This window comes from Catenuloplanes japonicus (assembly GCF_000717135.1).
Lineage (GTDB): Bacteria > Actinomycetota > Actinomycetes > Mycobacteriales > Micromonosporaceae > Catenuloplanes > Catenuloplanes japonicus.
On record NZ_JNXY01000040.1, the window covers coordinates 1 to 178273 of the forward strand.

The following is a 178273-nucleotide window of genomic DNA, read 5'->3' on the forward strand; positions in this document are numbered from 1 at the left end:
TTTCCCGCTTCCGGCGTGGTCGCGGTCCGCATGCTCCCGCGGGCCAACCTCCGGCGGGCTCCACCTCCGCTTCGCTCCGTTACGCACGCCGACTCGGAGCCGGTCCCGCCGCTGGTCACCCCAGAGCCGCGACTCCCACCGCCGGTAACGTCCGCGGCGCGGCTCACGTTTCCCACCGATCGGGGCTGACGCGGGCCGAAAGGGTGCCGCATCTGCGGAAGGTGAGCGCACGGCCGGCCACGCGCCCGTTTTCGCATCTATCGGTACCGGCCTGGAGTGATCAATCCATGGAGACCGAAAGATCCACCGTTGAATGTACGTGGGAGTCGTCATCCGGCCCGGATAACGACTCCCACGTACATTCCGTCTTGATCGACTCAAGTCACGACCCCGTGACTGGGCGCCATAAGGTGATATTTCGGGCGCGAGTGCGGCAGGAGCCGCGAGAGCTGTGCCGGGGCGGCGCGCGGACACCCGCCTTCGGACTTCGGAACCGGCGGCGGGACCGGCGGCGGGACAGGCTCCGAGCGACGCGCGGAGCGCCGGCGAAGCCCGACGCGAGGCTTGCCCGCGGGGGCATGCGGACCGCCACCACGCCGGAAGCGGGCACAGGAAATAGATCTTGAATGTGCCCTCCCGCGCCGGACGGCGACGAGGGCCGACCGCTACTGAGGCCGGCGGCGGGCGATCAGGTACAGGTCGTGGGCGGGGCCGCTGAGCTGGTGGCCGGTCGGCCAGACGGCGCGCAGGGAGCGTTCCAGGCGGACGCCGGGAATGGGGACCTCCACCAGCGTGCCCGCGGCCAGTTCGGTCGTGACCGCGAGGGAGCTGAGGACGGCGGGGCCGCTGCCGGCCGCGACCGCGTGCTTGATCGCGGTGGTCGAGGAGAGTTCCAGCAGTGGTGGCGCGAGCGTGTCGAGGCCGTGGGTGCGGAGCGCGGCCTCCAGTGCGCGACGCGTGCCGGACAGCGCCTCGCGCGCGACCAGTGGCGTGGACGCCAGCTCCGACGGCGGGATGCCGCGCCGGCGGCGGGTCCAGGCGTGCCCGGGGGCGACGACCGCGACCAGGCGGTCCGTGGCCACCGGTGACGCGTGCAGGCCGGCCGGCAGGTCGGGGCCCTCGACGAAGCCGAGGTCCGCGTCGCCGGAGAGGACGAGCGCGGCGACGGCGGCGGAGTTGGCGGCCTGGAGCGCGACCGTGAGCGTGGGGTGGCCCGCGCGGATGGCGACGAGCCAGCCGGGGAGCAGGTACTCGGCGACGGTCTGGCTGGCGGCGATCAGCAGCCGGCCCTCGGCGGCGGTGCGCAGCGTGCCGACGCCCTCGGCGAGCGCGGCCGCGGCGTCCAGGGCGGCGCGGGCCCAGTCGGCGACGAGCGCGCCGTGGGCGGTGAGCGTGGAGCCGCGCGGGCCGCGGTGGAGCAGCGTGAGGCCGAGCGTCCGTTCGAGGCGGCGCAGCCGGGCGCTGGCGGCGGGCTGGGAGACGCGGTGTTCCTGCGCGGCGCGGCCGACGCTGCCGAGCCGGGCGACGGACAGCAGCAGGTCGAAGCCGGTCAGGTCGGACACCAGCGGCGGCAGAGGCATAACGGCAGGTTATGACCCCATCGGAGATCACCGTCTACCGGACCGGGACGTCCGCGCCGAGAATGGAGATCATGAACTTCGGGCCGAACTGGTTCGCGACCGTGATGGGCACCGGCATCCTGGCCACCGCGGCGCTGTCACTGCCGCTGGACGACGTGCCGGGCGTGCGTCCGGCCGCGGCCGCGGTGTGGGCGGTCGCGGTCACGCTGCTGGTCGCGTTGAGCGTCGGACTCGGGCATCATATATACCGAAAAAAGCGGACGTATCTTGACGATCCGGTCCTGGCTCACTTCTGGGGCGCGCCGCCGATGGCGGTCATGACGATCGGCGGCGGCGCGCTGCTGCTCGACCTGCCCGGCGCGGTGCCGCTGGCCGGCGTCTGCTGGCTGATCGGCGCGACCGGCGGCCTGGTCACGGCCGTGGTCGTCCCCTACCGGACGGTGACCCGCGGCTGGGGCGGCCCGGCCGACGCGCCGGGCGGGCGGCTGATGCCGGTCGTCCCGCCGATGGTCGCGGCCGCGAACGGCGCGCTGCTGGCGGCCCGCCTGCCGGCCGGGGATCTGCGCACCCACCTGCTGATGGCCTGCGCGGCCATGTTCGGGGCGAGCCTGGCCGCCGCGCTCGTGGTGATCGGCCAGGTGTGGTCCCGCATCACGACGTACGGTCCGGGCGCGGCCGTGGGCGTACCCACGCTGTGGATCGTGCTCGGGCCGCTCGGGCAGTCGATGACGGCCGCGCACCTGCTGGCCGCGGCCGCACCCCCGGCGCTGTCCGGCACGGCGAACGCGGTCGCGGTGCTCTACGCCGTACCCACGATGGGGTTTGCCCTGCTCTGGTTGTCGTTCGTGATCGCGTTGACGGTGCGGGCCGCGCGGGACGGGCTGCCGTTCACGCCGGGGTGGTGGGCGTTCACGTTCCCGGTCGGCACGCTGGTCACCGGCGTCGCGGGGCTGTCCGTGCGGGTCGGGTCCGGGCTGCTGGGCGCGCTCGCGCTGGCACTGTTCGGGCTGCTGCTGTGCGGGTGGGCGGTCGCGGCGGGCGGCACGCTGCGCTGGGTCAGAGGGGCTTTCGCATCTGCTGCGTGACCACGGTGTACCCGGTCGCGGCGTAGAGCGAGATCGCGGCCGTGTTGCCGCCGAAGACGTTCAGCTCCAGCGCGGTGGCGCCGTGCTCGCGCGCCACCCGTTCCACCGCGGACAGCAGCGCCCGGCCGTAACCGCGGCCGCGCTGGGCCTCGTCCACCGCGATCAGCATCAGGAACGCGCAGCCCTCGTGCCCGCGCGGATGCCTCAGCCCGAGCCAGGCCGATCCGACCGGCTCGCCGGCCGCGGACACCGCGGTCAGGAACACGTGGCCGGGCGTCGTGACGCCGTCGGGGACGATCGTGTCGATGTCCCGCAGCACCTGATCGCGGCCGGCGTCCGGCTGCGACTCCATCCACAGCGCGGCGTTCAGCTCGCGGAACGCGGGGAACTCCTGCGCGGTCATCGGGCGCACGTCCACGGTCGCACCCTAGCGTGGTAGTCGGAGGGTCACCATCGACGCGGCCTCCCTGACGGTCCGGTTCCCGGCGAGGCTAGGCCCATGGATCTGGGACTGAAGGGCCGCACCGTCATCGTCACGGGCGGCAGCGGGGGCATCGGCCGGCATCTCGTGCGCCGGTTCGAGGACGAGGGCGCGGACGTGATCAGCACGCATCACGGCAACGGAGACGGTTTCACGTTTGACCTCGGTGACGACCCGGCCGCGCTGATCGATACCGCGCTGAGCCGGACCGGGCGCATCGACGTGCTGGTCAACAACGCGGTGCGGTGGGGGTCGGCCGTGCCCCGGCCGGACGCGCTGTTCGAGACCGTGCCGGACGACGAGTGGCTGGGCGTGGTCCGGGACAACATCGAGGGTGCGATCCGGCTCAGCCGCGCGGTGGCACCGCACCTGCGCGCGCAACGGTGGGGGCGGCTGGTGCACATCTCGTCCGGCCTGGCCGTGGACGGTGCGGCGGGCAGCGAGTACTACGGCGCGGCCAAGGCGGCGCTGCACGGGTTCAGCCGGTCGGTCGCGTACGGGCTGGGCGGCTCCGGCGACATCCTGTCCAACGTGGTCATGATCGGGCTGACCCGCACGGAGCGGAACGCGTTCATCGTGGACGGCGCCGGCCCGGCCCCGAACCCGGCCGGCCGCTGGCTGGACGCGGAAGAGGTGGCCGCGCCGGTCGTGTTCCTGAGCTCGGCCGCGAACACCGGCATCACCGGCCAGATCATTCCCGTCATGTGAGGCCCAGCGCCCGCTTCCAGACCGCCTCGTGGCGCACGATGTGGTCGGTGTCGTCGCGCCAGGCGTCGCCGTGCCCGGTCCGCCAGTGCGTCAGCCACGGCTCCACCCCGAGCGCCGCCTGATCACGCAGGAAGTCGTGCATCGTGCCGGTCCGGGCCGCCAGCAGCGGCACCAGCTCCTCACGCTGCTGCTGGTCCAGCCCGTAGGCGTCCGCGAACACGCCCAGCCGCCGCCCCTGGTCCCACGCCGACCAGGGGGACAGCGGCACGAACCCGTGCGCGGCGTACGCCAGGTCCCACAACCGGGAACCCGGCCCGGCCGCGTCCCAGTCGATGAAGACGAGCGCGTCGCCGTCCACGACCAGGTTCCACGGCGCCAGGTCGTTGTGCGTGATCATCTCGACGCGGTCCGGCGGCGTCAGCGCGAACCACCGCGCGTCCGCGGGCGGCACGAACCCGGCCGCGGCCTCGTGCAGCTCGCGGATCACCCGCGCCACCGCCCGGATCGCCTCGTCGCTCGCCACCAGCGGGAACTCGTCGCCCCACGGCACCGTGCCGACCGCGAACGTCAGCACCTCCCGCCCCTTCTCGTCGAACCCGAGCGGCCGCGGCGCGTGCCGGAACCCGTTGCGGTGCAGATGCTCCAGGAACGCGTGCACCGCGGGCGTGTGCGGCCCGGCCGGCCGCCGGACCGTGTCGCCCACGCGCACGATGTCGCCGCTCACGTTCCCGCGCGGCAGCAGCACCTCTTCATCATTCACAATCCAGCATATTTGCCCATTTCCGCCGTGGTCACCACCCGTTCGCTCCCGCGGGCTCACCGTCCGTGGGTGGTCACGTCCCGGAAACTGCTGGTGGCGCGACCGCGCGGTCAGGCGCGATCCCGCTCCCGGTCGATCCGCAGGTCGCGCTCCAGTTCGGCCATGAGCGTGCGCAGGTCGTCGAGGCGCTGGCTGACCGCGATCCGGTCGATCTCGTCCGGGATGCCGTCGCCGTCCGCGTCCGCCAGGCCTTCGGTGATCTCCAGGCGGCGGGCCTCCTCCATGGAGTTCACGATGACCGCGATCAGGATGTTGAGCAGCAGGTTCACCATGACCAGCACGTAGCTGACGTAGTAGAGCAGCGTCCACGGCGACAGGCCGATGCCCTGCGCGACCAGGTCCGGCAGGTTCTCCTGGGAGAGCAGCACGAAGAGCGTGACCATCGCGTGGCCGACCGTGCCGTACTGCTCGGGGAAGTCGTCCGCGAAGATCAGCCAGCCGGCCATGGCGTAGAGGTACATGGTGACGACCGCGAGCGCCAGGAAGCCGCCGATGCCGGGGAGGCTGCGCAGCAGCGCGCTGACGATGGTGCGCAGGCCGGGGGAGAAGCGGACCAGGCGCAGCACCCGGGCGATGCGCACTATCCGCAGCAGCGCGGAGTCGCCGTGCAGGCCCGGGACGAAGACCGCGGCGATGACCACGAAGTCGAACACGTTCCAGCCGTGCCGGAAGAAGTCCTGCGGGCGGCGTCCGTGGGCCAGGATCCGGATCGCGATCTCGGCGACGAAGACGATGCGGAAGAACCACTCCAGGCCGCGCAGCACCGGTTCCCACGCGCCGAGGTGCTGGTAGGTCTCGATGCCGAGCACCACCGCGTTCGCGCCGATCACGACGATGATCACCACCTCGAAGGCGCGGGAGTCGCTGAGGGCGGCGCAGGCGCGGGCGAGCGGGGAATGCGTGATCATGGATGCAGGGTATGTTGCCAAGCGTGATCGAACTGTCCCGCCCTGTCGTGGCCGCGCCGATGGCCGGCGGTCCGTCCACGGTGGCCCTGGTCATTGCGGCGGCGCAGGCCGGAGGGCTCGGATTCCTGGCCGCCGGCTACAAGACGCCGTCCGCGGTGGCGTCCGAGATCTCGGCGGTGCGGGCCGCGGGTGTCCCGTTCGGGCTGAACATCTTCGTGCCGGGCTCTTCTTCGCCCGATGTCGCTTTATTTCGGGAATATCGGGCGATTTTGGAGCGCGATTTCGGCGCCGTGGGGACGCCGCCGCCGGACGACGACGACCACTTCGCCGAGAAGCTGCGGCTCGCGGCCGGCGTGCCGTTCGTCAGCTTCACGTTCGGCCTGCCGCCCGGGTCCGCGATCGCCGCGCTCAAATCCGCCGGCAGCACCGTCATCCTTACCGTGACCAGCGCGGACGAGGCCCGCCAGGCGATCGCGGCCGGCGCGGACGCGCTCGTCGCGCAGGCCGGGACCGCGGGCGGCCACGCGGCCGTCTTCGACCCCGCCGGCTACCGGGGTGACACCACCGCGCCCGCGCTGCTCGGCACCATGCCCCGGGACGTGCCGATCATCGCGGCCGGTGGCACCGGCACGGCCGCGGACGTCCGCGCGCTGCTGGACCGGGGCGCGGTCGCGGTCCAGGCCGGCACCGCGTTCCTGCTGGCGGACGAGGCCGGGACCAGGGCGGCCCACCGCGAGGCGCTCACCGGCGCCCGGGAGACCGTGATCACCCGCGCGTTCACCGGCCGGCCCGCCCGCGCGCTCCGTAACCGGTTCACCGACGTCTACGGCCCGCACGCGCCGATCGCGTACCCCGCGATCCACCACCTCACCGCGCCGATCCGGGCGGAGGCGGCGCGCCGCGGCGATCCGGAGACGCTGCACCTGTGGGCCGGCACCGCCTACCCCGAGGCGCGTCCGGGTCCGGCCGCGGACATCCTCCACGCGCTCGCACCCTGAGCTGCGGGCTTATAACAAATTCCGGCAACCCGGCCCTGAACTGCTGCTTCTCAGGAATCATCCAGGGAAGGCCCATAGGGTTGTGCGTTGAGGGGAGTACCCCACAAAGATCGCTCCGGTCAGTACGGGTAACCCATGTGACCCCCGGACGATCGCCCACCTGAAACCCACCCCTACGGGTGAGGTGCGGCGGGGGAGACCTCAGGCGATTCCGCGTGCGCCTGAGGAGGCTCCCGTGAATGTCCTGTCCGCCCCGCTCCAGACCATCGGATCGCCCGGTCTGTGGGGGATCACACTCGCCATCCTGCTCGCGCTCCTGGCGGTCGACTTCGTCATCACCCGCCGCCCGCACGACGTGCACATGAAGGAAGCGATCGGGTGGACGATCTTCTACCTGGCGCTGCCGGTCGCGTTCGGCCTGATCATCTGGCCGATATACGGGGCCACTCCGTCGATCGAGTTCTTCACCGGTTACGTGGTGGAGAAGTCCCTCTCGGTCGACAACCTGTTCGTCTTCATGCTGCTGCTCGCCGCGTTCGCGGTGCCGAAGGAACTGGCCCAGCGCGTCCTGCTCTACGGCATCCTCGGCGCGCTCGTGCTCCGGGCGATCTTCATCGCCATGGGCGCGGCCGTGCTCAGCACCGGCACCTGGGCGTTCCTGCTCTTCGGCGGCATCCTGCTGCTCACCGCGATCAAGGTGATGCGGGACGCGCTCAAGGGTCAGGACCACGAGGTCGACATCGACGGCATGCGCAGCGTGAAGATCCTGCGCCGCCTGATGCCGGTCACCACCACGTTCCACGGCTCGAAGCTGACCATCGTCGAGCACGGCAAGCGGACGCTGACGCCGATGGCGCTGGTCGTGGTCGCGGTCTTCATGACCGACATCGTCTTCGCGGTCGACTCCGTGCCGGCCGTCTACGGCGTGACCGAGGACCCGTACATCGTCTTCGCCACGAACGCGTTCGCGCTGCTCGGCCTGCGGGCGCTCTACTTCGTGCTGCAGAACGCGCTGAGCAAGCTGCGCCACCTCAACCACGGCCTGGCGATCATCCTGGCGTTCATCGGCGTGAAGCTGGTGCTGCACTGGGCGCACACCGTCTGGTCCTGGGTGCCGGACGTGCCGACGCCGCTCTCCCTCGGCGTCATCATCCTGACGCTGGTGACGGTCACGCTGACCTCGCTGGCGGCCAACCGGCGGGACGAAGCGGCGGAGAGGTCCGGCGGCAGCGGCCCGTCGAAGGAGTCCGCGCACGTCTGAGAATAGATCGTGACCGATCGTACGGCAGGGGTGGCGCCTGAGGTGCCACCCCTGTTGACTGGACCGCGGAAGCGCTCGTCGGGCACGGGGAAGGAGGCGCTGTGGAGACTGATCCGGCTTATACGCTGGGGCTGATCGCCGGCCGGGTGTTCTGCCTGCTGGTCTGCCTCGGCGTGGTGGCGTTGATCGGGTTCGGCATCTACAAGCTTGCGACCAGGAACAACAACGGGAAGCCGTCGGCGCCGGGGCACTATGGGCCGGGCTATCCGGGATATCCGCAGCAGCCGTATGACCCGCAGCAGTCGTATCCGCCGTCGCAGCAGCCCTATCCGGGTCAGCAGGGTTACGACCCGCAGCAGCAGGGTTATCCGCCACCGCCGGGCTACTCGGCGCAGCCGCCTCACCCGGGTCATCCCGGCTATCCGGGTCATCCCGGCTATCCGGGTCATCCCGGCTATCCGGGGCAGCAGGGTCATCCAGGTCAGCAGGGCCACCCGTGGCAGCCGGGTTATCCGGAACAGCCGGGTTACTCGGGCCAGCCGTCCTACGAGCCGCCGCCGCAGCATCCGGGCTCGCACATCGGGCAGCAGTCGTCGCCCGACCCGGGGCCGTCGTCGTCGCCGTCCGCGGACCCGCCGTCCTCGTCCGGGCCGGACTCCTCGTCGTCGGGTTCGTCCTCGTCCTCCTCGTCCGACAGCTGAGAACCGGCGCGCCAGGGGAGTGGTGCGCCGGTCATCCCTCAGCCGGCGTCGGAGCGTGGCAGGGCTCGGACCGTGGCGGGCCTCGGAGCGCGCCGGCGCCGGGCGAGCCGGTCAGCGCCAGACATAGACGCCCGCCGTCGTCGCCGGCGAGCCCGCGAACGCGGCGTTGACCTGCGCGACCTCGGTGGCGTTCGGGTTCGGGTTGGTGCAGGAGACCGGCGCGCTCGACCCGGACATCAGGTCGCTGCACAGCCCGGTCCGCCGGTCCGGCAGCCCCAGGATGTGGCCGAACTCGTGCGCCGCGATCCGTGGCGGGTAGTAGCCGTCGACGACCGCCTCACGGCCCATGTACCAGTAGCCGTTGCCCAGCGAGGACGTGTAGGTGCGCGGCCACCCGTTGTCCGCGTAGACCCGGATGTTCGGCGTGCGCCCGGCCGGCACCGGCTGGAGCTTGACGTTGGTGGCGCGCGCGTTCCAGATCGCCGCGCCCTGATTCACCACGGAGACGAACTCCTGCGCGGTGCTGGCGTCGTAGTACAGGATCCGCGCGGCGGCGGACGCGGGCTGCGCCGCCACCAGCATGCCGCCGAACAGCAGCGCAAGCGTGGCGACCAGCGTGGACAGTCTTCGTAGGACCATCACAAAACCTCGCAATCGAGTAGGAAGCGGGTTACCCGACGCTAGCGAAGGCAGCGATGATTGTGGATATATCGGTTTCCGCCTACCGTCCGTGTGATAGCGGATAATCCGGCTGACGACCAAAATCATCGGGAGGTACGCGTGCGCGCCATCCAGCTCACCGAGTTCGGCGGCCCCGAGCTGCTCACCGTCTCCGAATTGCCCGACCCGGTCCCCGGCGACGGCGAGGTGGTCCTGGACGTGCTCGCCTCCGGCGTCAACTACGCGGACACGCACCAGACCGAGAACTCCTACCTCGCGAAGCAGACGCTGCCGTTCATCCCGGGCGCCGAGGTGGTCGTGCGCGGCTCGGACGGCCGCCGCTACGCCACGATGGTCGACGGCGGCGGCTACGCGGAGAAGATCGCGGTCCGCCCGAGCCGCCTGATCGCGGTCCCGGACCGGGTCGACGACGGCGCCGCGCTCGGCGCGCTGGTCCAGGGCTCCACCGCGTACCTGCTGCTCCACCACGCCGCCCGGCTCGAACCGGGCGAGTCCGTCGTGGTGCACGCGGGCGCGGGCGGCACCGGCTCGCAGGCGATCCAGCTGGCCAGGCGGGCCGGCGCGGGCCGGATCATCGCCACCGCGTCCACGCCGGAGAAGCGCGCGATCACGCTGGAGCTGGGCGCGGACGTGGCCGTCGACTCCACGACCGCGGACCTGAAGTCCGCGCTGCTGGAGGCGAACGGTGGCCACCGCGTCGACGTGGTGCTGGAGATGACCGGCGGCGCGGTCTTCGACCAGAGCCTGTCCGCGCTGGCCCCGCTCGGCCGCCTGGCCTACTTCGGCATGGCGTCCCGGACGCCGCCCGCGCCGGTGATCCCGGGCGCGCTGCTGGCCCGCAGCCGTGCCGTGATCGGCTTCTGGCTGGTGTACGTGGTGGCCCGCCGCCCCGAGCTCTACACGAAGGCGGTCGGCGAGCTGTTCGGCGCGATCGCGGACGGCTCACTGAAGCCGCTGCCGGGCGCCGCCTACCCGCTCGCGGAGGCGGCCGACGCCCATCGCGCGCTGCTCACCCGTACCAGCGTGGGGAAGTTGATCTTGAGGCCATGAAAAGTCAGCGGTCGATCGTGCCGGCGGGCGCCATCACCCGGAGCGCGTTGGCCTCCAGGCCGATCCGCATCGGGGTGCGCCCGCACGGCTCGCCGTCCACCTCGACCGGCGCGGAGCGGTCCGCCTCCAGCCACAGCTCGCCCACGGCCAGGAACGGGTCGTCGACCAGCGTGCGCCGGTGCCCGGTCGCGGCGTTGCGCGCGGTCTCCCGCAGCAGCCCGAACCGCCCCTTGCCGCCCACCGGGTACGCCACCAGCAGCCGGTCGTCCGCGTCCGCGTCCGCGGTGATCGGCCGTCCCGCGTGGAAGCCGCCGTTCGCCACGTAGAGCTGATGCGTCCGGAACTCGTGCTCGTCGCCCTCGGCCCGCACCACCACCCGCATCGGCCGGTGCCGGAGCAGGAGCATCAGACCCGTCAGCGGGTACGCCCAGCGCCCGGCCAGCCGCTTCAGGGGCGGCGGCGCCGCGTTCATGACCGCGGCGGACAGCCCGACGCCCACGTGATTCGTGAACAGCATGTCGCCGGCCCGGCCCAGGTCCACGTCGATGACCTTGCCGGAGACCAGCGTGTCGATCGCCTCGTCCAGGTCGAGCGGCACCCGTACCGTGCGGGCGAAGTTGTTCGTGGTCCCCAGCGGCAGCAGGCCGAGCGCGTTCTCCCGGTGCGCCATCATCCGGGCGGCCGTGCTGATCGTGCCGTCGCCGCCGCCGGCCACCACCAGGTCCGCGCCGGACTCCCGCGCCTTGACCAGCGTCTCCTCCAGCCGGCGCGGCTTCTCCACCGGGTAGGAGGCGAGCAGGTCGAAACCGGCCCGCTCCAGCCGCGCCTTGGCGCCCTCGTAGAGCAGCCGGCCGCGCCGGGAGTGCGTGTTGACGACCAGCACCGCTCGCCGGTCCCGGTGGATGTCCTCGGTCAAGCGTTGCTTCGTCCGCATCGGTGCGCAGCCTACCGAACGATCAACCGAAGAAGCGCGCGACCAGCAGGCTGTGGAGCGGGAACCCCATCTCGGCCGGTCCGTCCAGCACGTAGTGGCCGAGCGTCTCCGGGTTGTCGAAGGCCGCGGGCAGGTCGCCGGGCGCGATCGGCGGCAGCAGGCCCGCGACCAGCACGGTGCCGTCCGGCGTGCTGTGCACGTCGAAGAGCGTGACCGCGTCCGGGTCCGCGCGCACGCCGGTCTCCTCGGACAGTTCCCGGACCACCGCGCGCTGCCAGCTCTCGCCCACGTCGACGTAGCCGCCGGGCAGCGCGGGCAGCCCGTACGCCGGCGGGATCCCGCGCCGGACCACCAGCAGCCCGTCGCCGACCGGCTGCAGCGCCAGCCCGACCGGCGCCGGATTGCGGTAGGTGATCTCGCCGCACGCGCCGCAGGCCCGGGGCCAGGGCTGGTCCGGTGCGTACGCGGCGCCGCAGAAGGAACAGTGGGCGTGGGGGTCGGCCATGCGGACGAGGATCCCACGAAATCGGCCCCGGACCCCGTACCCGGCTGGGATCATGGCGATTGTGAAGGCTCCGGTGCCGGTCGACGAACCACAGCGGCTCGCGGCGCTGCGCGAGACGGCCATCCTCGACACGCCGCCGGAGTCCGAGTTCGACGACATCGCCGTGCTCGCGTCCGAGATCTGCGGCACGCCGATGGCGCTGGTCAGCCTGGTCGACGCGGACCGCCAGTGGTTCAAGGCCAAGGTCGGCATCGACGTGCCGGAGACCAGCCGCGACGTGTCCATGTGCGCGCACGCGGTGGCGGACCGGGGACTGCTGGAGATCGACGACACCGCGGTGGACGCCCGGTTCGCGCAGAGCCCGATCGTCACCGACCAGGGCATCCGGTTCTACGCGGGCGCGCCGCTGCTCATGCAGGACGGTCACGCGATCGGCACGGTCTGCGTGATGGACCGCCAGCCGCGCGAGCTGACCGGCGACCAGCGGCGGGCACTGCGCTCGCTGGCCAGGCACGCCGCCGCCCACCTGGAGCTGCGCCGCTACGCCGCCCGCGTGCTCGACGCCGCGGACCGGCTGCGCGAGCTGGACCGGCTCAAGGACTCGTTCCTGGCCAGCGTCAGCCACGAACTGCGTACCCCGCTGTCGCTGATCCGGGGTTATCTCGAGGTGCTGCTGGACGACGACGCCGATCCGGACACGGCCCGCCGCTTCCTGGCGGTGATGAGCCGCAACGCGGACCGGCTGCTGCGCCTCATCGACGACCTGCTGCTGGTCGCGCGCCTGCACGAGGACGGCCTGAAGCTGGACAGCACGACCGCGGACCTGTCCGAGCTCGCCTACCAGGCCGCGGTCGCGTCGAAGCCGCTGGCCGAGCACAAGGGCATCACCGTGGTCGACCACACCGGCGCGCCGATCCTGATCGCGGGCGATCCGCAGCGGCTGTCCCAGGCGTTCAGCCACCTGATGTTCAACGCGGTCAAGTTCACGCCGGAGGGCGGCCGGATCGCGGTCGCGACCGGCGGGGAGGACGAGCCGACGCTGACCATCATGGACACCGGCGTCGGCATCCCGCAGGCGGACCTGCCGTTCCTGTTCGACCGGTTCCACCGCAGCAGCACCGCGGACGTGCTGGCCACCCAGGGCTCCGGCGTCGGGCTGACCATCGTCAAGGCGATCATCGACGCGCACCACGGCACGATCACGATCGAGAGCGAGCCGGACGAGGGCACCACGGTCCGGGTCACGCTGCCCCGGGGGACGCCGTGCGCGTGACCGACCGGGTCGAGCGCCCGGAACGCCTGGCCGCGGTCGCCGCCACCGGCCTGCTGGACCGCCGCGACGTGGCCGGCCTGGACCGGCTCACCCGCCTGGCGGCGCGGCTGCTCGCCGTGCCCACCGCGCTGGTCTCGCTGGTCACCGCGGACCGGCAGGTGTTCCCGGGCCGGGCCGGGAACGAGTCCTTCGAGGGGCCGCTGTCGCACTCGTTCTGCCGGCACGTGGTGGCGGACGACGCGCCGCTGGTGGTCACGGACGCCCGCCTCGACCCGCGGGTCAGCGACAACCCGGCCGTCCCGGAGCTGGGCGTGGTCGCGTACGCGGGCATGCCGATCCGGGTCGGCGGCGAGACGCTGGGCGCGTTCTGCGCGGTGGACACCGTGCCGCGCGCCTGGACCGAGGCCGAGCTGGCCGTGCTGGAGGATCTGACCGCCGCGGTCGAGTCGGAGATAGCGCTGCAGCAGGCCGCACACGACGCGGAGCGGTCCGCCGCCGCGTTCAAGTCGGTGCTGGACGTGGCGCACGACGCGTTCGTCTCGATCGACCCGGACGGCCGCGTGGTCGAGTGGAACCAGGCCGCGGAGGCGATGTTCGGCTGGACGCGCACCGAGGCGGCCGGCCGCGTGCTCACCGACCTGATCGTGCCGCCGGAGTACCACTCCGCGCACGACACCGGCCTGGCCCGGGTCCGCGAGACCGGCATCTCGCTGCAGGCCGGCAACCGCCTCGAACTGCCCGCGCTGCACCGCTCCGGGCGACGCTTCCCGATCGAGCTGACGCTGCAGGTCACCGACGGCGGCGGCGCCGGCCTGCGCTTCCACGGCTTCCTGCGCGACATCAGCGAGCGGCGCGCGGCCGAGGACCTGCTGCGCCGCCAGGCCGAGCTGATCGACGCCGCGCCGGCCGCGATCATCGTGCGCGACCCGGACGGCACCATCCGGTCGTGGAACCGCGGCGCGGAGGAGATGTACGGCTGGCCCGCCACCGCCGTGCTCGGCCGCAACGTCCACCGGCTGCTGTCCACCGAGTTCCCGGCCGGGCAGGACGTGGTCGACCGCGCGCTGGCCGGGCACGGCACCTGGCAGGGCGAGCTGATCCACCGGCGCGCGGACGGCACCGAGCTGGTCGAGCTGAGCCGGCAGACCATGCGCGCGGGCCGGGACGGCGGCAACGAGATCATCGAGACGAACGCGGACATCACCGACCGCCGCCAGGCCGAACGCGCGCTGGAGGCCACCGAGCGGCAGTTCCGCACCCAGTTCCACCAGTCCACGATCGGGCAGCTGATCATGGACTCCGGCGGCACGATCATGCACGCGAACAGCGCGTTCGCCGCCATGATCGGGCTGACGCCGCCGGAGGTGGTCGGCCGGCACATCGCGGACGTCACCCACCCGGAGGACCGCGAGGAGGACGCGCGCAAGCGGGCCGGGCTGTTCGCCTCCGACTTCGCGTCCTACGAGCGGGTCAAGCGGCTGCTCGACGTCTACGGCCACCCGGTCGACGTGCGGGTGGCCGTGCGCCTGGTCCGCGACCACGACGGCACGCCGCTGCACCTGCAGGCCATCGTGCAGGACATCACCGCGCAGCTGCACGCCCAGCGCGAACGCGACGCCGCGCTGGGCGCGCTCACCCACCGCAACCGCCAGCTCGAACAGGCGAACCTGCTCAAGCTGGACCTGATGGGCATGCTCTCGCACGACATCGGCACACCGCTGGCCACCATCATCGGGTACGGCGAGGTGCTCACCGAATCGCCGCTGTCCCCGCGCCAGCAGTCCGCGATGGACCGGATCCTCAACGGCGCGCGCCGCATCGACGTGCTGCGCCACAACGTGCTGGCCATGTGCGCGCTGGACGCGGACCGCCTGCAGACCCGCCGCGAGGACGTGCTGCTGGCCGGCGCGCTCGCGGACGCGGTCCGGGCCGCGGACCTGACCGTGCCGATCTCCTGCCCGCCCGGCGTGACGGTGCTGGCCAACCCGGCCCACCTGCAGCAGATCGTGGTCAACTTCCTGAGCAACGCGGTCAAGTACGGCGGTGGCGCCACCATGGTCACGGCCGCGGCCGCGGGCGACACCGTGGAGATCGGCGTGCACGACGAGGGACCCGGCGTGCCGGAGGCACTGCGCGCGCACCTGTTCGAGCGCTTCACCCGCGCCGCCGAGGTCACCGCCACCGGCCACGGCCTCGGCCTGCACATCGTCGCCAGCCTGGCCGAGGCGAACGGCGGCTCGGTCGGCCACCGCGACAACACCCCGACCGGCAGCGTCTTCTCGCTCTGCCTGCAGCTGTCACCGCGCGTCACACGGTGACGGCCTCCGGGGTGGCGGCGCGGGCCCGCGACGGGCGGGTGGAGAGCCAGCAGCCGGAGGCGATCAGCGCGAACCCGGCCACCGTGCCCAGCCCGATCGGCTCGCCGAGCAGCACCACGCCGAGCAGGACCGCGACCACCGGGTTGACGTAGGTGACCAGTCCGGCGCGGGACGGCCCGGCCTGCGCGATCAGGCCGTAGAAGGCGAGCAGCGCGGCCGCGGTGCAGAGCACGCCGAGCGCGACCAGCGCGGCCCAGGAGACCGGCCGCACGTCGCCGGCCGGCAGCGAGAACAGCGCGAACGGCAGCAGCACCAGCGAGCTGATCGCGGTGGTGCCGGCGGTCAGCGCGACCGGCGGCACGTCCGCGGCCCGGCGCTGCACCAGCACGGTCGCGATGCCGTAGCCGAGCGTGGCCAGCAGCACCATGCCGGCGCCGAGCAGGCCCAGCCGGTCGCCGGACAGGTCCGCGCCGACCAGCACCGCGACGCCGGCGAAGCCCAGGCCCAGGCCGGCGATCCGGAGCGGCGTGAGCGGCTCGGCGCGCAGCATCAGCAGCGCGATCACGGCCGGTTCGATCGCGATCAGCAGGCCGGTCAGCGAGGAGCTGATGTGCACCTCGCCGTACGTGATGAGCAGGAACGGGCCGACGATGTGCACCAGCGCCAGCACGGCGACCACGGGCAGCCGGCCGCGCAGCGAGGTCAGCACCCCGCGGGCGGCCGCGATCGGCAGCAGCACCAGCGCCGCGATCGCCAGCCGGCCGAACACCACGGCCATCGGCGACAGGTCCTCGATCGCGACCTTGATCAGCAGGTACGGCATGCCCCAGAGCACGGACACGGTCAGGAAGAGAAACCACGCTCGTCTGTTCACGGGTCCAGCCTTCCGTCGTACCGTTGTAAGGGGTAGTGGTGTTCTCCTCACCAGGTTTTAAGGAGTTCTAATGATCGACGTGCACCGGCTCCGGGTGCTGCGCGAGGTCGCCCGGCACGGCAGCTTCAACCGGGCCGCGATCGCGCTGCGGATGACCGCGTCCGCCGTGTCGCAGCAGATCGCGGCGCTGGAGCGCTCGGTCGGCGCCGCCGTGGTCGCGCGCAGCCCGCGCGGCGTGCAGCTCACCGAGGCCGGCCTGATCCTGGCCGACACCGCGGACGCGGTCACGGCCGAGCTGCACCGCGCCGAGCACGACCTCGCCCGCCTCTCCGGCGCCGCGGACCGGGAGCTGACCGTGGCCACGTTCGCCAGCGGCGGGCAGCGGCTGCTCCCGCCCGCGCTGATCCGTTTCGGTCAGGAGCATCCGGACGTGGTGCTCACCGTGATCGAGAGTGACACCGAGCAGAGCCTGCCCCAGGTCGGCGCCGGCACCGCGGACCTGGCGCTCGCCTACCACTTCGACGGCCCGCCGCCGGACCACCCCGGCCTGGCCTGGACGCCGCTGCTCGACGACCCGCTGTGGGCCGTGCTGCCGTCCGGCCACCCGCTCGGCGACCGCGACTCCGTGAGCCTCGGCGAACTGGCCGACGAACGCTGGATCCTCGGCTGCCTCGGCATGGACGAGATCCTCGGCACGCACGCGACACTGGCCGGCTTCTCCCCGATGATCGCCTGCCGCGGCAGCGACTACGTCTTCGCACAGGCCCTGGTCCGCGCCGGCGTCGGCGTCAGCCTGATCCCCCAGGTCGCGCTCACCGTCGACCGCGGCGGCCTCGCGGCGGTCCCCATCCGGGTCCCCGGCCCGGTCCGCTTCGTCGGCGTCGCCACCCCCGCCCGCCGCGTCCGTCCCGCCGCCGCGGCCCTGCTCCGCGCGCTCCAGGAGACCGTGGCCGCACTCCCGGTGGGTTAGCGGATCAAGATCCAGGTCGTTGCCCGCTTCCGGTGTGGTGCGGCAGCGTTGCTCCCGCGGGCGCTTGAGTTTCTGGGGGCGACCCCAGACCCCGAGCCCGCCGGCGCGATGGCGTGATCCGCGCCTCGCCGCCGGTCGGGAGGCGACGACCCCAGGTCAAGAGCTTGCTTGCCCGCTTCCGGCGTGGTCCGGCAGCGTTGCTCCCGCGGGCAAACCTCGCGTCGGGCTCCGCCGGCGCTCCGCACGACGCGAGGAGCCGGTTTCGCCGCTGGTCCGGCAGACCCTAAGGGGCTGATGCCCGCCGGCGGGCGCGATGCCGGGCGTAGTGGGCGGTGATCATGAGGTCGAGGTCGGCCTCGATCTCGGGGGCGGTCGTGCGGCGGTCCAGGATGACGGCGAGGGCGTGGCGGCGGAGCGCGCGCTCCAGCTCCTCGATCTCCTCGCCGGTGAAGTGCGGGGCGGCGATGCGGACCGACTCGGTGAAGCCCTCGAAGCCGCGCGCGACCACCACCGCGATCGCGGACTCGTACTCCTCCGGGCCCAGCTCCATCGCGGCCCGCAGACCGCCGCGGTAGAGCGCGAGACGCTGCATGATCGTCGCTGCCGCGCGGCGCCCGAAGCCCTCCGGCACGGGGCCCGGGGAGTCCGCGAGGTTCGTGAGGTTCTCGGGATCCTGCGCGTTGTGCTCGTCGCAGGTGCGGCCGGCGAACTCGTTGCTGAGCGGCAGCAGCACCAGGTCCCGCTTGTTCGGGAAGTAGTGGTAGAGCCCGCCGATCGACATCCCGGCCGCGCGCGACGCCGCCCGCATGCTCAGCCCCTTCACCCCGACGCGTTCCAGCAGCGGCAGCACCGACCGGTAGATCTCGACCCGCCGGTCCGTCCGGTCCTCCGGCGGCCGCCCGACCCGGGGTTTTCCGAACGAATCCGCTGTTTCATCCGGAGAAGGCGCTGAAACCGTGGCCCGCGCGTGATCTGCTCCCATGCTGGCCACCGTAGCCCGGCCGTCCGCGGTGCCAGGTCGGCACCTCGACCGGGCTGTGGGGGAGAGTGACAGACCGTGGCGCGGTTCCTTTTTGCGTCCACAGCCCTTGCCGGGCACGTGAACCCGGGCCTTCCGCTGGTCCGGGCGCTGACCGCGGCGGGACACCGGGTCCGGTTCATGACCGGCTCCGCGTTCGAGGACGCGGTCACGCGCGCGGGCGCGGAGTTCGTGGCCGGCCCGCCCGAGGCGGACTTCCGGGAGCCGAACCTGGACCGGCAGTTCCCCGAGCGCGCCGCGTACCAGGGCATCAAGCAGCTCCAGTGGGACCTGGCGAACGTCTTCGTGGCGCCGACCACGGCCCAGGCCGAGCGGGTACGGAAACTGCTGGCCGAGGAGCCCGCGGACGCCATCGTGTCCGATGTGTCCTGCTACGGGCCAATCCTGGAGGCCGAGCGCGCCCGGCTGCCGATCGCGCTCTACGGCATCAGCGTGCTGCCGTTCCCGAGCGTGGACCTCGCGCCGTTCGGGCTGGGGCTGGCGCCGATGTCCGGCCCGGCCGGCCGCCTGCGCAACCGGGTGCTGCACGCGCTGGTCCGCCGCGCGGTGTTCGGCTTCTCGATCGGCCTGATGGACGCGCAGCGGGCCCGGGTCGGGCTGCCGCCCGCGGGCAGGACGCCGATCGAGATCGCCGAGCCGCCCGCGGCCTACCTGCAGATGTCCCCGCGCGGCTTCGACTACCCGCGTTCCGACCTGCCGGAGTGGGTGCACTTCCTCGGCCACCCGCGCGCGAGCGCGCCGGACCCGGACTGGACGCCGCCGGCCTGGTGGGACGAGGTGACGCGCGGCGACCGTCCGGTCGTGGTGGTCACCCAGGGCACGCTCGCCACCGACCCGGACGCGCTGGTCCGGCCCGCGATCGCCGGGCTCGCGGACGAGGACGTGCTGGTGGTGGCGCTGAGCGCGGGCGCGGACCCGGCCGTGCTGGGCCCGCTGCCGGCGAACACCCGCGCGGCCGCCTACCTGCCGTTCGGCGGGCTGTTCCGGCACGCGTCGGTGGTGGTCACGAACGGTGGCTTCGGCGGCGTGCAGACCGCGATCGCGCACGGCGTGCCGCTGGTCGTCGCGGGCCGGTCCGAGGACAAGGTGGAGGTGACCGCGCGCGTCGCGTTCTCCGGCGTGGGCGTGAACCTGCGGACCGGGACCCCGAAACCCGCGGCGGTACGCGACGGCGTGCGCCGGGTGCTGCACGAGCCCGGGTTCGCGGCCCGTGCGCGGGCGCTGCGTGACGAGGCCGGCGACACCGACCCGGCCGCGCGTGCCGTCGAGGTGCTGGAGCGCCTGTTGAATCGATAGGTGTCTAGGTCTTGTGGTGTGACCCGCGGGTAACCTACGCTCCCGGCAACGCTGTTACCTACCGGTAACACCCGCGTGTCAGGAGTGCCGCATGCGCCTGCCCGCCCTCATGTCCGCGCTGCTCGTCGCCGTCGCGCTGGCCGTGTCCCCGTCGTCGCCCGCCTCCGCCGCCACCCCGGTCGCCGGGCCGCAGGCCGTGGAGATCGCGGCCGGCGACGGGACCCGGCTCGCCGCGAACGTGATCGCGCCGCGCGCCTCCGGGACGTACCCCCTGATCGTGTTCATCGCCAGTTGGGGTCTGAACGACGCGGAGTATCTGGCGCAGGCGGCCAGGCTCGCGACCGGCGGGTACGTCGTGGTGTCCTACACGCCGCGCGGTTTCTGGCTCTCCGGCGGCGACATCGACACGGCCGGGCCGCGGGACGTGGCGGACCTGTCCACCGTGCTCGACTGGGCGCTGGCCCACACCGCGGCGGACCCGTCGAAGGTCGGCGTCGGCGGCGTCTCCTACGGCGCCGGGATCGGGCTCATCGGGGCCGCGTTCGACCCGCGGATCCGGGCGGTGACCGCGCTCAGCGGCTGGACCGACCTGGTCTACTCGCTCTACGGCAACGACACCCGGCACCTGCAGTCGACGCTGTTCCTGCAGCTCGCGGCGCAGTTGCTGGGCAGTCCGGGGCCGGAGCTGTCCGGCGTGCTGGCCGACTTCTTCGCGAACCGGGACGTGCCCGCGATCAAGGCGTGGGGCCGCACCCGCTCGGCCGCCTCCTACCTGGACCTGATCAACGTGCACCGGCCCGCCGTGCTGATCGCGAACGCGTGGAGCGACACGTTCTTCCCGCCGAACCAGCTGACCGCGTTCTATACCGGGCTGACCGGCCCGAAGCGGCTGGAGCTGGCGCCCGGCGACCACGCGGTGGCGGAGGCGGGTGGCCTGCTCGGCCTGCCGAACCCGGTGTGGACCAGCGTGAGCCGATGGTTCGACCACCACCTGCGCGGTGTGGCGAACGGGATCGACGCGGAGCCGCCGGTGCGGGTGCGCCCGTGGAACGGCCCGGCCGAGGGCTACGCGGACTGGGCGGACCTGACCGGATCGGTGCGCCGCTATCCGCTCGGCGCGATCCGGCCGCTGGACGGCACCGGGCTGCTCGGCGACCCCGCCACCACCGCGTGGAGCAAGCCGGTGCCGCTCGGGCTGGACACCACCGCGAACGGCGGGATCGCGCTGATCAGTAACGGTCTGTCTGCGATCACCGGCGTGCAGCAGTCGGTGTGGTTGCCGTCCGTGAGCCGGCTGCGGGCCGGCGTGTGGGCCTCGTCGCGCCCGGCCGTGCCGGTGAAAGTGCGGGGCGTACCCCGTGTGCATCTGGATCTTGAAAGTGCCCCGGCGCACGGCACGCTGGTCGCCTATCTCTACGACCTCGATCTCGCCGGCACGGCGAAGCTGATCACGCATGCGCCGGTGAGCTGGTCCGCGAGCACCGGTGCGGTCGACGTGGATCTCCATGCGACCTCCTACGACGTGCCGGCCGGGCACTCGCTGACGCTGGTGGTGGACAGCGAGGACCCGCTCTACCTGGACGCGAACACGCTCGGCACGTCGGTGTCGCTGGGTGCGGGCTCGTATCTGGACCTGCCCGTGATGTGACCCGGGCCGGCCGGGATGTAAAGAGTTCTTGACACGCCGGGGTACGGTGGTGATGTCAAGAAAGCTTTACATCGCCGGAGGTGCCCATGACGCTGGAGGAGAGGCGGGCCTGGATCAGGCTCGCGGTCGCGGTGATCGCCTACGGGGCCTACGTCGTGGTCGTCACGATCGGCGCGGACGGCCGCCCGCTGACCGACACGTCGTACGGTGCCGCGCTGCTCTGGTCCGTCGGCGGCGCGATCGTGGCCTCGATCGTGGCCGAGACGCTGCTCGGCGGCCGGTCCCGCGAGATCGACGTGCGGGACCGGGAGATCGGCCGCGTCGGCGACCACACCGGTCAGGCGTTCGTGGTGATCGGCGCGCTCTCCGGCATGCTGATGGCGGTGGCGGAGTGGGACCGGTTCTGGATCGCCAACGTCATCTACCTCTGCTTCGCGCTGTCGTCCGTGCTCGGCGGCGTCACCAAGGTCGTCCTCTACCGCACGGGAATGCCGTGGTGAAGCCGACGCGGGTGACGAACAGCATCCGCGCGCTCCGCCTCGCCCACGGCGAGATGACCCAGGCCGACCTGGCCGGCCGCATCGGCGTCACCCGCCAGACCGTGATCGCCATCGAGCAGGGCCGTTACTCGCCGTCGCTGGAGATGGCGTTCCAGATCGCGCGCGTCTTCGGTGTCCCCCTCGACGATGTCTTCCAATACCCCCTGGAGCCGTCATGAAAGCCATGATCAATCAGCGGTACGGTGAGCCGTCCTCCGTCCTGAGGCTCGCCGACGTCCCCCGGCCGGTGCCCGGTCGCGACGAGGTCCTGATCGAGGTGCACGCGGCCGCGGCCGACCCCGGCGTCTGGATCCTGGTCACCGCGCGGCCGCCCGCGATGCGCCTGATGGGCTTCGGCCTGCGCCGCCCGAAACACCCGGTCCGCGGCCGTGACCTGGCCGGCGTGGTGGTCGGGCTCGGGCCCGGCGTCACCCGGTTCGCGGTCGGCGACGAGGTCTACGGCACCTGTGACCGGGGGTCGTTCGCGGAATACGCGGTGGCGCCGTCGAAGTGGCTGGCCCGCAAGCCGGACCGGCTGTCGTTCGCGGAGGCGGCCGCGGTGCCGGTCTCGGGCCAGACCGCGCTGGAGGCCATTCGTGCGGCCGGCTCTCCGGACGGCCGTCGCATCATGATCACCGGGGCCGGTGGCGGCATCGGCGCGTTCGCCGTTCAGCTCGCTGTCGCGGCCGGTGGGTCCGTCACCGCGGTCTGCGGGCCCGGCAAGGCCGAGCTGGTCCGGTCGCTCGGAGCGGACCGCGTCATCGACTACACGCGCGAGGAGATCGACCGCGACGGCCCCGTGCACGACGTCATCCTGGACACCGCCGGCTGCAGGCCGTTCCCGCTGCTCCGGCGCGCGCTCACGCCGACCGGCACGGTGCTGCTGGCCGGCGGCGGCCACGACGCACCCGGCTTCCTCGGCGGCTTCACCCGCCAGATGCGCGCGCCGCTGGTCAGCCTGGCCGGCCGGCAGCGCTTCCGCCCGGTCGCCGGCCGCGAACGCGCGGCGAACCTGGAGGAGCTGTCCGGCCTGATCCGCTCCGGCACCCTCACGCCGGTCATCGACCGGACGTTTCCGCTGGCCGCCGCCGCGGACGCGCTCGCCTACCTGTCCGAAGGCCACCCCACAGGCAAGATCGTCATCACGGTACGGGAGTGAGCCAGGTCACCCCGGCAGAGCCAACCTCCGGGCGGGCCGCGCGTCTGTCACAGCGAAACCGCACCTCGGAGCCCTTGGAGGGCACATGCGTCTGAAGGCACTCATCTTCTCCGGCGTGGCCGCGGTCGCGCTCGGCGGCGGGCTGGCGACGGCCGCGTTCGCCTCCCCGGTCGCGCAGACCCCGCCGCCCGCCTCGCCCCAGCTCGCGCCGCAGCCCGACGGCTCGATCGTGTTCACGCCCACGCAGCCGTTCACGTCCGAGGGGAACACGGGGGTCGAGCGCCGGGCGGACGGCACGTTCCTGATCCCGGCGGACACCCCGGTCGAGGTCATGCCCGGCGGCTGGATCCGGATCGGCTGACAGACGCCGCCGCATGATCCTCGCGATCCGCCCGTCGTGGCTGCAGCTGCTGCTGCGGTCCGTGACGTCCGGTGCGCACGCCTCCCGCGGCGGTTCGTCGCGGGAGGCGCCACCGGCGATCAACGAGCTCTATCACGTACGACGGCTCGGCCTGGTCCGGCTGGCCGTCCTCATGGTCGACGACCTGCCCACCGCGGAGGACATCGTGCAGGACGTGTTCGCCGCGCTCTACCGCCGCCACGGCGCGGACCTGCGCGGCGTGACCGACCCGCACGCGTACCTCACCACCGCCGTGATGAACGCGTGCCGGTCCGCGCTGCGGCGGCGTCGCACCGCGCGGGCGTACCTGCCGCCCAAGCCCCTGCCCGCGCTCGCCGCGGAGGACGAGGCGCTGCGCACCGAGGCGGACCCGGAGGTGCTGGCCGCGCTCACCCGCCTCACCGTGCGGCAACGCCAGGTCGTGGTGCTCCGCTACTACGCGGAACTGTCCGAGGAGGAGATCGCCGATGCGCTGCGCGTGTCCCGCGGCACCGTGAAGTCCACCGCCAGCCGCGCCCTGACCATCCTGCGCGACGCGCTCTCGGAGGCCCGGCCATGACCGACCCCGTCGAGGACCGGGTGCGGGCCGCGCTCGGCGCCCGCGCCGCCGGCATCACGCTCGACGACCTGCGCCCGTCCAGCCCGCCGACGCTGCGCCCGGCCCGCCGCGTGCTCACGCTCGCCATCCGCGCGCTGGTGATCGCCACCGCGCTGGTGCTGGTCGCGATCGTGCTGATCCCGGACCGCGACCCCGCCGTCGAACCCGCGGGACCCGGCCCTTCGCAGGACTGCACCTCGTTCGTCACCACCGGGATCGGCCCCACCCTCGGCATGCCCCAGTGTCCGTACACCGAGGGCCCGTGACGTGCTCACCCCGCGACGGCGGCGATCTCGGCGGCGGTGAGCGGGCGGTTGTAGGCGCGGACGTCGTCGACGGCACCGCCGAACGGGTCGGTCCAGGCGCCGTCGACGCGGGCGCGGCCGGCCTGGATCGCGCCGGTGGCGTGCCAGCGGTTCGGGTGGCGGATCGTGTCCTCGGCGCGGCCGTTCACGTAGAGCGTGACCTTGCCGGACGTGGCGTCGAACGCGAGCGCCAGGTGCGTCCAGGTGCGCAGCTGCGGCGTGGACGTGGACGTGGCGACGTCCAGGTCCGGTCCGGTCGCGTCGGCACGCGGCAGCAGCGCCTGCCAGGAGTCGCCGGCCCTGTCGTACCGGATGATGAACGCGCTGCTCAGCACGCCCGGCTGCGAGACGATCGCGCGGCTGTCCCGCCGGTCCGTGAGGTAGGCCCAGGCCATCACCGTGAAGCTCCGGTCCGTCCGCACGGCGGCGCGCGCGCCCGCGACGAAGCTGTCCTGCGCGGACGCGCTGAACCGCAGCGCCGAGCCCTTGCCGCCGCGCCCGGCCGGCTCCCAGCCGGCCCCGTCCGACAGCGTGGCCTCGTTGGCGTTGCTGGTCCCGTCGCCCGCGGTCGTGCCGGTGCCCTCGTCGGCGGCCCACCACAGCGCCAGGCCACCGCCGACACCGTCGGGCGGGAGCGGGCGCGGCGCGCGTACCGGCGGCGGGGCGGAGCCGTCGGCCTGGGGCGCGGCGGGGGAGGGGGCGGGGTCCCGGTCGAGGCCGTCGACGATCAGCGAACGGGTCGCGGGGAGCGCGGCGGCACCGATCAGCAGGGTGCCCGCGGTCAGCGTGGCGACGGTGATCCGGCGGCGCCGGGTGTCGCGGCGGAGCATGAGCTCGATGGGGGTGAGATCGGCGGTGTCCTTGCGGCGGGGCGGCTTCGGGGCCGAATTCCGGCTGCTGCCTGTCATGGGGGCGGCGCCGCCCGGGTTTCGGCCGCTGCCGTCCGCCGCCGGGGCGTCACTGCTCGCCGTCAAGCCCGTTCCCCGGCTGCTGCTGCTGCTGCTGCTGCTGCTGCCGCCGCTGCTGGACGTGCGCCAGGGCCGCCGTGTCGTGGCCGCGATGGTGCGACGCCCGGTGTCGTCAGGCGGAGACATGCCAGGATCAGCGGAAACAGCGGATTCGTCCGGCGTGGACCCGGATCCAGCGGACTCCGAGGCGTTCCGATCGGCAGCGGGGCCGGCCGGGGTGGCGGACATGCCGGCGTCGTCCTCCCCCGGTTCCTGGGCAGGCGACGGCGAGGCAACCCCGGTCGCATCGGGGATCCCGGTCGAGGCTGCGCCCGCCGAGCCGTCGCCCGCCGAGTCCGCGGAGCCGTCGACGTCGGTGATCCTGCCGGCACGCGCGGGGTCCACGTCAGCACCGGCCGTCGACCGCGCCGCGCCGGTCTCCGGTGCGGCGGGCGCGGAGCCGGTAGCCGCGCGGGCCGGGCCGGTGGATCCGTCATCCGCCGGCGACCCGGCGAGGTCGGCGATCCGCCTGTTCTCCGGGCCGGGCACGGAATCGTCGGCGGGCTTGTCCGTTGCCGCGGGTTCGCCCGTGGGAGCAGCAGGCACCTCGGCGCCGGAATCGGCAGCGTCCGGGACTTCCGGAATGCCAGGGCCGTCCGCACCGGAATCCGAATCCGTGATGCGCGTCCCTGCCGGCGAGATCCCGGTCCCGGAAGCCGCGGGATCCGAGTCCGTGATGCGCGTCCCTACGGGCGAGATCTCGGTCCCGGGAGCCGCGGGATCCGAGTCCGTGGTCTCGGCCGTCGCCGCGATGGATCCGGCGGGCGCGTCCTCCGACGCCGCCTGAGGATCGAGGGCCGATCGGGGATCCAGAGCCGCCTGTGGATCGATATCGTGGTCCCCGCTCGCCCGCGGGCCGGATGACGTCTCGGCGGAACCGGTCACCGGAGAACCACCCGCCGATTCTCCGGCCACCGGATCTCCGGTGGCCGGAGAATCGGCTACCGGGGAGTCGATCTCCGGATTGCCGCCGCTCCTGCGCCCGAATCCGGTTCCCAGCACACGCCTGCGCTGCCTGCCCAGCCCGAACCCGAGCCCACGCGAGGGCTTGGACATGAGCCCGCCCGAGGACGGCTCGCCCGCGTCGACGCTCTCCGCCGACGGCGCACCCGGGTCGGACCTTTCCGGGCCCGCATCCGCGCCGCCGTCGATCACAGGGCCGCTCGCCGCGTCGCCGTGCGCCGTGCCGTTCATCGCGCCGTCGGTGGTCACGCTTCCGCTTGCCGCGCCATCGGGCGTCCCGCCGCCGGCCGTCGTGCCGCCGCCCACCGCGCCGCCGGCCGTCGTGTCGCTGCCCGCCGCGTCACCTGCCGCAGTCGCCGCCCTGGGCGACGCGGACACCACCGGCTCCGGCTCCGCCCGCCGAGCCTCCGGCACCACCACCGTGACCCCGGTGTCCGTCGCCGACACCGCGAACCCGGCCGCCGCCTGGACCTCCCGCAGCCGGTCCCCGAAGTCGCGCGCCGACCGCACCGGCCGCTCCGACGGCACCCCCAGCACCGCCCCGAGCACGCCCGCCAGCCCCGGCACCGCCTGCACGCCCGGCGTCGCCAACCCGGCCCGCACCCCGAACCCGGCCTGCGGCATCGCGCCGGTGAGCAGCGCGAACAGCACACCCCCGAGCCCGGCGACGTCCCCGGACGGCGTGGCCCAGTCCGTACCGGAGATGCTCCCGACGCCGAAGTCGGACAGCAGTGGCCGGCTCTCCAGGTCGAGCAGCACGTTGGACAGCCGGACCGCGCCGTGCGGCACCGCGAGCCCGTGCGCGTAGGCGAGCGCGTCCGCCAGTCGCGCGCCCGCGGCCAGCGCCCACGCCTGGTCGACCGGCCCGGTGCGCAGCAGCGCCTCGCCGAGCGTGCCACCCTCGCCGAGCCGCATCGCCTGCCACGCCCGCCCGGTCGGCGTCACCCCGACCGCGTGCACCGCCACGATCGACGGATGCGCGCCGAGCCGCCCGAGCGCGCGGCACGACTCGTGGAACGCGGTCGCGGACGCCTGGTCCCGTACGTACCGGTGAAAAAGCTTGAGCGCCACCCAGCGCATGCCGCGTTCGTCCCAGGCCCGGTAGACGGTGGCGCCGCCGCCCGAGCCGATCCGATGCGTGCCGGTGTATCCGGCTGGGGTATCGATCCCCGGACCGCTCATCACGTCCACGTCCTGCTCCGTCTTCCGAACATCCTGACGAAACGGAAACGCGACACCCGGCGGTCCGGCAACGGCCGCCCCGGACTATCGATCCTCGAGGTCACCCTCCGTGCGCAGGTACACCTCGCGCAGGCCGTCCAGCGCGGCCTGGTCGGGGTGTTCCCACATGCCGCGGTCGGCGGCCTCCAGGAGGCGTTCGGCGATGCCGTGCAGGGCCCACGGGTTGGACTGTTCGAAGAACTTCTGGTTCTCCTCGTCGAGGACGTAGGTCTGGGCGAGCGTGTCGTACATCCAGTCCGCTACCACGCCCGCGGTGGCGTCGTAGCCGAAGAGGTAGTCGACGGTGGCGGCCAGCTCGAACGCGCCCTTGTAGCCGTGGCGGCGCATGGCGGCGATCCAGCGCGGGTTGACCACGCGGGCGCGGAACACGCGCGCGGTCTCCTCGGAGAGCGCGCGGGTGCGTACCGCGGAGGGCTGGGTGCTGTCGCCGATGTAGGCGCGCGGTGCCGTGCCGGTGAGCGCGCGCACGGTGGCGATCATGCCGCCGTGGTACTGGAAGTAGTCGTCGGAGTCCGCGATGTCGTGCTCGCGGGTGTCGACGTTCTTGGCCGCGACGGACATGCGCTTGTAGACGGTCTCCATGTCGCCGCGGGCCGGCACGCCGTCCAGGCCGCGGCCGTAGGCGTAGCCGCCCCAGACCGCGTAGACCTCGGCCAGGTCGGCGTCGCCGCGCCAGTTCCGGCTGTCGATCAGCGGCAGGATGCCGGCCCCGTAGGCGCCGGGCTTGGACCCGAAGACGCGCATCGTCGCCCGCCGCTCGTCGCCGTGTGCGGCAAGATCAGCAGCTACGTGCGCCCGGACAAAGTTGAGATCCGCAGGCTCATCCAGCAAAGAAACCAACTGCACCGCATCGTCCAGCAACGCCACTACGTGCGGGAACGCGTCCCGGAAGAACCCGCTGATCCGGATCGTCACGTCGACCCGGGGCCGCGAAAGCTCGGAAAGCGGGATCACCGCCAGCCCGTTGACCCGCCGCGACGCCTCGTCCCAGGTCGGGCGCACGCCGAGCAGCGCCAGGATCTCCGCCACGTCGTCGCCGGCCGTCCGCATCGCGGCCGTGCCCCACACCGACAGCCCGACCGATCGCGGCCACTCGCCGGTGTCCTCGCGGTAGCGCGTCACCAGCGACTCCGCCATCGCCTGCCCGGTCTCCCAGGCCAGCCGGCTCGGGATCGCCTTCGGGTCGACGGAGTAGAAGTTCCGCCCGGTCGGCAGCACGTTGATCAGCCCGCGCAGCGGCGACCCGCTCGGCCCGGCCGGCACGTAACCGCCGTCCAGCGCGTGCAGCAGGTGGGTCATCTCGTCCGTGGTCCGGTCCAGCCGAGGCACGATCTCCGTCGCGGCGAAGATCAAGATCTTTTCGACCGACTCGGGGGTACGGATGTCAGCCCGATCGGCCAGCGACGCCGCCGCCCCCGGGTCCCAGCCCGCCGCCTCCATGCCCGAGACCAGCGACTTCGCCAGCTCCTCGACCGCGTCCACCTCCGCCGTGGAGGCGGATCCGTCCTCGGCCAGCCCCAGCGCCTCCCGCAGCCCCGGCAGCGCCGCGACCTGCCCGCCCCACATCTGCCGCGCCCGCAGCATGGCCAGCACGAGATTCACCCGCGCCTCACCGGCCGGCGCCTCACCGAGGACGTGCAGCCCGTCGCGGATCTGCACGTCCTTGACCTCGCACAGCCAGCCGTCCACGTGCAGCAGGAAGTCGTCGAACTCCGCGTCGTGCGGCCGGTCCGCCAGCCCGAGGTCGTGGTCGAGCTTCGCGGCCTGGATCAGCGTCCAGATCTGCGCGCGGATCGCGGGCAGCTTCGGCGGGTCGAGCGCCGCGATGTTCGCGTGCTCGTCGAGGAGCTGCTCCAGCCGGGCCATGTCACCGTACGACTCCGCCCGCGCCATCGGCGGCACCAGGTGATCGACCAGCGTGGCGTGCGCGCGCCGTTTCGCCTGCGTGCCCTCGCCCGGGTCGTTGACCAGGAACGGGTAGATCAGCGGCAGGTTGCCGAGCGCCGCGTCCGGCCCGCAGGCGGCGGACATGCCGAGCGTCTTGCCGGGCAGCCACTCCAGGTTGCCGTGCTTGCCGAGGTGCACGACCGCGTGCGCGCCGAAGTGCGCGGCCAGCCAGCGGTAGGCGGCCAGGTAGTGGTGCGACGCCGGCAGGTCCGGGTCGTGGTAGATCGCGACCGGGTTCTCGCCGAACCCGCGCGGCGGCTGCACCATGACGACCACGTTGTTGCCGCGCAGCGCCGCCAGCACGATCTCGCCGTCCGGGTCCTGCGACCGGTCCACATAGAGCTCGCCGGGCGCCGGACCCCAGTGCTGCTCCGTGACCTCCCGCAGCTCGGCCGGGAGCGTCGCGAACCAGGCGCGGTACTCCGCGGCCGGGATCCGGACCGGGTTGCCCTCCAGCTGCTCCTCGGTCAGCCAGTTCGGGTCCTGGCCGCCGGCCGCGATCAGCGCGTGCATCAGCGCGTCGCCGTCCTGGGCGTCGACGCCGGGGAAGGAGCCCACGTCGTACCCACGCGAGATCATGTTCTTGATGAGCCGCACGGCGGAGGCCGGGGTGTCCAGGCCGACCGCGTTGCCGATCCGGGAGTGCTTGGTCGGATATGCGGACAGCATCAGCACGATCTTGCGCTCGGCCGGCGGGACGTGCCGCAGGCGCGCGTGCCCGAACGCGATGCCGGCCACGCGCGCGGCCCGCTCCGGGTCCGCCACGTAGACGGTCAGCCCGTCCCGGTCGGTCTCCTTGAACGAGAACGGGACCGTGATGATCCGGCCGTCGAACTCCGGCACCGCGACCTGGGTGGCCGCGTCCAGCGGCGACAGCCCGTCGTCGTTGCCGTCCCAGGTGGCGCGCGAGCTGGTCAGGCACAGGCCCTGGAGGATCGGCACGTCCAGCCGGGCGAGCTCGCCCACGTCCCACCCGTCGTCGTCGCCACCGGCCTGGGCCGCGGCCGGGACCACGCCGCCCGCGCCGCCGGCCGCCAGCACGGTCACGATCAGCGCGTCCGCCTGGCGCAGCGCGTCCAGCAGGTCGTCGCCGGGCGCGCGCAGCGAGGCGCAGAAGATCGGCAGCGGCTCCGCGCCGGCCGCCTCCACGGCGTCGGCCAGCGTGTGCACGAACGCGGTGTTCCCGGCCATGTGGTGCGCGCGGTAGTAGAGGATCGCGATCTTCGGCCCGTCCTGGTGGGCCGATGGCTTCCTCTCCAGGCGGCCCCAGACCGGCGCCTCCGCGGGCGGCGCGAAGCCGTGGCCGGTCAGCAGGATCGTGTCGCTGAGGAAGTGATGCAGCTCGGCCAGGTTCGCCGGACCGCCCTGCGCCAGGTAGAGGTGCGCCTCGGCCGCGACGCCGGCCGCCACGGTGGACAGTCGCATCAGCTCCGCGTCGGGTTGCTGCTCACCGCCGAGCACCACCACCGGGCGCGGCCCGGCCAGCAGCGCGTCGATGCCTTCCTCCCAGGCCCGGTGGCCGCCGAGGATGCGCACCACCACCAGGTCCGCGCCGTCGGTCAGACCCGGAAGGTCCTCCACCGCGGTACGGGACGGGTTCGCCAGCCGGAAGTCCGCGCCACTGGCACGGGCGCTGAGCAGGTCGGTGTCGGACGTCGACAGCAGCAGGACGCGGGGCACCGCGGGCTCCTCCCTGGGGTCCGCGCCCCAGATAGTGGTTCCGCGGCGACCGGAGTCTCCTGGCTCCCGGATCGGCGCTCGCCCCGACCTTCCCGCTGGTGGCAGTGGTCGTGCTGGGGTCCGCTCCCCGGTGACAGTGGCGGGACCGCGCCGGATTCACACCGGACTTCCTCCACCGTCGCCGCGTGTTGTGCAGTCTCCCCACTCTCCCGACCGGTCCACCGCGCGTCAAGCCACCGATAGTGATCTTGCTCGCCCCGGTTGTGACGCATGTCGAGGATCTCCGGGCGAACCCGGAACACGCTCTGCGACAACCCGTAGTATCCGCCGCATGCCATCGACCCACCGTGCCGCGCGGACCGGACCGGACGCGTGCCCCACCGCGCTCCAGGTGCACGCCGCGGCGGACGGCGGACTGGCCCGCGTACGCATCCCGGGCGGCCTGCTCTCCGCGTCCCAGGCCCGGGTGCTCGCCCGCGCGGCGCGCGACCTCGGCGACGGCCACCTCGACCTCACCTCGCGCGGTAACCTGCAGCTGCGCGCGCTCCCGCCCGGCGCGGAGACGGAGCTCGCCGACCGCCTGGCCGAGGCCGGGCTGCTGCCGTCCCTCACGCACGAGCGCGCCCGCAACGTCGTCGCGTCGCCGCTGAGCGGCCTGGACGGGCACGGCGGCGCGGACGTCCGGCCGCTCGTCGACGCGCTCGACGCCGCGCTGTGCGCCGCGCCCGCGCTGGCCGGCCTCTCCGGACGGTTCCTGTTCGCGCTGGACGACGGCCGCGGCGACGTGGCCGCGCTCGGCGCCGACCTGTGCCTGCTCGCGTCCGCCCCGGACGAGTTCACGCTGCTCCTCGGCGGTCTGGACGTCGGCCTGCGCGCTCACGCGGACGCGGTCACGCTGATGGTCGCGGCCGCCGGCGCCTTCCTCGACGAACGCGCCGCGCAGGGCTCGGCAGGCTGGCGTCTGTCCGAGATAGATCAGGGCGTGGTTCGGGTTGCCGCTCGGCTCGGCGCGGTCTCAGCACCGGTCGCGCCCGCGCTCGACCCGCCCGCGCCGCCGGTCGGCGTGATCGCCCACCCGGCCGCCGGCGTCGCGCTCGCCGTGATCGTCCCGCTCGGCCGGATCTCCGCGACCCAGCTGGACCTGCTGGCCGACGCGGCCCTGGCCGGCGCCGGCGAGCTGCGCTTCACCCCGTGGCGTGCGATCGTCGTCCCCGGCCTGCCGGACGCCACGCTCCTCCCCGGGCTGGCCGCGGCCGGGCTCGGCGTCGACGCGGACTCGCCGTGGTACGGCATCACCGCCTGCGCCGGGCGTCCCGGCTGTGCCAAGTCGCACGCGGACGTGCGCGCGGACGCCACCGCGGTCACGCTCGGCCCGATGCCGGCCGCCCGCGACGCCGTGCCCGTCCACTGGGTCGGCTGCGACCGCGCCTGCGGGCACCCGGCCGGGCCGCACGTGCGCGTGCTGGCCACGCCCGGCGGATATCAGGTGGGCGGCGTGACCGTGGACGTGGACCTCGACCGGCTCGCGGCCGCGGTGGCGGCGGCCCGCACCAGCTTCGCCTCACAGGAGACCGGCGCGTGACCGAATACGATTATGTCCGGGACGGCGCGGAGATCTACCGCCGCTCGTTCGCCACGATCCGTGCGGAGGCCCGGCTCGACCGGTTCCCCGAGGACGTCTCGCGCGTCGTGGTCCGCATGATCCACTCCAGTGGCATGACCGACCTGGTCGACGACATCGGCTACTCGCCCGGCGTCGCCGCGGCCGCGTCCGCCGCACTGCGCGCGGGCGCGCCCGTCCTCTGCGACGCGAACATGGTCGCGGCCGGCGTCACCCGCCGCCGCCTGCCCGCGGACAACGAGGTGGTCTGCACGCTCCGCGACCCGCGCGTGCCGGCGCTGGCGCAGCAGCTCGGCACCACCCGGTCCGCGGCCGCGCTGGAGCTGTGGCGTGACCGGCTGGCCGGCGCCGTGGTCGCGATCGGCAACGCGCCGACCGCGCTGTTCCGCCTGCTGGAGATGCTCGACGAGGGCGCGCCGCGACCGGCCGCGATCATCGGCATCCCGGTCGGGTTCATCGGCGCGGCCGAATCGAAGCAGGCGCTCGCCGTACACCCGGCGGGTTGTGAATTTCTTGTGGTGCACGGCCGCCGAGGCGGCAGCGCGATGACCGCGGCGGCGCTCAACGCCATCGCCAGCGAGGAGGAATAGTGGCCGGGCGTCTCTATGGAGTCGGGCTCGGCCCCGGCGATCCGGAGCTGGTGACCGTGAAGGCGGCGCGCCTGATCGGCGAGGCGGACGTGATCGCGTTCCACAGTGCCCGCCACGGCCGCAGCATCGCGCGCGGCATCGCCGCCCCCTACCGCCGGGACGGCCAGATCGAGGAGCCGCTGGTCTACCCGGTGACCACCGAGACGACGGACCACCCGGGCGGCTACCGGGGCGCGCTGGAGGACTTCTACGCGGACGCGGCCGCGCGGCTGGCCACGCACCTGGACGCCGGGCGTGACGTGGTGGTGCTCTGCGAGGGCGACCCGTTCTTCTACGGCTCCTACATGCACATGCACAAACGCCTGGCCGGCCGGTACGAGACGGTCGTCGTCCCCGGCGTCACCTCGATAGCCGGCGCGGCCGCGGAGCTCGGGCGGCCGCTGGTCGAGGCGGAGGAGACGCTGACCGTGCTGCCCGGCACGCTGCCCGCGGACGAGCTGGCGACACGGCTGGCGGCGGCGGACTCGGCCGCGATCATGAAGCTCGGGCGGACGTTCGGCGCGGTCCGTGACGCGCTGGAGTCCGCGGGCCGGCTCGACGACGCGTGGTACGTCGAGCGTGCCACCACCGCGCAGCAGCGGATCTCCCCGCTGCGCGACGTGGACCCGGCGACCGTGCCGTACTTCTCGGTCGCGCTGCTGCCGAGCCGGGTGCACGCGTCGACCGCGGCGGCCCTCCCCGCCGCGGCGGACCTGCCGGTTCCGGGCGGCCTGACCGTCGTCGGGCTGGGCCCGGCGGGACGCGAGTGGCTCACCCCGCAGGCGCAGGCCGCGCTGAGCGAGGCCACCGACCTGGTCGGCTACGGCCCCTACCTGGACCGGATCCCCGCGAACCCGCGCCAGACCCGCCACCCCAGCGACAACCGGGTCGAGTCCGAGCGGGCCGAGTTCGCGCTCACGCTCGCCGCGCGCGGACGCCGGGTGGCCGTGGTGTCGTCCGGCGATCCCGGCGTGTTCGCGATGGCGAGCGCGGTGCTGGAGGTCGCGGCCACCGATCCGTACACGGACATTCCGGTCGCCGTGCTGCCCGGCCTCACCGCGGCGCAGGCCGTCGCCAGCCGGGTCGGCGCGCCGCTCGGCCACGACTACGCGGTCATCTCGCTCTCCGACCGGCTCAAGCCGTGGGACGTGATCGAGGAACGCCTGACCGCCGCCGCCGCGGCCGACCTGGTCATCGCGATCTACAACCCGGCCTCGAAGTCCCGCACCTGGCAGGTCGAGAAGGCCCGCGACCTGCTGCTCACCCACCGCGGTCCGGACACGCCGGTGGTCCTCGGCCGCGACGTCGGCGGCGACGGCGAACGCGTGTCGGTGGTCCGCCTCGCCGACCTCACCCCCGACGCCGTCGACATGCGCACGCTCCTGATCATCGGCTCCTCCCAGACCCGCCACGTCAACGGCACCGTCTTCACTCCCCGCCGCTACCCCCTGAGCGTGCCCGGGGAGGACCCCGGACCCCGGCCCTGACGTCCTTGCGCGGGGTCGCCTGCCGCCTGATCCGCACATATCAAGATCCAATTCAAGATCCAGTTCGTGTTCCCGCTTCCGGCGTGGTCCGGCAGCGTTGCTCCCGCGGGCAAACCTCGCCGTCCGCCAAGACTCCGCCGGCGCTCCGCTTGCCTCCCGGCATCGGCGCGCACGGTGGCTCCCCGCCGCCGGCTCAGTGATCGGAGCGGTGGCCGGCCCGATGCCGCGTGATGTGACAGGGAACGTGCGATTCCCCTGAGCTTGCGGCGGGAGAGGGACGGGCGGGCGGGTCTTTGGTGTGAGCCGGTGTGGCGCGGGAGTGGAAGGGAGGAGCGCCAGCGACGACCGGTGCCCGCGGGAGCAGCGCTGCCGGACCACCGCGAAGTGGGAAATCCGCTTCCAAGGTTTTGATCTTCGCTTTGGGGACGGCGCCGGCCATCTCAGCGGTGTGTGCGGCCGGGGTCACCGGGGTGTCGTGTGGCGGGTGACCCAGGCGACCGCGTCCGGGACCGACGGCACCGACGCCGTGTGCGTGGGGACCGGCGGGCGGTCCACCATCAGGACCGGGACGGCCAGGTCGCGGGCCGCGTCCAGCTTCGCGGCCGTGGCGGGGCTGCCGCTGTCCTTGGTGACCAGGACGTCGATGGAGTGGGCCTCGATCAGCGCGCGCTCGCCGTCGCGGGTGAACGGGCCGCGGTCCAGCAGCACGGACATCCGTGGCGGGACCGGGGGCTCGGGTGGCTCGACGGCGCGGACCAGGAACCAGACGTCGGTCAGCGCGGCGAACGCGGCGAGCGTCTGACGGCCGGTGGTGAGCAGCGCGCGGCGGCCGAGCCGGGGGAGCGCGTCCGCGGCGGCCTCGATCGTGGGGACGTGCCGCCAGTCGTCGCCGGGGACGGCGGTCCAGCCGGGACGGCGCAGCACCAGCAGCGGCACGCCGGTCGCCGTGCAGGCGGACACCGCATTGGCGCTGATCACGGCCGCGAACGGGTGGGTGGCGTCGACGACCGCGCCGATCGGCTCCGCGCGCAGGAACGCGGCCAGGCCGGCGGCGCCGCCGAAACCGCCGATCCGGACCCGGCCCGGTGGCAGCAGCGGGGTGCTCGTGCGGCCGGCCAGCGAGCTGATCACCGACAGTCCGGGCAGGCCGTCGAGCGCGGTCGCGAGGCGGCGGGCCTCACCCGTACCCCCGAGGATCAGAACGGTCAGCACGCGCTGATTCGATCATGGGGAGCGGCCCTGCCGACACCGGGCCGCGCGTCAACGGGCATGCTGGTCAGCGTGACATCGGCAGGCGGTCCGGAGAAGGGGAAGCTGCGGTTCGGGTGGACGACCGGCGCGTGTGCGACGGCGGCCACGACCGCGGCGTACGAGGCGCTGCTCACCGGCGACTTCCCGGACCCGGTCACGATCACGCTCCCGAAGGGGCAGCGGCCGGCGTTCGCGCTCGCCCGTGAGGAACTCGCGGGGGACTGGGCGCTGGCCGGCGTGGTCAAGGACGCGGGCGACGACCCGGACGTCACGCACGGCGCGCTGATCCGGTCCACGGTGCGGCGCGGCGCGGCCGGCACGGGCGTGACGTTCAGGGCGGGGCCGGGCGTCGGGACGGTCACCAAGCCGGGGCTGCCGCTCGCGGTCGGCGAGCCCGCGATCAACCCGGTGCCACGCGCCATGATCACGGCCGCGGTCGCGGAGCTGGCGGCCCGGCACGGCGACGCGGGTGACGTCGAGGTCGAGATCTCGGTGGACCACGGCGAGGAGCTGGCCCGGAAGACCTGGAACCCGCGGCTCGGCATCCTCGGCGGACTGTCGATCCTGGGCACCACCGGGATCGTCGTGCCGTACTCGTGCTCGGCCTGGATCGACAGCATCCGGCGCGGCATCGACGTGGCGCGGGCGGCCGGGCGCACGCACGTGGCGGGCTGCACCGGGAGCACGTCGGAGCGGGTCGCGGCGCAGGTGCACGGGCTGCCGGAGGACGCGCTGCTGGACATGGGCGACTTCGCGGGCGCGGTGCTGAAGTATCTGCGCCGGCACCCGGTCCCGCGGCTGACCATCGCGGGCGGCGTCGGGAAGCTCTCCAAGCTGGCGAACGGGCACCTCGACCTGCACTCCGGCCGGTCCCAGGTCGACCTCGGCGCGCTGGCGCGGCTGGTCCGCGACGAGGGCGGCCCGGAGGAGCTGGCGGCCGGCATCGAGGGGGCGAACACGGCGCTGGACGCGCTGCAGCAGAGCCGGCGGGCCGGGTTCCCGCTAGGCGATCTGATCGCGGCCGGGGCCCGGGGCACGGCGCTCGACGTCCTGCGCGAGGCTCCGGTGCGGGTCGACGTGATCGTCATCGACCGGGCCGGGACGATCGTCGGCCAGGCCGGGGCCACCGGTGACGGCGAGGCCATCGGTGCGGCCGAGGCTATCGGTGAGGCCGGGGTCATCGGTGAGGCCGAGGTCTGACAGCACGCGCCAGTCCGCGGCGCGGACCAGGGCGCGGGCCACCCGGCCGTACCGTCCGGCGTCGGTGGTGGTGAACAGCAGCACGGCGGCGCCGCGGTGATCCGCCCAGAGCTCCCACGCACGCGGCCGGCGGGCGGTCAGCAGCGCGGCGGCGCCCGTCGCCAACGCCGCCACCAGCACGAACAGGGCCATGCGTGATCCGGCCGCCACCCAGGAGACCGGCGTCGCGAACGAGAGGAGCAGCGCGAGCGCGACGAGCCGGGGGAGCGCGCGGGGCACCTGCGGCCGCACGGTCCGCGGCATCTCCAGCTCGCCGAGCGCCCAGGAGCGCTCGCCGGCCGTGATCGTGTCGGCCGTGACGCGCACCCCGTCACCGGGGTCGTCGAAGAAGACGATCATCGGGATCCCTCAATCCGGTTGTGCAAGACGTTACCTCCCCGACATGAAACGGAAAACGGGTGGTACACCGGCCCGGGTTACGCGAATACTCCGGGGTCATGGGCTTCGAGAGTGTCCGCGAGATGTTCGAGAACAACCTGGCCGGCGGCGATGAGGTCGGCGCCGCGTTCTGTGCGATCGTGGACGGCGAGACCGTCGTGGATCTCCATGGCGGCCACGCCGATCCCGGGCGCACCCGCCCGTGGGATCGCGACACGATCGTCAACGTCTACTCCGCCACCAAGACCATCTCCGCGCTCACCGCGCTGCTGGTCGTGGACTCCTTCGAGGACCCGGTCGCCCGGTACTGGCCCGAGTTCGCGGCCAACGGGAAACAGGACATCACGCTCGCCCAGGTGATGAGCCACTCGTCCGGCATGTCCGGCTGGCGCGCACCATTGGTCACCGAGGACCTCTACGACTGGGAGAAGTGCACCTCGCTGCTGGCCGCGCAGGAGCCGCTGTGGGAACCCGGCACCGCCATCGGATACCACGCGGTCACCCAGGGATATCTGATCGGCGAGGTCATCCGGCGCATCACCGGCGAGAGCCTGGGCACGGTCTTCCGCACGCGCATCGCGGAGCCCCACGGCATCGACTTCCACATCGGACTCCCCGCCACCGAGGACGCACGCGTCGCCGAGCTGATCCCGCCGGCCAACCCGCCGTTCCAGGGCGTCCCACTGACCGAGATCCAGGACATCACGGCCAACAACCCGCCGATGCCACCGTCCATCACCGCCACCCGTGCCTGGCGTGCCGCCGAGATCCCGGCCGGCAACGGCCACGGCAACGCCCGCTCGCTCGCCCAGGCCCTCGCCATCCTGGCCGACGGCGGCCGCGACCTCATCTCCCGCGAGGCCGTCCGGCGCGCCGCCACCCAGCACTCCGCCGGCACCGACCTGATGCTCGGCATCCCGCTCCGCTGGGGACTCGGTTTCGCGCTCGGCAGCGACTTCCTCCCGCCGAACACGCTCTTCTGGGGCGGCCTCGGCGGCGCGTTCGTCGCCGTCGACCTCGACCGCCACGCCGCCTTCGCCTACGTCATGAACAACATGGGCGGCGACGTCGGCGACATGCGCGGCCTCCTCCTCTCCCTGGCCACCTGGAAGGCCCTCGACAGCTGATTCACCGGCGGGTCCGGGCGCCCGAGCCCGCGTCCCGGCGGCGCTTCGTCACGTTCCCCACATGTCAAGATCATTTGTCTGCTCTCGCGATGCTGACCGCCCGTTCGCTCCCGGCACCACTCCTGTCGGACCAGCGCAGTCCGGCCGGCAGCAGGCGGTCGGCGCCGACCGCGGTCCGGCGCAGCGGATCCGCGCTGTCGCTGCTAGGCGGCGGGCTCTGACCGCGTCCCGGCGCAGGGGGAAGGTCCGCGCTGTCGCCGCTGGGTGCTCGGGGCTATCCATGTGCGACGGATCGTCGCATCGCCATAAGTGGATCATTGACGTCGACGACATGGCGGTCAGAGCCGCTCGCCGACCGCCATTTCGTCGACGTCAATGATCCACACGCGCATGCGGGCTGCCTGTCCGGAAGGCTCGCGCCCGCCAGCAGCCGCCTTATGATGATATTTTGGGCACGAAGTGCCCGACTGATCAAGACGGGCTTGAACACTTCGAGATCGAAAACCTAGAAGATCATTTTCCCGCTTCCGGCGTGGTCCGGCCCGTTTGCTCCCGCGGGCAAACCTCGGGGCGGGCAAAGACTTCGCCGGCGCTCCGCTTTGCCCGCCCCTCGGAGCCGGTTCGCGCGGGTCGGCTCAAGGCCGCGATTCCCGCCGCTGCTCCCGTTGGGCGGCGCGGCTCACGCTCAGGCCGCCGCGGCCTGCCCGACGGTCGCGCAGGTCCCCCGCGGTGGGCCGGTGGAGATGCGACGCGGGCGGAGCGTGGGCCGGCGCGGCTCTTTCTCTGCCTGTGTGGGTCCGGTTTCGATCGGAGGCCGGAAGCGGAGGGCCGGCGCGGCTCTTTCTCTGCCTGTGTGAGGCGGCCCCGTTCGGAGGTCGGAAGCGGAGCGCCAGGCGGCGTCTTCCGATCTCCGGAGGTTTGCCCGCGGAGCGACTCCGTTGCCCATTCCCGTCGATGCGACCACCCGCGTCGATGCTGGAACTGTCCGGCACGCCAGGTCCGGACGGGCGCTCCGCGCCCGAAATATCTGCATATAAATCCGGCCGGTGGCGGCTTCCGGTCGTGATCATGACGGTATGTACGTAGTCCACGCTTCAAGTGCGGCAGAACGTGGATAACGTACATGCGACCGTTGATCAATGCTGGTCACTTTCAGTGCCCGTGCGCTATAAGGTGAAATATCCGGCATCGGGCGTCCGGGTTCCTGAACGGCGACAACGCGGGCTTCGTCGCGCTCGTCGCGTGCCATAAGCCGCGGTCAATCCAGGCATCTCCGCCGCGGTGATCGGCGCGATACCCACTCGCGGTGATCGGCGCGAAGGGGCAACAGCGTCGGGAGCAAGCGGACCGCAACCACGCCGGAAACGGGAGAATGATCTGGATCTTGAATTAGATCTTCGCGAATCCGGAGAAAACACCGGGCTGCGCCGGCGGACCCGCGCCACACATCCGGACCCCGGCTCCACTCCGCTTACCCCGCCCGCCCACGTAAAATCTTCCGATGGCGCACTTCTTCGAATCCCTGGTTGATCAGAAGATCCGTGAAGCGCTGGAGCGGGGCGAGTTCGACAACCTTCCCGGATCCGGCAAACCGCTGCCCGGCCACGGCGACGACTACGACGAGGACTGGTACGTCAAGGAGCTCGTCGACCGTGAGAAGCTGGCCGCCGTCATCCTGCCCGCCACGCTGATGTTGCGGCGCGACATCGAGGATCTGCCGGAGCGGCTGGCGCGCACGCGGTCCGAGCCCGAGGTGCGGCGCATGGTGGCCGAATTGAACGAGCGGATCGCGGACAACCACCGTGGTCTGCTGTCCGGCCCGCCGACGCTGATCAAGCGGCTCGACACCGAGGCGATCGTGCGCGAGTGGTCGCGCCGGTAGGGTAGGCTTTCGCGTCGGGCATCTCACGACGCGCGGGCACGACGAAACAAGGCGTGCCGCCCGTTGCATATTAGTCAATCAGGGGGCGGTTTTGTCAAGTACCGTGGAGCAGAAGTCCTCGATCAAGGAAGAGCAGGCCTACCTCGACGGCCTGCACCGACGGCTCGACGACATGCGCTCCGAGGCGTCCGCGCGGCTCGCGACGCAGCTGAAAGAGGCGGGCGGCACCCCACAGGAGCGATCCCAGCGGGACAGCTCCGTGACCATGTATACCGACCAGGTCGCGGTCCTCGGCGCGGTGGAGAACGGGCTCTGTTTCGGCCGGCTCGACTTCACCGAGGACGCGCCGCGCTACATCGGGCGCATCGGCATCTTCGACGACGACGGCGACTACGAGCCGCTGCTGGTCGACTGGCGCGCGCCCGCGGCCCGGCCGTTCTACCTGGCCACCGCGGCCCGGCCGCTCGACGTGCAGCGGCGGCGGCACATCCGTACCGCCGGGCGCGAGGTTGTCGCCCTGGACGACGAGGTGCTGGACCTGGAGGACGCCGGTGACGGCGCGCACGACCTGACCGGCGAGGCCACGCTGCTGGCCGCGCTGGACGCGCGCCGCACCGGCAGGATGAAGGACATCGTCGAGACGATCCAGGCCGAACAGGACCGGATCATCCGTGCGGACCTGTCCGGCACGCTGGTCGTGCAGGGCGGGCCGGGCACCGGCAAGACCGCGGTGGCGCTGCACCGCGCGGCATACCTGCTCTACACCTACCGCCAGCAGCTCTCCAAGCAGGCCGTGCTGATCCTGGGGCCGAACCCGACGTTTCTGCGCTACATCGGCCAGGTGCTCCCGTCGCTGGCCGAGACCGGCGTGCTGCTGCGCACGATCGGCGGCATGTTCCCGGGCGTGCGCGGCCGCCGCGCCGAGCCGGACGAGGTCGCGGAGATCAAGGGCCGGGCCGTGATGGCCGAGGTGATCGAGGCCGCGGTCGCGGACCGCCAGCGCGTGCCGGACCAGCCGGTCGACCTGATGGTCGAGGGCGAGACGCAGCTGTTCCTGCAGCCCGACACCATCCGGGCGGCCCGTGACCAGGTCCGGCGCACCGGCAAACGGCACAACCTGGCCCGCGCGGACTTCGACACCGAGATCATCCACGCGCTGTCGCTGCAACTGGCGGAGAAGATCGGCACGGACCCGTTCGCGGACGACCCGCTCGGCGGCGAGGACGCACCCGGCGACCCGATGGTCTTCGACGAGGCCGACCTCGCCCAGATCCGCCGCGAGCTGCGCCGCGAGCCGGAGGTGCTGGCCGTGCTGGACTGGCTGTGGCCCCGGCTCACGCCGCAGCAGGTCGTGGCCGGCCTGTTCGCCTCGCTGTCCCGGATGACCGCGGCCGCGTCCGGCCTGCTCACGCTGGCCGAGCAGGAGGCGCTGCTGCGCGAGCCTGAGGGCGGGTTCAGTGCCGCGGACGCGCCGCTGCTCGACGAGGCCGCGGAGCTGCTCGGCGAGGAGGAGGACACCCGCCGCGAGCGCATCGCGCAGCTCGAACGGCTCTTCCAGCTGGAGTACGCGCAGGGTGCGATCGACATCGCGATGGGGTCCCGCTCCGTCGACCTCGAGGACGAGGACGATCCGGAGCTGCTGATGGGCACGGACCTGCTGGATGCCGGCGACATGGCCGAGCGCCAGCAGTTCGACGCCGCGCTCACCGCGGCGCAGCGAGCCGCCGCGGACCGTACCTGGGCGTTCGGCCACGTGATCGTGGACGAGGCGCAGGAGCTCAGCCCGATGGCCTGGCGCCTGCTGATGCGCCGCTGCCCGAGCCGCTCGATGACCATCGTCGGCGACGTCGCGCAGACCGGCGACCTCGGCGGCACCTCCTCGTGGGACGACGCGCTGACCCCGTACGTCGGCCGCCGCTACCGCCTCACCGAACTCACCGTCAGTTACCGCACGCCCGGCGAGATCATGGAGCTGGCCGCCGGCGTCCTGGCCCGCGTCAACCCGTCGCTGGCCGTGCCGCGCGCGGTCCGTCACACCGGCACCCCGCCGTGGCGTACGCTCGGCGGCCTGGATGCCCTGGTCAGCGCCGTCTCTTCCTGGGACGGGCAGGGCCGCCTCGGCGTCATCGTCCCCACGTCGCTGCACGCGGAGGCCGCGGCCGCGCTCCCGGAGGCTGCCACCGGCGACCGGACCGACCTCACCAGCCCGGTCGTACTGCTCACCGTCCGTCAATCCAAGGGCCTTGAGTTCGACACCGTCATCGTCGTCGACCCGGACCGCATCGCCGCCGAGTCCCCGCGCGGCGACGGCGACCTCTACGTCGCGCTCACCCGCGCCACCCAGACACTCGGCCTGATCTCCCCGGCCCCGATCACGTCCCTACCGGAAAACCCCGAAACCCTCTAAAAGCGGATTTTCCCGCTTCCGGCGTGGTTGCGGTCCGCACGCTCCCGCGGGCGCTCTGCTTCCCCGGGGCCCGAGCCCCGGACCCCACGATGTACCCGCTTCCAGCCTGGTTGCGATCCGCACGCTCCCGCGGGCAAACCTCCGACGAGCCGAAGCCTCCGCCGGCGCTCCGCTTCGGCGCGCCGGCCGGAGCCGGTCCCGCCGTGCTCCCGAAACCCCACGCGCCCCCCCCCGTCGCCGGTCACCCGCCGTCAGGCGCCACCGGCCCGCGACGGGGGCACGACATCGGCCACCTCGAAGACGCGGGCGGCGGGGGCCAGGGGCTCGATGGTGGCGCGGAGGGTGAGGCGGTCGGGGTCGGACATGAAGGCGTCCAGGCCCTCGCGGGCCGTGAAGCGGATGATCTGGAGTTCGGTGGTGCCGTCGGGGGTGCGGAGGCGGCGCTCCAGGCGGGCGCCGTGGCGGGGGAGGAGGGCCAGCACGCCGTCCTCGTAGCGGTGGCCCTCGGGGACGGCGTCGTCGTGCATCTCGACGAGGACGGCCAGCAGCAGGTCGGTCATGGGGCCCTGGTTTACCAGGTGTGGTAGCGGAACCAGGAGCGCGCCGCCCGCGTGTTGAGCAGCAGCAGGTAGAGGGCGGGGCCGAGCAGGCCGGCGGCGCTGGTCGGGTCGCCGGTCATGGCGATCTGGGCCGCGACGGCGACCACCGGGATGATGCTGAAGATCATGACCAGGACGCGGGCCCACTGCCGTCCGCGCTGGAGCTTGCGGCCGATCGTGAACGAGATGAGCGCGCCGATCGCGAGCATGCCGGCGACGACGTAGCTCGCCTGCTCCAGCTGGGCCGGGTTGATGGCGAGGCCGGGCGTCTCGAACAGTTCCGAGGTCGGCAGCAGCACCACGGCCACGGCGGCGGCGAGCTGGATCAGGCCGCCGAGGTACTGCAGGAACGCCAGCGTGTGCACGCTCGGCGGGGCGGAGCGGCGCATCGGCTGCTGGACCGGCGCCGGCGGGTACGCCGTGTACTGGTGGGGTTGCGCGTAGCCGTACGACATCGTTCGCTCCTCGTCGGTGGGGAAGATGCGTACAGCCTGTCCGAAACCCGCGCCCGTTGAATCCCCGGAACATGCCACCCCGCGAAGTCACCGAACGTCACCGAGTCCCCTGAAGACGCCCCATGATCGGAACTCTCCGTGACGGCTGAGGCTGGATTCGCCGGGAATCGGGGGTCGCGGCGGGCCGGGGACTCAGTCGCGGCACCGATCCGCGCTATACAGGTGACTGTCCGGGAAGGCCGACGCCGTCAGCGCGGGCCCCACGATGATCACCGCCGTCCGCCGGATCCCCGCCGCCTCCACCTGCCCCGCGATCGTCGCCAGCGTCCCCCGGAGGATCTCCTCGTCGGCCCGCGACGCCCGCGCCACCACGGCGACCGGGCACCCGTCCCCGTAGTGCGGCACCAGCTCCGGCACGATCCGCGCGATCCGCTGCACGGCCAGATGCAGCACCAGCGTCCCACCGGACGCTCCCAGCACGGCCAACTGTTCCCGCGGGGGCATCGCGGTCGCGCGCTCCGCCGTGCGCGTCAGGATCACGGTCTGCGCCACCCCCGGCACCGTCAGCTCCCGCCGCAGACTCGCCGCCGCCGCGGCGAAGGCCGGCACCCCGGGCACCACGTCGTACGGCACCCCCGCCGCGTCCAGCCGCCGCATCTGCTCCGCCATCGCCGACAACACCGACGGATCCCCGGAGTGCAGCCGCGCCACGTCGAGTCCGGCCGCCTGCGCGGCCACCAGCTCCGCGATGATCTCGTCCAGCGACATCCGCGCCGTGTCCACGAGCCGTGCGCCGGCCGGGCACCACGACAGCATCTCCGGCGGCACCAGACTTCCCGCGTACAGGCATACCGGGCTCGCCGCGATCAGGTCGCGCCCGCGCACGGTGATCAGGTCCGCGGCGCCCGGCCCCGCGCCGATGAAGTGCACCGTCATGCTTTTCGCACCGTCCATTGAGTGACCGGAAGCGCCGGTCGCCACGCGGTGAACCCGCCGACCGCGCCCGCGCGGGAGATCTCGATCCTGGTCAGGTCGCCGCCGAGCGCGTCCCGGGCGGCCGTGACCACGCGTTCCGACTCGATGGTGACCGCGTTGGCGACGAGTCTGCCGCCCGGCCGGAGCGCGGCCCAGCACGTGTCGATCATGCCGTCCGTGGTGACGCCGCCGCCGATGAAGATCGCGTCCGGCGGTGCCAGACCCGCCAGCGCCTGCGGCGCAAGACCACGAACAACAGCCAGCGAGGGTACGCCGAGCGCCGCCGCGTTCGAGGCCAGCCGCGCGGCCCGCTGCTCGTCCGCCTCGATCGCGGTCGCGGTGCACGCCGGGTGGGCCCGCATCCACTCGACGGCGATGCTGCCGGCGCCGGCGCCCACGTCCCACAGCGCCTGACCCGGCACCGGTGCGAGACGCGCGAGCGTGATCGCCCGGATCTCGCGCTTCGTCAGCTGGCCGTCGTGCGCGTAGGCGTCGTCCGGCAGGCCGGGCACGGTCGGCAGCAGCGCCGCCTCCGGGCCCGCCACGCACTCGACGGCGACGACGTTGAGCGGGGCGTGCCCGCCGTCGGACGGGAACTCGGCCGCGGTCGTGCTGGTCAGGCGCTCGGTGGGGCCGGCCAGGTTCTCCAGCACGGTGAGCGCGCTTCCGGCGTACCCCCGTCGCCTCAAGAGCTCGGCCACGGCGGCCGGTGAGCGGCCGTCGGCGCTCAGGACGAGCAGCCGCCTGCCGGGGTGGATTGTGGTGTGCAGCGTGTCCAGCGGGCGGCCGACCACGCTGACCACCTCGGTGTCCTCGACGGCCCAGCCGAGCCGCGCGCACGCCAGCGAGATCGCGGACGGGTGCGGCACCACGCGCAGCGCGCCCGGCCCGGTCAGCCGCGCGATCGTGCCGCCGATGCCGAAGCACATCGGGTCGCCGCTGGCCAGCACGCAGAGGTGGCGGTCCCGGTGGGCGTCGAGCAGCCCGGGGAGCGCGGGCAGCAGCGGTGACGGCCAGGTCAGGCGCGTTGCCGTGGCCTCGGGCGGGATCAGGTCGAGCTGGCGGGCGCTGCCGATCAGCACCTCGGCCGTGAGCACGGCGTCGCGTCCGGGCGGGGCGAGTCCGGCCCAGCCGTCCGCGCCGATCCCGACGACGGTGACCGTCATGTGACGTTGCCCAGTACGCGCGTGATCGTGATCTCCAGGATCACGCGGTGCGGGTTGGCCCGGGGCGTCCGGTACCGCTCGGCATAGCGCCGTTCCGCGTCCGCCACGAACTCGGCCTCGTCCCGGACGCGCGCGGTCCCCTCCACGGTCGACCAGTCCCGGCCGTCGACGGAGCATAGCGCGACCGTGGGCGTGGACCCCGCGTTGCGGGCCTTCAGGCTGGTGGCGGACGTGAGCACCAGGGCCGTGCCCGTCTCCCAGTTGATGACCGCGCCGACCGGCGTGACGTGCGGCGTGCCGTTCGGCCGCAGCGTGGTGAGCGTGCACAGATGCTGCTCCGCCCAGAACCGGCGAAAATCGTCCCCGACGTCAGCCAGCCCTCGCCGGCGCTGCACAGTACTCACCGCATGACGATGTCAGACCCGGCCCGCGCGCCCGCCGCAACCCCGCACCGCGGTGACGCATCCCGCAGGGTGTCGTGACCGGCCCGGTCCCGCCGTCGCTCGCCCTGCGAAAGAACGGAGGCGCCCGCCGGGTGGCGGACGCCTCGGTGGAGCAGGGGGTGAGGATCAGGTGCTGGGGCGGCGTCCGGGGCGGGGCTGGAAGCCGCGGCCGGGGCGCAGCAGGCGGCGGCGAGGGCCACCGGGGACCGCGCAGGAGGGGAGGCCGCGTTCGCCGACCGCGATCTGGGTGCGGCGGCGACCGGGGATGGTCAGGGCTGCCTGCGGGATCTCCGGCGGGTCCTGGGCGCCGGCCGCCGGAGAGCGCGTGTCCGATGACGGATCCGCGTCCGGCGTGGCCGTGCGGCCGGAGCCTGGAGCGGAGCCGGTGCCCGAAGCGGAGCCGGAAGCAGTACCTGAGCGGGAACCGGAACCGGTGCGCGAGCCGGAGCCGGAGCGGGGACCGGCCTCCGATGCCTTCCCGGACGTGGTGCCGCGGGCGGCGCCCGAGGCCTCGGCCGGGTTCGCGCCGGTCTCCGGGGTCTCGGTGACGGTGCCGTGGTCGTCGGCCGGGCGGGTGAGCAGGAGGACGCCGGCCACGGCCAGGACCCCGCCGGTGAGCGCGACCCCGCCGCCCGTCATGCCGCCGACGAACCGCTCCTCCAGCAGCAGCATGCCGATGACCGCGGACGCGACCGGGTTGGACAGCGAGACCGTGGCCAGCGGCGCGCCGAGGCCGCCGTCGCGGTAGGCAGCCTGGGACAGCATCACGCCGGACGCCATGAACGCGGCCAGCGTGAACGCGGCCGTGGACAGCAGGGCCAGCGGCCCGTCCGCGGCGACCTGGAGCGACACGGTCTGGGTGAGCGCGGAGGAGCAGGCGAACGCGATGCCGGCCGCGACCGCGTAGAGCAGGCCGGACGGCACGGCCGCGGTGACCTGGCGGGCGAGCAGCGTGAGGCCGAGCACGATCGCGCCGCCGATCATGGCGACCGTGAGGATCTCGGTGGAGTCCAGCTCGCGGGCGCTGCCCAGCGGCGCGGTGATGACCAGCAGGCCGAGGCCGGCGATGGTGAGCGCGGCGCCGCGCCAGTGCACGCCGGCGACGCGGCGGTGGATGACGGCCGCGCCCATCGGGAGTGCGAAGACCAGCGTGAGCAGGCCGAGCGGCTGGACGATGCTGAGCGGGCCGAACGCGAGCGCGCCGACGTGCAGGCCGGCGCCGGCGCCGTTCAGCGCGACGGACAGCCACCAGTGGGGGATGCGGAGCGAGGCCAGGATGCCGGTGCCGTGTGCGGCCACCCGTTCCTGGACCACCGCGCCCGCGGCGTAGGCGCCCGCGGACGCGATGCTGAGCGCGATGGCGATCGCCAGAGCGTTCATATCGCGAGCCGGATCGGGCCATGCGTCGTCATGCGTGTAACGATCCCCCATTGATCAGCAACAGTCGTCCGGATAACGAGTGATTGTTGCGTACAGCACGTGTTGTACCTCAGATTGTGACCGTCATCCCCAAGGATGACGGCCGTGATCACGCCCACTCGTGCACCGGCCGGTTCGTGTGCATGTGCTCCAGGTAGCGCCCGAGCATCTCGTGCAGCGCGGCGTCCCGGTCGAGGTTGCCACGTTCCTCCAGCTCGCGGACGGTTTCGACCTGCCAGGTGGCGCCGTTCACACCGGCCAGGCAGCGGGCCTCGATGACGCCGAGGAGCCGCTCACGCTCGTCCGCGGCGACGCCCCACGCGTCGAGGCCCTCATGCGCGAGGGGGAGGAGGCGGCGCAGCACCAGCTCGGTCACCGGGACGGTGCCGGCGCCGGGCCAGTAGACGGACGCGTTGATGCCGTGCCGGGACGCGGCGTGGAAGTTCTCCTCGGCGGTGCCGAACGACATCCGGGACCAGATCGGGCGTTCGGAGGCGGCGAGCGCGCGGGTCAGGCCGAAGTAGAACGCGCCGTTCGCGAGCGTGTCGACCACGGTCGGCCCGGCGGGCAGCGTGCGGTTCTCGACGCGCAGGTGCGGGACGCCGGCGACGATGTCGTAGACCGGCCGGTTCCAGCGGTAGACGGTGCCGTTGTGCAGGCGCAGCTCGGGCAGCGTGGGGGTCTCGCCGCGGGCCAGCGTCTCGGCCGGGTCGTCGTCCTCGCACACGGGCAGCAGCGCGGGGAAGTAGCGGACGTTCTCCTCGAACAGGTCGAACACCGAGGTGATCCAGCGCTCGCCGAACCACACCCGCGGGCGTACCCCCTGGGCCTTGATCTCTTCTGATCTGGTGTCGGTGGCCTGCTCGAAGAGCGGGATCCGGGTCTCTCGCCACAGTTCCCGGCCGAGCAGGTAGGGGGAGTTGGCGCCGAGCGCGACCTGGATGCCGGCGATGCTCTGCGAGGCGTTCCAGTAGCCGGCGAAGTCGTCCGGGCTGACCTGCAGGTGGAACTGGGTGCTGGTGCAGGCGGCCTCCGGCGTGACGGTGTCCGCGGTGAGTTCCAGGCGTTCCGGGCCGTCGATGCGGATGTCCAGGTCCTCGCCGCGGGCCGCGAAGATCTGTTCGTTGAGCAGCTGGTAGCGCGGGTTGACGGAGAGCGAGTCGAGCGTGAAGTGCGCGGACCGCAGCGTGGGCAGGATGCCGATCATGGCGATCCGGGCGCCGACCGCGCGGGCCTTGGACTCGGCCTCGTTGAGGCTGTCGCGCAGGTGTTTCTCGAAGCCGGTCAGCCCGCCCTCGGAGAGCGCGAGCGGCGGCACGTTTATCTCGATGTTGAACTGGCCGAGCTCGGTCTGGAACGCCGGGTCGGCGATCGCGGCCAGCACGTCCGCGTTGCGCATCGTGGGGTCGGCCGCGTCGTCGACCAGGTTGAACTCGATCTCCAGCCCGGTCAGCGGGTGCTCCGCGTCGAAGCGGTGCTCGGCCAGCATCTCGGCGAACACGTCCAGGCAACGGCGGATCTTCTGCCGGTACCTGGCCCGGTCCTCGCGGGTGAACTCCCGCGGCCCGACCTCCTCGCCCATGTGCGTCCGCCACCTTCCAGGAACGTCTCAGGCTCGTCTCGTTACGATCCGCAACCTCATCTTTTCCAACCGGCGGAGGAATCATGCGGCGCGCCGCGCTGACCCTGTTCACGATCGTGGCGATCGCGGAGGCCTGTTCCTGGACCGGGCTGCTGATCGGGATGTTCTTCAAGTACGTCGCGGTGCACGACGAGATCGGCGTCAAGATCTTCGGGCCGGTCCACGGTGCGCTGTTCGTCACCTATGTGCTGGTCACCCTGGTGGTCGCGGTGCTGCACCGGTGGCACCCGCTGACCGCGATGATCGCGCTGGCCTGTGCGATCCCGCCGCTGTTCACGCTGGTCTTCGAGCGCTGGGCCCGCCGCCGGGGCCTGCTCACCGTTCGCGAGAAGGCCCTGGTCTAGAGCGGTCTAGAGCGCCACGCAGGCGCTGACGACCAGCAGGATGATCACGATGCCCGCGATGGCCTGGAGCAGCATGCCGGGGCCGAGGTGGGACCAGATCGTGGGCGGGTGCGGGACCAGCACCTGCTGCGTGGTGATGTTGACGATGCGTTCGATGCGCGGCTGAAGCTGCGGGTCCTTCTGCCGGCGCACCCTTATCTGCAGGTGGTCGTGCCGGATGATCGCGCTCTGGCCGACGTGCCCGTGCAGCTCCATCTCGTAGAGCAGGCCGTCGTCGCCGCGCAGCCGCATCGGCGTGACCAGGAATTCCGGCCCCTTCTTCAGCTCCTTGAACTTGCGCCGCGTGCCGCCCTGGCCCGCCGCGCCGCGGATCAGCGTGAGGATCGCGCTGCCGACCAGCGAGGCCGTGCTCGCGAACATGAAGATCGCCATGAGGATCGGCTGGCCGACCTTCATCTGCCGCGGATAGCCGTCGAGGTAGTTGATGAACCGGCCGGTCACGAGCGGACCGAACCGGCGGACCACGGGCTCCGGGAAGAGCTCCTTGTCCCAGACTGCCTCGGGCATGGGTGTCCCCTCCGTTTCTGCCGTGGCACACCCTAGATTCTACTTTCGGTAGCCGATAAGCGACATTGAGTGAATGCCGCGTGAGAACAACCCCTGACAAGGACAAAAGCCCCAGAGGGTACGAGGTGTGCGCGCTCCCCGCCGTTCGGGCCCGAGTGCGGGCAATCTCGGGGAAAATACCGGCATAGGCCGCAGATCGTCAGGGGGAACGAGATGAGCAGCCACGACTCGTACATCAATCCGGAGAGCGTGTTCGCGCAGACCGCGCTGGAGATGGTGGCCTCGCACGGCCCGGAGGACGCGTCCTCCGACGACATGATGTGCGACCGCTGCCAGCAGCCGCTCCCGTGCCCGCCGGTGCGCAACGCGATCCTGGTGCTGGAGGGCGCCGGCCTGCCGGTCCATCCGGCCGGCAGCGCGGAGGCGCGCCGGGCCGCGGCGGAGTCCGCGCTGGGGCACGCGATGCCGCCGTCCGGGGCGAAGCCGCCGTCGTCCCCGCTGACGGAGCCGCTGCCCGGTCCGCTGGCCGGCACCGCGGCGGACCTGCTCGGGTCGCCCGCGGACCTGCCGATCCCGGACGCGGCGCCGAGCGCGGAGGCCGCACCGGCGGCGGAGGCGCCAGACGACGGGGAGAAGGTGGGTGCCGGCGCGCCGGACGGCCCGCCGCGCTGGCCGGACCCGACCGCGTCCCGCGCGGTGGCCTAGGCCGCGTCCGCGCGCAGCGCTGCCCAGACGACCTTGCCGCCGTCGGGCAGCGCGACGCTGCCCCACGCGTGCGACATCTCGCCGACCAGCAGCAGTCCCCGGCCGCCCGGCACGTGCGGGTCCGGGTGGTGGGGTATCGCGGGCCGCGGCGAGCCGTCCCGGACCGCGAGCAGGAACCGGCCGCCGGAGATCGCGAGCGTGACGTGCAGTGGCGTGCCGGCGTGGCGGACCGCGTTCGTGACCAGCTCGCTGGCGATCACGCAGGCGTCGTCCGCGAGCGCGGGCAGGTTCCAGCGGAGGCAGGCGTCGTTGACCAGGGAGCGTGCCGCGCGGCTGGAATCGGCGACCGGCGGCAGGGAGGCCCGGACCGTATGACTCTCGGGCTGGGCTGTCATGTCTGTGGCTGGTTCCCGCTCGGCTCGGCGACAGGCGTTCGGAGCAGCGCTTGGATACCCACGATGACGGAACGTGAAACAGTTACTTTGGGTTGCTTCTCTGTCGCTTGACGTAGCTGAGGTTTCGCTGAGGGCGGACGCGGTGCGGCGTCCCGCGTGGCTAGCTTTGATCGCATGACGGGGGAGAGCACCACCACACCATCACCGGTCGGGCTGCGCGCGCTGACGCCCTACCTGCGATCGCACTGGCCCACGCTGGCCGTCGTCGCGGTGCTGTCCATGCTCGGTGCCGGCGCCTCGCTGGTCCAGCCGCTGCTCACCCGCGACCTGCTCGACGCGATCGGTGCGTCCGGCGCGGTCGGCGGCACGGTCGCGCTGCTGGCCACGCTGGTCCTGGTGGGGGCCGCGATCAACGCGGTCCGCGACTACCTGCTGCAGCGCACGGCCGAGGGCGTGGTGCTCGGCACCCGCCGCCGCCTCGCCCACCACCTGCTCCGGCTGCCCATCGCGGAGTACGACGCGCGCCGCACCGGCGACCTGCTCTCCCGCGTCGGCGCGGACACCACGCTGCTGCGCGCGGTGGTCACCTCCGGGCTCTTCGAGATCGCCACCGGCGTGGTGATGGTGGTCGGCGCGATCGGCGCGATGGCGGTGCTCGACCCGCTGCTGCTCGGCGTCACGCTGCTCGCGCTCGTGTTCGGCATGGGGTTCGCGATCACCGCGTCCCGGCGGGTGCGCGCGCTCTCCCGCGCCACCCAGGCCCGGATCGGCGAGATGACCTCGACCGTGGAGCGGGCCATCTCCGCCGCGCGCACGATCCGCGCGGCCCGTGCCGAGGGGCGCGAGGCGGAGCTGGTGGTGGCGAGCGCGGAGGGCGCCTACGCGGCCGGCCTGAAGGTGGCCCGGCTGCAGGCGCTGATCTCCCCGGTCGCGGCCATGGCCACCCAGGGCGCGTTCCTGGCGGTGCTGGGCGTGGGCGGCGCGCGCGTGGCCGCCGGGGACATCACGGTGGGCGACCTGGTGGCGTTCATCCTCTTCCTGTTCTTCCTGATCATGCCGCTCGGGCAGGCGATCAACGCCTACACCCAGCTGCAGACCGGGCTGGGCGCGCTGGAGCGGATCGAGGAGGTGCTGCGCATCCCGGCCGAGGACCAGGGCTCCTCGGAGCGGAGCGCCGCGCCCCCGGGGCGTACCGCGGTGGAGTTCGAAGGGGTGGGTTTTGCCTATCCCGCCGCGGAGGGGACGGTGCTGCACGACGTGAGCTTCACCGTGCCCTACGGGACCAGGACCGCGCTGGTCGGGCCGTCCGGCGCGGGCAAGTCCACGCTCCTGGCGCTGGTCGAGCGGTTCTACGAGACCACGTCCGGCACGATCAGGGTGGACGGCGTCGACGTGCGCGACCAGGGGCGGGACGCGCTGCGCGCCCACCTGGGCTACGTCGAGCAGGAGGCCCCGGTGCTGGCCGGCACCATCCGGGAGAACCTGCTGCTCGCCGCGCCGGAGACGGACGACGCCCGGCTGTTCGAGGTGCTGGAGTCGGTCAACCTGACCGGCATCGTCACCCGCACCGAGCTGGGGCTGGACGCGCAGGTCGGCGAGGGCGGCGTGCTGCTCTCCGGCGGCGAGCGGCAGCGGCTGGCGATCGCCCGCGCGCTGCTCACCGACGCGCCGATCCTGCTGATGGACGAGCCGACCAGCAACCTCGACGCCCGCAACGAGGCCGCGCTGCGCCGCGCGATCGACGCGGCCGCACAGACGCGCACGTTGCTGGTGGTCGCGCACCGGCTGTCCACCGTGGTCGGCTCCGACCAGATCGTGGTGATGGAATCCGGCGGCGTGGTGGCCACCGGACGGCACGACGAGCTGGTGGAGACCAGTCCGCTCTATCGCGAGCTGGCGGCGCACCAATTGCTGGTTTCGGAAGCCGGTGCCCCTCACCACTCAGAGCTGTGATGAAGTAGCGTTTCGCACCATGGGTGTGTCGTCACGGTTGAAGAAGAGCTTCCAGAAGTTCCTGCAGCGCCCAGGGACAACTGTCGATCTCGCGCCGCTGCGCAAGCGGCTGCCCGCGATCGAGGCACTGGAGGAGGAGCTCAAGGAGCTCGACGACGCCGAGCTGACCGAGCGGGCCGGCAAGGCGGATGATTTCACGGAGATCTGCGCGGTCGGCCGGGAGGCCGCACGCCGCGGCCTGGACCAGCGGCCCTACGACGAGCAGGTGCTCGGCGTGATGGCGCTGCTCTCCGGCAAGGTCGCCGAGATGGCCACCGGTGAGGGCAAGACGCTCACCGCCGCGATCGCCTCCTACGGCCATGTCCGTCAGGGCCGCGGCCCGGTGCACGTGCTCACCGTCAACGACTACCTCGCGGCCCGCGACGCGGACTGGATGCGCCCGGTCCTGACGCTGCTCGGCCTCACGGTCGGCTCCGTGACCGAGGCGTCCACGCCGGAGGAGCGCCGCGAGGCCTACGGCTGCGACGTCACCTACGTCTCCGTCTCCGAGGCCGGCTTCGACTACCTGCGCGACCAGCTCGTGGTCGACATCGACGACCGGGTGCAGCGCGAGCTGGCCACCGCGATCGTCGACGAGGCCGACTCGATCCTGATCGACGAGGCGCGCGTGCCGATGGTGCTGGCCGGCACCGTCCCCGGCGAGCAGGACCCGGTGCACGCCGCCGCCGGTCTGGTCAAGGGCCTCAAGGCGACGCGTGACTACGAGATCGCGGAGGACGGCCGCAGCGTCGCGTTCACCACCGACGGCACCGCCCGCATCGAGAAGGAGCTCGACGGCATCGACCTGTATGCCGACGAGAACTTCGACCAGCTCGCCGCGCTCAACGTGGCGCTGCACGCGCACGCGCTGCTGCACCGCGACGTGGATTACATCGTCCGCAACGGCGTGGTCGAGCTGGTGGACGAGTCGCGTGGCCGGGTCGCGCAGCGCCGCCGCTGGCCGGACGGCCTGCAGGCCGCGGTCGAGGCGAAGGAGGGCCTGACCGCGACCAGCGAGGGCGAGGTGCTGCAGACCATCACGGTGCAGTCGTTCATCGCGCTCTACAAGACGGTCTGCGGCATGACCGCCACCGCCGTGCTCGTCGGCGACCAGCTCCGCGAGTTCTTCAAGCTTGAGGTCGCGGTCATCCCGCCGCACAAGCCGAACATTCGCGAGGATCTCCCCGACCGGATCCTGGCCACCCGCCAGGAGAAGGAGGACGCGCTGGTCAAGGAGATCACCGAGGCCCACGAGTCGGGCCGCCCGGTGCTGATCGGCACGCGCGACGTGAAGGAGTCGGAGAGCCTGGCCACCGCGCTCGAGGCCGCCGGCATCTCCTGTGTGGTGCTGAACGCGAAGAACGACGCCGAGGAGGCCGCGATCATCGCGGAGGCCGGCAAGCGCGGCGCCGTGACGGTCTCCACCCAGATGGCCGGCCGTGGTGTGGACATCCGGCTCGGCGGCAGCGACGAGGCCGACCACGACGAGGTCGCGGAGCTGGGCGGGCTCTACATGATCGGCACCGGCCGGTTCGACAGCGGCCGCATCGACGACCAGCTGCGTGGCCGCGCCGGCCGGCAGGGCGACCCGGGCACGTCCGTCTTCTACGGCAGCCTGGAGGACGACCTGATCGTCCGGAACGCGAACGACATGATCCCCCCGTCCCCGCACATGGACCTGGACGGCGTGGTCACCGACGAGCGGGTGGACTACGCGGTCGGGCACGCGCAGCGCGTCGCGGAGGGCGTGGGCCACGAGATCCACCGCAACACCTGGCGCTACAACGTGGTCATCGAGCAGCAGCGGGTGGCGCTCTCCGAGCGCCGCGAGCGCCTGCTGACCTCCGAGGTCGCGGCCGACATGCTGAAGTCGAAGTTCCCGGACGAGACCGGGGAGATCGACGACGAGGTGCTGAACAAGGTGTCCCGGTCGATCGCGCTGTTCCACCTGGACCGGCTCTGGGCCGAGCACCTGGCGTACCTGTCGGAGGTCCGCGAGGGCGTCCACCTGCGCGCGCTCGGCAAGCTGGACCCGCTGGACGAGTTCCACCGGTCCGCGGTGCCGGCGTTCGGCAAGATCATGCCGGAGATCGAGGACCGCACGGTCGACACGTTCGCCGAGATCGACGAGGTCACCGACAGCTGGGAGCCCGCGGAGGCGAATCTGGTCCGCCCGAGCGCCACGTGGACGTACCTGGTGCACGACAACCCGTTCGGTTCCGAACTGGACCGCCTCATCGCGGCGGTCGGTCGTCGCCTGGTAACCGGCGGGAAATAAACGACATACCACGCACGGGTGAAGCCCGCCATATCCGGTTTTCGACCGGTTTGGCGGGCTTCATGCTGTCTCATTCATCACCCACCGCGTTCCATCGTTTTGCCGTGAGTGATGTGGCTGCCACCTCAAGAAATTTCTCAGATCTCTTTAATCCTTTCGAACCTACTGAGCCGTACATCGTGGCGGATACAGCAGGCGGACGGATGAGCCCCGGGCGCCTCGCTGGATCACACGGGTGTGAGGGACTTCCGGGCGATGGGGATACAGGGAATGACCGTGAGTTACGCGAAACGACTTCATAGCTGAGGCCGTACGAAGAACGCGCGGACCGGCCGGGATCCGGCCGCGCGGCAGCGGTAGTGGCGCGAATGCGGAAGATCGAGGAGCGATGGCGAAACGCAAGAAGTTCGAACGGGATGCCCGAAACGACGGCGGAGCACCCGCCCCGGGCACCGAGGAGAAGAAGAAGGGCGTATCAGGCAAGCTGCCCTGGCTGATCATCGTCGGCGGCGTCGTCGTCGCGTTGTGGGCGATCGGCGCGCTGACCACCGCCGGCGTCGTCCCGGCCGTGTTCATCTTCGCGTACCTGGACTTCTACGCCGGCGTGGTGGTGCTGGTCTCGCTGTCGATCACCGTCATGGTGGGCCTGGCGGCCACGGACCGGCTCATCCTCACGCCGAAACACCGGGTGCTGGTCCAGGGCGTGCACCGCACCACCGGCACCATCGCCGTGTCGTTCCTGCTGCTGCACGTCACCGTGAAGATCCTCGAGGCGCACGCCTCCGTGATCGACATCGTGGTCCCGTTCCTGAACCCGAACGCGCTCTACGTCGGCATGGGCACGCTCGCCGCCTGGTGCCTGGTCGCCGCGTTCTGGACCGGCATCGCCCGCGTCGCCTTCGCCGGCAAGGGCAAGCCGTGGATGTGGCGCGCCATGCACTCCGTCGGCTACCTCGCCTGGCCGATCGCGCTCGGCCACGGACTGCTGGCCGGCCGCGCGGCCGCCACCTGGGTCATCGTCGCCTACATTCTGTGCCTGGTCGGCGTGGTCATCGCGATGCTGGTCCGGTTCATCGGCGTCTACAACAAGCGGCTCTCCCAGCCGAAGGCCGTGCCGTCCGCCGCCAAGGCCGCGGGCAAGGCCCAGTCCGGCCCGCTGGAGGCCGCCACCGGCGCCCGCGCCGGCAACTCCCGCCCGATGTACCGCGGCGCGGTCCGCAACCAGCCGTCCGCCGACGAGTCGCTGGCCGCCCCGCGCGGCGCGGCCTGGGGCGGCTTCTCCGAGGAGCAGGCGGAGCAGCGCCGCGGCCGTCAGACGCCGCTGCCGGCGAACGCGCTCGAAGAGACCCAGCTCATGTCCAAGATCTCCCGCGACGTGGTGCAGGAGGCGGAGGAGCTGGTCGAGGCCGCCGCCCGCCGCCCGCAGGCCCCGGCCGCGGTGAACGACGACTACGAGGAGGAGGCGGCCCCGCGCCGTACCGCCCGCCGCCCGCTCGTCCCCGAGCTGGTGGAAGAGGAGGAGACGCCGGCCGCCCGTCGCCCGCGCCGCCCCGCGCCGCCGGTCGAGGACGAGTTCGACGAGGTCCCGGTGCGCCGGGCCCGCCGTACGCCCGAGCCGGAGCCGGAGGACGACTTCGAGGACGAGATCCCGGCGCCGCGCCGCACCCGCCGTCCCGCCGCCGAGACCAAGGCCGCGCCCGCGCCGCGCCGGTCCCGCCGCACCGAGGACGAGGACGAGTTCGGCGAGGCGGAGATCTCGGCCGCGGCCACGCCGCCGCGCCGTACCCGCCGGGTCACCGAGGAGCCGGAGGAGACCGCCGCGCCGCGCCGGGCCCGCCGTGCCGCCGACGATGACGACGCCTACCTGACCGGCGAGTACGAGACCGTCACCCGCCGTTCCCGCCGTGCCGCCGCCGAGGAGGACGAGGTCGCTGCCGCCACCGCGCCGCGCCGCGCCCGTCGTGCCGCCGACGTGGAGGACGAGGAGGACGAGGTCGCCATCGCCACCTCCCGGCGCGCCCGCCGCGCCGTGGAGCCGGAGCCGGAGGACGACTTCGAGGAGGAGGCCCGTCCGCGCCGCTCGCACCGGGCCGCCGCCGAGGAGGAGCCGGAGGTGGCCGACACCGGCCGTCGCCGCACCCGCCGCCCCGCGCCCGCGCCGGTCGAGGAGGACGAGGCCCCGGTCGACGAGTACTGGCGCCCGCCGGCCAACCCGGTGTCCCGGTACGAGGAGGAGGAGTCCCGCCCTGCCCGTCCGGAGTTCGTCGGCGACGACACGCCCACGCTGGTCGACCTGACGGCCAGGAGGGCTGCCCGGACGGCCAAACCTTCGAAGGATGCCCGTACCCGCCGTCCGGGTCGTGCCTCCGCGGACGAGGTCTCCGACGACGAGTTCTGGGCGCGCATGCGTGGCGAGGCCAAGTAGAGTCGCTTTCTCTTCACCTGAAGACCCGAGGCAACACATGAAGGAGAAGCGGTGAGCAACGGCGTCGTGCCCCCGGTGGGGTGCATCGGCCCGGCCCGGTTGACGGCTGGATTCGAGGACTTCGGTCGCCTGGACCTCTGGGCACACCTGGAGGTCCACGGTGACCTGCGCCCGCTGTCCTCCGACGAACTGATCAGCCTGGCCGAGAAGATCAAGCTCACCGGCCGCGGCGGCGCGGGCTTCCCGTTCCACCGCAAGGTGAAGGCCGTCGTCGACTCCGCGGACCGGCAGGACCGCGCGCCGGTCGTGGTGGTCAACGCCACCGAGGGCGAGCCGCCCTCGTGGAAGGACAAGATGCTGCTCACCCGGGCGCCGCATCTGATCCTGGACGGCGCCGCGCTCGCCGCCTGGGCGCTCGAGGCCGAGGAGATCGTCATCGGCGTGGCCGACGACGGCGTGGGCCAGAGCTCGCTGGAGGAGGCGCTCGCGGAGCGCCGCATGCCGGCTCCGACGCGCATCGTGACCGTCCCTCACCGGTTCATCGCCGGTGAGGGCGGCGCGCTGGTGCGCGGCATCAACGGCGAGGCGCACATCCCGCCGGGCATCAAGACGCGCTCGTCGGAGAGCGGCGTCAACGGCCAGCCCACGCTGCTGTCGAACGCGGAGACGTACTCGCAGATCGCGGTCGCGGCCCGGCTCGGCCCGGAGGACTACACGTCGGTCGGCACGAAGAAGGAGCCGGGCACGGTCCTGCTCACGGTCGGCGGCTCCGCGGCGCAGCACATGGTGCTGGAGTGCCCGACCGGCGTGCCGCTGCGCGAGGTGCTGGACATCTGCGGCGCCACCGAGGGCCCCGGCATCCTGGTCGGCGGCTACCACGGCAAGTGGATCTCCTGGGAGAACGCGCAGAAGGCCGAGGTCTCCCGCGAGAGCTTCGCCTCGATCGGCGGCACGCTCGGCGCCGGCATGATCATCCCGCTCGGCAACGACACCTGCCCGCTCGGTGAGGCCAGCCGCATCGTCCGCTACCTGGCCGGCGAGTCCGCCGGTCAGTGCGGCCCGTGCCGGCTCGGCCTGCCCGACGTGGCGAACCAGTTCCAGCTGCTCACCGCGTCCGGTTCGGCCGCGGCCGAGCAGGCGGTGCGTAACGCGGCCGGCATGGTCCGCGGCCGCGGCGCGTGCAGCCACCCGGACGGCACCGGTCGGTTCGCGCTGACCGCGCTGGAGGTGTTCGCCGAGGATATCAAGCGGCACCGGCTCGGCGAGGGCTGCGGCAAACCGGTCAAGAAGCTGCTGCCGATCCCGAACGAGCTGCCCGGCGGCCCGAGCATCGGCAAGCTGAAACTGGACTGGGCGCGCTGCGACGGCCACGGCCTGTGCGCCGAGGTCTTCCCGGAGCTGATCAAGCTGGACGGCAACGGCTACCCCGCGTTCCCGGACGCGCCGGTGCCGATCTGGCTGGAGGCGGCCGCGAAGAAGGCAATCCTGGTCTGCCCCGCGCTCGCGCTGCACCTGGAGAAGGGCGGCAACGAGCGCAGCGGCGGCAACGACCGCAAACCGGCGCCGCGACGCCGCTGACGTGCGATTCGGGGCTTCCCTGCTACTGGGGAGCCCCGATGTTCACCAGCCAGCCGATCCCGAATTTGTCGGTGAGCTGCCCGAACTCGTCGCCCCACATCTGCTTCGCCAGCGGCGTGTGCACGGTGGCGCCGTCCTGGAGCTTCTCCCAGTAGCCGCGCAGCAGCTCGCCCTCGTCGCCGCTCAGGCTGATCGTGACGTTCGTGCCCGGCGTGATCGGCATCTCCGGCGGCACGTCCGACACCATCAGCGTCATCCCGCCCGGCGTCTCCAGCTGCCCGTGCATGACCTGGTCCGCGATCGGCGACCCCGCCATCCCGAACTCCCCGAACGTCGACACGGTCGTCTCGCCGCCCAGCACGCCCCGGTAGAACTCCAGCGCGGCCTTGGCCTCACCGCGAAAATTGATGTACGGATTGAGTCGCGCGACCATGATCAGCCTCCTGAGCAGCACGGATTCGTGTCGGCACGAGCCTAGACTGCGCCCCGCCGCCGGGACCCTGTTTCCTGCTACTCTCGGCCGCTATGCCGGTATATTTCGGAAATGCGCACCGGGATGCGCCGGCCGAGCGCGGCTGGCTCCTCGGTCACTTCCAGCCGCCGGGCACACCGCTGCACAGCACGGACGTCGAGGTCAAGTGGGGCGTGCACCCGGCCGGTGACCGTCGTGCCGACTGGGCCACGGGCGATCCGCGTACCGCCATGTTGCTCTTGATCAGCGGCACGTTCACGCTGGAACTCCGCTCGGGCCCGGTCACGCTCGCACACGAGGGCGACTACGTGGTCTGGGGCCCCGGCGAGGACCACACCTGGCACGCCGCCACGGACGCGGTCGTCCTCACGGTCCGCTGGCCCTCCCTCCCCGGCTGGAAACTGCCATGAAAGCGGATTTTCCCGCTTCCGGCGTGGTCCGGCAGCGTTGCTCCCGCGGGCCAACCTCCGACGAGCCGAAGACTCCGCCGGCGCTCCGCTTCGGCGCGCCGGCCGGAGCCGGTCTCGCGGTGCTTCCGGACGAGCACGCGGCTTCCGCCGCTGCTCGCGGGCCGTGCGGCGGGTTGCGGTCCGCGGGTGGCGCGGCCGGTACGCCGAGCGCGATCATGCTGTGGGCAGAAGCCACTGTGGAATCGGTCGGGCGGGCCTAGATTGGGGCGTATGAGCCTTCCGGTGTGGTACGAGGCGCGCGGCGCCGGACCAGTGATCATCTTTCCGTGCCGGACGCGGCGGGAGCACGCCGATCTGGCCGAGCGGCTCGCCGACCGGTACCGGGTGGTCCGCTACATGCCGCGGCACGTCACCGGCATCGACGCGCCCGAGGGTGACGCCGAGGACTGGGTGACCTGGGAGGAGCAGGAGGACGGGCCGTCGTTCTGGGGCGGCAAGCCGATCGAGGAGTTCCCGGTCGCGCTGGAGGTGGCCGACCTGCACCGGGTCGCGGACGAGGCCGGCGCGGACCGTTTCGTGCTGGGCGGCTACTCCGGGATGGCCGCGCTCGCCGGCTTCCTCGCGCCGCTGAGCCCGCGCGTGGCCGGCCTGCTGATCGGCGGCTTCCCGATCCTGGGCTCCAAGGAGTACTGGATGGGCTCGTCCGAGGGCGCGCGCCTGGCCTACCTGACCTCCGGCATGCGCCCGCTGGCGGACAACGCGTTCGCGACCGCGCTGATGTACCGCGCCTGGGACGAGCGCGACGACCGTGCCGCCCTGACCGCGCTGCCCGGCCCGAAGATCTTCTGGTTCGGCGCCGAGGACGGCGAGCCCGGCTGCCTGCTGTACGAGAGCCGTCCCGGCGCCCGCCTGGCCCGGCGCGTCCGCACGATCCGCGCCGACCTGGAGTCCTGCGGTTTCACGATCCTGGAACTCCCGGCCCTCGACCACATGGGCGTCCAGGCGAACCCCGACACCGTCGCCGCCCGCCTCCGCGTGACGCTGGCCGGCCACACGTGGTGACCCGCGATCACCGGAGGGCGCCGGACTCGCGTTGCCAGAGGAGGTCACCGACGCGGTCCAGGCCGCGGTGCAGATGGCGGCGGTAGGTGCTGAAGGACAGGCCGAGGCGCTCCGCGGCCGCGACCTGGGTGGGCAGGCGGTGGAAGAACGTGGTGGCGACCACGCGGTGCAGGCGGGCCTCGGCCGGGTCGTCGCGCAGCGCGTCGACCGCGTCCGTGAGCAGCTCGCGCAGCGCGTCGACCGGGTGGGCGGCCGCGCCGGTGACGATGCGGGTGCGCAGCAGCGGGCTCGCGGCCAGCGCGCCGGGGCGGTGGAAGTCGCGCAGCGCGGCGCGGACGGCCGCGTCGAAGTCCGGGCGGGCCAGCACGGACGGCGCGGGCCCGACCGGCACGGTGCTGGCCGGCGTGGCGAGGCCGAACCAGACGTCCGGCGGCGTCATGCGCCAGTCGCAGCCGAACAGCGTGTAGCCGCGGCCGTTGACCGGCGCGGCCGCGCCGCACGGGCGGTGGCCGAGCAGCCCGAGCGGTCGTTCCCAGGTGGCCGGGTCGTGGGAGGGCACGTACGACCAGGCGAGCCGGTCCGACCGGATCCAGATCGCGTAGACGCGCAGCCGGAGCAGGTGCATCGCGTGCGAGAGCCCGGCGCTGTCGATCATGAAGCGGGCCAGGCCCAGGTGCTCGCCCGCGCCGAGCGGCCGGGTGCGTTCCGCGTGCGCCCAGGCCGCGGCCGTGACCGGGTCGGCCGCGGCCGCGTCCGGGTCGCCGACCGGTAGCCGCAGCCAGAGCAGGAAGCCGGTCGGGGTGTCGTCGGCGGCCCGGCGGTAGACGCGGAACGATTCCGGCTGGGCCTCCAGCCAGTGCGCGACCAGCGCGGCCGACTCGTCGCCCTCGGCCCGGCGGGTCAGCGCGATGATCGTGTCGTGGTCGCCGTGGAACAGGCCGTCCTCGTACCCGTCGCCGTGCTGCGGCATCAGCGTCAGCCACTCGGCCATCGGGCCGTAGCGCTGGAGGTGCGCGATCGCGGTGGTGGCGGCCAGCGACTCGGTCGGGCCGTCGGCGGCGCGCACGCGGTCCAGCAGGTGTGCGCCGATCGCGTGGTGCATCCGTTCGTAGCCGGCCGGGTCCCGCCAGCGCAGATCCGCGTCGACGGCCTCCCGCACCATCTCGTGCAGCACCACGCCGTCGCGCGGGCCGGTGGCCGCCGGCCGCGGCCGGTCGTCCTGGCCGAGGACCGCGGTCTCCTCGCCGAAGGTCGCGGAGTGGCCGGACGCCGCGCGCGGTGACCCGCCGCCGTCCTGGCCGGGAAACGCGAAGCGGGTCGCGCCCACGGACACGGATCGCGACACGTCCTCGTGCCTGCCGGGGTCCGCGAACGGGAGCTGGCGCAGCCAGGCCAGCAGGTCGGTGGCGGGGAGCGTGAGCACGGACTCCAGCAACGGCGCGTCGGTGAACGGCGCGTGCGCGCAGACCTCCAGCGCCTGCCGGTGGGCCGGGGACGGCACCTCGCCGATGAGTGCGTCCAGCAGCGACGCCAGCACGTCCGGCGCCGGACGCCAGGGCGCCCCGGCCGGTGGCAGCACGGACGGGGGCAGCGTGGCCGCGAGGCTGAGCGCCAGCGGATGCCCGCCGGTGAACGCGAGCACGGCCCCGCGGTGCTCCGGCGCGACGCCGCGGACCGCGAGCAGCCGTGCCGCCTCGTCCGGGCCGAGGTCCCCGAGTGCCAGGGACGCGTCCGACACCGGCTCCCGCCCGGCGATCACCACGGCGGTCCCGGTGGGCAGGCCGGGCAGGAACTCGTCCCGCAGCCACGGCTCCAGGCCCTGGCAGTGCTCGAACGCGTCGATCAGCAGTACGCCGAACGGCCCGGTCACCTCGGCCGCGAAACCGGCCGGTGTCGGGTCGGCGGTCCGGCCGTCGATCTCGGCCACGGTCCGGTGCGCGTCGCGTGCCTCGTCCGCGAGCCGGCGCAGCAGCGTGGTCTTGCCGACGCCGCCCGGACCGTGCAGGCAGAGCACGCCGCCGTCGCGCAGCACCGTGCGGAACGCGGCCAGCTCGCGCTCCCGGCCGACGAAGACGCGGTCGCGGGCCTCGCGCAGGCGTTCGCCGAGGCTGCCGGGCCGGGGCGGCGCCGCGGGCGCGAACGACGACGGCACCAGCAGCGGCGGCTCGGCGGTGCGCTGCCGCGGGATGACGAGATGGCCTCCGGAGAGCTCCGGGAGGCCGGGATAGCCGGGCACGTCCGGTCGCTGAGCCATGGATGGGCATCCTAGTCCCGCGAGTGGAACGCGACGGAACGCGAAGGCCGGCGGACTATCCTGCTGCCGGTCGGCTTCCGCGCACCTCGATGGTGTCGAGCAGCGCGCGGGTGGCGGCCGCGACCGCGTCCACGGCGGCGTCGAACGCCTCCCGGTTGTGCGCGGCCGGCGCCCGGAATCCGCTGATCTTGCGGACGTATTGCAGCGCGGCCGCGTGCACGTCGTCCTCGCCCGCGTCCTCGACGTACGGCGGGCGCAGTGTCTTGATGCTTCTGCACATGCTCAGCAGGCTAGCGGGTCCCGCGGCGCAACGACCGGGTCCGGCGCCCACTGGTCTGGTGCCGGGCGCCCGCGGCCGACGCCAGGATGTCCGCCAGATCGTCGAAGCCGTCCCGGATCAGCCCGACCGTGACCCGGATGTGGTCGCCGTCGCGCGGCTCGACCTCGAACGGCGCGCCCGGTGCCACGCCGATCCCGTGCGCGGCCAGGCTGAGCATCGCCACCTGCTGGTCCCGGACGCTGACCCACATGTTGATGCCGTCCGCGGCCGTGGCCTGCACGCCCCGGTCGGCGAGCGCGGCCAGCAGCGCGGTGCGGCGGGCCGCGTACTCCCGGCGTGCGGCCGCGACCTGTTTGACCGTGGCCGAGTCGGTGAGCAGGTCGAGCAGCACGGCCTGGAGGATGCGGCTGGACCAGCCGGGCCCGAGCAGCCGCCGGTCCGCGACGGCCGCGATCAGCGCGCTCGGCCCGCCGACCGCGGCCAGTCGCAGGTCGGGGCCGTGCGACTTGGAGAAGCTGCGCACGTGCGCGGTCTGCTCCGGCAGCCAGGCGCCGATGCTGACCGCGGTGGCGGTGGCGATGTCGCCGGCGTGGTCGTCCTCGACCACCATCACGCCGCGGCCGAGCGGGTGCGCGGCCAGCACGGCCGCGAGCTGTTCCGCGCGGGCCGGCGTCATGGACGCGCCGGTCGGGTTGTGCGCCCGGGGTTGCAGGTAGAGCGCGGTCGGCCCGACGTCGAGCGCGGCGCGCAGCGATGCGGGCAGCAGTCCGTCGGCGTCCATGGCCACCGGCACGGCGACCGCGCCGACGGACTCGAGCAGGTCCAGCACGGGCGGGAACGCCGGGTTCTCCACCAGCACGTGGTCGCCGAACCGGACCACGGCGGAGGTGAGCCGGTCGATCGCGTCCAGCGCGCCGTCGACCACGGTGAGCTGGTGCGGCGGGAACGGCCAGCGCTCGCGCAGCACGGACTCCAGCCGGGGCAGCACCGGTTCCTCCAGGTAGGAGGTGGTGAACCGGGTGTCGCCGATGCGGCGCAGCGCGGAGGACAGGTCGGGCAGCAGGTCGTGGTCGGGCACGCCGGTGGAGAAGTCGTGCGGGAGTGCGGCCGGGCCGGCGGTGACCCGGGCGTAGCGCAGCTTCTGCCGGGGGCGGCCGGGCGTGAGCACGAACGTGCCGGACCGGCCGCGGGTCTGGATCGCGCCGGCGGTGGCGAGGCTGCGCCAGGCCTCGCTGACCGTGGTCGGGCTGATGCCGAGCTCGCGCGCCACCGATCGTACCGTCGGAAGGCGGGTGCCGGCGGGAAGTTCTCCGGTGTGGACCAGCCGGCTGACCGCGGCCGCTATTCCACGTGCGCTGCGGTCATTGACCGCTCCGGCAATGAGCTGCAGCATGTTACTTCTCCGCAATAGGCTGTAACAAATTGGCCATTGTCCGCCCGTACCTGTGTCGTTAAAGTCCTACGCCATCGGCCTCACCCGGCACAAGCTCGAAGACAAGACTGCGAAAACCGGCGACCCTTGGAGGGGAACCATGGCAGACGTCGTTCGTGCCGCCATCGTCCAGACGAACTGGACCGGCGACAAAGAAAGCATGATCAAGGCCCATGAGGAGTATGCCCGGCAGGCCGCCGCGCAGGGGGCCAAGGTCATCTGTTTCCAGGAGCTCTTCTACGGGCCGTACTTCTGCCAGGTCCAGGACGCGGAGTTCTACTCGTACGCGGAATCGATCCCCGGCCCGACCACCGAACGGTTCCAGGCGCTGGCCAGGGAGCTGGGCATGGTGATGGTGCTGCCGATGTACGAGCAGGAGCAGCCCGGCGTCCTCTACAACACCGCGGCCGTGGTCGATGCGGACGGCAGTTACCTGGGTAAATACCGAAAGAACCACATCCCGCAGGTGAAGGGGTTCTGGGAGAAGTTCTACTTCCGCCCCGGGAACCTCGGATATCCGGTCTTCGACACCGCGGTCGGCCGGATCGGCGTCTACATCTGCTACGACCGGCACTTCCCCGAGGGCTGGCGCGCGCTCGGCCTGGCCGGCGCCAAGATCGTATTCAACCCGTCCGCCACCAGCCGTGGTCTTTCCGCCTATCTCTGGCAGCTGGAACAGCCGGCCAGCGCGGTGGCGAACGAGTACTTCATCGGCGCGATCAACCGCACCGGAATCGAAGAACTCGGCGACAACGATTTCTACGGGACGTCCTACTTCGTCGACCCGGAGGGCAAGTTCGTCGGTGAGGTCGGCGACGCGCACAGCCCGGAGCTGATCGTCCGCGACCTGGACCTCGGTCTGCTGGAGACGGTCCGCGACCGCTGGCAGTTCTACCGTGACCGCCGCCCGGACAGCTACGACGGACTGGTGAAGCCGTGACAAAGTTGATCAAAGGCGGCACGGTCGTCTCCCCGACCGGCGTGCACGAGAACGACGTCCTGATCGACGGCGAGAAGATCGTCGCGCTCTACGCGCCCGGCACCGCACCTGAAACGACAGACACCATCGACGCCACCGGGAAATACGTCATCCCGGGCGGCATCGACGCGCACACGCACATGCAGATGCCGTTCGGCGGCACCGAGGCGTCGGACACGTTCGACACCGGCACGCGCGCGGCAGCGTTCGGCGGCACCACCACGATCATCGACTTCGCGATCCAGCGGACCGGCGAGATCGTGCAGGACGGCCTGGCCGCCTGGCACGCGAAGACCGCCGGCGAGTGCCACATCGACTACGCGTTCCACATGATCCTCGGCGGCGTCACCGAGGACGCGCTGAAGGCGATGGACCAGCTCGTCGCGGACGAGGGCGTGAGCAGCTTCAAGCTGTTCATGGCGTACCCCGGCGTGTTCTACAGCGACGACGGCCAGATCCTGCGCGCCATGCAGAAGGCGCGGGACAACGGCGCCATGATCATGATGCACGCGGAGAACGGCCCGGCCATCGACGTGCTGGTCCAGCAGGCGCTCGCGCGCGGCGAGACCGACCCGATCTTCCACGGCCTGACCCGGCCGGAGGCGCTCGAGGCCGAGGCCACGCACCGGGCGATCCAGCTGGCCGGCGTGGCCGCGGACTGCCCGCTCTACATCGTGCACCTCTCCGCCAGCAAGGCGCTGGAGGCGGTCGCGGAGGCGCGCGACGCCGGCCGGAACGTGTTCGCGGAGACCTGCCCGCAGTACCTCTACCTGACGCTGGAGGACCAGCTCGGCGCGCCCGGGTTCGAGGGCGCGAAGTGGGTCTGCTCCACGCCGCTGCGCTCCAAGCACGAGAACCACCACCGCGACCTGTGGAAGGGCCTGCGCAGCAACGACCTGTCGATCGTGTCCACCGACCACTGCCCGTTCTGTTTCAAGGACCAGAAGGACATGGGCATCGGCGACTTCTCGAAGATCCCGAACGGGATCGGCAGCGTCGAGCACCGGGTGGACCTGCTCTACCAGGGCGTGGTCGACAAGAAGCTGTCGCTCGCACGCTGGGTGGAGACGATCGCGACCACGCCGGCGCGGATGTTCGGGCTCTACCCGCGGAAGGGCATCATCGCGCCCGGCTCGGACGCGGACATCGTGCTCTACGACCCGGCCGGCACGACCCGGATCGGCGTGGACACGCACCACATGAACATGGACTACTCCGCCTGGGAGGGCTACGAGATCGCCGGCAAGGTCGACACCGTGATCTCTCGCGGCACGGTCCTGGTCAGGAACGGCGAGTACCACGGCCGCAAGGGCCACGGGCAGTACGTCAAGCGCGGCCTCTCCACCTACCTGGTCTGAAGGGCGACACATGGACATCGGCGTCGTCTTTCAATGCGACCCGCCCGCGCGCCGCGTGGTGGAGCTGGCCCGGCAGGCCGAGGCCGCCGGCTTCAGCCACGTGTGGACGTTCGACTCGCACCTGCTCTGGCAGGAGCCGTACGTCATCCACTCGCAGATCCTGGCCACCACCGAGCGGGTGATCGTCGGCCCGATGGTCACCAACCCGAGCACCCGGGACGTGACGGTCACGGCCAGCACGTTCGCCACGCTCAACGAGCTCTACGGCAACCGGACGGTCTGCGGCATCGGCCGCGGCGACTCCGCCGTGCGCACGCTCGGCCTGAAGCCGACGTCGCTGAAGGAGCTGCGTGAGTCCGTCAAGGTGATCCAAGACCTCGGCAACGGGCGCCACGCCACGTACAACGGCAACGACGTGCACTTCCCGTGGGTGTCCGAGGACGCCGGTCTGGAGGTCTGGGTCGCCGCCTACGGCCCCAAGGCGCTCGCGCTGACCGGTGAGGTCGCGGACGGCTACATCCTGCAGCTCGCCGACCCGGACATCGCGGCCTGGATGATCAAGTCGGTGCGGGACGCGGCGACCAAGGCGGGACGGGACGCGGACAAGATCACGTTCTGCGTCGCCGCCCCCGCCTACATCGGGGACAACCTTGAGCACCAGCGGGAGCAGACGCGCTGGTTCGGCGGCATGGTCGGCAACCACGTGGCGGACATCGTCGGCCGCTACGGCGCGGACGGCGCGGTCCCGCAGGCGCTCACCGACTACATCAAGGGCCGCCAGGGGTACGACTACAGCGAGCACGGACGCGCCGGCAACAGCCACACCGCGTTCGTCCCGGACGAGATCGTGGACCGGTTCTGCATCCTCGGCCCGGTCGAGGCGCACCTGGAGAAGCTGACCGCGCTGCGTGACCTCGGCGTCGACCAGTTCGCGGTCTACCTCCAGCACGACGACCAGGAGCACACGCTCGCCGAGTACGGCAAGCACGTCATCCCGGCGTTCTCATGAGGATGATCAGAACCACGCTGGCGGCCGGCCTCGGCCTGGTCGCCGGCGTGGCGCTCTGGGAGGGCTACAAGGCGGTCGGCGACCCGCAGGGCACCGAGATCCTCGGCGTCCGCCTGCTCCCGCGCGCCTCCGACGCCGCCATGCCGCACGTGCTGGACATCCTGGAGCGCTTCGGCCGCGCGGAGCTGACCGGCGGCGACCCGATCTGGACCGTGGTGCTGGCCGCCTGCCTGTTCACGCTGCGCAACGTGGCGGTCGGCTTCGCGGCGGGCGGCCTCGTCGGCCTGCTGCTGGCGGTGCTGATGCAGCGGTTCCGGCTCGCCGAGCGCGGCCTGCTGCCCTACGTGATCCTGTCCCAGACCGTGCCGCTGATCGCGCTCGCGCCGGTCATCGCGGGCTGGGGCGGGCGGCTGCAGCTCGGCGCGTACCCGTGGCAGCCCTGGATGTCCGTCTCCGTCATCGCCGCCTACCTGGCGTTCTTCCCGGTCGCGGTCGGCGCGCTGCGCGGCCTGCAGAGCCCCGCGCCGATCGCGGAGGAGCTGATGCGCAGCTACGCGGCCGGCTGGTGGCGCACGCTGTGGAAACTCCGGCTGCCCGCGTCCACGCCCTACCTGTTCCCCGCGTTGCGGCTGGCGGGCGCGTCCGCGGTTGTCGGGGCCGTGGTCGGCGAGATCTCCACCGGCACGCGCGGCGGCATCGGCCGCCTGATCATCGAGTACTCCCGCGAGGCCACCAGCGACCCCGCGAAGGTCTACACCGCCATGATCGGCGCGGCGCTGCTCGGCCTCGCGGTCGCCGGTGTGGTCGCGCTCGCCGAGCTCCTGCTGACCCGCCGCACCGTCGTCACAAGCTAGATCAACACCATTCGGGGGTACGCCGTGCGCCCGTGAACCTTCGCCCCCCGGAGGAACATCGATGACCGCACCCGCCGTGGAGCTGACCGGCGTCAACAAGATCTTCAACCAGGGCCGTCCCGGTGAGGTCACCGCGCTGACCGGCGTGGACCTGACCATCGCGCGCGGCGAGTTCATCGCGCTGATCGGCCCGTCCGGCTGCGGCAAGTCCACGCTGCTGCGCCTGGTCGCGGACCTGATCGCGCCGAGCTCCGGCACGGTCACGGTGGCCGGCAAACCGGCCCGGAAGGCGCGGCTCGACCAGGAGTACGGCATCGCGTTCCAGCAGGCCGGCCTGTTCGAGTGGCGGACCGTGCGCCGCAACGTGGAGCTGCCGCTGGAGCTGCGCGGCCAGGGCCGCAGGGAGCGCCGGGCCCGCGCCGAGGAGATGCTGGAGCTGGTCGGGCTGGCCGACTTCGCGCGGCACTACCCGGCGCAGCTGTCCGGCGGCATGCAGCAGCGCGTCGCGATCGCCCGCGCGCTCGCGGTGCACCCGCCGCTGCTGCTGATGGACGAGCCGTTCGGCGCGCTGGACGAGATGACGCGGGAACGCCTGCAGGACGAGCTGCTGCGCATCTGCGGCACGACCGGCACCAGCACGATCTTCGTCACGCACTCCATCCCGGAGGCGGTCTACCTGGCCGACCGCGTGGTGGTGATGAGCCCGCGTCCCGGCAGGATCACCGGCATCGTGCCGATCGACCTGGGCGAGCGCACCGAGACCACCCGCCAGTCGCCCGGCTTCTTCACCGGGATCACCAAGGTCCGCGCCGCGCTGCGCGGCACCGAGGCGGCGGTCGGGGCCGAGCGATGAGCGTGCTGGTCGATCGCACCGTGGCGGCCGACCCGGCCGGGCCGGCGCGCGGACGGAGTCGTACCGCTGAAGGCTTCAAAGGTCTTGCTCTTGTGGTCCTTCCCCCGGTGGTCGTGGCAGTGGCCGGACTGGGGGCGTGGGAAGCGATCGTGACCGTGGGGCGGGTGGCGCCGTTCGTGCTGCCCGCGCCGTCCGCGATCTGGGAGCAGTTCACGCTGAGTCTGGACACGATCATCAGGACCGGGACCGCCAGCGGTACGAACGCGCTGGTCGGGCTGGTGCTGGGCACGATCGTGGCGCTGCTGGCGGCGATGGCGGCCGGCCGGTTCCGCTTCCTCGCCGAGGTGTCCGTGCCGGTCGCGGCCGCGCTCAACGCGCTGCCGATCATCGCGCTGGCCCCGATCCTGAACAACATGTTCTCGGCCACCAGCAACATCCCGCGCCGGCTGGTGGTCGCGATCGTGGTGTTCTTCCCCGTCTTCATCAATGCGCTGCGCGGGCTGCGCGAGGTCGACCCCACCCACCGGGACCTGATGGACAGCTACGCCGCCGGCGGCTGGACGTTCACCCGGCTGGTCAGGTTGCCCGGCGCGCTGCCGTTCGTCTTCACGGGTCTTCGTCAGGCGTCCTCCCTGGCGGTGATCGCGGCGGTGGTCAGCGAGTACTTCGGCGGTCTGCAGGACGGCCTGGGCTCGCGGATCACCTCGGCGGCGGCCAACACGGCTTATCCGAGAGCGTGGGCGTTCGTGCTCGGCGCGTGCGTGCTCGGACTCGTCTTCTACCTGATCGCGCTGCTGCTGGAGCGCGTGGCTACCCCCTGGAGGACACGATGAGACTTCGATCGATGATGGCGGTGCTGCTGGCCGCGGGCGTGGCGCTGACCGGCTGCGGCACGGCGGACCAGGCCGCGGCCCCGACCGCGAGCGGCGGACTGACGCCGGTCAAGCTGCAGCTGCAGTGGTTCGTGCAGGCGCAGTTCGGCGGGTTCCTGGCCGCGGTGGACCAGGGGTTCTACCGCGAGCAGGGGCTCGACGTGACGATCCTGGAGGGCGGCGTCGACATCGTGCCGCAGACCGTGCTCGCGCAGGGCCAGGCCGACTACGCGGTGGCCTGGGTGCCGAAGGCGCTGGCCTCGCGCGAGCAGGGCGCCGGGATCACCCAGGTGGCGCAGGTCTTCCAGAAGTCCGGGACGTACCAGGTGTCGTTCGCGTCGTCCGGGATTGCCTCGCCGGCCGATCTGCGCGGGAAGAAGGTCGGCAACTGGGGGTTCGGCAACGAGTTCGAGCTGTTCGCGGCCATGACCAAGGCCGGGCTGGACCCGGGCAGGGACGTGACGCTGGTGCAGCAGCAGTTCGACATGCAGGCGCTGCTCTCCGGCGACATCGACGCGGCCCAGGCGATGAGCTACAACGAGTACGCGCAGCTGCTGGAGGCGGTCAACCCGGCCACCGGGAAGCTCTACCAGCCGTCCGACTTCACCGTGCTGGACTGGAACACGGTCGGGACCGCGATGCTCCAGGACGCGATCTGGGCGAATTCGGACAAGCTCGCCGACCCGACATACCAGGACACCACGGTCAAATTCCTCGCCGGTACGCTCAAGGGCTGGGCGTTCTGCCGGGACAACGCGTCGACGTGCCGGGACATCGTGGTGGCGAAGGGGTCGAAGCTCGGCGCCGGCCACCAGCTGTGGCAGATGAACGAGGTCAACAAGCTGATCTGGCCGTCCGCGTCCAGCGCCGGGCTGATCGACGAGGCCGCCTGGAAGGCCACGGTCGACCTGGCGAGGACCACGAAGAACCAGGACGGCCAGACCGTGCTCACCAAACAGCCGGAAGGTGAGGCATTCACCAACGACTTCGTCCGGAAAGCGCTGGACTCGCTGACCGCGGCCGGCACGGACGTGAAGGGCGCCGGATTCGCCCCGGCCACGGTTACCCTCTCGGAGGGTGGCGCCTGATTCACCGGCGGTGAGAGGCGTCCGGCGGTGTGCCGGGCGCCTCTTTTTCTTTGGGCGTGTATCCCTATCAAACCTATAGGGTTTATCGGCTAGACTCTGGTTGCTTCGGTTGTTCCGACGAGTTCTGAGGACCTCAACGATGAGCGCACTTGATCTTGAAGCGCCCGGCCGTGTGGGCCGGCTGCAGGACATCGCGCGGCGGGTCGCCGCCGATCCCGCGTCCTGGGGCGCCGCTCCGCGGTTCAACGCCGCCTCGCGGTGGTACTCGCGGTTGTTCGCCGCCGAGGACCACGAGGCGTGGCTGCTCACCTGGCTGCCGGGCCAGTCCACCGACCTCCACGACCACGGCGGCTCCGCCGGCACGTTCGTGGTGGTCTCCGGCACGCTGACCGAGGAGACCGTGCACGCGGGTGCCTCCGGCAGTGCCGTTCTCCGCGCGGACTCGTTCCGGGCGGGCGACGCCCGGCCGTTCGGCTCCCAGCACGTGCACCGCATCGTGAACACCTCGTCCGCGCCCGCGGTCAGCCTGCACGTCTACGGCCCGGCGCTCACCCAGATAACCCGCTACCGGCTGCGGGACGGCGCGCTGCGCGTGCTGGAGATCGACCGCGCGGGGGTGGCCTGGTGATCACGCCCTGGAACAGCTCCGTGCTCGGCTCGTGTCCGGCCCACCACACCCCGCCGGCCGGGGCCCGCGGCATCACCGAGGTGCTGGAGAACGCGCGCCGCACGCTCCGCCGGCTGGAGCCGGAGGCGGCCCACCTGGCCGTGCACGCGGGCGCGATGCTGGTCGACATCCGGCCCGCCGCCCAGCGCGCGGCCACCGGCGAGATCCCCGGCGCGCTGATCATCGAGCGCAACGTGCTCGAGTGGCGCCTCGACCCGCGCTCCGACGCGCGCCTGCCGTTCGCCGACCGGTACGACCTGCCGGTGATCGTCTTCTGCCAGGAGGGCTACACGTCCTCGCTGGCCGCCGCCGCGCTCCAGGAGCTCGGCCTGCACCTGGCCACCGACCTCACCGGCGGTTTCCGCGCCTGGCGGATGGCCGGCCTGCCCGCGTTCCCGCCCGCCAACGCCCCCCGCCTTCAACCCAGCTATCAGCCTGCCTGACGTCCTCGCAGGTCGTTTCTCGTAGGAGGAGACATGTCGGTCATCGCTCTCGCCCCCCGTCACCAGCGGCCCGCCGCCGGTCCCGGCCGCGCCACCACCCCCGGCGCCCGCCGTCCGGCCGTGACCGTCACGCTCTCCATCCCGCTGGGCGCGGGTGACAACACGCGCCTCCTGGAGGTGATCCGGGAGCTGGCCGCGCTGGGCGAGGGGAAGGTGTCCGTGGCCGACCTCGCCGAGGTCGCCCCGGTCGCCGAGCCGGAGCTGCTGCGCGTCGTGCCGGACGCCTCGGGCCTCACCGTCTACGCCGGCTCCCGGACCGTCTTCATCGGCCGCGAGCCGCTCAGCCTCACCCGCCTCGAGTTCGACCTGCTGCACTTCTTCGCGAACAACCCCCGCCGCGTGTTCAGCCGCATGCAGCTGCTCTCCGCGGTCTGGGGCTACGAGCACGCCGGCGTGCGCACGGTCGACGTGCACGTGCGCCGCCTGCGGATGAAGCTCGGCGTCGAGACCCCGCTGATCACCACCGTCTACGGCGTGGGCTACCGCCTCGCCGACGACGCCGCGGTGACCATCCGCACGGAGGGCTGACCGCCCCGGCTTGACCTCGGATAGTCGAGATATCCATAATCGGATAGCTCAACTATCCGAGAGGCGTGCCATGAATCCGATCTCGCTCATCGTCACCGGCGTCACCGTGCTCACCGTGGTCTCGATCGCGTTCGGCGGCACGTTCGTGCTGCGCGTGGTCACCGGCGGCCAGCCCGCGAACGACCTGCAGAAGTCGTTCTTCCGCGCCGGCCACGCCCACGCGGGCGTCCTGGTCACGCTCGGCCTGGTCTGCGCGCTGCTGCTCGCCGCGGGCGACGTGCCGGGCCCGTGGGCCTACGCCTACCTCGGCGTGCTCACCGCCGCGATCCTCATCCCGGCCGGCTTCTTCCTCAGCGTCCTCGGCCGCGACCCGCAGCGCCCCGGCCGCCTCATCGCGCTGCTCTGGGCCGGGGCCGCCGTCCTCGCGCTGAGCCTGCTCGCGGTCGGCCTGGCGCTGCTGATCACCGGCGTCCGGGCGCTGTGAGCGCTCAGCTGCCCACCCGGCCGCCGTCCGGGCGCCAGGTCACCGTGACCGCCGGTTTGGCGAAGTCGCCGTCCGGCCAGCGGGACGCGGGGTCGTCCAGCGTCGCGCCGTCGATCTCGCCCGGGTGCTGCACCGCGACGAAGACGGACCGGCCGTCGCCGGTGATGAACGGCCCGCACGTCTCCGCGCCCGGCGGCACGGTGAGGAACTGTTTGAGGTGGCCGCGCTCCGGCCCCTCGATCGCGGTGGCGAACAGGCCGTCGTTGCTGCCCAGCGCGTTGCCGTCGGTGGCGAGCCAGAGGTTCCCGGCACCGTCGAACGCGACGTTGTCCGGGCAGGAGATCGGCGACACCGCGGACTTGTCGTACCCGGCGAAGTACGTGGCCGGGTCGTCCGGGTCGCCGCAGACGATCGGCAGTGACCAGGTGAACGACGTGCCGGTGTGGTCGCCGCCGTCCTCGGTGATCTCCAGGACCTGGCCGTGCCGGTTCTCCCGCCGCGGGTTCGCCTCGTCCACGCCAGGGTTCGCGCCGACGGCCCGGTTGCTGTTGTTGGTCAGGGCCGCGTAGATCTTCCCGGTGCGCGGGCTGGGCTGCACGTCCTCCGGCCGGTCCATCCTGGTCGCGCCGACCGCGTCACCGGCCTGCCGGGTGAACGTCAGCACCTCCTCGACCGTCATGCCGGGCACATGCGAGCGGCCGCCGGACGCCAGCCGGACCCACTCGCCGGTGCCGTCGAACGCGCCGTCCGAGGGCAGCGTGCCGGTGCCGTCGATCTCGGCGGCCGGGCTGTCGCCGCGCAGCCGCGCCACGTAGAGCGTGCCGGCGGCGAGCAGCGTCAGGTTGTGCCGCCGGTCGCCGGGCCGGTAGCGGCCGTCCGAGACGAACTTGTAGAGGTACTCGAAGCGCTCGTCGTCACCCATGTACGCGGCCACGTTGCCCCGCCGGGAGACGATCACGTTCGCGCCCTCGTGCTTGAACCGGCCCATCGCGGTGTGCTTGCGCGGCACGCTCGCCGGGTCGTGCGGGTCGACCTCGACGATCCACCCGAACCGGTGCGCCTCGTGCGGGTGCCGGGCCAGGTCGAAGCGCTCCTGCGCCCGCTCCCACCGGCGGGAGCCGGCCGGGTAGCGGGTGCTGACCGTGACGCCGTACCGGGCCAGGCGCGGTTTGAGCTGCTCCGGGGCCTGGTCGCCGCCGACGAAGTACTGGTTGAAGTTCTCCTCGCCGGACAGCACGGTGCCCCAGGGTGTGACGCCGCCCGCGCAGTTGTTGAGCGTGCCGATCGCGGTCCGGCCGGCCGGGTCCGCGGCCGTGCGCAGCCAGGGGGAGCCGGCCACCGGCCCGTCGAACCGGAACGGGGTGGACAGCATGGTGAACCGCCGGTTGTACGGCAGCCGCCGGCCCCGGACCGGCCGCCACCGCCCGGACCTCCCGGCGCGCTCGATCTCCACCACCGCCATGCCGTGCGCCGCCATCGCCACCTCGACCTGGGTGACCGTCATCGCGTCGAGCGTGGTGAAGCCGGGGAACATCAGCTCCTCGTTGGTGTACTCGTGGTTGACCACCAGCAGTGCCCGGTCGCGGCCCAGCGGCAGTACGCCGATGAAGTCGTTGTTGAAGCCGAACTGCCGCTCCTGCCGCTGCGGGGTCTGCCGGTGCGGGTCGAACACGGGCGCGCCGGGCAGGATCGGGTCGCCCCAGCGGATGACCACGGCATTGTCGTACCCGTCCGGGACCAGCACCCGGTCCAGCACGTTCGGCGGTACCGGGGTGAAGGTGAGCGCTCCGGTCGGCGGTCCGGCCGCCGCGGGGGCGCCGACGCTCAGCACCAGCGCGCCGGCGGCCCCGGCCCGGAGCAGCCCGCGGCGGGTGATCTCGCCGAAGTAGGGGTTGCCGGAGCCGTTCGGCGCCGCGTGCGCGCATGCGTTCCCGCAGCGGTATCGGCAGGTCATCGGGTCGCGCCCGCCGGGGTGACGGCCGATGATGGGCAGACCGGACATCGGTGGACCTCCTGTTCCGGCGCCGCGGCAAGCCGTGACGCACGTCGATGCCTGACCGTGGCAGCCTAACCCCCGGCGCGTCGCCCCTAAGGGAAAAGTCGGGGCTGCGGCACAGGTAATCATCAGGTTCGGTTGGCAGGATCGACCGCATGATGATCCGGCCGATCTCCCCGGCGAAGCTGGTGGAGGAGCTCGCGGACCGGCTGGCGGCGGACCAGCCGGGCGCACGCCTGCGGGTCGCCGTGGACGGTGCGGCGTCGGCCGGGCCGGGTGAGCTGGCAGCGGCGCTGGTCGATCCGCTGCGGGTGCGCGGCCGGGCGGCCCTGCACGTGCCCGCGAGCGGATTCCTGCGGCCGGCGTCGCTGCGGTACGAGTTCGGCCGGCAGAATCCCGACTCGTTCTACGAGGGCTGGCTGGACGAGCCCGGGTTGTCGCGCGAGGTGCTGCAGTCCGATCGGGTGCTGCCCTCGCTGTGGGACCCGGTGGCCGACCGGGCCACCCGCGCGCCCTACCAGGAGCTGCCCGCCGACGGGATCGTGCTGGTCAGCGGCCAGTTCCTGCTCGGTGGGACGCTGTCGTTCGACGTGGCCGTGCACCTGACCCAGTCGGCGGCGGCACTCGCACGGCGTACCCCCGACAGTGATCTGTGGACGGTCCCGGCCTTCGCTCGTTATGACGACGAGGTCGCGCCCGCCACGTTCGCGGACGTCGTTGTCCGAATGGATGATCCCCGGCACCCCGCTCTGGTCGAATATGCGTGATCTTTTACCGGGAGTTCCGGTTTGGAGGACGATTACGCGGGGTACCTGGCCGACCTCACGACAGCGACGGCATGCGGGCTCCTCGTGCGGGGGACTAAGGCCGAGGCGATTACCGACCCGAAGAAGAAGGCAAGAGGGGGGACCATGCTCGTCAACAGCGTCATGACCGGTGGCACGAAGACCGCGCGCCCGGAGCACGAGACCGACCAGATCCGGATGAGTCTCCAGGAGCGTTTCGAGGAGCTCACCGCGGAGTACGACACCGCGCTCGCGGACAGCCAGGCGCTGCGCCTGAGCGAGATCGACGACGCGGCCGGCGACGACAGCGCGGACAGCGGCACCAAGGTCGCCGAGCGGGAGGCCGCCTCGGCCCTGCTCCGTACCGTGCTGGACCGGCGCGACCAGTTCGCCCGCGCGCTGGAGTCGCTGGACGCGGGGACGTACGGCTACTGCGACTCGTGCACCAAGCCGATCCCGGTGGAGCGGCTGGCGATCTTCCCGTCCGCCACCACGTGTGTCGCCTGCAAGAGCAACCGCGAGCGTCGCGCGTTCTGACCGGTTCAACGCAGCGGGAAGGCCCCGGGGTTACGACCCCGGGGCCTTAAAAATTGCGCGAGCTCAGGCGCTGACGTGCCGCGGCGCGCTGCACGCGGTGACGATCTCCTTGAGCACCCGCTCCGACTCCTCGTGCGGGACCTGGCAGGTGCCGGCCGCGAGGTGACCGCCGCCGCCGTAGCCGAGGCAGATCGCGCCCACGTCCACCGGCGAGCTGCGGTCGACGATCGACTTGCCGACCGCGAACACGGTGTTGAGCTTCTGCCGGCCCCAGATCACGTGCACGGAGACGCGCGCCTCCGGGTACAGCGCGTAGACCATGAACCGGTTGCCCGCGTGGATGATCTCCTCGTCGCGCAGGTCCACCACGACCACGTCGTTGGTGATCGTGCAGACCCGCTTCAGCTGCGCCACGAACAGTTCGGACTGGTCGCGGTAGAGCTGCACGCGCTCGGCCACGTCCGGCAGCGCGAGGATCTGCTCGACGTCCTGGTGGTGAAGGCAGGCGTCGATCAGCTGCATCATCAGCTGATAGTTGGAGATCCGGAAGTTCTGGAACCGGCCGAGCCCGGTGCGGCTGTCCATCAGGTAGTTGAGCAGCGTCCAGCCGGTCGGGCGGAGGATCTCCTCCACGCTGTACGCGGCCGAGTCCGCCTTGTCGACCGCGTCCATCAGGTCGAACGACAGGTCCGGGAAGCGCGCCACGCCGCCGTAGTAGTCGTAGACCACGCGCGCGGCCGAGGGGGCGCTCGCGTCGATCACGTGGTTCTCCGGTTTGCCGCCGACCCGGATCGTCTCGGAGTGGTGGTGGTCGAAGACCAGGTGTGCCTGCGGCGCGTACGGCAGGTTCGTCAGGATGTCCGTCGGCCGGATGTCCACGACGCCGTCCTGCACGTCCTTCGGGTGCACGAAGAGCACATCGTCGATCATGTCGAGCCGGCGCAGCAGCACCGCGCAGACCAGCCCGTCGAAGTCGCTCCGGGTCACCAGCCGATGCTTCACGTGGGTCGCCTCCGGGCCGCTCGCAGTATTCACCACGCGTCCTATCGTCCCGTTCGCACGCGGCCTGAGGGCTTTTATGACCTTTCCGGGCCCTGGTACAGGTCGGCGGCGCCGATGAGGACGACGCTGTCGTCCCGGGCCGCCGTCTCGATCAGCTCGTCGGTGAACCCGGCCGCGCTGAAGCAGGCCAGCCTGGCGGTGATGGCGCCGTGCCGCCCCTGGGCGGCGAGCAGCGTGCGGATCCGGCGGAGGCGCTCGACGTGCCCGAGTCCCATCCGCTCTCCCCACTTGGCCTCGCCGATCGCGAGCAGCGGCCGCCGGTCGTCATCGTCGAGGCCGAACGTCACCAGGTCGACCTCGTGCGTGGTCATGCCGGACCGGTCGTGGACCGTGCCGGCGCCGACCACGTTGGCATAGTCGCCGAACAACTCGGGTGGCGCCATGTGCCGGACCCAGTCGCGGCAGACCTGCTCGAAGTGCGGCCCGAGCACGTTGCCGAGGAACCGCCGCTGGCTGCGCTGCCACAGCCGGGTGGCGTCGCGGGTGTGCTCGAGGTCGGACCAGATCGGTCGCATCACCGCGTGGTAGAACGTCATCAGCGGCTCCGCGATGCGGAACGAGGTCCGGTTGGCGCGGAACGCGTCCGGCTCCCGGAGGATCAGCCCGCTGTCCTCCAGCACCGTGAGCGGGTGGGCCAGATCGCCGGACTTGCGCCCGAGGTAGGACGCGATGCCGCCCCGCTGCGTGTTCCCGCCCGCGATCGCCGCGAGCACGGAGTGGTAGAGCGACGTGTTCTGCATGTCCGGCTCGTCGGCCAGCAGGTAACGCGCCTCGCGGAACAGCGCGCTGGCGGGGGAGAGCACGGTGCGCAGCACCCAGTCGTCGAAGTCGTCCGGCCCGGCCGGGATGTCGTCGCGGGCGAACTCCCGCCGGTACGCCGGGGTGCCGCCGACGACCGCGTTGACCTTGAGGGCGGTGACCGGGTCGTCCACGCCCCAGAACTCGGCCGCGAGCCGGTGGTCGAGCGTGTGCACGACCAGCTCCAGCCCGGCCCGGCCGCGCAACGGCGCGTTGCCGCTCAGCAGCCGCCCCATGAACGACATCGCGGAGCCGCAGAGCAGCAGCGCGGTCCGGCTGTCGTCGCGCTCCGGGCGCAGCGGCGCGAACGCGTTCTGGATGATCGAGGGCAGTTGCGGATTGGCCCTGACCAGGTAGGGGAATTCGTCGATGACGACCGGTATCCGGCGCTCACGGCCCAGCGCGAGCAGCGCGTCGATCGCCGCGTGCCAGGTGTCGAACGTGAACGGCGCGGGCGCGCCCGTGTGTTCGGCGAGGGTGACGCCGAGCCGGTTCAGCGATTCACGATCGGCGGCCTCGTCGGCGCTGAAGTAGAAGCCGCCGGTCGCGGCGCAGAGCGCGCGCAGCAGATAGGTCTTGCCCTGCCGTCGCCGGCCGGAGACGATCCCGAGCGTGGCGCCGGCGCCCGGGTCGGTGGCGAACGACGCAAGCGCGCGCCACTCCCGCTCCCGATCGAACATGCCTGGTGGCTTCGTCACCGTCATGGCGTCCTCCCGGTTGCATGACTCGACCTATCATAACTGGAGTTATGATAGGTCGAGTCATGCGCGCACCGCTCAGGCGGTGCCGCGGCGGACCAGCGAGGTGGGCAGGATGATCGGGGACGGCGGGGGAGCGTCCTCCGGGGCCTGGATCATGGCGATCAGGGCCTCGGCGGCGGCGGTGCCGAAACCGGCGCGGTCCTGGGAGATCGTGGTGAGGCCGGGCGGGATGAGCGCGGCCAGCTCGATGTCGTCGAAGCCGACGATGGACACGTGCGCCGGGACGCGCAGGCCCGCCTCGGTCGCGGCCTGCATCGCGCCGACCGCCATCTCGTCACCGGCGGCGAAGACCGCGGTCGGTGGCGTGTCGAGCAGCAGCAGGTCACGCATCGCGTTCCGGCCGCTGTCGAGGTAGAAGTCGCCCTGCGCCACGTACTCCGCCGGCAGCGGGACGCCGCGCGCGGCCAGCTCCGCGCGGAACCCGTCCAGCCGGTCCGCGCCAGGGCCGGTGCGCGCCGGGCCGGTGATCGTGGCGATCCGCCGGTGACCGCGGGCGAGCAGGTAGGAGACGGCCTCGCGGGCGCCGCCGTGGTTGTCGGACGTGACGTAGGTGCAGCGGGGGCCGGTCAGTGGCAGGTCCAGCGCCACGCACGGGATGCCGGCCTCGGCCAGGCCGAGCACGGCCGGGTCGCGGCTGCCGTTGTCGATGAGCACCACGCCGTCCAGGTTGTGCCGCTGGATCGACCGCAGGTGCCGGTCCGGGCCGTCCGCGCCGGTGGCCAGCAGCAGCAGGTGCAGGCCGTGTGCGGAGAGCGCGGTCTTCAGCGCGACCAGGATCTCCTGCAGGAACGGGTGCCGCCAGCCGCTGCGCCGGTGGTCTATGTCCCAGACCAGGCCGATCGTGTTCGACTTCTTGGTGGCGAGCGTGCGGGCGGACTCGTTCGGCAGGTAGCCGATCTCCGCGGCCGCGGCCTCGACCTTCTGCCGGGTGGCCTGGCTGACCACCTCGGGCGTGTTGAAGACGCGCGAGACCGTGGCCACCGAGACGCCGCAGTGCCGGGCCAGTTCGCGGATCGTCGCCATTACGCCACCTCAGACGGGGGTATGTAACCGGTTTCAGGCAGCGTACCATCGTGGCCATGAGTCTGATCGAGATAGACGAGCGTGAAAAGCCGAAGCTGCCGGAGGTGCCGGCCGGCTTCGTCTGGGGCACCGCCACCGCCGCCTACCAGATCGAGGGCGGGGCCGCGGAGGACGGCCGCGGGCCCTCGATCTGGGACACGTTCACCCGCGTCCCGGGCGCGATCGCGGACGGCAGCAGCGGCGACGTGGCCTGCGACCACTACCACCGCTGGGCCGAGGACGTGGCGCTGCTCGGCGAGCTGGGCGCGGACGCGTACCGTTTCTCGATCTCCTGGTCCCGGATCCTCCCCACCGGCGCGGGCACGGTCAACCAGGCCGGGCTCGACTTCTACAAGCGGCTCGCCGACGGGCTGGGCGAGCGCGGCATCCGCCCGTTCGTGACGCTCTACCACTGGGACCTGCCGCAGGCCCTGGAGGATCTCGGCGGCTGGCGGTCCCGGGACACGGCGGAGCGCTTCGCCGACTACGCCGGCGTGGTCGCGGACGCGCTCGGCGACCGGGTGCAGGACTGGATCACGCTCAACGAGCCCTACTGCTCCAGCATCACCGGGTACGCGGAGGGCCGCCACGCGCCCGGCACGCGCGAGGGCCACGGCGCGCTCGCGGCAGTGCACCACCTGCTGCTCGGTCACGGCCTCGCCACCCGGGTGCTGCGCGAGCGCCGTCCGGACGCACGTGTCGGCATCACGCTCAACCTCTCCCCGGCCGTGCCGGCCAGTGACAGCGCGGCCGACCTGGCCGCCGCGGCCCGTCAGGACCTGCTGGTCAACCGCCAGTTCACCGACCCGGTGCTGGCCGGGGCGTACCCGGCCGGGCTCACCGACCTCTACGCCGGCGTCACCGACTTCGGCTTCCGGCAGGACGGGGATCTCGCGGTCATCTCCGCGCCGCTGGACTTCCTCGGCGTCAACTACTACTACCGCATCCACGTGGCGGACGCGCCGTTCGCCTCGCCGGATCCGGCACAGCGCTCCGCGTACGACATCGGGGTCCGGACCTTCAAGCCCGAGGGCGTGCCGGTCACCGACCTGGGCTGGCCGATCGAGCCCGCGGGCCTGCGGGCCACGCTCACCGGCCTGGCCGGACGGTTCCCGCACCTGCCGCCGGTCTACGTCACCGAGAACGGGCGCGCGGAGCTGGCCCCCGGCCCGGTGCCGGACCCGGAGCGCATCGACTTCGTCGCCGCCCACCTCGCCGCGGTGCGCGAGGCGATGGACGCGGGCGTGGACGTGCGCGGCTACTTCTACTGGTCGCTGATCGACAACTTCGAGTGGGCGCGCGGCTACGGCCCCCGGTTCGGCCTGGTGCACATCGACTACCCGACCGGCGCCCGCACACCGAAGTCCAGCTTCGGCTGGCTCCGCGACGAGCTGAGGGCCCGCCGGGGCGCGTGAGCGCGGGGGAGCCGGGGCGGCTCAGTGCGCACGGGTGATGCGGCGGATCAGGCGGCGGACCGGGTCCGGCTCGGTGACCCGGAAGTCGACGACCGGCACGTCGCGCAGGAAACCCGGCAGCTCCGGCTCCTCCTTCACCGGCAGCACCACCGGCACGAACCGGACGCGGCGCGTGATGAAGTCGTTGATCATCGCGTGCTGCAGCTCGTCGTCCCACGGGCCGCCGTTCTCGCCGACCACCACGACCACCACGTCGATGCGGGCCAGCTCCGCCGGGTCCGCCTCCGGCTCCTCGTCGTGCATCCACGGCAGCAGGCCCTCGTCGAGCAACTGCTGGCGCAGGCGCTCGGCCGTGACCCGGTCCGCCGTCCGGTACGCCAGGAACACGTCGAAGTCGCCGACCGCACGCTTGCCCCGGACCGTCGCGGTCGCGGTCTCCCGGCGCCGCCGCAGGTCCGCGCTCGCGTTCATCGCGGAGACCTCCTCCGCGACCGCGGGCACCGGGCGGTCCCGGTCGCGCAGCGAGATCTGCGCCTCCGAGCAGGCCGGGCACTCCATGCCGGCGTCACCGCGGGCCAGCCGGCGGCGGGCCAGATCCTCGTCCAGCTGGTAGCCGCACTCCGGGCGCGGGCAGGTGAACACGCGGCGGCGCACCACGGTGTCCGGCAGCGCGCGCTTGGCCAGGTGGTCGGCGACGTAGTCCTCGAAGATCAGCCGGGTCTCCTCGGCCGTGCCCGGCGCGTAGCACAGCTCCAGCCGGCCGACGCCCTCCTCCGGCTCGGTCAGCCGGAACCCGCAGCGGTGACCGGCCCGGGTCACGTACGCGGCCGCGCCCCGCCACAGCTCGTGGCCGACGAACGTGGCCGCGTGCGAGAGCCGGACCGCGAGCGTGGCGTAGACGTTCTGCAGCGCGCCCTCGAAAAGGAACTCCACGTCCGTCGGGCCCAGGTCCGGCGCGTCCGGGCGGTCCCGGGTCAGCTGCGACGGGAACACCAGGTCCACGCCGCCGTCGGTCGGCTCACGCAGCGCCAGGTCGTGCTGCAGCAGCTCCTCCACCATGGCGATCAGCAGCAGCCGCTCCTCGTCCGGCAGCCGCGTCTCCTGCGGGATCGGGAACCGGCCGGCCAGCACCTCCTCCTCGGCGAGGTAGCCGAGACCCTCCGGCTGCGCGCGGGCCGCGTTGATCAGCGCGGACGCGTACGCGTCCAGCAGCTCCGGGCAGAGCAGCACGTAACCGCCGAACGTGAACCGGCGGATCAGGTCGCGGCTCTGCAGCAGGCCCACGCAGGTGTCGAACCCGGCCCGCAGCTCCGGCTCGCCCTCCAGGTGCGGGTGCCGGGCCTGGAACAGCCGGAACAGGTCGTCGGCCCGGGTCAGCGCGCGCCCGTCCGCCTTCTCGTCGATCAGGAACCGCTTGATCGTCTCGAACAGCCGGGTGGAGATCGACTGAGGTGACGCGGACCAGTTGATCGCGTTCCGGATCACGGCGGTCAGATCCTTGATGCCGCGCAGCTCGCGCGCGCTGGTCTCCGCGTACCCGTCCAGGCGCAGCTCCGCGACCAGCTCCTCGATGCGCTTGCGGCTCACCTGCGGGCCGCCGCGGTCCTCCCGCGCGGAGACCAGCAGCGTGTGCACCGGCCGGCGCCCGTGCCGCAGCGCCCGCACCCAGTAGCGCACGCCGGAGAACGGGTCCACCTCGCTGCGCGAGTCGAACACGATCAACGCGACCGCGGCCTCGGCCAGGTGCAGCTGGTGCACCAGCCGGTAGCCGGGCTGCCCGGCCAGGTCCCAGAGCAGCACCTCACGCGTCTCGGTGCCGCCGTCCGGCAGCGTCACGGTCTGCTCGCTGAAGCGCCACACCTGCCGGCCGTGCGTCGAGTCGGTCGCCCGGTACGTCTGCCCGGACAGCACCAGCCCCAGCCCGGACTTGCCGACGCCGGTGTCGCCGAGCAGCACCACCTTCGCGTTGCGGTAGCGCGACGAGTCCTGCCGGGGCGCGTCGTAGAGCCGCTCCACATCGCACTCCAGCAGGTGCAGCCGCCGGTTGCGGTGGCTGCGGAACGCCAGCAGCGGCCGCGCCGGGTGGAACGCCAGCCCCTCGGACGGCTCCTCACCGCCGCCGTGCAGATCCAGCACGGCCAGGCACTCCATCGAGTCGGTACGCCACAGCCGCAGCTCCCCGTCCTCGGACTCGGACGCGAGCAGCCCGCCGTCCGCGGAGACCGCGAGCCCGGTCACCGGCGCGGTGTGCCCCTCGGCGCGCATGGTCAGCGTGCCGGTCCGGATGTCGTGGATGCCGATCGCCGCGTCCATCGCCAGGCAGACCTCGACGCCGTTCGGCATCCAGGCCATCGCCGCGATCCGCCCGGCGCGGACCACCTGCTGGCCGCTGCCGTCCAGCAGGAGCAGCTCGCCCGGCCCCTCGTGGTGGCGGGTCAGCAGCTCCCGTGTCGGCCGCGGCGACCAGGCGAGCCCCTCGGTGTGCGCGGAGACCCGGAACGACCGGCGCTTGCGCCCGTTCGCGCTGTCCACCATGGTCACGGCACCGCCGGCGGTCACCGCGACCTGCCGGCCGTCCGGCGAGATGGTGACCGCGTGATGCACGTCCCGGTCCGGCAGCGGCAGGTCCCAGCGCTCCCGGTTCGTCCGCACGTCCAGCATGATCACCCGGCCGGAGCTGACCACGGCCATCTCACGCTCCGCGGTCGGCGACCAGTGGTAGGCGCGCAGCAGCGTCTGCCGGCCGACCGGGCGCTCGGCCACGTGCGACTCCGGGCCGAGCGTGGCCGGCACCAGCCACAGGCACAGGCCGAGATCCTGGCCGATCGCGGACAGCAGCCGCCCGTCGCAGGACCAGCCCAGCCGGGACCACTCGCGGTACTGCAGATCCCGCACCGTGTGCAGGGCCAGCCCGGACTCCGGTTCCGGCGGGAGCGCGTCGACGGGAAGGCGGCGGAAGGTGGCCACCCACGCAGCGTATGAGCCGCTGTCACCCCCGGGATGCCCGCTGTTCGGCCGACCCCGTTCCGGCTACCGCCGTCCGGCCAGCGCCGTTGCCATCGCGCGGATCCGGTCCGGGCCCACGCGGCAGCAGCCGCCGACCAGCGCGGCACCGTGGGCGAACGCGAGCGTGTCCACCGTGGCCGGACCGGTCCAGGCGCGGGCGGTCGCGTCCCAGTCCTCGCCGCTGTTCGGGTAGACGACCACGGGCTTGCCGCCGCTCGCCTCGCGCGCGATCGGCACGGCCGCGGCCGCGTCGGCCGGATCGCAGCAGTTGACGCCCACCGCCACGATCTCATCGACGTCTCTGACCAGCGCGAACGCCTCCGCGAGCGGCTGGCCCGCCCGGGTGCGGTCGCCGCCGATCGTGAACGACAGCCAGGCCGGCACGCCCAGCTCCCGGACCAGGCCGATCAGCGCCTCCGCCTCCACCGTGTCCGGGACGGTCTCCAGCGCGAACACGTCGCCGCCCGCGTCCCGCAGGGCCTCCAGGCGCGGGCGGTGGAACGCGGACAGCTCACGCACGCTCAGCCCGTAGCCGCCGCGGTACTCGGAGCCGTCCGCGAGCATCGCGCCGTACGGGCCGATCGACACCGCGACCCCGCCGGTGCCGCCCTCCGCGTCGATCGCGTCCCGGGCCAGCCGGACGCTGCGCCGCATCAGCGCCGTGGCCTCGGCCGCCCCGATCCCGGCCCGCGCGAAACCGGGGAACGTCGCCTGGTAGCTCGCGGTCGTCACCACCCGCGCGCCGGCCCGCAGGTAGGCCCGGTGTGCCGCGACGATCGCGTCCGGGTCGTCGCGCAGCAGCCGGGCGGACCACAACGCGCCGGACAGGTCCGCGCCCGCGGCCTCCAGCTGCGTGGCGAGGCCGCCGTCCAGCACGACCGGCCCGTCGGAGAAGATCAACGGCATCATGCCCGCGACGGTACGCCCCGGCGCTCCGGAACCGACGGCCGCGCGCAGCGGTTCTGGGACCGCGGCCGTGCTCAGACGTTCCGGACCACGCGCGCCGGCGGTCGTGCTCAGACGTTCTGGACCACGATCGCCAGCCCGGCCGTGACCAGCGCGGAGATCACCAGCGCGGAGACGGAGCCGGCCTCCAGCACCGCGCCCCGGCGGTCCGCGTAGACCTTCGCGGCCAGCAGCGCCACGATCGGCCCGAGTGCCAGCGTGAGCAGCAGCGCCAGCACGGGCAGCACCACCGCGAGATCGCCGCCGACCGAGCGCCCGGCCGCGCGCACGCCGAACCCGGCCAGCCCGGCCAGCAGCCCGCCGAGCACGCCGAACATCACCATGACCCGGCGGGTCTGCGCGGACAGCTCGGGCAGCCGGCCGGAGCGGGCCATCTGCACGCGCGCCTCCATCAGCCACTCGTCGGCGTCGCGCGGGTCCTCGTCCGGCGGCATCAGCGGCGTGGGCGCGGACGAGACCCGGCCGGCCCGCGCGCGGACGTCCTCCCACAGGCCGTAGACGCGCATGTCGATGTCGTCCGCGTGCCGGTTCGCGTCGCGCAGCCGTTGGGCGCAGGCGACCGCCCGCTGCTGCGCCTCGCGGTGCTTGGCCTCGGCGTTGGCGACGGTCCGCTCGTACCACTGGCGTGCCTCGGCCCGGTGCGCGTCGACCTCCGCGCCGATGCCGGCCAGGCTGCGGATCAGCTCGCGGTACTCGGACATCACGCCCATCCGTACGGGATGATCGCCTCGGCGACGCGGTGGACGGCACGGTCGAAGAACAGCCCGCGCCACGGTCGTGGATACCAGCCGGGCCCGCGCCCGTCCGGGTAGAACTGGGCCAGCTCGCTGCCGTGCACGTCCAGCGCGACCCAGGAGCCGATCGCGTCCGTGCGCGACCCGACCCCGCCGAGGTCGTCGCGCAGCCGTCCGGGCTGCCGCCACCAGCCGAGCACGTGCGTGTGGTGCTCCGGGCCGGCGGTGAGGATGCGGCGCAGGTCGTCGAGGCCGGTCGGGGCCGTCGCGCTGTCCGCGGACTTCACCGTGCCCGCATGCGCGTTGACCGGCGGGATGATGCTGCTGCGCCGCTGCTGCGCCGGGGCGGTGCTGAGGCCGCGGGCCAGCCGGGGCGTGACCGCGTCCACCGCGTACAGCAGCAGGAAGTGGGGTTCGTCGCCCTGGTCCTCCAGGCCGGCCGCGGTGGCGCGCAGCAGCGCGGTCACGTTGTCCGCGTGGTAGACCACGGTGCGGTCCGGCGGGAGCACGCCGTGCAGCGCGTCCACGGCCAGCGCGGCGGACGCGTCCAGGCAGGCGACGGAGAACCGCGCGCCGCCGTCCGGGTACTGCGCCGCGAGCGAGCGGGCGGCCGCGTTCAGCACCGCGCAGGCCTCGTCCGGGCGGGTGCCGACCACGGCCAGGTTCCGGCCGGGCGCGCGGTCGAGCGCCAGGCGCGCGGACCGGGCCTGCACGTCGATCGCCTCGCCCAGCAGCGCGACCGGTCCGGCGGCGGCCCAGCGGCGGCCGGCCGGGTCCGCGCCGGGGGCGAGCGCGGTGAAGTCCGGCGCCGCGTCCAGCCGGGGGATGGCGTCGCCGTCGAACAGCCGCGGCGGCAGTGAGCCCTCGGGCCGGGTGGTCCACAGCTCGCGCTGCAGCGACCCCCACGCGTCCCGGTCGCCGGCCGGTGGCACGCGGAGGATCTGGTTGGCCTCGGGCGCGCCGGAGTCCGGGTTCACGATCGCGTGGTGGCGGGGGAGCGTGTCCGCGGCGGTGTTCTGCTCGGGAAGGACCTTGCGCGCCTTGGGAAGCGCGATCCGCAGCGAGAACTGGGCGACCAGCGACGGCCGCCCCCACAGCGCCTCGATGCCGGACACGTCCTGGCTGGCCAGGATCAGGTGGATGCCCTGCGAGCGGCCGCGCCGGGCCAGGTCGTCGAGCAGGTTCACCGACTCGGTGACCACCGCGTCGCGGCCGTTGAGCAGCACCTGGAACTCGTCGATCACGGCGACGATGCGCGGCCAGTGGCCGTCCGGGTTCTCCGCGCGCAGCTCGGGGAGTTTGGTCGCGTCGAACGCCTTGGCCGCGTCCGCGCGCCGGCGCAGCTCCTCGCCGAGGAACCGCAGCAGCGCCAGGCCGAACTCGCGGTCCGTGTTGACGTTGACGCCGACCAGGCGCACGTGCGGCAGCCAGCTCGGGTCGCGGCGGCCGGGCGCGAACCGGGCGAAGGACACGCCCTCCTTGAAGTCGAGCAGGTAGAACTCCAGCTCGGCGGGGGAGTAGCGGGCGGAGAGCGCGCCCATCCAGGCGTAGATCAGGTTCGTCTTGCCGGTGCCGGACGGGCCCGCGATCAGCGCGTGCGGTGGGTAGTCGGACAGCGTGACCGGGACCGGGCGGCCCTGCGCGTCCTCGCCGACCGGCGCGATCAGCCCTTCGGCGGACGACTCGCGCCAGAACCCGTCCGGCAGCAGGTCGGCGAAGCGGACCGGGGCCGGGCCCTCGGCGGCGCGGCGGGCCAGCGCCGCGGACGTCTCGGTGACCAGCCGGGCCGGGGGCGGCGGGTCCAGCACCACGGGCAGCCCGCCGAGGCCGCCGACCCGGACGCGGCCGCTCGCGCCGGTCCGGATCGTCTCCACGGACGGTCCGGACGGCATCGGCAGGCCGCGCACGATCAGGTGCACGTTGCAGGCCACGCCGGTGCGCGCGATGCGTTCCAGCTGGTCGCGCTCGTGCGGGGTCAGCTCGTCCTTGCGGCCGGCGCCGAGCAGCACCGCGATCCGCCACGGCTCCGGGCGGCGGCCCTCGGCCTCGGCGAGCTCGCGCAGCGACGTGTGCGCGCCGGCCAGCACCTTCTCGTTGATCCGGCGGATGTGGTCGACCAGGCCGTCCAGCAGCTGCGACAGGCCGCCGGGGCCGACGAACGTGAGCAGGCCCGCGTTGGCCAGCGGCGCGAAGCCGGCCAGGCCGCCGCCGAGCTGCTCCGGGTCGTACCCGGTGATGTGCACCTGGCCCGGTGCGGCGCTGCCGAGCGCGCGCAGCAGCAGCGTGGTGACCACCCGGTCGCCGGTCTCCGCGTAGCCCGTGCCCGCGTCGCCGCCGGGCTCGCCGGGTCCTATCTGCCGTCCCGCCTCCGGGCTGTCCGCCGCGGGCAGCGTGGACAGGTGCACGTGCGCACGATCCAAAAGAGGCACCAGCGCGGGTACGGGCCGGTTGCGCGCGATCCGCACCGCGCCGATCCGCAGCTCCGGCGCGGTGGCCCTCCGGTCGGCCGGCGTCGGTTTCCACTCGTCCCACGGCAGCCCGGCCGCGCCCGGGGCCTCGCGCTCGCCCGCGTCCGCGGCGGCCCGGGTGAGCGAGGTCAGCTTCGCGGCGTAGAGCTCGTCGATCTCGGCCAGCCGCGCGTCGCGCTGCCGGGCGGCCCGGACCGGCACCTCGCCCGCGACCTTGTCCAGCCGGTCCAGCCGGGACTCGGCCTGGTCCAGCTCGTGCTCCGCGTCGGCGAGCTCGCCGCGGGCGCGGCCGAGCGCGTAGGACAGCGTCCGGCGGACCTGGTCGGCGAAGGTGGCCCGCGAGTCAGGCATCGGCGTCCCGGTACGTCGGCACGGTCTCCGGCGCGGTCGCCTGCAGCGAGCCGGGGTCCCGGCCGAGCCGCTTCAGCAGCACGCCGGTGAGGACCGCGCCGGCCACGGCCGCGTCCGCGGGGTGGTCGCGCTCGGCCTCGTTGCGCCGGCGGCCGTCCTCGGACGGCTCCTCCTCGCGCTCCTTCTTCTCCTTGACGGACTTGCGCTGCTCCGGGGGCACCCGGCAGATGCGTTCCGCGAGCACGTCGAGCGTGGCCGGGGGCAGGCCGGGCAGCAGTTCGCGCAGCTGCTCGGTCTCCTTGCGGACCCGGGGCAGATCCTCCGGGCGGGGTTCGTGGCCGAGCAGGTCGGCGCTGAGCCGGTGCAGCAGCGCCGGGGTGAGCGCGGCCAGGCCCAGCCCGACCGGCGGTTCCACCTCGCCGAGCTCGCGGCGCATCCGGCCGGGGCTGTCGGAGCCGACGGACGCGGCGATGCGGCGCATCAGGTCCGCGCTGTCGACGGCCGCGTCCCGGTCGTGCTTGTCGCGCTCGCCGGGCGTGGCCTTCCCGGGGCCGCCGACCGCGCCGGCGGACTCGTCGGCGGAGGCCTCGCCGCCGGTGAGCACGGTGACGCGCGCCTTCCACCAGCGGCCGAGCGGTGCCGCGGCCGGGGTCTTCGGCTCCTCGGGCCGGTCGCGCTCCTCGAACGCGACCGCGTCCCGCCAGCTGCCGTCCGCGCCGCGGGTGGCGTCGTGACTCATGCCGATCGCGGTGAGGTATTCGGCGATGGCGTCCTGGGCGCTGCGCAGCGCGAACGCGGCGTGTTCGGCGTGCTCGGTGGCGTTGGCCAGCTGTGGCACGCCCATCGGCTGGGAGGAGGCCTGGCGGACCCAGACCAGCAGCTCGGAGGCGACCCGCAGGCGCTCCAGCGCGGCGAGGACCAGCCCGACCGGAAGCTCGTCGTTGGTGGCGCGGATGCGCGCGCCCAGCTCCTCGAGAAGCGACATGGCTTCGCTCTACAGCGTCGCGGTGTAGGTCTGTGCCTGTTCCACCGCGGCGAGCGTGGCGGTGTAGCAGTTCTCCAGGTCCACGGTGGCCTGCTGCAACGACGCGTACGCCGCCTGCGTGGCCTGGTGGCCGGACCCGTCCCAGGCTGCCGCCAGACTCATCTGCGCCTCCGAGAGCTTCTCGTTGGCCGCGCTGATCGCCACTTGGGACTCGGTCACCTGCTGGACCGCTGCGTCGATGGCGGCGCGAACCTCAGCGACACTGGCCACTCGACGACCCCTCTCAGATGCTGAGGAAGATCCTATACGGACCTCACCCCTGAGGCACCGCTGTGGGTCTCAAGGAGACGTCCGTGCTGGCGCGACTCTGCGTCAAACTCACAGTAACCACTGGTCACCGCGAATAACCATTCGTGGTTCTTTCACTCATCGCACCGCGCGTGGCCCGAGCACGCGCGCGCCCAGCGCGGTGACGCGTGCGCGCAGGCCGCGGTCGGCGGTCACGACCACGACGTCCGGGTCGGCGGCGTCGCGGACGAGATCCACGATGGTGTCGTCGCCGGAGCCGGGCGCGTCCACCACGGACACCTCGGGCGCGGCGCCGATGCCCTTCGCCCTGCCCTCCACCACGAGCACCACGGACAGCGGCGGCGGCAGGCCGGGCAGCCCGTCCGCGGCCAGCGGGCGCAGCCGGTCGCGCAGCCGTCCGGCGGCACCGGCGCGGTCCCGCCACCACCCGTCCGGCACCGAGCCGACCACGTTCGCCCCGTCCACCACCAGCAGCGTCATGCGGTCGATTAGATAGCGAGCAGGTGGTCGCCGGCGCGCTGCACGCCGAGCCGGGGCTTGCCGGCCACCCATTCCAGATAGCGCGTGTTCCGGCCGACCGACTCGCGGTACGACTCCGTCGCGTGCTCCACCACCCGGTGGGCGAACGCGGCCGCGGTGCTCTCCGGGTGCCAGCCGACCAGGTGCCGCCAGCGCAGCGGCGTGCCGGCCAGCGGCACCGTGACCAGGCCCGGCGTGGGGCGGAACGTGGGCTGGCAGATGCCGATCGCGGCGCCGGACTCCACCATGTCGATCGCGGCCCGCACGTCGATCTCGAAGACCTGGCGCGGCGTGAACCCGGCGCGCGCGCAGGCGGCCGCGAAACAGTCCGCGAAACAGCCGTCGCCGGGCGCGGCCACCCAGTTGTCGTCCGCGAGGTCGGCCAGCGCCACCTCGTCGGCGCCGGCGGCGCGGTGGTCCTCCGGCAGCATCACGCAGACGCCGTCGACCGCGACCGCCTCCCAGGCCAGCCCGAACTCGGCGGACGGCGCGGAGTCGCCGCACATGCCGATCAGCGCGAAGTCGAGCCGCCCGCCGGCCAGCTTCTCGTAGAGTTCGTCGCGCAGCCAGGTGGAGTACGTCGTGATCTGCGCCTGGGGCTGATCCTCGGCGAGCCGGCGCAGCAGCCCGCCCACGATCGGGCCCATTGTCGAACCGATTCGATATCGGGTGAGCGCGCTGCCGTTGCCGGCGAGTCGCGCGGCCTCGTCCTGCAGGCCCTTCATCGCCGGCAGCAGCACCCGCGCGCGGGCCAGCACCAGCTCGCCGAGCGCGGTGGGCCGGGCCCCGCGCCGGTCGCGGTCGAAGAGCGGGCCGCCGAGCGCCCGCTCGATGCGCTGCAGCTGCGCCGTCAGCGCCGGCTGGGCGAGCCCCAAGGTCGAGGCCGCCTTTGTGACACTCCCCGTTTCCGCAATCGTGCAGACCACCTTGAGATGCCGCAGCTCCAGGTTCATAGCGTGACGGTAGGACCTACGGGGGAGTAAGCGAAAGAGTTTCAGCCAGTGAACTCCGGCCGAAAATACGAGTCGAACACTGTCGGGTCCGGCTGAACCATACGACGGTCCGATGTGCTCAGTCGGCGCGGTGGTACCGCGCAGCCCATGTCAGACCGCGCTCGGTGATCCTTTTGATCTCCGGTACGAGCAGGTCATCCACCCTGTGGCCGACCGTGCTGACGAACACGCGGCCCGCGCCCCAATGCCGTGTCCAGACCGCCGGCATCGTGATCGACTGGCTCCACTCGGCGTCGTCTTCCGGATCGAAGATCACCGTTGCGAGTACGTCGTTCAGCGGATCCGAGATCACCCAGTATTTTTCGGTGTGCAATTCGACTGAGTCAATGCCGGAAACAATCTCGTGCTGGGCGCGCTCCGGCCGGACCGTCAGCACGTGATCGACGAACTCGTCCGGGTGCCACACGAACTTGCCGCCGGTGAGCAGTTGGTACCGATTGTGGTGGAATGCGCCGATGATCCCGCCGTGCCAGCCGGCCAGCCCGGTGCCGTGGCGGACCGCGGCCTCCAGCCCGGCCGCCTGCGCGCCGGTGATCGTCCCGATCGACCAGCACTGCACGATCAGGTCGGTCTCCCGCAGCCGGTCCGCGTCCAGGTAGACGTCGAGATCCTCGCTGATCCCCACCGCGAACCCCTGCTCCTCCAGGTGCGGGATGAAGACCTCGGTGGCCGCCACGGGCGCGTGCCCGTCCCAGCCACCACGGACCACCAGGGCTCGCCGTTCGCTCATGCCGCCTCCCCCGCTTCGCTCCCCCGTCGGCATGAGTTCAGGCACTGCGCCGATGATTCGCTCGCAAGCTCGCTCATGCCGCCCATTCCAACCCACCCGCCCCGCCCCCGCCAAGATCGCGTCCCGGGACCTGGGCAGGAGGCGGGGTGTGCCCCGCCCCTGCCCTTTCGTGACCACCCACGGATCCGAGGCCGCGGGAGCGCGCGGAAGGTGACCACGCCGGAAGCGGGAAATCCTGAATCTAAAGATCTGACTGGTACGTCTTCCGGCCGGTCACGGCGTCGAGCGCCTTGTCCACCACCGCGATCGCGGGGTCGACGACCTTGTTCCACGGCGGCGTGGCCGGCGTGCCCGGGTGCGGGCGCGTGGGCGCGGCCTCCTCCGCGATCTGCACGCGGTTGCCGAGCCGGATCAGGTCCGCGTGGCTGGCCGCGTCGCGCAGGCCGGGCAGCAGCTGCCCGGTCGCGGTCTCCGCGTGCCGGCCGAGCTTGGTGCAGATCTCGGTGGCCAGGCGGTCGAAGTCGGCGTCGCCGGGCTTGGTGGCGGAGAACGCCTGGAGCGTGCGCAGGATCTCGCGGTCCTCGGCGATCTCGTGGTCGGCGATGGCGCGGCCGTCCTCGAGCGTGCCCGCGACCGCGGGGTAGATGTACTGCTCCTCGGCCGAGAGGTGGCGTGTGACGGTGGCCACGACGACCTCGGCGGTACGGGAGCGCTCCTCGGCCGGGACCTCGATGTCGGTGAGCCGGGAGCAGAGCGAGGCGATGCGGTGGTGCTCCTCGGAGAGCACCTTGACGACCTCGTCTCCGGCCGGTTCCCACGCGGCGTCGCCGGGGGTGTGCGGGAGCGGGGGAAGGGGGAGTGCCACGGGGTCCTCCTAGGGAACACATTGGCGTGCGACGCCGTGATTCCCGCCGCGTTCAACCGGCAAACGCCGATGGGCGGCCGGGGATGGTAAGAAAGGCGCATGAACGACTCAGCCGAGGTTGTCGGGATCTGCCGCGACCTGCTCCGGATCGACACGAGCAACACGGGGGATCCGCAGACCAGCAAGGGGGAGCGCGCGGCCGCGGAGTACGTCGCGGAGAAGCTGTCCGCCGCCGGCATCGAGCCGGTCGTGCACGAGACGCTGCCCGGCCGCACCTCGCTGGTCGCCCGCATCCCGGGCGCGGACTCCTCGCGCGGCGGCCTGCTGGTCCACGGCCACCTGGACGTGGTCCCGGCGGATCCGGCCGAGTGGTCGGTGGACCCGTTCGCCGGTGAGATCCGCGACGGTTACCTGTGGGGCCGCGGCGCGGTCGACATGAAGGACTTCGACGCGATGGTGCTCACCGTGGTGTCGCAGTGGCACCGCGAGGGCTACGTCCCGCCGCGCGACATCGTGCTCGCGTTCACCGCGGACGAGGAGGCGGGCGGCAAGTACGGCGCGAAGGCGCTGGTGGCCGACCGGGCGGACCTGTTCGAGGGCGTGACCGAGGCGATCGGCGAGGTCGGCGGCTACTCGTTCACGGTCAGCAACGACCTGCGGCTGTACCTGATCGAGACCGCGCAGAAGGGCATGGACTGGCTGCGCATCCACGCCAAGGGCCGCCCCGGTCACGGCTCGATGGTGCACGACGACAACGCGGTGACCGCGCTGGCCGAGGCCGTGGCCCGGATCGGCAACCACAAGTTCCCGCTGACCGTGACTCCCACGGTGCGCACGTTCCTGGAGCAGACCACGGAGCTGCTCGGCGTGGAGCTGGACCTGGACGACCCGGAGAAGGCGATCGCGAAGCTCGGCCCGATCGCGAACATCATCGGCGCCACCGTGCGCAACACGGCGAACCCGACGCGGCTGGACGCGGGCTACAAGGACAACGTGATCCCGGGCCGGGCGTCCGCGACCATCGACTGCCGCACGCTGCCCGGTCAGCACGAGCTCTTCTACGAGCAGCTGCGTGAGCTGATCGGCCCGGACATCGAGATCGAGTCGCGGGACCCGCAGCCGGCGCTGGAGACCACGTTCGACGGTGACCTGGTGGACGCGATGTCGGCCGCGCTGAAGGCGGAGGACCCGGGCGCGCTCGCGGTGCCCTACATGCTGTCCGCCGGCACCGACGCCAAGCACTTCCACCAGCTGGGCATCCGCTGCTTCGGCTTCGCGCCGCTGAAGCTCCCGGCGGACCTGAACTTCTCCGCGCTGTTCCACGGCATCGACGAGCGCGTTCCGGTCGAGGGTCTAGAGTTCGGCACGCGAGTGCTGGACCGATTCCTGCGCGGTTGCTGAGTACACCCCTAGAACTGAGGAAATTTCATGACTGACCTGAAGCCGGCTGATCTCGACGCGGCGCTGGAGCGCGTCTTCGAGGCGGCCCGCGCCCACCTCGCCGCCGTCAAGGCGAGCGGCGGCGCGGTCGAGGACGACAACGTCGGCAAGGCGTACGTCGTGCTGAACAACGCCTCGTTCGAGTACGACGAGCTGCTGCTCGACGCGTACAACGAGGTCACGCCGTGGGACGTGAAGCCGATCGACGAGGACGAGGCCGATCACGACCACGATCACGACCACGACGCCCCGGACGACGCGTACCCGGCCGCGATCGCGGTGCGCCAGCGCCGGGACTACCGGGTGCCGAGCGTCTCCGCGCTGATCCGGGTCGCCGAGTCCGCCCGCCGCGCCGCCGCCGGACCGGACGCGGACGCGGCCGAGCTGGGCGAGCCGATCACCTCGGTCGGCGAGGCCGTGCTGGAGCTGCTGCAGAGCGGCGACGGTTCGCTCGGCGAGCTGGACATCCCCGAGCTGGAGCCGCTGGACGGCCTGGTCACCGTGACCGAGGTCGTCGCGCCGCTGGACCTCGACGCGTTCGAGGAGGAGGACGGCGACGGCCCGTTCGCCCCTGGACCGGAGGACCGGCTGCTCGGCCGTCTCGACGAGCACCCGTTCATCGAGGTGCCGGAGGACGTGCGCTAGATGGACAGGCCCGGTTGCGGCTGTTCCCGGACCCGGCGGCGCAGCACGACCTTTCGCGTCCCGTCCCGGAACAGCTGCACCCGGGCCAGCTCCCAGCCGGAGAACTCGGCCTGGATCGCCAGCTGCGCCGTGGCGGTCATCCGGTCGACATTCGGGGGCAACCGCAGCGGCGCGTATTCGTAGTCCATGGCGTCTATCCTGCGCCGCAGATTGATCAAAAACTAGTCATCGCGTTCCGGGTACGAATACCCGATAGCGGACACATCGTCCAGCGCGCTGATTATCTCGTCGGGCAGCTCCACGTACTCCACCTGCAGCGCGCCGAGCAGCTGGCCCACCGTGCGCGCGCCCAGGATCGGCGCCACCACGCCCGGCTGGTCGCGGATCCAGGCGAGCGCCACCTCCAGCGGCGACACCCCGAGCCCGCCGGCCGCGATCACCACCGCCTCCACGATGCTGGAGCTGCGCGGGTCCAGGTAGCTCTCCACGAACGCGGCGAAGTGCGGCGACACCGCGCGCGAGTCGCTGGGGCGGCCGTTGCGGTACTTCCCGGTCAGCACGCCGCGGCCCAGCGGCGACCAGGGCAGCAGGCCCAGGCCGAGCGCCTCGCAGGCCGGGATCACCTCGCGCTCCACACCGCGCTCCAGCAGCGAATATTCCATCTGGGTGGCGACCACGGGCGCGCGGCCCGGGTAGGCGGCCTGCCAGGTGGCGGCGCGCGCGGTCTGCCAGCCGGAGTAGTTGGACAGGCCCACGTATCGCACCCGGCCGCTGGTCACGGCGTGATCCAGCGCAGACATGGTCTCCTCCAGCGGCGTCGCCGGGTCGTACCCGTGGACCTGGAAGAGATCCACGTAATCCGTGCCGAGCCGCCGCAGCGACGCGTCCAGGCTGCGCAGCAGGTGCCCGCGCGAGCAGTCCCGCCGCCGCCCACTGCCCGGCCGCACGCCCGCCTTCGTGGCGATCAGCAGATCCTCGCGCGGGACCAGGCCGCCCAGCAGCGAGCCGATCACGGCCTCGGCGTCGCCGTCGCCGTAGACGTCCGCGGTGTCGACCAGATTGCCGCCCGCGTCCAGGTAACTTTTCAACTGCGCGGCCGCGTCGTCGGCGTCGGTGTCCCGGCCCCAGGTCATGGTGCCGAGCGCGAGCCGCGAAACCGCCAGCCCGCTTCGGCCGAGCGGTCGCTGTTGCATGGGTGAACCTTATTAAGAACTGTGGCGTACGGATATCCTCGTCGGCACTCTGACGTTACTCGTGGGTATTCACAAACGGTTAAAGGGGTTGAATGCGGTGAAACTCGGACTGAGCCTGGGGTATCAGACCGCCTGGAGCACGCCCGCGGACCACCTCGCGATCGCACAGGAGGCGGATCGCCTCGGCTACTCCGTCGTCTGGGCGGCCGAGGCGTACGGCTCCGACGTGGTCAGCATGCTCTCCTGGATCGCGGGCCAGACCAGCCGCATCCACGTCGGCTCCGGGATCATGCAGATCCCCGCGCGCACACCGGCCATGACCGCGATGACCGCGGCCACCATCGACACGTTCTCCGGCGGCCGCTTCCGCCTCGGCCTCGGCGTCTCCGGCCCGCAGGTCTCCGAGGGCTGGCACGGCGTCCGCTTCGGCTCCCCGCTGGCCCGCACCCGCGAGTACGTCGACATCGTCAAGCTCGCGCTGGCCCGCTCCCGCGTGGAATACGCCGGCGAGCACTACACGCTCCCGCTCCCCGACGGCCCCGGCAAGGCGCTCAAGCTCGGCTTCCGCCCGCTGCGCGCCGGCATCCCGATCTACCTCGCCGCGGTCGGCCCGAAGAACCTGGAGCTGGCCGGCGAGATCGCGGACGGCTGGCTCGGCATCTTCTTCGCCCCCGACCTCGCCGACGGCTACCTCGCCTCCGTCGCCGCCGGCCGCGCCCGCGCTGGCCTCGACCTCAAGGGCTTCGACGTGGCCCCCGCCGTCCCGGTCGCGATCGGCGACGACGTGTCCGCCTGCGCCGACCTGATCCGCCCGCACGCCGCGCTCTACGTCGGCGGCATGGGCAGCCGCAAGCAGAACTTCTACAACCAGATCGCGGTCCGGATGGGCTACGAGGCCGAGGCCGCCCAGGTCCAGGACCTCTACCTCACCGGCCAGCAGCGCGACGCGGCCGCCGCCGTCCCGCAGGACTTCATCGACCGCACCTCCCTCATCGGCCCCAAAGACAAGATCAAGAGCGGCCTCCAGCGGTACGCCGAAGCCGGCGTCACCACGCTCTCCGTGAACCTCTTCACCGCCGACCGGGAGTCCTCCATCACCACGCTCCGCACGCTCGCCGAGGCCTTCGACGAGGCCGGAGTCGCGTAGGGTTGTCCCTCGTGGCAACCGTCCTCTTACTCCGGCACGGGCGGACCACCGCCAACGCCTCCGGCGGACTCGCCGGTCGTCAGCCCGTCGAGCTGGACGACGTCGGCCGCGGCCAAGCAGCCGCGGTCGGCGCCCGTCTCGCCGGCCTCCCGCTGGCCGCGGTGGTCTCCAGCCCGCTCCTGCGCTGCCGTCAGACCCTGTCGCTCGCGCTTCCCGACGCGCTCCCGCGCCTCGAGGACGGCATCATCGAGTGCGACTACGGCTCCTGGGAGGGCCAGCCGCTGGCCAAGCTGGCCAAGGACCCGCTCTGGCCCGTCGTCCAGCAGCACCCCAGCGCCGCCGTCTTCCCCGGCGGCGAGGCGATGGCCGCCATGGCCACCCGCGCCGTCGCCGCCGTCCGCGCCTGGGACGCGAAAATCACCGAGGAGCACGGCCCCGAGGCCGTCTGGCTCGCCTGCAGCCACGGCGACGTCATCAAGGCCATCGCCGCCGACGCCCTGGGCCTCCACCTGGACCAGTTCCAGCGCATCGTCGCGGATCCGGCCTCGGTCACCGCCATCCGCTACACGGCCACGCGCCCCTTCGTCCTGCGCTCCAACGACACCGGCGGCGACCTGGCGGCCCTCGTCCCGCCCCCGCCCGCCAAGAAGCGCCGCGGCCGCCGTGCCGCCGCTCCCGCCGAGTCGGACGCCGCCGTCGGTGGCGGCGCCGGTGGCGGCCAGCTTCCCTGACCGTGCCCGTGTCCTGGTGGAGGTAGCGTCGATCCCGTAGACTGAATCACGCAAGGCGATCGTGATTCAGGTGGGGAGGGTGGCGGTGGGTGAAGCGAACGTCGGCGTGCTGATCGAGCGTGCACGCGCGGCTGCCGGTCTCAGTCAGCGGGCTCTCGCGGATCTGACCGGCATCTCTCAACCGACGCTGTCACGGATCATGTCCGGTGAGCGTGCGGCGAAGGTCCCGGAGATCGTCGCGATCGCGTGGGCCACCGGCCACACCGTGGCACAGCTGACCGGCTCGGAAACGGTGGCGGACCGGGTGCAGTATGCGGCGCGGGCCACCAACGACTGCGACATGGACGACATGCGTCGCGCCCTGCTGCATTTTCTGGAGCTCGACGACTATCTCGACGAGCAAGCGATTCCCGCGACCGTGTGACGCTGGTGGAAGACTGTGACTGCTGAGCTCGAGCGCCAGGCGGCCGAGGCCGCGGCCCGGTTCCGCGCCGATCATCATCTGGGCGTCCAGCCCCTGGGTGACCTGGTGGCGATCGTCGAGCAGACGACCGGGATCGACGTGGCGGTGCTGGAGGCCGGGCCGGACGAGCACGGTCTGACGATGCGAGATCGTGCGCGCGGCACGGTGTTCATCGGTGTCGCGCGCACGCCCCATCCCATGCGGCAGCGCAGCACGCTGGCCCACGAGCTCGGCCACGTCCAGTTCGGCGACTGGGAGGAAGGCGGGCCGGGTGGCGGGGCCGGCCGTGCGCCGGCCGAGGCCAGGGCTGACTCCTTCGCGCGGCACCTGCTGGTGCCGGCGGAGGGCCTCAAGGAGTTTCTGGACGATCAACAGCCGATCAGCGAATCCACGCTGTCCGCGGTCGTTCAACGATTTCTCGTGTCTCCGGCACTCGCGGCGATCGCTCTGCGCCAGGCGGGCTACATCGATGCCGACAGAGCCGTGACATGGAGAGGAATCTTCACGCCGCAGCTGGCGGTCCGTCACGGCTGGCAGGACCAGTACCGGGCGCTGCAGGCCGACTCGGACCGGCGCCGTGCGCCGCAGCGTCTTCTCGCGCGCGCGATCCGGGGATATGCCGAGGGCGTGCTGTCCGCGCAGGCCGTCGCCACCCTGCGCGGGGTGCCGTTGCCGGAGGTCGAGGCGGAGCTGCGCGACGCCGGTGTCGTGCCGGCCGCAACGACGGCCAGCTGGGCCGATCCCGCGGACCTGCCGGACGTGGACGTGGATCTGGCCGCGCTGGACGAGGCACTTGATGGTTCCGACGATTCTCGTGGCACGGATGACGCAGCCCAAGGACCTCGGTGAGGTCATGGTGATCGCACACGCGGTCGTTGCCGCCGAGGCCGGGGATACCGTGACCGTACTGATCGACGACGGGGACGGTGCCCGCACCGCCACCGGCGAGGTCCGCCGGCTGGACCGGCTGCGCGATCAGACTGGTGAGCACGCTGACGGTCCTCGAACGTGCCGCCGGCACCCATGTGCCGGACAAGGCCACGATGCGTGCGGTCTACCAGCGGATGCGCGGCCTTGACGACGGGTTGCCCCCGATCGACAAGACCCGCATCATGCTGCCCGCACTGTGGAAGTAGCAAGACCGGCACGACGAGTCTTTGTCCTCCGCGAGGTTTGCCCACAGGGGTAAACGCACCGTCACCACGCCGGAAGCGGGAAAGCATTCAGATCTTGAGCTCTGATCCTCCTGCTTTCACGCCGCCCCGATCAGAGTTGTGAGCCGCCTCCGTCGACCGCGAGTTCTGCGCCGGTGGTGAACGTGGCGTCGAAGGCGAGGAAGGCGGCCGCCCGCGCGAACTCCTCCGGCCGGCCGAACCGGAGCATCGGGTTCTCCGCGATCATCTGTGCCTTCGTCTGTGCGGCGGCCTCGGCGGGCATCCCGCGGTCGAGGATGCCGCTGTCGATCGGGCCGGGGCTGACCGCGTTGACGCGCACGTTCCGTGGCAGCAGTTCGCGTGCCATGGAGCGTGTCATCGAGCGCACGGCCGCCTTCGTCGCGGAGTAGACGCTGGTCATCGGGTAGCCCAGCTGGTTGATCACCGAGGTGGTGAAGACCACGCCGCTGCCCGCGGCCAGCACCGGCACGAAGCGCTGGACCGTGAAGTACGGGCCCTTCGCGTTGATCGTGAACAGGCGGTCGTACATCTCCTCCGGCGTCGCCTCGAACGGGGCGAAACCGTTCACGCCGGCGTTGACGAACAGGCCGTCCAGCTGCCCGAACTCCGCGGCGATCCGTGCGACGAGCGCGTCGATGTCCGGCAGGGACGCGCTGTCGCTGCGGACCGCGGTCACATCGCCGCCCAGTTCCTTCCGGGCTGCGTCCAGTCGTTCCCGCGTGCGGCCCGTGATGATCACCCGGGCGCCCTCGCCCACCAGGAGCCGTGCGAGCGAGAACCCGAGCCCGCTCCCGCCGCCGGTGATCAGTGCACGCTTCCCGTCAAACCTGCCCATGTCCGTAATGCCTTTCTCCGAGAACGGAACGGATCGATTCAACGGCCGTCCGGCATCCGCGGTCCAAGACCTGTTCCGCACCCCCGTCATGCCCGGCAGGCATGACCTTGCCGTGGGTACGCTGGAGCGCGTGCGCGTACCCGGATGAGACCTTGACCTGCGGCTCGTCGGGTACTTCACGGCCGTCGCCGAGCATGAGAACTTCGGCCGGGCCGCGGCCGCGCTGCACGTCGCCCAGCCCGCGCTCAGCCGGCAGATCCAGCGCCTGGAGGACCGGCTCGGCGTGCGGCTGTTCGACCGGACGCCGCAGGGCAGCCGGCTCACCGAGGCCGGCCACGCGTTCCTGCCGGAGGCGCGCCGTCTGCTGCTGACCGCGGACCAGGCCGTGCTCGCCGCACGCGAGGCCGTCCCGGCCGAGACGATCACCGTCGGTTACGCGGACGACCTGGTGATCACGCCCGCGGTCCGGGAGCTGCGCCGCCGTCGCCCGGCCGCGGTGGTCCGCACCAAGCACGTCGAGTGGGACGACGCCCGTGCGTTGTCCGATCGCCTGGTGGACGCGCTGGTCACCCGCGCGCCGCTGCTGTTCCCGGACGCCGGGCTGGACACGACCGTGCTCTACGAGGAGCCGCGGGTGCTGGCGCTGCCGCGCACCCACCGCCTGGCCGGCCGCGTCTCGGTCACGGTGGGTGACGTGGCGGGCGAGGCGTCGCTGGACTGCTCCCGGGCCGAGCCGGCCTGGCGTGAGTTCTGGCGGCTCGGGCCGCCGTCGGCGGACGTGCCGGCCGGTGGCGGGTTCGACTTCGAGGAGACGCTGGACCTGGTCGCGGAGGGACGGGCCGTGCTGGTGCTGCCGGCCGGCGACCGGCGGGTCACGCTGCACCCGGACCTGACCACGGTCCCGATCGAGGACGCGGAGCCGTGCCGGGTGGTCGTGGTGACGCGCGCGGGGGAGCGTGGCGCGTTGGTGGGCGCGTTCCGGGCGTCCGCGCTGGCGTGTCTCGCGGCTCCCGCTTTCGCCATCAAGTGATCATGCGCACTTGAGTAGTCCCATGTGCCCGGAATCCGCCGATCGGTTCGGTCTTATTCGGCCCTGTGCGCTACGCGCGTGGCCGTTCGGGCGGATAGGGTTCACCCTATGACCCACCAGGTGCATGCGTTCGAGCCGCCGGATCGGTTCGTCGCCGGGACCGTGGGGACGCCGGGTGACCGGACGTTCTTCCTCCAGGCCCGGGGTGGCGGCCGAGTGGTCAGCGTGGCGCTGGAGAAGGTCCAGGTGTCCCTGCTCGCCGAGAAGCTCGAGGAGCTGCTCGCCGAGGCGCACCGGCGCTTCGGCGTCGACCTGCCCGTGCTCGCCACCGCCAATGATCCGGACAACGACCCGCTCGACACGCCCGTCGACGAGGAGTTCCGGGTCGGCACGCTGGGCCTCGCCTTCGACGTGGACACCGCCACGGTCATCATCGAGGCGATCGCGGCCGGCGAGGGCGAGCAGGAGCTGATCGCCGAGGACGAGGACGACGCGGACGACGAGCCCGAGGAGCCCGACGACGACCTCGACCGGCTCCGCGTGCGGCTCACGCCGGAGGCGACCCGTGACTTCATCGACCGGGCGCGACGCGTGCTCTCCGCCGGGCGGCCGCCGTGCCCGCTCTGCGGCCAGCCGCTCGACCCCAAGGGTCATCTGTGCCCGCGCCACAACGGCTACCATCGCTGACCATGATCTGCGTATCGGGTGACGCGTGACGTCCACCGAGGCCGAACGCCTGCTCGACGAGCCGGACGCGCTCCGGTTGCTGCGCCGCGGCGAGCTGGAGCTGGAAGGCCGGCTCGTCGACGCCTCCAACACCACGCTGCGGGCCTTCGTGACGCTCGACGGGGTCACCCGCCGCTGCGTCTACAAGCCGGTCCGGGGCGAACGGCCGCTCTGGGACTTCCCGGACGGCACGCTGGCCGGCCGTGAGGTCTCGGCCTACCTGGTCTCGTCCTGGATGGCCGCGCGCGATCCCGCGTTCGGCCTGATCCCGCCGACCATACTTCGCGACGGCCCGCTCGGCCCCGGCGCCTGCCAGCTCTGGATCGACGAGCCCGGCGACGCCGAGCAGATCGTCGGCTTCATCCCGGCCTGGGAGCTCCCGGCCGGCTGGTTCCGCATCGCGTCCGCCGAGGACGACGACGGCGAGCGGTACGCGCTCGCCCACGCCGACGACGAACGCCTGGCCCGCCTGGCCGTCCTCGACGCGGTCCTCAACAACGCCGACCGCAAGGGCGGCCACGTCCTGCTCGGCCCGTCCGGCCGCATCTTCGGCGTCGACCACGGCATCTGCTTCCACACCGAGGAGAAGCTGCGCACCGTCCTCTGGGGCTGGGCCGGCAAACGCCTCCCCGGCTGGGCGCTGGCGGTGCTGGAGGAGCTGCGCACCGGCCTCCGCGGCGATCTCGGCGAGTCCCTGGACGAGCACCTCACCCAGTCCGAGGTCGACGCCACCCGCCGCCGCGTCGCCCGCCTCATCGCCCGCCGCAAATTCCCCGACCCGCCCGAGGGCTGGCCCGCCGTCCCCTGGCCGCCCATCTAGCCTCCCGCATACCTCCGCAGGCCCAGCTTTCCCGCTCCCGCCGTGGTCCACCGTGCGGCCGCAGGCACTCCCGCCGGCCTCGAAGACAGATCCCAACCTAGATCTTCCCGCTTCCGGCGTGGTCCGGCCCGCATGCTCCCGCGGGCCAACCTCCGGCGGGCTTCACCTCCGCTTCGCTCCGTTACGCACGCCGTTCCGGAGCCGACGCTTGCGCTTCGTGTGGCGGGTATCCCAGGACACGCCTGCGTCTCGTGTGGCGGTCGCCTCGGCGCGCATGTTCACTCTCGTATGGCGGGTGTCTCAGCGCGTGGATGCCGCGCCAGTGACGGTCGGGTGGTGCGTCGGCGGGCTGGATGACGGCAAGCACCGACACCGGGCACTTCGTGCCCGAAATTTCACCATAAAGTCATACCGAGTGCTGGCCGCAGTCAACGCAGAGCCCACGCCCAGGAGCGCCCCTCTCCGCAAAGGATCATTGAGCGATGCGAAAGGTAGATCGATTAGCATTTTTGATCTACCTTTCGCATCGCTCAATGATCTTTTGCGCTGGGCGGCGTCATCGCGGCTGGGAGTGACGCCTCCTTTATGCCGAAATTTCCGGCACCAAGCCCGACGTCGAGCCATCCGCTGTGCGTGGCGTGCGCGCGCCGCCGACGTGACCGGCGACGGCGGTCGCGGCCTTGGGCCGACCCGCGCGAACCGGCTCCGGAACGGCGTGCGTAACGGAGCGAAGCGGAGGTGAAGCCCGCCGGAGGTTGGCCCGCGGGAGCATGAGCGGCGGATCACCGGGAGGTACGGATCGAAGGCGGGCGGCGGTCGTTAGGCTTGCGGCATGGATCCATGGACCGGGCACGAGGTGCCGGGGCTGCCGGGCGACGGGCGGCCGCTGAGCTTGTACGACGCGTCCCGGCAGGGCGTCTTCCCCGTGACGCCCACGACGGCACCCGCGTCGATGTACGTCTGCGGCATCACCCCTTACGATGCGACCCACCTCGGGCACGCGGCCACGATGATCGCGTTCGACCTGGTCAACCGCCTGTGGCGGGACGCGGGTCGCGAGGTCAGTTACGTGCAGAACGTGACGGACATCGACGATCCGCTGCTGGAGCGCGCGGCGCGGGACGGCGAGGACTGGGTGGTGCTCGCGATGCGGGAGACCGCGCTGTTCCGGGAGGACATGGAGGCGCTGCGGATCATCCCGCCGGAGCACTACGTGGGCGCGGTCGAGTCGATCCCGACGATCGCGGAGAAGGTGGCCGGCCTGGTCGCCGAGGGTGCGGCGTACCGGCTGGAGGACGGCACCGGGGACGTGTACTTCGATCTCGCGGTCGCGGCGCCCCGGTTCGGCTACGAGTCGCGGCTGACCCGTGAGGAGATGCTGCCGCTGTTCGCGGAGCGCGGTGGCGACCCGGACCGCGCGGGCAAGAAGGACCCGCTGGACCCGTTGCTGTGGCGGGGCACCCGGGACGGCGAGCCGGCCTGGGACGGCGGCACGCTCGGGCCCGGACGTCCCGGCTGGCACATCGAGTGCGCGGTGATCGCGCTCGGCCTGCTCGGCGACCGGATCGACGTGCAGGGCGGCGGCAACGACCTGATCTTCCCGCACCACGAGTGTTCCGCGGCGCACGCGGAGCGGCTGACCGGTGCGGAGCCGTTCGCGACGCACTACACGCACGCGGGCATGATCGGGCTGAACGGCGAGAAGATGTCGAAGTCCCGGGGCAACCTGGTCTTCGTCTCCCGGCTGCGCGCGGACCACGTGGACCCGATGGCGATCCGGCTCGCGCTGATCGCCGACCACTACCGGTCGGACCGGCAGTGGACCGACGATCTGCTCAAGGCCGCGCAGCAGCGGCTGGCGCGCTGGCGTGAGGCGGCGGCGCTGGCGGGCGGGCCGTCCGGGGCCGCGCTCGTGGCGGCGCTGCGGGAGCGGCTGACGGACGATCTGGACACGGCCGGCGCGCTGGCCGCGGTGGACGAGTGGGCGGCGGCTGCGCTGGGCGGGGACACGTCCGACGCGGCGGCGCCGGGGCTGGTGTCGACGGCGGTGGACGCGTTGCTGGGCGTGCGCCTGTAGAAAAACCCTTCGTGGGTACGGGAGAGGGCCGCGCTGTGATGGCGCGGCCCTTCTGCCGTTGTGGTGCTTGAGCGCCCGGTCAGGCCAGTGCCATCCCCGGGTCCGGGTCGGGGTCCGGTGCGGGTCCCGGGATCGAGTACTCCTCGGTCAGCGTGGTCTGCGGCCCCGGCCACGTCGCCTGCGACACCTCGATCGGTTTGCGGGCCGGGTCGAACGCCACGTGCAGCAGGTGGAGCACGGGCGTGTCCGGCCGGATCTGCAGGATCATCGCCTCCTCCCGGGACGGCTGGCGCGCGCTGATCACGTCGCTCGCGGACGCGTACCGCCGCCCGATGACCTCCTCGGCCTCCTGGTAGAGCGGCCGACCGAACGCTTCCATCCGTTCCAGGCTGGTGCCGGCCGCGTCCTGCACCCGGAACCAGGCGGCGCCGACCTCGACCGGCGCGTCGTCGACCCGGACCAGGTGCCGCCGGACGATCAGGTCGGCGCCGTCCTTGACGCCGAACGCGTCCGCCACCTCGGCCGGCGCGGGCGCGCGGGTGACCTCGATGAGCTGCTGCCGGTAGCGGGCGGCGAGGTCCGCGTGGTAGCCGCGGTGGCCGCCGTACCGGCCGCGGGAGAGCCGGTTGAGCCGTCGGCGGGTGCCCCGGACGTAGGTCCCGGAGCCGGGCTTGGTGATCAGCAGCCCTTCGACGCGCAGCTGGTCGATGGCGCGCTGCACGGTCTGCTTGGCCACGCCGTACTGCTCGGCGATGCCGGGGATCGACGGCAGGCGCTCGCCCGGCTGCCAGTCGCCGCGGCGGAGCTGTGTCCGGAGCTGGTCGGCGATCTGCCGGTGCGGGAACTCGGCGGCGCCGGGATTGATCTGGGCCATGCGATGTGCCCTTCTTTGCGGCTAGGTTCCTAGGATGCACCCTACTGCCGCACGCCGCTACACCGACACGGCTATCGTCGACCGGGATGCTGCCCGAATGGGATCGCCTGCAGGTCCGGCGCGCGGAGGACGAGTTCGCCGCGGTGCGCAAGGACGTCCGGGTGGCGTACGCGCTGTGGCTGGTCACCGGCGTCTTCGGCGGCCACCGTTTCTACCTCGGTGACACCGCGCAGTCGATCGCGATGCTGTTCACGCTGGGCGGGCTCGGACTCTGGACGCTCGCGGACGTGTTCCTGCTGCGCCGCCGGGTGCGCGTGATCAACGCCGCGCGCCGGGCCGCGATCATGTCCCGCCACGGCATCATCGAGGCCTGAGGCGGCCTGAACGGCCCGGGGACCGGGGCTCGCGACAACGGCGGAGCCCCGGCCCGTGAGGATCACCAGGAGCCGGCGGTCGGCCCGGGGGATCCGCCGCGACGGCGCAGGTACTTCTCGAACTCCTTGGCGATCTCGTCGCCGGACAGCGGCTGGATGCCCGCGTCCTGCGCCCGCTCCTCCAGCTCGCGCACGTACTCGCCGAGCTCCGCGTCCTGCTCGGCGGCGGCGCGCACCCTCTCCTCCCACTCCGTGGTCTCCTCCTCGAGATCCGCGGTGGGGACCGGGATGTCCAGGACGTCCTCGATGTGGTGCAGCAGCGCCAGCGTCGCCTTCGGGCAGGGCGGATTGTTCGCGTAGTGGGGCACGTGCACCCAGAACGACACCGCCTCGAGGTCTGCCCGGGTGGCCGCGTCGTGCAGCACGCCCACGATGCCGGTCGGGCCGTCGTACCGCGTCGGGACGAGCTTGTAGCGCTCGGCCGCGCCGACCTCGGTCGCGCCCCCGCTGATCGGGAGCGGCCGTGAGTACGGCACGTCGGCCAGCAGCGCGCCGAGCAGCACGATCTTGTTGATCTCCATGCTGTGGCAGACCTCGAGGATCTGCTCGCAGAACGTGCGCCAGCGCATGCTCGGCTCGATGCCGCGGATCAGCACCACGTCGCGCTCCGCGCCGGGCGGGCTGGCCACCATGAACTTGGTGCCCGGCCACTCGATGCTGCGCGTCTCGCCCTCGGTCATCGTCACCGTCGGGCGGCTGACCTGGAAGTCGTAGAAGTCCTCCGGATCAAGCTCGCTGACCTTGCGTGCCTCCCACACCTGTTCCAGGTGCTCGACGGCGGCCGTCGAGGCGTCGGCCGCGTCGTTCCACCCCTCGAACGCAACGACCGCCACCGGGGATCGCAGCATGGGCAGACCGTCGAACTCCGTCACGCCATCACCCTTTCCATGCTCACCTCCGCCAGCCTACGTGCCGCCGCGCGAACTGGCTTGCTGGCCGCGCCGCCGGACAGCAGCCGGGCGGATTGCGTACAATGCCGCAATTGCCCTTAATGGAGCTAAGGGACGGGCCAGACCGCGTCCAGCCGGATCGGGCCCCTGTGCAGCAGATTCGCCGGATAACCGGGCCGGCCGGCGAGGCGCAGGCCGGGCAGCCGGACGGCGAGCGCCCGCAACACGGTGTGCGCCTCCACCCGCGCCAACTGAGCCCCGACACAGAAGTGGATGCCCCGGCCGAACCCGAGGTGCGGCTCCCCGTACCCCTGCGGGTCATGGTTCGCGGCGCCGAGCGCGGCGTAGACCTGTGTCCCGGCCGGGATCCGCGCGCCGCCGAGCTCCGTCTCCGCCACGGTACGCCGGAAGGTGCCCTGCACCGGCGGGTCCAGCCGCAACGTCTCCTCCACCAGCGCGCCCGCGGCGTCCGGGTCCGCGCCCAGCTCGGCCCAGCGGGACACGCCGCGGACCAGCGCGTTGCCGATCAGGTTCGTGGTGGTCTCGTGGCCGCCGAAGATCAGCGTGATCATCAGGCTGATCAGCTCCGGCACGGTGAGGCCGCCGCCCTCCGCGACCAGCGCGCGGACCCGGGTGTGGTCCGGGGGATCCTGGTTGAGCAGCGCGAACACCTCGGGGTGGCCGGTCGCGAGGATCTCCGTGACGCCGGGCGCGGGTTGCAGCGGCGTCCGGATCAGGAACTCGGACGAGAACCGGGCCGGGTCGCCGAGCACCGCCTTCACGTCCGCCCGCCGGGTGACCACCCACACGCCGAACTCGTCCGCGAGGAACGGCCCGCGCTCGCGCAGCCCGGCGTAGAGCGGATAGGGGTCGTCCAGGTGCTGCGGCGCGAAACGATCGAAGGCCGTGTCCGTCATGCGCGCTCCCGGAAACCAGAGGCATCGATGGGTACGTCGCAGCGTAGGCGATTCCCCGTTAGGGAACCAGGAGCGTGGCCAGGTGGGGCACGTCCACGGCCTCCAGCGAGGAGCGCAGGTGGATGCCGGTCTGGCCGTCGAGGTGACTCAGGTCGAGTTCGCACGGGACGGCCAGGACGACCGCGCCCGCGGCCCGCGCGGAGGCGATGCCGGCCGTGGAGTCCTCGATCGCGACGCAGTCCGCGATGTCCACGCCGAGCGCGTCCGCGGCCGTCCGGTACGGCGCCGGGTCCGGCTTGTTGGCCGTGACCTCGTCGCCGCAGACCACGGCGTCGAACGAGTCGCGGCCGAGCGTGTCCAGCGCGACCTCGACCAGGCGTCGGCGGGTGGAGGTGACCAGCGCGGCCGGGATGCCGGCGGCGCGCACGGCGGCCAGCAGCACCATCGCGCCCGGACGCCAGATCACGCCGGACGCGAACAGCTCGGCGACGCGGTCCTCCAGCGCCTGGGCGCCCGCGGCCGGGTCACGCCAGGTCTGGCCCAGATCCTCGTGCATGATCCGCATCGACTGGTCCATGCTGGCGCCGACCATGGCGGTCCGGGCCGCCTCGGAGAGCTCGCCGCCGTAGGAGCGGGCCAGCTCCTGGATGGCGATCTCCCAGACCTTCTCGCTGTCGATGAGCGTGCCGTCCATGTCGAAGAGCACGGCGGCGGGGCGGAGGACGACGGGGGTCTCGGTCACCCCGCCCATTGTCCGGATCCCCCGGTCGTGCTGCCACGGAGTGTGAGCGGTTCGGCTAAACCCGGCCGTGACGCGGCCGACAGTGCCTGCGACGTCATGAGCAGTTGACCGCCCCGGGAGGTTCTCCCGGGGCGGACTGCACGGTCTCAGCCGACGTCGCAGACGGCGAGGCCGCGGTCGTAGCCGTTGAAGAACGAGTCGGTGCGCTGCTGCGCGGTGCCGTGCGCGTTGGGCGCGAACCAGGGCTGGCTGGGGTCGTCGCCGACCGCGAGCAGGCCGGTCTGCAGCTCCTCCATGTCGCCGTCCTCGACCTGCAGGCGCCCGGCCTGGATCGAGCCGTTCAGGTACGCCCCGGCCATGCAGTCGGCCTGCAGCTCCTGCTCGATCGTGTACTCGTAGCGCAGCCCGAACCGGACCTGCACGCCGTGCGCGTACTCGTGGCCGAGCAGGTAGTACACGAATGCGTCGCCGACCTGCTCGAACGCGGCGAACGCCCAGTCGATGTCGTAGGCGATGAAGTCGCCGGCCGCGCAGTAGACCGCGTTCTGCGCCGGGATCGGGTCCTGGCCGCAGGTGACCTCGCCGCCCTCCCGGTACGGCACGATCTTCCGCACCGGCTCGAACGCGAGCCCGTCCTGCCGGAACACGTCGTTCCAGTACCGCTCCGCGACCACGACCGCGGACTCGATGTCCTGCGCGAACTCGTCCTCGGTGGCGGCCCGGCCGGGGTTGTCGGCCGCGCCGGTCGTCGTCTCCGTGCCGCCGTCCGGTGCCGCGCCGGTCCCGATCGCGCAGCCGGATATCAGCAGCGCTCCCGCGACCAGCGCGGCCACCACCCGTCTTCTCACCTCACCGAGGGTACGGGGTCCACACCCGACCTCATTCGTACGCGATCGCGTCCAGCACGTTCAGCCGGGACGCCCGCCGCGCGGGGAGGATCGCGGCGAGCACCCCGGCCAGCGCCGCTGCCAGGAGGAGCCCGGCGAGCTGGCCGTACGGGACGGTGACGACGGACAGCAGATCCTCCTGCCGCATCGCCACCGAGGCCGCCCCGCCGAGCCCGACGCCGAGCACGATCCCGAGCAGGCAGCCGTAGACCGCGATCAGCAGCGACTCCACCCGCACCATGGCGCGTACCTGCCGGCGGGTGGTGCCGATCGCGCGGAGCAGGCCCAGCTCACGGGTCCGCTCGTAGATGCTGAGCACCAGCGTGTTGACGATGCCGAGGAACGCGACGATCACGGCCAGCGCCAGCAGCACGTAGAAGATGGCGAGGATGCCGTCGACGACCGCGTTCTGCTGGGCGATGTAGGACTCCTGGTCGCCGACCGTGACCAGCGGGTAGTCCGCCATGATCCGTTCGACGCCGGCGACCACCGCGTCCACGTCCGCGCCGTCGTCGAGCGCCACGTACCCCTGCATGGCCAGCGGGCCGGCGAACTGCTGCGCCGCGGACTCCGGCAGCAGCAGGCCCGCGGTCAGCCGGCTCGTGTAGAGGCCCGCGATCGTGTACGTGACCGGCCCGCCCTTGGCCGCCTCGACCGTGACCGTGCCGCCGACCGCGACGCCGAGTGCTTTCGCCGTGTTCGTGTCCAGCAGCGCCTCGGTCGCGCCGGTCGGCGTGAGCGTGCCGGCGTCCGCGTCCAGCCCGAACATCGGCCCGATCGTGGTCAGGTCGGTCGCGGAGACCGCTTGCTGCGACTGCCCGTTCACGGTGGCCAGGCTGAAGTGGTACGCGACCGACTCCCGCACGCCGGGCAGCGCGTCGACCTGCGCGAGCCGGGCCGGGTCGAAGCCCTCCCGGCCGTCCGGGATCTGCTGCGAGCTGGTCTGGATCATGACCTCGGCGCCGATGTCGTTCTTCACCAGGTCCGTCACGGTGGACCGCAGCGACGAGCCGATCACCGAGATCGTGCTGACCAGCGCCACGCCGATCATCAGCGCGGCCGCGGTGACGGCCGTGCGCCGCGGGTTGCGCATCGCGTTGCGCCGCCCGAGATCGCCGGCCGCGCCCCAGGCGACCAGCCGCCCGATCAGGCCCGCGACCGGCCGGGTCAGCGCCGGGGACAGCAGCGCCACCCCGACGATCGACAGGAGGATGCCGGCGCCGATGAACAGCGCGGCCAGCGGCGCACCGAGCAGCGCGGCCGCGAGCGAGGCCACGCCCAGCCCGGTGAAGACCGCGCCGGTGACCGTGATGCCGAGCATCGGCTTGTCCGGGCGGACGATCTCGCGCATCGCGGCGATCGGCGGCACGGACGCGGCCCGGACCGCCGGGATCAGCGCGGCCGCGACCGTCATCAGCACGCCGAGCAGGTAGGACACGACGATCGCGGTCACGCCGATCACCAGGTCGCCCTCGGGCAGCGGGAACCCGGCCGCGCCGATCGCGGCCTGCAGCCCGTACGCCACGCCGATGCCGGCCAGCAGGCCCAGCGTCGACGCGACGAACCCGACCACCAGCGCCTCGATCAGCACGGACCCGGTCAGCTGCCCCCAGCCCGCGCCGAGCGCGCGGAACAGCGCCAGCTCACGGGCCCGCTGCGCGATGATGATGTTGAACGTGTTGAAGATCAGGAACATCCCGACCAGCAACGCCACCAGCGCGAACCCGAGGAAGAAGTAGTTCAGGAACGTCAGCAGCTGCTTGAACGCGCTGGCCTGCTCGTCCGCGATCTGCTGCCCGGTGACCGCCTCGAACCCGGCCGGCACCGCCCCCTGCACCCGGTCCCGCAGCGCCTCGTCCGACACACCCTGGTCCGCGGTCAGCTGCGCGCCCCCGTAGACGCCGGTGCGGTCGTAGAACAACCGCTGGGCCTCAGGCACGGTGAACGCCACCATGGTCTCGCCGGACAGCGACGGGCGGCCACCGGAGTACTCCAGCACGCCGGTCACCGTGTACTCGCCGGTCTCGTAGCGCGGGCCGACGTACACCCGCAGCCTGTCCCCGACCGTCACACCGGCCTGATCGGCCGTGAACCGGGTCAGCGCCACCTCCGTCGACTCGGACGGCGCACGCCCCTGCGCGAAGTGCCACAGGTCGGCCTCGGTCGTGGCCGCCGGGTCGAGCCCGACCCCGAGCTGCGGCGCGCCCTGCGTCGGCACCGCCTTGCCGTCGCGCGCCCGGAACGGCACCACGCCCTGCGCGGACGCGTCACCGGACACCCGCGCCACGCCCTCGACCTGGCCGATCCTCGCCAGGTCGGCCTCGGTGAGCAGCGGCGGCGTGTCCGTGCCGTCGGACTCGGCGCGCACCTGCACGGCCGTGTCCTGGTTGATCGTCTCGAACAGCTTCTCGAACCGGCCGCCCAGCGAGTCCGTCAGCACGAACGCGCTGGCCACGAACATGACGCCCAGCACGATCGCCAGCCCGGACAGGACCAGGCGCAGCTTCCGCGCGAGCAGGCTCTTGATCGTCGCCCGCAGCATCAGCGCACCTGCTCCACGGCCACCGGCGGCTCCTGCGGCACGTCCAGGTGCTTGAGCTTGTCCAGCACGCCCTCGGCGGTCGGGTCGGACAGCTCGTCCACCATCCGGCCGTCGGCCAGGAAGACGACGTGATCGGCGTACGAGGCCGCGACCGGGTCGTGCGTCACCATGATGATCGTCTGACCGTGCTCGTGGACGCTGTTGCGCAGGAACGCCAGCACGTCCGCGCCGGCCCGGCTGTCCAGGTTCCCGGTCGGCTCGTCCGCGAAGACGACGTCCGGGCGGGCCAGCAACGCGCGGGCACACGCGACGCGCTGCTGCTGGCCGCCGGACAGCTGCGTCGGACGGTGGTGCAGCCGGTCCTTGAGCCCGACCGTGGCCACGATCGTGTCGAACCAGTCCTTGTCCGGTTTGCGGCCGGCGATCGACAGCGGGAGCAGGATGTTCTCCTCCGCGGTCAGCGTCGGCAGCAGGTTGAACTGCTGGAAGATGAAGCCGATCTTGTCCCGCCGCAGCCTGGTCAACTGCGCGTCGTTCATGCCGGTCAGCGCCGTGTCACCGATGTGGATCATCCCGCGCGTGGTCGTGTCCAGGCCGGCCAGGCAGTGCATTAGCGTCGACTTCCCGCTGCCGGACGGACCCATGATCGCGGTGAACCGGCCCCGGGCGAACTGTGTCGTGATCCCGCCGAGCGCGGTCACCTGGGCCTCGCCGGTGCCGTAGACCTTCCACACGTCCACGGCCGAAACCGCCGCAGTGCTCTCCATCGTCGCCGTACTCCCCGTCTGTCCGCATTCATCCCCACCGCAACAACCTGCGAACATGACGCTACGTGCCGGAAGAGGGTCCGTCGTCCACCACCGGGCGGGTAGTCCCCTCGACCCCACGACGGGGCGGGTCTCCTCCTCAAGAAGGACACGCCTCGAGATCCCCCCGAGTGGGACGTGCGGCCTCCCGCTCGGAGGCTAGGCGCCGGGGCGGACGAGGCCGGTCTCGTAGGCGAGGACGACGGCCTGGACGCGGTCGCGGAGGCCGAGCTTCGTCAGGACGTGACCCACGTGGGTCTTGATCGTGGTTTCGCTGACGGAGAGGGCGCGGGCGATCTCGGCGTTGGACTGGCCCTTGGCGACCTGGACGAGGACCTCGCGCTCGCGTTCGGTCAGCGAGCTCAGGGAGCGGGGCGGGGTGGCGTCGGGGTCGGGGAGGACGTCGGCGAAGCGGTCGAGGAGACGTTTGAGGATGCGGGGGGCGACGACGGCCTCGCCGGCGGCGACGGTGCGGATGGCGGTGACCAGATCCTCGGCGGGGACGTCCTTGGCGAGGAAGCCGCTGGCGCCGGCGCGGAGGGCGCCGACCACGTACTCGTCGAGGTCGAAGGTGGTGAGGATCAGGACGCGGACGGGGAGGCGGGCGTCGACGATCGCCTTGGTGGCGGCGACGCCGTCCATGCGGGGCATTCTGATGTCCATCAGGACGACGTCGGGGAGCAGGCGGCGGGCCAGGTCGACGGCCTCGGTGCCGTCGCCGGCCTCGCCGACGACGTGGAGGTCGGGTTCGGCGCCGAGCACCATGCGGAAACCGGTGCGCAGCAGTGGCTGGTCGTCGGCGAGCAGGATGCGTACCGGCCGGGTGTCCGTCACGAAGTAACCCCCTTCAGTCCACGGGAATCTTCGCGTAGACGCGGAAGCCGCCGCCAGGGCGGGGTCCGACGCGCAGCGTGCCGCCGTAGAGGGCCACCCGTTCGCGCATGCCGACCAGGCCGTGGCCGGCGCCGTGCTCGGAGCCGGGGGCGGGGCCGCGGCCGGTGTCGAAGATCTCCACGATCAGCCAGTAGACGCCGAAGCTGAGGCGGACCTGGGCGGTGGCGGGGCCGGCGTGCTTGAGCGCGTTGGTCAGCGCCTCCTGGACGATGCGGTAGACGGTCAGCGCGACGCCGGGTTCCAGCGTGGCGGGGGTGCCGTCGATGCGCAGCGACGTGGGCAGGCCGGCGTCGCGGACCTGGTCGGCGAGCGCCTCGAGGCCGGCTATGCCGGGCTGCGGGGACATCTCCGCGGCCGGTTCGGTCTCGGTGCGCAGGACGCCGAGCATGCGGCGCAGTTCGCGCATGGCGCTGCGGGACGTCTCCTCGATGGTGGTCAGCGCCTCGTCGGCGGCGTCGGGGCTGGTGCGCAGGACGCGGCGTGCGCCGGTGGCCAGGACGCCCATCACGCTGACGTTGTGGGCGACGACGTCGTGGAGTTCGCGGGCGATGCGGCGGCGTTCGTCGGCGACGGCCTGTTCGGCGAGCGCGCGCTGGTTGGACTCGGCGGCGTGGGCGCGTTCCTCCAGGGCGCGGGCGGTGACGCGGCGGCCGTGGACGGCGCGGCCGACCAGGACGACGACCAGCGCGATCAGGCCGTTGTTCACGGCCAGGAACAGCGGGGGTACGTCGGAGAGCTCCGGCATGACCAGCACCGTGGCGAGCACGGGGAGCCACAGCAGGAGCGCGGCGACGATCGAGGCGCGCAGCGACAGCCGGGACGCGAGCGTGTAGGTGAGGATCACGTAGGCGGCGGGCATGGCCAGCGGCTGCTGCAGGCCGATCAGCGGCACGACGACGGTGGGCAGCAACAGCAGCAGCGCGGGCCAGGGCGCGACCCGGCGCAGCGTGATCGCGGCCGTGCACCAGAGCGCGGTCAGCGCCAGGATTGGCAGGTCGGCGCCGGCGGACGCCCAGGTCGCCACCGCGTCGCCGGCGAGGACGACCAGTGCGAGCCGGCAGTCGGAGGCGAACGCCCGGCGCGGGTCACGGCTGTGACCGGCGGAGGCCCAGGCGCGCAAGCTCTTCATATCGGTCGAACCTATCCGCGAATCCGCCCGGGGAAATCCGCCGCGACGGGGACGACGGTCTCCTCCTGAAGCAGGAGGGGGCCTATGAGTTGGGACACAGCCCTCATCCCGGCCGGATACCTGCCGATCACCGGATCGCAACGGATGCGAGCGACGGACGTGGAGGGTACGGACGATGGGACTGCGACTGCCGTGGAAGCGGGTGCCGGAGCCGGCGGAGTTCGTCGAGTTCCCGGAGGACGCCGAGCTGGTGACCGTGGTCGCGGGCGAGAAGACCTACCGTGATCTGAGCGTCATCCGTACCCCGGACCGGGTGCTGAACTTCAGGATCCCGGGTGGGCTGAAGGAGGGCCAGGTCGTCGAGCTGGTCTGGACCGCGGACGGGCGCGGCGGCGTGGGCAGCGCGCAGGTGGTGCGCGCCACGGAGGCGACGGTCGGGATGCGCCCGACCAAGGTGGAGACCGGCATCCAGCGCCGGTCCAGCCTGCGCGTGCCGGCGACGGTGCCGCTCACGCTCAACGGTGAGGAGGGGGCGACGTTCCCGTTGACGACGCGGAACATCTCGCTCGGCGGGGCGCTCGCGTTCGGCCGGGGGCCGGAGCCGGGGGAGCCGCTGCCGGGACGCCTGGACCTGCCGGGCCAGTTCGTCACCGTGAGCGCGAAGGTGCTGCCCGGCCTGGACCCGGTCAACATGCACCGGCTGCTCTTCGTGGGGCTGAGCACGCAGGCCGAGGATCTGATCGCCGACTACGTCGCGGCGCAGGAGCGACGGCGCGCCTACGCCCGTTACTGATCGGCCTCCACGGCGATGCTGGTGGCGGCGGTGCGCTGGGCGGGGACGACCTCCGGGTAGGGCGGCGGGGTGCCGCCGAACGCGGGGCACAGCGCCTTGTGGTTGCACCAGCCGCACAGCTTGCTCGGCTGCGGCCGGAAGTCGCGCGCCGCGGTCGCGGCCTCGATCGCCTTGGCCAGCGCCAGCACGGTGCGCTCGAAGCGCTGCAGCTCCTCCAGGTCCGGCGAGTAGTCGCAGACCTCGACGTCCTTGAGGTAGATCAGGCGCAGCACGCGCGGGACCACGCCCCGGGTCCGCCACAGCACCAGCGCGTAGAACTTCAGCTGGAACAGCGCTTTCGCCTCGAACGCCTCGCGGGGCGCGCCGCCGGTCTTGTAGTCGACGACGCGGATCTGCCCGTCCGGCGACACGTCGAGCCGGTCGACGAAGCCGCGCAGCCGCAGCCGGTCGTCGACCACGGTGGAGATGAGCTGCTCGCGCTCGGCGGGCTCGAGCCGCTGCGGGTTCTCCAGCGTGAAGTAGCCTTCGATCAGGCCGCGCGCGGACGCGAGGAAGTCGTCGACCCCGAGCACCGGCGCCTCGCCGGGCTGGACCTCGATCAGCACCTCCGCCTGCGTACCCCCGCCGGTTTCCTCGCCCTTGAAGAGCGTGGCGAGGTCGGGGTCCTGCTCCAGCAGCCGCTCCCAGGAGGGGCGGACCAGATCAAAGGCGGCATCGGGGGTACGGTCCGCAGCCGGCAGATCGTAGAGCCGCTCCAGCACGGCGTGCACCAGCGTGCCGCGCACCTGGTCGGGCGTGGACTGCTCGGGGAGCCGGTCGATCGTGCGGAAACGGAACAGCAGCGGGCAGGTCTTGAAGTCGCCGGCCCGTGAGGGCGAGAGCGACGGCCCCGTCCAGTCGGGCTGAAGGATCTCCGCGGGAGAAAGGCCTGTCTGCAACTGTGCTGCCTCCGTCGTCTCGATGCTCATGACCACAAGGCTAAGGGGAACGTATGACGGTTTCAGACTGAGCACGCACGATCGGTCACGAAGTACGCGTTCAGCACACCGCCGGTGTTCCCCGATACCATCGGCCCGGTGGACAACGAGGCGCCCGACCCGGGCCGTCGCGCCGGCGTCACGGTGGGGCGGCTCTTCGGCGTCCCCGTCTACCTCAACGCCTCGATGCTGCTGCTCGCGGTCGCGGTCACGGTCATCTACGGCGAGTTCGTCCGCCACCAGCTCGACCTGTCCCGCCCGGCGGGATACGCGGTCGGCGCCGGTTTCGTGGTCTGCCTGCTCGGCTCCGTGCTGCTGCACGAGCTCGGCCACGCGCTGACCGCCCGCCGGTTCGGCATCGGCGTGCGCGGCATCACGCTCGAGCTGCTCGGCGGCTACACGGAGATGGACCGTGACGCGCCCCGCCCGCGGGTGGACCTGCTGGTCTCGCTGGCCGGCCCGGCCGTGTCGCTGGTGCTGGGCGTGCTCGCCACCGGTGCCACGCTGCTGCTGGCGGACGACACGCTCGCCGGCCAGCTCACGTTCCAGCTCGCGGTCAGCAACCTGGTCGTGGCCGCGTTCAACTCGCTGCCCGGCCTGCCGCTGGACGGCGGCCGGGCGCTGCGGGCCGCGGTCTGGGCCGTGCACGGCGACCGGCACCTGGCCACCGAGGTCGCCGGCTGGTCCGGGCGGGCGCTGGCCGGGCTGACCGCGGCCGGTGTCCTGGTGACGTACCTGTTGGGCTGGTTGAGCGTGTTCGGCCTGGTGTTCATGCTGCTGGTCACGCTGACGCTGTGGCAGGGCGCCGGCCAGTCGATCCGGCTGGCCCGGATGAGCCGCCGCTTCCCGATGGTGAACCTGTCGGACCTGGCCCGGCCGATCTTCGCGGTCCCGACCGGCACGCCGCTGGCCGAGGCGCAGCGCCGCGGCCGTGAGTCCGGGCCGGGGAACGCGTCGCTGGTCGTGGCGGACGCGTCCGGGCGGGTCGTGGCGCTGGTCGACGGCGCCCGCGCGGCCGCGGTGCCCGCGGAACGGCGCCCGTGGGTGTCGGTCGACACGGTCGCGCGCGGCGTCGAGGGGATCCCGGCCATGTCGGTCGACCTCACCGGCGAGCAGGTCGTGCGCGTGGTGCAGACTCACCCCGGCGCGCAGTACCTGGTCACCCGCGGGGACGACGTCGTGGGGGTGCTCCACCTCATCGACCTGGCCGAGGTGCTCGAACCACGGCGTGGCCGGGGCAACCCGGCCGTTTGACCCCCGATACGGTGTTCGCGCCCGTATCAATAGAGACAGCACGTCCGAGGAAGAGGAACACCGTGACCGTACCGTCCACCGCCGTCGTCCCGACCGCCCCGCCGGTGCCCGCGCGCCGGGGGCCGTTCCAGGCGGGTGACCGGGTCCAGCTCACCGACCCGAAGGGACGGATGCACACGGTTGTCCTGGAGTCCGGCAAGTCATTCCACACGCATCGCGGCGCGCTGGAGCACGACGACCTGATCGGCCTGCCCGAGGGCAGCGTGATCACGTCCGCGAACGGGACCGCCTACCTGGCGCTGCGCCCGCTGCTGTCCGACTACGTGCTGTCCATGCCGCGCGGCGCGCAGGTGATCTACCCGAAGGACGCGGCCCAGATCGTCCAGATGGGCGACATCTTCCCCGGTGCGAAGGTGCTGGAGGCCGGCGCCGGCTCCGGCGCGCTGAGCTGCTCGCTGCTGCGCGCGGTCGGCGACACGGGCGAGCTGCACTCCTTCGAGCTGCGCGAGGACTTCGCGGTCATCGCCCGCAAGAACGTCGAGGCGTTCTTCGGCGCGCCGCCGCCCGCGTGGACGCTGCACCAGGGCGACGTGGCGGACTGCCAGGAGACCGGATTCGACCGGATCATCCTGGACATGCTCACGCCGTGGGAGGCTCTGGACATGGTCGAGAGGGCTCTGGTCCCCGGCGGCGTGTTCATCGGCTACGTGGCCACCACGCCGCAGCTGTCCGAGCTGGTCGAGGCGCTGCGTGAGCGCGGCGGCTGGACCGAGCCGCGCGCGTGGGAGTCACTGGTGCGGGACTGGCACGCGGAGGGCCTCGCGGTCCGCCCGGACCACCGGATGATCGCGCACACCGCGTTCCTGGTCTCGGCCCGCAAGCTCGCGCCCGGCGTGCAGGCACCGCCGCGGCGCCGGAAGCCCTCCAAGGGCGCGGAGGCCTACGCGGTACGGAAGGCGGCGCTCGCGGCCGCGGCCGTGCCGGAGCAGGTCGTGCCCGAGCAGGTCGTTGCCGAGCAGGTCGTTGCCGAGCAGGTCGTGCCCGAGCGGCCCGAGTCACCGGAGACCGACGAGTGAGCCACAGCCTCGGTGGGGGAGGGGATCTGCCCGCGGTGTTCCCGGACTGGTCCCCGTACCACGACCTCGACTCGGCCGCCCGCGCCTACCTCCGCGACCCGGACGTCGCGCTGGAGTCGCTGGGCGGCGTGCTGCGCGGCGCGGACGTGCTCTGCTTCACGCTGGAGCGCTTCGTCAACGAGGTCAACGGCGTGTGGCAGGAGGTCGTGGTCTGCGACGGCAACCGGCTGATCCTCTGGCACGGCGAGGACGTGCCGCTCGGCGAGGGCCCGCCCGGCTCGATGACGTCGTCGCTGCGCGTCGTGCCGCTGTCCACGGTCACCGAGGTCGGCTGCCGGCGGCAGCTGACCCGCACACCCACCGGGGCGGCCCAGGTCGGCAGCGTCGACGTGTATCTGCTGCTCAGCACCATGGACGAGGCGGCGCCGAGCGGCGGCACGCTGGAGGAGGGCGAGCGCCCGCCGGTACGGCACGACGCGCTGCGGTTCGGCAAGACGATAGACGACGGCGGGACCGGCCAGATCGCGCGTCTGGAGGAGTTCGCCCGGGTCATCGCGAGCCTGGTCGGGCGGCCGACGCTGTAGTACCCGGATGTCTCCCGGGCGCGTTCTACACCACCCGGGCGCGTGAATAACGTGAACCACCCGGTCGGAGGACTCACTCCGTACCCCTGATGTGGGTTGGTGTTCTTCGGGGGTTTTCGCGCCATCCGGCGGAAGTTTCCGCACTCCGGGGGCATGTTCAGGCCCCGGTGACCGGTTCGGATCGCATGGACGGAACTGATCAAGCTTCGGTGACGAGGGTGTTGCGTGGGTTGGAATCCCGGCTTTTACGGCTAGTGTTATCTCAAGACGTTCGAGCCCCCGGGGAGGTGGGACGTGGCACGTAGCGACGACGCCGATCAGCGCGCCGCACGGTGGGAGAAAGAGGCCCACGATCTCTCCACGCAGGTCGCGTTTCTTCAAGAGGAACTCGCCCTGGTGCGGCGCAAGCTGACCGAAAGCCCCCGTCACGTGAGGCAGCTCGAGGAGCGGCTGGCGGCAACGCAGGCGCAGCTCTCCCGACTGTCCGAGAACAATGAGCGACTGGTGGCCACCCTCAAGGAGGCCAGGAGCCAGATCGTCACGCTCAAGGAGGAGATCGACCGCCTGGCGCAACCGCCGAGCGGCTACGGTGTCTTCCTGACCCGCCATGAGGACGGCACCGTCGACGTCTTCACCGGTGGGCGCAAACTGCGCGTGGCGGTCTCCCCGTCGCTTGAGGTGGACGAGCTTCAGCGCGGGCAGGAAGTCCTGCTCAACGACGCGCTGAACGTCGTCGACGCGTTCGGATTCGAGCGCGTGGGCGAGGTGGTGATGCTCAAGGAGATCCTGGAGACGCCTGAGGGCACTCCGGGTGACCGCGCGCTCGTCATCTCGCACGCCGACGAGGAGCGCATCGTTCACCTCGCTGACACGCTCATCGGCACCGCTCTGCGTGCCGGTGACTCGCTCATGATCGAGCCCCGCTCGTCGTATGCGTACGAGCGGATCCCGAAGAGCGAGGTCGAGGAGCTGGTTCTGGAGGAGGTGCCCGACGTCGGTTACACCGACATCGGTGGCCTGCACTCGCAGATCGAGCAGATCCGTGACGCGGTGGAGCTTCCGTTCCTGCACGCCGACCTGTTCCGGGAGCACCAGCTGCGCCCGCCGAAGGGCATCCTGCTCTACGGCCCGCCCGGCTGCGGCAAGACCCTCATCGCGAAGGCCGTCGCGAACTCGCTGGCGAAGAAGATCGCCGAGCGGCAGGGCAAGGAGAAGCACACCAGCTTCTTCCTGAACATCAAGGGCCCCGAGCTGCTCAACAAGTACGTCGGCGAGACCGAGCGGCACATCCGGCTGATCTTCCAGCGTGCGCGGGAGAAGGCCGGCGAGGGCACCCCGGTCATCGTGTTCTTCGACGAGATGGACTCGGTGTTCCGCACCCGCGGCACCGGCGTCTCCTCCGACGTGGAGAACACGATCGTCCCCCAGCTGCTGTCGGAGATCGACGGCGTGGAGGGCCTGGAGAACGTCATCGTCATCGGCGCCTCCAACCGTGAGGACATGATCGACCCGGCGATCCTGCGTCCGGGCCGGCTCGACGTGAAGATCAAGATCGAGCGTCCGGACGCCGAGGCGGCCAAGGACATCTTCTCGAAGTACATCCTCAGCGGCCTGCCGTTGCACGAGGACGACCTGGCCGAGCACGGCAAGGACGCCGACGCGACGGTGGCCGCCATGATCGAGTCGGTCGTGCTGCGGATGTACTCCGAGACCGAGGAGAACCGGTTCCTGGAGGTCACCTACGCCAACGGTGACAAGGAGGTCCTCTACTTCAAGGACTTCAACTCCGGCGCCATGATCCAGAACATCGTGGACCGCGGCAAGAAGATGGCGATCAAGGAGTTCCTCTCCTCCGGACGCAAGGGCCTGCGCCTGCAGCACCTCCTCGACGCGTGCGTCGACGAGTTCCGTGAGAACGAGGACCTGCCCAACACCACGAACCCGGACGACTGGGCCCGCATCTCCGGCAAGAAGGGCGAGCGGATCGTCTACATCCGCACGCTCGTCTCCGGCGGCAAGGGCACGGACGCCGGTCGTGCCATCGAGACGGCCTCGAACACCGGTCAGTACCTGTAAGTCGTTTTTGGAGCGGGCGGCCCCTTTCGGGCCGCCCGTTTCCGTTTTTGCACCTATGCCGACACGTTTCGTCACCCCTTGTAGGGGCTAGGCTTCTCTCAACGGGTTATCGGGAGTGAGGTCGCTTAATGTCTGTTCGTCGGATCATGGGTACCGAGGTCGAGTACGGCATCTCCGTGCCCGGCCAGCCGGGCGCCAACCCGATGGTGACCTCCTCGCAGGTCGTCAACGCCTACGGCGCACGCCCGGAGCTCAACCGCGGCGGACGCACCCGCTGGGACTACGAGGAGGAGTCGCCGCTGCGCGACGCGCGCGGCTTCACCTACTCCGGCGCGGCCTACGACCCCGCGGAGGCGCTCGCGGACGAGGATCTCGGCCTCGCCAACGTCATCCTCACCAACGGCGCGCGGCTCTACGTCGACCACGCCCACCCGGAGTACTCCACGCCCGAGGTCACCAACCCGATGGACATCGTCCGGTGGGACAAGGCCGGCGAGCGGGTGATGGCGGAGGCGGCCCGGCGCGCGGCGACCATCCCGGGCGCGCACCAGATCCACCTCTACAAGAACAACACCGACAACAAGGGCGCGTCGTACGGTGCCCACGAGAACTACCTGATGCGCCGTCAGACGCCGTTCGCGGACATCGTGGCGTACCTGACGCCGTTCTTCGTCACCCGGCAGATCGTCACCGGCGCGGGCCGGGTCGGGCTCGGGCAGGACGGTTCCGGCGCCGGTTTCCAGATCTCCCAGCGCGCCGACTTCTTCGAGGTCGAGGTCGGGCTGGAGACCACGCTCAAACGGCCGATCATCAACACCCGCGACGAGCCGCACGCGGACGCGGACAAGTACCGCCGCCTGCACGTGATCATCGGCGACGCGAACCTGTCGGAGACGTCGACGTACCTGAAGGTCGGCACGACCGCGCTGATCCTCGCCATGATCGAGGACAAGGCGCTCACCGGCGACCTGAGCATCGCCGACCCGGTCTCCGAGCTGAAGAACATCAGCCACGACCCGACGCTGCAGCACATGGTCCGGCTGCGTGACGGCCGCAAGCTCACCGCGCTGGACCTGCAGTGGGCGTTCTTCGAGCGCGCCAAGGCGTTCGTCGACGACCGGCAGGGCTCCGACGCGGACGAGCAGACCACGGACGTGCTCAACCGCTGGGAGAACATCCTGGACAAGCTGGGCCGCGACCCGATGTCCTGTGCGGACGAGCTGGACTGGGTGGCGAAACTGCGGCTGCTGGAGGGCTACCGGGAGCGGGAGAGCCTCGGGTGGGCCTCGCACAAGCTCCAGCTGGTGGACCTGCAGTACTCGGACGTACGCCCGGAGAAGGGTCTCTACCACCGCCTGGTGGCCCGTGGCTCGATGAAGACGCTGCTGGACGAGCGCGAGACGTGGGACGCGATGGTGAACCCGCCGGAGGACACCCGGGCGTTCTTCCGCGGCCGGTGCCTCGCGCAGTACGCGTCCGAGGTCGTGGCCGCCAGCTGGGACTCGGTCATCTTCGACATCGGCCGCGAGTCGCTGGTCCGGGTGCCGATGATGGAGCCGGAGCGCGGGACGAAGAAGCACGTCGGCGCGCTGTTCGACCGCTGTGAGAGCGCCAAGGACCTGCTGGAGGCGCTGACCGGCGGGCAGAAGCCGGCCACGTAGTCCCTCCGCGCGTCGCGGAACGGCTCGGCTGAGCGCGAAACACGCGCTTGGGCGAGCCTTTTCGTCATAACGGCGGGGTAGGTTTTAGGTACCTGATGTTGCCGGGGCGTTCGAGTCCCGCGGCACGAGGCGAGGGAGGACCCGGGGATGGCTACCAAGGACACCGGCGGACAGTCGCAATCCAGCAAGAGCAGCCAGCAGAGCGAGGTCGACGAGGCCACGGTCGAGGCCAACCCGGAGGTCGCCGAGCGACACGCCGAGATCACCGAGGACGTCGACGATCTGCTCGACGAGATCGATTCGGTCCTCGAAGAGAATGCGGAAGAATTTGTGAGGGGTTACGTACAAAAAGGCGGGGAGTGACCTTTTTGTCCGATTTGGGCAATAGGGAAACGAAACGGTGCCCGCAGTGTGCTCGACTTCTGCCCACCGCCGAGTTTCACCGGAACGCGCGACGAAGCGACGGCTTGGCCTTCTACTGCAAGCGGTGTGCCGCTGAGCGGTCGGAGGCGAGCCGTCGCCGTCGTGGCATCAGGCCGCAGCGAAAGCCGAGCGTGCCGGTGGCGGCGGGGATGAAGTGGTGTCCCGATTGCGGCGAGACAAAGGCGCTGGAGGATTTCCCTCGCACCGGTGTCGAGCGGCATACGTACTGCAAGCCTTGCCATAACGAGCGCGGAAGGGAAACCAGGGAGCGGCTGTACGGCGGCAGCCGTGAGTACCATCTGCGCCGTCGCTACGGCATCGACCAGGACATGTTCAACACGCTCCTGGAGTTGCAGGACGGGCTCTGTGCCATCTGCGGCGTACCGAATCCGGAACACGTCGATCATGACCATCGCACCGGAGCCGTGCGCGGGATACTCTGCTTCAACTGCAACGGCGGCCTCGGCCAGTTTCGTGACAACATCGCGCATCTGGAACGGGCGATCACATACCTGAAGGGACACACGTGGCAACTGGTTTTGATCCATCCGGGCGTCTACCAGGTGCGTTCACCGACCTGGGAACGTCTTCCTTCACCCAGTTCCTGAGTGTCGCCGCCCCCGATCTGCTGCCCGGTCGCCGGCCGCTGCCGCCCGGCCTCTCCGCCGGCGACATCGCGCCGCACGGCACCACGATCGTGGCGATCTCGTACGCGGGTGGCGTGGTACTGGCCGGTGACCGGCGCGCGACCATGGGCAACATGATCGCCAGCCGGGACATCGAGAAGGTGCACCCCGCGGACGCGTTCTCGCTGATCGGCATCGCCGGCACGGCCGGTGTCGGCATCGAGCTGATGCGGCTGTTCCAGGTCGAGCTGGAGCACTACGAGAAGATCGAGGGCGTCATGCTCTCCGTCGACGGCAAGGCCAACCGCCTCGCCGCGATGATCCGGCAGAACCTCGGCGCCGCGCTGCAGGGCCTCGCGGTCATCCCGCTCTTCGCCGGGTACGACCAGGCCGCGGCCGACCCCGCGCGCGTCGGTCGGATCTTCAGCTTCGACGTGGCCGGCGGCCTCTACGAGGAGACCGGCTACGACGCGATCGGCTCCGGCTCGATCTTCGCGAAGTCCGCGCTGAAGAAGCGCTACCGGCCCGGCATCTCCGCGGAGGAGGCCACCCGGCTCGCCGTCGAGGCGCTCTACGACGCCGCCGACGACGACACCGCCACCGGCGGGCCGGACCTGATCCGCAGGATCTTCCCGGTCGTGATGACGGCGTCCGCCGAGGGCACCAACCGGCTCACCGAGGCCGAGGTCTCCGCGATCGCCGAGGCCGTCGTCAACGCCCGCCACGAGAACCCCGGCGGCTGAGCGACCCCCTGTCGCCCCCCAGCCCTGAACCGATTGGAGAGCCGCCGTGGCAATGCAGTTCTACGCCTCACCCGAGCAGATCATGCGCGACCGCTCCGAGCTCGCCCGCAAGGGCATCGCCCGGGGTCGCAGCGCCGTGGTCCTCAGCTACGCCGGTGGGGTCCTCCTCGTCGCGGAGAACGTGACGTCGCTGCGCAAGGTCAGCGAGATCTACGACCGGATCGGCTTCGCCGCCGTCGGCCGCTACAACGAGTTCGAGAACCTGCGCCGGGCCGGCGTGCGCAAGGCCGACATCGACGGCTACAGCTACGACCGCCGGGACGTGACCGGGCGGGCGCTCGCCAGCACGTACACGCAGGTGCTCGGCGCGATCTTCACCGAGCAGCAGAAGCCGTTCGAGGTCGAGCTGTGCGTGGCGCAGGTCGGCGCGACGCCGGAGCTGGACGAGATCTACCGGATCATGTACGACGGGTCCGTCCAGGACGAGCCCGGCTTCATGGCGATGGGCGGCCAGGCCGAGGGCATCTCCAGCACGCTCAAGGACGGCCACGACCACTCGCTGTCGCTGTCCGACGCGCTGAAGCTCGCGGTCAAGTCGCTGGCCAGCGTCGGCGGCGAGAACGGCAACCCGCGCACGATCACGGCGAAGCAGCTCGAGGTCGCGGTCCTGGACCGCACCCGCCGGGGCCGCACGTTCCGCCGGTTCGCCACCGACGCGCTGACCGCGCTGCTCGAGGGCGGTGACCTCCCGGCCGACCCGACCGAGAAGCCGGGCGACCCGGCCACCGGCCCGGACACCCCGACCGTCTCCGCCGCCTCCGCGGACCTGGAGACGGGCGGCGAGTCCCCCGCGGTCGACAACACCTGAGGATGATCGCCGGGGCGGTGACGCCCCGGCGACCACCTGAGGATCAGAGGAAGCGCACCGACTCCACGTCGTTGTCCAGCCCGGTCTCGGCCAGGTCGGACACGTCCCCGTTGATCGTGAACGACTTCCCGGTGCAGTCCTTGCCGGCCCAGATCTTCATGCTGCCGGTCGCCACCACCGACGACGCCTCGTTCGCGGTCGAGTCCAGGTTCTTGCAGCCCGGACCGGACAGGATCTCGAAGTAGCTCTTCTCGGCGAACGACTTCTCGGTGAAGAAGATCGCGGTGCCCTTGCCGTCGCCCGGCTTCGCCTCCGGCTCGTTCATCACCGGCTTCGGCGTGTTGTCCTTCAGCTCCGCCTTCTTGCCGTCCGGCGTGATGCCGAACCAGGTGCCGCCCACGCCGTGACCGTTGGTGTCCCGCGGCTTGTCGGCCGGCTTGTCCTTGTTGCCGGCGAACCGGTAGATCGGCCAGCCCGCGATCGTCAGCTGCACCGTGCGGTCGTCGCGCAGCACCACACCGACCGCCTCCGGCTTCACACCGGCCAGGTAGATGTTCATGCCCGGGTGGAACAGCACCGGCGGCCAGGTCTTCGCGCAGTCGTCGTTGCAGGCCGACTTCGACGGCGCGGCCGTGTCCTTGTCGAACCGGTACAGCGTCAGATCCGAGCCGTTGACGACCACCTGCTTCAGCGCGGTGTCGGTGCTGACCGTCAGCTGCACCCACGCCTTCGCCTTCTCCGCGCCCGCACCCTCCGGCGCGGGGCCGCCCTGGCGGACGGTCCAGTCACCGGTGCCCGGCTCCGCCTCGTTCGTGGTGGCCGTGCCGGAGACCAGGTTCAGGTCGGCCGCGGCGACGCTCTCCACCGGCGTGGGGACGGCGCCGGCCCCGTCACTCGAATCCGCCTCCGAGCCGCAGGCGCTCAGAAGGAACGTACCGGCGAGCAGCAGCGCGCCCAGCTTGCGTGACATGCGAGGAAACTCCTTGATCGGTTCGTGGTGATCGCTACTCTCCGTGTCCGCTGTCAATGGGGCCATGACGGTCCATGGACGGCCGAATCCACTAATCAGTCACAGATCGTTCCGGTCGGTCCGCCTACCGTCGGAGGCTCCGCGCACCTCCGGGGGGTTCACCACAATGATCGAATTTTCACTGCTCGGACCGGTCCAGGCCTGGCACGACGGCCGCGAGCTGGAGATCGGCTCACCCCAGCAGCGCACCACCCTGGCCATCCTGCTGCTGCACGAGGGCGCGCCCGTGTCGCTGCGCCGCTTCGCCGCCGCGCTCTGGGACGACGAGCCCCCGCAGGCCGCGGCCGCGACCGTGCGTACCTACGTCTCCCGCCTGCGCCATGTGCTCCAGGACACGCCCGCCTCCATCGAGTCGACCGCCTACGGCTACGCGCTGTCCACCCCGCCGCTCTCCACCGACCTGGACCGCTTCCGCCGCCACACGCTCCGCGCCACCGAGGCCACCCAGGCCGGCCGGCACACCACCGCCGACCTCGAACTGTGCTCCGCGCTCGCGCTGCACCGCGGCGCGGTCATGGCCGGCGCGTTCGGCCCCTACGCCGAGACCCAGCGCATCCGCCTCGAACGCCTCATCCGCGACGCCGAACTCGCCCGCCTGCACGCCCAGATCCGCCTCGGCGACGCCGACTACACCGCGCCCGAGGCCCAGATGATGCTCGCCGCCGACCCGGACAACGAGGCGCTCCACGAGCTGCTGATGCTCGCGCTCTACGCCAGCGGCCGCCGCGCCGAGGCCCTGGCCCACTTCCACGGCCTCCGGCACACCACCCCGAGCCCGGCCCTCGTCACCCTCCACCGCCGCATCCTCGCCGACGACCCGGCACTGATCTGAGCTTTCTATCGGCAGAATGCATTGCCCGCTTCCGGCGTGGTCCGGCAGCGTTGCTCCCGCGGGCGCTTGAGTGTGCCTGGGGACGACCCCAGACCCCGAGCCCGCTGGCGCGATGGTCCTGCGCCGTGTCTCGCCGCCGGCATTCGCGCCGGCCGGGAGGCGACAACCTAGATCAAGATCTTTGCTTGCCCGCTTCCAGCGTGGTGCGGCAGCGTTGCTCCCGCGGGCAAACCTCGCGTCGGGCTCCGCTGGCGCTCCGCTCGTCGCGAGGAGCCGGTCCCGCCGTGGTCCGGAAAACCCGTGCGGTCGTTTCCGGCCCGGCTCCTCGGCGCCACGAGGGTCTACTGAGTCCTCCCGACCCCTCGCAGGCGTGAAATCCCTCGGTTTCGGGCTGTGGTGGATTACCTTCCGGTCGCCCTCGGTGTCAGGGTCCGGCTCTCGCCCCGGCCCCGGCCCGCCCCGGCTCGGCCCATTGCTCGGGCGCTATGCGCCCGAAATTTTACGACATAGCGGTGCCCAGCTTTGGCCGCAGTTTCGCAGTGCCGCCAAGGCCGGGTAGGCAGCTACCGCGGCGTGCCGTGGCGGGCGGCGCGCTCCTGGGCCGCCTTGATCGCGACGCGGCGCGCGACCGTGAACAGCCAGCGTTGCTGCTGCTCCGGAGCGACGTCGAGATGGTCGATGTGCCGCCGGGCGCGCTGCATCGTCTCGTCCAGAAGAGCTTCGGCCGCGTCCACTCCGGACAGATCCGTCAGGAGACGCAGCACCGGGCCGGCATGCCGGTCGCGCAACGCCGACATGCGCGCCAGCCGCGCCGCTTCCGTGCCCATCGTCGTGTGCCGCCCACCGATTCCGCCACCAGGATAGGAGAACATGGTCGACGACCGCGGTTGACGTTTACTTGCAGCTGACTTGGCATCCTGCTCGGAGGCCCTTCCGGTCGCAATCTGATCCGGCTGCCTGCTTCTCGCGGCTGCCTGCTTCGCACGGCCCCCGGACCTGGCGCGCTCCCCATATCAGGCGCGGCCCGCAACAGGCGCGGGCAAGCCGGGCCGGACGCGGGAGCGACTGGAGTTGCGGCTCTGCGGTGCTGACGATCCGGCGACGCCCACCGCCTTGACCTCGGCCAGCGCGGTCGCCGTGACCAGTGGGGAGACGCCGCCTACCGGACCCGGACGCCCCCGCGGTAGACCGCGCGTACGTCGCGCAGGCGGGCCAGGTCGGTGAGCGGGTCGCCGGCGACGGCGAGGAGGTCGGCGTCGGCGCCGGGCTGGATGCGGCCCTTGCGGAGGCCGCACACGTCGGCGGCGGTGGCGGTGGCCATGGTGAGCGCGCCGAGCGGGTCCCAGCCGAGGCCGGTCGCCTGCTCCACCGCGTAGGGGAGCACGTCGTGCGGCTTGTTCGGCCCGACGCCGGCATCGGTGCCGATGACCATCGCGGCGCCGTGGTCCTTCAGGCGTGTCATCGCGGCGAAGACCGAGGAGAGGCTGCGTGCGACCGCGGGCGGCGGTGCGACACCGCCCGGGATCAGGCCGGCGCTCATCGAGATGGTCAGCGGTGCGGCGGCGAGGTCGTCCAGCAGGTCTTCCGGGGTCTCCACGCCGGTCTCGGTCATGAAGAACGCGTGCTCGATGGTGTCGACGCCGGCGGCCAGCGCGTCCCGCATGGAATCGACGCCCTGCGCGTGCGCGCACACCGGAAGTCCGAGCCGGTGCGCCTCCAGGACGACCAGCCGCAGTTCCTCGCGCGTGAACTGGTTCCGGTACGGTGCCGAGCCCGGCGTGATGTTCCCGCCGCTGGCCATGATCTTGACGACGTCGCACCCGCGGGCATGCCGCTCCCGGACCGCCTCCAGCAGCGCGTCCATCCCGTCCACGGCGCCGCCGAGGAAGTGGCAGTGGCCGCCGACGCTGGTGATCGGTGGCCCGGCCACCAGGATCTCCGGCCCGGACCCGGTCACCTGCCGCAACTCGTCGCGCAGCCGCAGCGACAGGAAGTTCCGGTCCCCGAGGTCGCGCACCGTGGTGATCCCGGCCTGCAGCGACCGCTGAGCCGAGGCCCGCATGATGCCGAGGATCTGTGCGTCCGAGCCCGCGACGATCGCGGAGATCGGGTCGGCCGACGCGTCGAACCCGAGGTGCACGTGCGTGTCGATCAGTCCCGGCAGCAGGCAGGAGTCGCCCAGGTCGGTGACCGGGATCCCGGCGGCCAGTTCTCTGCCCGAGGTCTCCACGTCCACGATGCGCCCGTCCTCGACGAGCACGACGCTCTCCCCGTGCATCCGCGTCCCGTCGAACATCCTGGCGGTACGGATCGCCCTCATCGGCATGTACTTCCGGCCTTCCCTCGCGTCGTCGTCTGTGGAAGATGACGCTATTGCCGGATTTGGTGCCATGTCGTCCTGCGGCAGAGCTATGCCCGATACCCCGCTGGAGGTATGCCGGTGCCCGCCGGGAGGCGCGGCGGGCACCGGGTCGATCACCTCGTGGCCGCCGCGGAGGCCGGTGTCGTGTCCTGGCCGGGCGTTCCGCTCCGGACCGGCGCCGCGTTCCGGCCGGGCGTCTCCTCCTGGACCGACACGGTCTCGTCAGCCGAACCCGAACCCGAACCCGAGCTCGGTGCCGGTGCCGGTGCCGGGGGCTGGACCGCGGCCGCCGGGGTGGAGCCGGGGCGGCCGCCGCGCAGGGGGACGTGGCGGATCAGGAGGGCCACGACGATGCCGAGGGCGGAGACCAGGCTGCCCCAGAGGAACAGCGAGGTGATGCCGTCCGTGACGGCCTGCTGGAAGAGGTGGCGGGCGGCCTCGGGCAGCGCGCGCAACGCCTCCGGCGTCATCGAGGAGACCGGCGCCGCCGAGTCACCGGAGCCGGACGCGCCGCCGGCGGAGCCCGCGAACGCGCTGGTCAGCTGGTGGGCGTAGATGGCGCCGAGGACGGAGACCCCGAGGGAGCTGCCCATGTTGCGCAGGAATGTGGAGACGCCGGTGCCGGCGCCGATGTCGCGCAGCGCGATGCTGTTCTGGGCGATGAGCGTGCTGGTCTGCATCAGGCCGCCCATGCCGGCGCCGAGGATGACCATGTAGAGCGCGGTGGTGAGCTGCGACGTCTCGGTGTCGACGGTGCTGAACAGGAACATGCCGACCGTGACCAGGATCGTGCCGGCGATCGGGAAGATCCGGTAGTGGCCGGTGCGGCCGATGACCTGGCCGACGACGATGCTGACGGCCATCACCGCGATCATGAGCGGCATGAGGAGCAGGCCGCTGCTGGTGGCGGACGCGCCCTGGACGAACTGCTGGTACTGCGGCAGGTAGCCGATCGCGCCGAACAGCGCGAAGCCGGAGACGAACGCGATGCCGCCGGCCAGCACGAAGTTGCGGCTGGTGAACACGCGCAGCGGCATGATCGGCTCGGCGACGCGGCGCTGGACCACGATGAACGCGGCGAGGCCGGCGATCGTGAGCGCGATGAGGCCGAGGATCTGCGGGGACGCCCAGTCGTACTCGGTGCCGCCCCAGGTGGTGATCAGGACCAGCGAGGTGATCCAGACGGTGAGCAGTCCGGAGCCGAGCCAGTCGATGCGGGCGTGGCCGGTGCCGCGGGGGAGCTTGGCGAGCGTGATCCAGGCGACGACGAGCGCGATCGCGCCGAGCGGCAGGTTGACGTAGAACGCCCAGCGCCAGGAGACGTGGTCGGTGATGAAGCCGCCGATCAGCGGGCCGCCGATCATGGCGACGGGCATGACGGCCATCATGACGCCCTGGTAGCGGCTGCGGTCGCGGGGCGGGATCATCTCGCCGACGATGGCGAGGACGCCGACGATCAGGCCGCCGGCGCCGAGGCCCTGCACGGCGCGGAACGCGACCAGTTCGGCCATGTTCTGGGACATGCCGCAGAGCACGGAGCCGACCAGGAACAGCGCGACGGAGGCGACGAACGTGATCCGCCGGCCGTAGAGGTCGCCGAGCTTGCCCCAGATCGGGGTGGCGACCGTGGAGGCCAGGATGTAGCCGGTGGTGACCCAGGCGAGGTGTTCCAGGCCGCCGAGGTCACCGACGATCGTGGGCAGCGCGGGCGCCACGATCATGTTGTCGAGCTGGGCGAGGAGCATGGCGATCATCAGGCCGCTCATCGTCACCATGATCTGGCGATGGCTGAACCCGAGTCCCGCCGCCTCTTCGGTTTCTTGCATGGCCGGGCCTCCTTCGAGAAAATAGCTTGTCGGCCGGTTAGGTTTCTGACGGTAGAGATTTGACTAGCCGTCCGTCAAGTCATCTAATGGTGAGCGAGAGGTGACACATGACGCAGCAGGACACCAGCAGGGTCGACAACCGGCGGACCGACACCCGCGACCGGATCCTGCAGGTCGCACTGCGCCTGTTCGCGGACAACGGTTACGCGGCCACGTCGCTGCAGAAGATCGCGGACGAGCTGGGCGTCACCAAGGCCGCGCTGTACTTCCACTTCAAGACCAAGGAAGACATCCTCGGCGGCATCCTGCTCGGCCACCGCGACAGCGTCGACGACATGGTCAACGAGGTCGGGCCGCGCCTGGACACCCCCGAGGGCCGGGAGGAGCTGCTGCGGCTGATCTCCGCCTACCAGGCCACCCGCAGCCAGTACCTGATCCGCCTGATCAGGGAGAACTCCGTCGAGATCGGCAACCTCACGTTCGGCGCCCAGATCCGCGCCGCCCAGCACCGCCTGTTCGACGCGCTCGCCGGCCCCGACGCCACCCTCCTCGACCGCATGCGCGCCCGCACCGCGTTCGTCGCGCTGCACATGGCCGTCAAGCACGGCGAGGACCTGGACGCCACCGACGACGAACTCCGCGAGGCCGCGCTCACCGTCGCCCTCGACGTCCTCCGCGGCATCGACCGACCACCAGGCACCTGACACGGCAGCAGAAATCGACGGCCGCACCGGGATTCCAAGACTTTCCCACCGCCCAGCACGGCCCCGGTCCCGGCCGACCTCCTGACGCAGGCGACGCCACGCCACGTCCCGCACCAGCCGATCCGCGACGTTCCACGTCGTCACTGACCACCTGGCGCAGATCGATTGGCGATTCCAGCACGGTCAGCGCCGCATGCTCCGGCGCGCCGTCCTCCAGGAGCCCGGCCGCGGAACCAGATCAAGATCAAGATCCAGTTCATTTTCCCGCTTCCGGCGTGGTTGCGGTCCGCATGCTCCCGCGGGCACCGGTCGTCGCTGGCGCTCCTCCCTGCCGGTTTCGCCGTGGCCAGGAACACCCGGTACGCGGTACCGCGGGCCGAGGCACCCGCCACGGGCCGAAGCCGTCGCCGCAACTCGCTCCGGCCGCTCACCGGGAAAGGATCATCGAGTGCTGCAAAGAAGGCGTCGCAGGCGCACTTTGGCGCCCTCTTTGCAGCACTCAATGATCCTGTCGCTCCCGCGGGCCGCCGACGGCTGCGGTGGATCCGTAACGACAGCGGTCAGCGGCGTCTATATACCGAAATTTCGGGCACGGAGTGCCCGGCGATCGAGGTGGCGGGTCTGGACGCTCGAGGTCGCACTCTGCCATCCCGATCGTCCGGGTCCCGCGAAAAACCAGTAAATACCGAAATTTCAGGCGCGGTGCTCCTGGAGGTACCCGGACGCTTCGGCCACCGTGGGTGTGCCGAGCCGCGGTGGGATCGGTTCCTTGCGTCGTGCGGTGTGCCTGGAGGTGGCGGGACGCTTCAGCCACGGTGGGTGTGCCGGGCCATGGTGGGATCGGTTCCTTGCGTCGTGCGGTGTGCCTGGAGGTGGCGGGACGCTTCAGCCACCGTGGGTGTGCCGGGCCACGGCGTGACCGGCTCCTCGCGTCGTGTGGAGCGCCAGCGGAGCCCGGCGCGAGGTTTGCCCGCGGGAGCAACGCTGCCGGACCACGCCGGAAGCGGGAAAATGAACTGGATCTTGATCTGGGTTGTCGCCTTTCGGCCGGAGCGAATCCCGGCGGTGAAGCGCGCGCCGGGACCGTCACGCCGGCCGGCGGGATCAGGGTCTGGGGTGTCCCCCAGGCAAGCTCGAGCGCCGCGGGAGCAACGCTGCCATGCCGGAAGCGAGCAGATGAACTAGATCTTGATCTGCAGGCGCAGCAGGGTGCCGTCGGTGATGGTGGCGAGTTCGCCGGTGCCGGGGTGGAGGCAGGTGGGGGTGAAATCGGGGACGGTGGCGGTGCGGTGGCCGGTGGACGGGTCCCAGACGTGGGTGGTGGTGCCGGCGGTGGAGTAGAGGCGGTGGCCGTCGGAGAGGAACGTGCCGGTGGGGCCGGCGAACGCGGTCAGCTGGGTGCCGGTGGTGACGTCGAAGATGCGTGCGCCGGGGATCATGGCGTCGTCGTCATCGCCGATGCCGCTGAGGGCCACGCGGTCGTCGCCGATGAAGCACATGCCGCTGTCCCAGTGGTATGCGCGCTGGCACAACGCCTGCAGGGAGGCGCCTTCCTCCGGTTCGGCGGGGTTGGTGCCGAGCCAGGCGGGCAGGTTCCAGGTCTGGGGGATGCCGACCGGGTGCCAGACCCAGCCGTCGTCGAGGATCGCGCGGCTGCCGGGGGAGACGTGCAGGCGGCCGTGGAAGTAGTCGAGGTCGTGGGTGCGCGGGGTCAGCAGCGTGCCGGTGGCGGGGTCGCTGATGTCGAGGCGGTTCCAGGCGGTGCGGTGGATCAGGACGGTGCGACCGTCCACTGTGGCGAAGGCGGCGGAGAACGGGACCGTTTCGGGGCGGTGGTCGCCGCCGTCCAGCGTCATCGTCGGGCGGCCGCCGTCGGCGAGGTCGAGGACCTGGCCGAAGCGTCCGTAGTCCCGCACCACGGCGGCGAAGCGGGCGTCGGCGGAGGCGAGCAGGCGCAGGGACGGGGTGTGTCCCATCCAGGGCTCGCCCGGTGATTCTGACCGGACGTCCACTGTGGCCAATGACACGGTGCTGCCGGTGTCCGGCCGTAGTTCGGCGATCCGGCCGTCGGCGGTCAGCGCCAGCCAGGCGGAGCCGGCCGGGGTGAGGCTGATCACCTCGCCGAGCGCGGGCGGCAGCGGCCATCGGGACACGGTGGTGTGCAACGGTTCCGGCCGTTCCAGGATGCCGGGCTGCCCGCGCCAGGCGGTGACATGGAGATCCGCGGCGCAGTCCGCACAGATCAGGGCGGCCGGGGTGTCGCAGCCGGCGCAGACGATGTGGTGCTGGAGGCCGTGGCCGGTGAGTACGCCGATCGGGTCCGGTACCGGATCGTCGCCGGTCACGGCGGTCAGGTGCGCGCAGACCCGTACCGGCGGGGTGGTGGTGTCGTGGCCGCAGGCCGTGATGGTGTCGGGCATCGGTGCCTTCCGGGGCCGGATCGGTTGCTGCGCGCAGGATAGGTCACGCCGGCGTCAGGCGACGAGCTGCGCGGAACGGTCCCAGAGGCGGCGGGTCAGGTCGGTGTCGTCGGCCTGCGGGTTGCTCTTGGCGAGCGTGCGTGTGACGTAGTAGCCGCCGGACTGCCAGCCGGTGGTGGTGGCCAGCCAGACGAGCTGGTCGGCGCCGTTGTCCGGGGTGGTCAGCAGCAGTGAGCGGGTGATGCGGTTCGTGGCGACGAACTTGTGGATCGGGCTCTGCGACCGGGTGGCGAAGTTGCTGGCGATGTTGCCGGGGTTGAACGCGGCCGTGGTGATGCCGCGGTCGTGGTAGCGGCGGTGCAGTTCGCGGGTGAACAGGACGTTCTCCAGTTTTGCCGCCATGTAGACGCGGACGGGGTTGAAGTTCCGGTCGAAGTTGAGGTCGTCGGTGTCGATTTTCGGGGCCATGCCGACGGTGCTGGACGTCTGGATGACCGACGCGCGGGACTCGATCAGCCGGTCGAGCAGCAGTGTGGTCAGCAGGAACGGGGCCAGGTGGTTGACCTGGAAGGTGATCTCGAAGCCGTCGGCGGTTTTGGTGGGGTCGCCGAAGACGCCGCCGGCGTTGTTCGCGAGGACGTCGATGCGGGGGTACGCCGCGGTGAGCGCGTCCGCGAGCCGGCGGACCTCGTCGAGGCGGGTGAAGTCGGCGACGACGTGGTCGGCGCCGAGCTCGCGGGCGATCGCCTCGGTCTTGGCGGGGGAGCGGCCGACGAGGACGACGTGGTGGCCGTCGTGGTGGAGCCGGCGTGCGGCGGCCGCGCCGATGCCGTCGCTCGCGCCGGTGATGACGATGGTCTTGGACATGATGCGCAGTGTACGCCAAATGTGTCAGTGACTGTCAAGAGTGTCGGCCGGTGATAGGGTCGGCGGGCTATGGAGACCAAGAATCTGCGGGAACGCACCCGTGGCGCGGTCGCGCGCGAGATCGCGCTGGCCGCCGTCGAGCTGTTCGTGACGCGTGGCTACGAGGCGACGACCATCAACGACATCGCGGCGGCGGTGGGAATGTCGCAGCGCAGCGTGTTCCGCTACTTCCCGACGAAAGAGGACATCATCGTCGGGAAGCTGGAGCTGAACTCGGGGGCGATCCTCGACGGGCTGCGGGCGCGGCCGGCGGGTGAGCCGGAGTGGGTCTCGCTGCGCCGGTTGTTCGACGTGATGGACGTGCCGGACCGGAACATGCGGCCGATCCAGCGGATCGTGCTGGAGACGCCCGCGCTGCACGCGGTCTACCTGCAGAAGCTGCAGGGTCTGCAGCGCGCGGCGGCGACGGTGCTGGTGGAGCGCGCGGCGGCGGCCGGGAGGCCTCATGCCGCCGCGGATCTGGCGGCGGACGCGCTGGCGGCGGCCGCGTTCGGCTGTTTCGTGGTCGCCCAGTACGCCTGGCTGGCGGCGCCGGACGACGCCCCGATCGCGGTCTACCTCGACCGCGCGATGGCGGTCATCGCGCCGATCGCGCAATAGCGAACCTGACAGTCATTGTCGCGGATTAAAGTCAGATATTTCGATTTATCGACGTTACGGTGCCTTCCGTGACGTTCCCCGCTGCGAAAGTCCTGGCGACACTGCTGCTCGCCGCCGCCTCACTCCCGCTGGCCGCCGCCCCCGCCGCGGCCGATCCCGCCTGCACGCAGCGCGTGCTCAACATCGTGGCCCACCACGACGACGACATGTTCTTCCTCAGCCCGGACCTGTACGCCAACCTCGCCGACCCGGCGCTCTGTGTGCGGACCGTGTTCCTGGTCGCCTCCGACTACCACGGGGACAATCCGGCAACGCCCGACGTGGACGAGCGGATGCGGTACGTCGAGGCCCGCGAGCAGGGCATCCGGCACGCGTACGCGGCCGCGGCCGGACTCGACGTCGACGACTGGCAGAAGTCGGCCTACTCCGCCGCGGGCATCGCGGCGACCGCCCACACGCTCGGCGACCGCGTCTCCGTCATCGAGATGCGCATCCCGGACAACGCCTCCGGCGGTGAGCTGTGGAGCCTGTACGCCGAGGGCGGCCGGCTCGTCACCGTGCAGGGCGAGCTCAACCCGCCCCAGACGCTGCGTCGCGACTCGCTGCACGGCTTCCTGCGCGGCGTCGCCGCCGACTTCCAGCCCGACGTGATCAACACGGTGGACCCCACGGGCGACCAGCACCGCTGGGTCGACCTCACGGCACTGCAGGCCAACACGGCGATGCGGGCGCACCCGGACCACGTGGCCGTCGCCCGGCTGGTCATGTGGACGTTCCCGGACGTCCCGGTGCACTACTACCGGGACTACTCCACGATGTACCTGCCGGAGAACATCACCGGGGCGGCGTACCAGGCCAGGCTCGCGATCTACTGGGAGTACGACGCCTGGGACGACGACATCCACGTCTGCACGCCGAACCCGGCACCGAACGCGCCGGCCTGCGAGGGCTGGTGGTATGCCTGGCTGCACCGCCAGTACCGGGCCGAGGGCGCGTGGATGGGCGACCTCGTCGTGCCGCTGCCGCCGTCCGCGCGTCCGGGACCGCAGATCGACCGGGTCTACCGGCTGGAGAACGTGCAGACCGGCCTGCGGCTGGGCGTCTCGTCCGGCGGGCCGCTGCAGTCGGCGAACCCGGGTGACGGCCTCCAGCAGCAGTTCCGCCTGCTCGTCACGGACGGCGCCTGGCGGGCGCAGAACAACCAGGTCGGCACGGACGGCGGGTGGCTGCTGCAGAACGTCCAGTCCGGGCTGTGCGTGGCGGTCGAGGGCGGGAGCGTGACGTCGCAGGCGGCCGTCGTGCAGACCCCGTGCCGTACCGGCCGGCAGGTCGTCCGGATCCACGGGAACGAGACCTCCGGCTACCAGTTGCGGTTCGCCACCACCAGCGGCCAGGACGTGGCGGGTGTGCCGGACCTGGCGCTGACCGCCACCGGCGGGGACGCCACCGGCATCGTCCAGCGGCCGGCCACCGGCGGTCAGGAACAGTGGTGGCGGATCGTGCCGGTGAGCTGACGCCGGAGCGGGCCCGGTCTTTTCGCGTAATGAACGTTACGTCTAGCGTTGGCCGAGGGCACGGTGCCCCGGCGCGAGGAGGTAACGGGATGCGTGAGGAGATCGGGCCCGCCGGCCTGGTGCGGCGGATGTACGCCGCCTACAACGAGCGGGACGCCGAGCGGCTGCTGGCCATGGTCACCGACGACGTCGACTGGCCGGACGGGCCGCGACGGATGCACGGCAAGGACGCGCTGCGCGACTACTGGACACGGCAGTGGCAACGGGTGCACACCCACGACGAGGCCGGTGCGATCGTCGCGCTCGGCGGCGGGCGGTTCCAGGTCCACATAGAACAGACGGTGCGCACGCCGGACGGGACGCCGGTGTCGGCCGGGCGGTTCCGCCACACGCTGCTGCTCCGTGACGGACTCGCCGCCCGGCTCGACATCGAGGCCGGCTGATCGCAAGAACTGCCGGACAGAACCGCAATTCCGTACCGATGCCGGCTCTGATCTTGAATTTAGGCTCGATCGTGACCGACAAGTTCAGGTGCGGAGGAGCCACGACATGTCCGATTTCATCTCTCCCGACGACACCCGCTACGACCGGCGCTCGCGGGAACTCGTCCGGTTCGGCCGGGAGGCGATCGCGGTGGAGAACCCGGTACGGGTGAAGGAGTTCTTCAGCGCGGACTTCCGGGTGCACGCGCCGGACGGCGACATGGACCTCGACGCGCTCCAGGAGTTCTGGACGCAGATGCGCGACGCGTTCACCGGCTACTACTGCGAGCGGCGCGAGATCGTCTCGGCCGGCGCGCTCATCGGCGCCCGGACCGAGATGGGCGGCGTCTTCGAGAAGCCGTTCACCGCGTCGCCGGTCGGCACCCTGCCACCCCACGGGCGCGCGGTGACGCTGCCGCTCGTCAACATGTTCCGCTACGACGACGAGGGCCGGCTCGCCGAAGAATGGGTCATGTACGACAACCTCGCCTGGCTGCGGCAGCTCGGCGCCGACCCGCTGGCAGAATAGGGGGCGTGGATCTCGGCGCGGATCACCGGCGGCTGGCACGGACCGTCTTCCGCAGCGGCTGGCGGTCGGCGCGCCTCGAGGTGCTCGACATCGCCGGCGCGGCCGACCACGTCGCGCTGCCCGGGATCGGCGCACAACTGCTCGACCTGCAGATCAGCGGCACCCGGCTGGTGCACAGCCGGCGCCGGGGCACCTGGGCCGCCGGGCTCATGGGCCCCGGCGCGCTGGCCACCACCGCACCGTCCACCGCGTGCGACCTGCGCTGGGACTCCCCGACCGGCGACGCGCGGATCACCCAGATCCGGCTGCTGCTGCCGGAACGCACGATGACCCGCGTCGCCGCCGAGGTCTGGGCGCACGGCCCGGACCGGCTGCCGCCACCGAACGGGCTCGCGTTCGACGACGAGGTGCTGCGCGCGATGCTGACCCGGCTGCACGAGGCCGCGCGCGCCGGCGTCACCGACCTGTACGCGGCGTCCGCGGCCGAGTTCATCGCCGTGCACCTGCTCACCCGGCACGGCACCGCGCCCGCGCCACCACCGCAGCCGCGCGACGACGCCCGGGTGGCCCGCGCGATCGACCTGCTGCACGCCAGCCTCAACGCGCCGGTGAGTCTCGCGGTGCTGGCCGCGGCGGCCGGGCTCAGCCGCTACCACCTGCTGCGGCTGTTCCGGGACCGGACCGGCGAGACCCCGGCGCAATACCATCTGCGCCTCCGGATCGAGTTGGCCGCGCGCCTGCTGCGCACGACGTCGGCCTCGGTCGCGGAGATCGCCGAGCTGTGCGGCTTCGTCGATCAGTCACACTTCGCGAAAACCTTCAGACGCCGCACGGGTACGTCACCGTCCGCCTACCGGTCGGCCCTCTGACCAGGGCAGGCCGGTCTCGGCGTCCCAGCGGCGCACGGTGGCGGTGCTCTCGGGTGCGGTGGCGACGTCGCCAGGTAGTCGCGTTGATCCCGGGCCGGCAACGCGAGCCGGGCGACGGCCCGGAACAGGCCGGCCTGCGGGCTTCGCTGTCTTCCACGCTCTCCTCATTCCGTCGCTGAGCCGGGACGATACGCGGCCGTCCGGGAACAGGGCTGGCGGATCGTGGCGGTGAACTGAGGCGGTTTTCGCGTAACGAGCGTTACGTCTAGCGTTGGTCGAGGGCGCATCCGCCCCGGCGCGAGGAGGTAACGAGATGAGTGACGGGATCACCGGTCTGGTGCGGCAGATGTACGCCGCCTATGTACGCCGCCTACAACGCGCGCGACGCTGACGGGCTGCTGGCGCTGGTGACCGACGACGTCGACTGGCCGGACGGGCCGCTGCGGATGCACGGCAAGGACGCGCTGCGCGACTACTGGACCCGGCAGTGGCAGCGGGTGCACACCCACGACGAGCCGGGCGCGCCGGTCGCGCTCGGCGGCGGGCGGTACGCGGTCCACATAAACAGACCGTCCGCACCCCGGACGGGACACCGGTGTCGACCGGCAGGTTCCGCCACGTGCTACTCATCCGCGACGGACTGGCCGCCAGGCTCGACATCGAGGCCGGTTAGAGCGCGGGCAGCCGGCGGCGAACGCGGGGGCACCTCCCGACGCCCGCACCGCTACTCGGACGCGCCGCGCGGTCGTCACCGCCGACTGCAACCCTGCTGCCCGGCTACAACGGACGCTGCCAGGCAGCAAGGGCTGCGGGTCAGGATTCGAAGCGACGGCTACAGCGCCACGCGTACCACGGTGAACGGCAGGTGGGGGTTCTCGATCTGCCACTGGAAGTTGACGACCAGCATGTCCCCGCCGTCGAAGGCGCCGGTGGACGGCATGTCCATGCCCCGGCCGTTGATCCTGCGGACCACCGTCGCCCGCGAGTAGTCCCTGCTCAGCCGCAGGACCGCGATCTCACCCTCCGGGTGGAACAGGCTGGTGACGCTGTAGAGCGTGCCGTCGCGCAGCAGCATGCCGTCCGGGCCGATGTCGTTCACGCCGCTCAGGTCGATGCGCGTGATCCGGCCGGTGCCGGTGCTGATCCGGTACAGCGCCTGCGAGTTCGTGTCGGCCATCAGCACGTACCGGCCGTCGGGCGTGACGACCAGGCCGTTGCCGTTGATGCCGTCCTCGTAGACCACCTCCGTACCCGTGAAATCGACTGCGGTACGCAGTTCCTGGTGCACGCGCCGGTCGGCCAGCTCACCGGCGGTGATCCGGTAGAGGACCGGGTGGAACGAGTCGGAGACGTAGGCGTCGCCGTTCGGCGCGATGGCCACGTCGTTGACGAGCGTGCTGGTGGCGCCGGAGTCGAACACGTGCAGCAGCGCCCGGGTCCTGATGCTGTACACGAACACCTTGCCGGTAGCCCCGCCCGCGACGATCAGGCGCCCGTCACTGATCTTCATGCCCACCGCAGTGGTACGGCCGTCCTGCCCACCGGGCAGGAACACCTCCAGACGCGGCCGGTCGACGTGGCCGCGATATACGGTCCCGTCGCCGGTCCCGCCGACGTAGAAATACGGACTGCCCTCCTGACGGACGATGCCCTCGGGATGGGTCTGGTCACCGGGCACGACATATCGGCCGCGCGGGGTGCCGGCCTGCGCGGGCGTGGCCGTCCCGGCGGCGAGCAGCACGATCGCGGCCAGCGCGGCACCGTACCGGCGGCGGTTCTTCGATGTGGACAAGGCTGCCTCCTTCACGAGTTGCGAAGCCCATGCAATCCGCCGGACAGACCCCCTGCCAGGGCCGATGTATCGGGGGGAGAAACTCACCCCCGGCTGCCGGCGCCGTCTCCGCGTACCGTGGCGGCGTGGCCAACAACCCCGAGACCCGGGCCGACGTGCGCGACTTCCTGATCAGCGCCCGGTCCCGCATCACCCCGCACGACGCGGGCCTGCCCGCCGCCGGCCGCCGACGGGTGCCAGGCCTGCGACGCGAGGAAGTCGCCGTCCTCGCCGGAATCAGCACCGACTGGTACACCCGCCTCGAGAAAGGCAGCATCGACAAGGTCTCCGACGACGTCATCGGCGCCGTCGCGCGCGCACTGCGCCTCAACGACGAGGAACGCGTCTACCTGTTCGCGCTCGCCCGCGCCGCCCGGCAGACCGGAAAAGGCGTGAGCCGCCCACGGGAACCCCAGCCGCCGTCACAGCTGCAGTGGATGCTGGACAGCATGACGCTGGCCGCCGCGATGATCAGCGACGCCCGCCAGGACATCCTGGCCGTCAACGCGCTCGGCCGGGCACTGCACGCACCGGTCTTCGACAGCCCGACCACCCGCGAACACGGCCACGCGAACCTGGCCCGATACCACTTCCTCGACCCCGGCGCCCCCGACTTCTACGGCGACTGGCACGCCACCGCCGACATGCTGACCGCATCCTTGCGCGCCGAGGCCGGCCGCGACCCGCACAACACCCGGCTGCGCCACCTCGTCGGCGAGCTGAGCACACGCAGCCCCGAGTTCCGCACCCGCTGGGCCGCACACGACATCCGCATCCACATCAGCGGCACCAAAACGTTCCAGCACCCCGCGGTCGGCCGCCTGACCCTCTCCTACCACTCGATGGACCTGCCCACCCCAGCCCCGTCACCGCAGCAACACGTCTGCGTCTGCACCGCCGAGCCCGGATCCACAGCCGAGGATCAACTGCGACTGCTCACCCTGGTGCCCCACAGCGCCCAGACCGCTCACCGCGTCTGACCCCACACCCCCAAATCAAGATCCAATTCATTTTCCCGCTTCCAGCATGGTCCAGCAGCGCTGCTCCCGCGGGCAAACCTCGCGTCGGGCTCCGCTGGCGCTCCGCACGGCGCTCGGAGCCGGTCCCGCCGTGGCCCGGCTCAACCCACAAACCCGGACCGGCTCCAAGCGGGATAACCTGCTGCTCAAAGGCCCTGAGGCTCCTTACTATCCCGACATGCAGAACCGCGACGAGGACTCCGACGAACTCAGCCTGCTCATCCGCTGCCAGGAAGACCGCGACACGGCCGTCCGTCTGCATAGCCGCTACCTGCCCGACGAATGCGGCATCGGGTTCGCCGTCGACGCTCGAGCCGATGGACTCCAGGCCCAGCTTCGAGGCGTGGAGGTGTGGGTCTGGGACGACGAATGGCTGCCCGACTTCATCGCTCGGCTGGCCGCTGACTATCGAGGCTGGGACGGCGACCGGACCTGGCAGACCAACCACCTGTCGGTTCGCGCCGGCTTCCACACCGGCGGCCATGTCGCCCTCACCTGGCACCTCCACCGCTGGCTGACCCGATCCGACACCTGGCAGGCGTCAGTCACTACCTGGCTGGAAGCCGGCGAGCAGATGAGCAATCTCGCCGCCGATCTGCGCGAGTTCCTGCCCATGCCGGCACCATCGCGCTGACGTGGTCCGTGGCCTGATGAAGGCCGCGCGGCCCCTGCTCCGAAGCGGGTCCGGAACCCCCTGCACGGACATCGCCGATCACGCCCCGGGCTACGAGCCCTTCGAGCCACGGAGCGTGTCGGTCACGTCGCCGGTCAGACCGTTCGAGAGCGGGGCCGGCTCCCGCTCCCAGCACCACCGGACGGTGTCCACAGTGGGCGCGGCCTCGAGGGCGGAGTTCCGGCCGTACCCTCGCGGCCTGTGATTTGTGGGTTCGGGCGGCGGGACCCGGGGGAGGGGCCCGCCGCCGGGGAGTGCGGGGTCAGGTCCAGCCGAGGGCGGACAGGGTGCGGCGGGCCTCGCGGGCGTCGTTCCAGTCGATTTTGCCGGTGGCGAGGGTCTGGTAGTCCTCGTGGCCCTTGCCGGCCAGCAGGACGGTGTCGCCGGGGGCGGCCTCGGACAGGAGCTCGCGGAGGGCGTCGCCGCGGTCGATGACGACGCGGACGTCGTCGGTGCCGGAGGTGGCCTGCTGGGCGCCGATGACGATCTCGGCGGAGATCGCGACCGGGTCCTCGTGGGCGGGGTTGTCCGACGTGATCATGACGGTGTCGGCCAGTTCCGCGGCGATCCTGCCCATCGGGCGGCGGTTGCCGGCGTCGCGGCCGCCGGAGTGGCCGAACAGCACCCGCAGGCGGCCCTTGGTCTGGGCGCGCAGCGTGCGCAGGACCGTCTCCAGCGCGTGCGGGGTGTGCGCGAAGTCCACGAACACCTCGAACGGCTGGCCGGCGGCCACGGACTGCATGCGGCCCTCGACGGTGGCGTGCGCGGCGGCGGCGACGACCGCGTCCAGGTCCCCGCCGAGGCCGACCGTGACCGCGGTCGCGGCCAGCCAGTTCTTGACGTTCATCCGGCCGGGCATTGCGGAGACGACCTCGCGGCGGCCCCACGGGGTGACCATGGTGAACCGGCAGCGGTCCGTGTCCAGCCGGATGTTCTCCGCCCAGAGGTCGAGGCCCTCGGACTCCAGGCCGAACCTGTAGAGCGTGGCCGGGCCGTCGGCGGTGATCAGCTGCCAGGACGGGTCGTCCGCGTTGACCACGCCGAACGAATCCGGGCCGCGCTCTGCGGCCATCGTGAACAGCTGCGCCTTGGCCTTCGCGTAGTTCTCCATCGTGCCGTGGAAGTCCAGGTGCTCCGGCGTCAGGTTCGTGAAGACCGCGGCCGAGAACGGCACGCCGCGCACCCGCTGCAGCTCCAGCGCGTGCGAGCTGACCTCGGTCACGGCGGCCTCGCAGCCGGCCGCGACCATCTCGGCGAGCATCCGCTGCAGCTCGCCGGACTCCGGCGTGGTGAAGCCGGTGTAGACCGGCGGGTTGCCGCCGCCGGTGGTCATGCCCACGGTCGTGAGCCGGCCGGTGCGCACCCCGCTCTGCTCCATCGCGGCGTGGATCAGGTGCGACGTGGTCGTCTTGCCGTCCGTGCCGGTGACGCCGATCATCCTCATCGCGTCGCCGGGGTGGTGGTAGACGGCCACGGCCAGGTCGGCGAGCGCGGCGCGGGCAGTGGGGACCTGCACCAGCGCGGTGTCGCCGTCGATCTCGACTGGCCCCTCGGCCACGATGCCGGCGGCGCCGCGCTCCAGCGCCTGCCGCACGAAGCCGCGCGCGTCGTGCTGGGCACCGGATATCGCGACGAAGAGGTCACCGGGTGACACACGACGCGAATCGTGCGTGATGCCGGTGATCTCCCGGGTGGCGTCGCCCTGCACCAGCGTCGCCGTCGGGACCTCGGCGAGGATCTCGTCCAGGTGCACTGTTGTCCTCTTGTCCATTCTTATTCGGCGGCCGGCGGCTGCTTGAGGCACGCGGCCTCCCAGGTGCCCAGGTTCTGCCGGTAGCGGCCGCCGAACGACTGCTTGAACTCGGTGAACCCGGCCCACGGGTGATCCGGCTCGTCCTTCGGCGCCGCGCCGACGAAGTCGAACACCTGCTGCCCGCGCTCCTGCGCGTCCAGCACCATTGTCGCCAGCATGACCGTGCCGGTGTGCAGCTTCCGCGCCTCCAGCAGGCTGCCCGAGTGCGCGTAGTAGCGCGTGGTCGGGCTGTCGTAGACGATCGCGGCCGCGATCGGCTGCTCGCCCTGCCGGGTGACGTACAGCGTCGCCGCGCCCCGCTCGATCAGCGTCTTCGCCTGGATCCGGTAATAGTCGTCACCGTGCGGGATCATGCCCGTGTTCTTCGAGACGTCGTGGATCATCTCCAGCAGGATCTCGACGTCCGCCAGATCGGTGCTCGGCCTGACCGAGATGTCTTTCTTGTACGCGTTGCGCCAGCGGTTGCGGACATTCGCCGCGAACTCCAGCACCAGCGCGTCACGGGTCTTGCCCTGCAGATCCTGCACCCAGGTCAGGCCGGGCTGCATGTTCCGCTTCGAGGGCAGGTGACCCAGCTTGGCGATGTCGTCCCGCTCGACCGGCGCCCACGGCTCGACGCGGATGAAACCCGCGCCCTCCTGCCTGCCGAGGGCCTGGAGCGCGTCCGTGGCCCTGGTCAGCGCCTCGACGTTGTCGGCCACCGGGCCGTAGGGGCAGTAGAGGCGGCAGTTCTCGCCCGCGCGCTCCACGATCGCCATGCACTGCCAGCCGTCGCCGCTGCCGAAATACACCTCACGGCCGTTCGCCCGCTGGAAGGCTGCCCAGTGGCTGCTCTGCAGGAAGTGCCCGTCCCGGGGCCGCGCGAAGAGCTGGGCGTCCCACGCCTCCTCGTCGACTACTTTCTGCCATGATTCGGTTGTTGTCGGTGACATGAACCTGCCGTCCGGTCTTGTACTGGTTTCGGCGCACCAGCATTCCCTATGGGTGCAATCAGAGCACTGCGACACCTACTCTGCCACCGCCCGTTCGGCGGCTACGCGGGGTGAGGGTGGGGGTGGTTGGGAGGGGGCGTGAGGGTCATGTAAAGTTTCCACCTGTGCGGCCCTGACGGGGGCGGACGAAAGGGTGGAAGCCCTGGTCCGGCTTTGGAGGGGGCGTAGTGCAGGTCCGGGTGGCGGAATGGCAGACGCGCTAGCTTGAGGTGCTAGTACCCGTATAGGGTGTGGGGGTTCAAGTCCCCCCTCGGACACATACTTTGTGCACACGAGTCCTGGTCGAGCTTCGACCAGGACTGCTGCTTTTCCAGGGTGATAGATCAGTCGCAGGCCGAGCTTGCTGTAGATCTCGGCCTTGTCGGCTGGTGCGGCGTCGTGGATGACCTGGGTGATGTCGGTCAGTGTCGTCACGATGTGGTGAATCTGCTCGCGGGTGAGGCGCTTGGTCTTGCTGTCGCGTTGTCGCAATTTTGATTCGGCGAGTTTCTTCTCGGTCTGGGTCTGGGCGATCCATTCGCTGATGATCGCGGGGTCGCCGCCGGCGTCGAGGGTGGCGCGGTAGGCGGCGAGTTTGCGGTCACAGTCGGCGATGGTGCGGAGTTCGGCGGGGTTCTCCGGGTGGTCTTCGGGCTGGGCGTCGGTGAGGGTGGTGATCGTGTCCTCGATCTGGCCGGGCTGGAAGATCTTGGCGAGCCATCGGTCGAGGGACGGGATGACCTGGTTCTCGCGCAGGTACACCGTGAGCGGGTGTTCGACGTGGTTGGCCAGGGCGTACTCGTTGGGGAAGCGGCAGCGGTAGTGGGGCAGGCCGTGGTTGAAATTGCCTTGCATGCGGCGCTCGCAGAGGCCGCAGTAGACCAGGCCCCTGAGCTGGTACGGGCGAGGGGTGGTGCGGGGCATTTTCCGTTTGCCGCGGCCGCCGGCGGCGAAGACGTCCTGGGCGAGCTGGTAAGTCTCCGGTGTGACGATGGCCGGGTGGCTGGGGGCGGTGGAGCGGAGCCATACATTCGGGTCGTTCCAGCGCATCTTGGTTTCGTGGCCGAGGGCGACATCGTCGACGTCGAGCAGGACCTCCTGCTTACGCTGGCGGTTCCAGACCTGGTGACCGGTGTATCGAGGGTTGGTCAGGATGGCGCGGACGGCGCCCTTGGACCAGGCGATGCCGCTGCGGTGCCGGTTGCGGTCGCGGTCGTGGGCTGATGGGCACGGGATCTCGTCGTGGGTGAGGCCCTGAGCGATGGCGAAGAAGCCGGCGCCTGCGATGTACTCGGTGAAGATGCGGACGACGACCGGTGCTGCCTGCTCGTCGAGGCCGAGGCCGTGGAGGCGGTGCCCGATGGCGGCTTTGCTGGGGTTGGGGTGCGGGCCGAGGTCGATGATGCGGTAGCCGTATGGCGGTCGGCCGCCGAGGAAGCGGCCTTCCATGACGGTTTGGGTGGCCATGGCGGAGCGGACCCGGATGCGGATGCGGGTGCGTTCGCCCTTGCTCATGCCGCCGAAGACGGACATGACCAGGTCGTGGGCTTCGCTCTCCGGGTCGATGGCGCCGCCGACCTCGGGCACCCAGAGCTGGACTCCGTAGTGGACGAAGAGCGGGAATGTTAGGCCGTACTGGTTGCCGTAGAACGCGCGCTGGGGTTCGCCGATGACGATCGCGTCGAAGCCGCGATGCGGGTCTTTCAGTGCGGACAGGAGGGCGGTCGCTTCGGGGCGTCGTTTCCAGGGGATCGACCGTGACAGGCCGATGTCGAAGAACTCGCGGACGATCTTTCCACCGGCGGGCTGGATGAGCGTTGTTGCTCGGGACTTCTGCCAGGCGCGGGAAGCGGCGGGGTCCTGTTGGTCCTCGGTGGAGACGCGGCCGTAGAAACCGAAGTTCATGCCTACCTCGTTACTGCTCGTGCCGATCGGCGGAGTCGGGTGGTGCGAGTCCTTGCTGTCCGGCCGCGTGGAGGAGGATGCGTAGCAGGATGCGGGCCGCGCCCGGGGTGAGGTCGGGCGCTTCGTCGGGCGTGGTGACGCGAAGGCTCCGGCCGGTGGGGGCGTTGCTTTCCGCATGGGCGTGTGCGCGGGGCTTGCGTCCTTCTGGACTGCCGTCGTCTCGTGCCTCGTTGCGGATCGGCTGAGGTGCGTCCTGCTGGCCGAGGCAAGAAGCATATCGCGCCGCGTCGCTCTCCGGGGGCCCCAGAGCTGCGGGCGCCGTTGCTGTGTCGGCGGGCGCGGTGGCCGAAAGGCCGTGTGTCGACAGCCCTTGCCGGGTGGCATCGTCCGGGCCCGGCTTGTCGGATCCGTTCCCGCTCTGACCATCCAGGTCATTCATGGCGTCGCCGAGGACGGGAGCGTTCGGATGGGCATGGCGTCCAGGGCCGTGCGCGTCGGCACAGCCGCCGTGTCGCCTCGATTCGATGCAGTGCAGGCGTGGACATAACCGCTCCTCCGCAGGATGTGACCGGCGGGGAGGCACAGCCGACACCAGGTTCCTTCCGCCTTGCGCTCGAGGCTGATGTCGTTGCGGTAGCGGCTGAGTTCCGGAGCGCCTCTGGTGGGGTCGGCGGTGAGACCTGTCCGCTACAGGCCGAGCGCGGACGGCGTGGTGTCGACGCGGTTGATCTCGTCGGCGAGGAAGCGGTCGAAGTTTCGCCATCGGCGGCGCGGTACTGGCCGCCATGGGGCGTCTTTACGCTCGGTGCCGATGTCTAGATCCGACTGGTCCTGGCCGGGGCCGGACTTACGGCTGTCCTCAGCGTCCCCGGGCCACCGCCGTCCGCACCACCGTGCTCGCCGTCATGGTCCGGCTCTGCTGCAGTGCCACCGCCGCCGGCCCGATCGCGTTCGTCGGCCTCGCCGTCGCCCGCTCACGGTGCATCACTGCAAGGATCGCTGTGCGTGTTCGTTGAGGGTGGGTGAGAGGCTTCGGATGGCGTGAAGCATTGCGGTCAAGACCCACCAAACGGCGGCAGCGGCGAAGATCCAGTGGTAGTGGTTGAGGGTCCGCCAGGTGAAGAGGATGGCGAAGCTGAAGCCGAATGCGGTGGCGGCGATGAGTCGGCTGATGTGGCCGTGGGCGATGGTGAGGCCGATGCCTGTGCCGAGGATCAGCATGCCGAGGCGCGCGGTAGCGCTGCCGAGCGGGCTGAGCGGGTAGACGTCTGGGATGCCGCGGGTGGCTGCTGCGGTGATGAGGATGCCGGTGGTGGCGATGAGCGCCGGGATGGCGGGTGTGCGGTAGTCGCGGATCCACAGGGGGATGTCGCTGGCTGGTATGCGGGTGATGGCCAGTCCTGCCGTGGTGGTGAGGATGGTGACGGGGAGGGCGAAGAGGATTGGCCACCAGGCAAAGGTGTCTGTGTGGAGGTTCATGTTGGCGCTGGCGTACATGCCGAAGCCGGTGGCCAGGGCCAGGCCCGATGCTGCTGCGGTGAACAGCGCCCGGCGGGAGCCCCGGGCGTAGGACGTTTGTTCGCTCGGGTTGCGCGCTGCGGCGTGCCGCAGACCGGTGATCGCTATCCCGGTACTCCAGCAGGCGAGCGCGACGAGGAGGCCGCTGAGGCCGAGCTGCGGCAGCCGCAGGAAATATGCGACCCCGCCGCCCGGGAACTCGTTCATCGCGCTGTTGTCGAGGGTGTACGCGAGCAGGATCATCGCGGCGACGGCCAGCAACCCGGGCGGGACCAGCGTATGCCAGCCAGAGCCGATCCGCAGCGGTGGCAGTTGCGGACCTGCGGTGGCCGCCGGTGGACCGGCGAGGCGGAGGGCGCCTTCTGCTGCGGCGTCCGGGCGGGAGACCACGACCGGTGTGCGCCCGGCGGTCTTCCCGATGGTGTCGGCGATTCCCGGGAGTGACGCGTGGCCACCGGTGAGGAGCACTGCCGTCAGGTCTTCCCGGTGCATATCCGCAGCCGCGAGGATGTGGGTCACGGCTTCCGGCAGCCGTTGACCTACGCCGATGAGGACGGTGTCCAGGACGCCGCGGTCCAGGACGGCCGGCGGGTACGGGGCCGGTAGCGCGATCTCGACCTGTGCCGTCTGCTGGTCGAGGGCTTCCTTGCCGATGCGGACGGCTTCGAGCAGCTGGTGTCGGTCGGCTGCGTGTTCCGGCGTGGACAGCTGTTCCCACAGGCGCCGGCCAGTCCCGGCGGCCGAGGTGATGAGCTGCTCAGCGAGGGCCATGTCGAGTTCGGCGGCGGACGAGCCGGGAACGGTGTGGTGAGCGAGGAGCTGTCCTCCGTCGTCGAGCACCCCGATCGCGGCGACGGTGATTCCGCTCGCGCCCGCGTTGATGACCAGCGCGCAGGCTCCGGTGCTGATCGCGGAGGTGGACCATGCCATCCAGTGGGTGGCGACCGCGATCGCATCGGCGACGAGGCGGGGTTCGGGCAGGCCGGTCTTGGTGGCCGCGAGTCGTAGCTGCTGGCGCCGTCGTGGGCCCCACCAGCACGGCACGACCAGCGTCAGTCTGCTGATCGGCATTCCGGCGATCGCGGAGGCGTGGGTGGCGATCCCGCCGAGCACGGCCGCGACCGCCTCGATCGGGTCTAGCGTGACGCCCGCCAGCTCGATCGCCTCGTCGCCGAGGTGCCGCAGCGGCTCGGCCAGCCACCCCTCCGGGCGTTTCCGGGCGGCCTCCAGGGCAGGGGTGCCGGTGAGCAGGCGGCCGGTGGCGGTGTCGAGCCACACGCCGCTGGGCAGGACCGTGGCGCCGTTGACGACGATGGGGAACGATCGTCCGTCCCGGGTGGACAGCAGTGCGGTGGTCGTGGCGGTGCCGTAGTCGATGCACAGGTGCGCGTCTGCGGCCAGCATGCCGGGAAGTCTGCCGCACCGCCCCGGATCGGGCGGTACTCATCCACCCGGAGCCACCTGTCGTGTGCACATGATGGAAATCCACGCGAGCGTGGACTGCGCCAACGCTTCACGTTGAGCCTGCGCGCTCGACGTCGTGCCGGACGTCGTGCGGCTGCCTGCCCGCAGACAGTCGAGGTGAGCGTCGACCCGGCTGACCTGGGTCTGGTCGGGAGTGTCTACGAAGCCGCCAACTCCATCGCTGGAGGTTTCCGCCATCCCGCCTGTGCGTGTGTGCCGGGTGGTGGAGCGTGGAGGTGGCTGATGTTGGTCGATTGGGTTGTGGCCGTGGTGGAGGCGGCTCCGACGCCGTTGGTGCCGGATCCGACGCCGGTGCCGATCCCGGGGTTGGAGCCGGTGGCGGAGACGTTCCTGGCGTGGGGCAAGTGGGTCCTGGTCGTCGCGGGTGTGCTGGGCATGTTCATCTGCGGCGGGATGATGATCCTGGGCCGGCGGAACCGGTCCGCGACCGCGGTGGATGGCGCGGCGGGGATCCCGTGGGTGCTGGGCGGGCTGACGTTGGCTGCGGTCGGAGCGACCGTGGTCGGCGTGGTGGTCAGGTAGCCGGCCATGCGGGACGAGATCGGGACACAGGCGCGCCGCCGTACGGCGGTGGTAGCGACTTCGGGCACGGCGATCGTGGTGACGATCGTGGCGGCGGTGGCCGGGTTGATCGAGTTGCACGGGCAGCGGGACGGTGCCGGGCCGGAGCCTGCGCCGTCCGGGATGGTGGTGTCGGTTCCCGGAATCGCGAAGTCGGCTGCCGTTCCCTCGGCGAGCGGGACGGAGTCGACCGGCGACGGCGATCTGAGCTGGGTGTCGGTGGCGGGTGCACGCCTGCCGGTGTCCCGGTCGGCGGGTCCGCGGGACACCTCGGCGGGTCTGGCACGCGGCTTCGCCTTTTCGGAGCTCGGGGCGGTCCTTGCGGCGGCGCATGTGACGTTGCGGTTGTCGCCGCAGGTGGGGCCGACGGTGTTCGAGGCCACGCTGCGGGACCAGGTGGTCGGCGAGGACGCCGAGGCGTTGGGTCGGAATCTGGCGGAGGAGTACGAGCAGGCGCGGATCCGGCTCGGCGTGCCGTACGGAGAACCGGCGGGCCGCCTGTATGCGGTCGCCCGCGGCTACCAGGTACGGCTGTCCGGTCACGAGGCGCAGGTCCGGTTACTGATCGAGGGCCCAGGCATGTGGCAGCCGGTCCTGATTGAACTGACGGTCCGTACCCGCTGGTCGGGCTCTGACTGGCAGGTGGTGGCCCCGGCCGGTGGGCTGTGGGGTGACGACACGCGGATCGCGGCCGACACGGCCGGGTTCGTGTGGTTGCCGGTGGAGCGGTGAGGGCGGTGTGCGTGCCGTGGGATACCGCGTGCTTGTTGCTGGCCTCCTCCGACACCGTGTTCGGGGAGCTGGCGCGGCTGATGGTGACGGCCGAGCAGTTCGTGATCAATCTGTCGGCGAGCTGGTGGGTGTTCGTGCCGTCGCTGAAGCTCTTCCCTGAGGGCGCGGACAGCCCCGGGGACGCGCCGATCGAGGCGGTGGCGAATCTGCGTGCGTTGCTGATGCCGTTGACCGCGGCGGTCGCAGTCGGCGGGGTGTTGTGGAACAGCCTGTTGCTGATCCTGTCACGGAAGCCGGCCCCGCTGGTCAACCTGCTGCGCGGCCTGTGGAACACGGCGTTGTGGTCCGCGATCGGGCTGTTCGGCACGAACCTGCTGCTGTACGGCGCCGATCGGTTCGCCACCTACGTGATCACGTCGGCGCTGGGCAGCGTGGCCGATGGGGAGTTCGCCCGCCGGTTGTCGGTGCTGGTGGTGCCCGCCTCCGGGACCGCCGGCCTGCCGTCGCTGCTGGTCATCGTGGTGGCCGGGGCCGCGATGGTGTGTGCGCTGGTGCAGGCGCTGCTGATGCCGTTCCGGGACGTGTCGGTGCTGCTGCTGGCACCGGCGATGCCGCTCGCCGCGGCGGGGAGTTTCACCGGCGCGACGAGCGGCTGGCTGCGCAAGGTCCTGGCCTGGCAACTCGCGTTGATCTTCTACAAGCCGGCTGCAGCGATGGTGTACGCGTCGGCGATCTGGTTGCAGGGCGACAGCACCACCGACGACCCGCGGGTGCTGTTGATGGGCGTGGCGTTGATGATCGTGGCGCTGGTCGCGTTGCCGGCGCTGCTGCGGCTGTTCACCTGGACGACCGGGAGCCTGCAGTCCGGCGGCGGAGGTTTCTTCAGCGCGCTCTCGGCCGGCGCGGCCGGTCTGCACGCGACGGCATCACTACGGGACGCGGCTGGCGTCCGCAACGATCGGGCGCGCTACGACTCCCCGCCACCGGGCGGGCCAGGGCCCGGTGCGGGACCGGACGGCGGGACGGGCGGTCCGCGTCCGCCGTCGTTCACCGGCGGGCCGGGACCCGGCGGGTCACCATCGGGAGCTGCCACCGGGACAGGATCGGGAACCGGCGCCGGGACGGGACAGGCAGCGGGAACCACAGCCGGGACGGCCACCGGAACGGGAGCTGCCGCGGGACCCGCGGCGCCGGTGGTGATCGGGACAACGGTAGCTGCCGAGACAGCGGCCCGCATCGCGAAGAACGCGTCCCAGGCCGCTGATGCCGCCGCACCGGCCGAAGAGCGGTGAGTGATGCCGGCTGAGGAGGAGCGCCGCGTCTACGGCGGTTGGCGACGCAGCCGCGGCATGGGTTTGCTCGGTCTCGGCCTCGCGCAGACGGTCGTGGTGGTGGCCGTGATGACCATGACCGCCGCTGCGGGCGCGGTGGGCAGCCCACTGCTGCTGGCGGTCCTGGCAGGCCCGGCCGTACTGCTGGCGGCGCTGACGGTGCTGCGCTGGGACGGTGTGCCACTCGGCGCCGGTCTGGTCCGCCGGCTGCGCTGGTCGTGGGGCGTGACCCGCGGCTACACCGTCTACCGCTCCGGGCTGTGGGCCGCCCACCCGCACGCCTGGCAGCTGCCCGGCGTGCTCGCCGACACCGACCTGCTCGACGTGCCGAGCGCGCGGGGCGGGGCGTTCGGGGTGGTGCGGGACGGCCGGTCGGGGCGGTTGACGGCGACGCTGCGGGTCGCCGCGTCCTCGACCTGGTTGGCCGAGACCGCGCAGGCGCAGGCGTGGGTGGCGAACTGGGGCGGCTGGCTGTCCGGCCTGGGTTATCAGCCGGCGATCCGGTGGATAGCGGTGACCGTGCGGACCGGCCCCACCTCGGGCCGGCGCCTGGCCGGCTACATCACCGGGCGGACCGCCCCCGGGGCGCCCGCGTCCGCGCGCCGGCTGCTGCAGCACCTCGTCGATGACGTGGCCGGTAACGACGCGGCGGTAGAAACGCACGTGTCCGTCACCCTCGACCCGTCCCGTTCCCGGCCGCGTCCGCGCACCACCGCGGACGCGCTGGCCGATGCCGACCGGCTGCTGTCCGGCCTGGAGGATGCGCTCGGCGCGTGCGGGCTGACCGTCCTGGGCCGCGCCGACGCGCCCCGGCTCGCCACCACCGTCCGCGCCGCCTACAACCCGGCGGTCCCGCTCGACGACATCCTGACCGATACCGAAGAAGATCAAAATCTTGACTGGGGTACGGCCGGGCCGGTCGCGGCCGAGGAGGAGTACGGCTGCTACCGGCACGACGGCGGCTGGTCGGTGTCGTGGGCCTGGCACGAGGCACCCCGCACCGAGGTCCACGCGGAAGTCCTCGCCCGGCTGCTGGCTCCCGGCCCGTACCCGCTGCGAGTGGCCTTGATCTATCGGCCGGTCCCGGCCGGGGAGGCCGCGCACCTGGTGGAGCAGGAGGTCAATGCGGCGGTGTTCCGGGACGCGATGCGGACGGTGTCCCGCCGGGACGAGAACGCCCGGGAACGCGCCGACCGCGCGCGGGCGCTACGGACCGCCCGGGAAGAAGCCGCCGGCGCCGGCGTCGGCCTGATGTCGCTGTTCGCCACCATCACCGTCACCGACCGAGACCAGCTGCCGGCGGCGGTCGCGGAGGTGGAGACGCGGGCGGAAGCCTCACGGGTCCGGCTGCGCCGGGCGTGGGCCGGCCAAGCGGCCGGGTTCGCGGTCACGCTGCCGTGCGGCATCTGCCCGCCACAGCTCGCGGCGGAGTGGCCGCGATGACCGCCCCGCGCTGGGGCTGGCGGGCACCTGGCGCCGGCCGCGCGTCGCATGTGGATGCCGGCACCGAGTTCCAAGGAACGACGGTCCAGCTGGCCGGGCTGTATCCGTTCGTGGCCGGGTCCGGGGCGCCGATGCTCGGGGTCCCGATCGGCCGGCACCTGCTGTCCGGGGAGACCTGCTGCCTCGACCCCCTCGAATGGCTGCGAGCCGGGCTGGTGACGAACCCCGGCATGTTCCTGCTCGGCCAGCCCGGCGCCGGCAAGAGCGCCCTCGCCAAACGCCTGATCACCGGCATGGCCGGGTTCGGCACCCGGGTCCTGATCCTCGGCGACACCCGGCCCGACTACACCCGCCTGGTGCAGCACCTCGGCGGGCAGGTGATCCGGGTCGGGCGCGGCCTGGACCGGATCAACCCGCTCGACGCCGGGCCGCTCGGCGTCGCTGTCGGCCGGTTGCCGCCGCGAGAAGCGGACCGGCTGCGGCTGGAAGTCCGCGGCCGCCGGCTCGCGCTCCTGCTCGCCCTCGCCACCCTCGTCCGCGGCACCCGGATCACCAACACCGAAGAGGTCCTGCTCGGCCGGAGCATCGACCTGCTCGACACCCGCCTGGACCGGCAGCCCACCGTCCCGGACGTCCTCACCGTCCTGCGCGAAGGCCCGGATCAGGTCCGTTTCGCCGCCAATCACGACCAGCAGGCCGCCGGCCTAGTGGCGACGCTGACCCTGCTGTGTGACGGATCGTTGCGCGGCGTCCTGGACGGGCCGACCAGCACCCCGATCGACCTCGACGCCCCCGCGGTCAGCGTCGACATCTCCCAGACCACCGCCGCCGGCGACCAGCTCGTCGCGATCGCGATGCTCTGCACCTGGGCGTACGCGTTCGGCGTCGTCGACGCGGCCACCGCGCTCGCCGCCCACGGCCTCGCGCCCCGCCGGCAGTACCTCGGCGTGATGGACGAGCTGTGGCGGGCCCTGCGCGGCGCCCCAGGACTCGTCGACCGCGCCGACGCGCTCACCCGCCTGTCGAGGCCGCTCGGCATGGGCACCCTCATGATCACCCACAGCCTCGACGACCTCGCCGCCCTTCCCACCGCCGAAGACCGCGCGAAAGCCGGCGGCTTCTTCGAGCGCGCCGCCATCAAGATCCTCGCCGCGCTCCCGGGCCGGGAACTCGACCGGATCAGCGCGGTGGTGCGGCTGTCCGCGGCGGAACGGACTTTGGTTTCCTCGTGGGCTGCGCCCGAGGCGCTGGTGCCCGGCCGCGCGCACCCGGGGCGCGGCAAGTATTTGATCAAGACCGGTGAGGGTCCGGGCCTGCCGGTCGGGATGCGGCTCGTCGGCGACGAACCGGGCCTCTACGACACCGATGCGGCGGTACGCCTGTGAGCAGCTTCGGGCCTCGCCCGGTCACCCCACGGTCGAGCGCGGGGACCGTGCCACTGACCCCGTTCGTCCTCCTCGGCGCGTGCTGGACCGGCATCGTGCTGGTCTGGCTGGCGTGGGCGGCCGGCCGACTGACCGCGTGGGTGAGCGGGCGGCCGGCAGGACCGGCGTTCGGGCAGGGCTTCATCGTCGCCGTGCTGCACAGCCAGTGGGAGACCGCGTACCCGGGCATCAACCGGGCCGTCGTCGCCGGCGTCTTCGCCGCGCTCGTGGCCGTGCTGCTGGTGCCGTTGACGGGCGGCTGGGTGTGGTGGCAGGCCCGGCGAGGGCGCGCCGACGACCCGCTGCCGTCGCTCGCCCACACCAGGGAGGTGGCCGGGCTGGCTCCGGCCGGCGCGGCGGCGCGCGCCAAGGACCTACGCCCCGGGCTGGCCGGGAAGCCGTTGCAGCCAGCGGACATCGGCCTGCCGCTCGGTGTTCTTCAGCTTCCCGGCGGAGACGGGCCGTTGCTGCGGGCGTCGTGGGAGGACGGGATCCTCGCCGTCATGGGGCCGCGGGCGATGAAGACCACCGCGATCGCCGTACCCCAGATCGTCGATGCTCCTGGCGCGGTCCTGGCCACGTCCAACCGCGCGGACGTGTGGGCCACCACACACCGCCGCCGCGCCCAGGCCGGCAGGGTGTGGTTGTTCGACCCGCAGGCCATAACCCGTACCGGTCAGAGCTGGTGGTGGGATCCGCTCGCCGCGGTCGCCACGGTGGAGGACGCGGCCCGGATGGCCTCACACTTCGTCCAGCCGATGCGCCGTGACCGCGGCGAGGACTTCTGGCTCCTCGCCGCCGAAGACCTCCTCGCCAGCCTCTTCCTCGCGGCCGCCACCTCCGGCGCTGGGATGAACGGCGTGCAGACCTGGCTGGCCGACGCCACCGACGACGAACCGGTCGGGCGGCTCTTCGACCTCGGCTATCCGCAGACCGCCCGCGCGCTCCGCGGCCGGCAGAACGGCGCCGCCGAAACCCGAGACGGGATCTACGAGACCGCCCGCACCGCCGCCCGATGCCTGCAGGACCCGCGTGTTATGGCCTGGGTGACCGCGTCTGACGAGCCGCTGCCGCGGTTCGACCCGGATGCGTTCCCGGTCTCCACCGACACGATCTACCTGCTGTCCAAGGATGGTGCCGGCTCGTCCGGGCCGCTCGTGGCCGCGCTCACCGACCAGATCATGCGCTACGCCGTCCGCCGCGCCGAAGCTCTTGGTGGGCGGCTTGATCCGCCGATGCTGTGCATGCTCGACGAAGCGGCGAACATCTGCCCGCTCGCGGACCTTCCGCAGCTGTACTCCCACTTCGGCGGACGCGGCATCAACCTCGTCACCATCCTGCAGACCTACCAGCAGGGAACCACGGTCTGGGGAGAACGCGGCATGGGCATCCTGTGGGGCGCCGCCACGATCAAACTTGTCGGTGCCGGCGCCGACGACCCGCGTTTCGCCTCCGACATCTCCACCCTCATCGGTGAACACGACGTCGCCACGCTCTCCCTCACCCGCGACGCGACCGGCTACGTGTCCCGGCAGGTGTCGGTCCGCCGGCAGCGGATTCTCGGTCCGGAGGACATCCGCGCTATCGCGCGCGGGACCGCGATCCTCTTCGCCACTGGCAGCCGGGCCGCGCTCGTCGCACTGCAGCCCTGGTTCCGCGGCGCGCACGCCGTCACGCTCACAGAGGACACCGCGGCAGCGGTTGCCGCCATCTCCGATGCCGCGGACCGTGAACGGCTGCAGGCCGTGATCGCCGAAGCCGACCGGTATCTACCCGCGCCCCGCGATCCAGGAGGGCCCTGATGAGCACGCCCGAGACCGACCGTCTCATCGCCGCACACGCGCACGCCGCGGATTTCTACCGCAGGCAGCTGCCGACGGCGGTCCCGGCCCTGCGCTACCTGAACGGCCGCGGCATCATCGCAGCCACCGCCCACCAGCCGCCGTGGACAATCGGGTTCGCGCCCGGTGGCTGGACCACACTCCGCGACCACCTCCGCGAACTCGGCTTCACCGACGCGGAACTTCTCGCTGCCGGCCTCGTCACGACCTCCCGTACCGGCGGGATCATCGATGTTTTCCGGGAGCGCGTCATGTTCCCGATCCGCCGCGTCCCGGACGGGGCGGTCATCGGCTTCACCGGTCGTGACGTCTCCGATTGGCCTGGCGCACCCAAATATCGCAACACCGCCACCACCGCGATCTATCACAAGCGCGACCACCTGCACGGCCTCGCCGAACTCACCAGCCGGACCATGCCGCCGACTGCCGTGCTGCTCGTCGAAGGGCCTACTGACGTCGTCGCCCTGGCCCGGCTCGGGACCAGCACCGGGCCTTGCGCAGCCGTCGCGCCCTGCGGCACCGCGCTCACCGCCCAGCAGGTCACCGCGCTCCGCCACGCGGTCCCGGCCGGCACCTCACTGGTCCTGGCACTCGACGCCGACTACGCCGGACGCACCGCCACCGAACGCGCCTACGCACTCCTCTGGGACTGGCCCGGCCCGCTCGAAGCCGTCGCGCTCCCTGCTGCGACGGACCCCGCGGACCTGGTCGCACGCGGACGCGACGCTGCCACGCACTACCTCGAAAACCAGCGGCAACCGCTCGCCGACCTCCTGATCGAGCAGCGCCTCGCACGTCATCGGCTCGACGAGGTACCGGGACAGATCGGCGCGCTACGCCACGTCGCACCACTCATCGCCGACATCGCAGCACGCGATACCGCGCACGCCAGCGCGCTCTGCGCCGGTCTTGCGGACCGGCTCCACCTCGACCCGCTCACCGTGCTCGAAGCCGTCTACCCCGACCCGGAGGAACCACCACCCCAGCCGACCGCACGCCAGCGCGAAAGGTTCGCGGTCGGCCAACCGCGGCTGGCCGACGCACGGCCGGCCGGAGTCGAGTACGCCTACCACTGCCCACCGGAAAACGTGGCCGCCGTTCGAGTCCACCACGACCCGGAGACCGGCATCACCGCCTGGGTGCTCACGGAAGGTCTCTCGGACACCCACGCCGATCGAATCGCGGCACACCTCGCCGCCGAGATCGCCGCCCGCACCGCGCCCACGATCGGGGCCCGCAACGCGATCGACCTGGCCCGTACCGCCGTCAACGCCCGATTCTCCCGTCCTGGCACCGCTCAAGGCGACGCCACCATCGTGGTCCTCACGCACTCCCCAGAAGCCTCGACCAGGCGGCTCGCCGTCGCCTGGGCTGGGAATATCACCGCTTACGGCGCCGCCGCCAGGTGGTTCGCCACGCTCACGGGCCATCCGACCGTGGCGCCGGCAGCCACGGTCCGCAACGGCATGATCAACCTCAACTACATCAACCGGGCATGCACCCAAGTCGTCCTCGCAGGCCAGCGCACGGCCCACATGCCAGCAACGGCAGTCCGCGAGCTGGTGGACGGTACCCGGCCTGATCGCGCGGTCGAGGACATACAACGATCCGAGCCACTGGCGAACATAGCCGTCGTCCGGCTCAGGACGACCACCCCACAGATCGCCGCACAAGGAAACCTCGACACCACCAGCAGGCTCTCGGCCACTGGACCCTCGAAAGCACCGCATCCGGCTGCTCCACGCAGACACGAACTGAGCCCCTCAACCGATGCGGCGCGGGCAGTACCACCGGCCCGGCAATGAGTGATCTGATCGCGCCTTGATGGACTCTAAACGGGATGCCCTGGCGGGATCGGCGTGGCACGATGGCCCGCGATGACAGCCGAGCCTGACGATCCGCACCCATGGGTCGGCATCCTGAAGTGGGCGGACGTCGACCCCCGCCGGCATCCGTTCGACCCGGGCGCGGTGTCCGACGTGGTACGCGCCGTGGCTCCGGAGGGCGGCGTGCCGGCACCCTATCGGTATCACCCGCGCCGGCGCTTTGACCGCGCGGAGCATGATGCGCGCTGGGACTGGCAGCGGGCCATGACCGTTGCCCTGGTCGCGCACTACGGCGGCTGGGCGTGCGGTTGGACCGCCGAGATGGCCGGCCGCACGCCCGACGGCGCGCTGGTCCTGCGGTGGAGCGGCGCCCAAGACTCGATCACCACGCCGGAGGAGACACTCGACGCCGTCGCCGGTGCGCTGCGGGACTGGCGGACGTTCCTGGAAGACCTGGTCGAGATCTACGCGCGGCACCTACCGCTGCCCGCCGAACCCCGTGCGGCATTCGCCGCCTGGGAGGCCACGATCGCGTCCCTGGTCGCGACCGTCGCGGCACGCTCCGGTACGGACGAGCACTGGAATCTCGTCTGCACCGTGGCGTTGAAGTGGTTCCTCACCGTCGCCGAGGTGCCGGGCGAGGACTACGAAGCCCTCGTCGACACCGCGATCGGCGGGCGTTTCTGGAGCTACGTCTCACCCCTGGGCGTCGAGGTCGGCGATGCCGCGGAGTCACTGGCGGCGGCGCTGACCGGCCAGACGCCGGCCCGGGACGATGCCTGGCCGGACACCTGGCCGCAGGACTGGCCGAGCCGGCGCACCAGCGAACTCCCCACCGCCCACCGGAACCCGCGCATCTGGCCGCCGATCCGTCCCGATGCCCTCACCACCTGGCGGCAGGTCCGGCAGACGACCCCGTGGGAGCACGCCACCGCACACGTCGCGGGGCCGGCGCGCACCGCACGCGACGGCATCGCCGAACTCCTCTCGAAGCAGAGGTACCCCTCAGGCCGCCGCATCCTTGCCGCGCTCGATCTCGTCCGCGCGGACGTGACCGAAGGCGGTCCGCTCACGTTCGCACGGCTGGAGGCGTGGCAGCGCACCGTCCTCGCCGTGAGCGCCGCACCGTTCCGGACCTCGTCCGCCTGGGCGCTGGCCGGCCGGGAACGGTACGCCTACCGCGACGAGCTTCCCCACCTGTTCGAGGCATGCCTCGCCGAGGCGATCGCCCCGGCCGTGCCTCTGCCGTCACGAGCCGCCCGGGTGTACCTCGACGTCCTGCACTTCCACCCGTTCACCGACGGCAACGCACGATCAGCGGCACTCGCGCTCTACTTCGTCCTCGCCCGCGAGGACATCATCCTCGACCGCGCCGCACCACTCCTGATGACCCGCTGGCCAGCCACCAACCCTCACGACGCCGCAGGCCTGGCGAGACTCATCGCCATGCTCATCACCCAGACCCGCCGGCATCGACCGACCCACACCAGCACGAACGACAGCGCGGCCGATCCCCGAGCCCTCGACACATAGTGGACTGGAAATGAAGGTAGAGTCCCGGGCTCGGTACGCGGCAGACCCGTGCATGTGAGCTCGAGATTCTAGTCACTCAACCTCCAGGCAGGCGGCTACATGCCTGTTCCGGTGTTTGCGTTGGCCCCGGATGGTTGGCTTTCTGAATGACACTTGTGAATCTAAGCCCGGCTCACATACATCTGCTCAAAGCCAGCGCTATCCTCGCCAGCCGTGCCCATGGTTTCTCTGATGAGCAGCGACGCCTCCTCAAAGGCGCCCGCAGGGTATTGTGCAACGCGCTGCGCGGCGCGCATGAACATTTCGACCATCTGCGAGCAGCCCTACGCGACGCCGGTGGGGATGTCACTGCAGACATGACTATTGAACAGCTCGCCAACGCCTGGATCGACGAGATCGTCATCGAGAACCGCGTCAAGCGGCAGACCGTTGACCACTACGTCGACAATCTGCACTACTTGATCCTGCCCGTCATCGGGGATATGACCATCCGTGAAGCCACCGTTGGTGCGCTCGACCGCTACCTCAAGGCTCTCACCAGAACTCATCCATCCGGGGCGCAGCGCTGCAAGACCACCCTCTTGCAGATGTTCAGCCTGGCCGTCCGCCACGGCGCGCTGCCCGCCAACCCGGTCCGTGACGTCGGCCGACTGCCACGACCACGCAGGATCGTCCAAGCCATGACCTTCGAGGAGATCGAAAGAGTTCGCCACGCCCTGCACCTGTGGCGGACCACCAAAGCCGTCGGCCCCAGGAAGAGCCGCGCCTGCACCGATCTGTTCGACCTGCTCCTGGCCACCGGCTGCCGCATCGGGGAAGCCTGCGCCCTGCGCTGGCAGGACATCGATCTGCATGCCGGGACTCTGACCGTTGCCGGCACCATGGTCTTCCTCAGAGGCACCGGCTGGGAACGTCAAGACTTTCCCAAGACCGTCGCCGGGCAGCGCACGATCCACCTCCCGGCCTTCGCACTGACCATGCTCTACCGCCGCCGGGCCGAGGAACCTCATCGCCGGGACGACCCCCTCTTCGCAAGCCGGAACGGCACTTTCGTACAGCCGGACAACATGCGTCGCTCGCTACGCTGCGCGCTACAACGACAGACCGACCTGAAGTGGGTGAGCCCTCACGTATTCCGCAAGACCGTCGCCACAGTGCTGAGCGGCCAGGGCCTGGTCGCCGAAGCCGCCGCCCAACTCGGGCACAGCGATGAGAGCATCACCAAAAAGTTCTACATCCAGAAACCCGCGACTGCCCCTGACGTCAGCAACGCTCTGGAAGTCCTGATCGGCGATTCTGGCGTTAATGATCTCGGAACACCGACGCCATTTCTGGGATCCTGAGCCCGCGACCTAACTCCCCGATGGTGAGGACCGTAGCCGAGCTACGCAAATATGCAGGAATGGTTCACGCCGTACGACTGCACTCGTCCGAATCGACCTGAGGCATTCCGAAACCCTCGGGCGTCTCATTCAGGATCGAATTAGCATTCAGATCGACGTGATCGGACACGATCATTTCGGCAGTTGAGTCGACTGGCTCAAGCCGGAGGCCGTGTTCTGAAGACGCGTTCCGATCGTCACTCAGCGACACTTCGCCCCGCCTGCTTGGCGACCAGGAACCGCCGGTAAAGGCAGCCGTGGTTCGTTAGGCGTTCCACCACCAGTCGTCGGGGGCGGCGTCGGTGGGTGGCTGTTGTGCTGGTTCGTGTTTGGCGGGGCGGTGGTCGTCGGGTTGGCGGCAGTTGCGGAAAGGGCCGTCGGCGCTGAGGAGGATGGGGAGGTGGTGGTCGAGGTCGAGCCACCATCCTGGTTTGGCGGCCGGTTCCCAGCGGGCGGCTTCCCAGGTGTTCCAGAGCAGTGTGAGGCGGGCGATGGCTTCGGCGTGGTCCCACCATCGTGTGCACCAGCGGGTGCGGGTGCTGCCGGTGACGCGGTGCAGGAACATCGGGGCGAAGTAGCCGTCGACCCAGCTCTCCACGTCACCGTAGAGCGGTGTACCCGGTTCCGTCTCGCTCAGCGCGCGTGCTGGTTCAGTCATCGGACTCGTCCCGCCTGCGCGCGAAAGGGTGCCGCAGCCGACGTGTTCGCGGGTCGAAGTCCTGCGACGTGCCCTGGTAGCACCCCGGAGCCAGCCGGACCGTCGGGATACCACTGGAACGCGGTGTCCCGCGGCCCGCGTTCGTACGAACTCGCCGTCTCCACCGGAGGCGTTCCGTGGCTGTCGGCTTGTGGCCGGGCGGTGGCCCGATATGCGTCCAGCATCTGCTGCAGATGTTCGGCCGCCGCACGTCCTGCCAGCCCGTGCCGCTGAAGATCTCTGATGTAAGCCCCGTCGGACAGCCCGGCCCCAAGCCGGGCCCGCTCGTCCCGGATCGCGCCCGCGAGATCGTCCGGGCTGATCGTCACGCCGGTGCCGGGACGGATCGCGGCGGATCGGCGTCCGCCGTGCGCGCGCATGACCGGAATCTTGGCCATCTCCTCGACAGCGGCCCGCATCGCCTGTGGCCGTGGCGTGCCGGCGTGGAGCGCGTCGTCGTACTGTCGCATGGGTCCGGGGTACATGCCGCGGAGCCGTTCCTCGACCTGCTCCGCTGCACCGCGCGCCTCCGGGAACTGGGTCTCCCGCAGCCGTGCGGTCCGCCAGACGGTGGCGAGGTCGAGCAGATCGGCCCGGTCGAGCCAGGTGTCGTCGAGGGCCTTGCCGATGATGCGCCGGTCACGCCGCGCGGCACGGCGTGCCTCATCGTCCGGTCAGGTCGGGCTCGGCGGGCTGACATCGGACCGGCCGTGCTGCTGGTCGCGGCGGGCTTGGCGCCTTTCGTCCTGGGCTTCGCGCCACTGCCTGCGTCGGATCTCGACCGCGGCGAGCCGCGCGGCGGCTTCACCGAGCGTGGCGAGAACAGCGAGGCCCTGGCCGAGCCGCTGCCCGATGTCCGCGAGGTAGTCCGGGTGCTGGTCCTGCCCGATCCCGTCCACCGGTGCCTCCCCGTACTGCCGTGGGTCAGGTGCTGCGTCCCGGCGGTTCCGAGGCCGCCGGCTCGTGGCGACGGTCGCGACCAGGGGTTAGCGGCCGCGCTCCGCCAGGCCATTGGCCGTGCGCAGCGGCCCGCAGAAGCCGGCCCGCTTCCCGGGCATCCCGGGCCCGTTGCAGCTGACGGCCGGCAACCCGAAGGTCCGCGACGGCCTCGGCGAACCGGGCGATCGCGAGCAGCAGTTCCACCACGGCCGTGGCGTTGCGGTCGTCACCGAGCCGCCCGCTCAGATACAGCAGCCGCACCAAACCCCGAAGATCCGCGTGGGTACGGGCCGGAGGACTCCACCGCGGCCGGACAGCCCGGTCGAGCGCGTCGGCGGCGCGAAGCAGGATCCGCCGGTGTGCGCGTCCCGGCACCTGCCGGGCGGCAACGAACAGCAGGTCACAGACCCAGGCATCAGCGATCCCCGCGGACGCGACCATGCGGCCGACATGCGTAACGAGCCCTCGCGTGTCGACCTGGGCCGGCTGGGGTGGCGGTGTGCCGTGCCAGCGGGCACGCAGCCGGGGAAGGGTGAGGTCGGTCGCGAGCCGCCCTCCGCCGTACCAGATGGGTCGGGGCCTGTTGATCGCGATGCTGTATCCGGTGACCTCACCGGGCCGGGCGCTGCTCTCCCTCGGGCGGACGAACAGGCCGGCGTCGCGCAGGAGCGCGAAGTATTCGCCGGTGGAGTCCGCGGCTGCGGCGGCGAGACGAGCCTCGCAGCGCAGCACGTCACGGTCGGTCGCGGTGCTGTGAAGCCGGCGCGCCTTATGGAGTTCCGCAGCAGTCGGGTGTCGGCGGGCGGACGCATCCGCGCCGACCCGGTACAGGCCGTAGCGCTCCTCCAGATCCCGGCAGGCGGCCTGTGCGCGCCAGCGGTCGTTACGGGCCCATGCGGTCCGGCGGTCCTGCCGCACCAGCGTGGCCACGATGTGAATGTGGTCGGCGCCGTGCCGGACCGCGACCCACCGCACCGCGCCCGGATCCCCGTGCGGCGCGAGCCCGATCTGCGCCATCACCTCGCTGGCGATCCGTCCCCACTGCGTGTCGGAGAGCTGCCGATCAGTCGGGTGCGTGCGCAGCGAGCAGTGCCAGACCGGCTTCTCCGGCGGACGTCGACCGCTGCGAACCGGTTGCTCCAGCACGTCCGTCAGCGCCCGGAAGTCCCGCCGCCCGTCATGCCCGGCGGCGGGTTCGAGAGCGGAGAGCAGTCCGGCCCCGTCCCAGGCCGCGACCAGATGCGGATCAACGTGTTCCTCTCGGCGGCCGGGCCCGTAGAGGTAGCGCAGCAGCCCACCGACACGCTGACCGCGGACGATGTTCGGGATCACCGCAGCCGGCGGTCGACCAACGCGATCACCGCGTCGATGCGCTCCATCCGACGCTCACACAACAGCGCCGCAGTGACCAGCCACTCCGGCGCCTGGCCCGTCGCGTTGAACGCGGCCACCGCCTGATTCAGATTCGTCCCGATCCGGCCCACCGCCACCCGCACCGCGAACAGCTCGGTCTGGAAGTCGGCCAGGATCTCTCGCAGCGGGTCGAGGGCCGCCGCCTCCACTCGACGCGCCGCCGCGACGGCCGCTTCGGCGCAGAACCCGGTGGTGGTCATTCCGGCCTGTGCGGCGGCGAGCTCGATCGCCGCCAGCTCGTCGGCGCTGAAGCGCGGGGTGAGCCGGTGCTCCCGGCCCGGCCTCTGATGCCGGCGATCACGGCCGCGGTCGTCGGCATCGGGTCGCGGGGTGGCGTCAGGCATGTCAGCAGGCTCGACTGCACCGGTTGCGGGCGGCGTTAGCGAGCACGACCGGCGCCCACCGATGACGGTTTGATCGATGGTTGCCGCCGACCGCGCCCGGTCGAGATCCGGCAGCCGGACGTATAGCTTGCTCCCGCACTCGGGCCGTCCGGTTTTTTGCTTTTGATCATGGAGCGGTCGTCGCCGGGATCTGTCCGGGCGATTTCCGCTCTTACGGATCGGCAGAGGCGTAAGTCGTATGCGATAGGCCGTCGAGGCGGCGTGTTTCCGCTGCTCAAAGCACATTCGGAAACATAGATAACCTTGCCCAGTCAGGCACAAAAGGGTACCATTATATATGCGAGCGCGGGACGGCAACCCCACCTCGCAATCCAGAATTCCGTCCGCATTGGAGGAGACGTGAGCAGCGCATCAAGCACCATCGTCAGCAGGGAAGACTTCGTCCGTGTCGATCCGCGTGAGCTGATAGTCGGGGCGAATGCCCGGCTCGATCCGCGTCTGGACAAGGAGTTCGTGGACAGCGTCCGGGAGCGTGGTGTGTTGCAGGCGGTGACCGCGTACCGCGATGACGAGCAGCGCCTGGTGGTGTTGTTCGGCCAGCGCCGTACCGTGGCGGCGGTGCAGGTCGGCAGGGAGACGGTGCCGGTCATGGTGGTCGACAGGCCGGAGGCCGAGGTGGATCGGCTCGGTGATCAGGTGACCGAGAACGACCGCCGGGCGGCGCTGAGTACCGTCGACCGGGTTGCGGCCTTCGAGCAGATGTCCATGTTCGGCCTCAGCGCCTCACAGATCGCCAAGCGCACCGGCACCAGGAAGGCGGAGGTGGCCACCGCGCTCGCTGTGGCCAAGAGCAAGCTGGCCACGGGCGCGGCCAAGCGGTACGAGTTTCTCGACCTGCGGCAGGCGGCCGTCGTCGCCGAGTTCGACGGCGACAAGGACGCCTGCACCCAGCTCATCGTGGCGGCGAAGGAAGGCCAGGGCTTCGACCATCTCGCGCAGCGGCTGCGCGACGACCGCGCGGAAGCGGCGGCACGGGCGGCGAAAGCGGCCGAGCTGCACGCGGCCGGGCTGAGGATCGTCGCCGAGCCGCCGCGCGCGGACCCGCAGGTCCGGGAGCTGTATCGGCTGGTCGACACCGAAGGGGAAGCGCTGACCGAGGAGTCGCACCGTGAGTGCCCTGGTCACGCTGCTTTCGTCGGTTACAGCTGGTACGACGTCGACATCACCGACGAAGACGGACACGCGGAAGACTCCGAGGATCAGGGTCCCCGGACCAAGCGGGTGCGTGGCCTGGCCCCGCAGTTCGTGTGCACCGACTACGTCGCGCGCGGCCACGGGGACCGCTATCGCGCGCTCGAGACGGCCAGCCAGGCCGATAAGGTGGCGGAGACCGACGCCGAGCGGGAGGCCAAGCGCGCCGAGCGCCGCGACGTGATCCAGGCGAACAAGGACTGGACCAGCGCGACGACCGTACGCCGCGAGTGGCTGACCGGGTTCCTCGCGCGCAGGACCGCGCCGAAGGGCGCGGTGGCGTTCCTGGCAGCGAGCCTCGCCCAGCCGGGTCTGGTGCTGGAGCGCGGTTATGACCTCGCCTACGAGCTGGTCCAGGTGGACGGCCCGCGCCCGTCCTGGCACCGGCAGTCCAACGCCTTCACCGACCTGGTCGGCAGGGTCAGCGAGGCCCGCGCGCAGATGCTCGCGCTCGGGCTGGTGCTGGCCGCGTACGAGTACCCGCTGAGGGAAAAGAGTTCCTGGCGCGATCCCAACGCCGGTACGGTCCGCTACCTGAGTTTCCTTCAGGAGTGCAAGTACGAGCTGGCGGCGATCGAGCAGCGCGCCTGCGGCGAGACTCCGGATCCGGCGGAGCAGGGCACCGGCTCCGAGGGCTGATCGAGAAGGTGGTGGTCCGGCCCGAAGGCCGGACCACCACCGGGTTCTTTGTGGCTGGCCCGGCCACCATCGATCCGGCGGCTGGGCGATCAACCCCTGCAGCGGAAGGGCTTCCTCTTCGATGTCGATCTTGACTCTCGCCACCGCGAACCGCGCCTGCGCCGCGGACTGGACCTGCACCTCAACCTCGCTTCGATGCGCTCTTCTCTCCCGGCGCGACTCGCGCTGGCCCGCGTGCGTGCGCGGGCTCGGTGTGAAGCGGCGTCGCCAGGCGCGCGCCTGGACGCGCTAAGGTGGCTTCTCCTGCGGTGGGCGCTGCTCACGGCGGAATTCTGGAAGGCGGCCGGGGGCTTGCCGGCGCCGCTTCGGCGGCGTGTGTCCCCGGCCGCCGCAGCGACCAGCGGGCCGGGACAACGGTGGAGATCAGAACCGTCAACGGACAACAAGCCGTCGACCGCGCCGGCGCCGCGGAGTATCTGGGTCTCGCGCTCAGCACGGTACGGATTTTCTCCTCGCCGGCACAGCGCGCGTCGACCGGCTTTCCCGCTCCGCTGCCCGACCGTGACGACCGGCGCGACTGGTTCGCCATCGCCGACCTCGACGTATACCGCGCCGCCAAGGCCAGCGCCGTCGCGGCTCCACCGATGGACGATGACCCCGAGGAGCTCATCGGGGTGGCCGAGTTCGCCGCGTTGCGTGGTGTCTCGCCGGCCACGATCCACGGTTACGTCAAACGCTCCCTCAACGACTGGCAGGAACACCGCGACGGCTACCTGCCCTACCCGGACGAGATAACGGCCGCTCGACGCGGCCACACCTACCGGTGGAAACGCGGCCGGGCGATCGGATGGACGTTCCCCGACCAGCCCCGCACCGGCGGCCGCACCCCGGGCCGGGCACCCACCGTCGCCGACCTCGAATCTGTGCTCGGCGAAGCCGGCCCTGCCGCGTTGAAGAACCGCGACATCGCGGCCGCGCTCAGCCAGCGGCTCGGCCGGCCCGTGTCCCTGCAGACGGTTCTCCGGCTGAAGCAGAAGCGAGCCCAGCAGGACGACGGCACCACCGACATCTGACGCGCTCGGGCAACTTCGCCGGTTGACGCAACCGAGCTGCTAACCGCCGTCGCGAACGATGACCTCCGCCATGAGCCGCGCGCCTAGCTCGGAGAAGGTCTATGGACGCCACCGCGCAAGCCCCGGAGCCGGAGCAGCCCGATTCGCCCGCCGGACGCAACGGTTCCCGCCCTCTCAGCGCTCGGACATCCGGTCGAATCGTTCGTGCCGAACAGCGGCGTTTGGACGCGGACGCGGAGTTGGAGCGCCGTGCGAAGACGGCCCGGCTGGAGATGGAGCTGCAACGGGAGCAGCGTGCCGCGGCACGACATGAACGTCAGATCCGCGAGGAGGAGCGCCGAGAGCGCGCCGAGAGGCGGCGGGTCCGGCGCCGAACGGTGTGGGCGCGGATGCCGCGGGCGGCGGAACGCGCGTTGTTCGTGCTGCCGATCCTGTTCCCGATGGCGGTGGCGTGGGCGGGGCAGATCCAGTTCGCGACGCAGGTGATGGGCTGGTCGCTCGCAGGCGCCGTGGTGTTCGCGGCCGGCTTCGAGCTGTCGACCGCCTACGTGGCCCGCCTCGACTGGCTGTCGCGGGCTGCAGGTGACGGTGGGGTGCTGTTCCGGGCGGCGACGTGGGCGTTCGCGGCCGGCGCGGCGGTGATGAACTACTGGCATGCCGCCGGCCCGGGGTTCGCGCCGACGGGCGAGGCGGTCTCGTACGGCCTGATGTCGATGAGCGGCGTGGTGCTCTGGGAGTTGTGGTCGATCTTCAAGCATCGCGAGGCGATGCGCGCGGAGGGCCGGCTGACGGCGGCACGGCCTCGCTTCGGCGCGGCGCGGTGGATCCACTTCAGGGGCATGACGCACCTGGCCTGGCTGATCGCCCTACGCGACGGGCATACGACCACACAGTCCACATGGCAAGCCGCTTTCGCGGCCGTCGAAGCCTTCAAGACGGTACGCGACGCGCGAAAGGCCATCCTCAAGGGCGCGAACATTCCGGAGACCACGGACAGCGCCGCGCTCACCCCACCAGAAACCAACGCGCCTCCGGAGCCGCCCGCTAACGTCGAAGCCCTCAGGCCGCAGCACCAGGCCGAGCAGTTGGCGCTCGCCTGGAATTGGCCCACTGCCGCGCAGGAAGCACCCGGATCGGAGGGCCCGGCCGAATCGCCCGGGAGGAAGAGCCCGGTCGCGGTCGGGACGCTGATGGAGGCTTTCGCTCGCAAACGGCTCGCGGCGGGTGAGAAGCTGTCCGGCGCGGCGCTCGATCGCGAATTCGGGACAAATGACTACGGGCGGAAAGTGCTGCGTCGGCTTGCCGCGGAAGCACCCCGCGCACAGGCCGGGAGTAAGCCGCACCGTCGTCGCTGATCGTGCCTCCGGTGCTCCGACCCGGGAGCCGGCCTTTGCTACGAGGCGACGCGATGGGCCTCGGGGATGACGGATCTGGCGCGGACGGTCGCGTTTAGGGAGAGGCAGAAGAGCATGGCAGACCGATCTGGTGACTCGAAACGCTGTCAAGACGGCCCCGGCACGAGCTGCGGTTGACGCCGAGCTGGCCGGCGAGCACGTGGATCGCGTCGTAGTCTTGCCATCGCCAAAGCATGCTGTTTCGTTCGCGAGCTTCGAGTACCCGATGTTCGCGAGTTTCGGTGTCGTGCTTGCCGGCTCGGACCGTGGTGCTGGTGAGAACCGCCGCCACTTTCGGGCCTTGACATACCGCTGGTGCTGTGGCGACTCCCGTATCCGTTCACCCTCCGCGCAAGCGATCATGAATCCACCGGGGCGCAGGTACACGGATCTGCCGATGTGAGTGCATCGCATCCTACTGAGAGGGGGTGCGCCTTGCGTCCGGATTGAGGATTTCACGCGCACGCGAGTAGGGATATCTTCCTGTAAGCTGACGGGACGCATTAGAGTCCTACATCCGCTTGGGGGAGCCGTGATTCGATGGACGCCAGAATTGCTGGACCGAGGCGTTTCGCCAGCGCTGGCGGCCAACACTGCAGCAATTAGATTGGAGCATTTGCCAGATTTAGTGTCGGACGAATGCGTAATCGGGAACCCAGTCGCCATTCTTAATCATGTGGTTGCCAACCTTCGGCGTGGCTATTCGCCACAGTTTGAAATATTGTCTATGCCTCGCGGATTTAGTGGAGACAGGCCGGTCGCCTATATGGACTTGGCGACGAGGATCGCCTATGCCGGACTTGTAACCCTTGGGCATTCCGCCTTGGAGCCGTCGTCTCGACAGGATAGCGTAAGAGAGGAATTTCGAGAATTCGGAACGGACGAGTCGAGTCCTGGATATGTGGTCATGTCGGACATTGCTGCATGTTATGAATACATTGTGCCGCAAACCCTGGTCGATGAGCTTTTCCTTCGAACTGACGACTATGAATTGGTGGAGAGCCTTGCGAAAGTGCTCCAGGAACTTGCTACGCTAGGTCGGGGCATTCCGCAGATGCTTGAGGCTAGTGACCACCTAGCCGACCTTTATCTCAGCATCGTTGACAGAGCTCTCGATCGCGCCAACCTCCGCTGGGTGCGCACTGCAGATGACTACAAGATCGTAGTGACGACGTGGGCTGAAGCGTTGGCCGTTCTGGCGCTCTTGGACAAAGAGGTAAGAGCTGTCGGACTTATCTTATCTGCCAACAAAACCCGCATCGTAGCCGTCGGGCCAAAAGCAAGAACTCGATCGAGCAGCTCGCCGGAGCCCGATAGTGAGCTAGAAAACGCAGATGAAGAAGAGGATGATGAGCCCGTCGACGCTCTTCTTGTCTGGCATAAAGAATGGCAGGCGGCGCGTAAAAAGAATAGGATCATTGACCCGCCTTCAGCCCGGGATATTCGCATCCTAAATTCGTCGGACAGGGTCACATCTAAGCTTTTGGCCGATCTTGTTTTCGCCTACCCGCCTCACCTCGAATATGTAGTTGGGGCAATCATTCGCCTTGCGGATGCATCGGCAGACGATGACGATCTGGTGAAGGAGGCAACCGTCATGCTTCTGGATCAGGTTCCCCGTACATCGTGGAATATTCTGTGGTTGCTGGAGCTGGCCTCTCGTCTCGCGGCCATGAACAGGTTCGACGACCTGCCTGGTGGTCGTTTGCTGGCGGAAGCTGGCTTGAATGACAGTGCTGAGTTGGTCCGAGCGCAATCAGCCTGGTATATGGCAAAATTTCACTCTCTGACATCCGCTCAACTGCAGTCTTTGCACCTGCGTTCCAGTCGCCTCACTATCGCAGGCGTAAGTGCGGCCGCTGCCCTAGCTGCCAAGAAGGCCAAAGGCCGCAAGGGTGATGCTCTCAATCAAGTAGCTGCCGCGATTCGGAATCGTCAGCCGCTAAACGAGGCCGCAGTAGAATGGGCCGAGTCGCATGCCTGATCCACTTACTCGGTTCTCCGTGCGGCAGGAAGATGCTATGCGGCGCCTGCTGACTATTCGCCGCTCACTCCATCAAGGCCAGGTTTCGAGAGAATGGATTGTTGCGAGTGTCTGCACGACGCTGGAAACGGCCTGTAATGATTTTCTTGATGACCTTCTACGGGCGCGCGAGAATCAGACCGATTCCCCACTCGAACGTGCCATGATAAGGGACCAGAGGTCAGAAATGAAGGCATCGTGGCATAGCCGACTGCAATGGCTGGCCAGGGGGTTCTCGAAAACCCTTAGCAGTGATGTAAGTTCGAAATTGTCAGCGCTGATTGAGCTTCGCAACGCGATTGCACACAACGGTGACACCTTCACTCCTCGCCAAACACAAAAATATGTAGATTTCCTCAACCTTCGCCAGATGCTCGAGTCAGAACTGGACGTAAGGGTCAACGGAACAAGTTTTCGATTAGGCGAGCACACGGGTAATCATGCCATTGGCATTGGTCGGCAGGTAGTAAACCAGCTGTTATAACCGCGCACTCATCTGCCGCAGATAACGCGCGCGACCCAACTGGCGCACGTAGCGCACAGTAACGAAATGGGGGTCCTGAGTTGAGCTCGGTAATGCGGTGACGCCGGCGGTGGCGGTAAGGCGATTTCCATGCTGTTCCCAACTTCCATTGCCCCGGGCGTCGACACGTTGGGTGACCAGTCGCCGCGGCGAAGGCGGGATTCGTGCATGTCAGGTGTACGGTCAAGCTCCGGGTGCACGGGGAAGGTTCATCCCGCGCGCCGTATCCCGAGACCGAAGACGCCGGACGATGACTGTGCTGGACACCGCTCTGCGTAAGGCCCTTGCCGGCGCTGCCCGCTTCCTGCCGCAGCTGACGCAGCGAGCCGAAGCCGCGCTGGTTGCTGACCACCAACCCATCGCGGGAACCGGAAACCTGTACGGCAACGGCGGTGCCCGGTTTTGGTTGAACGTCGCCGTCGCACCTAACCACTCGCCCGAGCCCCTGGATCCGCCCGCATTCGTCGACGCGGCCAACGAATTGGCCGCAGTCTTCTTCGAGGACGCGCCCTTCCACACCGATTACTCCGGCAATCTCGAGGTGCGTCTGGTGCAAGGCGCTCTCACCGAAAACAGTTCGTGGGGCGACGCGCATACTTTGCGGATCTTCCCTAGCGGCCTGGTAATGCTCCAATGGGTACTGCAGGCCACCCCGCTCCCGGACAGTCAACCCGGCTTCGAGCTGTCCTTGGACGAGATCGTTACCGTGCTGCGCCGTGCGTACGGACTCGCCCACACCTCTCAATTCGCAGCGACCCATCGTCGCCGGCGGTGGGTCCGGCACCGATTCGACTGGCGGATGGGGATTTCACCGTCGATCAGCGATACCCAGGGGCACGCCTACTGGCGTCGCCTGAGTTCCACGGCACCCTTGCCCGAGCGGGTGCCGACCAGGCAGAATCCGCATTGTCCGTTCGACGGGTACGCCGCCGCGGCCATGAGGGACCGCAAGGTGACCGACTCCGTCGAGGACACTTTCCGCCCCGCTTTGCAGGAGCTGTTCACCTCATCGGGGTTCAGTGGCAAGATCTCCCAAGCCGTGGCCGCGGCGCTGGCTGAACCCGCCGCAGCGCGCCCGCTCAAGACACCCACCCGCGAAATCACCGCCAGGTGAGCAGCTCGCCGGCCTGATCGGCCGCCAGCTCCTCGCGGGACGGTGCCTTTGCATGCGTAGATGTTGCCGAGGAACCTCGCCGGCGAAGCCCTGATCAGCGCGGCCGGCCTGGCCGGGAACATCAACGGCTTCGACCTGGTCGCGATACCGGCCTGCACTGGTTGCGGATCTTCGAAGCGTGAGATGCGAATATCGGGAACTTTGGCCAGGAACCCGGCTGGCGGCCACTCCCAGCTCACCCAACTCGGCAGATCTTGCTCTTCTGCTGCCAAAGCGCGTCCCGCCTCCCGGGTCATGGCCGAGCGGAAGTGGTGCCAGCCGCAGGTGTGGGCGGTGCCGAACTCGCGCGCATCGACAGCGGCGAGATCCCGCTGGTGCCGAACTCACGAAGATAGCCATTGCTGTCTGCGGTGGCGCGGTGGACACCCCGCGTGTTGAGCCGGTTAGTACTGCAACCCGGCATCGTTACTCATCCCGGTTCGAGTCGTTTGCGGTAGTGGCAGGCCCGTGCCTGTTCGAGGCGTCGGCGGCGGTATCGGG

At 71.6% G+C, this 178273-nt stretch carries 159 protein-coding genes, 1 tRNA gene, 3 pseudogenes and 1 riboswitch; of the genes and pseudogenes, 94 read left to right on the top strand and 69 right to left on the bottom strand.

Annotation, left to right across the window (positions count from 1 at the left end; genetic code table 11):
- Positions 1-665: 665 nt before the first annotated feature.
- Positions 666-1580, bottom strand: a complete 915-nt coding sequence (locus OP04_RS42350) for a LysR family transcriptional regulator (protein WP_033345682.1) — start codon at positions 1578-1580, stop codon at positions 666-668.
- Positions 1581-1591: 11 nt separating this feature from the next.
- On the opposite strand from OP04_RS42350, the gene OP04_RS42355 reads away from it, so the two are divergent.
- Positions 1592-2665, top strand: a complete 1074-nt coding sequence (locus tag OP04_RS42355; protein WP_051799919.1) for an SLAC1 family transporter — start codon at positions 1592-1594, stop codon at positions 2663-2665.
- Here the strand turns inward: OP04_RS42355 and OP04_RS42360 are convergent.
- A complete protein-coding gene (locus OP04_RS42360) occupies positions 2637-3083 on the bottom strand; it encodes a GNAT family N-acetyltransferase (RefSeq protein WP_232323939.1) in 447 nt (148 codons plus the stop codon). The genes OP04_RS42355 and OP04_RS42360 overlap by 29 nt on opposite strands.
- Positions 3084-3164: 81 nt before the next feature.
- Here OP04_RS42360 and OP04_RS42365 point away from each other — a divergent pair, with 81 nt between their 5' ends.
- A complete protein-coding gene (locus tag OP04_RS42365) occupies positions 3165-3854 on the top strand; it encodes an SDR family NAD(P)-dependent oxidoreductase (protein ID WP_033345683.1) in 690 nt (229 codons plus the stop codon).
- Here the strand turns inward: OP04_RS42365 and OP04_RS42370 are convergent.
- Both OP04_RS42370 and OP04_RS42375 read right to left on the bottom strand, forming a co-directional pair.
- A complete protein-coding gene (locus OP04_RS42370; RefSeq protein WP_085067218.1) occupies positions 3847-4614 on the bottom strand; it encodes a phosphotransferase in 768 nt (255 codons plus the stop codon). The two genes, OP04_RS42365 and OP04_RS42370, sit on opposite strands and share 8 nt — an antisense overlap.
- 110 nt (positions 4615-4724) lie before the next feature.
- A complete protein-coding gene (locus OP04_RS42375) occupies positions 4725-5582 on the bottom strand; it encodes an ion transporter (protein ID WP_033345684.1) in 858 nt (285 codons plus the stop codon).
- A 23-nt stretch (positions 5583-5605) separates the two neighbouring features.
- On the opposite strand from OP04_RS42375, the gene OP04_RS42380 reads away from it, so the two are divergent.
- The 3 genes from OP04_RS42380 to OP04_RS54115 all read left to right on the top strand — a co-directional run bounded on the left by OP04_RS42380 (position 5606) and on the right by OP04_RS54115 (position 8542).
- Positions 5606-6580, top strand: a complete 975-nt coding sequence (locus OP04_RS42380; RefSeq protein ID WP_198154177.1) for a nitronate monooxygenase — start codon at positions 5606-5608, stop codon at positions 6578-6580.
- Between the two features lie 235 nt (positions 6581-6815).
- Positions 6816-7841 (top strand): TerC/Alx family metal homeostasis membrane protein, encoded by a 1026-nt coding sequence (locus tag OP04_RS42385; RefSeq protein ID WP_033345686.1) that lies wholly within the window; start codon positions 6816-6818, stop codon positions 7839-7841.
- 101 nt (positions 7842-7942) lie between these two features.
- Positions 7943-8542 carry a hypothetical protein gene (locus OP04_RS54115; RefSeq protein ID WP_157241105.1) on the top strand — a complete coding sequence of 200 codons (600 nt, stop codon included), beginning with the start codon at positions 7943-7945 and terminating at the stop codon, positions 8540-8542.
- Positions 8543-8653: 111 nt separating this feature from the next.
- On the opposite strand, the gene OP04_RS42395 is transcribed toward OP04_RS54115, so the two are convergent.
- Positions 8654-9181: a snapalysin family zinc-dependent metalloprotease gene (locus tag OP04_RS42395; RefSeq protein WP_033345688.1), complete on the bottom strand. Its 528-nt coding sequence runs from the start codon at positions 9179-9181 to the stop codon at positions 8654-8656.
- Between the two features lie 141 nt (positions 9182-9322).
- Between OP04_RS42395 and OP04_RS42400 the strand changes: the two genes are divergently transcribed.
- The gene (locus tag OP04_RS42400; RefSeq protein ID WP_033345689.1) at positions 9323-10273 is read left to right on the top strand and encodes a quinone oxidoreductase family protein; all 951 of its coding nucleotides are present in this window, start codon (positions 9323-9325) and stop codon (positions 10271-10273) included.
- Positions 10274-10277: 4 nt separating this feature from the next.
- Here the strand turns inward: OP04_RS42400 and OP04_RS42405 are convergent, their stop codons facing one another.
- Positions 10278-11207: a diacylglycerol/lipid kinase family protein gene (locus tag OP04_RS42405; protein WP_033345690.1), complete on the bottom strand. Its 930-nt coding sequence runs from the start codon at positions 11205-11207 to the stop codon at positions 10278-10280.
- A gap of 22 nt (positions 11208-11229) precedes the next feature.
- Complete coding sequence (locus OP04_RS42410) at positions 11230-11712, bottom strand: NUDIX domain-containing protein (RefSeq protein ID WP_033345691.1); 483 nt, start codon at positions 11710-11712, stop codon at positions 11230-11232.
- Between the two features lie 52 nt (positions 11713-11764).
- On the opposite strand from OP04_RS42410, the gene OP04_RS42415 reads away from it, so the two are divergent.
- A complete protein-coding gene (locus tag OP04_RS42415; RefSeq protein ID WP_232323940.1) occupies positions 11765-12985 on the top strand; it encodes an ATP-binding protein in 1221 nt (406 codons plus the stop codon).
- A complete protein-coding gene (locus OP04_RS42420; protein WP_232323941.1) occupies positions 12982-15303 on the top strand; it encodes a sensor histidine kinase in 2322 nt (773 codons plus the stop codon). The genes OP04_RS42415 and OP04_RS42420 overlap by 4 nt, the downstream gene beginning before the upstream one ends.
- Here OP04_RS42420 and OP04_RS42425 read toward each other — a convergent pair.
- The gene (locus OP04_RS42425) at positions 15293-16177 is read right to left on the bottom strand and encodes a DMT family transporter (protein WP_033345693.1); all 885 of its coding nucleotides are present in this window, start codon (positions 16175-16177) and stop codon (positions 15293-15295) included. The two genes, OP04_RS42420 and OP04_RS42425, sit on opposite strands and share 11 nt — an antisense overlap.
- Before the next feature lie 70 nt (positions 16178-16247).
- On the opposite strand from OP04_RS42425, the gene OP04_RS42430 reads away from it, so the two are divergent.
- The gene (locus OP04_RS42430; RefSeq protein WP_033345694.1) at positions 16248-17147 is read left to right on the top strand and encodes a LysR family transcriptional regulator; all 900 of its coding nucleotides are present in this window, start codon (positions 16248-16250) and stop codon (positions 17145-17147) included.
- A gap of 283 nt (positions 17148-17430) precedes the next feature.
- Here the strand turns inward: OP04_RS42430 and OP04_RS42435 are convergent, their stop codons facing one another.
- Positions 17431-18129, bottom strand: a complete 699-nt coding sequence (locus OP04_RS42435; RefSeq protein ID WP_085067219.1) for a TetR/AcrR family transcriptional regulator — start codon at positions 18127-18129, stop codon at positions 17431-17433.
- Positions 18130-18204: 75 nt separating this feature from the next.
- Here OP04_RS42435 and OP04_RS42440 point away from each other — a divergent pair, with 75 nt between their 5' ends.
- The 8 genes from OP04_RS42440 (at position 18205) to OP04_RS42475 (ending at position 24092) form a co-directional block, all read left to right on the top strand.
- A complete protein-coding gene (locus OP04_RS42440) occupies positions 18205-19482 on the top strand; it encodes a glycosyltransferase (protein WP_033345696.1) in 1278 nt (425 codons plus the stop codon).
- Between the two features lie 91 nt (positions 19483-19573).
- Positions 19574-21130 carry a CocE/NonD family hydrolase gene (locus tag OP04_RS42445; RefSeq protein WP_033345697.1) on the top strand — a complete coding sequence of 519 codons (1557 nt, stop codon included), beginning with the start codon at positions 19574-19576 and terminating at the stop codon, positions 21128-21130.
- A gap of 86 nt (positions 21131-21216) precedes the next feature.
- Positions 21217-21630 carry a hypothetical protein gene (locus OP04_RS42450; RefSeq protein ID WP_033345698.1) on the top strand — a complete coding sequence of 138 codons (414 nt, stop codon included), beginning with the start codon at positions 21217-21219 and terminating at the stop codon, positions 21628-21630.
- Positions 21624-21848, top strand: coding sequence for a helix-turn-helix transcriptional regulator (locus tag OP04_RS42455; protein WP_033345699.1), 225 nt, complete (start codon positions 21624-21626; stop codon positions 21846-21848). The genes OP04_RS42450 and OP04_RS42455 overlap by 7 nt, the downstream gene beginning before the upstream one ends.
- Positions 21845-22828, top strand: a complete 984-nt coding sequence (locus tag OP04_RS42460) for an NAD(P)-dependent alcohol dehydrogenase (RefSeq protein ID WP_033345700.1) — start codon at positions 21845-21847, stop codon at positions 22826-22828. Before OP04_RS42455 ends, OP04_RS42460 begins: the two co-directional genes overlap by 4 nt.
- A gap of 85 nt (positions 22829-22913) precedes the next feature.
- Positions 22914-23189 (top strand): hypothetical protein, encoded by a 276-nt coding sequence (locus tag OP04_RS42465; RefSeq protein ID WP_033345701.1) that lies wholly within the window; start codon positions 22914-22916, stop codon positions 23187-23189.
- 13 nt (positions 23190-23202) lie between these two features.
- On the top strand, positions 23203-23787 hold the full coding sequence (locus OP04_RS42470) for an RNA polymerase sigma factor (protein WP_085067220.1): 585 nt from the start codon (positions 23203-23205) through the stop codon (positions 23785-23787).
- Positions 23784-24092: a hypothetical protein gene (locus OP04_RS42475; RefSeq protein WP_033345702.1), complete on the top strand. Its 309-nt coding sequence runs from the start codon at positions 23784-23786 to the stop codon at positions 24090-24092. The genes OP04_RS42470 and OP04_RS42475 overlap by 4 nt, the downstream gene beginning before the upstream one ends.
- 5 nt (positions 24093-24097) lie before the next feature.
- On the opposite strand, the gene OP04_RS56620 is transcribed toward OP04_RS42475, so the two are convergent.
- Complete coding sequence (locus OP04_RS56620; RefSeq protein WP_269746741.1) at positions 24098-27283, bottom strand: LamG-like jellyroll fold domain-containing protein; 3186 nt, start codon at positions 27281-27283, stop codon at positions 24098-24100.
- Between the two features lie 84 nt (positions 27284-27367).
- Positions 27368-30970: a cobaltochelatase subunit CobN gene (gene cobN / locus OP04_RS42500; RefSeq protein ID WP_033345707.1), complete on the bottom strand. Its 3603-nt coding sequence runs from the start codon at positions 30968-30970 to the stop codon at positions 27368-27370.
- Between the two features lie 52 nt (positions 30971-31022).
- Positions 31023-31143, bottom strand: a riboswitch (cobalamin riboswitch).
- 158 nt (positions 31144-31301) lie between these two features.
- On the opposite strand from cobN, the gene cobG reads away from it, so the two are divergent.
- Genes cobG through OP04_RS42515 form a run of 3 tightly spaced genes read left to right on the top strand, consistent with a single transcriptional unit; the run spans position 31302 to position 34707 of the window.
- A complete protein-coding gene (cobG, locus tag OP04_RS42505) occupies positions 31302-32552 on the top strand; it encodes a precorrin-3B synthase (RefSeq protein WP_033345708.1) in 1251 nt (416 codons plus the stop codon).
- Positions 32549-33181 (top strand): precorrin-8X methylmutase, encoded by a 633-nt coding sequence (locus tag OP04_RS42510; RefSeq protein ID WP_033345709.1) that lies wholly within the window; start codon positions 32549-32551, stop codon positions 33179-33181. The genes cobG and OP04_RS42510 overlap by 4 nt, the downstream gene beginning before the upstream one ends.
- A complete protein-coding gene (locus OP04_RS42515; RefSeq protein WP_033345710.1) occupies positions 33181-34707 on the top strand; it encodes a precorrin-2 C(20)-methyltransferase in 1527 nt (508 codons plus the stop codon). Before OP04_RS42510 ends, OP04_RS42515 begins: the two co-directional genes overlap by 1 nt.
- 462 nt (positions 34708-35169) lie before the next feature.
- Here OP04_RS42515 and OP04_RS42520 read toward each other — a convergent pair whose 3' ends face one another.
- On the bottom strand, positions 35170-35919 hold the full coding sequence (locus tag OP04_RS42520) for a cobalt-precorrin-6A reductase (protein WP_232323943.1): 750 nt from the start codon (positions 35917-35919) through the stop codon (positions 35170-35172).
- Positions 35920-35988: 69 nt separating this feature from the next.
- On the opposite strand from OP04_RS42520, the gene OP04_RS42525 reads away from it, so the two are divergent.
- The gene (locus tag OP04_RS42525) at positions 35989-37158 is read left to right on the top strand and encodes a cobalt-precorrin-5B (C(1))-methyltransferase (RefSeq protein ID WP_232323944.1); all 1170 of its coding nucleotides are present in this window, start codon (positions 35989-35991) and stop codon (positions 37156-37158) included.
- Positions 37159-37188: 30 nt separating this feature from the next.
- Here OP04_RS42525 and OP04_RS56145 read toward each other — a convergent pair.
- A pseudogene (locus OP04_RS56145) lies at positions 37189-37557 on the bottom strand (DUF6232 family protein); the annotation flags it as partial.
- Between the two features lie 98 nt (positions 37558-37655).
- Between OP04_RS56145 and OP04_RS42530 the strand changes: the two are divergent.
- From OP04_RS42530 to OP04_RS42540, 3 genes are all read left to right on the top strand, one after another.
- Positions 37656-38723, top strand: coding sequence for an EstA family serine hydrolase (locus OP04_RS42530; protein ID WP_033345711.1), 1068 nt, complete (start codon positions 37656-37658; stop codon positions 38721-38723).
- A gap of 1501 nt (positions 38724-40224) precedes the next feature.
- Positions 40225-40605, top strand: coding sequence for a DnaJ family domain-containing protein (locus OP04_RS42535; protein WP_033345712.1), 381 nt, complete (start codon positions 40225-40227; stop codon positions 40603-40605).
- Positions 40606-40696: 91 nt separating this feature from the next.
- The gene (locus OP04_RS42540) at positions 40697-43012 is read left to right on the top strand and encodes a HelD family protein (RefSeq protein WP_232323945.1); all 2316 of its coding nucleotides are present in this window, start codon (positions 40697-40699) and stop codon (positions 43010-43012) included.
- A gap of 251 nt (positions 43013-43263) precedes the next feature.
- On the opposite strand, the gene OP04_RS42545 is transcribed toward OP04_RS42540, so the two are convergent.
- The 7 genes from OP04_RS42545 to OP04_RS42575 form a co-directional block, all read right to left on the bottom strand.
- Positions 43264-43572, bottom strand: coding sequence for a hypothetical protein (locus OP04_RS42545; protein ID WP_033345713.1), 309 nt, complete (start codon positions 43570-43572; stop codon positions 43264-43266).
- Positions 43573-43583: 11 nt separating this feature from the next.
- On the bottom strand, positions 43584-44066 hold the full coding sequence (locus tag OP04_RS42550; protein WP_033345714.1) for a hypothetical protein: 483 nt from the start codon (positions 44064-44066) through the stop codon (positions 43584-43586).
- Between the two features lie 192 nt (positions 44067-44258).
- Positions 44259-45002: a precorrin-4 C(11)-methyltransferase gene (gene cobM / locus OP04_RS42555; protein ID WP_033345715.1), complete on the bottom strand. Its 744-nt coding sequence runs from the start codon at positions 45000-45002 to the stop codon at positions 44259-44261.
- On the bottom strand, positions 44999-46207 hold the full coding sequence (locus OP04_RS42560) for a bifunctional cobalt-precorrin-7 (C(5))-methyltransferase/cobalt-precorrin-6B (C(15))-methyltransferase (protein ID WP_033345716.1): 1209 nt from the start codon (positions 46205-46207) through the stop codon (positions 44999-45001). The genes cobM and OP04_RS42560 overlap by 4 nt, the downstream gene beginning before the upstream one ends.
- A complete protein-coding gene (locus OP04_RS42565; protein WP_232323946.1) occupies positions 46204-46611 on the bottom strand; it encodes a PPOX class F420-dependent oxidoreductase in 408 nt (135 codons plus the stop codon). Before OP04_RS42565 ends, OP04_RS42560 begins: the two co-directional genes overlap by 4 nt.
- A 165-nt stretch (positions 46612-46776) precedes the next feature.
- Positions 46777-48030, bottom strand: coding sequence for a DMT family transporter (locus tag OP04_RS42570; protein ID WP_051799923.1), 1254 nt, complete (start codon positions 48028-48030; stop codon positions 46777-46779).
- A gap of 148 nt (positions 48031-48178) precedes the next feature.
- Positions 48179-49651 carry a glutamate--cysteine ligase gene (locus tag OP04_RS42575; protein ID WP_033345717.1) on the bottom strand — a complete coding sequence of 491 codons (1473 nt, stop codon included), beginning with the start codon at positions 49649-49651 and terminating at the stop codon, positions 48179-48181.
- 83 nt (positions 49652-49734) lie between these two features.
- Between OP04_RS42575 and OP04_RS42580 the strand changes: the two genes are divergently transcribed.
- Positions 49735-50055 (top strand): DUF3817 domain-containing protein, encoded by a 321-nt coding sequence (locus OP04_RS42580; RefSeq protein WP_033345718.1) that lies wholly within the window; start codon positions 49735-49737, stop codon positions 50053-50055.
- 6 nt (positions 50056-50061) lie between these two features.
- Here the strand turns inward: OP04_RS42580 and OP04_RS42585 are convergent, their stop codons facing one another.
- Positions 50062-50622, bottom strand: a complete 561-nt coding sequence (locus tag OP04_RS42585; RefSeq protein WP_033345719.1) for a hypothetical protein — start codon at positions 50620-50622, stop codon at positions 50062-50064.
- 213 nt (positions 50623-50835) lie between these two features.
- Between OP04_RS42585 and OP04_RS42590 the strand changes: the two genes are divergently transcribed.
- Positions 50836-51327 (top strand): hypothetical protein, encoded by a 492-nt coding sequence (locus OP04_RS42590; protein WP_033345720.1) that lies wholly within the window; start codon positions 50836-50838, stop codon positions 51325-51327.
- Here OP04_RS42590 and OP04_RS42595 read toward each other — a convergent pair.
- Positions 51324-51722 carry an ATP-binding protein gene (locus OP04_RS42595; protein ID WP_051799924.1) on the bottom strand — a complete coding sequence of 133 codons (399 nt, stop codon included), beginning with the start codon at positions 51720-51722 and terminating at the stop codon, positions 51324-51326. The genes OP04_RS42590 and OP04_RS42595 overlap by 4 nt on opposite strands.
- 174 nt (positions 51723-51896) lie before the next feature.
- On the opposite strand from OP04_RS42595, the gene OP04_RS42600 reads away from it, so the two are divergent.
- From OP04_RS42600 to OP04_RS42615, 4 genes are all read left to right on the top strand, one after another.
- The gene (locus OP04_RS42600) at positions 51897-53675 is read left to right on the top strand and encodes an ABC transporter ATP-binding protein (RefSeq protein WP_033345721.1); all 1779 of its coding nucleotides are present in this window, start codon (positions 51897-51899) and stop codon (positions 53673-53675) included.
- A gap of 19 nt (positions 53676-53694) precedes the next feature.
- Complete coding sequence (gene secA2 / locus OP04_RS42605) at positions 53695-55992, top strand: accessory Sec system translocase SecA2 (protein ID WP_033345722.1); 2298 nt, start codon at positions 53695-53697, stop codon at positions 55990-55992.
- Between the two features lie 388 nt (positions 55993-56380).
- Entirely contained in the window at positions 56381-58417 is a 2037-nt protein-coding gene (locus OP04_RS50750; protein WP_051799925.1) for a hypothetical protein, read from the top strand.
- 51 nt (positions 58418-58468) lie between these two features.
- A complete protein-coding gene (locus OP04_RS42615) occupies positions 58469-59995 on the top strand; it encodes an NADH-quinone oxidoreductase subunit NuoF family protein (RefSeq protein WP_051799926.1) in 1527 nt (508 codons plus the stop codon).
- Between the two features lie 22 nt (positions 59996-60017).
- On the opposite strand, the gene OP04_RS42620 is transcribed toward OP04_RS42615, so the two are convergent.
- Positions 60018-60428, bottom strand: coding sequence for a VOC family protein (locus tag OP04_RS42620; protein ID WP_033345806.1), 411 nt, complete (start codon positions 60426-60428; stop codon positions 60018-60020).
- A 92-nt stretch (positions 60429-60520) separates the two neighbouring features.
- On the opposite strand from OP04_RS42620, the gene OP04_RS42625 reads away from it, so the two are divergent.
- Positions 60521-60877 (top strand): cupin domain-containing protein, encoded by a 357-nt coding sequence (locus tag OP04_RS42625; RefSeq protein WP_051799927.1) that lies wholly within the window; start codon positions 60521-60523, stop codon positions 60875-60877.
- 270 nt (positions 60878-61147) lie between these two features.
- A complete protein-coding gene (locus tag OP04_RS42630; protein ID WP_033345724.1) occupies positions 61148-61939 on the top strand; it encodes an alpha/beta fold hydrolase in 792 nt (263 codons plus the stop codon).
- 7 nt (positions 61940-61946) lie between these two features.
- Here OP04_RS42630 and OP04_RS48815 read toward each other — a convergent pair whose 3' ends face one another.
- From OP04_RS48815 to OP04_RS42645, 3 genes are read right to left on the bottom strand one after another with little or no spacing between them, the layout of a single operon-like run.
- Complete coding sequence (locus OP04_RS48815) at positions 61947-64193, bottom strand: AAA family ATPase (RefSeq protein ID WP_035087212.1); 2247 nt, start codon at positions 64191-64193, stop codon at positions 61947-61949.
- Between the two features lie 55 nt (positions 64194-64248).
- Positions 64249-64473 (bottom strand): DUF2277 family protein, encoded by a 225-nt coding sequence (locus tag OP04_RS42640; protein WP_033345725.1) that lies wholly within the window; start codon positions 64471-64473, stop codon positions 64249-64251.
- A gap of 10 nt (positions 64474-64483) precedes the next feature.
- Positions 64484-65866 carry an aminotransferase-like domain-containing protein gene (locus OP04_RS42645; RefSeq protein WP_033345726.1) on the bottom strand — a complete coding sequence of 461 codons (1383 nt, stop codon included), beginning with the start codon at positions 65864-65866 and terminating at the stop codon, positions 64484-64486.
- Positions 65867-66005: 139 nt separating this feature from the next.
- Here OP04_RS42645 and OP04_RS42650 point away from each other — a divergent pair, with 139 nt between their 5' ends.
- From OP04_RS42650 to OP04_RS42700, 11 genes are all read left to right on the top strand, one after another.
- Positions 66006-66845 (top strand): nitrilase-related carbon-nitrogen hydrolase, encoded by an 840-nt coding sequence (locus OP04_RS42650; protein ID WP_033345727.1) that lies wholly within the window; start codon positions 66006-66008, stop codon positions 66843-66845.
- Positions 66842-68242, top strand: a complete 1401-nt coding sequence (gene hydA, locus OP04_RS42655) for a dihydropyrimidinase (protein WP_033345728.1) — start codon at positions 66842-66844, stop codon at positions 68240-68242. Before OP04_RS42650 ends, hydA begins: the two co-directional genes overlap by 4 nt.
- Before the next feature lie 10 nt (positions 68243-68252).
- Positions 68253-69251 carry a TIGR03842 family LLM class F420-dependent oxidoreductase gene (locus tag OP04_RS42660; protein ID WP_033345729.1) on the top strand — a complete coding sequence of 333 codons (999 nt, stop codon included), beginning with the start codon at positions 68253-68255 and terminating at the stop codon, positions 69249-69251.
- Positions 69248-70105: an ABC transporter permease gene (locus OP04_RS42665; protein ID WP_033345730.1), complete on the top strand. Its 858-nt coding sequence runs from the start codon at positions 69248-69250 to the stop codon at positions 70103-70105. Before OP04_RS42660 ends, OP04_RS42665 begins: the two co-directional genes overlap by 4 nt.
- Before the next feature lie 61 nt (positions 70106-70166).
- A complete protein-coding gene (locus OP04_RS42670; RefSeq protein ID WP_033345731.1) occupies positions 70167-70958 on the top strand; it encodes an ABC transporter ATP-binding protein in 792 nt (263 codons plus the stop codon).
- Positions 70955-71791, top strand: a complete 837-nt coding sequence (locus OP04_RS42675) for an ABC transporter permease (RefSeq protein WP_085067222.1) — start codon at positions 70955-70957, stop codon at positions 71789-71791. The genes OP04_RS42670 and OP04_RS42675 overlap by 4 nt, the downstream gene beginning before the upstream one ends.
- Positions 71788-72918, top strand: coding sequence for an ABC transporter substrate-binding protein (locus OP04_RS42680; protein ID WP_033345732.1), 1131 nt, complete (start codon positions 71788-71790; stop codon positions 72916-72918). Before OP04_RS42675 ends, OP04_RS42680 begins: the two co-directional genes overlap by 4 nt.
- 139 nt (positions 72919-73057) lie before the next feature.
- Entirely contained in the window at positions 73058-73546 is a 489-nt protein-coding gene (locus tag OP04_RS42685; RefSeq protein ID WP_051799928.1) for a cysteine dioxygenase, read from the top strand.
- Positions 73543-74028 carry a rhodanese-like domain-containing protein gene (locus OP04_RS42690; RefSeq protein ID WP_232323947.1) on the top strand — a complete coding sequence of 162 codons (486 nt, stop codon included), beginning with the start codon at positions 73543-73545 and terminating at the stop codon, positions 74026-74028. The genes OP04_RS42685 and OP04_RS42690 overlap by 4 nt, the downstream gene beginning before the upstream one ends.
- A 33-nt stretch (positions 74029-74061) precedes the next feature.
- Positions 74062-74616, top strand: coding sequence for a winged helix-turn-helix domain-containing protein (locus OP04_RS42695; RefSeq protein ID WP_033345734.1), 555 nt, complete (start codon positions 74062-74064; stop codon positions 74614-74616).
- A 70-nt stretch (positions 74617-74686) separates the two neighbouring features.
- Positions 74687-75100 (top strand): hypothetical protein, encoded by a 414-nt coding sequence (locus OP04_RS42700; protein WP_033345735.1) that lies wholly within the window; start codon positions 74687-74689, stop codon positions 75098-75100.
- A gap of 4 nt (positions 75101-75104) precedes the next feature.
- Here OP04_RS42700 and OP04_RS42705 read toward each other — a convergent pair whose 3' ends face one another.
- Positions 75105-77102, bottom strand: a complete 1998-nt coding sequence (locus tag OP04_RS42705) for a PhoX family protein (RefSeq protein WP_033345736.1) — start codon at positions 77100-77102, stop codon at positions 75105-75107.
- A 149-nt stretch (positions 77103-77251) separates the two neighbouring features.
- Here OP04_RS42705 and OP04_RS42710 point away from each other — a divergent pair, with 149 nt between their 5' ends.
- Complete coding sequence (locus OP04_RS42710; protein ID WP_033345737.1) at positions 77252-77863, top strand: nucleoside/nucleotide kinase family protein; 612 nt, start codon at positions 77252-77254, stop codon at positions 77861-77863.
- Positions 77864-78007: 144 nt separating this feature from the next.
- Positions 78008-78418: a TraR/DksA family transcriptional regulator gene (locus OP04_RS42715; RefSeq protein ID WP_033345738.1), complete on the top strand. Its 411-nt coding sequence runs from the start codon at positions 78008-78010 to the stop codon at positions 78416-78418.
- A 63-nt stretch (positions 78419-78481) separates the two neighbouring features.
- Here the strand turns inward: OP04_RS42715 and OP04_RS42720 are convergent, their stop codons facing one another.
- The 3 genes from OP04_RS42720 to OP04_RS42730 all read right to left on the bottom strand — a co-directional run bounded on the left by OP04_RS42720 (position 78482) and on the right by OP04_RS42730 (position 82062).
- A complete protein-coding gene (locus OP04_RS42720) occupies positions 78482-79456 on the bottom strand; it encodes a DHH family phosphoesterase (protein WP_232323948.1) in 975 nt (324 codons plus the stop codon).
- 38 nt (positions 79457-79494) lie between these two features.
- On the bottom strand, positions 79495-80982 hold the full coding sequence (locus OP04_RS42725; RefSeq protein ID WP_198154178.1) for an ATP-binding protein: 1488 nt from the start codon (positions 80980-80982) through the stop codon (positions 79495-79497).
- A 72-nt stretch (positions 80983-81054) separates the two neighbouring features.
- Positions 81055-82062: a LacI family DNA-binding transcriptional regulator gene (locus OP04_RS42730; protein ID WP_033345739.1), complete on the bottom strand. Its 1008-nt coding sequence runs from the start codon at positions 82060-82062 to the stop codon at positions 81055-81057.
- Positions 82063-82118: 56 nt separating this feature from the next.
- On the opposite strand from OP04_RS42730, the gene OP04_RS42735 reads away from it, so the two are divergent.
- On the top strand, positions 82119-83516 hold the full coding sequence (locus tag OP04_RS42735) for a GH1 family beta-glucosidase (RefSeq protein WP_051799930.1): 1398 nt from the start codon (positions 82119-82121) through the stop codon (positions 83514-83516).
- A gap of 21 nt (positions 83517-83537) precedes the next feature.
- Here the strand turns inward: OP04_RS42735 and OP04_RS42740 are convergent, their stop codons facing one another.
- From OP04_RS42740 to OP04_RS42785, 10 genes are all read right to left on the bottom strand, one after another.
- Positions 83538-86483, bottom strand: coding sequence for a TIR domain-containing protein (locus OP04_RS42740; protein WP_033345740.1), 2946 nt, complete (start codon positions 86481-86483; stop codon positions 83538-83540).
- Positions 86484-86546: 63 nt separating this feature from the next.
- Positions 86547-87431: a homocysteine S-methyltransferase gene (gene mmuM / locus OP04_RS42745; protein ID WP_051799931.1), complete on the bottom strand. Its 885-nt coding sequence runs from the start codon at positions 87429-87431 to the stop codon at positions 86547-86549.
- Between the two features lie 107 nt (positions 87432-87538).
- Positions 87539-88189, bottom strand: coding sequence for a hypothetical protein (locus OP04_RS42750; RefSeq protein ID WP_157241107.1), 651 nt, complete (start codon positions 88187-88189; stop codon positions 87539-87541).
- Positions 88189-91041, bottom strand: a complete 2853-nt coding sequence (locus OP04_RS42755) for an FtsK/SpoIIIE domain-containing protein (RefSeq protein ID WP_033345742.1) — start codon at positions 91039-91041, stop codon at positions 88189-88191. Before OP04_RS42755 ends, OP04_RS42750 begins: the two co-directional genes overlap by 1 nt.
- Complete coding sequence (locus tag OP04_RS42760; protein ID WP_033345743.1) at positions 91034-92026, bottom strand: hypothetical protein; 993 nt, start codon at positions 92024-92026, stop codon at positions 91034-91036. Before OP04_RS42760 ends, OP04_RS42755 begins: the two co-directional genes overlap by 8 nt.
- 9 nt (positions 92027-92035) lie before the next feature.
- Positions 92036-92296: a hypothetical protein gene (locus OP04_RS42765; RefSeq protein WP_033345744.1), complete on the bottom strand. Its 261-nt coding sequence runs from the start codon at positions 92294-92296 to the stop codon at positions 92036-92038.
- A gap of 156 nt (positions 92297-92452) precedes the next feature.
- Positions 92453-92815 carry an NTP pyrophosphohydrolase gene (locus tag OP04_RS42770; RefSeq protein ID WP_033345745.1) on the bottom strand — a complete coding sequence of 121 codons (363 nt, stop codon included), beginning with the start codon at positions 92813-92815 and terminating at the stop codon, positions 92453-92455.
- Between the two features lie 8 nt (positions 92816-92823).
- Positions 92824-93807, bottom strand: coding sequence for a LysR family transcriptional regulator (locus OP04_RS42775; RefSeq protein ID WP_033345746.1), 984 nt, complete (start codon positions 93805-93807; stop codon positions 92824-92826).
- A gap of 118 nt (positions 93808-93925) precedes the next feature.
- Entirely contained in the window at positions 93926-94597 is a 672-nt protein-coding gene (locus tag OP04_RS42780; RefSeq protein ID WP_033345747.1) for a ThuA domain-containing protein, read from the bottom strand.
- Positions 94598-94838: 241 nt separating this feature from the next.
- Positions 94839-95462, bottom strand: coding sequence for a hemerythrin domain-containing protein (locus OP04_RS42785; protein ID WP_033345748.1), 624 nt, complete (start codon positions 95460-95462; stop codon positions 94839-94841).
- Between the two features lie 99 nt (positions 95463-95561).
- Between OP04_RS42785 and OP04_RS42790 the strand changes: the two genes are divergently transcribed.
- Both OP04_RS42790 and OP04_RS42795 read left to right on the top strand, forming a co-directional pair.
- The gene (locus OP04_RS42790) at positions 95562-96863 is read left to right on the top strand and encodes a M20/M25/M40 family metallo-hydrolase (RefSeq protein WP_033345749.1); all 1302 of its coding nucleotides are present in this window, start codon (positions 95562-95564) and stop codon (positions 96861-96863) included.
- Between the two features lie 27 nt (positions 96864-96890).
- The gene (locus OP04_RS42795) at positions 96891-97547 is read left to right on the top strand and encodes a hypothetical protein (protein ID WP_033345750.1); all 657 of its coding nucleotides are present in this window, start codon (positions 96891-96893) and stop codon (positions 97545-97547) included.
- Here OP04_RS42795 and OP04_RS42800 read toward each other — a convergent pair.
- Complete coding sequence (locus OP04_RS42800) at positions 97544-97735, bottom strand: DUF5703 family protein (protein WP_033345751.1); 192 nt, start codon at positions 97733-97735, stop codon at positions 97544-97546. The genes OP04_RS42795 and OP04_RS42800 overlap by 4 nt on opposite strands.
- 33 nt (positions 97736-97768) lie before the next feature.
- Positions 97769-98740, bottom strand: a complete 972-nt coding sequence (locus tag OP04_RS42805) for an aldo/keto reductase (protein WP_033345752.1) — start codon at positions 98738-98740, stop codon at positions 97769-97771.
- A gap of 97 nt (positions 98741-98837) precedes the next feature.
- Here OP04_RS42805 and OP04_RS42810 point away from each other — a divergent pair, with 97 nt between their 5' ends.
- The 5 genes from OP04_RS42810 to OP04_RS55070 all read left to right on the top strand — a co-directional run bounded on the left by OP04_RS42810 (position 98838) and on the right by OP04_RS55070 (position 102217).
- The gene (locus tag OP04_RS42810) at positions 98838-99887 is read left to right on the top strand and encodes an LLM class F420-dependent oxidoreductase (RefSeq protein ID WP_033345753.1); all 1050 of its coding nucleotides are present in this window, start codon (positions 98838-98840) and stop codon (positions 99885-99887) included.
- A gap of 2 nt (positions 99888-99889) precedes the next feature.
- A complete protein-coding gene (locus OP04_RS42815; RefSeq protein WP_033345754.1) occupies positions 99890-100618 on the top strand; it encodes an MSMEG_4193 family putative phosphomutase in 729 nt (242 codons plus the stop codon).
- An 85-nt stretch (positions 100619-100703) separates the two neighbouring features.
- The gene (locus tag OP04_RS42820) at positions 100704-101042 is read left to right on the top strand and encodes a helix-turn-helix domain-containing protein (RefSeq protein ID WP_033345814.1); all 339 of its coding nucleotides are present in this window, start codon (positions 100704-100706) and stop codon (positions 101040-101042) included.
- Positions 101043-101057: 15 nt separating this feature from the next.
- Positions 101058-101930 carry an ImmA/IrrE family metallo-endopeptidase gene (locus OP04_RS42825; protein WP_033345755.1) on the top strand — a complete coding sequence of 291 codons (873 nt, stop codon included), beginning with the start codon at positions 101058-101060 and terminating at the stop codon, positions 101928-101930.
- A gap of 134 nt (positions 101931-102064) precedes the next feature.
- Positions 102065-102217 (top strand): hypothetical protein, encoded by a 153-nt coding sequence (locus OP04_RS55070; RefSeq protein WP_198154180.1) that lies wholly within the window; start codon positions 102065-102067, stop codon positions 102215-102217.
- A gap of 130 nt (positions 102218-102347) precedes the next feature.
- Here OP04_RS55070 and OP04_RS42835 read toward each other — a convergent pair whose 3' ends face one another.
- Complete coding sequence (locus tag OP04_RS42835; protein WP_033345756.1) at positions 102348-103091, bottom strand: SDR family oxidoreductase; 744 nt, start codon at positions 103089-103091, stop codon at positions 102348-102350.
- A gap of 157 nt (positions 103092-103248) precedes the next feature.
- Here OP04_RS42835 and OP04_RS48825 point away from each other — a divergent pair, with 157 nt between their 5' ends.
- The 4 genes from OP04_RS48825 to mshC all read left to right on the top strand — a co-directional run bounded on the left by OP04_RS48825 (position 103249) and on the right by mshC (position 107744).
- Positions 103249-104121 (top strand): LysR family transcriptional regulator, encoded by an 873-nt coding sequence (locus OP04_RS48825; protein WP_198154187.1) that lies wholly within the window; start codon positions 103249-103251, stop codon positions 104119-104121.
- Between the two features lie 108 nt (positions 104122-104229).
- Positions 104230-104808 carry a DUF3090 domain-containing protein gene (locus OP04_RS42845; protein WP_033345757.1) on the top strand — a complete coding sequence of 193 codons (579 nt, stop codon included), beginning with the start codon at positions 104230-104232 and terminating at the stop codon, positions 104806-104808.
- Between the two features lie 25 nt (positions 104809-104833).
- The gene (locus tag OP04_RS42850; RefSeq protein ID WP_033345758.1) at positions 104834-105667 is read left to right on the top strand and encodes an SCO1664 family protein; all 834 of its coding nucleotides are present in this window, start codon (positions 104834-104836) and stop codon (positions 105665-105667) included.
- Between the two features lie 832 nt (positions 105668-106499).
- Positions 106500-107744 carry a cysteine--1-D-myo-inosityl 2-amino-2-deoxy-alpha-D-glucopyranoside ligase gene (gene mshC / locus OP04_RS42855; RefSeq protein ID WP_033345759.1) on the top strand — a complete coding sequence of 415 codons (1245 nt, stop codon included), beginning with the start codon at positions 106500-106502 and terminating at the stop codon, positions 107742-107744.
- Positions 107745-107823: 79 nt separating this feature from the next.
- On the opposite strand, the gene OP04_RS42860 is transcribed toward mshC, so the two are convergent.
- Entirely contained in the window at positions 107824-108618 is a 795-nt protein-coding gene (locus tag OP04_RS42860; RefSeq protein ID WP_033345760.1) for a GntR family transcriptional regulator, read from the bottom strand.
- Between the two features lie 86 nt (positions 108619-108704).
- Between OP04_RS42860 and OP04_RS42865 the strand changes: the two genes are divergently transcribed.
- On the top strand, positions 108705-108992 hold the full coding sequence (locus OP04_RS42865) for a TM2 domain-containing protein (protein WP_033345761.1): 288 nt from the start codon (positions 108705-108707) through the stop codon (positions 108990-108992).
- Positions 108993-109054: 62 nt separating this feature from the next.
- Here the strand turns inward: OP04_RS42865 and OP04_RS42870 are convergent, their stop codons facing one another.
- The 8 genes from OP04_RS42870 to OP04_RS42905 form a co-directional block, all read right to left on the bottom strand.
- Positions 109055-109924 carry a PAC2 family protein gene (locus OP04_RS42870; RefSeq protein WP_033345762.1) on the bottom strand — a complete coding sequence of 290 codons (870 nt, stop codon included), beginning with the start codon at positions 109922-109924 and terminating at the stop codon, positions 109055-109057.
- Between the two features lie 125 nt (positions 109925-110049).
- Positions 110050-110859 (bottom strand): cytochrome P450, encoded by an 810-nt coding sequence (locus tag OP04_RS50755; protein ID WP_051799934.1) that lies wholly within the window; start codon positions 110857-110859, stop codon positions 110050-110052.
- Positions 110860-110917: 58 nt separating this feature from the next.
- Positions 110918-111565, bottom strand: coding sequence for an HAD family hydrolase (locus OP04_RS42880; RefSeq protein WP_033345816.1), 648 nt, complete (start codon positions 111563-111565; stop codon positions 110918-110920).
- A gap of 182 nt (positions 111566-111747) precedes the next feature.
- A complete protein-coding gene (locus OP04_RS42885; protein WP_033345763.1) occupies positions 111748-112449 on the bottom strand; it encodes a neutral zinc metallopeptidase in 702 nt (233 codons plus the stop codon).
- Between the two features lie 31 nt (positions 112450-112480).
- The gene (locus tag OP04_RS42890; RefSeq protein ID WP_033345764.1) at positions 112481-115030 is read right to left on the bottom strand and encodes an ABC transporter permease; all 2550 of its coding nucleotides are present in this window, start codon (positions 115028-115030) and stop codon (positions 112481-112483) included.
- Positions 115030-115797: an ABC transporter ATP-binding protein gene (locus tag OP04_RS42895; protein WP_033345765.1), complete on the bottom strand. Its 768-nt coding sequence runs from the start codon at positions 115795-115797 to the stop codon at positions 115030-115032. Before OP04_RS42895 ends, OP04_RS42890 begins: the two co-directional genes overlap by 1 nt.
- A gap of 198 nt (positions 115798-115995) precedes the next feature.
- Complete coding sequence (locus OP04_RS42900; protein ID WP_033345766.1) at positions 115996-116670, bottom strand: response regulator; 675 nt, start codon at positions 116668-116670, stop codon at positions 115996-115998.
- Between the two features lie 13 nt (positions 116671-116683).
- The gene (locus tag OP04_RS42905) at positions 116684-117859 is read right to left on the bottom strand and encodes a sensor histidine kinase (RefSeq protein ID WP_051799936.1); all 1176 of its coding nucleotides are present in this window, start codon (positions 117857-117859) and stop codon (positions 116684-116686) included.
- Between the two features lie 175 nt (positions 117860-118034).
- Here OP04_RS42905 and OP04_RS42910 point away from each other — a divergent pair, with 175 nt between their 5' ends.
- Positions 118035-118652, top strand: a complete 618-nt coding sequence (locus tag OP04_RS42910; protein ID WP_085067223.1) for a PilZ domain-containing protein — start codon at positions 118035-118037, stop codon at positions 118650-118652.
- On the opposite strand, the gene OP04_RS42915 is transcribed toward OP04_RS42910, so the two are convergent.
- On the bottom strand, positions 118646-119620 hold the full coding sequence (locus tag OP04_RS42915) for a RecB family exonuclease (protein ID WP_085067224.1): 975 nt from the start codon (positions 119618-119620) through the stop codon (positions 118646-118648). The genes OP04_RS42910 and OP04_RS42915 overlap by 7 nt on opposite strands.
- A gap of 195 nt (positions 119621-119815) precedes the next feature.
- On the opposite strand from OP04_RS42915, the gene OP04_RS42920 reads away from it, so the two are divergent.
- From OP04_RS42920 to prcA, 9 genes are all read left to right on the top strand, one after another.
- Complete coding sequence (locus OP04_RS42920; RefSeq protein WP_085067238.1) at positions 119816-120883, top strand: site-2 protease family protein; 1068 nt, start codon at positions 119816-119818, stop codon at positions 120881-120883.
- Between the two features lie 62 nt (positions 120884-120945).
- On the top strand, positions 120946-121959 hold the full coding sequence (locus OP04_RS42925) for a tRNA (adenine-N1)-methyltransferase (RefSeq protein ID WP_157241109.1): 1014 nt from the start codon (positions 120946-120948) through the stop codon (positions 121957-121959).
- On the top strand, positions 121956-122543 hold the full coding sequence (locus tag OP04_RS42930; RefSeq protein ID WP_033345768.1) for a hypothetical protein: 588 nt from the start codon (positions 121956-121958) through the stop codon (positions 122541-122543). Before OP04_RS42925 ends, OP04_RS42930 begins: the two co-directional genes overlap by 4 nt.
- A gap of 294 nt (positions 122544-122837) precedes the next feature.
- Complete coding sequence (gene arc / locus OP04_RS42935; RefSeq protein ID WP_033345769.1) at positions 122838-124619, top strand: proteasome ATPase; 1782 nt, start codon at positions 122838-122840, stop codon at positions 124617-124619.
- A gap of 128 nt (positions 124620-124747) precedes the next feature.
- Positions 124748-126280: a depupylase/deamidase Dop gene (gene dop / locus OP04_RS42940; protein ID WP_033345770.1), complete on the top strand. Its 1533-nt coding sequence runs from the start codon at positions 124748-124750 to the stop codon at positions 126278-126280.
- A 147-nt stretch (positions 126281-126427) separates the two neighbouring features.
- Positions 126428-126643, top strand: coding sequence for a ubiquitin-like protein Pup (locus OP04_RS42945; protein WP_033345771.1), 216 nt, complete (start codon positions 126428-126430; stop codon positions 126641-126643).
- Between the two features lie 104 nt (positions 126644-126747).
- Complete coding sequence (locus tag OP04_RS52580; RefSeq protein ID WP_232323950.1) at positions 126748-127311, top strand: endonuclease VII domain-containing protein; 564 nt, start codon at positions 126748-126750, stop codon at positions 127309-127311.
- Entirely contained in the window at positions 127230-128072 is an 843-nt protein-coding gene (gene prcB, locus OP04_RS42955) for a proteasome subunit beta (RefSeq protein WP_033345772.1), read from the top strand. Before OP04_RS52580 ends, prcB begins: the two co-directional genes overlap by 82 nt.
- Before the next feature lie 46 nt (positions 128073-128118).
- Positions 128119-128940 carry a proteasome subunit alpha gene (gene prcA, locus OP04_RS42960; RefSeq protein WP_033345773.1) on the top strand — a complete coding sequence of 274 codons (822 nt, stop codon included), beginning with the start codon at positions 128119-128121 and terminating at the stop codon, positions 128938-128940.
- 43 nt (positions 128941-128983) lie between these two features.
- Here prcA and OP04_RS42965 read toward each other — a convergent pair whose 3' ends face one another.
- Positions 128984-129910, bottom strand: a complete 927-nt coding sequence (locus OP04_RS42965; protein ID WP_033345774.1) for a hypothetical protein — start codon at positions 129908-129910, stop codon at positions 128984-128986.
- A 166-nt stretch (positions 129911-130076) separates the two neighbouring features.
- Here OP04_RS42965 and OP04_RS42970 point away from each other — a divergent pair, with 166 nt between their 5' ends.
- Complete coding sequence (locus OP04_RS42970; RefSeq protein WP_033345775.1) at positions 130077-130802, top strand: AfsR/SARP family transcriptional regulator; 726 nt, start codon at positions 130077-130079, stop codon at positions 130800-130802.
- A gap of 563 nt (positions 130803-131365) precedes the next feature.
- Here the strand turns inward: OP04_RS42970 and OP04_RS50760 are convergent.
- The 3 genes from OP04_RS50760 to OP04_RS42985 form a co-directional block, all read right to left on the bottom strand.
- Positions 131366-131629 carry a sigma-70 family RNA polymerase sigma factor gene (locus OP04_RS50760; RefSeq protein WP_051799937.1) on the bottom strand — a complete coding sequence of 88 codons (264 nt, stop codon included), beginning with the start codon at positions 131627-131629 and terminating at the stop codon, positions 131366-131368.
- Between the two features lie 332 nt (positions 131630-131961).
- On the bottom strand, positions 131962-133122 hold the full coding sequence (locus OP04_RS42980) for an amidohydrolase family protein (RefSeq protein WP_033345822.1): 1161 nt from the start codon (positions 133120-133122) through the stop codon (positions 131962-131964).
- A 155-nt stretch (positions 133123-133277) separates the two neighbouring features.
- Positions 133278-134990 (bottom strand): MDR family MFS transporter, encoded by a 1713-nt coding sequence (locus OP04_RS42985; RefSeq protein WP_033345776.1) that lies wholly within the window; start codon positions 134988-134990, stop codon positions 133278-133280.
- A 107-nt stretch (positions 134991-135097) separates the two neighbouring features.
- On the opposite strand from OP04_RS42985, the gene OP04_RS42990 reads away from it, so the two are divergent.
- On the top strand, positions 135098-135694 hold the full coding sequence (locus tag OP04_RS42990) for a TetR/AcrR family transcriptional regulator (RefSeq protein ID WP_033345777.1): 597 nt from the start codon (positions 135098-135100) through the stop codon (positions 135692-135694).
- Between the two features lie 1181 nt (positions 135695-136875).
- On the opposite strand, the gene OP04_RS42995 is transcribed toward OP04_RS42990, so the two are convergent.
- The gene (locus OP04_RS42995; RefSeq protein ID WP_051799939.1) at positions 136876-138114 is read right to left on the bottom strand and encodes a WD40 repeat domain-containing protein; all 1239 of its coding nucleotides are present in this window, start codon (positions 138112-138114) and stop codon (positions 136876-136878) included.
- Positions 138115-138168: 54 nt separating this feature from the next.
- The gene (locus tag OP04_RS43000; protein WP_033345778.1) at positions 138169-138981 is read right to left on the bottom strand and encodes an SDR family NAD(P)-dependent oxidoreductase; all 813 of its coding nucleotides are present in this window, start codon (positions 138979-138981) and stop codon (positions 138169-138171) included.
- A 69-nt stretch (positions 138982-139050) separates the two neighbouring features.
- Here OP04_RS43000 and OP04_RS43005 point away from each other — a divergent pair, with 69 nt between their 5' ends.
- From OP04_RS43005 to OP04_RS56910, 6 genes and pseudogenes are all read left to right on the top strand, one after another.
- Positions 139051-139641: a TetR/AcrR family transcriptional regulator gene (locus OP04_RS43005; RefSeq protein ID WP_051799940.1), complete on the top strand. Its 591-nt coding sequence runs from the start codon at positions 139051-139053 to the stop codon at positions 139639-139641.
- Positions 139642-139709: 68 nt separating this feature from the next.
- Complete coding sequence (locus OP04_RS43010; protein ID WP_033345779.1) at positions 139710-141155, top strand: PIG-L family deacetylase; 1446 nt, start codon at positions 139710-139712, stop codon at positions 141153-141155.
- 89 nt (positions 141156-141244) lie between these two features.
- Positions 141245-141598: a nuclear transport factor 2 family protein gene (locus OP04_RS43015; RefSeq protein ID WP_051799941.1), complete on the top strand. Its 354-nt coding sequence runs from the start codon at positions 141245-141247 to the stop codon at positions 141596-141598.
- Positions 141599-141704: 106 nt separating this feature from the next.
- Positions 141705-142166 carry an ester cyclase gene (locus tag OP04_RS43020; RefSeq protein ID WP_033345780.1) on the top strand — a complete coding sequence of 154 codons (462 nt, stop codon included), beginning with the start codon at positions 141705-141707 and terminating at the stop codon, positions 142164-142166.
- 5 nt (positions 142167-142171) lie between these two features.
- Positions 142172-143035: a helix-turn-helix domain-containing protein gene (locus OP04_RS50765; protein WP_051799942.1), complete on the top strand. Its 864-nt coding sequence runs from the start codon at positions 142172-142174 to the stop codon at positions 143033-143035.
- A gap of 359 nt (positions 143036-143394) precedes the next feature.
- A pseudogene (locus OP04_RS56910) lies at positions 143395-143529 on the top strand (nuclear transport factor 2 family protein); the annotation flags it as partial.
- 338 nt (positions 143530-143867) lie between these two features.
- On the opposite strand, the gene OP04_RS43030 reads toward OP04_RS56910, so the two are convergent.
- Entirely contained in the window at positions 143868-144827 is a 960-nt protein-coding gene (locus OP04_RS43030; RefSeq protein WP_198154181.1) for an SMP-30/gluconolactonase/LRE family protein, read from the bottom strand.
- A 125-nt stretch (positions 144828-144952) separates the two neighbouring features.
- On the opposite strand from OP04_RS43030, the gene OP04_RS43035 reads away from it, so the two are divergent.
- Together OP04_RS43035 and OP04_RS43040 are read left to right on the top strand one after the other, a co-directional pair.
- On the top strand, positions 144953-145846 hold the full coding sequence (locus OP04_RS43035; RefSeq protein ID WP_033345781.1) for a helix-turn-helix transcriptional regulator: 894 nt from the start codon (positions 144953-144955) through the stop codon (positions 145844-145846).
- 217 nt (positions 145847-146063) lie between these two features.
- Positions 146064-146519, top strand: a complete 456-nt coding sequence (locus OP04_RS43040) for a DUF6228 family protein (RefSeq protein WP_198154182.1) — start codon at positions 146064-146066, stop codon at positions 146517-146519.
- 301 nt (positions 146520-146820) lie between these two features.
- On the opposite strand, the gene OP04_RS43045 is transcribed toward OP04_RS43040, so the two are convergent.
- Complete coding sequence (locus OP04_RS43045; RefSeq protein ID WP_033345782.1) at positions 146821-148329, bottom strand: UDP-N-acetylmuramoyl-L-alanyl-D-glutamate--2,6-diaminopimelate ligase; 1509 nt, start codon at positions 148327-148329, stop codon at positions 146821-146823.
- Positions 148330-148331: 2 nt separating this feature from the next.
- Positions 148332-149303 (bottom strand): lipid II:glycine glycyltransferase FemX, encoded by a 972-nt coding sequence (locus tag OP04_RS43050; RefSeq protein ID WP_085067230.1) that lies wholly within the window; start codon positions 149301-149303, stop codon positions 148332-148334.
- A 233-nt stretch (positions 149304-149536) separates the two neighbouring features.
- On the opposite strand from OP04_RS43050, the gene OP04_RS43055 reads away from it, so the two are divergent.
- Positions 149537-149620 (top strand) — tRNA-Leu (locus tag OP04_RS43055).
- 736 nt (positions 149621-150356) lie between these two features.
- Here OP04_RS43055 and OP04_RS56155 read toward each other — a convergent pair.
- Positions 150357-151682, bottom strand: a pseudogene (locus tag OP04_RS56155) (recombinase family protein); the annotation flags it as partial.
- Between the two features lie 549 nt (positions 151683-152231).
- Complete coding sequence (locus OP04_RS43070) at positions 152232-154043, bottom strand: Hsp70 family protein (RefSeq protein ID WP_198154183.1); 1812 nt, start codon at positions 154041-154043, stop codon at positions 152232-152234.
- Positions 154044-154472: 429 nt separating this feature from the next.
- On the opposite strand from OP04_RS43070, the gene OP04_RS43075 reads away from it, so the two are divergent.
- The 9 genes from OP04_RS43075 (at position 154473) to OP04_RS43115 (ending at position 166284) form a co-directional block, all read left to right on the top strand.
- Positions 154473-154772 carry a hypothetical protein gene (locus OP04_RS43075; protein ID WP_033345786.1) on the top strand — a complete coding sequence of 100 codons (300 nt, stop codon included), beginning with the start codon at positions 154473-154475 and terminating at the stop codon, positions 154770-154772.
- A 6-nt stretch (positions 154773-154778) separates the two neighbouring features.
- Positions 154779-155543, top strand: coding sequence for a hypothetical protein (locus OP04_RS43080; protein WP_051799945.1), 765 nt, complete (start codon positions 154779-154781; stop codon positions 155541-155543).
- A gap of 11 nt (positions 155544-155554) precedes the next feature.
- The gene (locus tag OP04_RS54120; RefSeq protein ID WP_157241111.1) at positions 155555-156835 is read left to right on the top strand and encodes a hypothetical protein; all 1281 of its coding nucleotides are present in this window, start codon (positions 155555-155557) and stop codon (positions 156833-156835) included.
- A 3-nt stretch (positions 156836-156838) separates the two neighbouring features.
- Positions 156839-158317 carry an SCO6880 family protein gene (locus tag OP04_RS43090; protein WP_033345831.1) on the top strand — a complete coding sequence of 493 codons (1479 nt, stop codon included), beginning with the start codon at positions 156839-156841 and terminating at the stop codon, positions 158315-158317.
- Entirely contained in the window at positions 158314-159702 is a 1389-nt protein-coding gene (locus OP04_RS43095; RefSeq protein WP_033345832.1) for a hypothetical protein, read from the top strand. Before OP04_RS43090 ends, OP04_RS43095 begins: the two co-directional genes overlap by 4 nt.
- Before the next feature lie 47 nt (positions 159703-159749).
- Entirely contained in the window at positions 159750-161543 is a 1794-nt protein-coding gene (locus tag OP04_RS43100; protein WP_051799946.1) for a type IV secretory system conjugative DNA transfer family protein, read from the top strand.
- Entirely contained in the window at positions 161543-163387 is a 1845-nt protein-coding gene (locus OP04_RS43105) for a toprim domain-containing protein (RefSeq protein WP_033345788.1), read from the top strand. The genes OP04_RS43100 and OP04_RS43105 overlap by 1 nt, the downstream gene beginning before the upstream one ends.
- Before the next feature lie 72 nt (positions 163388-163459).
- Positions 163460-164941, top strand: a complete 1482-nt coding sequence (locus OP04_RS54125; RefSeq protein WP_051799947.1) for a Fic family protein — start codon at positions 163460-163462, stop codon at positions 164939-164941.
- A 146-nt stretch (positions 164942-165087) separates the two neighbouring features.
- Positions 165088-166284 carry a tyrosine-type recombinase/integrase gene (locus tag OP04_RS43115; protein ID WP_085067233.1) on the top strand — a complete coding sequence of 399 codons (1197 nt, stop codon included), beginning with the start codon at positions 165088-165090 and terminating at the stop codon, positions 166282-166284.
- 304 nt (positions 166285-166588) lie between these two features.
- Here the strand turns inward: OP04_RS43115 and OP04_RS43120 are convergent, their stop codons facing one another.
- The 5 genes from OP04_RS43120 to OP04_RS43135 all read right to left on the bottom strand — a co-directional run bounded on the left by OP04_RS43120 (position 166589) and on the right by OP04_RS43135 (position 169716).
- Positions 166589-166981 (bottom strand): DUF4913 domain-containing protein, encoded by a 393-nt coding sequence (locus tag OP04_RS43120; protein ID WP_051799949.1) that lies wholly within the window; start codon positions 166979-166981, stop codon positions 166589-166591.
- Complete coding sequence (locus tag OP04_RS55080) at positions 166978-167418, bottom strand: hypothetical protein (protein WP_198154184.1); 441 nt, start codon at positions 167416-167418, stop codon at positions 166978-166980. The genes OP04_RS43120 and OP04_RS55080 overlap by 4 nt, the downstream gene beginning before the upstream one ends.
- A 276-nt stretch (positions 167419-167694) precedes the next feature.
- On the bottom strand, positions 167695-167919 hold the full coding sequence (locus OP04_RS43125) for a hypothetical protein (protein ID WP_033345789.1): 225 nt from the start codon (positions 167917-167919) through the stop codon (positions 167695-167697).
- A 25-nt stretch (positions 167920-167944) separates the two neighbouring features.
- Entirely contained in the window at positions 167945-169291 is a 1347-nt protein-coding gene (locus OP04_RS50770; protein WP_051799950.1) for a relaxase/mobilization nuclease domain-containing protein, read from the bottom strand.
- Positions 169288-169716: a plasmid mobilization protein gene (locus tag OP04_RS43135; RefSeq protein ID WP_051799951.1), complete on the bottom strand. Its 429-nt coding sequence runs from the start codon at positions 169714-169716 to the stop codon at positions 169288-169290. The genes OP04_RS50770 and OP04_RS43135 overlap by 4 nt, the downstream gene beginning before the upstream one ends.
- A 303-nt stretch (positions 169717-170019) precedes the next feature.
- Here OP04_RS43135 and OP04_RS43140 point away from each other — a divergent pair, with 303 nt between their 5' ends.
- The 6 genes from OP04_RS43140 (at position 170020) to OP04_RS43155 (ending at position 177733) form a co-directional block, all read left to right on the top strand.
- Complete coding sequence (locus tag OP04_RS43140) at positions 170020-171606, top strand: ParB/RepB/Spo0J family partition protein (protein WP_085067234.1); 1587 nt, start codon at positions 170020-170022, stop codon at positions 171604-171606.
- Between the two features lie 416 nt (positions 171607-172022).
- Positions 172023-172679, top strand: a complete 657-nt coding sequence (locus tag OP04_RS43145) for a hypothetical protein (protein ID WP_033345790.1) — start codon at positions 172023-172025, stop codon at positions 172677-172679.
- 101 nt (positions 172680-172780) lie between these two features.
- A complete protein-coding gene (locus OP04_RS43150) occupies positions 172781-174034 on the top strand; it encodes a hypothetical protein (RefSeq protein WP_157241113.1) in 1254 nt (417 codons plus the stop codon).
- Between the two features lie 946 nt (positions 174035-174980).
- Complete coding sequence (locus OP04_RS54130; protein ID WP_198154185.1) at positions 174981-176057, top strand: RNA-dependent RNA polymerase family protein; 1077 nt, start codon at positions 174981-174983, stop codon at positions 176055-176057.
- A gap of 37 nt (positions 176058-176094) precedes the next feature.
- Positions 176095-176580, top strand: coding sequence for a hypothetical protein (locus tag OP04_RS54135; protein WP_157241117.1), 486 nt, complete (start codon positions 176095-176097; stop codon positions 176578-176580).
- A 289-nt stretch (positions 176581-176869) separates the two neighbouring features.
- Positions 176870-177733 carry a hypothetical protein gene (locus OP04_RS43155; protein ID WP_157241119.1) on the top strand — a complete coding sequence of 288 codons (864 nt, stop codon included), beginning with the start codon at positions 176870-176872 and terminating at the stop codon, positions 177731-177733.
- Positions 177734-178273: the final 540 nt, after the last annotated feature.

Coding starts and splice junctions, on each gene's coding strand:
- OP04_RS42600 (WP_033345721.1), top strand. CDS start 51,897: ATGACGGGGGAGAGCACCACCACACCATCACCGGTCGGGCTGCGCGCG.
- OP04_RS43000 (WP_033345778.1), bottom strand. CDS start 138,981: ATGTCCAAGACCATCGTCATCACCGGCGCGAGCGACGGCATCGGCGCG.
- OP04_RS56620 (WP_269746741.1), bottom strand. CDS start 27,283: ATGAGCGGTCCGGGGATCGATACCCCAGCCGGATACACCGGCACGCAT.
- dop (WP_033345770.1), top strand. CDS start 124,748: ATGTCTGTTCGTCGGATCATGGGTACCGAGGTCGAGTACGGCATCTCC.
- OP04_RS42395 (WP_033345688.1), bottom strand. CDS start 9,181: ATGGTCCTACGAAGACTGTCCACGCTGGTCGCCACGCTTGCGCTGCTG.
- OP04_RS42620 (WP_033345806.1), bottom strand. CDS start 60,428: ATGGTCGCGCGACTCAATCCGTACATCAATTTTCGCGGTGAGGCCAAG.
- OP04_RS42705 (WP_033345736.1), bottom strand. CDS start 77,102: ATGTCCGGTCTGCCCATCATCGGCCGTCACCCCGGCGGGCGCGACCCG.
- OP04_RS42625 (WP_051799927.1), top strand. CDS start 60,521: ATGCCGGTATATTTCGGAAATGCGCACCGGGATGCGCCGGCCGAGCGC.
- cobM (WP_033345715.1), bottom strand. CDS start 45,002: ATGACGGTGCACTTCATCGGCGCGGGGCCGGGCGCCGCGGACCTGATC.
- OP04_RS42550 (WP_033345714.1), bottom strand. CDS start 44,066: ATGTCGTACGGCTACGCGCAACCCCACCAGTACACGGCGTACCCGCCG.
- OP04_RS43020 (WP_033345780.1), top strand. CDS start 141,705: ATGTCCGATTTCATCTCTCCCGACGACACCCGCTACGACCGGCGCTCG.
- OP04_RS42730 (WP_033345739.1), bottom strand. CDS start 82,062: ATGGCGACGATCCGCGAACTGGCCCGGCACTGCGGCGTCTCGGTGGCC.
- OP04_RS50760 (WP_051799937.1), bottom strand. CDS start 131,629: ATGGGCACGGAAGCGGCGCGGCTGGCGCGCATGTCGGCGTTGCGCGAC.
- OP04_RS42800 (WP_033345751.1), bottom strand. CDS start 97,735: ATGGACTACGAATACGCGCCGCTGCGGTTGCCCCCGAATGTCGACCGG.
- OP04_RS42590 (WP_033345720.1), top strand. CDS start 50,836: ATGAGCAGCCACGACTCGTACATCAATCCGGAGAGCGTGTTCGCGCAG.
- OP04_RS42910 (WP_085067223.1), top strand. CDS start 118,035: ATGGGACTGCGACTGCCGTGGAAGCGGGTGCCGGAGCCGGCGGAGTTC.
- OP04_RS54135 (WP_157241117.1), top strand. CDS start 176,095: ATGCGGCGCCTGCTGACTATTCGCCGCTCACTCCATCAAGGCCAGGTT.
- OP04_RS42355 (WP_051799919.1), top strand. CDS start 1,592: ATGACCCCATCGGAGATCACCGTCTACCGGACCGGGACGTCCGCGCCG.
- OP04_RS54125 (WP_051799947.1), top strand. CDS start 163,460: ATGACAGCCGAGCCTGACGATCCGCACCCATGGGTCGGCATCCTGAAG.
- OP04_RS43080 (WP_051799945.1), top strand. CDS start 154,779: ATGCGGGACGAGATCGGGACACAGGCGCGCCGCCGTACGGCGGTGGTA.
- OP04_RS42750 (WP_157241107.1), bottom strand. CDS start 88,189: ATGTCCGAGTACCGCGAGCTGATCCGCAGCCTGGCCGGCATCGGCGCG.
- OP04_RS42965 (WP_033345774.1), bottom strand. CDS start 129,910: ATGTCACGCAAGCTGGGCGCGCTGCTGCTCGCCGGTACGTTCCTTCTG.
- OP04_RS42725 (WP_198154178.1), bottom strand. CDS start 80,982: ATGACGGTGACGAAGCCACCAGGCATGTTCGATCGGGAGCGGGAGTGG.
- OP04_RS42560 (WP_033345716.1), bottom strand. CDS start 46,207: ATGACGGTCACCGTCGTCGGGATCGGCGCGGACGGCTGGGCCGGACTC.
- OP04_RS42415 (WP_232323940.1), top strand. CDS start 11,765: ATGGCGATTGTGAAGGCTCCGGTGCCGGTCGACGAACCACAGCGGCTC.
- OP04_RS43115 (WP_085067233.1), top strand. CDS start 165,088: ATGACACTTGTGAATCTAAGCCCGGCTCACATACATCTGCTCAAAGCC.
- OP04_RS42775 (WP_033345746.1), bottom strand. CDS start 93,807: ATGAACCTGGAGCTGCGGCATCTCAAGGTGGTCTGCACGATTGCGGAA.
- OP04_RS48815 (WP_035087212.1), bottom strand. CDS start 64,193: ATGGCTCAGCGACCGGACGTGCCCGGCTATCCCGGCCTCCCGGAGCTC.
- OP04_RS42980 (WP_033345822.1), bottom strand. CDS start 133,122: ATGAGGGCGATCCGTACCGCCAGGATGTTCGACGGGACGCGGATGCAC.
- OP04_RS42580 (WP_033345718.1), top strand. CDS start 49,735: ATGCGGCGCGCCGCGCTGACCCTGTTCACGATCGTGGCGATCGCGGAG.
- OP04_RS42545 (WP_033345713.1), bottom strand. CDS start 43,572: ATGACCGACCTGCTGCTGGCCGTCCTCGTCGAGATGCACGACGACGCC.
- OP04_RS42530 (WP_033345711.1), top strand. CDS start 37,656: ATGGGCTTCGAGAGTGTCCGCGAGATGTTCGAGAACAACCTGGCCGGC.
- OP04_RS43005 (WP_051799940.1), top strand. CDS start 139,051: ATGGAGACCAAGAATCTGCGGGAACGCACCCGTGGCGCGGTCGCGCGC.
- OP04_RS42585 (WP_033345719.1), bottom strand. CDS start 50,622: ATGCCCGAGGCAGTCTGGGACAAGGAGCTCTTCCCGGAGCCCGTGGTC.
- OP04_RS42680 (WP_033345732.1), top strand. CDS start 71,788: ATGAGACTTCGATCGATGATGGCGGTGCTGCTGGCCGCGGGCGTGGCG.
- OP04_RS42685 (WP_051799928.1), top strand. CDS start 73,058: ATGAGCGCACTTGATCTTGAAGCGCCCGGCCGTGTGGGCCGGCTGCAG.
- OP04_RS42665 (WP_033345730.1), top strand. CDS start 69,248: ATGAGGATGATCAGAACCACGCTGGCGGCCGGCCTCGGCCTGGTCGCC.
- OP04_RS42920 (WP_085067238.1), top strand. CDS start 119,816: ATGCTGCTGCTCGCGGTCGCGGTCACGGTCATCTACGGCGAGTTCGTC.
- OP04_RS42430 (WP_033345694.1), top strand. CDS start 16,248: ATGATCGACGTGCACCGGCTCCGGGTGCTGCGCGAGGTCGCCCGGCAC.
- OP04_RS42445 (WP_033345697.1), top strand. CDS start 19,574: ATGCGCCTGCCCGCCCTCATGTCCGCGCTGCTCGTCGCCGTCGCGCTG.
- OP04_RS42995 (WP_051799939.1), bottom strand. CDS start 138,114: ATGCCCGACACCATCACGGCCTGCGGCCACGACACCACCACCCCGCCG.
- OP04_RS43120 (WP_051799949.1), bottom strand. CDS start 166,981: ATGACTGAACCAGCACGCGCGCTGAGCGAGACGGAACCGGGTACACCG.
- OP04_RS43045 (WP_033345782.1), bottom strand. CDS start 148,329: ATGGACAAGAGGACAACAGTGCACCTGGACGAGATCCTCGCCGAGGTC.
- OP04_RS50755 (WP_051799934.1), bottom strand. CDS start 110,859: ATGACGGACACGGCCTTCGATCGTTTCGCGCCGCAGCACCTGGACGAC.
- OP04_RS42650 (WP_033345727.1), top strand. CDS start 66,006: ATGGCAGACGTCGTTCGTGCCGCCATCGTCCAGACGAACTGGACCGGC.
- OP04_RS43050 (WP_085067230.1), bottom strand. CDS start 149,303: ATGTCACCGACAACAACCGAATCATGGCAGAAAGTAGTCGACGAGGAG.
- OP04_RS42915 (WP_085067224.1), bottom strand. CDS start 119,620: ATGAGCATCGAGACGACGGAGGCAGCACAGTTGCAGACAGGCCTTTCT.
- OP04_RS42770 (WP_033345745.1), bottom strand. CDS start 92,815: ATGACGCTGCTGGTGGTGGACGGGGCGAACGTGGTCGGCTCGGTGCCG.
- OP04_RS43090 (WP_033345831.1), top strand. CDS start 156,839: ATGCCGGCTGAGGAGGAGCGCCGCGTCTACGGCGGTTGGCGACGCAGC.
- OP04_RS42630 (WP_033345724.1), top strand. CDS start 61,148: ATGAGCCTTCCGGTGTGGTACGAGGCGCGCGGCGCCGGACCAGTGATC.
- OP04_RS42700 (WP_033345735.1), top strand. CDS start 74,687: ATGAATCCGATCTCGCTCATCGTCACCGGCGTCACCGTGCTCACCGTG.
- mshC (WP_033345759.1), top strand. CDS start 106,500: ATGGATCCATGGACCGGGCACGAGGTGCCGGGGCTGCCGGGCGACGGG.
- OP04_RS42945 (WP_033345771.1), top strand. CDS start 126,428: ATGGCTACCAAGGACACCGGCGGACAGTCGCAATCCAGCAAGAGCAGC.
- OP04_RS42985 (WP_033345776.1), bottom strand. CDS start 134,990: ATGCAAGAAACCGAAGAGGCGGCGGGACTCGGGTTCAGCCATCGCCAG.
- OP04_RS42645 (WP_033345726.1), bottom strand. CDS start 65,866: ATGCTGCAGCTCATTGCCGGAGCGGTCAATGACCGCAGCGCACGTGGA.
- OP04_RS42790 (WP_033345749.1), top strand. CDS start 95,562: ATGAACGACTCAGCCGAGGTTGTCGGGATCTGCCGCGACCTGCTCCGG.
- OP04_RS43150 (WP_157241113.1), top strand. CDS start 172,781: ATGGACGCCACCGCGCAAGCCCCGGAGCCGGAGCAGCCCGATTCGCCC.
- OP04_RS42710 (WP_033345737.1), top strand. CDS start 77,252: ATGATGATCCGGCCGATCTCCCCGGCGAAGCTGGTGGAGGAGCTCGCG.
- OP04_RS42575 (WP_033345717.1), bottom strand. CDS start 49,651: ATGGGCGAGGAGGTCGGGCCGCGGGAGTTCACCCGCGAGGACCGGGCC.
- OP04_RS42375 (WP_033345684.1), bottom strand. CDS start 5,582: ATGATCACGCATTCCCCGCTCGCCCGCGCCTGCGCCGCCCTCAGCGAC.
- OP04_RS42460 (WP_033345700.1), top strand. CDS start 21,845: ATGAAAGCCATGATCAATCAGCGGTACGGTGAGCCGTCCTCCGTCCTG.
- OP04_RS43015 (WP_051799941.1), top strand. CDS start 141,245: ATGCGTGAGGAGATCGGGCCCGCCGGCCTGGTGCGGCGGATGTACGCC.
- OP04_RS42755 (WP_033345742.1), bottom strand. CDS start 91,041: ATGCCTGACTCGCGGGCCACCTTCGCCGACCAGGTCCGCCGGACGCTG.
- OP04_RS42595 (WP_051799924.1), bottom strand. CDS start 51,722: ATGACAGCCCAGCCCGAGAGTCATACGGTCCGGGCCTCCCTGCCGCCG.
- OP04_RS42905 (WP_051799936.1), bottom strand. CDS start 117,859: ATGAAGAGCTTGCGCGCCTGGGCCTCCGCCGGTCACAGCCGTGACCCG.
- OP04_RS43155 (WP_157241119.1), top strand. CDS start 176,870: ATGACTGTGCTGGACACCGCTCTGCGTAAGGCCCTTGCCGGCGCTGCC.
- OP04_RS42450 (WP_033345698.1), top strand. CDS start 21,217: ATGACGCTGGAGGAGAGGCGGGCCTGGATCAGGCTCGCGGTCGCGGTG.
- OP04_RS42535 (WP_033345712.1), top strand. CDS start 40,225: ATGGCGCACTTCTTCGAATCCCTGGTTGATCAGAAGATCCGTGAAGCG.
- OP04_RS42470 (WP_085067220.1), top strand. CDS start 23,203: ATGATCCTCGCGATCCGCCCGTCGTGGCTGCAGCTGCTGCTGCGGTCC.
- OP04_RS50750 (WP_051799925.1), top strand. CDS start 56,381: ATGGCGAAACGCAAGAAGTTCGAACGGGATGCCCGAAACGACGGCGGA.
- OP04_RS43075 (WP_033345786.1), top strand. CDS start 154,473: ATGTTGGTCGATTGGGTTGTGGCCGTGGTGGAGGCGGCTCCGACGCCG.
- OP04_RS42405 (WP_033345690.1), bottom strand. CDS start 11,207: ATGCGGACGAAGCAACGCTTGACCGAGGACATCCACCGGGACCGGCGA.
- OP04_RS42990 (WP_033345777.1), top strand. CDS start 135,098: ATGACGCAGCAGGACACCAGCAGGGTCGACAACCGGCGGACCGACACC.
- secA2 (WP_033345722.1), top strand. CDS start 53,695: ATGGGTGTGTCGTCACGGTTGAAGAAGAGCTTCCAGAAGTTCCTGCAG.
- OP04_RS42760 (WP_033345743.1), bottom strand. CDS start 92,026: ATGTCGCTTCTCGAGGAGCTGGGCGCGCGCATCCGCGCCACCAACGAC.
- mmuM (WP_051799931.1), bottom strand. CDS start 87,431: ATGATGCCGTTGATCTTCTCCGACGGGCCGGTCGTGCTGGACGGCGGC.
- OP04_RS43135 (WP_051799951.1), bottom strand. CDS start 169,716: ATGCCTGACGCCACCCCGCGACCCGATGCCGACGACCGCGGCCGTGAT.
- OP04_RS42735 (WP_051799930.1), top strand. CDS start 82,119: ATGAGTCTGATCGAGATAGACGAGCGTGAAAAGCCGAAGCTGCCGGAG.
- OP04_RS42835 (WP_033345756.1), bottom strand. CDS start 103,091: ATGGGCAGGTTTGACGGGAAGCGTGCACTGATCACCGGCGGCGGGAGC.
- OP04_RS42895 (WP_033345765.1), bottom strand. CDS start 115,797: ATGGAGAGCACTGCGGCGGTTTCGGCCGTGGACGTGTGGAAGGTCTAC.
- OP04_RS43105 (WP_033345788.1), top strand. CDS start 161,543: ATGAGCACGCCCGAGACCGACCGTCTCATCGCCGCACACGCGCACGCC.
- OP04_RS42410 (WP_033345691.1), bottom strand. CDS start 11,712: ATGGCCGACCCCCACGCCCACTGTTCCTTCTGCGGCGCCGCGTACGCA.
- OP04_RS42845 (WP_033345757.1), top strand. CDS start 104,230: ATGACCCACCAGGTGCATGCGTTCGAGCCGCCGGATCGGTTCGTCGCC.
- OP04_RS42435 (WP_085067219.1), bottom strand. CDS start 18,129: ATGGGAGCAGATCACGCGCGGGCCACGGTTTCAGCGCCTTCTCCGGAT.
- OP04_RS42805 (WP_033345752.1), bottom strand. CDS start 98,740: ATGCAACAGCGACCGCTCGGCCGAAGCGGGCTGGCGGTTTCGCGGCTC.
- OP04_RS42475 (WP_033345702.1), top strand. CDS start 23,784: ATGACCGACCCCGTCGAGGACCGGGTGCGGGCCGCGCTCGGCGCCCGC.
- OP04_RS42780 (WP_033345747.1), bottom strand. CDS start 94,597: ATGAGCGAACGGCGAGCCCTGGTGGTCCGTGGTGGCTGGGACGGGCAC.
- OP04_RS42675 (WP_085067222.1), top strand. CDS start 70,955: ATGAGCGTGCTGGTCGATCGCACCGTGGCGGCCGACCCGGCCGGGCCG.
- OP04_RS42970 (WP_033345775.1), top strand. CDS start 130,077: ATGATCGAATTTTCACTGCTCGGACCGGTCCAGGCCTGGCACGACGGC.
- OP04_RS42465 (WP_033345701.1), top strand. CDS start 22,914: ATGCGTCTGAAGGCACTCATCTTCTCCGGCGTGGCCGCGGTCGCGCTC.
- OP04_RS42795 (WP_033345750.1), top strand. CDS start 96,891: ATGACTGACCTGAAGCCGGCTGATCTCGACGCGGCGCTGGAGCGCGTC.
- OP04_RS54130 (WP_198154185.1), top strand. CDS start 174,981: ATGTCGGACATTGCTGCATGTTATGAATACATTGTGCCGCAAACCCTG.
- OP04_RS42670 (WP_033345731.1), top strand. CDS start 70,167: ATGACCGCACCCGCCGTGGAGCTGACCGGCGTCAACAAGATCTTCAAC.
- OP04_RS42365 (WP_033345683.1), top strand. CDS start 3,165: ATGGATCTGGGACTGAAGGGCCGCACCGTCATCGTCACGGGCGGCAGC.
- OP04_RS42350 (WP_033345682.1), bottom strand. CDS start 1,580: ATGCCTCTGCCGCCGCTGGTGTCCGACCTGACCGGCTTCGACCTGCTG.
- OP04_RS42715 (WP_033345738.1), top strand. CDS start 78,008: ATGCTCGTCAACAGCGTCATGACCGGTGGCACGAAGACCGCGCGCCCG.
- OP04_RS42865 (WP_033345761.1), top strand. CDS start 108,705: ATGCTGCCCGAATGGGATCGCCTGCAGGTCCGGCGCGCGGAGGACGAG.
- OP04_RS42660 (WP_033345729.1), top strand. CDS start 68,253: ATGGACATCGGCGTCGTCTTTCAATGCGACCCGCCCGCGCGCCGCGTG.
- OP04_RS55080 (WP_198154184.1), bottom strand. CDS start 167,418: ATGGCCAAGATTCCGGTCATGCGCGCGCACGGCGGACGCCGATCCGCC.
- OP04_RS42890 (WP_033345764.1), bottom strand. CDS start 115,030: ATGCTGCGGGCGACGATCAAGAGCCTGCTCGCGCGGAAGCTGCGCCTG.
- OP04_RS42570 (WP_051799923.1), bottom strand. CDS start 48,030: ATGAACGCTCTGGCGATCGCCATCGCGCTCAGCATCGCGTCCGCGGGC.
- OP04_RS42695 (WP_033345734.1), top strand. CDS start 74,062: ATGTCGGTCATCGCTCTCGCCCCCCGTCACCAGCGGCCCGCCGCCGGT.
- OP04_RS42860 (WP_033345760.1), bottom strand. CDS start 108,618: ATGGCCCAGATCAATCCCGGCGCCGCCGAGTTCCCGCACCGGCAGATC.
- OP04_RS42640 (WP_033345725.1), bottom strand. CDS start 64,473: ATGTGCAGAAGCATCAAGACACTGCGCCCGCCGTACGTCGAGGACGCG.
- OP04_RS43040 (WP_198154182.1), top strand. CDS start 146,064: ATGCAGAACCGCGACGAGGACTCCGACGAACTCAGCCTGCTCATCCGC.
- OP04_RS43095 (WP_033345832.1), top strand. CDS start 158,314: ATGACCGCCCCGCGCTGGGGCTGGCGGGCACCTGGCGCCGGCCGCGCG.
- cobG (WP_033345708.1), top strand. CDS start 31,302: ATGCCATCGACCCACCGTGCCGCGCGGACCGGACCGGACGCGTGCCCC.